We start from the raw sequence: 230,686 nt of genomic DNA, 5'->3' as shown, positions 1-230,686 counted from the left end.
TTACCATTCTGAAAAAATAGCAGATCCCCAAAAGCTTTATTACCAAGTCAGAGATCCGTTTGAACAATTTATATGCCTTTTTCTTGATGCGATGTTGCTTGAAATAAAAGCGGCTCTACCAAATCAAAAATGGTTAGCGCTGTTTAATGATCCAGAGTTCAGAAACAATGTCATTATGCGAAAAGCAGTTAAAAAAACACTAACCCAACTCACGCCCAGAGAACTGCAATGCTTAACTATGATTTCCAAAGGGATGACTATAAAAAAAATCTCTGAATACCTCCATTTATCCAGTGAGACAGTAAATACCCATGCCAAATCAATACGAACTAAAATGAACTGCGTTAATATTACCGAAGCAGTCTCAAAAGCATTTCGTTCAGGGCTATTATCGTAAAATACCCAAATTTGGGGATAGGATATCTTGCTGAACAATTTATACTCCACCATTTGTCATAATATTTACACGGAGTTTTAACATGGGATGTATTGTTGAATTTAACGATGGCTTTCGATTGAATTTTGCTCAAAACAAATGTAAACAAAAACTATGGATTGAGGTTTTACTGCGATTTAGTAAATCAAATATTGAACATTTAGCTTATGTTCTTGATTTACCGGTTGAAACAATAGTCCACGTTTATAAAGGAAACCTTTATCTGGAGGAAGAGGATGCTAGCCGTTTAGGACAATTGTTCTTGGTAATGTTTTACGACTAAAAACGATCCTGACAATTCAATTTAGAGAGATATAATTTTATCATTTATGATTTAATTCGCTATCGGGATGTCGTCTGAATCTCCAACTGATTGAGTGCTGCACCCCAAGGATACACCAAAGACTTGGTAAAAATTATCAAGCAACTGTGGTAAAATCCTAGTTCATTTTAAAATAGATTGTGCTCACCTAAAGATGTGATCTTATTCATGGGGCATAATTGCTTTTAAGTCTCAACGTTTTAAGATGAGAAATCGCTATGAAACAAGGACACCAACTGATTTATAAGTTAGAGATTTCTCTCTTAAATTCGCAACAAGAAGATCGATTTCACAACCAAAGCTACTGATTGCTGATGAATTCATCGAGTATGGAGCTTTTGGTTTAATTTACAATAAGAATCACCTGCCTGATTCTCTTCCTGAAGAAGAACCAAAAAGGTACTTGGTTAATAATTTTCAGTGTTAGAGCTATCATCCGAATGCATATTGGCAACCTATAAGGTTACTGTCGCCTCAAAAAGTGTTTTGCGTTCTTCGCTCTGGCAATACAAACACAATCCTTGGCAAAGGGTATTTCATCAAGGAACTCTTTGCCACGAGGAATGATGTATTACAGGTATTATTATGATAATAATAGCTGTGCCTAAAACAATACTCAGACATTATTTCAACGCTCGCTAAGATTTGAATGAAGTTTTAGGTAAAATCTGGATGGATCTTTGTATTACTTATATTGTCCTATACCACGAAATTGCTGTAGGCTCTCGTACTTTGCAACTAAACGAAGATGTTAGACCAGATTTAGGACCTTGAATAGTTGATTTGGTGGTTGATCCAAAATATCAACAATAGGGGTTCGGAAAAATGTTAGTTGATGCCGCAGTCGAGAAAGCAAAAGAACTTGGCTTTGAAAAATTTTACTTGTTTGCTCTTGATCCTACAATATCTGAGTATTATAGGCGCCTTGCTTGGAAAAATATTGACATGGATGAATTTAAATCTCATCCGATGACGTTGGTGTAGAGCAATTTATGAAGATAAATAGATAGGCAATAAAACTGGGAACTATAAAATCATTTCGTTTAGAATCACTAAAAAATTCGCGTGAGAGTTTTGGCTCTTCTTATAAAGAGCAAGTGCTTATGTCTGATACTGATTTTCAAAATAGATTAAGTGAAGAGGGTGTATTGTGTGTGCCCTGCTGACGATACCTGAAGCAACTGAAAATTAACGATACCTTCAACTGCGAATATATTGGACTTAATGATGAACCAATGAAAAAATTCGATACCTATAAGAACATGCTTACCAAAATTTAAAAAATCCTACAAGACTATCCTATTAAATCTAAATTATAGAAATCGCGAGTCTTTAACTCACTTATCTTTATTTCTTGAAACACGAAACCAGCCTTGAATTTAAAGATCCAAGCGAAGGTTTAACTCAACCGCATGGGTTAACAATCCCTTGATGTCATGCTGTCCTGCATAGAATTTTGTTTGCCCAGCTGTACCTGGATTAGTGATAATACTGCTTTGATTTGCTTTAAAATCAGTGGACTTAAATAAACGATATTGCAAAATAGCTGTTCCTTTCTCGCTCACGGCATAATTGATACCTGCTTTAAACTGCCAAGCAAAGGCTGTTCCGTATAGAGATGGACTATTTTGCATAGCTGGTGCTGTTTCTACTAGAGGAGTATTGGGATCATCGATATTAATGGAATTATTGGTTTGCGTACTATTTGACCTTAACCAGGCAAGTCCTAAACCAGCACCAAAAAAAGGTTGTAGCTTTCCAATATTGATTAAATCATAACTTGCATTAGTCATAAAAGAATAAATGTTAGCTCTTGTTAGTATCTTACTAATGGGGTTATTAGCCTGTTGGGCATAGGTTGCTCCAGTTGTACTGTTTTGTTCAAGCCAATTATAAGTACCATAAGTCTCTCTTTGTATGTTTTGGTACAAAAACTCTAAGTCTCCATGCCAATTTGGGCTAAAATGTTTCCCGACTGCTAGGTTAATTCCATAGCCATTTTTAAACTTATTTTGCCAATTAATATCAGGCAGAGTAAATAAACTAGTGCCTATTTCTGTTGGTGCATACAAAACCGAGTTCGAATTTGAAGTATTACTGGTAGTGGTATTGGAGAAAACAGCGCCTAAGCCAGCATTAATATAAAAAAACCTGGATGGTGCTGTACTTAAAGTATCTGCTCTAACATTGTATGGTAAACTCAAAAATGCAGATAAGATTATAGCGGATTGATAAAATTTCACGGCTAAATCCTTTTAATTCTTAAAGTTAACGATCAGGTTAACTTGTACTATGAATCAATACAAGCATAAACCTTTTCTTGCTAAAGGATAGTAGGTTTAGTGTTATGGAGTTCGACCTGATGTCCACTTGGGATCCACAGTATGATCTTAAACAGTTAGTATAGTTTTACTTTTGCACTGATTTTGCTTTTAGACTAGCTAAACTTAGAAGATAAATTCTGTGATGAAGTTGAGGACGTTGGAATTTATCAGATAAAAAATTACCATCCCTAGGCATCAATGATTCCTGATGCCATTGTGTTGCTTTGACGAAATAATAAAGGCGGGGGGGGCGGGGCTATTTAGTAGTAGTTCATGGATGAGTTTATAATACTCAAGATGAAGATGCTCGTTACACAACGACTTGAGGTCCGTTCTTGGTATCTCTAATTTGAACAATTGTTATTTATCTTGATTCTCATCAGCGCTTTTGGTAGAAAATAGGTTATTGAAGTATGCTTTTTTTTACATCCTCGAAAATTTATTGAATTTTCTTCTATCGCTTTAGCGTGTAATATTATATTCAAAAACAAACCTGTCATATTACTAAAAGAGTGTTATTTACCTTAGAGTCAATAAGGGTTCAGTATTATCCATTCATCCCGATTACAAAAGCAGCGTAATATGCTTTTGTGTATTGTGGCCTTAAGTCGGCTTTGATGGGGTTTGTCATAATCACTAGCTTGAATATACCTTTAAATCGGTTGCTACAGTTGAAAGTGATGGGAAGCAATATTTTTAGAGTGACCAGATACTTACTGTGTATGAAAACAAAAATTGATTGATGCGAGAAACCCAACTTTTTTGATTACACTGACCAACTTGATAATCGAAAGTTACTTTTTCCTATACTTTTCACATAGTACAAAGCTTCATCGGCTTTTTTAATTAAGGTGTTTAAGTTGTTACCGTCATCTGGGCATAAGCTTATACCAATGCTACCTGTAATTAAAATTCGTTGTTGTTTGATCATTATAGGTTTTTCTATGGCAATAAGAATGTTTCTTGCTATTTCCATAACTGAACATATGTTAGCTAGTTCAGTAAGAGCAATGATGAACTCATCTCCTCCAAGTCGGGCAATTATATCAGTTGAGCGTAGAGATGATTTTAATATTTGTGCAATTTCTATGAGTAAAAGATCTCCTATATCATGCCCAAATTTGTCATTTATTTTTTTAAAATTGTCAAGATCCAAAAACATTACGGCAATTTTTTTTTGGTGGCTTTTTGCATAGGCTAAAGCATGATCAAATGATATTTCTAATTTTTTTCTATTCTCTAATCCTGTTAAAATATCATGATGAGCGATATGCATGAGTTCTTGCTCTGCTCTTTTTTGAGCATCAATATTCTGAATTTGTGCAATAAAATAGAGCGGCTTATTTTCATTGTTTCGAATTAAACCGCCGTTTAGTAGGATCCATATGATGCTACCATTTTTATGAATGTAGCGTTTTTCCATATGATAAAATTTTATATCACCGGCAAGTAATTGTCGTACATAACTTAAATCCAGATCTAAATCATCTGGATAGGTAATAGATTGAAAATCAGTTTGTAATAATTCCTTTTCTGAGTAACCAACAATCTCCGAAAGTGCTTCATTTACTTTTAGCCATCGCCCTTCTAGAGAGATTATAGCCATACCAATAGCAGCGGAATTGAATGCACAACGAAACCGAGACTCACTTTCTTCTAAAGAGTTATTCATTTCTAACAACTTATTAATTAAATCATAATTCTCGTAACGTAATTTAAAATTTTTATTAAGAAGCCTATAACCCATCCAAGAAACAATAGATAGAAAGCAAAAGTAAATTATCATAGCGGTTCCCAATAACCAGTAGATAATTCCTTTTTGATAAAATAGCCAGATACTGAGTGGGATGGTTGTTAATGAAAAAAATAAGATACTCACTAAATAATTTGGCTGCAGGATATGTAGCCCTCCAGAGGTTACTCCAACAATAACGATAATAACAAACATTAGGTTTAATAAAAGTCCATAAGGTATAAGCAACGTAGCTGCTGCTCCCCATAAACCACCATAAATAACTACTAGACTTATTATTATTTTTAAATAGGATTTTAATCGTAAGGGGCGATAACAATTAAATAAAAAGAGAGCGCCATGCAAAACAAAAACTGATAATGTGGTTATAAACCAAATTAAAAGAGTTTTTTGATTTACTATTTGATATAGGCTTAGATAGACTAATAAAGTACATGAGAAATTAGCTGGGATGCTTAATAGCAAATTCTTATTTAATATTATCATGCGATCAGCAAATATTAGTTGATCGATGACTTCTCCTTTTTTTTTGATCTTTTGCATCTAGATCTTCTGTAACGTGAACAAAACATTTTTATTTCATATTATGTTACATTCTCTAGGATTGGAAGAGACCACCTGCTCACTATTGCACATGATTTTTTTATTTCAGTCATTTTTCTCGTTCCTTTTTGAGTAAAGAATAAAACCAGTTGATGGTTTTGCAAATAAAGAATTCACACAATGTTTTTTAAGTATCGCCTCCAAAATAAATCCACATTTTTCAGCGATAAATCCCGTCTTTTTGATAACATGCGGTTTCACTCTGTTTATTAATCTCTGGGGTGACTAGCGTCGTATCAAATTGATTAAAAACAGTATGCTGAATAAATTGCATCAGTGCCGCGCAACCAATCCCGTATTCTAAAATTTATTCTTCACTAAGATAGAAATCAACAGCGGCAATGTTTAGAAAATCACAAGATATTGCAGGTACCGTAAGAAAATCGGGCACATCATAATACGGAATGTATCCTATGAGTTGCTCATCCAGTTAAATAATAAAAGCAAAATGGAGTTTCTTTCCATTCTCTATCTTATATTAATTTATATAGTTGCTGTATTTTCGAGTGATTTTTATCCAGTGTTCAAACTACTTCACTTATTCGATCAGGTTTGACACGGGGCTCTTCTAATCATTTTAAAAGAAGTAGGAAATCCTGCCCAGATAAGGCTGCGAAAAGATATCGTCATGTAACACCTCAAGAGAGTTCGACATAGACAACTAGGCAGCTGCCTGTACCCATAATACCTTGAAGTATCATTAGAGGCTAAATAAAGAATCGAACCATCAAGATCAGCAGGAGATCCTACAAACTGTAATGAAATCTTTTGAACCGTCTCTTCTTTTGTATCAGCAGTATTTAATTTACAATTGATCAAAGGTATGAAATAGTCCAAGAGCAATGCAATTGATACGAATATTTACCTTTGATAGTTCTCCCACTAGTGCCTTGCTTATTTTGAAGAACTTCCGTTTTTAAAACGGCATAACAACCAATTCTTCTCGGAGTTATTAGCCCAAATGACGCTAGATACATTCATAATTGACCCTAGAATAGATTTTACATTTGTCCTGCAATAGATTTAGTGACATACCAAGTACCCATCAGATTGGTTTGTATTATGTGTTCAAAATCTTGGTGATCTGATCCTTCAGATAGGGGTGTTAGTTTGGCAATGCCTGCATTATTGATACAAATATCAATTCGATAGTAATCTTCAATCAGTTGGAAGGTAGCTCTTACTGACTTTCCAGTCTGTACAATCCATAATAATAAAATGAGCAATTGGGAATTTGCTAATTAGCAGCATGCAACGCTTTCTGACTTCTGGCAATCAAAATCACCTTAACCATACTCAGCTAACACAAAAGGGCATAATTTTACCTAAACCACTGGAAGCGCCAGTAATTAAGGCCGTTTTTCCTTTTAAGTTATAATGCATCATATGAGTTCTTATTCTTGAATGCTCTACAAAAAATCACCGCAGATACTTTCTAATTTCTACAACAACCCCTATTATCTGAGCCTCGTGAACATCCTTAATACTGACTGTTGCCCATAAATCACTACTTGCTAATAACTGAAAGTGGCAACTATCTGCTTCTCCATATCTTCGCAATACCGTTTGTTTTTTTTGTGTTAAATAAACTAGAACATAGTTACCTGGATTAGGTTGTAACTCACCGTCCACAACTATTACATTTCCTGGAATAAGTTCCGGTTGCATACTGCTATCTTCTACTGAGGTCGCAAATAGTGCTGGACTTTTAATCGAAGGATTCATTGAATCAATCAAAATTGTTTTTTCAAAAACAAAAGGTTCTTGTTGCTCTAAAATTTCCCTAGCATGTATCGCATCCTTAATACTCAATATTGGGATATGCCGAAATTTATTTTTAGGACTCTGAATCAAATCTCCTTGCGGATTATCTGTTAAGCATAACAAGTAAGAAGCAGACACATTTAACTGATCGGCAAGCAATTTAGCTTCCAATGGCCCAGGACTTCGCGTTCCCTGCTCCCAATTACTAATTCTTGCAGGAGAAAGTTTCGCCGTTCTTGCTGCTAATTCTTTAATTGTAATACCCAGTTCTTTACGAGCTTTGGTAATACGATTACCTATTTGTTCTCTAATATCCATTATGATCCTTCAAAAAAATGAAACATACCCATTGACAAAAACACGTTTCGTTTTATATAATTAATTAATTAAAACTATTTGTGCTTTTTAAATTAGTTATACTTAGCATATTTAATCATAAATTTACTTAAAAATCACATCCTGTTTTATTTTTCTTTTTTATTCATTGATAATAGGTCATGCTATGGAATTTTTTATTATCACACATCAGGAACTTTCTGCACTCAGTGGTTTACCTTATCTGCAACAATTAAGTTATCTTCAAGGCATTAAACCCTACGTTGATTACAAAACGGGGGTAGTCGGCATTCGTCGTGGTATTAGTTATCAATCATTGAGTGAAGCACTTTACATAGAACCTCATTCTGGTATTAAAAGCGGTAGCCCAAGTAAAGATCAATTACGACGTGCTTTGAAAGGGCTTGAGAAAGCTGGGTTAATTCAAATCCAGTCTTGGGAAAGGAAGCTTGTTTTGCGTTGTTTATTACTGGACAGGCATGATTCTGTTCATAATAAAGCCGCCATAAAACCACATGACTATAGCGCACCTCAAGAACCACAAAAAAGTCTATTAGACTCAACAAAATCCAATACGAATAAACTAGATCCCGACACAACCCCAAAGGGTGAACCCGCCACTCCTCAAGATAATAATAATTATTTTTTTATTTCTTTATCACAAGCCTTTGATGTCTTCTGGGATCTGTACCCTCTGAAAAAAGAAAAAAAAAACGCTTTTGAAGTATTTAAAAAACTAAAGCCTTCTCAGAGTTTAGTCCAGCAAATCATAGCCCGCTTAACCGAACAAATTCAACTTGAGACAAAAAAACGCGTCGAAGGCGTTTGGGTTCCATCCTGGAAATATCCAGCAAATTGGTTAACACAGAGATGCTGGGATACAACATCAACAAATCTTGAAGCCAAGGAGAATAACTATGCAATCCATGAAACAAATCGTAAATACGCATCATCTACAAACAGCATCAGGACTACAGAGTTGCGTGAAAGCCCAAGTTTCAGTGACGCGGAGTTCCAAAACCTCTGGAAATTGCATTGAGCAAGTCAACAAACTGTTTCTGAAATTTTCAACCTTCTATGGACACATATGGCGTAGCCAATTCAAGAATGAAGCTTATTCAAATTTTGCACGTCAAGAATGGTCAAAAGCACTAGAAGGATTCGATGTGCAGTTAATTGAGCAAGCAATTGATGAGTGTCTTAAAAACCGCGAAATGCCGCCTGCGCTGGCGCAATTTATTGAGTGTTGTAAGCAACTATCATCCAGAAAAAAACAGTGTTTTCACAGAGAACCTTACAAACCTTGTGACCCTGTTGTTGCCAATACATACCTGAAAAAAATAAAAGCAATCTTAAACATGAAATAAAAATAACCGGAGAAAAATAATGTTGGTACTGACAAGAAAAAAGGGTGAGCAAATATTAATTGATAAAGGACAGATTGAAATACATGTCATTTATCAACGAAGAGGAGTAGTCGCTTTAGGCATTAAGGCTCCAGCTCATATTGATGTTGATCGAAAAGAAATTTTTTTAAGAAAACAAACCAATCCTCAAAACAACGATAAAGAGATATCAAAATGAAAACTAGCGTTCAAATATCTTTAATTGGCGCACTAGGTCTAACATCACTCTGCTCTATTGCTGCAAATGTTACCCAGATAAACCGCTATGCAACCGTTGCTAACAAACCATTAGCAGCCCAGATCAATCCACTCCTTGCCATTCAACAAGTCCATTTCCCTCAAGAAGTACAAACCATAAGTCAGGCAGTTGAATGGTGGTTAAAGTTTTCAGGGTTTTCTCTGGTATCGAAAGAAAAGCAACCTGAAAGCCTACAAACCGTCATGCACCAAGCCTTACCTCAGATTGATAGAAATCTCGGCCCTTTGACTGTTAAAGACGGACTTGAAGTCCTTGTTGGCCAACAGTCCTTTGGCTTGATCGAAGATCCCTTATTGCGGCAGGTAAATTTCAAATTAAAAGCTGGAGTACGAAATTGGGGTAAATCATGATCAATAGCGCAACAACCTTAAAGTATTTATTGGCAGCAGGTTTAGGCTTGACTTTGGTGGGTGTTATTGTTGGCACTAACTATTTTCCAACAAATAAAACGAATGATTCAGATGTTATTTCACATCGTCTTGATACCTTGCAAGCACAGCTTGGTACTTTGCATGAGGAAGTTAAAAAGCCCGTTGAGACAGTAGATTTAACCGCTATTAACCAGGATTTTCATAAACTGACCTCCTTGATTGAACAGCTCAAAAATCACAATGAAACAGATCTTAATCGCCTGATCAATGATAATCGTGCTGAATTAACACAAAAGCTGGATGTACTACGTGAAATGGTGATGTCTTTGGATAAAAAGCAGCATCCCATTAAATACCTGCCCTCGAGCAACTTACCGTTTAAAGTCATCAGTATAGACAGCATTCAGCAAGTCAGTGTGGCTACAGTGGCTTATAACTTTAAAACAGTGCCTTTGGAAAAAAGCGACCAACTAGCTGGCTGGACCGTATTAAGTATTGACTTCGGTCTACAACGCATGGAATTGGAAAACGGTAATAAAGAGCATGTTGTGGTGAGGATGGATGTGTTGCAGGGGGAATCTGATGCTTAAGTATTCTGCTTTTCTGATTCCCATATTAGCCTGTCATGCAGTACATGCAGATCTAACTATTCCAGGATTAAATCAACAGCCCTTAAATCACTTTGGCATTGAAGATAAAACATTGGCAAAAACAGGGTTAACGGTTAATGAAGACGCTCTGACCTCAGAGCAAGACATCAATAAAATTACACTGACCGATACCCAACTGCATGAAGCTAAAGTGTGGGGATTAACATCTGATGAAGAAAAACGTTATGTCCTGCTTATGCAAAATAAAAGTAAACTCTACTACAAAGGCTTAAGACAAACCCCCATTGATATTCTGGGTCTTAATGCCAGAAATGAAACCGAACGCAACCATTTTGCAGAGTTGGCAGCAAGACAGGAAGCCCAGAAAGTGGCTAAAAATATCGCCTGGAACAATGCCTTTTACAAAGCCTATAACAAGTTGTTTGTTAATGTTCCTGTGATTGGTGATTTTGATCCATCCCCTTATTCACCCTATGCCCACAAACCGGTGCAATTAAGCCAAGGCGATACGCTGTTTTTCTTTATCAAAGAACAAGATTCTGTAAAAACCATTTTGCTGATGCTCTTTGATGCCATAGAGCAAACACCAAATGCACGGTTGCATCTGATGTTACTGGACATGAATGATACGACAATCCAAATCTGGGCAAATCAACATCAAATACCACAACATCTTGTAAATGGTGGCCGTATTACCCTTAACCACGGCGAACTAAGCTACCAATCACTCAAAGTCAAAAAGTCACTACCCCTGTTGCTACTTTCCCAAAACGGCCATTCCAGCATTGTTGATTTGGGGAGGTTTTAATATGAAAAAGTCAGCTATACTCTATGTATTGTTGATGATTACGTCCTGCTATGCCATTAACATGGAGCAATTCATTAAAGAAAGCCAAGCCCAGCTCACCGAAGAATCTTTAAAACTACAAGAAAAACTGGATGCAAGGCTGCCAGTATCAAGTAAAGCCACTGCTGGCAAAGTAGAAAAGCGAACTCTCACACTCGTTAATTTCTCAAACCCCGTGTTCATCATTGGGAATGATACGGACTCATACCTTTGGTTGCAAAAAAACGCGAAAAAGTTGGAAGAAGCACAAGCCTTGGGCTTTGTCGCCAACATTAATACCAGTGAACAACTTCAGGCGTTACAACGCCTCATTAAAGCGTCTTTATTACCGGCTAACGTGGATGACTTAATGGAACTCTTTCAAGAAACCCATTACCCACTTGCTTTCTTTGGGGAAGAATTATGGCAATAAGGACTGCAACGCCCAAACCCTCCAAAAAAACGGTCATGAGTTTTATGCTGCTTGTTTTATTGGGCTGGTTAATCCTTATGGGTTGGGTATCCAGTCTTTGGTGCTGTTTAGGGTTTGAAAAAGCGTTTAGTTCAGTTACAACACTTTCTCAAAAACAAACGCAAGCAATTACCGCATTTAACGGAATGAGTGTTGCTAACACCATTAAATCCTGGTTAAAAACCATTCCTACTCAAGATGTTGCCAACAAAGCAGCACAAACAGGCTCCCTGATTAAAAAAGGGCTGGATGAGGTGATGTCTGATGAAACCAACGATTTAAATGAAATAGCACAAGATTTTATCCTAATTGCCAATCAAGTTTGGTTACTGATGGGATTAACTACTCAAGTAATGTTCATCAAACTGGTTATTCTGATTTCGGCTATCCCTCTGTTTTTATTAATGGTCGTGGTTGGACTGGTTGATGGGTTAAATCAACGCGCTATCCGCACCGCATCATTAGGCCGTGAATCATCCTATGTCTTTCACCAACTAAATCGCCACGCCAAGCGAGGCCTTTTACTGGTATTAAGCTTATGGCTTGCGCTGCCCATAAGCATCACGCCTGCCTTTGTTTTTGTACCTGCAAGCCTATTGTTAGGCATCACGGTTTCAATCACCGCAAGTCGATTTAAAAAGTATTTGTAGGAGAAAAACATGAAACGATTATTGTTATTACTCATATTAAGTCTGCCAATAGCCTCTCATGCGAGTGACGATGCACTCAACCAAACGCTGGTCAGAATAATTAATCAGATTAATGCCATCATGCCTTTGCTTGATGAAGCGAAAAAGGAAATTGAACCGAATACCCGCTTCCAATTGCATATAGAAAATTATGAAGGCTCTGATGGAAAAACACATGCAGGCCTTCGTACCGATTTACTGTCCATTCGTAATGCGCTGATTGATTACATCAATAAACCAGCCATTGAACCTAAAACCATCAAGCCGTTAGCGTTGGATTTTATAGGAAAGTGACTATGAGCAAAGTAGATATTGCCAAAACTTTTGCTTCCAGTTTTAAACAAGCTGCAGGCGATACAACTGCAAGTGCCTACTCAAGCAGCATCCGATTTGTCGCCATCATGCTCGTCATTATTGGCCTTATTTGGTGCATTAATCAATTCATGGGCAATACAGAAAAAGAACAAGAAGGATTTCTTATCCTCCTAGGTTCCCGCTTAATCCGCATTGTTCTCGGATTTTGTTTATTCATTCTAATTTTAATCGTTAAGGGGAATTAATCATGAAAAAGCCAATTGCAGATGTCAAAAAATGGGGGCAACGAATGGGTGCAGGACTCATTACTTTAAATTATACGCCTGCATTGTTTGCCGACAACTGGTTTCCAAAAATCTCTAATGCCGATGACATCAGTGATGGTAATAAAAGCATGATGACAGTTACAGGTAACTATGTTCGTCAAGGCTTGGGATTATTGCTTTTTATTGCTGCTGTCATGAGTTTTATTAAATTCATCACCACCATTCAGCATGGCATTGAAGAATCCAAGAAAAATGATGGTTCTATGGTGGCCTTTGGTACATTTGCTGTGATGGGGATTACTTATCTTGCCATCAGTATTGTAGCAGGCTATGTCGGCTACAGCATGATTACCAAATTCAAGATTTAGGGGGATTCATGAATCAACCCTCCTCACGTCATCTGTCGTTTGATTATGAAGCCTATAAAGGGTTAAGCCTAAGGGAGCTTTTTTGGATAGTGGTGGTCACAACACCACTAATTAGCATGGGATGTGCTTTGGCAGGATTTTTTATTGGCTATCCTTTGGCCTTCGGATGTATTGGTTTCATTGTTGGTTTTATTGTGTCCATTACTTTTTGCCCTAAACGGGCAGCTGCCATTAAGGCTGGTAAACCGCATGGCTATTTAATGAAAAAAACTGTGTTGTTGATGGCAAAGTGGGGTTTAAGACAATCGCCCTACATTCACCATCAAGGTGTCTGGCAAAAATCAAGACTCGTGAGGTAGTTCTATGTTTCATTACTGGAAAAAAGTGGACAGTTTAAATCATATCAATCGGTTGTTATTAGCCTTCGTATCCGTGCTCATTTTGATTGTATTTGGTCTGATCATTACGCTGTCTAAAATACCCAATCGTTTTGAATTTTGGCTAACACCTTCTATGAGTATTAATGGTGGATTAATCAAGGAAAACGCCATACCCAAAGAGTACGTTCAGGGTTTTGTTGCCACACTGCTACCCACCTTAAACACCTGGTCACAAGGTGGTAAAAAAGAATTTGCTACTAATCTTTCAGGCTTTCATTACTACTTCACTCCACGACACCAGACATTAATGGATAAAACCTTGATAGCGTATAAAGATGCTCAGCTTTTTAATCGAATACAAGTAGCAAGTCTTTATCGATTTATGGAAAACGAAGATGTCAAAGTAATCGCTCATAACACATGGGAAGTTCATCTGGTTTTACGCATTACCCAACGCTTAAAAGACGATAGCCCCATGGTCATTGCAGACAAGATTGTGGACTACCATTTACGTGTGGTCAAGGTCAATCTCTCGCGCTTACAAAATCCGTTCCAACTGGCATTAGATGGTTACACCCAACCAGAAACACTAATCACCGATTTATTGGCAACCAATACAAGAGGAACACAACATGACAACAACTAAATGGTTACTTACCATAATTGCCTTAATTAGCAGTCAATACGTGCTTGCGCTGGATGCAGAGCATGTCTTCTGGGATAAAACACCCATCACTGTTGAACTATCCTTGAATGAGGAAAGGCTCATCCATTTTCCTCAAGCCATTAGTATTGTAGATAATGAAGTAGCTTCCCAAATCGCGGTTTTGAAAATTCAGGACGCTTTATATCTGAAAGGCAAGGACTTTTTTAAAAACAAAAGGCTCTTGGTGCAACTCATGCCTCAAGGTGAGGTCATTATCTTAAACTTAAGCGTTAATGATAAAACCCATAATGTGAAACCAATAGAAGTGCTTTTGGAGTCCAAAGAAAGTACCAGCTCTCCTCAAGAAGTGGCCAATCCTCTGGATTTAAATGCTGTAACACTGACGCGCTTTGCCATCCAATCCTTGTATGCCCCACAAAGACTGTTGGTGATCCCTGATGGCGTGGGGCGTGTGCCTATGCAAACCCGAAAACAAGTAAGCCTTTTTTACGGTGCCAGTATTGAAGCAAGACCATTGATTTCATGGAATGGAGGAGCATTTTATGTGACTGCGGTAGAGTTGAAAAATCTGTTGAACAAGGAAATAGTTGTTGATCCTCGCCAAATGATGGGTTACTGGCAAACCGCTACCTTTTACCCCACCAACACTCTATCACCTCGTGGTAAGAAAGAGTCTACCACGGTATTTCTGGTATCAGACAGACCCTTTGGCATAGCACTTTCAGCAAGTCGGGAGTATGTACGATGAAAAAGAATACTGGACTTAAAGTATTGACTGGCACGGTGATCGCGGTTGTTGCACTCATTATGATGAATGGCAAACATCATGACCGTGAACCTGAGGTCACTCACCACGATCCTAATAATCTGAACGAAGCTATTGCAAGTCAGTTTAATGACAACATCCGTGATGTTGCTGCAAGACTACAGGAAACCGAAAAGAAACTTGCCAGACTTGAATTGGAAAACAAGCAACTCAAAGGCAAAAAGGAAAATGTGCAGGCTTCTTATAATCCTGAGGTAATTAAAGAAATAGAACTATTAAAATCCGAATTGGCCAATGTCAAAACCAGTCAGGAATCCCAACAAAACTCTCAATCCTACACCGTCAATGGAGAATCGACTCTTACCAAAGAACAAAATGTTAAGGACATCGATACTTTATTAATGAAACGTGAACGAAATCCTAATGAACAAGCTTATTGGGAGGGATTAAAGAAAAAAAAGCAAGCATTAACCCAAAAAGTTAAAACAGCGGCTTTAAACAGTAAAGATAAAAAAAGTATTCCCTATTATACCATTCCAGCAGGCTGCGATTTAGGTAGAACTACCTTGTTATCAGCACTGATTGGTGAGGTACCAGTTGAAGGCAAGCTCATGCAGCCTTTATTTCCCTTCTCAGCCATTATTAATCGTGGTGATTTAATGGCTGCTAATGGTATCCCTTTGCCTCCCAATATTTCAGGTATGAAAGTTAATGGTTATGCAATCGGTGTTGGTTCTTTTTTGGATAACATCAGCTGTGTTCGAGCCTATGTGACCTCTGCTTTATTTGTTTTTGATGACGGCCATTTTGTGACCGTGGGTAAAGAGCAAATGGCTGGAACAGCTGAAATGGTCAATAACGATAGTTTAGGTTATCTCACCACCGCTTTTGGTAATCCCTGCATTAAAGGCCAGTATTTTACCAATGCGCCCAGAGTTCTTATGGCACTCATGGCTTCCGATGGGATTAAAGGGTTTGGTAATGCACTTTCCCAGTGGCAAATGAGCTATACCGCCAATGCCAATGGTGCGACAGGCATACCTACCGGCTCCATGGGCAATTATGCTTTGGGTGGTGCGCTTTCCCAGGGAACAGTTAAAGCTGCTGATTGGCTGGAAAAACGCATTCAAGGTAGCTTCGATATGGTTTTTGTTCCAGCATCTCAACGATACAGACCGACACAACTTTCATTTCACGTCACACAAACCATCAACCTAGATAAAGAAACCAATGGGAGAGTATTAGATTATGGCCATTTACAACAAACTGCACATGATTTTAGTCTTAGGTAGCGTCTTAGTGCTTAGTGCTTGCGCCTCAAAGACCGTTGGTTCCACGGCTATTCCTGAAGGAGGATTGACTGTTAGCCAACTTTATCAGCAAAGCCTTGGCGAAGCCATGCCTGGCTGGTCTGTACCTAAAAGACAGGCGAAGACAGTGAATTATTCAGGGTATACACGAGATGCTTCCAACGAGATCCAACATTTGTTCAAGCCTTTGGATAACCCACAAGTTCCGATTTATGTGTTTCCTCATGTTGCTGTCATTGGTGATGAGCAATTGTTAAAACCAGGCTATACCACAGCCTTTTTTCTCTACAAACAAAATCAATTTGCACTAGCTTCCGAGCACTATTAAGAGGTAAATAATGAAATTATTCAGCCAAGTAAGTGACTGGCTGTTAGGACAACCCAATAAACCAGGATTAACACAACAAAACATAAAAAAAAGATTTGAGAATCACAACCCTTCCTTTGCCAATCAATTGTCCATGGTAGATTTTAGTGATGAGCTTAATCTCTTTTTACTCAATGATGGTGTCAGCATTGGTTCAGGCTTTGAATTAGCATCCATTCCAGCAGAAGCAACATCTACCGAACATTTACACGCTGTATTTAGCAAAATTCGTGATACTTTTGCCACGGTCGTACCTTTGCACAAAGAAGATCCTTGGGTAATGCAAATGTATGTCAATGACGAATACAGTTTAAAACCTGTTCTTAATCATATTCAACAAAGCATTGCACCAAACATTGCTGAAACATCCTTTACTCGTGACTATTTGGCAAGGTTGGATGATCTGTTTTGCAAGATGACAAGACCCGAAGGATTGTTTGTTGATCCAAAAACCGATGCACCCTATCGCGGCAGACGAAGACGAATCAGGGTTTTGTTTTATCGCCTCTATCAAAAAACGCAAACCACTAGAGAACTGGCACTTGCCGAGCATCAGGAAGTTATGGCTCAGATTGAAAGCAAATTACTATCGCCTGGTCTTCAACTAAAACAACTAACCGGTAAAGATTATTATCAGTGGTTGGTACGGTGGTTTGCAGCTAATGCTGAAGAACTACTGGCTCGCTTTCCTTACCCTAAAAACAAAAAACCAGCAGGCTATACTTTAAGCCAGAATATTTTGTTTCATGAACCGCAAAGTGATGAGCATGGGTTTATATTTGATGAGATGATTCATCGTATTCTTTATATCGATGGTCTGAAAGAAGCACCTGAAATTGGTCTTTTATCTCGTGAAAAACCACAAGCCAATCCCAAACACCGATACGCACTTTTAGATAAGTTGCCAGAAGGTGCTACCTACACTATTCAGGTTGTCTTTGAAAATGATGAAGCCTTAGATGCGCATCTGATTCATCTTGAAAAAGGCATCGTAGGAACAAGCCTTAAACCGTCACGAGTCAGAGAGGATATCAAAACTGCACGAGATGAATTGTCTATAGGAAACCGTCTGTTTTGGGTTAATCAATCTATTTTTTATCGTGCCAGCACGAAAGACCAGGCAGTACGCATTGAAAAAGAGCTAAAAGAATTATTTATTGAAGGCAAAATGCCTTTGATTTCTTCTGGTTTCGACATTCATCCCATCAACAGTTATCTGAATGCCTTACCTTTTAATTTCATCCCACAATACGCTCGCCAATATTTGCGCTTTGACCGATTGATGTATGCGTCTGAATTAGCCTCTTTACTGCCCGTGTATGGACGCAACCAGGGAGCAAGACACCTTCCCTGTTTCACCTTTTTTAACCGTTTGGGAGAACCAGTACTCTTTGATGTGTTGCATCATGATTTTATCAGCCAAAACTCCCACATGGCCTTGTTCGCCAATTCCGGTGGCGGCAAATCAGTGGCTACTGGCTGGATGATTAATTCGTTGATGGCCACTAAAAATGCCCGCATCATTCTTTTTGAAATGGGTAATTCTTTTGATCGTATGCTCCTTCATGCCAAAGCCCATGGCAAAAAAACAAAGCAGTTATTACTTAGCAATAAGAAAAATGAAGCTGTTCCATTAAATCCTTTTTGTGAGGCCTATAAAGCCATTCCTGAAATAACAGACAATTTAAATGTAGAGCAGGCGGCTCTAATTGCGCAAAAAATCATGGCACTCGAAGCAAATCTCGAACAGCCTGCAAGTTCGGAGGATTTATCCTGTGATGATGGATCTCGATCGTATCTGGCAGAACTGGCTTTGGCATTGCGTACCATGATTACTGAAGCCAATGCGTTGGAAGAAGAGCAATTTACCTTAGCCGATGAAACATTGTTAATTGAAGTATTAAGTGATGCCATCTTAACGTCTTTTAACCATGACATACCGCAAATGCTGACTGAACATGTCGTGAGTGCTTTTAAACGGCGATTCGATAAAGAAACGGTGGCTCGCAAGAAAGACCGCATTTTAGATATGCATGACCGATTAAACAGTTATGTCATTAACAGCGCCAAATCACGCTTTTTTAATGTGCCAACTGAACCTTTAGGAGATTTTGATATCTTTCATGTTGATATCTCCGCGATTAAAGATGATACCGGAAAGCTCGCTTTAGTGATGGTTTCTTTATTACCAAGAATATTGGGTATGGCAGAAGCAACTCAAAACGACAACAGACCAACCTTTCTTTTTATTGATGAATCTCATTTGCAATTTCAAATTCCTTCAGTGGTGGCCGTATGTTTACTGGTTGCCAAAGTAGCCAGAAAATTAGGTCTTTGGCTGGTTGCTATTACCCAAAACGTCACCGATATGAATTCGGAAAAAGCCACCAAGATTTTATCGCTAATTGAAACCTGGATTTTATTAGGCCTTGATGAAAAGGAAATTAGCGATGTCAAACGATTTAAATCATTAACTCCGCAACAAGAAGCTTTAATTAGAGATATTGATTCACAAAAAGGCTTATATGCAGAAGCAGTTTTATTAGGCTCACGTTATCAAGGATTATTTCGTGTCATTCCACCTCGCTACTTACTTGCTCTTTTAATGACTGAAAAATCAGAAAAAGCACAACGCCATTCCCTGGAGAAACAACATGATGTCCTTAAAGCCGCTGAACTGCTTGCCGACCTTCTCGAAAATAAAAAACAAAGCAAAAATCATGATGCTTATTTCTATGATGATTAGCACATCCATCCATGCAAGAGAAAGCATAGAGCCACCTAGTCCTATTAGCAGTTTTGGTATTGCCACCAAGGTATTGGGCAGGATCTTTACCAACAGTCACTACAAGGTAATTGGTTCCTGTACTTGGGCAGTAGGAAAACTTCCGCCTAAGCTGGTAGCTGTTCCTGCTAGCGAGCAGTTTTTACCTGACTTAATTGTCACAGTGGCCAATCGCCCTGAAACCAATCCATGGATTGAAGCACGTGCACTTTATGAAAATCCGGCAAGCCAAGCCTTGTATCAAAAAACCTATCTACTAGCAACTGGTTCAGCGCTAGGTTTTGGCGATGATGCAGGACAAACCTCAGCCATGCACATCAATGAAGAACGCACACGGGTTGTAGATGTAATTGGCAGTCCAGCAGGTCTTTATCGTTTCCCTTATTTGTCACATAAACCTGAAACACGTTTTGGTTCTCCCTACTACATCAGTGAGGCTGATGCCGTGTCAGACCGCACAGAGATCGCTGAAATTGCTTATATGGCAACTCATCCTCACCTGTTATTCAACCATGATATAGGCTCCACAACACAGTCGTGGGGACATGAAATCCCAAGGATTATGCGAGTAACGCAGCCCTCAAGCTTTAGAGCATCCGTTGTTGCAGCCCTTCATGCAGCAGACATCGTGACCAATAAAAACAGTCTTCATGTGACACAGAGCACCAGTAATTCTTGTGGTGCTAATTGCGTAGTAGCCAATGTCATATTCGATGGCCACAACAAAAACATCATCTGGCAGGAAGTATACCCCAAAAACCGCAACCTTAACTTTAATGATACCAGCGATATGGGTGTAGAAGATGACAAAGCAGGTAATGGGAATTATGTCTTTGTAGTTTGGCGAAAATATCGAGGCTGTATTGCCCATGAAGGGAAATTGCTTCGCGCACTGTCATTCCCCAAAGTGGGGCATCCTCAAAAACGATAGGAGTTAATCATGCACAAACTGTCTATGTCTTTACTTACATTAATGCTACCAAAAATGCTCTTTGCCAGTTCTTTTATGCCTAATGAATCGGATTATTATTACAAGTTGGGTGGCTCATCCAATCTATATGTACCCCCTGTTAATAATGACCAAACCATCACTATTGGTGGTAATGTCGATGGGCGGCTTGGCTTTACCTGTAATGGATTTAATCCTGTAGTCTCTATTACCAATACCTTTCAGGATATGAAGTCTTCTGCCATGAATATTCCTGGCGGTATTATTGATAACCTCAAAGGATCTGTTGCAGGGTTTCCACTGTATAAGCTACAACAATCCATGCCTGCGCTTTATAACGTACTGCAAAATACGGCCAGCTACGCGCAAAATGAATTTAGCGTCAAAGTAAAAGATTGCCAGGATGTGAAAAAAACTCTGGAAGAAGGTCAATCGCCTATGGAAAGCATGCTTTCTGTGTCTGATAGTCAAGGCTGGCTTGAGGCAGCAAAACGAGCGAAAACTGAAAATGTGGATGTGACTTCAACGGCTAAAAGTATTGCTAAAAAACGAGACGAATATGGACTGCCCTGGATAGGTCGGGAAAGCGGAAATGCTGGTGGAACATACCAACGTCCTATCAAAGTCATTAACGATGTAGTCATTGCGGGTTACAACATTTTACTAAATCGCAAACCGCTTAATAATGAGAAGAAGCCAGATACCAAAACACCCATGACGCACACTTGGCCAACGCCCGGTGATGCCAGTCAATGGGCAGTAAAAGTATTAGGTGATATTCATGTAAGCACCGCTACAGATGCAGATAAAACCAAACACGATGCCAAAGCTGGCATTGGATTATCCGCGTTATTACAAAGTTGCGACAGCTCCAACACTTGTACTTCCAATGTATCTAAAGCACTGTGGAATCTAGTAGACAAAAAATGGCCGTTGACTGAAGAAAAACTCAAAATGGTTAGTGCATCCAACTTGATGATTACAGATGAAATCATCATCACCATACAACGTATGCCGCGTGAAGAACAAATCTTGACTGTTTCCAAATTGGCTGAGGAAATTGCTGTACAAAACATGCTCGATAAAGCCTTGATGATGCGCCGTATTTTACAAGCTGGTTTACAAATACAAGAAGTACAAAACTTAAAACCCGCGCTTGATATGGTGAAATTTGCCTTAAAGAAACTCGATGATGACATTCATTCTTTAGCTTTTGAAAGCGAAGTTCGTAAAAAAATGATGACTGAAACTTTAGGTCTTTTGATGGATATGCGAGGTAGCGATATAGCCAAAGGCTTGCCTGGTGATGACCATGAACAATCGCAAGTTAAAAATGGCGCAGTCTATGCGAAACCTGATTCCAAAGGAGCATAAGATGATCGTATTTAGCCCTTTATCCTTGTACACCACCTATTTAGGCTGGCAGCAATATGAGGTGATTTTTAATGCCCTGTGGCAAACAGGACTACTGTTTCTCGGTTTTCTCATGGTGGCTTACCGCTTTTTAAAATCAGCTTTAGCCTTGCCTGGATCCACAACTTATGCTGCAGAACAGGCTTTGAATAACTTTCTTTATGAATTGGCGGTTACTTTTTTGATTTGCGGCATCTTTATCTACCCCTGTGTGCCATTGGAAGAAAAAGCCATGAGTTTTAAACCCATGTGCGGTATAAAAAAAGGAACAGATACAAAAACTTCTACTTTAAAAGATACAGGTACTACTTATGATGAAGCATTTGCAGACGTACTGACCCCCAATGTCAAAATGCCTATTGGTTTTGCACTCTTGCAAAATTACATGTCAGGGATTACCTACGGCTTGATGAAAGTGACCGGTTGCACCGACAGCTTACAAGCGATTGAAGGCGATTTAATTTCCACCTATTTACCTGCCGATGTACGTGAACAAGCATTGAATTTTCACAGACAATGCTTCCTTGAGGCCAGAAGTCAATATCACAATGAACCGCACGACAAAACCAAGGTTAATGACATTTTAAAAAAATACGGTGGTGAGGAGGATTTAAAATGGGTGGGTTCCAAAGTCTATCAAACACTATACTATGATAAAATTTACGCAAGACAACCTGTACCAGGCTTTACCTTCAACGAAGCCCCCAACAAAAATCTCGAAAAAGCAGCAGAACGTGGTGATATTGATGCAAAACATCTGCCAGAGCAAGGTTATCCCACCTGCAATCAATGGTGGAAAAAGCTCAAAACAGATTTGGTGCAAGTAGCCAATAACGCCAGTGTTTTTGACAGCCACCTGAATTACTACGCGGTTTTAGACAGGGTACGCACGTTCAAAAATAACCATCCTAAAGCTTGGGGTTCTCAGTTAAGCTCAGAAGACTACATTGCCAAGATGTTGCTTAATGACAGTCGCGACATGCAGGCTAACAGTATGAAAAACCTAATGGGAAATACCAATGGGGCTTTTGGTGGTGCCATTTCTCATGGGTTAGTAAATATTGGGCAATTAACAAAATCATGGACATCAACGCCGTTAAAGCGTGAAGCCATAATGCAAACACTACCTGTCATGCAGGCCTTTTTGTATTTCTTCCTGATTATCTTGACGCCAGTGATTTTGGCTTTAAGTGGTTATAACCCTAAGGCGTTAGGCAGTATTTGCGGTCTGTTTATAATGGCGATTTTCCTGCAATACCTGTGGCATCTGGTGGGTTTTGTCGAGCGCAGTGTGCTCGATCCTTTAGGACAAAACGATGCCATTGCAGCCATGCGCAATATGGCGGTTTTATTCTACTTTATTGCACCCATGTTACTCTTAAAACTATCCAGTCATTTTGGTGGAGAAGCAGGGGCAGCCCTTGGTGCATTGGTTAATGACGCAGCGCAGCACAGTAACAAAGTTGCCAACTCAGGTGTGGATACCATCAAGCAAGGGGCAAAAATAGCCAGCATGGGGAAAGTAAAATGAAGCTAGTCTCCATGAATATGTCTGGCGTGTTCAGAGCCACTGATTGCACCATCTTCATAAAGTTCGGTTGCCTTCCCCGCAACATAGTTTGGCTTATCTTTTTCATCGGAAGCAAAGACAACAATCGCTTGCAAAGCAAGAAGACTTATCTTGCCAAATATTTTCAATCCCCTCCAAACCATCGACTGTGCTGGGGTGTTCTTCCTAATCATAAGGAGTTTTTTCCGTGTTAAATAAACGATTCTATAAATCCATTATAGGCATAAGCAAATTCATTCTGCCAGTAGTATTACTTTTGTTATTAGCACCTCAATTAATGCAATTCAGTTCCGAACTTAGCACCATAAATAACTTTTTCAAAACCCATCAAATAGGCTTTTTACTCTGCCATACGCTGTTTTATCTAGCTCTGTATTGGGCTTGGCCAAAACTGATTACAGGCATGATAAACCGACGCCAAGATGAACTTGATGAAGCTCAAATTAAATTGGCTTTGCAAGCAAAATACTACCTGATTGCAGCACTAATCTTTTTTGAATTACTGGTTTGGTGGAGATAAATCATGAGCCAATATTCCGTTGAAAACCTTTTACGTGAACCCACTGAATTCTATACCTTTCTAACCTGCACTTCACTGGCATGGCTAACTGTCGCCAAACCACACCTGTTCCTACTCACTCAAGCCATGGGAGTCTACGCAGCACAGAGCCTGATGGCATTAGGTCTTGTAAGAGGCTATCAAGCCTTTCGCATCAAACGCTATCACAAAAGGCTGATTACCATGCCTTATTATGCATTATCCACTACCGAGGTGCCGTTATCCAAAAAATGGTTGTTCCTTGGGGAAGGGTTTCGTTGGTTGCCTCATCATACGCAGCGATTACATCAAATTAAACAAATTAGAAATGAATCATTTATGCAACGAAATATGTACTATCGCAAAGTACGTGATTATTGTAAAAACCACGAAAACTCATTATTGACCCAACTGTTTAATACCCCATCAAGATTCAATCCATTTAAACCTGATCCACCTGTAGGTGGCAGCTCATACCTACATGGGTTAGGTGAAAAAGATAGTTCTGTCTATATCCCACAGGAAGTTCGAGTTGGTCATACTTTTGTAGTGGGCACGACTCGAGTTGGTAAAACACGCCTAGCAAGCATCCTAATCAATCAGGATATTAGAAATGGCGATGCAGTGATTGTCGTTGACCCCAAAGGAGATTTAGATTTAGTTCGTGATATGTACTCAGCCTGCAAGGCTAGTGGCAGATTACATGATTTTAGAGTGGTGCATTTAGGTTTTCCTGAATTGTCTGCTCACTACAATCCGCTCAAAAACTATGACCAAGTCAGTGAGGTTGCTACACGTGTTACCGATGCGATTCAAGCTGAGGGCGAAGGAAAACAGTTTGCAGCCTTTGCCTGGAAATACGTGAACATTGTAGCGATCTGTCTTGAAGAAATGAAACAACTTATTTCTTATACTTCTATAGGGTTTTACATCAATCGATTGGATCAACTACTAATGGCCTACTCCGATGCCATACTCCCCTCACATGATCCAAATTATCATGAAAAAATAGAAGAAATCATCGCTAATAATGATTGCCGTGTAGATAAATACGGCAATACATCACCGCCAATGAGTCGTTCAAAAGCTGTGGTGAAGTATTTACAAGAGCATATCAGTAAAGCCATCACTTCAGGTAATGTTGAAAGCCTTCATGATCAAGTACTCATTGATCTGTTTGATGCGGCCATCATGGATAAAAATTATTACGATAAAATCACGGCCAGTGTCGGCCCTGTGTTATCAGAAATTAATAAAAGTAATGCATCAAAGATCTTTTCATTTCATAAAAGCAATTGTGAAATCGAGTTGATGAGTGCAATAAAAAACAAACAAGTCATCTATATCGGACTGGATAGCTTAACAAACCCCAATATTGCCCAAGCAGTTGGTAAAGCCTTTTTGTCAGATTTAGTATCCACTGCTGGAAAAATATATAAGGAAAGTAACGCAAATTACCGTCTCAATCTCCATTGCGATGAGCTTTCTGAAATCATCCAAGACTCGTTTGTTAAAATTTTAAATAAGGCCGGTGGAGCTGGTTTCCAAGTCACAGCTTATGCTCAGACCAAACAAGATATGGAGGTGGCGCTAGGTTCAAAAGCCAAAGCGGAAGTGACTGAAGGAAATCTAAACACCCTCATCATGTTACGTGTTAAAAATGAAGAAACTGCCAATTTATTAGTTAAAGTTTTACCAAAAATTGGCGTGGTCGAACACACTCAAGTTTCTATGGTCAATGACACACCCCATGGGGAAGATGGGATTTATTTTAATACCACCAATGAAGATCGAGTACAAACCACCGCAGTACCTATGATTGATGTCAATGACATTATCTCATTGCCCAAAGGGCAAGCCTTTGTTTTAGTGAATGGCGGAGAGCTGTACAAAGTAAGAATACCCTTACCTGTGAACGATGGATTAGCCCCCAGGGATATCAAAAGCGCTATTCGTGCAATTAACCAATTCGATGATAACTTTGGAGATTAATATGAAAGCAGAAATTACCTTAAACCTTCGTACACGTGAAGTGTATAAATTATTTGAGAGAAAAATTAGTGGGAATAGGCTATTTATTGATGCTATTTTGCATAAGATGAATATTGCCATTGGGCAAAATCGTAAGCAAAATTCCATGGCTCTTAAGATGCTGAGCGAGATGGAACAACAACTCAATTCTATAACCAATGAATTTGTATCTGAAATTAGGCGATTTGAAGGATTGCTCGCTAAGAAAAAAGAATTTAAGGGCAAACAAATCAATTTTGTTGTGCAGTTTCATCCAAAGATTATTGTATGTAACCAACTAAGTATTAAATTAGCTGAATTGATCGAGGTTTATGACCAACTGATGGCAACTTTGAAATTACTTCGGCTTACAGGATGCTTCGAGACTGATCAGGCATATTTTATCCATATGAAACAAAAACAAAAGCTCACCAACCAATCGCTAAGCAGAATTATCTTGGGCTGAGTGAATTGAATTCTCTTAGAAATGACATTGAGTTAAAGTGAAGCCACTATATCTGACAATGCCATAAAAATTATTCAAAATCCCTCATCTAAGTTGATGATTTGTTTTTCTCAAAATCTTTAAATATTGCTTCTGCTTTTTTTTGTTGTTCAAGAAGTTTGCAATAATGCTCTCGCATAGAAACATCTTTCCCATTTTTACACAACTGTTTAAATGTTTCTATATTCTTACTTTCTTGAGCTGGATTTGCAAAAATCATCGTAGGAAAACACAATAAGATAAAAATCAATTTCTTCACAATTACATCCTTAAAAAATAAAACAACACTCCAAAACAAGATTGTAAATAATCCTGTTCCGCTAGAATAATATAATGCATTTACTAGCACAACATTAACATTTGAGTGCATCGAAACTGTACTATTTCGGAATTAATTAAAAAGAAACTATCCTGATAGCAGTTCTAAAATTTTAGGAATCCAAGTTTCTTGATACCACAACCACTGATTATTGACGACTAATTCGCCATATTGCTTTGCCTGTATATTCCGTGTACTTGCATCTTTCCATAATCTTTTCCATAAATTTTGATGAGCTGTTTTATCAAAATTCTTCCCCTGTTTTTTAATAATATCTATTACCTCATTTTGAGTTAGTTTTTTATATTGTTTGTATTTAAAGAGAATATTATCAATCGCCATTCCACTGGCTGATTTTTCATCAATAAATCGGTAAGCTCTATCAGCTTGATTTTCATGATTGGTATTTATCCGCATATAAAAGACTCGATAACTATATCTTGAATCGGTTAAAGAATCACAATCAGTTTCATAATCTGAAATAAAATCCAGTAGATTTTTAGGCAATTCCTTTTTTCTATTAGTTCATCAACTTGACTTTCACCAAAAGAAAACAGTTGTAATGCAATCGGAGTAATTTTCTCAAGCCCATAGTCATTCCCAAATAAATTCTTCAATGTAGAATTATAATTTATGCAACACGCTTGGAATTTTGCGCTAAAAAATGAATCAATTTTACTTGTCATTTGATGCTCAATTTCATGCCTAATCCCAATCAAGAATAACAAATTATCTTTGATTGCTTTCTCTAAAGGACAACTCTCATGGGTTAAACACTTTTCCAATTCCCAATATTTATAGGCACCATGTTTAGTTTTGATAAATAATTTTCTGGATTTTTGACTGTTATAATATCGATATTCAATAATATTTTTTCTGAAATAAGCATGTAACAGATATGTCCAAGCAATGTTCATCAGAATAATAAATGATTCTGATTTAAATGTTATAAGAGGATTATTGTAAAGCTGAATTGCGGCCAAAGCCGCCTCTTGTGATTTTTTTATTAACTCATTTTTAATTGAAAAAACTGACCGCTTTCTTTGTTTAGCCATAATTTATCCAACTAAATATTGTCTTTATAGTTTAGATTAATATCTGACAAACAAATTTGCGAGCTGCGTCACTGAGGATTTATCCGCAGTGACGCAGCCGAAGGGCTGCGAAATTTTTCAATAAATTCAATCTACTATTCATCATTGAGCAAGCGCGTGCAACGCGATTGCTCAAAATAATCATTTAAAAGCCCTTGTCCAACACAAATCGTTTTGCTAATGTAAGATTAAGCATAACTGACGAGACCGGTGCGATTCCGGCGAAACCTTAACAGGTCTTATGCAATAGCCACTCTCATTCTCCAATCTTGTGGCAGAACGATAAGTTGAGAACAAAACACCATCTGCACTTTGCAGAATCCATTGCAATAAAAAGCAATACAATTCTTTAAGAATTGAACCTCACAATACCATCTCTGTATTGCCTAGTGCGCAACAATAGTTCGTAGAGACTTTGTTGTATTTAAAACCATTAAACCGAAGGAGATCATCACCACAAAAAAAGTAGTACCAATGTAATCAGGTCAATAGAAGTTTGTAGTTTAAAACTGATTTGCCCCTGAACTGAGCCTTGAGGCACTACGCCTGGTACTGCAACCTTGCAGGCCGCTCTACTAACACTAAACAAAATACCAGGGCAAATAGTTTAGAGAGTTACCGATGAGAAAAAGTCAGCTTAGACAACAAGTAGATCAGTATTGTAAACACAATCACACAGGGTCATTCCGCACGAAAAAACACCGTCATTTTGTATTATACAAAATGATTCGTGATTTATATCACATTGGCCACGCTCCCCCAAAATGGCATGCAGTTACTCATGATCATATGGTGCAACTTGTTGCTCATTGGCAAAAACAAGAGATCAAACCCAAAACCATCATGAAATACATGACCCTCATTCGTAGATTTTTTCAAAGTATTGACCATACAATTGATAATATTAGTAACCAGCATTTGGGAATTAAAAGCGTTCAACTTCGCTCCAAGACAACTGTATTTCCAAATAATTATGTGGAAATACTAACAAATCCTATAGCAAAAATAGTGCTCGAATTTCAGATTTATTTTGGATTAACGCTGAGTGAAGCAATGCGTCTAAATCCTACTATTCATATTCAGGAAAATTCACTATGGATTACAAGAGATATTGCCACAAACAGCCATGACAGGAGGATTCCTGTTAGAAATGATAGACAAACCCAAGCTAATACAGCACTTCAAACACTATGCAAAGAAGAAAGTTTGATTTTAACTTTTGGGTATCATTCTGTACGCGCCGCATACAGCCATGAAATGAAAAAAATAGGTTTGCCATCATCAAAGAGCTACCGCTGTTTTTATGCCAAAAGTATGTATCCAGAACTGCGTCAAATCTTATCTCCTTACTTGTCTAAACAAACCATCATGCGTGAAATGGGACTGCAATCCAGACGCACGCTTTGGAGCTATCTGCATGAGTAATACAAAATTACGTTCAGCAAAATTCTCAATCAATGAATTGGTTAAAAAATCATATAACCACTCTTATGCCAGTCAATCAGACATGCGTCACATGTTATTTAGATGTGTGAAAGATTTACATGAGCTTGGCTATAAAATTGGCCATATAAAAGGATTAAAAGCAAAAAATATCTACGTGTTAGTAGAACACTGGAAATCTGAAGGGAAAAATATAGGAACAATTAAAAACTATATGGCCAAACTACGCAAAACAGCTTGTCTATTGGATAATCCTAAGCTCATTAAGCCAGAAAATAGTGCCTATAACATCGGTCAACGCTCTTATGTATCCTCAATCAACAAAGCAATTCATCATATTGATCTATCAAGGTGCACCGATCCTTACATTAGATTATCCCTTGAAGGTCAGATGCTTTTTGGCCTAAGGCGTGAAGAATCCATGAAATTTACGCTTAGTGAAGCTCACCATGGGGATAGCTTGACGATTAAACCAAGTTGGACAAAAGGAGGCATAGGCAGAACATTAAACATAACAAATGAGGCGCAACGTCAATGGTTAACAAAGGTTTCTCAGCAGGTCAAGACTGGGGAATCGCTTATACCGTCTAATAGAACCTATAAACAGCACTTAAGTCATTATGAAGAACAAGCAAAAATAATGGGGGTTAGTAAACTGCATGGCTTAAGACACGCCTATGCCCAAAGACGATATAGAGAGCTAACCCAATTATTTGATCCAAAAAATAAAGGAATGCTATGCCCATTTGAAGGCGGGAAAAAATTTCAGGACATGATTCCAATAGAAAAAGCCATCGATAGAAAAGCACGTCAAATGATTAGCCTTGAATTAGGACACTCTCGCATATCAATAACAAGGATCTATTGCGGATAAAATAAATCAAAAAGTGTTTTATTTTTAAATTAATAACACGTTTTGATTGATTCATTTGTTGTAACAGTTTAGATTACTAGGTATATAACACAACTGAAGAGCCAGTGAGAGCCTGGCGAAACCTCAATCGGTCTTGTGAAAAGCCACTATCATTCTCTAATCTTATGGCAGAACGTTAAGTCGGGAACCTCAGTTTCGATCACTGATCATCCACCAGGGTGAAACTACATTAAAACCTCTTGTTTTAAACCTTTTTATCTAAGTTCATTTGCGAACGGCTGTTCTTTAAAAATTAGGCGAATCAACCAGGCTTGTCGTAATCGAGTATGGATGACTCATTTCTTAATCATCTGGGAAAGACTCCCCTGATGGGATGGTTTTCCCAATTTTTGGAGAAAATCATGGAAATGTGAGTTTTACTATCTCAAGAAAGGAATACGTATTTTTTGATTTAGCTTGTTGTATTAATGAACTTCATACCTTGCGCAATGAATTATCAGCACAAGATATAGAGGAAATTAAACAGCTAAGTAAAAAATTGAATTTTCTTTTAGAAAATCAACGTCCTCACCTCAATTTAGTTTAACCCTAAGTAGGAGTGCTTATTTCTGCTTAGGGACTAGCACTCCTTTTGTAAGGAGTCTTAAAATGGATACACCTCAGATTTATGTTGCATGTCTTGCAGCTTATAACAATGGCATACTACACGGAGAATGGATTGATGCAACTCAGGATGTAAGCTCCATTTATGACGAAATTCATAAAATGTTGGCTAACAGCCCCATTGAGGATGCAGAGGAATTTGCGATCCATGATTTTGAAGGATTTGGTGGAGCTCAAATTGGCGAGTATTACAGAATCAATGATGTTGCTGAGCTTGCCTCCTTCATTATGAAGCAAGGGGAATTAGGTGCTGAACTCTTTAGCTACTACTCAATTGAGGAGGCTCAGAGGATGTTAGAGGAGAATTACCACGGTGCTTATGATAGTGAAGTTGATTTTGCCCGTGCGCTTTTTGATGACTGCTACAGCAGTGCAATACCGGAGGATTTGCTGTTTTATTTTGATTATGAGGCTTTTGCACGTGATCTATTCATAAACGATTATTTTTCGGTGGAAGCAGATGGTCAAACGCATGTTTTTTCTAATTACTAAGCCCCTTCTTTGGGGCTTTTTATTTGATGTCCATAGAATGATATTGACCGCAATGGATTTCTCAATAACACCTTTTACACAATATAATTCAACACTGTCCATTTAATAATAATCCTGCTCTGTTATTCTCGGAAAAATATACTCATCTTTATCAATTTGTCCCTTTCTCATTTTAAAATTGATATTGTAATCAAGACAGTGCTCTAATAAATAAATTGGAGTTTCTGAAAATGAGGTAGTTTCATCAATCAAACTTCTATTCCAAAATTTATAAATAAAAAGATCGATAACGTTAAAGGTTAATTCTAATCCAGAGTAGGTGTAATCCAAACTAAAACTTTACCCAATATGTATTATTTTACCCCTATTAATCCATGCTATTTCTGACAAGTTATATTTCAATTTGGTAATTGGCTAGCATACTTATAAAACTATTTTGACAATGGTTTTTAAGGCGAGAAAATCATAATCAAAATTCATCCGCTTAAAAACATTTGGCTATGGCTATGTCGAGCTGAGGTTAGAGTTAATTATTCGCAACCGTATTAGAGACTCTATTTTATTTAGAACATTATCAAATTGAGAAAAAGAAATGTTAGGACCTGAAAGATCTAACAAATTAATGGCAATATCATTTTGTGATTTATTAGTTATTTGTTCGATGTTATATCCTAATTTTCCAATTTGCGTTGTTATTTGGCTAAGAGCCCCTGGAGTATTAGAGTTTATAATCAGTAACCTCTGGTAGTTTTTTTCGTAAGTTGGTGTTAGGGATATGTTTGGAAAATTGACTGATTGATCAATAAACCCCTTTTCCAGAAAATTTTGAAGATTTTTAATTGCTATCTGAGCACATTTTTGCTCTGATTCAACGGTACTTGCCCCTAAATGAGGAAAGCATAAAACTTTCTTACAATTTACCAGTTCTCGAGTCGGAAAATCAGTAATATAACCCATAAGCGTGCCGCGCTTTATGTATTCAATAATTGCCGATTCATTAACTATAGTTTCTCTTGAGAAATTAAGTAGTAAAGTGTTATGTTTGAAAAACTGTAAGCTTTCTTGATTGATAAAGTTTGCTGTTTCTGGTTTTAAAGGAATGTGTAGTGTAACAATGTCACTGTTTTTGTAAATGTCATATAACTCTGATGTTTTTTGAACTCCAGGCATTAAATCTAGTGCATTGTTTATACTCATGCCCGGATCGTAACCAATAACTTTCATACCAAGAGCTAAGGCTGAATTTGCAACCTTTACCCCAATACACCCAAGTCCAACTACGCCTAATGTTTTAGCTAGAATTTCATGGCCGACAAATTTTTTTTTCCCTTCCTCAATAAGTGATTTTAACTGGTTCGATTGTTTATTGACATTTAACTCGTCTATGAAATAATGGCTTTCGCTTAGATTACGATATCCCATCAATATAGCAGCAATTACTAACTCTTTTACAGCATTTGAGTTTGCTCCAGGTGCAAAAAACACTGGGACTCCAATTTTTGTTAAATAATTTACAGGTATATTATCTGTTCCTGTACCTGCTCGTGCTATGGCCTTTAGGTTTTTACCAAATAAGTATTCATGTAATGAGGTAGAACGTAACAAAATTGCATCTGGGTCATCAATGAATTCACTTAGGTTGTAATTTTTTGAGTTGAGGTGAATAGATGCTTTCTTTAACATGTTATCAAGGGTTTGAATTTTGAACATGGTTGTTTTCCTTTATTCGATGATAAAATTCTCGATGTCAGCCAAACCTTTTTCATAGTAAAGTCTATCTTTTGATGTTAGTTTTTTTGCTTCGAATGAAGTTAGAGATAATGGAAGAAGGGGAAATAAACTGTTGTGATTTATACAAAACTCCGCATGCTTTCTCAAAAAACTATTCTGTTTAGAGCCGCTGAATCCAACGAATCTTGTCACATAACTTGCTGCCTCAAAATCGCTCATTCCATCACCAATTAACAATGTTTTCTCATCTGGTTTAGTTAGCAACTGAATCATTGTTCTTTTGCCATTTTTATCAGCTAAAGGGTTTTTCCTAAAGCCGCTATATCTACCGTATCTGTCGAAGTAAATCTCGACTCCGTATACATTCGATCCATCAACTCCAATCTTTTTGGCAAATATCTGCAATGCCTGTTGAATACCCCCTGATAATATAAATATTTTCTTTTTGAATGATTTTAATATTTTAATGACTTCCTTAGCTCCAGGAGTAATATTTTCGTAGTAAATTTTTCCTAGGCACTTTACTTGCTGCTTTGTCGGTTTTGCAAGATCTAATCGAGTTTTGTAATCATTAGTATTTAATCCTGTTTGCTCCATGCAGCGCCTTGTTATTTTCTTCACCTCTTCTTCAATATCATTCATCGAAGCAAGAACATCTATTCCTTCAACAAGGGATAAAGTTGAATCACAATCAAAGAAGAATGTTTCAATAGCTAATTGTGGTTGCCATTTATGATTTTCATACACGTTTAGTACTCTTTTCAAAAAAGTCCATAAAGCTACATAGTGATATTACTTCATTTTCGCTTATGCTGTTATAGAGGCTTGCACGAACTCCTCCCTGACTCCTGTGCCCCTCCAAAAATAGTAGCCCTTCCTTTTTTGCTGCATTGATAAAGGAGGCCTCTAGTTCTTTTTCCACAAGTCGAAATGTAACGTTCATTCTGGAACGATAATCATGATTAATATTGTTCACGTATAAATTACTGGAGTCGATGCAATTATAAAGAAGGTCTGATTTTACCATGCTCCTTTTCGACATCTCATTTATTCCTCCCTCGGATTCTAGCCATTCAATTATCAGAGAGGCGATGTACCAGCAAAAACTAGGTGGGGTACACAACAAAGAACGATTTTTGTATTGTAAGCCGTAATTAAATACAGACGGAGTTTGAGGTAGCGCTCTATCTAATAGATCTTTACGAACTATGACTAAGCTCATACCAGCTATTCCCAAGTTTTTCTGGGCGCACGCATAAATACAACCAATTTTTTGGAAATTGATATACCTCGTCAATATGTTTGAACTCATATCGCTTACTAAAACGGTACCATCTAAAATTGGGATGCTAGGAAATTCAAGACCAGAGATAGTCTCATTATCGGTATAATGGGTAAATGCTGCGTTCTTTTTGATATCCCAAAGTTCAGTATCTGTAATTTTATGTGGATATTGTTCATTAGTAGCAGCCAAGTGTACATTCAGATACTTTTTTCCTTCTTCAACTGATAATTTTGACCAATATCCTGTTTGAATGTAGTTAGCATGTCTAAATCCTTTGGCTAAGTTCATAGGGACAACTGCAAATTGAGTTTGTCCTCCCCCTGGTAAGAATAGAATTGCAAAGTCATCAGGCACACTTAAAAGTTTTCTTATTCCAAACTCAATTTTTTCACCTAGGTCGATGAATTCTTTGGATCGGTGACTAATTTCCACAATCGAAACACCGGTATTATTCCAATTGAGCAATTCCTCCTTGACTCGTTTAAGAATACAAGCAGGTAGTGCAGCAGGACCGGCGCCGAAATTTATTACTCTCTTCATTTTTTCATCCGGTTATACTCGTTTACTTTGTCATAATTTTAGAACATATTCTCAAAAATTTTGTATTACAGACTATGATAATAGTTGTTCGACTCATACTAGCATTGTGTTGGGATAAAAAAATTGGGTATTCCTACCTATTACTGAAAAGCTAATATTGTGGTCTATACTCAGATACAGTGTGAAAATTAATTTGAGACATTCCTATCATGTTTTACGTTAAAAAAGCGAATTTCAGGTCAGTAAAAAAGCCAAGCTTGCCATATGGAATAAAATTAGTAATCGCGCTGTCTGGCAAAACAAAAGTCTGTGGTAAGATACTGTGTGTAAGTTTTTATCGTGAATTAAGTAAAAACTTATTAACTCCCCTGATGAAACCTAATTCTAGAGCATCAGAGTCACATGACACAAATTCTATGCCTAGTCCTTTCTTATCTATTTTACGATGGGTAATCGTTACTTCAATCAAAAAAATCAACTTAGCTAAGGGTATTTCCTCTCGAAGCATTAAAAACACTAGTTAAATTAATTTTCCATAAGTTTTGGGTGCCTAAATTTTTTAGGTGGCTTTAGCATACCATTCAATAACCTCCTTGGAGGCAATTATGATTTATTTACCGAACAGTGATACAAAATGTCATACTCTTATTGACCTCTTAGATAACAGAGCTAAATCAACTCCAGATAAAATTGTATACTCTTTCATAAATAATGATATCAAAGAAGAAATTACTTACTCGGTACTTCACGAAAGGGCTCGCACGATTGCAGGAATGCTTAAACGTCGTGTCAGGATCGGTGACAGAATCATATTGATGTATGGACCAGGTATTGAGTTTATAGTTGCATACTGGGGGTGCTTGTATGCTGGAGCGGTAGCTGTTCCAGTGATTCCACCTCAGAATTTGGCTCTAACAGAAAAACTAAGCAAGATAATTTCTAATGCAAAGCCAACTCTTTTACTGTCGACTCAAAAAATTATAACCAAATTAAATAACTTAAGCCGTCTCAAACGAATTAACAACTTACCAGTTATAAGACGTTTTACAGAACATTACTGGGATAAAGAGCTTAAGCTAGCTGAATGGGATATGGACCAGGTTACATGGTTGGCTACTGATGAGTTAGAAATCAAAGAACAGGATTTTTGGTCTGCTCCAAATTTATCAGAGCATAATTTAGCGTTTTTACAGTATACATCAGGCTCAACAGGAAATCCTAAAGGGGTAATGGTCAGCCATTCTAATTTGTTACATAACTTGGAACAAATAAATAAAACTTTTGAAATTAAACCTGATGATACAATCGTAAGTTGGCTTCCACCCTACCATGATATGGGATTGATTGGAGGAATTTTAGAGCCCCTTTTTTCGGGTGGCTCAGCCATTCTAATGAGTCCCATCGAGTTTATAAAAAAACCTCTAATATGGCTAAAAGCCATAACTTCTTGCCAAGGTCCTGTTATAAGCGGAGCTCCCAATTTCGCATACGACTATTGTCTAAATAAAATTGTTCAAACACAGTTAAGCTCTTTAGATTTATCAAATTGGGAAGTGGCTTTTAACGGTGCGGAAACTGTTCGCGCCAAGACAATGGATATGTTTGCTGAGTATTTTAGAACTTGTGGTTTCAAGAAAAATGCTTTCTATCCTTGCTACGGTATGGCAGAAGCGACTTTATTAATAAGCGGAGTCAAAAGGGGGGCTGGATATTTCGGTGAAAAAGTTAGTAGAAATGAATTAGGCAAGAATAAAATCAAAAAGGTATCCAATGACTTCGATGATCATCATACTTTAGTAAGTTGCGGCTCCCCAATTGATAACATTATTATCGTTAATCCTGAAAACGGTGGTTTATGCTGTGAAAGTGAGGTGGGTGAAATTTGCTTTTCTAGCCCAAGTGTTACCGTTGGCTACTGGGGACAGGAGGAAGAAACCAACAACACATATCCTATACTCGAAGCATTTGGCGAAAAAAAACGTTATTTGAAGACTGGTGATATGGGTTATATTGACAGTAATGGACAGTTATACATCACTGGCCGATTAAAAGATATGATGATTTTTCGAGGTGTTAATTATTACCCCCAAGACATAGAGCTTGCAGTCGGCGAAAGTCATGAAATGATACGAGCTGGTAATGTCGTAGCATTTAGTACTACAGAGGCAAACGATGAGACTTTGGTGGTTATCGCAGAAGTTAATCCACATACTTTAGAAGTAGGTTATGAGAGTGTTTGCAAAAGTATCAGAAAAAAAATATCTGAAACTCTACAACTCACTGTTCATAATGTAGTGTTAGTCCCACCTAAGACCTTGCCAAAAACGACCAGTGGAAAATTAAGAAGACAGCCCTGTAAATTACTCTGGCAGCAAAACAAGCTTGATGTATTACATGAGTCTAATCAGCTTGAAATTGAAAATCATTTCATAGAAAATTTAACTTTAAAAAAACATAGTGAAGATAACAACAATCTTACGCAATTTATAAAAGATTGGTTAAGCGAAAAAACTGGCAATATATTTAGAGGAGATTCAACACCTATATCCTCATATGGACTAGATTCGATAGGATTTATTGAGTTATTGCAGGTTTTAAGCTCAAAAGTTGGTTACCAGTTGGATACTGACGTAGTGATTAATTGCTCAACAGTTGAGGAATTATCAGAGGCAATATCTACAAATAATCTTGTCTCGAAGCCATTTTCGAACTCTGTTTGTAAGTCTTCGCAACCTGCTTTTTCACCTAATCAGATGAGAATATGGTTCCACCATCTTCTTAATTCTCAAGAAGCTCACTATAACATTGGAATTGCATACCGTTTTTCAGGAAACATTAACCTGAATTACTTGGAGCTCTCTTGTCAAGCTCTGATAAATCGACATGAAATTCTTAGAACACTAATAAAATCTATAAATAATGATTGTAAGTTTATAGTTTTGCCCAGTATTCAAACTCCTTGGAATACTTATGATATTACTCATCTAAATGATATTGAAAAAGATTCGAAACTTAAAGAATTATACTATGAAATAATAAAAAAACCTTATGATTTTACAAATGGTCCTCTTATTCGTTTTGCATGGATATCAATAGGGCAAGATGATGGATTGCTCATCATTGCAGCACATCATTTAATTTGTGATGGCTGGTCGCTTAAAGTCATAGTAAATGAGCTTTCAAAGTACTATCAGGCCTTCTACGATGAATTTTTTGAACCGATTCCACCTGTTGAGTTTGATTTTTTTAATTATGCGGAAAAACAAAATAAATTATTAGAGTTAAGACAACAAGAAATTATCAAATTTTGGACAGAGGAGTTAAATGATTGTGAGCCTATTCTGCAATTACCCACTAAAATTAGGCCTGAAAAAAGATTAGATAACTTTAACCAACATAATATAAGAATTGAAGAGAAGTTGGCGTTAGACATAAATAACTTATCTAAACTTGAAAATATTACTCCTTTCAATATATTTCTGAGTGCTTATCAGTTTCTTTTGTATTCTTATAGTCAACAAAATAAATTCTGCATTGGAATTCCAGTTGCAGGACGTGAGGATTATCAGTTTGCAAACGTTGTAGGCTGTTTTGTAAACACTATTCCTCTTAAAGTTGTTATTAATCAAAATTATACTCCATCAGATCTATTTAAAGATGTGCAAAGTCGATTCTCTAAATGTCTTAAAAATCAGAATGCGCCTATAAACGATATAATCTCAGCTCTTAACATATCTCGAGAGCTAAATCGGGAACCCTTATTCCAAGCTCTTTTTGTATTCCAAAATATTGGACAGCCGCTAATTGAATTCAGAAACTCATTGGGTTCTTATTATAATTCAGTAAGTGGTGAATTACCTTACGATCTTGTTTTTGAAATACATGTAGATGCGACAGGCTACAATTTAAGAATCAATTACTCCACCGATTTACATACACATGAATCAATTAAGAGGTTGGGTCTAAATTATGTAACAATACTAGAAGAGTTTACACACTTTCCATCATCTCCTCTAGATAAAATCAAATTCTTGACAAATGAAGAAGAAAAACTGCAGGTGGCTTGGAATGATACTGAATCGCCTTATCCGATGGACAAGACGGTTCATCGATTGTTTGAAGAGCAGGTTGAACGAAGTGGTGGAGAGGTTGCGGTAATTTATGAGGACAAGCACTTAACGTATGAAGAGTTAAACGCGGCGTCTAATCGTTTGGCGCATTATTTACTGGAGGAGGGAGTAAAGCCTGAGACGTTAGTTGGGATATGCAGTGAGCGGTCGTTAGAGATGATAGTTGGGATATTAGGTATTTTAAAAGCGGGTGGAGCGTACGTTCCTTTAGACCCGACCTATCCAAAAGAGCGACTTGATTACATGCTGTCAGACGCACAAACTCCTGTGCTACTGACGCAACGCCATTTAGTAGGTGAACTGCCAGAGACTGCTGCAAGAGTAGTATATTTGGATGAGTTAGGAGAGATAACACGAGGTTACAGTGAAGAGAACCCTTCTTCTGGCGTGGGACCCTCTAATCTTGCTTATGTCATTTACACTTCAGGGTCTACAGGTAAACCTAAAGGAGTGTTATGTGCTCACCAAGGTTGTGTCAATAGACTCTTGTGGATGCAGAATTTCTGTGAACTATCGCGCGAAGATGTGATATTACAAAAAACTCCCTACACATTTGATGTGTCTGTGTGGGAGCTTTTATTGCCGATTATTAGTGGTAGCCAACTAGTTTTTATAAGGCCTGAGGGGCATAAAGAGCCAGATTATCTTGCTGATGTTATTAGTGAATATAATGTTTCAATAGTGCATTTTGTACCCTCGATGCTACAACAATTTTTATCGTTTAAAAATAGTTTAAATATTTCTAATTTAAGACAGGTTATTACTAGTGGTGAGGCTTTGGGGGTTCAGTTGGCTAACCTGTTCCACCAGAAACTACCTAATACCAGACTGATTAATCTTTACGGCCCTACAGAGGCATCAATTGATGTAAGTTTTTATGAATGCAATCACCAAGAAGACTATTTAGTGCCGATTGGTAAAGCAATATGGAATACTAAACTTTATGTTTTAGATAGGAACTTGAATGTATTACCTATAGGAGTTGTAGGTGAGTTGTACATAGGTGGTGATGGATTAGCGCGAGGGTATTTAAACCGACCTGATTTAACAGCGGAGCGTTTTATTGCGAATCCTTTTGCGACTAGAGAGGATGAGGCATTGGGTCGGAATTTAAGGCTGTATCGAACGGGTGATTTATGCCGATATCGTGAAGACGGCAATATCGAGTATATAGGACGGATAGACAATCAGGTAAAAATTCGTGGATTTAGGATTGAATGTGGTGAGATAGAGTCGAGATTACTAAAGCATTCTGATGTTAAAGAAGCGGTGGTTGTTGCGCGTGAAGATAAAGGGGTTGACAAGCGTTTGGTTGCCTACGTTTCGTTTAAGGGTACTGCGGTTGAGACGAGTAGTTTAAGGAGTTTTGTTAGCGAAGCGTTGCCTGATTACATGGTTCCGAGTGCTTTTGTGGTATTAGAGGAGTTTCCATTGACACCGAATGGAAAATTAGATCGCAAAGCACTTCCTGCCCCCGAGTATGTGAGTGAGAAAAGTTATGTTGCGCCAGGCAATGAAATCGAAAGTAGGTTAGTTAATATTTGGCAGCAATTGCTTCATCTTGAGCAAGTTGGAGTTAATGATAATTTTTTCGAACTGGGAGGTGACTCTATCTTAGCTATACAGCTGGTAAGTCATGCTAGTAAAAATGGTATTCAAATTCAGGTTCGAGATGTTTTTCAGTTCCCTACGATTAAGAACCTGTCAACCGTAGCGAAGCTCAAATCTTCTGAGGAAGGCCGTATTATTGATGAGCGTGGTGAAGTACCCTTGCTGCCCATTCAACGTTGGTTTTTTGAACAGGAATTTCCAATTCCATCACATTTTAACCAGTCGATTTTATTAAAGATTAATCCATCAGTTGATAGAGTAAAATTAGAAAAATCAATTGGTTACGTGTTTAATAATCATGCAGTATTTTATATGTATTTTGATACCTACTTAAAGAAACAATGGTATCTAGAAGATAGAGTTTCATTTAACCTGATTAAGGTAGATCTCTCGGGTTCAAGTGATTTTGTTAAATCAATGCAAGAATACACATTGAGGTTACAGTCCAGTTTAAATTTAAAGGAGGGTGAACTTTATAAAGTGGCTTTATTCGAAGGGGCTCCTGATGGGATGCCAAGACTATTTTTAGCAATCCACCATTTAGTAGTAGATGGTGTATCTTGGCGTATTTTATTAAGAGAGTTTGAAGAGAGCTATAACAGTCTTCTTGAGAATAAATTACCAGTTCTTTCAAAAGAAAAGGTTTCTTATAAGGAATGGTCCTTAGCTTTAAGGAAATTAATGAAAGATAATCCAACTTTAATAACCGAATCTCGGAATTATTGGCTGGATTACTGCCAAAAAGCGTCTATTCCAAAAAATGAAATGGAATTGAAAAGCAAAAATGTGGGAATTGATTTTATTGATTTTAGATTAACAAAAGAAGAAACAAAAATTTTAGTTAAAGACTTGCCTGTTGTTTGTAGGCTCAATGTAAAAGAAATACTGTTGGCTGTGTTAGCAAGTGCTTATATTAAATGGAGTGGCGAAGAGGCTTTATCAATTTTTTTAGAAGGTCATGGGCGTGAAGAATCTCTAGTGGAATCAGGATACGATCTGCAGAACACTATTGGTTGGTTTACAACTTTATATCCTATTTACCTAGATCTTAAGGGATTGGCCTCTGATCAAGAAGCATTATTTAAATCAGTTAAAGAGCAACTCAGGCAGGTTCCTCATAATGGATTAACGTATGGTTTGTTACGTTATTACAGTGACAAGCAAACAAAAATTGCTCTGGAAGCTAAAGAGCCTAAAATACTATTTAATTATCTTGGTCAATTCGTTGAGGGTAATAATCTGTTTGAGTATGCAGAGGAGCCAGTGGGCGATAATGTTAGTGTATGTAATCGCATTACTCCTGCAATAGAGTTGAACTCACTAATTCAGTTTGAAGAGTTTAGGATGGTGTTAACTTATGATATGAGTTCTTACAATAGGGACGGGATGAAGTCATTATTAGAACTGTATCAAGATGAACTAGAGCGATTTATCAATTGTCTAGATACTTTAAGAGAAAAGCAATGGCTAACTCCTTCTGATTTACCACTTACAGGTTTGACTCAGCATGATATTAACTCCAATCTACCTCATAATGTGATCAATGCTTATCCTCTAACACCTCTACAAGAAGGCATATTATTTCATGATTTACAATCACAGAATGATGGGACTTATGTTGTTCGACTAGCCTTTCTTTTAAGTTCGCATGTTAGTAAAGATAAACTTAAAAAAGCTTGGGAAAAAATTATTTTCGAGACGGAGGTTTTAAGAGCGGGCGTGATGCTTAAAACATCAAAGCCGCTGCAGTTAATTTATAGTAAGGTCAAGCTGCCATTTGAAGAATTAGACTGGAGTAAATCAGAGAATTGGCGAGATAAACTTAAATTTTTTCTAGCCGAAGAAGGGAGTAAACGATTTAATTTACAAATCGCACCACTTTTTAGGCTCTATTGGATTAATCTCCCTAAAAACGAACATCTCATGATTTGGATAAATCACCATATCATTCTTGATGGTTGGAGTATTATGAATGTTCTGAAGAGACTGTCATCATATTATAATCAACTAGAGGAGAATAAAGAATTTTATAATACAAGCATTCCATCGTATAAAGATTATGTTTTATGGGTGAAGAATCAAAACAAACAGGAAGCGAAAAACTATTGGACGCAACTGTTATCTGAAGTTGAAGAAGTATCGAGTCTACCGATAAGAAGGCAGTTGCTTGAGTTAAGTGCTACTCAGCATCTGATTGGCAGCGAGCGACTTATATTAAGTGGTCCTAAAACAAGGGAGTTGATTGCTTGGAGTCAAAAATATAAATTAACATTAAACACCTTAATTCAAGGTGTTTGGGCCTTGCTATTACATCAATACTTAGGAAGGGATAAAGTAGTTTTTGGTCATGTAGTTTCTGGGCGTGCATCAGAACTAATTGGCATCGAAAATCAAGTAGGCTTATTAATCAATACCATACCTGTATGCTCCAAAATTAACCCATCTGATTCTGGCTTGGTTTATTTGAATAAGTTACAAGAGCAGCTTGTTGAGTCGCAGCATTATGCTTATGTATCATTAGCAGAAATAAAAAACTGGATTGGTTTTGGTAATACACGAGCGTTAATTGATCACATCACTGTATTTGAGAATTATCCGATTAGCCAAGTATTAATCTCCCAAGCTAAAGGTTTAGATTTTAAAGAAGCCTTTGTTGAAGAACAAACTAATTATGATCTTACTATAGTGGGTATTCCAGGGGATAATATTGAAATTCGACTTGATTATAACAAAAATTGCTATGCAGAGAGCGATATAATAAGGCTAAGAAATAATTTTGAACGATTGTTATTCTCTGTACTTGAAAATCCTGAGGGTATGATTTTTGATTATGCATTTATAACTCAGCAAGAAATAGATTTACTCCTTTTTGGTTGGAATAATACTGAATCGCCTTATCCGATGGACAAGACGGTTCATCGATTGTTTGAAGAGCAGGTTGAACGAAGTGGTGGAGAGGTTGCGGTAATTTATGAGGACAAGCACTTAACGTATGAAGAGTTAAACGCGGCGTCTAATCGTTTGGCGCATTATTTACTGGAGGAGGGAGTAAAGCCTGAGACGTTAGTTGGGATATGCAGTGAGCGGTCGTTAGAGATGATAGTTGGGATATTAGGTATTTTAAAAGCGGGTGGAGCGTACGTTCCTTTAGACCCGACCTATCCAAAAGAGCGACTTGATTACATGCTGTCAGACGCACGAACTCCTGTATTACTGACGCAACGCCATTTAATAGGTGAACTGCCAGAGACTGCTGCAAGAGTAGTATATTTGGATGAGTTAGGAGAGATAACACGGGGTTACAGTGAAGAGAACCCTTCTTCTGGCGTGGGACCCTCTAATCTTGCTTATGTCATTTACACTTCAGGGTCTACAGGTAAACCTAAAGGAGTAATGATTGAACATAGATCGATATGTGATCGCCTACAATGGTCTCAAGAATATATCAATTTAACAACCCAAGATGTATTTTTACAGCAATTTGCGATGAGTTTTGATGGAGCGGTTGAGAGTTTATTTTGGCCTCTCTCAGCTGGATCTGCGACTTTATTTGTTCAAAATCAAGTAATTGATTTTAAAGACTTTAGCCGTTTAATTGAAAAAGAACAAGTAACTAGGCTTTTTGCTACACCAAGCTCATTAAAACTTATGCTCGATAGTCAAGATCAGAATTTAAATCTTAGCCTAATTAAAACAATTATCTTTGGCGGGGAGCTTCTTAATAAAAGTTTAGTTGATAATGCTTTCTCTAAAAAAATTAACTCAGTATATAATTTTTACGGTCCTACAGAGTGCAGTGTTCTATCAACTGCAGCACAAATTGATAAGAGCGCATATTTTCTCCCATCAATAGGTAGACCCATTTCTAATACTCAATGTTACATTTTAAATTCTAATTTTGGACTAGTCCCTATAGGAGTTGTAGGTGAGTTGTACATAGGTGGTGATGGATTAGCGCGAGGGTATTTAAACCGACCTGATTTAACAGCGGAGCGTTTTATTGCGAATCCTTTTGCGACTAGAGAGGATGAGGCATTGGGTCGGAATTTAAGGCTGTATCGAACGGGTGATTTATGCCGATATCGTGAAGATGGCAATATCGAGTATATAGGACGGATAGACAATCAGGTAAAAATTCGTGGATTTAGGATTGAATGTGGTGAGATAGAGTCGAGATTACTAAAGCATTCTGATGTTAAAGAAGCGGTGGTTGTTGCGCGTGAAGATAAAGGGGTTGACAAGCGTTTGGTTGCCTACGTTTCGTTTAAGGGTACTGCGGTTGAGACGAGTAGTTTAAGGAGTTTTGTTAGCGAAGCGTTGCCTGATTACATGGTTCCGAGTGCTTTTGTGGTATTAGAGGAGTTTCCATTGACACCGAATGGAAAATTAGATCGCAAAGCACTTCCTGCCCCCGAGTATGCGAGTGAGAAAAGTTATGTTGCGCCGAGGACCTTGTTGGAATCGCAAATTGTTGCGATATGGAGTGAGGTTTTGGGCATAACGCATATTGGAATTCAAGATAATTTTTTTGAGTTAGGTGGTCACTCATTACTGGCTACGCAGGTAGTATCGAGGGTTCGCAGTGTACTTGGGAAGGATTTGGCTTTAAAACAATTATTTCAATACCCAACGGTTGAGGGTCTTTCAGCTTTGCTTGCCTCATGCGAAGAGAACAGGTTAGCTCCGATTTCTAGAGTTAGTCGTGAGCAGCCAATCAGGCTATCTTTTGCACAACAGAGGTTATGGTTTTTAGATAAACTTGAGCCGGATAGTCCGTTATATAATATTCCTGTAGTACTCCATTTAGAGGGTGTTCTTAACGAATCAGCACTGGAACATGCCTTAAATGAAGTTTTAAAGCGTCATGAGGTTTTACGGACTAATTTCATGACTGAAGAGAATGGCGAAGTGTATCAGGTGATATCTGAGGGGAGGACAATATCGTTAGAAGTTGAGGATATTAGAGATACACTACAAAAGGATGTTGCAAATTATATTGGAAAGCGGCTGGAAGAAGCGGCGCATCGACCTTTTGTTTTAAGCTCAGACAGTTTGGTTCGTGCATTGCTTTTGAAAGTAGGGGATGAAGAGTATTGGTTTTTACTTAACATTCATCACAGTGTTTTCGATGGCTGGTCTATGGCGATTATGGGTCGAGAATTGGCTGAGTTTTATAATGCTGAGATTGAGGGGAGGGGTTCTGAACTTAGTGAGTTAAGTATTCAGTATGCTGATTACAGTGTTTGGCAAAGAGAGTATTTACGCGAAGACAGCGAAGCTTTTAAAAAGCAGATGGCGTATTGGAAAGAGCAATTGCAAGGAGTTCCAACTTTGCTAGAGATGCCAACAGACTATCCACGACCGGCTGTACAAGATATTTCGGGTGGTTGTGAGGTATTTTTGATTGATGAGGAATTAACTCATCGGCTTAGGTTGCTGGCAGAGCAAGAGCAGGTTACGTTATTTATGATTTTATTGGCGGCCCTGGGGGTTTTATTAAACCGCTACACTGAGCAGAGGGAGTTGGTTATTGGCTCACCGATAGCAAATCGGAATCGTGAAGAAACAGAAGGGTTGATAGGTTTTTTTGTCAATACGCTGGCGCTTCGAGTGGACATCGAAGAGGAGCTTGATTTTCGAACCTTATTGAAACAAGTCAAAGGAACAACTTTGGATGCTTATCAGCACCAGGATTTACCTTTTGAGCGACTGGTTGAGTCTCTTGGTGTGGAGCGAAGTTTAAGTTACGCGCCACTTTTTCAGGTGATGTTGGTATTACAAAATGTTCAGGAGGCTATGCTTCCGATAGAGGGGGTATCGGTAAGCTTGCGTGAGCGAGATTACTACCGTATATCGAAATTTGATTTGACTTTTAACTTTGAAGAGAGTCCTTTGTTCTTAAAAGGTGAAATTGAGTACGCTACGGCTCTTTTTAAACCTGCGACGATAAAACGCTTGATAGAGCACTTTGTTGTTTTACTAAAAGAAATTGTCAGTAATCCGGTTGCTAGGCTGAGTGAGTTGTCAGTTATAACGGAGGCAGAGCGAGACAAAATAGTAAGGGCTTGGAATGATACTGAATCGCCTTATCCGATGGACAAGACGGTTCATCGATTGTTTGAAGAGCAGGTTGAACGAAGTGGTGGAGAGGTTGCGGTAATTTATGAGGACAAGCACTTAACGTATGAAGAGTTAAACGCGGCGTCTAATCGTTTGGCGCATTATTTACTGGAGGAGGGAGTAAAGCCTGAGACGTTAGTTGGGATATGCAGTGAGCGGTCGTTAGAGATGATAGTTGGGATATTAGGTATTTTAAAAGCGGGTGGAGCGTACGTTCCTTTAGACCCGACCTATCCAAAAGAGCGACTTGATTACATGCTGTCAGACGCACAAACTCCTGTATTACTGACGCAACGCCATTTAGTAGGTGAACTGCCAGAGACTGCTGCAAGAGTAGTATATTTAGATGAGTTAGGAGAGATAACACGGGGTTACAGCGAAGAGAACCCTTCTTCTGGCGTGGGACCCTCTAATCTTGCTTATGTCATTTACACTTCAGGGTCTACAGGTAAACCTAAAGGAGTGTTATGTGCTCACCAAGGTTGTGTCAATAGACTCTTGTGGATGCAGAATTTCTGTGAACTATCGCGCGAAGATGTGATATTACAAAAAACTCCCTACACATTTGATGTGTCTGTGTGGGAGCTTTTATTGCCGATTATTAGTGGTAGCCAACTAGTTTTTATAAGGCCTGAGGGGCATAAAGAGCCAGATTATCTTGCTGATGTTATTAGTGAATATAATGTTTCAATAGTGCATTTTGTACCCTCGATGCTACAACAATTTTTATCGTTTAAAAATAGTTTAAATATTTCTAATTTAAGACAGGTTATTACTAGTGGTGAGGCTTTGGGGGTTCAGTTGGCTAACCTGTTCCACCAGAAACTACCTAATACCAGACTGATTAATCTTTACGGCCCTACAGAGGCATCAATTGATGTAAGTTTTTATGAATGCAATCACCAAGAAGACTATTTAGTGCCGATTGGTAAAGCAATATGGAATACTAAACTTTATGTTTTAGATAGGAACTTGAATGTATTACCTATAGGAGTTGTAGGTGAGTTGTACATAGGTGGTGATGGATTAGCGCGAGGGTATTTAAACCGACCTGATTTAACAGCGGAGCGTTTTATTGCGAATCCTTTTGCGACTAGAGAGGATGAGGCATTGGGTCGGAATTTAAGGCTGTATCGAACGGGTGATTTATGCCGATATCGTGAAGATGGCAATATCGAGTATATAGGACGGATAGACAATCAGGTAAAAATTCGTGGATTTAGGATTGAATGTGGTGAGATAGAGTCGAGATTACTAAAGCATTCTGATGTTAAAGAAGCGGTGGTTGTTGCGCGTGAAGATAAAGGGGTTGACAAGCGTTTGGTTGCCTACGTTTCGTTTAAGGGTACTGCGGTTGAGACGAGTAGTTTAAGGAGTTTTGTTAGCGAAGCGTTGCCTGATTACATGGTTCCGAGTGCTTTTGTGGTATTAGAGGAGTTTCCATTGACACCGAATGGAAAATTAGATCGCAAAGCACTTCCTGCCCCCGAGTATGCGAGTGAGAAAAGTTATGTTGCGCCGAGGACCTTGTTGGAATCGCAAATTGTTGCGATATGGAGTGAGGTTTTGGGCATAACGCATATTGGAATTCAAGATAATTTTTTTGAGTTAGGTGGTCACTCATTACTGGCTACGCAGGTAGTATCGAGGGTTCGCAGTGTACTTGGGAAGGATTTGGCTTTAAAACAATTATTTCAATACCCAACGGTTGAGGGTCTTTCAGCTTTGCTTGCCTCATGCGAAGAGAACAGGTTAGCTCCGATTTCTAGAGTTAGTCGTGAGCAGCCAATCAGGCTATCTTTTGCACAACAGAGGTTATGGTTTTTAGATAAACTTGAGCCGGATAGTCCGTTATATAATATTCCTGTAGTACTCCATTTAGAGGGTGTTCTTAACGAATCAGCACTGGAACATGCCTTAAATGAAGTTTTAAAGCGTCATGAGGTTTTACGGACTAATTTCATGACTGAAGAGAATGGCGAAGTGTATCAGGTGATATCTGAGGGGAGGACAATATCGTTAGAAGTTGAGGATATTAGAGATACACTACAAAAGGATGTTGCAAATTATATTGGAAAGCGGCTGGAAGAAGCGGCGCATCGACCTTTTGTTTTAAGCTCAGACAGTTTGGTTCGTGCGTTGCTTTTGAAAGTAGGGGATGAAGAGTATTGGTTTTTACTTAACATTCATCACAGTGTTTTCGATGGCTGGTCTATGGCGATTATGGGTCGAGAATTGGCTGAGTTTTATAATGCTGAGATTGAGGGGAGGGGTTCTGAACTTAGTGAGTTAAGTATTCAGTATGCTGATTACAGTGTTTGGCAAAGAGAGTATTTACGCGAAGACAGCGAAGCTTTTAAAAAGCAGATGGCGTATTGGAAAGAGCAATTGCAAGGAGTTCCAACTTTGCTAGAGATGCCAACAGACTATCCACGACCGGCTGTACAAGATATTTCGGGTGGTTGTGAGGTATTTTTGATTGATGAGGAATTAACTCATCGGCTTAGGTTGCTGGCAGAGCAAGAGCAGGTTACGTTATTTATGATTTTATTGGCGGCCCTGGGGGTTTTATTAAACCGCTACACTGAGCAGAGGGAGTTGGTTATTGGCTCACCGATAGCAAATCGGAATCGTGAAGAAACAGAAGGGTTGATAGGTTTTTTTGTCAATACGCTGGCGCTTCGAGTGGACATCGAAGAGGAGCTTGATTTTCGAACCTTATTGAAACAAGTCAAAGGAACAACTTTGGATGCTTATCAGCACCAGGATTTACCTTTTCAGCGACTGGTTGAGTCTCTTGGTGTGGAGCGAAGTTTAAGTTACGCGCCACTTTTTCAGGTGATGTTGGTATTACAAAATGTTCAGGAGGCTATGCTTCCGATAGAGGGGGTATCGGTAAGCTTGCGTGAGCGAGATTACTACCGTATATCGAAATTTGATTTGACTTTTAACTTTGAAGAGAGTCCTTTGTTCTTAAAAGGTGAAATTGAGTACGCTACGGCTCTTTTTAAACCTGCGACGATAAAACGCTTGATAGAGCACTTTGTTGTTTTACTAAAAGAAATTGTCAGTAATCCGGTTGCTAGGCTGAGTGAGTTGTCAGTTATAACGGAGGCAGAGCGAGACAAAATAGTAAGGGCTTGGAATGATACTGAATCGCCTTATCCGATGGACAAGACGGTTCATCGATTGTTTGAAGAGCAGGTTGAACGAAGTGGTGGAGAGGTTGCGGTAATTTATGAGGACAAGCACTTAACGTATGAAGAGTTAAACGCGGCGTCTAATCGTTTGGCGCATTATTTACTGGAGGAGGGAGTAAAGCCTGAGACGTTAGTTGGGATATGCAGTGAGCGGTCGTTAGAGATGATAGTTGGGATATTAGGTATTTTAAAAGCGGGTGGAGCGTACGTTCCTTTAGACCCGACCTATCCAAAAGAGCGACTTGATTACATGCTGTCAGACGCACAAACTCCTGTATTACTGACGCAACGCCATTTAGTAGGTGAACTGCCAGAGACTGCTGCAAGAGTAGTATATTTAGATGAGTTAGGAGAGATAACACGGGGTTACAGCGAAGAGAACCCTTCTTCTGGCGTGGGACCCTCTAATCTTGCTTATGTCATTTACACTTCAGGGTCTACAGGTAAACCTAAAGGAGTAATGATTGAACAATTAAGCCTGGTTAATTTTCTTACAGGGTTTTCCAAATCAGTTAATTATAAAAAAGATTATATGTGCTTTCTATCGACTACACTATCGTTTGATATAGCAGGTTTAGAATTGTACATGCCACTAATTCATGGGGCTAAGCTAGTAATAACTGACTCGGAGAGTCAAAAAGATCCTAAATTGTTGAGTGTCCTATTAGAGCGTTATGGTGCCTCAATTTTGCAGCTGACTCCTGCAAGTTGGAAAATACTTTTATCCTCTGGCTTTAGAAATAAAGAGTTAATAGCTTTGTGCGGAGGGGAGTTTTTGTCAAGAGATTTAGCAATCAAATTATCGGATAGCGTGAGCTCTGTTTATAACTGTTATGGCCCTACAGAGGCAACCATATGGTCAACTCAGACATTAGTAGATTCTAAAAATGAATCCATTGGCAAGCCTTTACCCAACACCCAATGTTACATTTTAAATTCTAATTTTGGACTAGTCCCTATAGGAGTTGTAGGTGAGTTGTACATAGGTGGTGATGGATTAGCGCGAGGGTATTTAAACCGACCTGATTTAACAGCGGAGCGTTTTATTGCGAATCCTTTTGCGACTAGAGAGGATGAGGCATTGGGTCGGAATTTAAGGCTGTATCGAACGGGTGATTTATGCCGATATCGTGAAGACGGCAATATCGAGTATATAGGACGGATAGACAATCAGGTAAAAATTCGTGGATTTAGGATTGAATGTGGTGAGATAGAGTCGAGATTACTAAAGCATTCTGATGTTAAAGAAGCGGTGGTTGTTGCGCGTGAAGATAAAGGGGTTGACAAGCGTTTGGTTGCCTACGTTTCGTTTAAGGGTACTGCGGTTGAGACGAGTAGTTTAAGGAGTTTTGTTAGCGAAGCGTTGCCTGATTACATGGTTCCGAGTGCTTTTGTGGTATTAGAGGAGTTTCCATTGACACCGAATGGAAAATTAGATCGCAAAGCACTTCCTGCCCCCGAGTATGTGAGTGAGAAAAGTTATGTTGCGCCAGGCAATGAAATCGAAAGTAGGTTAGTTAATATTTGGCAGCAATTGCTTCATCTTGAGCAAGTTGGAGTTAATGATAATTTTTTCGAACTGGGAGGTGACTCTATCTTAGCTATACAGCTGGTAAGTCATGCTAGTAAAAATGGTATTCAAATTCAGGTTCGAGATGTTTTTCAGTTCCCTACGATTAAGAACCTGTCAACCGTAGCGAAGCTCAAATCTTCTGAGGAAGGCCGTATTATTGATGAGCGTGGTGAAGTACCCTTGCTGCCCATTCAACGTTGGTTTTTTGAACAGGAATTTCCAATTCCATCACATTTTAACCAGTCGATTTTATTAAAGATTAATCCATCAGTTGATAGAGTAAAATTAGAAAAATCAATTGGTTACGTGTTTAATAATCATGCAGTATTTTATATGTATTTTGATACCTACTTAAAGAAACAATGGTATCTAGAAGATAGAGTTTCATTTAACCTGATTAAGGTAGATCTCTCGGGTTCAAGTGATTTTGTTAAATCAATGCAAGAATACACATTGAGGTTACAGTCCAGTTTAAATTTAAAGGAGGGTGAACTTTATAAAGTGGCTTTATTCGAAGGGGCTCCTGATGGGATGCCAAGACTATTTTTAGCAATCCACCATTTAGTAGTAGATGGTGTATCTTGGCGTATTTTATTAAGAGAGTTTGAAGAGAGCTATAACAGTCTTCTTGAGAATAAATTACCAGTTCTTTCAAAAGAAAAGGTTTCTTATAAGGAATGGTCCTTAGCTTTAAGGAAATTAATGAAAGATAATCCAACTTTAATAACCGAATCTCGGAATTATTGGCTGGATTACTGCCAAAAAGCGTCTATTCCAAAAAATGAAATGGAATTGAAAAGCAAAAATGTGGGAATTGATTTTATTGATTTTAGATTAACAAAAGAAGAAACAAAAATTTTAGTTAAAGACTTGCCTGTTGTTTGTAGGCTCAATGTAAAAGAAATACTGTTGGCTGTGTTAGCAAGTGCTTATATTAAATGGAGTGGCGAAGAGGCTTTATCAATTTTTTTAGAAGGTCATGGGCGTGAAGAATCTCTAGTGGAATCAGGATACGATCTGCAGAACACTATTGGTTGGTTTACAACTTTATATCCTATTTACCTAGATCTTAAGGGATTGGCCTCTGATCAAGAAGCATTATTTAAATCAGTTAAAGAGCAACTCAGGCAGGTTCCTCATAATGGATTAACGTATGGTTTGTTACGTTATTACAGTGACAAGCAAACAAAAATTGCTCTGGAAGCTAAAGAGCCTAAAATACTATTTAATTATCTTGGTCAATTCGTTGAGGGTAATAATCTGTTTGAGTATGCAGAGGAGCCAGTGGGCGATAATGTTAGTGTATGTAATCGCATTACTCCTGCAATAGAGTTGAACTCACTAATTCAGTTTGAAGAGTTTAGGATGGTGTTAACTTATGATATGAGTTCTTACAATAGGGACGGGATGAAGTCATTATTAGAACTGTATCAAGATGAACTAGAGCGATTTATCAATTGTCTAGATACTTTAAGAGAAAAGCAATGGCTAACTCCTTCTGATTTACCACTTACAGGTTTGACTCAGCATGATATTAACTCCAATCTACCTCATAATGTGATCAATGCTTATCCTCTAACACCTCTACAAGAAGGCATATTATTTCATGATTTACAATCACAGAATGATGGGACTTATGTTGTTCGACTAGCCTTTCTTTTAAGTTCGCATGTTAGTAAAGATAAACTTAAAAAAGCTTGGGAAAAAATTATTTTCGAGACGGAGGTTTTAAGAGCGGGCGTGATGCTTAAAACATCAAAGCCGCTGCAGTTAATTTATAGTAAGGTCAAGCTGCCATTTGAAGAATTAGACTGGAGTAAATCAGAGAATTGGCGAGATAAACTTAAATTTTTTCTAGCCGAAGAAGGGAGTAAACGATTTAATTTACAAATCGCACCACTTTTTAGGCTCTATTGGATTAATCTCCCTAAAAACGAACATCTCATGATTTGGATAAATCACCATATCATTCTTGATGGTTGGAGTATTATGAATGTTCTGAAGAGACTGTCATCATATTATAATCAACTAGAGGAGAATAAAGAATTTTATAATACAAGCATTCCATCGTATAAAGATTATGTTTTATGGGTGAAGAATCAAAACAAACAGGAAGCGAAAAACTATTGGACGCAACTGTTATCTGAAGTTGAAGAAGTATCGAGTCTACCGATAAGAAGGCAGTTGCTTGAGTTAAGTGCTACTCAGCATCTGATTGGCAGCGAGCGACTTATATTAAGTGGTCCTAAAACAAGGGAGTTGATTGCTTGGAGTCAAAAATATAAATTAACATTAAACACCTTAATTCAAGGTGTTTGGGCCTTGCTATTACATCAATACTTAGGAAGGGATAAAGTAGTTTTTGGTCATGTAGTTTCTGGGCGTGCATCAGAACTAATTGGCATCGAAAATCAAGTAGGCTTATTAATCAATACCATACCTGTATGCTCCAAAATTAACCCATCTGATTCTGGCTTGGTTTATTTGAATAAGTTACAAGAGCAGCTTGTTGAGTCGCAGCATTATGCTTATGTATCATTAGCAGAAATAAAAAACTGGATTGGTTTTGGTAATACACGAGCGTTAATTGATCACATCACTGTATTTGAGAATTATCCGATTAGCCAAGTATTAATCTCCCAAGCTAAAGGTTTAGATTTTAAAGAAGCCTTTGTTGAAGAACAAACTAATTATGATCTTACTATAGTGGGTATTCCAGGGGATAATATTGAAATTCGACTTGATTATAACAAAAATTGCTATGCAGAGAGCGATATAATAAGGCTAAGAAATAATTTTGAACGATTGTTATTCTCTGTACTTGAAAATCCTGAGGGTATGATTTTTGATTATGCATTTATAACTCAGCAAGAAATAGATTTACTCCTTTTTGGTTGGAATAATACTGAATCGCCTTATCCGATGGATAAGACGGTTCATCGATTGTTTGAAGAGCAGGTTGAACGAAGTGGTGGAGAGGTTGCGGTAATTTATGAGGACAAGCACTTAACGTATGAAGAGTTAAACGCGGCGTCTAATCGTTTGGCGCATTATTTACTGGAGGAGGGAGTAAAGCCTGAGACGTTAGTTGGGATATGCAGTGAGCGGTCGTTAGAGATGATAGTTGGGATATTAGGTATTTTAAAAGCGGGTGGAGCGTACGTTCCTTTAGACCCGACCTATCCAAAAGAGCGACTTGATTACATGCTGTCAGACGCACGAACTCCTGTATTACTGACGCAACGCCATTTAATAGGTGAACTGCCAGAGACTGCTGCAAGAGTAGTATATTTGGATGAGTTAGGAGAGATAACACGGGGTTACAGTGAAGAGAACCCTTCTTCTGGCGTGGGACCCTCTAATCTTGCTTATGTCATTTACACTTCAGGGTCTACAGGTAAACCTAAAGGAGTGTTATGTGCTCACCAAGGTCTTTTAAATTTGATTGATTGGTATATTAAAACTTTCAGCCTAACCTCTATGGATCGTTTTTGTCAATTTTCAAGTTATGCATTTGATGTTTTTGGTTGCGAGGTATGGCCCGCGCTTACTATTGGAAGCCGCGTTTATTTAATGAGCCAAAAAATAAGATCTGATGTGTTATCAATAGCTGATTGGCTTAACACTAATGAGATTTCAATATGCGATTTGCCTACGGCAATGGCTGAACAGTTATTCAGCTTGCCCTGGCATAATAACAGCGCTTTGCGTATTTTAAAACTAGGTGGCGATAAACTTTCAGTTTATCCAAAACTAGAACTTCCATTTGCAGTTTGGAACATGTATGGGCCTACAGAGAATACTATAGATGCAGTTGCTATGAAGATTAACATGGCATATTCCTTAAATTCTCTAATAGGAAAGCCGTTGCAAAATGTTAAAGTATATATTCTGAACGAAAAACTCCACCTTCTACCTATAGGAGTTGTAGGTGAGTTGTACATAGGTGGTGATGGATTAGCGCGAGGGTATTTAAACCGACCTGATTTAACAGCGGAGCGTTTTATTGCGAATCCTTTTGCGACTAGAGAGGATGAGGCATTGGGTCGGAATTTAAGGCTGTATCGAACGGGTGATTTATGCCGATATCGTGAAGATGGCAATATCGAGTATATAGGACGGATAGACAATCAGGTAAAAATTCGTGGATTTAGGATTGAATGTGGTGAGATAGAGTCGAGATTACTAAAGCATTCTGATGTTAAAGAAGCGGTGGTTGTTGCGCGTGAAGATAAAGGGGTTGACAAGCGTTTGGTTGCCTACGTTTCGTTTAAGGGTACTGCGGTTGAGACGAGTAGTTTAAGGAGTTTTGTTAGCGAAGCGTTGCCTGATTACATGGTTCCGAGTGCTTTTGTGGTATTAGAGGAGTTTCCATTGACACCGAATGGAAAATTAGATCGCAAAGCACTTCCTGCCCCCGAGTATGCGAGTGAGAAAAGTTATGTTGCGCCGAGGACCTTGTTGGAATCGCAAATTGTTGCGATATGGAGTGAGGTTTTGGGCATAACGCATATTGGAATTCAAGATAATTTTTTTGAGTTAGGTGGTCACTCATTACTGGCTACGCAGGTAGTATCGAGGGTTCGCAGTGTACTTGGGAAGGATTTGGCTTTAAAACAATTATTTCAATACCCAACGGTTGAGGGTCTTTCAGCTTTGCTTGCCTCATGCGAAGAGAACAGGTTAGCTCCGATTTCTAGAGTTAGTCGTGAGCAGCCAATCAGGCTATCTTTTGCACAACAGAGGTTATGGTTTTTAGATAAACTTGAGCCGGATAGTCCGTTATATAATATTCCTGTAGTACTCCATTTAGAGGGTGTTCTTAACGAATCAGCACTGGAACATGCCTTAAATGAAGTTTTAAAGCGTCATGAGGTTTTACGGACTAATTTCATGACTGAAGAGAATGGCGAAGTGTATCAGGTGATATCTGAGGGGAGGACAATATCGTTAGAAGTTGAGGATATTAGAGATACACTACAAAAGGATGTTGCAAATTATATTGGAAAGCGGCTGGAAGAAGCGGCGCATCGACCTTTTGTTTTAAGCTCAGACAGTTTGGTTCGTGCATTGCTTTTGAAAGTAGGGGATGAAGAGTATTGGTTTTTACTTAACATTCATCACAGTGTTTTCGATGGCTGGTCTATGGCGATTATGGGTCGAGAATTGGCTGAGTTTTATAATGCTGAGATTGAGGGGAGGGGTTCTGAACTTAGTGAGTTAAGTATTCAGTATGCTGATTACAGTGTTTGGCAAAGAGAGTATTTACGCGAAGACAGCGAAGCTTTTAAAAAGCAGATGGCGTATTGGAAAGAGCAATTGCAAGGAGTTCCAACTTTGCTAGAGATGCCAACAGACTATCCACGACCGGCTGTACAAGATATTTCGGGTGGTTGTGAGGTATTTTTGATTGATGAGGAATTAACTCATCGGCTTAGGTTGCTGGCAGAGCAAGAGCAGGTTACGTTATTTATGATTTTATTGGCGGCCCTGGGGGTTTTATTAAACCGCTACACTGAGCAGAGGGAGTTGGTTATTGGCTCACCGATAGCAAATCGGAATCGTGAAGAAACAGAAGGGTTGATAGGTTTTTTTGTCAATACGCTGGCGCTTCGAGTGGACATCGAAGAGGAGCTTGATTTTCGAACCTTATTGAAACAAGTCAAAGGAACAACTTTGGATGCTTATCAGCACCAGGATTTACCTTTTGAGCGACTGGTTGAGTCTCTTGGTGTGGAGCGAAGTTTAAGTTACGCGCCACTTTTTCAGGTGATGTTGGTATTACAAAATGTTCAGGAGGCTATGCTTCCGATAGAGGGGGTATCGGTAAGCTTGCGTGAGCGAGATTACTACCGTATATCGAAATTTGATTTGACTTTTAACTTTGAAGAGAGTCCTTTGTTCTTAAAAGGTGAAATTGAGTACGCTACGGCTCTTTTTAAACCTGCGACGATAAAACGCTTGATAGAGCACTTTGTTGTTTTACTAAAAGAAATTGTCAGTAATCCGGTTGCTAGGCTGAGTGAGTTGTCAGTTATAACGGAGGCAGAGCGAGACAAAATAGTAAGGGCTTGGAATGATACTGAATCGCCTTATCCGATGGACAAGACGGTTCATCGATTGTTTGAAGAGCAGGTTGAACGAAGTGGTGGAGAGGTTGCGGTAATTTATGAGGACAAGCACTTAACGTATGAAGAGTTAAACGCGGCGTCTAATCGTTTGGCGCATTATTTACTGGAGGAGGGAGTAAAGCCTGAGACGTTAGTTGGGATATGCAGTGAGCGGTCGTTAGAGATGATAGTTGGGATATTAGGTATTTTAAAAGCGGGTGGAGCGTACGTTCCTTTAGACCCGACCTATCCAAAAGAGCGACTTGATTACATGCTGTCAGACGCACAAACTCCTGTATTACTGACGCAACGCCATTTAGTAGGTGAACTGCCAGAGACTGCTGCAAGAGTAGTATATTTAGATGAGTTAGGAGAGATAACACGGGGTTACAGCGAAGAGAACCCTTCTTCTGGCGTGGGACCCTCTAATCTTGCTTATGTCATTTACACTTCAGGGTCTACAGGTAAACCTAAAGGAGTAATGATTGAACAATTAAGCCTGGTTAATTTTCTTACAGGGTTTTCCAAATCAGTTAATTATAAAAAAGATTATATGTGCTTTCTATCGACTACACTATCGTTTGATATAGCAGGTTTAGAATTGTACATGCCACTAATTCATGGGGCTAAGCTAGTAATAACTGACTCGGAGAGTCAAAAAGATCCTAAATTGTTGAGTGTCCTATTAGAGCGTTATGGTGCCTCAATTTTGCAGCTGACTCCTGCAAGTTGGAAAATACTTTTATCCTCTGGCTTTAGAAATAAAGAGTTAATAGCTTTGTGCGGAGGGGAGTTTTTGTCAAGAGATTTAGCAATCAAATTATCGGATAGCGTGAGCTCTGTTTATAACTGTTATGGCCCTACAGAGGCAACCATATGGTCAACTCAGACATTAGTAGATTCTAAAAATGAATCCATTGGCAAGCCTTTACCCAACACCCAATGTTACATTTTAAATTCTAATTTTGGACTAGTCCCTATAGGAGTTGTAGGTGAGTTGTACATAGGTGGTGATGGATTAGCGCGAGGGTATTTAAACCGACCTGATTTAACAGCGGAGCGTTTTATTGCGAATCCTTTTGCGACTAGAGAGGATGAGGCATTGGGTCGGAATTTAAGGCTGTATCGAACGGGTGATTTATGCCGATATCGTGAAGACGGCAATATCGAGTATATAGGACGGATAGACAATCAGGTAAAAATTCGTGGATTTAGGATTGAATGTGGTGAGATAGAGTCGAGATTACTAGAGCATTCTGATGTTAAAGAAGCGGTGGTTGTTGCGCGTGAAGATAAAGGGATTGACAAGCGTTTGGTTGCCTACGTTTCGTTTAAGGGTACTGCGGTTGAGACGAGTAGTTTAAGGAGTTTTGTTAGCGAAGCGTTGCCTGATTACATGGTTCCGAGTGCTTTTGTGGTATTGGAGGAGTTTCCATTGACACCGAATGGAAAATTAGATCGCAAAGCACTTCCTGCTCCCGAGTATGTGAGTGAGAAAAGTTATGTTGCGCCGAGAGATATAGTGGAATTCAAACTAGCTCAGATATGGCAAAAGTATTTAAATATTTCAAAAATAAGTATGAGTGATAATTTCTTTGAGGTAGGAGGTCACTCACTTTTGGCAATTTCTGTAATAGAAGCAGTGAATAAAGAATTTTGCACTAATCTGCCAGTTGCTAGTATTTTTAATAGTCCAACATTAGACCAATTTCAAAGACTCCTTAGAAAGCATTCTAAATCTAAAATTAATTGTATGATTCCACTGAAAAAAGAAGGAAGTTTTACACCTTTATTTTGCATACATCCGGTTAGCGGGGAGGTTTTTTGTTATGTTGATCTTGTTAAGAGTCTTGACGCTCGGCAGCCAGTTTATGGTTTACAACAAACTAAAGAGAAAAAAGTAGAAGCAATGGCTAAGGAATATACATCTGCTATAAAGAAAATTCAGAGAGAAGGCCCTTATAGCCTATTGGGCTGGTCTATGGGGGGGGTAATTGCTCATGAAATTGCTTTCCAATTGGAAAAGCAAGGAGATGAGATAGCATTTCTTGGGTTGATAGATAGTTTTCTGCCGAATGAAAAGAGCATTAATGCAGATAGAGAATTATCTCGGGATAGATCATTTATGATATTTGCCGAGGATTTATGGGGTAGATTTGGTAAGGTATTTGAAGATCAAAATTTTAATAATTTATCAGATGAAAAGTGTTTCGAAAAACTATTTTATCTTGCAAGAAAAGAAAACTTAATTCCTCCACAAAGTACTGCTGAAGAATTTAAGCGTTTATATGATAGATGCGAAATTAATTTTAATGCAATGTATGCACATAAGCCTAAGCTAATAAAAAGTGAAATATTTTCTTTTATCGTAAGAGAGTCGAAAGAAATCCATGAGCACTCAGATGCATGGACTCAATACACGAAAAATAGGGTGATAAATCACTTTTTAGAAGGAGATCACTACTCTGTATTCAAAGGGCCTAATTTGAATAATTTAGCATCATTAATACAAAAAAATTTAATTAGAAATTTAAGCAAAAAGGAGGAAGAATAATCATGAGCCAATTAAAAGATAGTAACAAGGAAGATTATATCGTTCTTGTAAACGATGAAGGACAATACTCTATATGGCCAAAGCATAAAAAAATACCGCTTGGCTGGCGATCAAGTGATAAGGAGGGTGTTCGCGAAGATTGTTTAAAATATATTGCTGAGGCTTGGATAGATATGACGCCAAACTCTTTACGTAAAAGAATTAACAGATTAAGTTAATTAAAATTTATCAGGGCAAAATCATAGTTTAGTTATATAATTTAAATTTGATCTATTACCGCCTATAAAGCATCTGTACTGATAAACATATTTAAAGAGTAAGCACACTATGAATTTTATAGAAAACTATGTCTTGCAATAATCTCAGATTACTATGATATTGCCCTGGAAAATATAAGTCTGTTTATTGAAAAAGTGGATAAGTGGATGGCATTTCGAAATATTAGTCTATTAATTACTGTTTTGTTATTAAGTATAAATGCTGGCATAGTGCTTCCATTGATACCCCCTCTTTTTTTTAATGAATTTCACGGATTATTTGTGTCCGGAACTGAGCGTGATTACAGATATTTTTTTTATGGATTGTCAATAGCTGCATTTGGGATAGGTACACTTTTTGGAGATATGTTTTGGGGTATTTGTTCAGACAAAATTGGACGCAGGAAAGGTTTATTTATCTCTTTAAACAGCTTATCTATCGGCTATGCAGTATCTGCTGTAAGTATTTTATATGCAAGTATAACGCTATTTATTTTTTCCCGTCTATGCGTTGGTTTTGCTAGTGGTGCTATTGTAATTGCAACTGCAGCTATACTTGAACAAAGAACCGAAATAGACAAACCTTATTATGCAAGATGGATAAGTATAATGAGTGGCGGAGGTTTTTTCCTAGGGCCACTTATTTCAGGGACTCTGCCCTCAATATTTTCGAGTTTCTCAAATAGAGGTTTTTCTTATTGTGTTCCTTTCATTCTAACCGCCACATTTAGCCTCTTAACTTCATTGTTTGTTTTTTTTTCATTCAGATCTAGTAAGCACTGTTATCAACTGGCTTCACCAGCCGTATTCATAAAACTTATCAGGATTGATTTTTTTAAATCGAAAATTATTGCAAATATTATTTTTATCTTTTTTCTTTTTGAGCTGTCGTGGTTTATTTTTTTCAATTCAATAGGATTACTTTTGACCGAAAAGAAAGGTTTTAGTGCCTTAGATATAGGTTTTTTTATTTCAACTATGGTTTTATGTTACCTTGGATTTCTACTAACTATCTACCCTATTTTATTGAAAAAGCTGAGTAAACTTAAGATTTTTTATTTCGGTTTAGTTGCTATGTTTTTCTCGTATCCAATGCTTACAATTGCTGAAAATAAAGTTGCATTTTATTTATCATCTATTCTCCTAGTGACAAATACAGGTATGTTACACTCTCTTTTTTTGTGCATCTTTTCAGATAATGCAGGACAAGAAGGTCAGGGCAAGGTTATGGGTATAATGAATGTTACCAGTGCCTTATCTTATTTGATGGCGGCCCTGATAATAGGCTATGCGGGAAATATATCGTTATCTATTTTATTTTTTACTGCAGGTTTTTTTATTTTTATAATTCTATTAAGATTAAAAAATTTGAAATTCGTGTTGATATGACGTGGTCACTCGTTTGTCTTTTTACATCGAGTCAAACCTAACGTAGACATCTGACCACCGCAGTTAAGAGAAAATGCACTTAGTTGAAGAAAATAATGACAATAAGAAAGAAATACCCAAAGAATTTAAACTTGATTCAATTAGCACATTCTATGGATAAAAGGACATAAAGAGCAGGGATGGACAAGCGTTTCGAGAGAATGGTAAGTTAACAGCAGAGGGATTACCCAAGAAAATAAGCACCTGAAAATGGAAAAGGGAATCTTAAAATACCGGCGGTCTTTTTTGCTCAAGAAACGAAATAAAATATTCGTTTGTTGCCCCAAAATAAGAAGATCTCGCCAGTTGGCTTAAGGAATCAACTACTTTGTATTACAAGACATGGCTATTAATATTATCAGAAACGTCAACGAGATAGGCCAGATGTTCCTGAACATTAGGAACTTGTTGGATGGGTAAAAACACGCAATTGAAATTGTTGCTAAAAAAGAATTAACTAGCAGCTGGTGAAACGAAAAGTAGATTTTTAAGGTGATAATAAGATGCAGAAGAAAGAAAATGATTTTGGCCTATATCCCTGCAATCAATTCATTAAAGCAGTACTTATTGCAAGCTGCTTCTTATCGCATCAATCCATCGCTTCAACCATGGGACCGACTCTTGAAATTAGTCACCCCTGGTCGGTGACAGGAAGTATTGGCTATACGGTATATGAGGATATGTTCCGAGCCGATGGTGAAACGGCTTTAGGCCGCTTTGCCATTGGCCGTGATGTATACACTGGCAATTCTTTGACCTGGGGACTTGAGTTAGGTGTGCAAAGTGGTAATACCATGCGTTATTTTCCATCGCCTGCGGCGATTGACGGGCTTGGCGGTCTTCCAATCCAAACGACGGTAAAGCCGATGCTTGATGCGCTGGTGACTATAAAAACGGCTTCTTTCGACACAATCCCCATTTTTTTCTCACTAAAAGGAGGGATTGCCTATCGCCGCTGGCAATTTAATGACCGTGACAGCATTAACGATAAATCGCAAATTGCCGGTGAAGTGCAGGCGGGTGTGGGTGGCTTTATCAGTGAGCGGGTAAACCTGAGTTTGTCTTACCAAGGTATTTTTGGCAGCAATCCTGATTTTCGCTTCAATGCCGACAGTGCTACCGGTCGCGTGTCTAATATCCCTGTACAAAATGGTGTATTGCTTGGTTTAACCGTTACTGTATAACGTTTGGATAAGGAATTCCTCATGAATAAGAAACAATACTTCGTTGTTTTAGGCTTGGCTTTCTCACTCTCTGCAGGTTATGCTGCCAATCCGGCCTCGAAAGAATACGTGGACGCAAAAGTGACTCAATTGCAATCACAAATTGCTGCGATTCCTTCCGGGAAACAGGGTCCTGCGGGACCACAGGGTCCAGCAGGTGCTGATGGTGTTGGAGGAATAACGACAGGAAGTTCTAGCATTTCTGTGACTGGCGCTGGTTCTGCGGTTGACCCCTATGTGGTCGCCATACCCAGCACCATTGGAACTGCTTACGGTGGCGGAAAAATTGCATGTACGACGGCTACTGGCGGAATAAAAAACCTGATTGCAGCAACAGCCGATAATTCGACTGGTGTACAATGGAGTCAAACAACTAACATCGCAGTTCCCAATCCTAAAGCCACTTCAGACACCAATGGTCGCTCCAATACCCTAGCTGCCTATACGCAAAACACAACCGCTACATCGGCGATTCAAATTTGCTATGAGCTAAACCAGGGCGGCTATCAGGATTGGTACTTACCAGCCAAAGATGAGTTAAATTGCTTATTTCAAAACAGGGTTGCTATTGGCGGTTTTGACAATGTCGGCTACTGGAGTTCTACCGAGAGCTTTGTGGATGTCGCGAGGTTCCAGGACTTCAGCGATGGCGGCCTGAGCTTCGCACTTAAGAGCAACACTCGACGTGTTCGGTGTGTACGGGCTTTTACCCCGTAAACTCTTTATCCCTTTTCTTTTGAGGCGGTTTCTCTGCCTCAAGGTTTAAAGACGAATGATTTAGATTTTGGTGAATGGCTTTCTATACAGAGTTACCGTTTACAAGGATAGTTACCAGTTAGTGTTAAAGGTATTTGAGGTAACCCGCGATTTTTCAAGGGAATACAGATACACACTAGGCCAGGATATGAAACGCGATGCTCTTCATTTGCTTCGTTGCATTCACCGAGCCAACAAGCATCAAAACCGGGCAGAGCCCCCGGAAGTGTTTTTAGGTGAGCTGAATTATTAAATCAGAAATCCGCCTGTGTGTTGAGATGAAATTTTTATCGCTTAAAAAAGAGATCACAATAAGTGAACTCTTGGCTCGCTTAGGTAAGCAGCACCGAATGATGTAATACCACCTGAAAGCCAGAATCATGAATGTTACGGCATTCATGAGCGAGCATGTTTTTGTTTAGAAGCGCTAAAGGGACTGCGGCTAGCAGTTTTCATGTTTGCACCCCGAGCTGTGTGCAGACCTTAATAATCTTACTGCGAAAGACGGATACTAATTTGTTCAATTAATATCTGCTAACGAAGAGCTGTTAAGTATGGTAAGGCAATTAATAAATACCTTAAGGAATTAAAATCGTTGGTAATCCCCCCGCTTTTAACTGGAGGCAAAAGTAGAAGATTAGGCCACAAGAGCTAATTTTTGTCTTAGAGGAATCCCTTCAATAGCAGTATTTGGGCGTTCATTGTTGTACGTCCATAGCCATTGTGTCGCATGAAGTTGTACTTCAGCAATACTTTCAAATAGATATTGGCTTAACCATCCATACCTAACCGCACGATTATACCGAATCGTATGGAAATAGCCTTATGTGTCACCGTCTTTTTCGCCAACTCTCTTCGGCGCGACGGTATTACCACTTTTTTCCAATAGTCTCTTTGAGTATTTCTGCTTTAAGCCGCTCCTCTGCATACATCTTTTAAGACGGCTATTTTCCGCCTCAAGCTCTCTTAAGCGTGACATCATCAAGGTATTCATCCCGCCAAATTTGGGCGCCATTTATAAAATGTTGTGGCACTAATAACATGTTCACGGCAAAGTTCTGAAACAGGACTACCGCCCTCAGCTTGTTTTAAGATCGATAGGATTTGGCTGTCTGTAAATTTGATCTTTTCATGAAGAATCTCCTTCGTCATAGGTTACGAGAAAATTCTACTTTCCAGATCAGTTATTTTTCGGGGGCATTACCGGTTCCCCGGCCATCTGTTTTGTAATTGGAAACCATCCTTAGGAACTTGTTGGATGGGTAAAAACACGCAATTGAAATTGTTGCTAAAAAAGAATTAACTAGCAGCTGGTGAAACGAAAAGTAGATTTTTAAGGTGATAATAAGATGCAGAAGAAAGAAAATGATTTTGGCCTATATCCCTGCAATCAATTCATTAAAGCAGTACTTATTGCAAGCTGCTTCTTATCGCATCAATCCATCGCTTCAACCATGGGACCGACTCTTGAAATTAGTCACCCCTGGTCGGTGACAGGAAGTATTGGCTATACGGTATATGAGGATATGTTCCGAGCCGATGGTGAAACGGCTTTAGGCCGCTTTGCCATTGGCCGTGATGTATACACTGGCAATTCTTTGACCTGGGGACTTGAGTTAGGTGTGCAAAGTGGTAATACCATGCGTTATTTTCCATCGCCTGCGGCGATTGACGGGCTTGGCGGTCTTCCAATCCAAACGACGGTAAAGCCGATGCTTGATGCGCTGGTGACTATAAAAACGGCTTCTTTCGACACAATCCCCATTTTTTTCTCACTAAAAGGAGGGATTGCCTATCGCCGCTGGCAATTTAATGACCGTGACAGCATTAACGATAAATCGCAAATTGCCGGTGAAGTGCAGGCGGGTGTGGGTGGCTTTATCAGTGAGCGGGTAAACCTGAGTTTGTCTTACCAAGGTATTTTTGGCAGCAATCCTGATTTTCGCTTCAATGCCGACAGTGCTACCGGTCGCGTGTCTAATATCCCTGTACAAAATGGTGTATTGCTTGGTTTAACCGTTACTGTATAACGTTTGGATAAGGAATTCCTCATGAATAAGAAACAATACTTCGTTGTTTTAGGCTTGGCTTTCTCACTCTCTGCAGGTTATGCTGCCAATCCGGCCTCGAAAGAATACGTGGACGCAAAAGTGACTCAATTGCAATCACAAATTGCTGCGATTCCTTCCGGGAAACAGGGTCCTGCGGGACCACAGGGTCCAGCAGGTGCTGATGGTGCCACGGGTCCAGCAGGTCCAGCAGGTCCTCAAGGCCCAGCAGGTGCTGATGGTGCCACGGGTCCAGTGGGTCCTGCGGGACCACAGGGTCCAGCAGGTGCTGATGGCGCCACGGGTCCAGCAGGTCCAGCAGGCCCTCAAGGCCCAGCAGGTGCTGATGGTGTTGGAGGAATCACGACAGGAAGTTCTAGCATTTCTGTGACTGGCGCTGGTTCTGCGGTTGACCCGTATACGGTATCAGTACTGGCTTTTAATCCCGCCATAGGAACTGATTACGGCGGCGGTAAAGTAGCATGCACGACAGCTACTGGCGGAGTAAAAAACTTGATTGCAACAACAGCCGATGATTCGACGGTTGCGCCATGGAGTCAAACAACTAAAGCTACAGTTTCTCCTAGAGCGACTTCAAACACCGATGGTTGGTCGAATACCATTAATGCATATGCGCAAGACCCAAACTCTACATCGGCGATTCAAATTTGCTCTGCTTTAACTACAGGAGGCTTTCGGGATTGGTACTTACCAGCTAAGGATGAGTTAAATTGCTTATTTCAAAACAGGGTTTCCATCGGCGATTTTGACAGCGCGACCTACTGGAGTTCTACGGAGAACAGTGAGGGCATGGCTTGGTCTCAGTTCTTCGCCAATGGCTACCAGAAGGATGTCGAGAAGTCCCTCCAATACAGAGTCTGTTGTGTCCGGACTTTTTAACCCTTACCCCTTTTCTTTTGAGTCAGCTTAGCTGCCTCTTATAAAAACCGCATTACGGTGAGACTTAATATTTTACAGTTTAATAATGGCGCTATATCGAGTTGCGGTTTATGGGGACGCATATCTTTTACATTAAAGGTCTTTGAGATAAAGAAAGATTTTTCATGTCAATACAAATACAGCGGATACCAAGACAACTCAGGACTTTTTAAACCGGTAGATGTTGCTAAAATAATTGAAGAAACAAAGAATTAAAAATGCTTAGCTCGCCTTGAGCAGGAGAATCGTAATAAAAAAAGCGGCGTCTTTCGCAAGGAACTCGATTAAAATTCAGTTTGATAAAAGAGTTTAGCATTCAATTCTGTAGCCCGAATGTCTAGGTTATAGTCAAACCGGGGAATAGGGTGAGCTGAGCCTATTTCAATATGTTGAGAGCTATTTTAATCAGCAAAGTATTCATTCTGCCCTTTACTATAAATCTCGATTTGCTTTTGAATGTAAGAGTAACGGCTTCTCTGTAATTGCTTGCGCATCATTTTTATTCGATTTTACGTAACGCTTACAAACTGAAGCAACATTAGTTTACTCTTGTTCATGTGCCTGAAATACTGGAAACCAACTAGGCAAGCAAAGGTTTTAGAGATCTAATCTGTAAGTTTTCTACTGCTTAAACGTTTTGTTAAGACAAGGTTCCCCGGCCATCTTTTTTGTAATTGAAAACCATTCCTTGACCTTAACTCAGAATCGTTATGTACGGATTAATTTGCACAGTTGTTACTTCAACGCGTCCATTATCTTCGGATAGGTCTTTTTTAATGACGATATGCAATAAACCATCTTTTAATGTTGCTAATACATGTTGATTGGCAGTTACACTGGGGAGAGTAAATTGACGAAAGAAACCGGTTCGTGAGCGTTCGCTAAACCAGACATGATGTCTCTCTCGATCCTCACTGAAGTTTTCGCTGTTAGAATGCGAAGGATGACCTTTTACTGTTAAGGTGAGTCGATCGAACGTAATAAAAAGTCGGTCTGAAGAGCATCCGGGAACGTCCATGAAAAACTCATACGAGTCAGTTCCTTCCACAAAGTCTGTTCTTGGGGTTGTATAAGTGAACTGAAAGCGACTATTTAGCGGCCACATTCCAGCTGAAGACCAATCATTTGAAATTGGAAAACCAGAGCGTGTTGAGCCAGTTGATGATATTTGGGGTTCACTGCCGAAGAAAGAGGTCAATCCTAAATTTCTATAAAAAGGGTAAGAATCGCTTTGTAAATTAAACATGATGTATGTCCCTATAAATTAGTAATTAATTAGTAACAGCTTAGAAAGCATAGTCCGAAAAAGCTACGATGTAATTGGGTACAATTGCCCATTTGTTGTCAAGTTGTAATGGGTTATATATAAATTGTGCATTATAAGAAATATGGCGAAGTCGATTCTGGGTTTGTTAAAAGAATTTAAAATGAGGTTGTATTGGTTGTCTCATTTTTAAAAGAGTATGGGGGGGTCGTTTTTTGCCTTTAATTTCTAGTTATTCCAAATCAACTGCCGCTGACTGCGTACTATTTTCACATAATAAATTCGTTTTTACTTTGCAAGGAACGCATATGAAGTATCGTTTATTTCTTTCTATAGCAACAGCCAGTGTGTTGGGAAGCACAGCCTTTGCCGGCACCATGGGCCCTGTTTATCCCTCCAAAGACTGGACCTGGGTTGGTTCTGTGAGTGCGGGCCCCGTTTGGGCAAGAGGCGGTGAGACACAGACTTTTTATTTGGCGCCAGAGAGTGAAAAGACCTATGCGGCCAGAAAATCGACTAATGCCATTGCCTCGGGTGAACTGTTTGTTGGCCTACAAAAAGCATTGGCTTCTCAATGGCTGGGGCAACTGGGATTAGCAGCTGCAGCTACTGGCAATGCCAAACTTCAGGGTGTGATATGGGATGATGCCGACCCTCAATTTGATAATTACAGCTACCAATACAAAGTACGAAACACTCGCATAGCGCTAAAAGGCAAACTGTTGCTTGATAAAGGCTACTGGGTCATGCCCTGGGTGAGCGCAAGTCTTGGGGTGGGGTTTAACCGCGCTCATGATTTTACGAATGCGCCTTTGATTTTTGAAGCCTTACCCAATTCCAACTTTACAAGCCACACAAAAACCGCGTTCACCTATACGTTGGGTGCTGGGTTGCAAAAATCCATCAGCGAGCATTGGCAATTGGGGGTTGGTTATGAGTTTGCTGACTGGGGTAAAAGCGAACTGGGTCGCGCTTTAGGGCAGACCATGAATTCAGGGTTAGCCCTTAATCACCTCCACACCAATGGGGTGTTGTTTAATCTCACTTACATCGCATAAGGACAAAGGCCATGCTTCGATACAGCAACACAATTTTTTTGAAGAGAATACTGGCTTTCTTGTGGTTAGGATTCATGATTACAACAGTTTTTGCAGGGGCTCCATTGTGGACCTTTGAACCACTGACAGATACCAAGATTAAAGTGCCTGCCAATGGCACAGCCATAGTGCAATATAGAGTGACCAATCAGTCCAGAAAAACACATACATTAACTATGCAGCCCATGCGAGGCATTAGGCAAATCACCTCAGGCCTCAATGTTTGCCGCAATCCATTTATTCTCAGGAGCAAGAATTCCTGCATTCTGTCGTTACAGATAAACGGCAGTCAGTTAAAAAGGCCGATAACAGATGGTCCTGTGGTTTGCCAACAAGGGAACCTGAATCAGTGTTATCGGCCAAGCGCTGCGAATACCTTAGACATTACCAAAGGACCTTTGGTTGATTATACCGTAGGGGGCTCTGTATTTGGTCTTTCAGGTACTTTGGTGCTGGAGAATAATGGTGATGACGCATTAACCATAAATGCCGATGGAACCTTTAGCTTTTCCCATCCCCTGCCACCAGGGAGCATTTATTTGGTTACCGTGCAAAGTCAACCTGCAAACCAAACCTGTACCGTAACCAATGGCAGTGGCACCATCACCAATGCCAACATCACCAATGTGACTGTGAACTGCTCTATCAACACCCGAACAGTAGGGGGTAGTGTTTCAGGGCTTGCAGCATCACAATCTGTTGTGCTGCAAAATAACGGCAGCGATAATTTGACGGTCAACAGCAACGGTTCCTTTACTTTTTCAACTCCCGTTGCTCAAGGTGCCACCTATAATGTGACGGTACTCACTCAACCCAGCACCCAAACTTGTACCGTGACCAATGGCAGTGGCACAGCTGGTGCCTCGAACATTACCAATGTGCAAGTAACCTGTGCAACCAACGCCTATACGGTAGGGGGTACTGTTTCGGGTTTATCTGGGACTGTCGTGTTGCAAAACAATGGTGGTGATAATTTGATGCTTAATAGCAATGGCTCATTTACCTTTAACACACCAGTAGCTCAAGGTGCGCCTTACAGTGTCACTGTATTCACTCAGCCGACAGGACAAACCTGCAGCGTAACTAATGGCAGCGGCACCATCGGTGGGACAAATGTCACCAATGTTGGCGTTAACTGTGTCACGAATACGACCACGCTGAGTGCAAGCGCAAGTCAATTGGCTTTAAGTGTCAAAGGACTTACTGAATTTGGCGTCGCTGGAACGCCTTCTTCTGGACTTGCTCGTGTGATTACCATTACCAACACAGGAAGTAATACTGCGGTTAATTTAGCAGTTACTCCGCCGACCTGGCCTACAGGAACTACAAACTCCACAACCTGTGGCAGCACGCTGGCGGCCTCGAGCAGCTGCACGATTACAATAACACCTGGCGCTACAGCCACCTCGGATGGCACCAATCCCTGTTCAAGTGGAACAGCTCCTGTTCCAGGAGGAGTTCAAGTGAGCGCTGACAATGCAACTACCGTGTCGAGCGATGTAGTCGTATTGGGTTATGGCTGTGTGTATCAAGGTGGATATGTGTATGCTTTTGATGACACAACACCCAATACCGGCAGCGTAGGCGGGAAAGTTGCTACAACATCCGACCAGGCAGACGCATTCCCCAATGGCATTGTTTGGAGCTCCAATGGAGGCACTGGTGGTGGAAGTGGGGGTTCTGACCTTGCTGATACAAGCTACGATACCCTTCCTGGAATTGATAATACATCCACGTCGGCAACAGGCTCGCCCACGTACGCCACATTTGCTTCATTTTTTTCAATCACCTACACCAATGCAAATCCGTTCACCTCCGCATCCTTTTCAATGTGCAATGGCGCATTAGACGGCTCTTGCAATACAGAGAACATTCTGACCTTTTATAATCAATTCATTACCAATAATACGCTGGCAAACGGAGGAACCGCTCCCTTTACGGCATCTACCGGACCAACCAACATCACTTACTATGCTGCAGGTTTATGCAAACAAACGATTGCCGGTTATTCCGATTGGTATCTGCCCGCGATTTGTGAGATGGGATATGGAAGCCTCGCTAGTGGTTGCGGCACTTCATCAACGCCGACGCTGCAAAACATACAATCCAGCTTGATTGATAGTAGTGGCCTTAGTTCTCCTGACGGCATCTACTGGAGTTCTAGCGAGAGCTCGGGATTACCAGGGAGGCGCGCGTGGTACCAAGCCTTTAGCTCTGGGGGCGGCTTTCAAGCCACACCCGAAAAGGGCAGCCAAAATGGAGTTAGGTGTTCTCGGGCTTTAACCCTTTAACCATTTACCCCTTTTCTTTTGACCTTTGCTTTGCAAGACCTGCGAAGCGGGTCATTAATTTCCAGGTTTTATTATGGCGTTGTATACAGAATTACCGGTTTATCGAGATACGTACCAATTGATTTCATGAGTTTTTGAAATCACCAAGGAGTTTAGCAAGGAATAATAAATACACGCTGGGCCAGGATATGAAGTTCAATCTTACTGCGATCTAGTGGATACGACTCTTTGAGATACCCTGCACATTCAAAGGCAAATCGAGCTTTATAGTCAAAGGCAGAATAAATTCTTTGCTGATTAATATAGCCCTCAATATATTGAAATAGGCTCAGCTTACCCTATTCCTTGGTTTGATAACTATAGTTGTTAATTAATTCCACCCTAAGTCTATTAAAAATGCTTTCAGTAATCGCATTAAACCAGGAGTTTTCATTTTCTTTCATTAAACTTAGAGTTCGCCTTCGGCTCACTCGATATCCTATTGCATTGAAAGCATTTATGTTGCGGCTTCCATAACAATACTGGCTCGCTTTTACCATCCAATAAGCTCCTGATTTTTAGCATATGGTTTAACTCTTTGATGTTGCTGATAACTGCAGTATTCGTGTAGGATTAATGCCCAGTAGCTCGCACATTATGCTAACTGGCCAGGTTTTCTTATTTTGGAGGAACAAACGAATATTTTTATTTCCTTTATTGAGCAAAGAAGATCGCCGCGTTTTTTAAGATTTCTGTGGTATGATTTTTCGACGCGGGTCAATAGCAGAATCGATAATTATCTAATCACACTTTAAGTGATATGGCTTTTCATAAAATACTACTGATGAATCTGACACAGTAGTTTTCTTTTCATCATCGTTTAAATGATGGAATTCATTTACTGAATTATCTTGCCATACTTGGACTAATGTTTCTTTCTTATCTGAATATATAGACAAACATAACTCTTTTAGATGGTTAACATAATCGCCAGTGCGCCAATCTTCAATAGAAATATTACGCTGGAAAGCATAAGGGAATGATGAATAAAAATCACCAAAAACTAAAATAGGAATAATTTTACCATTATTCTGCATCATTGCAGATATTTCATCTTGAATTACGTGAAAATTTTTATCTTCGTATTTTCTTTTCAAAGAAGGTGTTCCGATTAAAAGGATAAAGTCAGAATCTAGTATTTCTTTCAAATGACCTTGAATACGTGCTCCATGGGAGTTAGTAATAATATCTAGTTTTACAATTGCACCAGACATTTTTAGATGTTTAGCAAGATTTACTAAATATGGTTGTATCCAATACTCTGCATTATCATCTTTATATGGCCAAGCATAGGAAATAAAAATTTTTGGAGGAACAGAAAAACTCTCAGCAATAGTTAAAGATTTTATTTTACTCAAATTAGACAGTAAAATTTGGTTATTCCGTTTGTTCGCCAATATCTGTAATTGATTCTTGTATGGAAAATCATTGACTACTGATGAGCTCAAATTATTTTGTATTTTACCACTATAGAATCTATATAAATTTTTTAACAAACGGAGAAGATTATTAATTTCCATTTTTTCACAATCATTCAATTCTTCAACAAGAAACTCAACCTGTCTTAGACATTTTTTTAAATTCGATTTATGGAGTTTTTTATTCAAAAAAAAAGGACTTGATGGCATAAAAGCCTCATCATGAAGATCCCTAAGCTTCCTCAGAGAGACTAATATTAGTATTGAGTAGTCAGATTGCCTATGGCTTTGGATAATTCTATCCAAGTAATCTATAAGTAAACTAGCTTTTTTTTCTTTTACAAAAAAACCTGTCATAGAGCTCAAAAATAAATTTTGTTTTTGCTTAAGAATATATTATATGATTTCTGCCGAGACACAAGTAACTTCGACATGACAAAAAGATATCCAATGAAATAAATCTATGATTTAAAATGATTTTTTAACATGAATTGTGCGTTGTGTCTATGAAAATAGTCCAACAAACCCCTTTGCCAAGTTGGTAGGCAAAGGGTTGTAGGAACTTAACTTAGGATCCTCATGTATGGATTAATTTACAAAGTTGTTACTTCAACGCGTCCATTATCTTCGGATAGGTCTTTTTTGATGACGATATGCAATAAACCATCTTTTAATGTTGCTAATACATGTTGATTGGCAGTTACACTGGGGAGAGTAAATTGACGAAAGAAACCGGTTCGTGAGCGTTCGCTAAACCAGACATGATGTCTCTCTCGATCCTCACTGAAGTTTTCGCTGTTAGAATGCGAAGGATGACCTTTTACTGTTAAGGTGAGTCGATCGAACGTAATAAAAAGTCGGTCTGAAGAGCATCCGGGAACGTCCATGAAAAACTCATACGAGTCAGTTCCTTCCACAAAGTCTGTTCTTGGGGTTGTATAAGTGAACTGAAAGCGACTATTTAGCGGCCACATTCCAGCTGAAGACCAATCATTTGAAATTGGAAAACCAGAGCGTGTTGAGCCAGTTGATGATATTTGGGGTTCACTGCCGAAGAAAGAGGTCAATCCTAAATTTCTATAAAAAGGGTAAGAATCGCTTTGTAAATTAAACATGATGTATGTCCCTATAAATTAGTAATTAATTAGTAACAGCTTAGAAAGCATAGTCCGAAAAAGCTACGATGTAATTGGGTACAATTGCCCATTTGTTGTCAAGTTGTAATGGGTTATATATAAATTGTGCATTATAAGAAATATGGCGAAGTCGATTCTGGGTTTGTTAAAAGAATTTAAAATGAGGTTGTATTGGTTGTCTCATTTTTAAAAGAGTATGGGGGGGTCGTTTTTTGCCTTTAATTTCTAGTTATTCCAAATCAACTGCCGCTGACTGCGTACTATTTTCACATAATAAATTCGTTTTTACTTTGCAAGGAACGCATATGAAGTATCGTTTATTTCTTTCTATAGCAACAGCCAGTGTGTTGGGAAGCACAGCCTTTGCCGGCACCATGGGCCCTGTTTATCCCTCCAAAGACTGGACCTGGGTTGGTTCTGTGAGTGCGGGCCCCGTTTGGGCAAGAGGCGGTGAGACACAGACTTTTTATTTGGCGCCAGAGAGTGAAAAGACCTATGCGGCCAGAAAATCGACTAATGCCATTGCCTCGGGTGAACTGTTTGTTGGCCTACAAAAAGCATTGGCTTCTCAATGGCTGGGGCAACTGGGATTAGCAGCTGCAGCTACTGGCAATGCCAAACTTCAGGGTGTGATATGGGATGATGCCGACCCTCAATTTGATAATTACAGCTACCAATACAAAGTACGAAACACTCGCATAGCGCTAAAAGGCAAACTGTTGCTTGATAAAGGCTACTGGGTCATGCCCTGGGTGAGCGCAAGTCTTGGGGTGGGGTTTAACCGCGCTCATGATTTTACGAATGCGCCTTTGATTTTTGAAGCCTTACCCAATTCCAACTTTACAAGCCACACAAAAACCGCGTTCACCTATACGTTGGGTGCTGGGTTGCAAAAATCCATCAGCGAGCATTGGCAATTGGGGGTTGGTTATGAGTTTGCTGACTGGGGTAAAAGCGAACTGGGTCGCGCTTTAGGGCAGACCATGAATTCAGGGTTAGCCCTTAATCACCTCCACACCAATGGGGTGTTGTTTAATCTCACTTACATCGCATAAGGACAAAGGCCATGCTTCGATACAGCAACACAATTTTTTTGAAGAGAATACTGGCTTTCTTGTGGTTAGGATTCATGATTACAACAGTTTTTGCAGGGGCTCCATTGTGGACCTTTGAACCACTGACAGATACCAAGATTAAAGTGCCTGCCAATGGCACAGCCATAGTGCAATATAGAGTGACCAATCAGTCCAGAAAAACACATACATTAACTATGCAGCCCATGCGAGGCATTAGGCAAATCACCTCAGGCCTCAATGTTTGCCGCAATCCATTTATTCTCAGGAGCAAGAATTCCTGCATTCTGTCGTTACAGATAAACGGCAGTCAGTTAAAAAGGCCGATAACAGATGGTCCTGTGGTTTGCCAACAAGGGAACCTGAATCAGTGTTATCGGCCAAGTAGCACCAATATTTTGCGCATTACCCGTGGTCCCGTCACAGACGCTACGATTTCGGTAAACCCCTCTGCATTAAATTTTGTTGCTGGAAATAATGGAATGGTCACTGTAACTAACACTACGGGCTCGCCACAGCCGGCAAACAATGTCGTAGCAACCATTCCGGGCGGCAGCAGCATCAGCATGCAAAGCACGACCTGTGGTGCGAGTCTTGCAGTTGGAGCAAGCTGTACAATTACCTTTACTGCCCCAGCAGCGGAAGGCCCAACTAACATTGGCATCAGCGGCAGTAACACCAATACCGCGAGTGTTGCGGTGACTGTAACGTCCATACCGATAGCTACCATTAGTGTTAATCCGACTACACTGCTGTTTGCTGAAAATTCAACAGGCATTGTCACCGTGACTAATGATGTAGCCTCCCTAGTTCCAGCAGAGAATGTCGTAGCAACCATTCCGGGCGGCAGCAGCATCAGCGTGCAAAGCACGACCTGTGGTGCGAGTCTTGCAGTTGGAGCAAGCTGTACAATTACCTTTACTGCCCCAGCAGCGGAAGGCCCAACTAACATTGACATCAGCGGCAGTAACACCAATACCGCGAGTGTTGCGGTGACTGTCACGTCCATACCGATAGCTACCATTAGTGTTAATCCGACTACACTGCTGTTTGCTGAAAATTCAACAGGCATTGTCACCGTGACTAATGATGTAGCCTCCCTAGTTCCAGCAGAGAATGTCGTAGCAACTATTCCGGGGGGCAGCAGTATCAGCGTGCAAAGCACGACCTGTGGTGCGAGTCTTGCAATTGGAGCAAGCTGCACGATTACCTTTGCTTCAAGCATACAAGAAGGACCAACGACTATTCTCATCACCGGGGATAATACCAACACGGTGAGTGTCGATGTGATGGTGACCAGTCAGCCACAGATAAGCATCACAAACCCTGTACAGCAAAACCGGGTCGTTACGGTATCTTCAATAACACCGTTGTCATTAGAAATCACTAACGATGCGGGCAGTGTCATGAATGCGAATGCAATTACAGTCAGCAATAAGGCAGACTGCCCTAATCTATCTTTTGACGACAGCAATTGCACCAGTGTGGCCCCTGGGGGCAGTTGCATGTTGGAACTGACTTCCAACTCCCCTTATGCACCGTGCACGATTACCGTCAGCGGCAACAACACTGCCAACAGCCCCACGACCTTAATTGCTTTCTCTTATCTTGGAGGATTGGTGTTTCAAGAAAACGCGGGCAGTGGAAAGGTCGTTATTGATGTCGCGCAAGGTTTTATCAGCGAATGGACAGCTGTTCCTTCAAATATAGCCGGCGCGACAAGCCTGGATGATGGCTTTGTGAATACTAATGCTATTGCCGTTGATGCCGCTTGTTTAATGCAACTACTGATTGTGCGGCCCTAAGGTGCCGAGCCATCCATTCAGACTGGTATCTTCCTGCGAGAAATGAGCTTTCCACAGTTCTTAGCGTATTGTGTTCCAATCGCACAACTCCTTGTAACTTTGGCGGATTTTCGTCCCCGCCCTACTACTGGAGTTCGTCGCAGGGCCTCGACGTCGCCGCTTGGGCCGTGGGCGCCCCCCTGGGTGACCTTGGTTTGGGTAGTAAGATCGGCGTTCAACGTGTTCGGTGTGTCCGGACTTTTACCTCTTAGTCGCTTTATCCCTTTTCTTTAGAGGCAGCAAAGCTGCCTCATGTTTTAAAAAAGAATGATTTGGATTTTTATTGATCGACCATAGCCTATATGAACTTATCTGTTTTCGCTAGTTTCCAGCTATTAGAAAATAAAGCATGGCATACGTATATCCGGCTATTCATGAGCGCCTCATTTAAAATGCAATCGAGCCTTGATGATATTCGCACTCAGTCTCCTTATCGCTCCGACGAACACTTGATCCAATCGAGACCTCAGGTATTTACAAAGTAGTTTTTACCATTTTTCCATAAATTATTACTTGCAAAACTAGGGTAAGTTCTTTTTCATTTTTTTATAAATGCTTTTTATAATCTGCGATTTTGACTGTTTTTAAAAAAGCAAACGTAGTGCAAAGCGCCTGTTTATCTTAAATAATCGCGTATCGGATTTGCCAATGCTGTTCTATCTTGCACTAAGCTCTCTCGATAACGATGAAAAATTTGTATTCTTGTTGTTTAATTGTTTTTATTACAAGGATGTGATCTCGCATTAATGTAAGAATATTTCTGAGCACTCTCTTCTTATGGTCAATTTAAAATCACATAGATTTTTCTATTTTCAATTAATTCACGTATAATTCACTTTTTAAATTACCCCAAGCTGATAGAGTTAAGGTGAAAGTATGCAATCCAAATTCGAGAAGTTTAATGAATTATCACCAGAACTTAAAATTGAAACCGCTCAAAATTTATCAAACCGTGATTTAGTAAACTTCGCTCGGACATCAAAATATCATTTGGCTTTGTTTAAGCCGGTGATTGATATTCGTAAATTATTGCATCATGTGATACGCGGGGAACATGATGTTGTTAAAGTTATGTTAAAGCAGGACATAAATTTAATTTTTAAAAGGGGCATCGTTACGGATTGTTCTGGCAGAGAGTTTGAGAACATAAGTGGCTTTGAATACGCACTGTGGGCCCTAGATAAACACATGTGGGTAGCAATGATTGAGTGCATCCCAAGTAATGAAGAAGGCAAAAAGGTATTTGCACAATTGATTGCTCAATACCACAAAGTCAACACCATTGGTGTCACTTATAGGCTTAATAGAAAAAAAACAATCACTGAAAAGCATTTTGATTTCGAAAATACCCTCATTAAAGAGCTGCAAACGCAAGTAGATTCAATCAACGCGCCAGGAGCTAAAAATTGGCAGGTCATAGATAAGCAGTGGCGAGAAGGTGTTGGTGGCGCACAAAAAAGACTACCTATGCATATTGTTGATGAATACTGCTCTAGTGAGCCGTTTTATCCTGTGCCTAAGTTTACCTCACAGCCAAAATCATCGAAACAATTCTATAATTGGACTGCCGAGACTACAAAGTATGAAAATTGGTTTAGTGTTGATTCTAAGTTGTCGGTTGATTTTGCAATATATAAGGTCGTGGGGGAGCGGGGTGCTGGGGGTGCGGGGCGCGCCCCGCTTGCTGTTCGCACCAATTTGGATGCCGTGAGGGTATTATGTAAAGTAAGAACAGACGATTTTATCGAGCTCAAATCGCAACTTGAAGACCAGATGACGCCAGATAATCATCATCAAGTGTCTCAGATTTGACCGAATTGACAGCATGTCGATAAAGAAGCTCGTCGTCGTAAGCCGCCACATGCTCATCCCAGCATGAAATTGTCTCTACCCCCCAGTTTGGATTCGTTTTTCTCAGCTTAATCCTCGTTAGAACATTTACAATAGCCTGTGTCATTGTGTGTTATCTAAAGGTTGCGTCTTTGGATATTGGATGCCTAAAAAATGGAAACTCTTATCAATTGAACCAATACGAGTTTTTTTACCGGATAAGCGCAGGCGACTTTCCTGTAATACCTGCATGAGACACTGTTTACAGGGATCGAGACTGCGTTGGTTTGGCATAGGATTAAGAGTATAATCCTGAGACCGAAAGTAAGCTACATCCATTTCATTCGTTAAGTTAGATCCCAGCGTTTCATACTTTATTTCTATCCTTGCTTCATCCAAGAATCCATTTATCTGTTTATTCATGGAACACCCCATAGCGAGAACTCTAACTTGGTTACCCAATCAGCTGTTATATTATCGCGATTTTAAAACGGATTTGTAGTAATTGATATGACTGAAGTGATGGCTGTAAATGGTGATGAATTAGTGTTGAAAGTATGGGGTTAAACTTGATGGTTCCATGCTGAATGGGGAGGCCATTCAATCCGCAGTCAATGAGGTGGGTAGTTTTGCAACAGCGGAGGCATTAAGGTGGTTTGATACAACTGGGACAGCTATTCAAATAGGCAATGTTCTGATGGACGAGCAAGGGGAATGTCGGAAAATATTATGAGACACCTTATGGTGCCGTTCATTTGAGCGTTACGTTTATCAAACCTCATCTGGAGGAAAAAACTACTGTCCTCTAGATGAACGTGCGCGAACTATCATTAGCTCAACGTGATGCTTAGCCAAGCAAGTTCTAGTAAATACGGACAACTCAGTGCACAAGAGGTCATAGATGATTTTAAAACCAATCATGGCCGTCCAGTAGCCCGTTCTTTTCTACAAAATATTGTGGATGTGGTGGGCTCGATTGCTCAGGCTGTAGAGGCGGACTGGATGTATGAAACCCCTAAAATTGAGGACGTCGTTAGCACGATATCTGTGAGTCTTGATGGTACTTGTGTGCTCATGGTCAATGAAGTTTGGCGAGAAGCCAAGACAGGAACAATTACCTTGTATAATAAGATTGGAGAGCGGCTACACACTATTTATTTAGGGCAGCCATCGCAATATGGCAAGGCGAACTTTTTGGAGCGTCTTGAGCGAGAGGTGTAGTGCATTAAATCACAATACCCTAATGCAACCTATGTAGGTATTGCTCATGGTGCACGAGTGAATTGCGATTTTTTAGAGCGCCATACCCAATATCAAGTGCTCGATTTTTTTCATGCAAATGAATATCTTGCAGAAGCTTCTCATGCCATGCAACCAATCCATACTTCACTGCGGAAAATTTTCGCTCGATTTAGCCTGCCACCGATTAAAACACGAGTTTAATGCAGCCTCACAATTACTTAGTGAAATGCGCAACATGCTGCCCAAGAGACAAAAACAGGGGCTTGTTGACAAACTAAAAAGTGCAATTATCTATTTTAAAAATCAAAGGCAACGAATGGATTATAACTTTTATCAAACGAACAATTTGCCTTCGGCTAGGGGGTTACCGAAGCGACTTGCAAGACTCTTATTAAACAACGTCTCTGCGAATCAGGAATGAACCGGAAAATCAGGGTATTCCAATGGTTCTGCATTTAAGAGCGTTGACATCAACCAAAGGTCGGTGGGAACAATTTGGGAGCGTATTAATCAAGCAGGTTCAATCGGTCTGGCAGAAATTTGCTAGTTATTTATAAGAAAAAAACAGTACATTAATTCGAGGTCATACCCTATTGGAACAGTTGGCATAGTATCCTGTGGGGAAGTATAATTTGAAAAACTTAGATCTGAAAATGACTATAAAAACTGTAAAATATAATGAAATTGAGTACATGTCATGTTTTGTCTTTATTGATTTTTTGGCCCACTGCCTATGTTTAAGTTTTCTATCAGAGAGAAAATTAGTTCTTGCTTATTTTTTAGCCCCGTTTTAGAACGAAGCAATTCAAAATGACGTTGAACAGTTTTATAAGAGATGTTCAATACTCTTGCTATTTCTTTTGATGTGAGACCTTGCAGTGATAAATATAAAATATCGTTTTGACGCGGAGTTAATTTTATTCTTGATTGATTTTTAGAACACATTTTGAGTTTATGTTGGGCTCTTAAAAAAGCTAATATTTCTTCAAAGTATTTATTTGTTTCTGCAAATAAATAAAGATCATCTGATGTTTCATTGAGAAAGACCTGACCAGGCCTTTGAAAGTTATGTGCTTTTAAATTATTAATTAACAGCTCATTTTTTTTGTAAATATCAAGAGAAAATTGTTCAAAAAAATCCAAGTTATTCACCATAGTATCTACAAGTAATTTGCTTTTTTTAGATCCGGAAAAAAAATAAAACTCCGTCTGGTCTTCCTTTCTTACACAAAAGGTCATCCCAATAGCACTATCATAATTCATAAGTCCATGTTGAAAAACAGGTTTATCTGAGTTTTTAGGCCATATATTATACCCTGTTGTAAATTGCTGAGGGCACCTTTCGTAATTACTACTTTTAAATAAATCAAGCTCATAATAATCGATAATCCATTGAGGGATATTAGATAAATTGACCTGCGCTCCACTATCATAATTAATCAACAGACTAAACATATGTATGCCCAAATAAGATAAAGGCTGACAAGCAGGCATTATATATTCAGAGAAGTTTTTAAATTCTTGAATGATTTTATCTTTTTTCATAGAGTAAATATACTTAAAATAAAGAAGTAATTTATATGAAAAAACAATTCTATTAAAGTGATTTATAATTAAATTTCTCTGTATTACTTGGTTTCTTTAATTTTGTCTTTTTAAAGTTGAAGAAGTTCACTTCAGATTTTTCAAAAATTAAATGAATTGAACCCAGGAAATGATTACTTATAATTTTGATTGTGGGGATTTTGTGGGGATCAGTACAGTGTGGTTATGCACTGTACTGCAATTGTAGTGGGTGGCGACAGTTAATTATATAATAAATTCAATAAGTTAATTTACAATTACTGGGCTTCGAACCAAGGTGTCGGGGCTTCGAGTCCCTCCGAGCGCGCCATTTAAATCAGCTACTTAGCTATTTATTGTGTTGTAAAAAATCGTTTACTGCCCCGGATTTGTCATAACGTTTGCTGCTTATTCTTAATAAGCCCTGCGCACAATGAGTTAGGTGAGTATAACGCAACCCCTTTTCTAAGGCGCTAATAAATTTTTTTTATCGATTTGAGAGGCAGACTTATTTATTTCATAACTGTTTTTCTAAAATTTCTTAGTTATTTCAAAACCCACTTTATTTGATAAGCACAACAAAGTCGGAACTGGAAACACGCAGGCTTTGATTAAAAAATACCCATATAGTATAATTAACGTGCAAGTCTTGATTAAGGGAGTGATCATGAAAAAACTAATAATTGCAGTATTAGTGTTTGTACCTACATTGTTTTTAAGTGGCTGTTATGTCACTACAGCTTCTTCTTCGGGGCCTTATTATTCCACTTATTACCCTAGTAGTTACTATTATCCTAGTAGATATTATTATCAGCCTCGTTACTACCCCAATCGTTTTTTCTATTCTGGCTGGCGCGGTGGTTGGGGAGGTTGGGGTGGCTGGGGCTTTCGTAGAGGTTGGGGCCGCTGGTGATAAAAAGCAGATTCCGCTCTTTTATAAGAAATGACAATTTTTATGGCTACAATAGGTTGGGCGAAAAACCCCCAACCTAATGTTTCACAATGAATGCTTTGGAAATCCAGGCAATGTTGTCCTTAATGTATCCTGTCCAAGCTGGAGTCTACAGTATTATCCATCCGTCCTTATATTTATCCCACGTTGGTCTTTTATGAGCCCTTCCATAACCTTATATAAACGATTATCATAAAACGTGACATCGCAATTTATTGATTTATAACTAATTAATATTGAAAAATTGGCTTCGAACCAGGGTTGGAATTGTGATATAGATACGCTCCAAAGAGCTCTGCAGGGAAAGATCCACAAAACTCAAACCGGGCAAAGAAAAATAAAAGGCAAAAAAACGCTTGAAATTTTACTTTGATCGGGTATCATTCCAGCCTCTTTAGGGCCGTTAGCTCAGTCGGTAGAGCAGGAGGCTTTTAACCTCTGTGTCATAGGTTCGAATCCTATACGGCCCACCATTCTCCCTAGTGCTGGTCTATAAGATTAGACACCTTTAGCGCCAACTTTAATCCCCTGCTATTTTTATCACAAAAAACCAAATAGATTCTTTATGTTTTGGTGTCTAGTAATAATTTGTCGAAGTGAACCCGGATTCCGGTCTTGCAGGTAGTCGAGGGTACTTTATAAATTGAGTTGTTCATGAGTGTCATTGTTAATTATTTATTGGACAATAATAAGTGGAGGTAGGGCACAAAAACCGGAGGCATTATGCAAGAATATTATAAAGTGAAAGCGCTAGATAGTTTTAATGATAAAATTACAAAGCAAAATGCTGAGATTGAGCTAAAAGACAAGCCCTTAGGAGCTTATTTAATAAGAGAGTCTTCCCTGAACCTAAAAAAACAAGGAGATGACAAAGGTTATTATTTTGCAATTAGTTTTGTTGACAAGGCTCAAAAGGTTAATCACCGACTGATATACGTTCCTCATGATGAACAGGCCCTCACCCATTCAGCTCTCTTCAGGCCAGTTCCAATAGTAGATTCGTGCGCAGTTGTAGTAGTTAATATCAACGAATATTTAAAAGAAAATAGTCATCAATTTAAAACACCGCTAGTGACTGATCCATAAAAAATAGCAAGGCTTAAAGAAGAGCAGAAATCAGAAGTGCGTTCCAAATCTCAAATGGAAGAAAACAAAGTGATATTAAACATGGAAACCTTAAAACATGTATTTCATGCGCTAAGTTGGAATCCAAAAGAATGGACGACTAAAACAGCTCAAATTTTATCACCAGCATATTTTCCGAAGGATCCAATCAATGCGTCTACAGCGATAGAAAAGCTTAAAAATAAACTTTCCAGCATTGGAATAAATGCGAGGGAGGACATGATGTTTTTGGTTGACTCTTCAAGTGAGCTTGGAAAAGAAAAAATCGCTGTGAATATTAAACAATTTAACAATGCTCTGAATCCAGAGAAACTTGAAAAGCTAATACTCTTCCTGGAAAAAATAAAAAAAGATTGGGATGAACTTCCAACTAAGTACAAAGACAATCGCACTGACTGTCATCTAGGAAAAGCAAGCGAAAAAGCTTTAGAGTGTATTGAATCAGATACAAACCAAGACAATAAAACTTATGTATATTGGTCTAGTTAAATAGCCTACGTGAAACGAGGTTCCGGTCTTCCAGATTTGCTCCAAGCTATATTTGCTGGGCTTTTTAGCCTAGCAATTCTTGCCGCAAATTAAGAGACAAGCGCTATTGAAAATCAAAGAGTTAGCCCCACTTAAGCTTTCTCCTCATGGTTGTTGGTAAGAGATTTATCCTGCCAACGCTATGAATAAAGTGAATATTATGGAATAATTATTAACCAATCTAAGTAATTTTAGTCTACTTGTATGAAAATAAAAGCAATTTTTTTAATGGTCTCTATTTTTCTTCCTGTCGCTTTATTCGCCAGTAGTGCGACTTGTCCTTTATCAAGCGGAATCAATGTACACACTCAAAAGCGAATTTTAAATATTTGTAACCATGGTACTGTCGTTAAGACCTTTAAAGTCGCTCTCGGATTCAAGGGTGTTGGTAAAAAACGAGCGGGTGATAATAAAACTCCAATTGGTTTATATGGATTAGCGTATCCCAGAAAATCCAATCAATTTAAAGTCTTTATTCCAATTCTTTATCCGACTTCAAAACAAAGAGCTGCAGGTTATACCGGTAGAGATGTAGGGATTCATGGTCCAACTCAATCTGCTCATGTGTTTAGTTGGTTAAGCAACTTACCAGGCTCTACGCGTGGATGCATTGCTGTTGGCAAAAATAACTATATCGAGTATGTGGCTAATTGGGTAAAGGCCAATCCCAGGGCGGCTAAGGTTTTAATTATTTAAGGATGAAGTTTAATCGCATAGCGCTTCATACAGAAAGCAATCTCACCAGGCGAGTATAGTTTATTAGTGCAACATGACTAGATCTCGCCAATTCATACCCTTATCCTTAACGCTTATAAGCTAAGTAAGGAATACGATATGAATAAAGACAATTGTCCAATTATGGCAACAAATGCGCCAGCACGCACAAAACCTTCTGTTTATCCAGAACCCTTTCCTTCGATGATGACTGGTCGAGAAAAACATCCGCTAGGTGATCTTTTTGGAATAAAAAAATTTGGTATAAGCTTAGCTCGACTTTTGCCAGGTGCTCAATCTAGCTTGCTTCACCGGCATTCTTTACAAGAAGAATTTATTTTTATTCTGGAGGGACATCCCACGTTGGTAACCGATATGGATGAGATTCAATTACAGCCAGGAATGTGTGCTGGATTTACGCCAGATGGTTTAGCCCATCAATTAGTCAATCGAACATCAGCCTCTGTTGTTTATTTGGAAATTGGCGATCGGACTGAAGGAGATAGGGTGAGTTATCCGAATAATGATTTAGTGGCAAGTTTTGACATTAATGGGGAATGGCGTTCACCCATAAAAATGGTGAACCCTATGGAGAATTTTTAGATAATCTTGATGATGATTAAATCTTGTTTGGTAGAAGTATTTGCAAAGAAATCATATTACCAATTTAAGCTGGCTTTATACCCAAGTCTGACTCTTGCTTTTCAATTGGATTTTGCAATTGTTTTTTAAGGATTATCAAATCTTTTGTACGCCTTTTTCTTAAGGTGCGTAAAGCCTCTAATTCATTTTCTGCTGTTCTTTTAGAAATAATTGGGTATGCCACAGCACCCAGCGGCGTTCCTCCTACTATCGCGAAAGAAAGACCTAACTGAGATGAAAACCAATGTTCAAATTTTTCTGATATAGAATTATAAAATCTCAGAGTGCGCTTGAATTGTTCTTTTTTAAAGGATGAAGTGGATTGAAAGGGTTCTTCAGAATTGCAAAAATGTTGAGCTACATGAGCAGGTACTAGTCGTTGTGCTTGGCCTATTAAACTACAGGTTTTTACATCTTTATTTTTATCGGCGATGTATTTCAGTAGTGCCCAAATAACATCAAAATCATATTCGGTCTCATAATAAGTGTTACCGGCTAACTCATAAGTGACGCCATCGACTTCCACTGCTTCAAATTGCTTATCCAATTGCAATCGAATCTTTTCTCCTTGTGCATTTTGGGGTAAAGATTGAAGCATCATGGGAGCCATATAACGAACATCGAGAGCCCACAAAGTGTATTGCCAAAGGGAGAGGTTATGAAAACTTCTGCCGGAAAGGTCATTTATTGTGTTTATTTTTTCAATCATCCACTGAGGATAATGTTGAAGTATTTTTTGGGCCTTATCCTGGTTACCGCTAACCACAGCATTAATTAATTGTTGCATGAACCACTGCTCATTATAATTGTTATAAAAGAACCGACAGCTAAGATTGAAGTTTCGTTGCGCGATGGGCTCATCGTCTAGAGCTTTAACAATAATATTCATTGTTTCATTAGGTAAATTATCAAAGAAGTTGTTATCTTCCGGTTCTGTTTTAGTTTTCATTTGATTCAGAATGGTAGTTAATTGGTCATTTGCAAATAATAAAAATTTGACCATTCTTAGTAAAATCGATTGTTTATATAGACGGTATAAAAACTTGATATGGTTTTGTAACGAGATTATTTCAAATCCTATTTCTGTTTAAATAGAATCTTTGAGAATTTTTTAAATGAAACGGAAATAAAAATGATAAAGTATATGGTTACTGCCATTTTGGCTTGTGCCAGCACGTTTGTTTTTGCTAATCACGCGGCTATTGAGGGAAATTATGCCTGTAAAGGTGTTCAAATGGATGGAAAAACCCCATTTACATGTAATGAAACTATCAAAAAAACAGGCAATACCTATGCGCTTACTGCCACTTGTAGTGACGGAACCTCTTATTCTGGCACTGGTATTTACCAATCTCAGAACCATTCGTTATCGCTAGCTTTCAAAAATGACAAACAAGCTGACGAAATTGGTGTTTCGGTTAAAAAGATAGATAAAAAAGGCAATCTTATTGGCCAATGGACTAATCTCGTAAATCGACTATTGGTCAGACTATTTGCACTAAACAAAAGACTGCATAAAAAAATGTAGATTGGGTCGTCTGATTTAACCTACAAAGCCTGTAGCCTGGTTGACGCAAAGCGACAACCGGGTTTTGGTACGCGTTCAATTAACAATCTAGGCGACTAGACGCATTAAGTAAGTAGAAGTACAGTATTTCTACGAGTAATAAGGGAATATTAAGATGCCACCACAAGAATGGCCAGCTAATAACTATGCGATTGGTTCATATATTCAAGCAAGTATTGCAGATAATTATTTAAAATATTTGGAAATTAAACCCACAGATTCTGTTTTAGATATTGGATGTGGCAACGGGGCATTCAGCCTAAAGATTCTAGATAAAATCCCGCACGGTCATTTTTTAGGGATAGATGCTTCAGAGAGTATGTTGGCATTAGCGAAACAAGAATTTGCTGTTTATCCAAATGCTAAATTGCAACAAGCAGACGTATTGACCATGCCATTTACCAATCAATTTGACTATATCGTTTCATTTTGGTGTTTACAATGGTGTGCATTTGCTATAGAAGAAGCGTTCCTCAATATTCATAGAGCTTTGAAAACTGGTGGCAAAGTATTCGCTCTTTTTCCTTCGGGTGATGATCCTTTTATTACAAGCTATTATCGCTTACAAGAGTCTGGGAGATTTCCCTGCCTCAACAATTTTAAACCACCAGTTGATTACCGATATTTCCAAAACCTGGAACACAAAATACAGGTGCTTCCCTTTAAACACCTCAAATTTGAGCGGCTAAATCACGAAATTCTTTTACCTTCTTTGGATATTTTTCGTAAATTTGTTAACGGTATTGCTTTTTTTCAAGGCCAAATATCGCATGATGACATCAATACTCTCAATGAGGCCTTGGTAAATACCTACGAAAAAGAATGCAAAGAAAAATTTTCTGGTGAGTATTGGTTTAACCTATCTATCCATTTGATACGAGCCGAAAAATAATTTTTAGTGTTTTATTGGGCATGCTTCAATTGTTTTGCTCTTGGCGTCAATATTCCAAGAATTAAGGCGCATATAATCAGTGCAGGTACATCACCCAGAAGATGGCCTATATGCTTAGGGTAGTAAATTGCTTGAACAGCCATAATGCCACCGTGAACGATACTTGACCAAACTGTAAACCAAATAAGGCTAAGATGCTCTAAAGGATTTCGGGCTGCCAGGATTAAAAATACCCCTAAGGTTGCATAAATTCCGAGTATCATCTGCAAATAGAGTGAATTACCAATTAAGTGCCACGCCCATCCTGCTGGCCAATAAACTGTTAAGGGATAAATTCCAAAAATAAATACCAAACCGATAAGAATCAAGGCAGGTTTTAAAATCCTAACTCGTTGTTCCAGCTTCATATTTCTCTCCATGAAATAATTGATATTACATTATATTCAATCACCAACGAATACAAGTACGTACCCGTTTGGTTGTAGTTAGGATTACAGTAAGCTAATAATGAATTGCTGGAAATGTTTCAATGGCATTGCTTAACGCTTCTCCGTGAGAGCGATATTTCCATTCAGTTCTGAAGATTGCTGATAATATATTTGCGGTAGCTTGCAAGAATTTCTCGCCAATAGAGCGATGTTCTACAGGAGGTCTTTATTCTCTATCGTTAACACTTTCATAGTTTTGATACGAGTAATCTCAATGGATTCCATCCGGTTGAAAGGTGGCGCGCATAACCGTAACGCCTTCAGGATTCACCACTTTAATTTGAGTTTTGGCTAGTTCACGAAGCTCATCAGGAGTGCTTAGATTCTTTACTCCCATGCCAGTCATAAGAGAATCCTTTTTAGTTGACTTAGCTTAATTTTAATTAAGTTATATTTATCATTAGGTGTGTCAATGAACATGTCTTGTGCCTTAAGTGAACAGCTTATCCAGTCGTTCTTGTAGTAAATTTTTGTATTTTTGTTTCATTTCTTTTGATAGGAAACTGTTATCTATGGATAAATACCAGGAAGGAGTTATTTGTAAAAAATTATCGATCATCTCATCTATAATTTTCTGATTTAATTTTAATCGCTCAACAGCAAAGTAAGTGAGAAAGTCTTTTTTAGTAAGATTATTTTTCTTTCCTTTCAAAGGCAATGCCAATTCTTCCTTAGGATTGGTCATAGCGATGGTTGTATTAAGTAAATCATAAGCAGGCGATAAATAGTTTTTTTGATTTTTTGTAATGATAGAAAAATTTTTCAAATGCATGTCTTCATTACCAACCAAATAATTAAATAAAGTCAATTTAAATAGTTTAATCAGTTCTATTTTGGGAAAAGTGCAATACTGATTGATGATATCAGCGACCTACTCCATTGAGCGATTATATCTTGTGGCATTACAAAACTAATCCGGCATATCCTTCAATTGCTAGACGTTTAGGTTCTTTCGATTTTGAACCGCCCGAGATGTTTTTCCCAACCGTGCAAGCATTCAATAGAGCACGTAAGGCAACAACTTACCGTTTATCAAAAGAGCTATTTTTCTTTACACCTGATCAAAAGAACTCACCCCGAATTTTGGCTGGCATTGCAGTGAACGAAGAGCCAGAGGAAGTGAGTTGTATCAAGAATCAATAGAATAGTATAGAGGATGTCTACAACTCAATGATATTGAGTTAGGTTTGACAGCTGTCATAGGCTATGCCAGTCTTATTTTAAGTAAGTGTTACACAGTTTATTAAGACTAATTCAAGGAAGATTTCTATGACAACTGTTCATGCTTATGCAACCCAGGAAAAATCCGGTCAACTTTTACCTTTTGATTATACCTTAGGAGAAATTAGTCCAGAACAGGTGGATATAAAGGTAGAGTCGTGTGGTATTTGTCATTCAGATCTCTCTATGATAAACAATGAATGGGGTTTTAGTAGGTATCCTTTTGTACCTGGGCATGAAGTCGTGGGTACTGTCATGGCTAAAGGGGAATATGTTAATACCTTAAAGATTGGCCAACGAGTGGGTCTTGGATGGTTTAGCGGAAGTTGTATGTATTGCCATAGCTGTCTTCGCGGTGACCATAATCTTTGCAGTACAGCAGAACAAACTATTGTAGGGAGACATGGGGGATTTGCAAATATTGTACGTTGCAATGCTTTATGGGCTATGGCATTACCTGATGAATTGAATGCCAAGAATGCAGGTCCTCTGCTATGCGGGGGAATTACAGTTTTTAATCCAATTGTCCAATTTGATATTCGCCCAACCCAACGGGTAGGTGTGATTGGTATTGGTGGCCTTGGTCATATGGCACTGCAATTTCTTAATAAATGGGGTTGTGAAGTGACTGCGTTTTCTTCTTCAGCCTCCAAAGAAGCGGAAGCTAAGCAAATGGGTGCGCATTATGTTGTCAATACCAATGACAATAAAGCCCTACAAAAATTAACGGGTAGGTTTGATTTAATACTCAACACCGCGAATGCAAATCTTGATTGGCCGACTTATGCCAATGCGCTCGCTCCTCGCGGACGATTGCATACAGTGGGTGCTGTTCCTGATCCAATTGCTGTCCCACCGTTTTCACTAATATTTGGTCAACGCAGTTTATCAGGTTCACCCCTTGGAAGCCCTGCAACTATTCAGGATATGCTTGAATTTTGTGTGCGACATAATATTCAGCCGCTGACAGAACATTTTGCAATGAAGGATGTTAATAAAGCACTTGAGCACTTACGGGCAGGCAAGGCGCGTTATCGGATTGTTCTGGATAATTAGAATCGCCAAGCATAAAGTGAATCCACACATAAGGCCTGTGTGGATTCATGCTATAAATAATAATTATAAGTAAGTACTATCACTATGATTAATAAAGATAAATGGGAAAAACTGACGGATTTAATGGCGAAACTGGGTATTAATGAGGTTGATTTAACTGAAAAATTTATTATTGGAAGCGGCAAAGGTGGACAGAAGTTGCATAAAACTGCATCAACGGTTTATTTGAAACATACACCCTCTGGTATGGAAATAAAGTGTCAGGAATCCAGAAGTCGGGAAGATAATCGATATTTTGCAAGGGAACGACTGTGCGAGAAACTGCATTCTCTCTTGAGTGATGAGCAATCAAAAGAACAGCAAAAGCTTGAAAAAATTAAACGCCAAAAGAAAAGACGTTCAAGACGAGCCAAGCAGAAGATTTTGGATGAAAAATCTAAACAAGGTGCTGTTAAGATTTTAAGAAAAAAACCTACTCTTGGTGAATGAGATTAATGGCCTATTACTGGATTTTTAGTTGGATACTGCTTTATCCCTGCGGGGAAGCCAGTAGTGAGTCCCGGAATTTCAATCTTAGTGATGTCCCAATTTTTGTTAAGCATTTCTCCAGCAACCCAAAATCCTACCGTGTTAGAAAGCATTTCTTTAGGGGAAAGCAAAGAATATTTGAGACGAACTAAAAAATCGTTGATATCTGACGCTTTGCTATATCCATAATCACCTGGAATAGTAGGGCGCTCAGGCAGGTAAATTGTTTCCAAATTAGTAAACACGTCTTTAGATATTTTGCTACGGTTGTAAGCGCCTCCCCAAACCGCATAAGCATAATACTGATAACTCGTTTCTGACAGAAGGGCTTTACCGATATCAGACTGCACCTTGGCATAGGGAGCGATTAAAATTCTGTTATCAGGAGTTCGATGATTGGATAATGCTTGTAAAAAAGAAATCATCCAGTTAGTACCTTGGGTTAGACCCGCAGAGACGTTACTACCCGCCACATTGTGCACGACTATCATCGCATGGGGCCAATCAAGATGGAGCTTATCAATTTCATCATGAATCTCACTCATGCTTTGAATTACTGTTAGCATGAATGTCGCCACCATGACTGAGTCGTAAGGGATAGAGTAGTCTTTATTGCCATTTAAAAAATTCTGTTGCACAGTATTTAAATCAAAGGGTGCGCCTTTCTGTACGGATAAAATGTAATTACTTGACATTGACATGGCATAATCAACCATGGCTCTTATCTGTTGTTTATGAGGTTGCCAAGCCTTAATATTTGCTCTATCAAGCCAATTATCTTCAGTTTTTCCGTTTAAGTGCTTTACTTGTTTAATATCATTAAGCAGATTGGCCATCGCAACTTTCCACGAAGAATCACCATTTTGCTTTATCTTGGCAAGATAGGATAACGCCGGACCTACATGAGAGACCGCAGTCATTTCAAAAAAACCTGAAGAACGATTTGTTCGCAGGAGTTTAGCGTACACCAATTTTCTATTTTGATCGTAGATATACATCGAGGAATCAAGAAGTAATATTAAAGGACCATTATAAATGTCGTCCGAGGGCTTTGTTTGTTCTGACTTAATCAGATAGTCAGGGATAGTGAGTTTGCTTTTTGGAAAGTCTGCTTCGTCTTTACCAGTAAAGTCAAAATAGAGATTCATAAATTGCTGTGGGGTGGTATACGATGTGTTCTCGGCCCAATTAGTGCTAGAGGCAAAGAGAAGAAATAGCAAGGTAATGATATGAATGGAATAATGATTTTTCATCGGATTCCGTGTCGTGAAATGGTGGTAAAGACATTTCAAATGTAATTACTTAGCAAGTGTGGGTCAATATTCTAGTCTTACTAGCCACTAAAACAGACATCAAGCGTTACTGCATCTTTAATTGGAAGCCAGTGTCCGTAGTCTTCACCCATCCAAAGACTGGTCTCAATAAGTTTTTTCTGGACCTTTGTACGAGTGAGGCCGGTGCGTTGAATCCATTCCGTGCAGCGTTTTTTAATATTTCTGCGGATCTGACTTCGCATAAAGAAATAATGACAGGGATTCCATGCCTCATTCAGGTTATCGTTAATGTAGGGTTTTAATAAAGTATCTTTGTCTATTTTTTGAGCAAATTCCCATTTGTTTCCATTTAAGACAATGATAGGGGGGAGCAGTTGATTACCAATTTTAACTGGATGAGCCAAATTCATATAGAACTTCCATCCTGCATAATTTGCCGATAAGTCACCATTCGAGTAGATACCATTAATCATTGTTCCGTAAAGGCCATCTTCTTGACGTTGGCCACGTATAACCATGGCTGTGTGTGCTTGCTCAGGCGACTTACCACGTGCCAGATGACGCATATAAACTTTGTAATATCCTCTGCCCTGCTGAAAAAAATGACCAATTTTATCGGTACCAAAATAATGTCCATACATATTAATGGTTGGCGAAAGCAAAAAAAGAGTTCCCGGAAACTGGGAGATTACAAGCCAATACACGGTTTTCCAGGGCCAAATTGCAGTATATCGCATGGGTTGCAGTTCTTTAGGAAAACGTCCCCAATGCACCCATCGTTCAAGAGTCGATTCAGGAAGTCCAATACCAACTTCCTTGTAGATTAACTCAATGATATAGGCATCAGTTCGCCGTAGAGCCAATTGGGATGCGACTCTGCGGCTGTCTTTCGCTTTTGCTTCAAGCTGCTGTATTTCTAAATTTGTTTGATTCATGGCTTTTTCGAGAATGTCGAAAATTCTATGACTCATGAGCGGCCCGATATCTACTAGTTCGCCGGGTGGGAGAGTAAATTGATCAGTTTCTTCCGCTTGGACATTTTGAACACCCCATCCACTCAATAAGAAAATCACAAGCCAAAGAATGTTTCTTGCAAAAGCCATGTATATTCCTCTGTTTACCAATTCGGCAGTCCGTTAGGCCAACGTAGCCAATTCGTGGCTGGATAAGCTGTGGAAGAGTCAATTGTATGTAAAGTGTAGGCATGACGTGATTTATTGGATTGATTGGCATTGCTTTTATGAGGTAACCGTCCGCTCAATAGGATTAAGCTCCCTTGTTTTACTTCAAGAGGGATACAATCATTTTCTTCCCAGGTTTGTTGTTGATATTCTTCAAAATAAATGGTGTTTTCCTTGCGAATCATTCGCTTGGTAACAGGTGTGGAAAACGAGTTCGGAATAACTTCTAAACAGCCGTTTTCTTGATTAGCATCTTCTAGTGCAAACCAAAACCCTAGAACATGATCATCCTTGGCATGCAAGTAAGTTGCATCTTGGTGACAAGTGACTTCTGCGCCAATATTGGGTTGTTTAAAAATATACATGGATTGGATGGGACTAGGTTTTTCAAAACCTAATTGCTGACTAATTTGTTTAAGGCGTACATCCCTTGAATAATGACGAAAAACAGGATCCAGTTCGTGTAACGCATGCCCTACCTTGTTTAATGATTTTTCAAGAGGATAAAGGAGATTACCGCTCTCATCAAAGGCATGCGGTTCAAAAAAGAAACGAATTTTATCCCCTGAATTTAGAAAATAATCAGTACGCACATGTTCATTAGTTTGGGTAGAAAACATCATAAACGGTATGTCTTCTCGATGTTCTTCTATTAAAAAATGCATCCGTTCCATCAGTGTTTCACAGACGGTTTGTGTGAAAAAATTGTCAAGGATTAGATAGCCGTTGTTAAGAAAACAATCCCTTTGTAATGTAGATAATTCCATATTTCGTAGATCCTTTATCGAGCAAACCTAATCATAATTAGCTGAAAACGATTTAGCAAATGGCTTTTGCAACATGCCCATATGGGTAGAAATCCGACAATCAGTTGCTAATAATTATATTATTTAACGTTTCTGTGCCAGAATAAATAGGTTAGTACCTCAATTATGTAGTTAAGTGCCTAAGTCCATGGAGAGAGGAATGCGGCGTATAAGGATAATTATCATAGCAATTTTGCTGGGTGCTATAGGTGCTATCCTCCCGATGTTAGGTGCTCTTTATTTAGCTTGGACTCAAGCACTTAATGAAGAACGTCAAACTTTATATGAATTCAGTAGTCGGATGTTAATACGGGCGCAGTATACTCTAAATGAAGCTCGCAAATTATTAGTCTTATTACAAGAGCATCCTGTCGCGAGGCCTTGTTCTGATGACCATATCCAATGGATGGCAGAACTTGTGACCTCAAAAATGGATGTTAAGTCGATTGCGTATTTTGAAAATGGTATTCGTTGTAATAACTATGGCATTTTGACTACAAACATGCCGCGGTATCAAACTGATTTTATTCTATCTGATGGCTTAGAGTTCGCGGTTAATAAAAATCAATCGCCGGATATTTCCATAGCTTCTGTGGCTTTTCGCAAGAGCGGAAATTATGATATTTATGTTGATTCTAAGCGATTTTCCGACATTATTGTTCCAAATGAAACCTGGCTTGCTATTGTTTATAGTGGAAAAATAATCACACAACGAAACACTATAAATCCTACGTTACTTAAGAATATTTTAAGTCGAATACCTCGGGATGATTTGAAGAAATATACTGAAATTTCCAATGGAGTAACCCGTCTGAAGCCAGTAGAGAAACTTGTACAGCTAAACACATTTTTTATTGATCAAAAGATGGTATCTATAACTCAGTTGGGCCCCTTTTATTTTATTGCTACAGAGCCTGAAGTTTTGGTATATGAGCGTTATAAGAGCCTGCAATTAATTTTGCTACCCTTCGGGTTTATAACGGCTGTTTTTATTATCGGGTTAGTGATTTATTATTCCTTAAAACGATTATCTTTCCGTGCTGAGTTGCAAGAAGCTTTGCGCAATGACGAGTTTATTGTGCATTACCAACCGATTATTCATACAGCCTCTGGTAAATGTTGTGGTGCTGAGGCTTTAATTCGATGGCAACGTCCTAATGGTCAAATTGTACGACCAGATTTATTCATCCGTTATGCCGAAGAAGCAGGGCTGATTTCCCCCATAACTGACAAAATTATAAATAAAATTTTTACAGAATTGGAAAAATTCCTTGTACAACATCGCGATTTGCACGTTGCGATTAATGTCGCAGTTGAAGACATCCAAACCGGAAGAATTGTTGAGTTATTGGAGTCTAAGATGATGAAAAGCAAGATAATGCGCAATCAAATTTGGATAGAACTCACTGAACGAACCTTCCTTGAAATGGAGAAAGCTAAAAAAATCATTCAACGAGCACGGCAACTGGGTTATATCGTAGTGGTTGATGATTTTGGTACTGGATTTTCAAGTCTATCTTATTTGCAAAATTTACCCATGGATATATTGAAAATAGATAAATCATTTATTGACAGTTTAGGCATGGAAGCGGCAACAAGTAGTGTCACAGATCATATTATTGATATGGCAAAAAGTTTGAATTTAAAACTTGTTGCTGAGGGAGTTGAAAAGAAAACTCAATTTGAGTACTTAAAAGATAGAAATGTGGATTATATTCAAGGTTATTTGTTTTCTAGGCCACTGACTTTACAGCAGTTTATGCGATTTTTTACTCTCCAGATAAAATAAATAGGTTTTTGATTTACAAAATAGATTTTTCAGACTTAAATAATATGATAGATGGACCTCACCTAGGGTTTTCATGAAAAAATGGATTGGTTTTTTCGTCGTTTTAGCGGTGCTTATTCTTGTTGCTTTTTATGCCATGGGGTTTATGATTAAAAGCACCTTTACCAAAAATATTAATTCAATCCCTGACTCGCCGTTCATGAGCGTTCAGCTCGAAAAATATCGGCGCGGTTTTTTTTCTTCACAAGCAGTTCTGAAGCTTAAAATTCATGTGCCGGCTCAACAAGTCACTGATAAAAATGGGGCTGCCCGACTTGATCCTCCAGTGGATATGAATATAGATCTTCCTATTCTTATTAAGCATGGACCCATTATATGTTCAGAGAATGGCATCCGCTTTGGACTAGGTCTTATCACCACTAAACCAGAAACCCACTATCAGATATTTATAAATTATCTGAATAAAATGATTGCAAATTATTCTCTGCCCTCATTTGCTATTCGAGTCAATCCAGGACCTCAGGCTGGGGGTGAATATCAATTGAATTGGAAGGGATTAGATACCTTGTTTAAGGTTTCAACGAATCTTAATGATGTTGAGGGCAATCTAAAATTATATGGTTTAGACGGTTCAGGTAATAATACTGTTCTAAAGATAGACAATGTCGGTCATAAATTTAAATATAAACGTCATCAGAATTGGCTATGGTTAGGACAATCTAAATTTAAAATCCCTTTTGTTTTATTAAATCAAGCAGGGCAAAAGCTATTTGAGCTTAAAGATTTTAGCTTTATGTTAGATTCAGATGCGCCAGATGATGCTTTGTATTTTGATTGGGATGTCTCTATGCAAAATTTATATGCTAATGCCCAATCTTATGGACCAGGTCGCTTAAAATTAAACATTAAAAATTTAGATTCAGCAGCTATGGCTAACATAATGCAGCAAAGTTCAAATATGCTTCAAGAAAATGGTAACTCTGATGCGGCTACCGCCGGAATACTTGCACAATTACCAAAACTCCTCTCCAGAGGACCTGTCATGGAGTTATCTGAACTGGCTTTAAATCTGCCAGAGGGTAAAGTTCTGGGTAATTTTAAACTATCACTTCCTAATAATGTTAATGACCCAAATCAAATTGTGCAAAAAATGCAAGGTGAAGGTCAGTTCAGGGCTCCTATAGCAACAGTAAGACAACTCTTGATCGCTTCAACGAAGAGTGATCTCGATAGCAAAAATACACCAGCAACAAATAATCAGCCTGCAGTTGTCCCGGGTGCTGTAGCTAATCCTGTATCAGCAGTTACTGATACCCAGGCCGAAGCGCAGATGCAAGTTGACAAAATGTTGCAAGCGTTAACGAGCAAAGGATTTTTGAAGGTTGAGGGTAGTGATTATGTCTTAATCTTCAAATTAGAAAATCAACAATTGATAATTAATGGACAACCATTCAATCCAAACATGCTTCAATAATCAGGAAAGAAAGGGGAGTGACTCACCTTGTAAAAAAGAATTTATGCCTTATGTTATGCTATTCATTAATACACCATGAATAAATTTTGTCAAGGTTTGGGTATGTCTTTTAGACGTGCATTGTTTGAAAAGTCACTCATTGTCACATTGATAGTGATTTTTTGGTCATCATCAGGAAATGCACAGAGTGATGCTTGCCTTGGAAAACCTGTTTTTGTAATAGAAACGGCTACAGTATCCGAATGCTCCCGATTATTGACAATCATTGCTCCTTATCAAAAATTCCAAAAAGAGGGAATCACTTATTATTGTGGTCGCTTTAAGGGATATCCGGTATTGCTAACCAGTACAGGAATAGGTGAAGTCTATGCGGCAGCAACGAATACACTGTTAATTAGTACCTATCATCCTAAGTTTATTTTATTTGTAGGGATCGCAGGTAAATTGACACCGCAGTTAAAATATGGAGATGTCGTTGTAGGAAGTGAAGTGTATCAAGTTCAACATCTAGATATGAGTATCGAGCGCGTTAACAGAGTAAACCCCAATACAGGTCTGGTGTATTCCCCGTTGTTAAAGCCAAAAAGTGAAATTATAGAGTTTGTTAAGACTTTCCCTTCGTTTAAAAATTTTTCCGTTTTTTTGGGGAGAATTGCGACAACAAATACCTACCCTGAAAGTAAGACCCTCATAAGAGATATTTTAAAAACTGGCTCTAAAGCTGTGGCTATGGAAGATTATGCGATCATTGCAACCTGTGAATTATTAAATGCCAACTGCCTCACTGTTCGCGCAATTAGCGATAATCCGCAAAAAATATTAATTATGGATAATGAAAATCGATATTGTATAAGTGCAAGTGAAAGGGCCTCTGCTATGGACAACCTCGTCAGCTTCGTGAAGGTTTTTTTAGACAAATGGCTTCAAGTAAAGGGTAACTTGGGAAGCTAAAACTATTATTTTGATTCCGCAAGCTAAGGAGGATTAGATACGTGAACAATCTTAATGGTGGTTTTTTTAATTTCTACAGATACCGAGGGTTGATAATTATAACCCGCCGCCAAATTCTCATAGAGGTTAATAATTGCAAGAAACTGTTCTAATTTAAATTCATTTAATTTAATAGCCAATTTATCCAATTTAATGCGCTCTTTAATCAGCTCAAGATGACTAATAATACCTCGCTGATACAGCTTATCATTGAGTTGATAGGCCCGCCTTAAATTGCGTCCTGCCCGTAATGTCTCATCATAACGTTGACTATATAATTCATGAGCCGATAGCGCATTGTTAACATCGCGTAATACTTTACGTAGTGTGTCGGTATAGCGGTAAAAAGAAGCTCGATTTAAGCCCTTGGCATGAGCTAATTTTCCAAAAGTAGATGCTCTTAAAAGAGGCATTTCTAAAATGGCTTGATTGAAGTGAATGGATTGACCTAAGTGATAACCATTAGGAACTGTAGCAATCTCACCACGCGCTAACGATAATTGAACGGTGGGTAGTAGATTAGAAAAAGCGATATTGATTCCCTCACTTGACGCTTTTAATTCTTGTTTAGCTTGTTGTAAATCAGGTCGGTTTTCAATAATGCATAGTGGTAGTGAACCAACGATCATTTGTTGACCATTTAATTGACTAAATCTGCGACCTTGTTGCAAGTTCCCTGGATTTTTGTCTAGTAAATAACGAAGGGCATTCTGGCTTATAACAATATTTTGCTGAATTAATTTCTCTCGAGCCTGAGTAAGATGAAGCTCTGTTCTGGCTTGTTCGACGCTAATTTGGGCGAATATCCCATCGGAAAACATTGCTTGCGAAATATTGGCAAATTTGGCGAGATCGTTCTCTAAAGTGTGTAGCAACTGCAACTCTTCAATTTGTGCAACATAACTCAAATAACTTCGTGTAATTTCGCCGATAATCGCCAATCGCACCCCTTCATGTATTGCTTTAACTGCAATCAATTCATAAGTTGCTTTTTTTTGTTCTTTAATCTGTTTAAAAATATTCATCGTATAAGAGGGGACAACGGTGAGTAAAACCCCAGGAAAACCTAAAGCTGGAAAGGAAGAATAACCAGCATTGCCAGTCACATCAGGAATCCAATTTAACTTTACCCGTTTTAACTCTCCTTGAGCAGCCTCAATATTTGCTACAGCTATTTTTATGTCATTGTTAGAGAGTAAACCTTCATCAACAAGTTGATTTAATACGGGGTCTTTAAACTGTTGCCACCATGGAAAACAGGGTAAGTTGACTTCGGTTTCCTTGTAGCGTTCGTTATGAACTGACCATTTTGCCGGAATAAGGAGTTTAGGCGAGGAATAATGGGTACAGGAGCTTACTGCAATACCAAGAATAAGTATCCCCATTTTCCTTATCAATTTATTCTCCAATATGCTTAATCCGTTGATTTTGGTTAACTTTCCTTAATTGCTCCAGTATATTTTTAGTTTCTAAAATGAGCAGTTCATTTTTTACTGGGGCTAAAACAAAGAGTTTTCTAATGTTATGATAAGCTTGATGCACGATAGAATTAAAGAGCTCTAGCTCTTTGATAAAATCTATTTCCTCACGATCATCATGCTTGGTGATAGTAACGAAAGTATATAATTCCATCACTTTTTCATTGAAGTGTGTGCTTGTTTTTAAATAGTGACTTTGATTTAAAGGAGTTTGTCGAAGAACGATATTAAATAATTCCTCCAGGTAGAAAAGAACAGTTTTTTGTATATCAATGAAAAATTTACGCGACAGATCATCTCCTCTAAATATCCAGTATTCAAACGTAAAACAGATAAGTAAAGCAACAACAGTCGATAGAAGATAATCGAAAAAAAAGTTAGGGACAGCATAACTGTTACCGGCATAATAATCTGTTCCTAGTGCGGTTAGCGTCACAGTAAATACGGTAGGGAACGCATAGGATTTACCTAAGGTAAAATAAGCCATATAAACAATTAGAGGAATAATAATTAAGATAAAACGAAAGTTAACCTGCCCAAGAAACCACAAAATATAGGATAAAAATAAACCACAAAGCGCTCCCCAAAATCGATAAGTGGTTCGTTGTAAACTAGGTCCTTTTTCAAAGCCTGCATAAATCATCATAACAGCAAATCCAATCCAGCCTGCATGCGTGTAACCCAATAACCTCTGGATGAGTAACGCAGTGGCAAAAACAATACAAATTTGCAGCGCACGCGTTTTGCGATAATTTATAGCTTTGAACATATGTAATTCCATGATTGTATAAGATCATCCAAAATAGGAAGAGACGTTTTTAACAATGTACACGGCTTTTCTTTTGCGATCGCTTTTTTGAAAATATCCAACTCATTAATGAATCGTTGGAATCGCTCACCTTCCATTATAAGAGCCATTTCCTCAGTAACACAGACCAGTAAATGAAGTTTATTCATGAGTAAATTAATTTTTAAAATTGAGAAAGTTGGGAAAGAGTGGGGCAACATGTTGGCGTATTGAACCAAATGAATAAGATGACCTTGGATAGGATCGTATTTAATTCGCCTTTGATTTTGCATTGCCAATAAATGTTCAAGTGTTTGATTGATGAGTAATAGCAAAGCTCTTAACCATAAACGGAAATAATAACTGCGAGGAAAGAGGACTAAGGCTGCAAAAATAATAATCATGGAAAGAATAGTGGTTAGACAATTACTTAAAACTGTATAAAAGCTGATATTGATTTCGCGATAAAGTAAGGAGTAGGCGCCTAAGCTTAAGGCAATAGGGACAATAACAAGTGTATGGCGTCTATTATCAATGGCTACTAAATAAAGAAATGCAGAGTAGAAAAAGGCAAAAATCCAAAAAAAAGGAGAAACAGCAAATATATCAAAAAGAAATACCGTTACGATGGCGATAATAAGACAACTGAAAAGAAGAAAATATTTTTCTTCCAGTGTCTCGCCAACCATTTCAGCGCCTAGGGCAGTAATAGGAAGATAAAAATAATAAAAATAGGGGTTGGGAATCGAAAAAAGAAAATTTACTAAAAAAAGTATCAATAAAATATAAACTACTTTTAATCCGTTGAGACGGTGAACCCCATATTGATCATAATGCTCTATAACGTTATATAGTTTTGACATAAACATAGGCACTAGCACCCGGATGGAGGGGAAACTTAGGGTCTGGATCGAGAATTTTTATTTGAACGGGGAATCGTTGTGGTTCCAGTAGCCATTGATTACTGCTGCTAACCTCTTGTTGTTGTGTACGTGTGACTGTTCGTTGTCTATCAGAAGCCCAGATAGAATTGACAATGACACCGTGGAATATTTTATTGAAGTAGTACATTCGAAGGACGATATAAACTTTGTCGCCTGGTCGAACGCGCCGTAGATCAGTTTCATAGAAATTGGCTTGCACCCACCACGTCGAGGTATCAATAAATGAAAACAAAGGCCTATGCGTTTTGATAGGGGTTCCTAAACTAATATACATGTTATCAACCACACCGTCGGTAGGTGCTCTGACAACTGTTAAGTTTAAATTAACAAGTGCGTTATGCATTTCTGCTTTTAGTGCTGCAATACGCTTTTTCTGTCGAATGGCTTGTTGATCTTCTACCGCAATTTGCTTTTGCAACGAATCCATTTTGTTTTCTACACTATGTAAATCATAATTCAGTTTTCTGACCTCAAGTCTAGATAATCCCTCTCGAACACTGGGTGCATTTTTTACCTGTAACTCATATTTTGCTTTGCCATAGACAAATTCTGCAGCTTTTAGTAACGATTTCGTCTTTTGGGTTTGTCTATCGATTACTTTAAGGTGTTCAATAGCTTCTTCGTATTTTGCCTTGGCACTTTCATAGGCTAATCGATAAGGCTTTTGATAAACTTCAAATAATGGATCGCCTGCTTTTACAACACTTCCATTACGAACATAAAGTTTGGTAATAAAGCCGGATACGTCAGCTGCAACAGGAGTAACGTTAGCCACGACAAAAGCGTGACTGGTAAAAGGAAGTAGATAGGAAAAAATATGATAAATACCAATTAAGGCGGCTATTAAAATGACAATAATCGGTAAATTAATTTCATTTTTTGGTACCTTAAATATCCTTATCATAAGTAACCTTAAAGCGCCTTAACCTAGGGGGTAGTATGGGGAATTTTCTTTTGCTATTAAGAGATTACTCTATTTCTGAGGGCTTTTAAATGATAAGTTGTTAAGAGTGAATTTGAATAAAAAAATAATTTGGCTGGGAGCATAATATGAAAACGGTTGATGTGACTATAGTGAGAATTTATACTCTTGAAGGGGAAGAATCTGTCTCTACCATCCTTAAGTATTTACAGAAAGAAATTAAAGTTTGTGGTATGAGTGTTTTTAGAGCGATTAGTGGTTTTGGTGAGACAGGAACTCATACAGCATCTCTTCTCGATTTATCTTTTTCTCTTCCTCTTGTTATCGAATTTTTTGACGCACCTGAGAAAGTAAATACTGCATTGGAATATTTATCCACCGTAGTAAAACCAGAGCATATCGTGTGTTTCCCAGCCAAAACGAATGGCTAATTGACTTAGGTTAAGGTTCTGCCTATTCATGATGACCAAAGGGTTCTCGTTGGTAGACTCTATAGGCAATAATAGACGCAGCGATTACATAAATAATATTGATACCGACATAGCAGATCATCGTACCTAGCAAATCAAGCCAAGAAATTAAAATTAAACTAGCGATGATTTGTACAAGTAAGATATAGAGAGTAAATTGTGCGCCAATTTTACTTCCCTCCCGTGAGTACTGAATAACGAGTGTCAATGGCATAGAGATTGAGTAACAAAAAAGATTTATCAGGGCAATATACACAAAAGGTAATACTTCAATAAAATCTGATTTAAAGAGTAATAATATTCGTTCAGAAAAAATACCCAGAGTCAGAGCCACGATACAGGCAATACCCAGACAGATTCCTACATACTTAAAAAGAGTTCTCAATAAAAATTCTTTGCCATGGGCAAAAGCCGCTGAAATTTCAGGTTTTATTAATATATTGATGGGGCTTAAAGTAGTAAATCCTAAAGCAATAATTGATGCAACAGCGGAGAATAGCCCAACAATATATTCATCTTTTCCTAGCCATTCGGTTATCAAAAGAGGGGTTACGGTAAAGGCATATTTATCCAAATTTTGAATGGTATATCCCGATATTTTTTTCTTCCAGGCAATATCATTCTTACGTAGTTTGTCTAAAGTAATTCGTAAATTTAACTGTGTTTTTTGGTGAACTAGAATAAATGCAAATCCAATAAGGACATAGCTTAGGATAAAGCTTATGAGCATAATGTGAGCAAAATATTGGGCATTATTATGAAACAAGACGTCATAAAAATAAAAATAGGTGAATAAGGTAAATAGAAAGTAAAAAAGAGTTTGAAGCATATTTAAGAAAATTGCAGTGCGCATATAGCCCACAGCACGAAATAATTGCATGTAAATATTGTAAATGGACAATACTACAGCGCCCCAAAGAAAGAGAGTAACAAGATGACTCATCTCATATAGTCTGAGATGTTCCAGAGCATAGCTAAGTGCGATAATTGCCAAGCTTAAAAGAAACCCACCAATAAATAATGTCAGATAGATGGGTTGTAAGAAATTCTTGATGGATAAAATCAGGGAATGAATTTCATCATGCTTCTTTTTCACATAGTACTTCGGAATATAATGAGCAACTATCGAATCGAGTCCCATAGTCACAATTGTTCCAATTAAAAATAAAGAATTAACCGCGACTGTAAAATCCCCAAATGCAGCTGGCCCCGCATTTCTGGCGACCATTAAATTGATAAGAAAAAGCATGCATTGATCTGCTGTTAGCAGAATCATATTAATTGCGAAGACCATTCATTTTTTTATAGAGAGTACTTAACTTTAATATAGCAAACAGTATGCCTTGTTGGATGCCTCGGACAAGCCGAGGCACGTAGGTTGGGTTTCACGAGGCACGTAGGTTGGGTTCACGAGGCACGTAGGTTGGGTTCACGAGGCACGTAGGGTTTGGTTTCACGAGGCACGTAGGGTTTGGTTTCACGAGGCGGTAGGCTTGGGTTTCAGGTGGCTTAAATTAGAGAGGGCTTACTTGCATCTATGTGCCTCGGCTTGTCCGAGGCATCTAGTATCCAGGTGGGGTGAAGAAGGTAAACCCAGGAAAACATTAAGACCTAATTTTCTCGATAGCAATTGTCCAATCCGGACCTGCCTTGAGTTGATGTAATTTTGCGAAATTGCCTTGATTAGCCGCAATGGCTAAATTAAAAAGGCTATTCAAATAGAGTAACTCAGTACCTTTGGTTGTTGCCCCAAAAGTGTGATGAAATGAAAGTTTGGTGGAATATTTTAGAGTTTTATTATGGTAAATTTTAATTTGATAAGGTTCGTTTGCTTTTATTCCGAAGGTTTTAATTAGGTTTCTATCGATATCAGTCCAGACATTCCCATACTGCGTATCTAAAATTACGAGGGTTCCTCGCAAAACATGATTATCGATGACAGGTTTTTGATAAGCTAATCTAACAACAGGCTTAGTTGATACAGGTCCAACTTCATTAAAAGAAATTTTACCTGAGGCTAGTTTTGCAGCAGTGTAGCCGTAAACGTCTCTACCAAAAAAAGTATAGGAGTCTCCTGAACCTTTTAAACGATTTTTGCTTTCATCGATGATTCTTATTTCTTTTATCCCATAAAGGTTATCAATTAGAGTTAAACTACCATTATCAGGAGTAACAAAATATTGTCCATTATTAGTTAGGGCTACGATAGAACGTCTTTGAGTACCAACCCCAGGATCAACAACACTCACAAATACTGTTTCTTTGGGCCAATACGCTGCTGCTTGATAAAGACGATAGGCAGCTTCCCATATATTGTAAGCCGGAATTTCATGGGTTAAATCCGAAATAACAAGCGATTTGTCAACAGAATACATTACACCTTTGACTTCACTAACAGCAGCATCTTTCTGGCCAAAATCACTTTGAAATACAACGATGCCGGATTTTGCAGAAACTATCGAAGAAAAAATAGCAACCAGGAAACAGCATTTCATCAAATAACGAGCCATATACATTCTAGACAATTCCTAAGGTGATGAAGGTACCTAAAGTAAATCATAAAAAAAGTATTTCTAATAGAGGGAAGTCGCCTGAGCAAGAATACTGGCAAGAGGTGAAATGGGCATGGTAATGCCTTCATCATCCAGAGGATTGGGTAGAGAACTATCCTCTTTTTTATTCCAGTGGTTTCAAGGTCTCCAGTGTCGTTGGAATTAATTCAGAGACTGTTGGGTGAATATGAACTGCATCTCGAATTAAGGTGTAGGGTTTATCGGCATACATAACATCTAAAATAGAATGGATAATCTCATCGGCATTAACACCAAGTATGGCTGCACCAAGAATTTTTTGTGTATCAGCATCAATGAAAATTTTGATAAATCCCGTAGGCTCCCCTTTGATCATGGCACGTTTAACCTGAGTCATAGGGCGTTTGGCAACCAGCGCGTTATACCCTTTGGCACGAATTTCGGCTTCAGTTAACCCACATCGTCCTAATGGCGGGTCAATATAAAGGGCATAAGCCATTAAGCGATCAGTGACTTTACGTTGTGAACCATTCAGTAAATTGTCTGCAACAATTTGATAATCATTATAGGCTGTATGAGTAAATGCGCCGCGACCATTACACTCACCAAGTGCCCAAACATTGGTAGTGGTAGTTGCTAACTCATCATTCACTACAACCATACCTCGCTGATCAATTTGAATATCAGTATTTTCAAGCCCTAAATCGTCAGTGTTGGGTTTGCGTCCTATTGCGATTAATACATGAGAACCGGTCACTGTGTTCTTCGTATTCTCGCAGCCCAAATGGGCTGTAACTCCATGGTCAGATGCGGAAAAAGATAAGCAGTTTGTATTAAGATGCACATCAATACCGGAATTTTTCATAATTTCAAGCACAGTGTCACAAACATCAGAATCCTCTCGGGCGATAAGTCGAGGTGCCTTTTCAATGACTGTAACTTGAGCTCCAAAACGGCGAAAAGCCTGGGCAAACTCAAGTCCAATATAGCTGCCTCCCACGACTATCAAATGTTCAGGGACTTCGTTTAATTCCAATATTGATGAGTTGGTTAGGCAATCAATTTGATCAAGTCCTTCCATGGGAGGAATAAATGCACGGGCGCCAACATTAATAAAAATTTTCTCACCAGACAATTTCTCATCGTTAACTACAATTGTTTTGTTATCAATGAAACGGGCATGCCCCTGAAAAATGGTAACATTGGGGGTATTTTTTAACCATTGCTCGACACCATGACTTGCTTTACTAACGATAGCATCTTTACGCGCCTTAACTTTGCTCATATCCGTTTTAATTGAACCGCTGATCTCAATCCCAAATTCGTTGGCACGTTGAGCCTGATGAGCAATTTCAGCGCTGGCTACTAAAGTTTTAGTAGGGATACAACCAGTATTAACACAACTGCCCCCAAATTTATTACGTTCAATAATAGCGACAGTCATGCCTGCTTCTGCCAGGCGGACAGCTAGTGAGGGACCAGCTTGGCCTGTTCCGATAATTATAGCATCGAAGTTTTTCACCATACTCTCCTTGTTGGCAAAATCTACTATCTTAAAAATAGCATAGCAAAGGTCTTAAAGATTTTTATGGGGAAAATTAAAATTTTTGATTAATAATCTTAACTAATTCTAAATCCAAGTTCATGCAGACTTAAGGTCATGTAGTCACCTGATTTTAAAGAGGCTGTCCCGCCAAGAGTTGCAATGATCTGCATAATGCCAAGATCCCCATTTGCTTTTCTACCAATTGTTAAGTCAACGTTTAATAATTGAGTCGTTCTTGTTTTATCGTTTTGCCAGACTACTTCCAAAGGTAATTTAAGTTTCCATTGATTGACTCGGGATTCAATTAATTGCGCTTGTCCGTTCATTCGGCCAGTCATGTTTAAATGCAGTGCTTTAATTGCTTCAATATTGCCAGATTTATCCAGGGCTGTCTTAAATTCGAGCCAGCCCTTTTCCGTATAACATGATTGTAGCTTCTCTAATTGGTTGTCTATCATTTCGGCGTTAAAATCGAACGATTGAATAGTCGCTTTTTCTGCCCAATTTAAAATGAGCCGCTCCTCGATGTTTGTAATTTCAGCAGGTATCTTATAGTTACAATCGATGGTATTAGGAGTATTTGTAAATTCACCAGGTAATGATGCGATTTCAGTAGGGAGTAGCTCTTGCGTTTGTTGTGAAGAGGTGAGGGGGGGCTCTTGGCGGTTTGAATTGAATAATGTTGGTTTAGAGAGCATGGCCATGTCGAGATGACTATTTATTTTCCATCCAAAGGTAAAATTAATATTGAGTAAATGTGTAATTTTTCCCTTGTCATTTTGATAAGCAATATCTAACGGCAAAGTGATATTCCATTGTTTGTCATCACGCTCACTTTGACCCGATGAATCACCGAATAACCCGCTTAAAATTAATTTTTGAGTTTGTTTGGCGTCCGCTGGCGTCATATGTTGGATGGCTAAACTGTTTTTTTCAGCGTACCACGCACGAATCGCCTGCATAGCAATTGGAATTAAGTTTGTTTTTACTGACGGGGTATGGGCGATAGCTTGATTTGCCCAGGATGAAAAAAATTTGGGATCAATTTGAACAACTATTGGGACAGGCTTATTGGGGGAATGCATGGGATTTTCGGCATATACTTTATGTAAGTTTTCTTCTCGACCAAGATTTTGTAGTGACGTTACGGAATTCGTGGGTTGATATTGCATTAAATTTGATCGCTCCCTTTCTTCAGAGGCGCTCGAGGCGACTCTTGTCGGATTTGGGAGTAATGAGGCTAAAAACGGCAAGATAACCTTCTGTTGCATATTGTGGTGAGTTTCTGTGTTTTTTTCTGCCAAAATAGAATAAATACCCTGTACTATTTCTTTCATAGAGCCTGCTTTTTGAAAGGAGGGAGTGGCACGTGGTATAGCAATCATCTGCATAATACCAAGCTCTCCTCTTAGCTTTCGGCCGATTGTGAAGTAAACATTTAGGAAATGGGTAATTCTTTCTTGATCATTTTGATAGATTACTCTTAAGGGTAAAGTAACTTTCCATAAATCCCCTTGAGCTTCAATAAGTTGAGCAGGACCATCAATTTCACTATTCACAGTGAATGCCCGTGTTTTAATGAGATCGATATTGCCTGATTTATAAAGAGCTTTGCTGAGCTCTTCCCATCCCTTGGGCGTATAGCACGATTGCAACTGCTGCAATTGATGTTCAATCGCATCAGGTGTGAAGTGGAAAGATTGCATTGCAGCATGAGTTGTCCAGGCTAAAACAAACGTTTCATCAATCTCGTTTGTTTCCGGGGATATTTTAAATTGGCAGCTGGAGTCGTCTTGATGTTCTTTGTCTATTGATGGATGAGGTTGCACTGTAACATTACTTTGGAGAGAGGAGGTGCTTTCAGTTAATCTCTCAGAAGTATTTTCTCCCTGAGCTACAAGTTGTGCACAGAATAAACCAAGCAACGTACTACACAGCGCCCTTTTTTTCATCGATAAATCCCTTATTGATCTTCTGGGTCAATTGTGTGGGAATAATAAAATTTCGTCCAGAGTAATCAGAGTTTATTAATAGATTATATGGATTTTGAATGTTCTATCAATGCCTTAAGTCTTCGCGCATCTGTAGGGGCGAAACCTTTTTCATCATTATCAAAATAGCAATAAATTGTTTTTCCTTCTTGCTGCCAACGCTCAAATTTTTGAGTGCACTCTGTTAAAACCCTCTCCTCATAAGAGCCTTGATAGGTTTCTTTATTGGGTCCATGCATGCGAATGTAGATAAATCGACCGGTAACAATTTCTGGAGATTGATATGTCTTAAAATTATAAAAGCACAGAGTCATTTCATGGGAATTTAATAATTCGTAAAGTGCCTCACAAAACCAACTTTTATGACGAAATTCAAAAGTATAAAGATATTCTTTGGGCAAATTGCCTATAAAAGACTATAAAGAAGAGAGATCTAAAGGCCAATAGGGTGGAAATTGAAATAAAATTGGGCCTAATTTACTCTCAAAATGACTAAAAGCATGAAGCAATCGTTCTACACTCTCCTCGACATCATGTAGCTTTTTGATATGCGTAATATATCGATTCGCTTTACAAGAAAAAATAAAATGGGGAGGTGTTAAATCCAGCCATTTTTTTATATTTTTTTCTTTAGGAATTTGATAAAAGCTATTATTTAGCTCAACTGAATCAAATGTTTGCGAATAGAATGGTAATATAGCGTCAGGTTTTATCTTTTCTGGATAAAAATTCCCTAGCCAGCCCGTATAACTCCAACCTGAAGTGCCAGTATAAACATCTTTTGAGTCCATGAACTATTCCTTTAGAATCTTTAATCTAACTATAGACGTCTCAGAAATACCTGGAAAACTTAAAAAGAGTATTAATTCGTATAAAAAATTATTGTTCTTAATATTTCTATAAGTCTTGCTAGCTTAGAATACCCCCTTCAACTAAGCTTCTAAAAATTTGGAATGATGCAAAAAGAACAATCCATTTCAACCATCAATCCCTCAGCATCTCCTGCCAGCCGCTTGTCTACTAAAAAAACATCCAGATACCTCCCATTAAGCAGGCGATTGTCTAAACAACATACACAAGTTGCTAAAAAAATACACCAAGTTGGATATATTTATGCATTGCATGGATTATTGGATGGTGGGATTGCAGCGTATGGGAGTATGAAATTTTTCTTTGATGTTTTATTTATCAATCAATCATCCACTACATTAATTCATGATTGGTTACAGACACCAGAAGGTATTTCTATTGCACTTGCAGAAGCTATGGCATTTGTTGGTTTTTCATTAATAGCGAACATGAGTGAAGAAAATGCAACCAATGCGTTTAGACGAGCTGCGGCGTCATTTTGGCCTTATTGTCGCAGTGCTGTGAGTGAGCTTAAAAAAACGAGCCGGGCGGTTAGCAATACAGTAAAAATAGCTAGTTTTTTCAAAGAACAAAATCTTGATTATGCGATGATACCCTTTGGTTTAACCATGGGAGCCGTTTCTATTGTCAATCGCGTTTGGTTTCGTCGTATGCAAAATCAACGACAGCTGATAAAAGACAGATTACAAGCGCTTTTAAAAGAAATATCCGCCATCTCTGAGAATGATAGTTACGATCCAGACAAGTTGCAGGGTTATTATCAAGAAATCCCCTCTCAATCTAAAAACCAACAAAAGTTTGCTTATGTTTCAGCGGCCTATACAGGATTAATGGAAGGGGTCGCTTTTTATATAGGTATCTTGACCTTTATTTCGTTGACTTCGCCGGCATTTATACCATTAGCAGCTTGTTGCTTAACATTTGCAATATTGTCCATAGCCACTCGTATTCATGAGGAGTATGAACACCAACGCGAGTTGGAGGTTCATATTTTAATTATTAAATTACGCCTAAAACAAAAAGAAGTTGCTGCATTAACTGCTACTACAGTTGACATAAAAGAGAATAGTACAACTCAACTGACGCATCTTTATAATGAGATTTTTATATTGTCAAAAGAGCTTGATGACAAAGCAATCACTCTCTTTGGTAGAACCCTTAAAGCAACAAGACAGGGGTTAAGTGTGTATGCATTCATTAATAAAATCATTTTAGGGGCGACGATTTTTTTTAGCGCAGTTCCTATTGCTTTGGTAATTAGTAGTGTGGGTATAGGAATTTCCATATTACTTTTTACAACGATAAAAGCAGTGATGAAACAAATAAAGGAATCTGGAAAAAATCTAAATGGGGAATTAGTGTTAGTGAATAATATTCCTGCCATGATAAATCAGATTGTTGATAATATAATTCAAATCCACCTCCCTATTGAAAAGACGCGATCTTTTTGGCGTTCCTGGTTCGATGTGGCTTGGGCTTTTTTCTCTGGTTTGGATAAAGGACGAAAAAATATAGGGCATTTACTCATGGTTTCTTTTGCAGAAAGAAGTCTTCATGACGACTATATGCAATCGCCGATTATGATCAATCTTTCAATCGCCCTTGGCGTCCTAAGCTCAATTATTTTTTCTTTACGCACATATGCAATGGCTTTTGGAACGAATGAAGATAATGAATCAGAGGTTAAAAATCTGTCTTCACTCCCTGCTGCAACGCTATAGATAATTGGCTTACCAATTTTTTTGCTTTCTAAAGCCTTTACCCCTACACTATCTAACCTATTGATTAATTAAAGAAAAGGAGACAATCTTGAACTGGAAATCATTAAAATTCCTGGGAATGAGTGCGGGCTTTTTATTCATAATGCTAACGAGTTGTGTAGCTGCTGTGACTCCGAAATTTGCGTTAACGCCTACAACAGTGACTTCATTTAAGCTTCGTCCCTCCGATACGGTGATTGTTCGCTATAGAGTAACGAATAATACAAATTCAGCGCGTGCATTAACCATAGTCCCCGTGGCAGGGGTAACTCAAATTATAGGAAATGCAGATGCTTGTCGTAGGCCTTTTGTATTAGGCAAGGGGCATTCTTGTGTACTGTCTCTTCGGATAAGTGGTGCCCAGTTAACTGCTTCGGGAATTCACGGTGGACCTACAGTTTGTAAGACAATTGGTAGAGGAGATAGTAATCCTGATCCTTATCTTTGCTCACAACCACCGAGTCCAAATATTTTGCACGTAAATCCGAATTAGGCTTATTTGGAGGTGATATTGCCTCCAGAAGTACTTTGTCTTGCATTGTCGCCCAAATTTAATCTCTTTTGATTAAAATTTGACTTTAAAGGAAAAAGTCATTAACTTTGCTCCTCTACTTTCTGACTATCATGTATACATCCCATGCAAAATGAAAACAAAAAATTCTAAAGTACAATCCACTCCGTGGGGAAAAATCTTTCACTTAATCAAAGATTATTTCTTAAAATCCGATGAAAAATTAGTCGCATGGTTGCTTCTTATGGGAAGCGTGCTTTGTGTTGTAGGTCTTGTTGCTTTGCTCGCCGTTTTTAGTTGGTGGACAGCTGGGTTTTGGGCTTTATTAGCAGCCAAGTCGCTAACACCATTTTTAATTAGTATCGCTCAATTTGCATGCCTGGTAACGGCTTTTGTTGGCGTGAACGTTTTAAAAAACTATCTCATTGGAAAATTGTCTATACTTTGGCGTACCTGGCTGACAAAAAACATTATTCATGAATTATTCGGTAGCGAGAATAATTATCTAGAGTTAAGACGATTCTCTTCTGAAGTTGATCATATCGCTCAACGCATCCAGGAAGATACTAAATCTTTTGTCGATTTGACGCTTAATTTAGGCACTGATTTTTTAAGATCAGTTCTAAGTTTGGGAACTTTTGCAGGAACATTGTGGGTTGTAGGAGGACCATTAGCTTTTGTACTTTTGGGAATGAATATCGTTATACCCGGGTATTTAGTTTGGCTTTCCTTAATTATTGCTATAGTAGCTACAGTTATCACCCATTACATAGGCGGTTCGCTTAAAGAGACAACACAAAAAGCTAAACGTGCCGAAGCTAGCCTCAGGGAGGATTTGGCTCAACTTAATGAGGAGGCCGAAAATGTTGCTGAAGAACATGCTGAAAATTACTATAAAGTATCTATAGATACTAAAATTCAAGATATTCAAGAGACGGCGAATAAGAGACTCGATACTCAGACAAAGTTGCTTGCTTTTCAGAATTTTTATTCCCAGGTTTCTCAAATTTTACCTACTGCACTTGCTGCTCCTCTTTATTTTTCTGGGCTCATAGAAATGGGTCAGCTTATGCAAATTGGTATGTCGTTTGGCCAGGTTACTGCCTCTTTAAGTTGGTTTGTTGATGCCTATGAAAATCTTGCCACTTACCAAGCAAGTATTGAACGGCTTACCGAACTGAAAAAAGCATTAGAAAAAGAAAGCCTGGCGTCCAATGCCAAATTAATTTATAGAAAAGTAAGAGATAAAAATTCACTGAATATCAAGCTTGAGGAAATTAAGCAACCACGAGTGCCAAACCCAGAGATGTCAGTTTCAAAAGAGGAATCAAGCTCAGATATCATTATGCGCAAGCTTAAATTAAAACTACCCTCTGGCCAAAGTGTATTAATTAAAGGCCCTTCAGGTTTTGGTAAAAGTACACTCTTTAAAGTGATTTCAGGAACCTGGAAATATGGCACGGGGAAAGTTTCTGTTCCTTCAGGAAAAAAGTTGTATTTTTTACCACAAAATCCCTCTATCCCTTCCGACACACTAAGAGGTGTTTTAGCCTATCCAGATCCTCAAGATACCTATACTGATGAACAATATGAAGCTGCTCTGGAAGCTGTCGGGGGAATGAATGATTTTATTTCTAAACTTGGTGAAAAACGTGATTGGTCCAAACAGTTATCTGGTGGCCAAAAACAACGAATATCCTTTGCAAGAGCATTGTTGAAAAAACCTGATTGGCTTTTCCTGGATGAGGCCACTTCCTCACTTGATGAGGAGAGTGAAGATCATGTTTACCGTGTTATAAAAAAAATGAAAGATACAACAATAGTCAGTATTGCTCATCGCAACACCGTTGAGAAACATCACTCAAGGATACTACTTTTTAGTACTACTCCAGACAAACAGGTCGAAATAAAAGAGAGCATGCCAGCTGAGCTTGGATATACTAAGTTGTGAACATAGGAATTGAGTTAGATCTTCTACATACGTCCGCTTGTCCGAGGTATCTAGCGAGCTAGAATAGTTTTTCGCATAAAAAGATAAAAAAGCACATAAAAGACAAATACTTACAACGCCCTTTTTAGTTAACAAATTATTCATTTGCCTAATTGGTTGTTTCTACCTACGATAGTAGGAAAAACCCATCCAAATAACCTAGGGATAGAAGCATATGGAACAGGAATTCCTGGAAAATGTGACGTTTGATGAACTCACACTCGGACGTCAGGCAAGCCTTAGCAAGACTTTGACTAAAAACGATATTGCGCTTTTTGCAGCAATGTCAGGTGATGTCAATCCTGCGCATATGGATCCTAATTTTGCTGAAAGCGATATTTTCCACGGTGTTGTCGGGCATGGGATGTGGTTGGGTTCTTTAATTTCGGCTCTCTTGGGTACCGTTCTTCCTGGACCAGGAACAATTTATCTGGAACAGGATATAAAATTTAAAAAACCTGTTCGTATTGGTGATAACATAACAATTACCTTGATTGTCCATGATAAAGGCACCGATAAACCCATCGTGGTATTTGATTGTAAAGGGGTAAACCAACGAGGGGAAACTGTATTTGCAGGTTTAGCAACTGTTTTGGCGCCAATTAAAAAAATTCGTGTACAACGAGTCAATTTACCTGAGATTGAAATTCATAACCACGATCGTTTTCAAGCCATTATTCAATCTTGTGAAGGAATGGCAGCAATAAAAACGGCTGTAGTTCATCCTGTTAAAAGTGTCGTTTTGGAGTCTGCTGCAGACTCGATGAAGGCCGGGTTGATTATCCCAGTTTTGATTGGACCAATTAGCAAAATTAACCAAGCGGCAGCAGAATCAAAAATCGATATCTCAAAATGGAAAATCATTGATGTAGAGCACAGTGACGCTGCTGCAATGAAGGCTGTTGAGTTAGCTGCCGCAGGGGAAGTGGATGCCATTATGAAAGGTTCTTTGACCTCTCACGAATTACTGTCAGCAGTGGTCGCGGCATCGTCTAATCTACGAACCAAATATCGTATAAGTCATGCCTATTTGATGGATGTTCCCTCTTACCACAAGCCCCTTATCATTACAGATGCTGCAATTAATATCGAACCCAATGCAAGCCATAAAGCTGATATTTGCCAAAATGCAATCAATCTTTGGCGGATATTAAATGGCGATGATAAAAAACCAAAGGTGGCAATTGTTGCGGCAACTGAACTGATTAATCCACAAATGCAAGCAACTGTTGATGCGGCAACATTGTGTAAAATGGCTGATCGGGGGCAAATTATAGATGGTATCCTTGACGGTCCTCTCGCGCTAGACAATGCAATTAGCAAGCAAGCTGCTGAAGAAAAGGGTATCGTTTCACCCGTTGCAGGAGATGCGGATATTTTGTTGGTGCCCGATATAGAGTCTGGCAATATGATGGCAAAACAATTGACATTTTTAGGGCATGCGGATGCGGCTGGAATTGTTTTAGGAGCTCGGGTGCCAATTATTCTCACGAGCCGTGCCGATTCATTGCGTACTCGTCTTCTCTCTTGTGCATTGGCAGTTAAAATATCTGCTGCTCGTAAGGCAGGAAAAATTAAATGAACGCGAAATCCACTGACTGTATTTTAGTGATTAATACAGGGTCCTCCAGTGTCAAGTTTCAGCTATTTTTGAAATCGCCAAGCCTTGTGCTTCTCGCCAGAGGTAGCGTTTCGCATCTGGGTGGTGAACCACAATTGTCTATTGCCACAAACAGTGGGCTTGCACTTTCTATTGATAAAAAAATGCTTCCCATCAATAGTACTCACGAGGATGGATTGAAGCATATTCTTGCTTGGGTTGAATCTCAACACGAATTGGGACGACTTGTTGCAGTGGCACATCGAGTTGTACATGGTGGAACGGAATTCAAGCAGAGTTTGCTTTTAACACCAGAAATCCTGGAGCGTTTGTGGAAGTTATGCCCACTTGCTCCTTTGCACCAACCTCATAATTTAATGGCCATTAAAATTATTGCTGCGTTAAAACCTGACATTCCACAAATTGCGTGCTTTGACACTGCTTTCCACGCCAATCACGAGCCGTTATTCACAACCTACGCATTACCGCAAAAACTACGCGATGAAGGAATTCGGCGTTATGGTTTTCATGGACTTTCTTACGAATGGATTGCCTATACCTTGCTCCAAAATGAGTCAACGCTAGCTGCAGGCCGTGTCGTGGCGGCGCATCTGGGTAATGGAGCCAGTCTTTGCGCAATACATAATGGTGTTAGTATTGATACGACAATGGGAATGACGGCACTTGATGGGCTACCGATGGGAACGCGTTGTGGGAGTTTAGATCCAGGAGCAGTCATTTACATGGTCCGCGAATTGGGGATGTCTGCCGATGAAGTTGAGGCTATTCTTTATCAAGAGTCTGGCTTGGTTGGTTTATCTGAGTGGACAAATGATGTAAGTCTTTTGCAAAACAGTAGGAAGCCAAAGGCTCAATTTGCAATAGCCTATTACTGTTTAAAGGCGGCTCAATCAATCGGTATGATGGCTGTTGCTTTAGGCGGTGTTGATGGAATTATATTTACGGGTGGGATAGGAGAAAATTCTATTGCTGTGCGAGACGCTATTTTGAAACGACTTGAATTTCTTAAACCTTTTGAAACTCAGGTTATTCCGGCGAATGAAGAACGAATGATGGTTATTCATTCGCTGTCTATTCTTGAATAAGGACGACAAATGAAGCACTTAAAAGGACTTATAGTTGGTATAGCGAATGAAGATTCAATAGCTTGGGGTTGTGCTGACGTATTAAAGAAAGCTGGCGCAGAACTTGCGATTACCTATCAGAGTGAAAAAGCCAAGCCCCATGTAGCTTCTTTGGCAGAACGTCTTGCTTGCCCTATTTTTATGCCTCTTGATGTAACTAACGATGAGCAATTGCAACAACTGTTTCAAACAATACAAACGACTTGGGGGCAGTTGGATTTCGTGATTCATGCTGTGGCATTCGCGCCAAAAGCAGATTTACAAGGTCGTGTTGTTGATTGTTCTCGTGAGGGATTTCTACTCGCAATGGATATTTCCTGTCATTCTTTAATTAGGTTGGCAAAAGCAGCTGAACCACTGATGAAAAACGGTGGTTCTATTATCACCATGAGTTATTACGGCTCGGAAAAAGTAGTGAAAAATTATAATCTGATGGGCCCTGTGAAAGCCGCATTAGAAACTTCTGTGCGTTATCTTGCTGTCGAATTGGGCAGTAAAAAAATCAGAGTCAATGCGTTGTCTCCAGGCCCAGTTAAAACTCGAGCAGCATCCGGTTTGGCGGATTTTGATAGTCTTATGGAAAAAGCTGCCAATGAAGCTCCGCTGCATCAGCTGGTGACGCTTGAATCAATCGGTAATGCCTCCTTATTTTTAGTGACCGATGCCTCAAAATATATTACTGGTCAGGTTATCTACGTTGATGGTGGGTATAATATTCAAGACTAATCTTTAATCCACAGCTTATGTTGTTTGTGCCATTCTTCAATGGATAATTGCGGGTATTCTTTATAATGAATCTCATGCTTTCCATGGGGAATATCACACCAGTTGGCAGCATAATTTAGCATCATGTGAATGGTTTCTAGTGGTTTAGGGAGTGGGGTATCAATGGCTGAGGCGAAAGGATGAATCAAATCAGGCCAATTGGAATCAAAAATCCATAAAAAACTACCGCAGTTTTTGCAAAAAAGACGTTGAGTAGTACTTGGTTCAGAATGTTCATCCTTAGGGTCAAGCCTTGCTTGATAAATAGAAATAAATTCCTTACCTTTAACAGTGAGTGTATCTGCAACTGCCATGATATTAATGGTATAACCCCCACCTCCAGCTGTTTTCCGACAAATGGAACAATAGCAGCGCATAAAAGGATAGGGGCTATGAGTTTTGCAGTGAAATCGAACTGCTCGACAATGGCAAGAACCTTGTAACTCCATTACTTATCTCCCGATCTTATGAAAAGTCTATTATCCTATTTCTAAAATATTTTGGTGGTGCATCTCAACCTTTTGACGAAACAGGATCATGACCATGGCTGTCTCTTCTTAAAATTTTTCCATCCATTCCATGAATAAATAATTCGGTTCTTTCTCGTCGACTCATTTTACGAGCTGCGTCAATGGCTTTTTGTTGTGTTTCAAAATGTCTACTTGCTCTTGATGCCTGTTCTCTTTTCACATCCGAGCCACCAATTTTGTTATTAGGCACAACATGATAATCATTCGTATTCATGATGAATCTCCTATCCAAGAAGCTCTCTTATAAGTTTAGTTCATTCGCTTTTGCTTGCTTAAATTACTATGTCCCTTTACATTGATTCTTCTATAATTATTAGGTAGTTTGGGCATGGGACGCATTTCTACTATTCTGCAGTATATTTATGGTGGTAAAGATTTTGTTCAACCTCAATGGCAACTAATCGCTACTCAACATTTAAAAAAAATGAATGAAGGATATCACCTTGGTCGTTTCATCAATTGTATTGAAATTACCGTGCACGCTTACAAAGCAATCACAACAACAAAAGGTAATTTTTTTCCTAATGTCACACCCTTACCAAGTTTGCCACCATTAATCCCCGGTTATATGGAGCACCTTCAATCTCGAATGCTTCTTCTCGATAATACAAAAAATGCTCAATACCATTGGATGAGCGGATGTAGTTATGAACAATTATTTTCTTTCATAGCAGATAAGGCAATTCCTCTTTATAGCCATTTAATTGTTTTTGCAAAATTAAAAAAATTGCCAGGAGGGCATGCGCTCTCGGCCATTGTTGTACCCAATGCAGCAACTAGTGGTTTTGAGTTATTTTTTTATGATGCACAAGGTTTTTTGCCGGATTCATGGTTACATGCCGAACAATTTGATGAGTTTTACTCGGTTGAATCCCTGTATGTTTATGACTCTGAGGAATCCAGAAATGGGACTAAAAATTTTATTGATAAATGTAAATCCGAAGCTTTAAGTCCAGCAAATTTGGCAGAAAATAAAAAATCCAAGCCTCCAACGTCAGTGATGAATTATCCCGCCTTAATTAAGGAGAAATTAAAAGAGTTCGTCGAGCTGGAACTTTTCAGGCTAGAAGCTAAATTTATTGTGGCCTCAGGATACGATACAAGCTGGTTGCAGAAAAAGATGGAAGAGTATGAGCGCATACTCGATGAGTTATTTGCAGAGCAGGCGGGCCAAGAGATTTATCTTATGGTCGCTAAATTATTTATCCAGACTGCAAAACTCGTAAAAAATCACTCGTACTCCTACAATTGGTTTGATCCTCAATCACTCAAACATTTTCGTCTTTATTTTGAAAAATATATCTCTCTGGAAAAAATTCAGACAAAACAATCCATTGATGAGCAGAAAAATTATATTGCCTCATATCTGATTTGCGAAATTATGCGCCTTTCATTACTCAATGAGTACACTAATATCTATATTGATAAGAAAGTGGATCTGTATTTGCAGCAGTTAAAGAATTTGTTTTCAAAACCAAATACAACTGGGAGTCTTATAAAAATCATTAAAGATATTAGTAAAATATCATCAATAGCACGTCATTGGTTTAGCTTTTATGGCGCGAATTCCTCATCAATTGTATTCGATACCTACATAAAGCCCTTGCAAAAATGCTTGGTTCAATCCGCACAACAAACGTTAGAGTTTGGAGGGATAAATTTATTTGATGATTATGATGAAAGTACCTTTGGACCAGAAGGCAAAATTTAATGACATACATCCAGCGATTAGGATCCATAGTTTTCTTAATCGCTGGATGTATAAAGGTTTATTTAACAAATACGGGTTCAGGTTGATCAAAATTATAAATTATCCCAAAACCTACCTGGGCGGTATGGGGTCTAATTTTTGTAATTTTTGTAACAGTTCCAAACGGTTCAAAGACACTGCTTGTCACCCTCTCATAATCGATTTGGCTGTAATCCATCATTAATGTAAAACGAGGCGTTAATGCATGTCTAATCCCCAAACCGTAACGAATTCCACTCCGATTTTTAGTCATGCTTCGGATTGTAGGATCGGATTCAACAATTTTTAAACGACCATTGGCATAACCAATGCGACCATAAAATACAGTTGTATCGGATAAATAGTATCCAGGTAATAAACCCACACCCTCGCTCTTACGAATGTTAAAATAGGTTTTAGAAAAATTTTGATGGAGGTATTCATCATTCGTTAATTGATACTCAACAGAACTAAGATTTCCATTAATTTCGTCCGCTAAATAAAACTGGTTGTGTCGCCATGCATAACCACCAAAATAGAGCCAAAAACACCGAGTCCGGAAAAATGATTTCTATCTACAACACTAAATGTATTAGGCCGCGTAACATAAGCTGATTGGGTAAAACTGGCACCTTCGGGTCCGACACTTGCGCCAAGATATAAACCGGAGAAGCAAGGAGCAGATAACAGCAAGGAGGTCATAGCAACGACAGTTGTTTTCCGTAACATAGTGTTCCTTAATTATTTTTAAGACAGCATTGTGAATGACAGACGAGTGTTCAATCGTCATAACTATAAAGTCATTCCAAATTTATTTCCCGCTTTAACATTAGATACATTGGTCTCTGTCTTTGTGAAAATTAATTGAATAATTTCTTGGCTTATCATTGCTTTCACTTCCTCTTTTTTTTGAGGAGTTAGAAAAAAGAAATTTGCGAAGAAGCTCTTATAGACTTCATGTTCATTGGGTAAAGTGCAAGTACATAGCCAATTAATTTCGCGTAATTTATGGCACAGCTCATTCAAGAAAGTATTAGGAGGATTCAGTGGAAGAGATTGATTAAATTCCTCTTCAAGTTTCTGTGAATCAGCATAGGTAGCGAGTAACAACAAGGTATCAAATATTTCATGACGATGTGCTCTTTCAGTAGCATCTTTTGTATTTTCCAGTAGAAGATGTCCTGTGTTGATGAATTGCTCAATTTTTTGAGTATAGGCAGCAATTTCACTTTTAATCTTCATAGCATTTCTTCCTTTTTATGAGGCAAATGCTTGAGCACAGCCGTGTAACAAAAAGCACTTCCATAAATATTATCTCAGCAAACTGATCAAAATTAAATCTTTATTTCACTGAACTGAAATCAGTGGTGTTCGTTAAACCCTGGCTTTCAGGGAGGGAGGTAAAAAATTTATGGGTTAATAAATCAAGGTCGTTATCATGCAATAAGCATTGTTTGTGCACTTCTTTCAAGCTGCCGTAATGGCCATAGAGCACCAGCATTTGTAATAACTGTTTTTCAGGTCCCGTTGATTCCTGGATTTTCAATGTTAGTTGTTTAATATCGGTAATATTAAGATGAATTGTATTATTGACTTTTTTGGATACAATCAAAAAAGGTATGTTTTTTTCTCCAGACAGCATAATCTTATAACCAAGATCGAGTGCAGCAAATAGGGAGTCAATTTGAAATTCCGCTTTTTTCAACTTCTTAAAAAATAAACTATCATCACTTTTTGCATTCACGTTTACTCGTGATTTATTAAAGAATGAAGCTAATCTCGTTAAGGCTCCCTTTTCATTGCTAATTATTATTTTTCTCTCATTATGAGTATCTACTGTTGCAATTAAAGGGGGCTTGGTACCACGAGGTATGTTGGTATCGTATAATGCAATGGTGGAATTAGGTGCACAAAGTTTTAGAAGGTTAAGACTTGCCGTTTTGTGCATATTGATCAAACTCGTTGTATTCACATAGCGTCCCTTATCCGCTGAACTTGCATCGTCTTGTTTGGCTCGTTCATACGAGCGTTTTACAACTTGGGATATGTCATCCAGACAAGCACAGACAATAAGCGAATTATTATTCTTCCCCACCAATTCTTGATGGAAGGGCTTGTAAGTGACTCCATCAACAATGACATTGGGTCTTGTAGACGATTGCGACTTCAAACGTTCTTCAACTAATTCACTAATAAGGAAAGCGGTGTCTTGAGTACGAATAAAAATCTGGTCATTTTTTTGACTCTCAAAGGTTTCCGTATAAGGCAAACAAATACTGCGGTAGTCATCTGTAGCCAGTGAAACATAATCTTTTTTTGCTTCAGAATTAACATATTGGCTGGAAATGGTGCTTTTGCCGCTAGCAGCCGCTCCTAAAAATACGAAGTCGCGATTTTCAGCGATAGAGTAAACAGGTTTTTTTTCAAGTTTGTAAAATTTAGCATGTGTATCCAGGTATTTATCAAGAAATTTGGAGATCGCAAGATTGGTTAATGCTTTTCGAACTTTGTTTTTTTCGATTTCCAAACAAGACGTATAGCAGTGCTGATAATCGTGGGAGCCTTCTTCAAGATAGGGATATATCTTGGTCATTCTAATCTTGGCATTTTCCACACATCGTCGGTAATGACCGGATTCACTTAACCTATTTAAGGCTTGAGAAATCTCAACTTCAATGTCTGTAAACTCACAAGCATACTGACCACCCCAAATATCGTTATACAATTGTTGAGAAAATTTATTAACCTCTTCTACATCGATGCGATAGTCAGTAATTAATCTTGCAGCAATATTAAGTAAGAACGCTGTAGTTATTCGTGGTACTAAAACATCAGTGAGCCATTCAGCCTTAGCGATTTTGGCATGCATCAACTGAACTTGCACATCATCTATCATAAAGCCTGGTTGTAAAATCCGATTGTGTTCTAACTGAAGTTTTCTTTCATGATCACTCCAACTATTAAAATCTTTAAGCGTCAGAACATGTCTCATATGATAATGTTTAACCGCTTCTGCTTTGACTTCCGCTAATTTTCCGGGTTGATAGGTAAAAGAAGCGCTCGGCAAAATATCGTCAATACTCTCTTTAAAATGTAATGTGACTTGTTTACTTAAATTATCTAAAATCAAAGCCTTATGACCTTTATTGGTCAAGCTGCGTCTTATCCGTATGCTCCCTGATTGCTGAGTTGACTTTGTTTTTTCCGTGGATGTTTGGGCATGAGATTGAAGAATTTCTAATAGGGATTTCGAAGGTTGTTTAGGGGTTGTAAGCGTTAATTCTACTTCTGGAACAGGTAACGTGATTGTAGCCTTATAATCGGGATTATGCTTCATATTGTAGAACTCTATGGCTGCACTGAGTACTTTTTCTGTAAAGGTACTAATCCCCTGAATATCATCAGCTAAATTTCCGGGAATGACGTCAAGAATCACATTGTTTTTGTCATAAAGAATGGTCATGACATAGTCACTAGGCTTCACGTGGGTATAGGCAATTTCACTGAATTTATTTTTTCCAAGAGGGTCTAAATACGAATGGACGTGGAATGCCTCTTTTCCGCGTAAGATGTACATAATTTTAACGTCTTTGTCCCCGCCAAATTGCATTGCAATGGAATATTTCTCAGTCGCCGAGCGAGTGCCGTCGGCACCTGTGGCAGCAAATACATTGGCAGCAGTCGCTGAGCGTACTTCATGCTTTTTAATATTATTTTCCTGCCCCACTAGCAAGTGACTATCAGCCGTTATTTCACCACCACGAGTCATTTTTTTGGCAAATTGTTTTGTTTCTGCAAGCGAGTCAGATAAATAACCACCCCGAAAAGACAGGGCAGCTTGCCGAAGCGTGAGATTATCGTTTTGATAACTACGAGAAGCGTAATAGGAATGGGCATTGATTTTTAGCTGTACAGAAATATAGGTTTTAAGCTGATCTCTTAATACCCGAGCTGGAGCAATGGATAGTTCTTTGTCATCCACAAGTATTGTAGTTGTTTTGTCACTTATGTCTTTCACCATAACTGAGGACTTCTCATTAATCAGACCATGAATAACCTCCATTAAATTTAATTTCCATGTTTTAGACTCATCTTGGGGGTCTGACAAATATTGAATAACTTTTTCACTCGTAGTATTGAAAAGTAGTTTTTTTATGAAGCTATCAAAATTTCCCTCTGTCGAAGGAAAGGTATGACCTGGTTTTAATAAAGGCGTTGTGGCGTAGCATTCTTTTAGCCATTTTAAATGTTCAGTTAGCTGGTGAATTTTAATATCCAGCTCATTATCCTTTTCACTGGTCTCGTCTTCCAATGCAGCAATTAAAGCGATAATGTCTTTAATTACGACAGACATCTCTTTTATTTGTTTTGCAAATTCGTTATCGCTATGGACGTAGTTTTTTTCTTCTTCAACGAATTTATCAAGTGCAGTACAGTAATGCTCATATATTTCATTAACAATATGAGCTTTTAATCTCGGTAAATTGCCCTGGGCTAACCAGTGATAAAGGGTAAATTTATATTCCTCATCTTTCACTAAATCCAATGAAGGTAAGTGGGATAAAAATAAATCATGTTCTGGGTCACCGGCTAAATAATCCATACCTTTATGTTTTAAGGACAAGGTGTCATTGAGTGCTAATTCACCAGTGTGACCGCGTCGTGCAGCTATTTTTAAAATAGTAGGTAATAGACTTTTTAATTCTTCTTCAGAGGTTTGCGCTGTTAGAACATAGTTTAATAAACCTGAACTGATAACGTCAGTCACCCTTTTGCCAGAAGGCGTTATTACCGTGTAGCGCAGATTGCTGTCAATTATTTCAGCATAGAGCATATTGGGCTCTAATTTTTGACCTGGGGGCTTTAGAAGAAGGTCATAACTAATTGTTTTAAAAAAATCTAATAAAGAATTTTTGTTTATCTCTGTCGGGGGATGCACCATGGTGGATACATCTCGATTTTTATTAAACTCACTAGCCAGTTGCTGAGTAAATGATTTTAAAAATTTATCATATAAAGGTTCACTGGTTAAAAAACCAATCAATTGGAAATAATCATCACTCTCTTTGATCTTCTTAAAATTGGGAAAATTCTTCGTTAATTTTTTTTGTTGAAGCAAAAAATTGCGATAAAGTTGATTAAATTCTTCAACTGTTGAAATACCTGCTGATTTTACCTCTTTGAGTGTAAGCTTTGTTAATGATTGACCTGTGAGATGTACTGCTAATTTTTGTCTGAATAATAAATAATCGGGGTTATCATTCAGGACATCTAACGTATTACTAAGAATTGTGTCGTTAAATACAAATATTGAACCAAGCGCCTTAATGACTTCCTGTTGGATAGGAATACCTTTTTTTTCAGCATCTTGTAAGATGACAAAAGCTACTTCAGGAGCAATATTATCCCATTGAAACTGTTTGCCATTTTTAGTTTCTTGATAAGAGTAACTTGTTGCAGAGAGGCCTATCGCGCTACGCAAGGTACGATGATACTGATATCTTGGTATGTCAGAGTGGTTCGCGGAGCCAAAATTAATGCGCTGATTAGTGTATAAACGCGGCATAGGGTTACTCTGCTAAACAAATTAATGTGATCGAATAGTGGTAATATTTAACACATCTAGATTAATATTTTATTAAGAAATCAAATTTATTATAGCTTATCTTTTAGGACAGGCATGTCACGTGACATAAATTGCACGATAAAGTTTAAAGCGGATGCATGCTGCATTCCGCCTATTAAATAAGCGGAATGCAAGTAGTGAGAAAATTGTTATTCAATGCTTGTTAGGGATTTATAATTTTATTTTTAATATAAACGCCTGCTGCTTTTAAGTTGCTATCTGTAAAAGCTCCGCTTGAACAAGTATTTGTTTTCCAAATTGCACCAGAACGAAAATCATCGGAGTAGTTCCAATTTGTCCAGCCAATTTTCTTATTCGCCATAAGCTGCATATAGCGATCGGACATGACAAAATCATTTGCGCCATCACCAGTAAAAGTTTGTGTGCCAAACTCTGTAACAAAGATGGGCAATACCTGAGAAGCATTGTCTAATGCACTTAAATAATTATCTCTATGAGAAGCAGCATAAAAATGGAAGGTATACATAATATTTGAGAATTGAACAGGATTGTTCACGATTTCTTGATATGTTTGACCATCAGAAACGCCAAGAGAACTCCATGCCCGTGTACCAATAAGAATAGGTGCTTTGGGATCAATGGCTCTGATGACAGGAATGATTTCATTTGCATAATTTTTGATAGTCGCCCACGTTACACCATTGGGTTCATTTGCAATTTCATAGAGGATGTTGTTCTTATTTTTATGAGTGGTAGCAATGTCGCTAAAAAATTGCTTGGCTCTGGTCAGGTTGTAGTTTGGATCACCTGGATCAAGCATATGCCAATCCACAATGACATAGATACCACGGTTGTAAGCCTCATTAATCAGGGTACTTACTTCCTGAGTGAATTTTGTCGGATTGGTTTCATAACCACCTTCCTGTACATACATAGAAAGTCGAATGACATTGGCTTTAAAGTTATTAACGAGTGCATCTAATGACTGCGTGGTAATGCACGTACCCAATCCATACCATTGAAGGCCGTGAGTACTCATGCCTTTTAGTTGAACAGGATTTCCATGGACATTACAAAGCTTTGTACCACACACCGTTAATTGACCATTGACTGCAACAGGAGTACCAGTATTTTCAGCGGTAAGTGTTATAATTTCTGTTGCATTTGCTGTAACTGTTAAAGGTTGAGGTGAAAATTCAATGCGGTAACCTGCTACGGTTTCAGCGGACACCGTGTAAATTATACCTTCGGTCAGAGAAACAGTGCTTGAACCTGCACCATTCGTTAAATCAATAGTTTGAATTACGGCTGCTGAGTTGTTATTCGGGGTCAGCGTAATTGTCAATGAAGTCAGAGTGGTTGGAGCTCCGGAGACATTGAGCGAAACAGGACGTTGATTAACCTGCACACACTGATAAGTTAAATTGCTTACTGGGATTGTAGTAGCATTCGCAACCACACTGGCAGGCATGAAGTTTGGGCTACAGTTAAAGCCATTGTAGTTGATTGTTGCCGTAGATAAGCTATAAGTACCGCCTTCTTTTAGTTGAGTTATGGTGGTTGAGGTATTCCAAGCCAATGTCTGGGACATTGAGTTTCCAGTTTGGCTTTGTGTAAGTAACACTGAAGGATTACCCGTATATCCTGCCAATTCGGTAGGTAGTTCCTGCGGAGCAATGGTAATTTTACCTTTTTGCTCAACAAGAGTGTAACTCACAGTGGCATTAATCACTTGATTGGCAGCGACGGTGAAATTACTAGGTTGTACATTTCCCTGATAACTATTGCCATTGCTATCTGAGACAGTCTCCGCTGATAGACTATAATCCCCTGACGCTAATCCAGGCACAGTAACGTTCGATGCCCAGGGTAATTGAATGGTGTTGATAGTTTGCCCATTCATTGATAAATGAATAAGGGCATAATTTTGAGAGACATTATTTGGTTTACTAGAGGTATTATTTAATACTAATGATCCTGTTTCGATTGTACTGCCTAAGTAAACCTGAGTACTTCCCTCAACATGATTATCCGCACTGACCCCATATTTAATTTGTATAGAGTTACCAGCAGGTAATTTGGAGTCGACGCCAGGATAAGATGGGAAATGCAAATTAAATGTCGCTAAAAAACTGCCATCGGTTTGATTTTGCGAATAGATATTTAAAGTATTATCAGGGTAAGGTAATGGCGAAAAATCACCCCAAAAAGAGGTATTGACAGCTGTAGTGCTTTTAAAAGTAACAGTAGTGTTTTGAAAATCAACGACCTGTCCACAATTATTAGTCAATTTCAAAGTCACTGTTTTCCAATATTGATCACCAACTGCTGAAAATTTTGAAGTTACACACGCGGTTGGTTGGGCAACAGGTAGTGCTGCCACCCCTTGACTGAGGGCTAAGAAGCCTAAACTCAATAGATATTTTTTCAAAATATTGCTTCCTTTCAATAAAATGATAATTGACATCAGGACCTTATAGAGTTCTGATGTATGACTATTTTGCAATTTTTAAAACTATACCAATTTTCATTCAAAGTAAAATAAGAACAGGTTATAGCTGTGGATTATCATGAGTCCCAATAAGGAGTCTTTCATGTGCAAAAAATTTTACTTAAATCTGCTAGTTTTGCTGATAACTTTCGCAAAAATGCCTTTGGCAGTCGGGTCCTCATTTTATACCACCGATCATCAATTTATTTCTTATACAGATGTAGGGAAGGGCAAACCGTTGATCTTGATTCATGCATTTCCTACTGACCAACGTTTATGGGGGCCGCAGCAAGAAGGACTTAAGATGTATTTTCGTGTCATTACATTGGATTTATGGGGATTTGGTGAGTCTTCAGCAGTCAACAGTGATGGGAATGCAGTGTCTATGACAGAGTATGCAGATGAAGTAAAAACACTAATGGATCATTTAAATATTGATAAAGCGACTCTTGTTGGAGAGTCGATGGGTGGATATATTGCTCTTGCCTTTCTTGGGAAATATCCAAATCAATTAGACGGTTTAGTGCTTGCAAATACACAGTCTATTGCAGACAGTGAGGAAACCAAAGCCGCGCGAGAAAAAATAGCCATCGATATCCTTGAGCATGGAACAGAGGGTTTTATCAATGGTTTCATGATGAAAGCTCTTTCAACTGAGGTTGCTGAGGAAACGAAAGCATTGCTTTATCACATCATGAGTCTACAAAAACCTACTGCGATGGCATCGGCATTGCGAGGGATGGCATTGCGTCATGATTCTTCTGAATTGCTACAAGCGACTGCACTGCCAATACTAATCATTACTGGAGGTGACGATAAAGTAATTTCTCCACAACAAAGTAGGAAGATGCATATATTGGCTAAAAATAGCCAATTGATTGAATTTCCCAGAACAGGACATTTATCCAATTTGGAGCAAGCTCAACCATGGAATGAGGCCATTATTACTATGTTTTTAGGGTAGGGTCATCGATCGTTAAATGAATTAATCAATATTTCTAAAATTTTTACATCATTTCCCATATTTCCACAATAAAATCATAATTTGTTCATTATTCCTTAAGGTTTTCCCCCCTATAATTCTGACCAATGTGTTTATTCAATGAAAATGTAGGGTGAATTTATGCCTAAAGGTGCAGAAAAAAAGGTCAAAGAAAAGAAACATTCTTCTCCCAAGCAAGAACATCAATCACAGGAGGTGGTTACTGAAAAATCGCATGTAGTTACCTTTGTTAAGTATTTTGGCGAAGGATGGGATCATAGTGCGACTTATTTTGGAAAATCAAATGAGGTTTCCAAAGAGAATTATTTCAGTGTTTATCCGCAAAAAGAGGCGATGCCATCTATAGGTGATCCGGATGATGGTATTGCGACTGTGCGAATGATTATGCTTAACATGAAACGAATGTTATACACTAATATCCACCACGAAGATCCCTGTGAATTACAACAATTTCCCCATGAAAAAGTTGAGGTTGAGGTTTCCAAGGAGGAATTCGATAAAGCTTTCCAAATGGCTCAAAAAGAAAGAAAGAAAGCTATAAAAAAAGAAGCTAAGTATTCAGTGTTTTATTTTGAGGGCTCAACTTATTCTTGTGCAGGTCATCAGCATCGTATCCTGGACATTATTGCAACTCCGGATGAAAAAAAATTATTCAAGCCTACCGGAAAAATATGGCCAACGCATACCTTTGAAAATGCCAAACAAGTGGCTCAATGCCGTAAAAAAAGTTTATCTCGAGCGGCTCAAGAAATGTCCCTTCCTCATGAGGAATCTGTTGAGACCAAGAAGGCATTACCGAAATTCAGTTTATTTAATAGTGTAAGCAATTTGGCAAGCCTATTGAGCAAGGCCCAAAATGAAAAACGAGAGCGTTACGGCATCCCTATTGGCAAAATCTAGTATTCAGCCCAGGAGCTTAATTTCCTGGGCTAGACATACTTAAAAATAGGTTAATCGTTCAATCTTCATTGTATCGTTAAATTCATTGTCTGGCTTCGAATTGGAGAACCAACCTCTTTTAGCGACCGAAACTAAGGGTTTGGGGGACGATGAAGGGGTTTGGCTAACTTGTCGGGATTGGCTGACTTGCCGTACTCGGTTGAAATGGGCCTGTGGCCAAACGATTGCTTTTTCCCAAAAACTGGGCGCGGCCAAAGAGGATTCTGGGGTGGAGTGAGTAATTTTCTCTAATACTTTTTGCGAGCCATAAGCACAGGAACTTCCAAAAAAACTAAACGCGGAATATTTGATATCCCCACTTTGGCCAGCAAGGACCTGTTGATCAATTAAATTCTTAGCTTGCTGATATTCTTCTGGTGTCACAGGAACCTCTATTTTTTCATAGGGGTATTCTGTTAATTCATTTTCGTTTCCGAAAGCCATCGGTATTGAAACAATGGGTTGTATAATGTTTCGCCATAACTCTAATGCTTTGGTAGCGCTATCATCGGGATCGTGAAATTGATTCGAGGTGGGGTGAGGATGGAAATGCGTAACAGGATGAATACTTAAATAATGTGAGCCTGCTTGCACCGCACTATGAGACCAGGGACTAGCACTTTGATAATTAATAAATACAACTTTATCCGTATAGACAGGACTTGGTAAGTCCTCTGATGTCGATGAAATAGAGATTATTTCCCTTTTTTCTTGCATAATGTTCTCCCGTTGTATCAATTACAGCCTAACTATGCAAACTGTAATTTTCTTTTCCATATTCAGTAGGTTGGATATCTAGCATGAGTTGCAAAATAACGGCAATGGTAACATGCTTTAAATTTTTATCAAAATGTCTATATTTATCATGATATTAATAAAAATTAAGCAAACTTCGATTCAATTGCCCTTACATTTTTATCCTGAATATGTCTTATAACAAGTAATGAAAATGTGGCTAGTATAGAAACAATAATCAAATACAGTGCTGGTGTAGTTATCCAGCCAGTATAGTAAATAAGGGATAGAGAAATAAATGGAGTTAGCCCACCAAAAATAGCAAAACCTAAATTATAACTCACTGCAATTCCTGTGTAGCGAATTTTTGTTGGGAATAATTCACTAAGAAATCTCGGAATCATCCCTGCAGAAAGACCCATCAACAATGAGCTGACTAACAAGGCTAAAAAATAGAATTGAGGATAGTAAACGTAAATAAGAAAGATAGGGTAAGCGAGCAGGGCCGTTGCCAATATAAGAATCATGATTAATTTTCTTGGATTAAAAATGTCTGTTAAGTACCCAAAGAAAATACTTAAAATCGAACCTAAGGCAATAGAAACTGTACGCTGCCAAATGTAGGCATTGGGTGGTAACGCTAAAACTTCAGTAAAGTAAGCGGGAATAAACAAAAAAAGTGAAGTAATAATGACAGCACAAAGTGCCGCTAAAAATGCGCCTGCTATCATACAAGGAAAATGGTATTTAAGGACATGGAAAAAAGGAAATTCTACGACAGCTTTTTCAATCGCTAAAAATTGCGAGGATTCATGCAATTCTTTTCGCAGTAAATAGCTAAAAAGACCAAATATACCCCCAAGAATAAAGGGAATTCTCCAACCATAAGAATGCATTTGTGATGTGGATAACAGGCTCACAATTAATGCGTTTACTACAGAACCTAAAACAATGCCAAGGGTAAGTGCACAAAAAATGATACCACAAGCAAAACCTTTATAGTGCGGAAAGGACTCACTGACATAAGTGATGGCGCCAGGAATCTCACCACCAATAGAAAGACCTTGAATAACACGTAATCCAATCACTAAAACTGGTGCTGTCATACCAATGGTTGAATAGGTTGGCATAAGACCTATCCCTAGCGTTGCAAATGCCATCATAAAAATCGATATTGTAAATGTTACCTTGCGACCAATACGATCCCCAAAATGACCAAAAACAATACCACCCAAAGGTCTTACAAGGTAACCGATGGCGAAGGTGGCAAAGGTGATTAATAAACTGGCGAGTTTATCTGAGGCAGGGAAAAAGGAAGACGAAATATAGCTTGCAAACAACGCAAAAATGATAAAATCATAAAATTCCAATACACCACCCAAGCTGGAAAGTATTAATAATTTGCGTTGATCGTTTTGCACTTAAGCTCCCTGGAAATTGTATTAACCTGCATGCTATTGATTACCTTCTGAAAATCTGCCAAAAGTATATCTACAAAAATTACAGCTCGCTAGAGATGTTAATCAATCCACCTAACCTTGGCGCTGGATGCCTCGGACAAGCCGAGGCAGGTAGGGCGCGAGACAGGGAATCAGATTTCTCTCTACGTACCTAGGCTTGTGTATAGCAAAAGGAGATAGGTAGGGCGCGAGACAAGGAATCAGATTTCTCTCTACGTACCTAGGCTTGTGTATAGCAAAGGGAGATAGGTAGGGCAGGAGACAGGGAATCAGATTTCTCTCTACGTAGCTAGGCTTGTGTATAGCAAAGAGAAATAGGTGGGGCAGGAGACAGGGAATCAGATTTCTCTCTACGTACCTAGGCTTGTGTATAGCAAAGGGAGATAGGTAGGGCGCGAGACAAGGAATCAGATTTCTCTCTACGTACCTAGGCTTGTGTATAGCAAAGAGAAATAGGTGGGGCAGGAGACAGGGAATCAGATTTCTCTCTACGTACCTAGGCTTGTGTATAGCAAAGAGAAATAGGTGGGGCAGGAGACAGGGAATCAGATTTCTCTCTACGTACCTAGGCTTGTGTATAGCAAAGAGAAATAGGTGGGGCAGGAGACAGGGAATCAGATTTCTCTCTACGTACCTAGGCTTGTGTATAGCAAAGAGAAATAGGTGGGGCAGGAGACAGGGAATCAGATTTCTCTCTACGTACCTAGGCTTGTGTATAGCAAAGAGAAATAGGTGGGGCAGGAGACAGGGAATCAGATTTCTCTCTACGTACCTAGGCTTCTGTATAGCAAAGGGATATAGGTAGGGGGGGAGACAGGGAATCAGATTTTCTCTCTACGTACCTCGGCTTGTCCGAGGTATCCAGAATGTATAAGTAAGTCAAATGGCGCAGCCACAGCTGGTGTGCGACATGAGATAAAGATAATTATGCGCATTCTTCTATAATTAAATTACTCAAATTTGTTCGTCGCCGTGCAGAGGTTATCTATGAGAGCAAGGTACGAAGATTTAGTGCAAATTAATGAAAGGCACAGATCAAGATTTAAAAGGGATTATAATGCGAGTGAAGATTAACCGGCCGAACCGGTGCTTTTGCTATCTTTACCGATAAGCAGTGGCGTAAACCACAAATTGACTCTGCTGAAAAAAATTGGAAAACTCATATTAGTATTCATTCCGAGGACCTTCCCAGAGCTTGGGATTTAATTTACCCCTTACTTCGCGAGAATGCCGAATATTTTAAAGTGTTGGACCTTAATAAAGCAGGGGGGCATGTACCAAGAAAAATTTGCGGGTTATCAAACCGCAAAGGCCACGTATGATTCTTTTGTGGAGAGAAGACTTTCTAGTGGTATTTCTATTGGTGAGCTGGAAGAAATGGCTCGTGATAGTTCCCCTCAATCGAGTGTTCTACTCAACAAAAAAGGGCGGATATCAGCCGATAGCTATAGAACACAATTATTGGATTATGTTGATAGAAAATACGCTAAGGACTTGGCAGAGAAACTGCAAATGGTTGCAGAGGTGATAGGTTAGCTGCAGGAATGCAGGTTACTCTTTATATGCGACCAGGAACAGAAGAAATTCACCAAACAAGATGTCTGAAATGAGGTCAATGAGTCGCGATAATTTGGGGGCGAAAGAGAGGAAGAAAATTGATAGTGATGGAATAGAGAAGCCCCTTTTAAAGTCCTCTTCCCCGCCGCCTGTTTAATTGAAATTTACCTCATGGACTAATTGCTTTTGGCGGAGAAATCTTCTCTTGTACAAAAGACTCTAAATGTTTTGTTATTTTTTCAAAAATGGTTGTTTTCAGTTTGGCCTCTGAATTAGCGCAGCAGTTGATAAGAGTGTATGCCCAATAAAATATATTCCCACTGTCAGCTTTTTCAAGGAGAGGTTTAATTTCATTGAGGGCTTCATACATACTAGTTAACTCGCCAGTTGTTTCAAAAGTCTGTTTGGCAAGCTCTATTTTGGCAATGGATAAAGGGGTGCTTTCGGGATCATCATGGTAAAGGGAAATAAAGTGATCGAGTGCTTTGACAAGCTTTTTCTTTGCTTTCTCACGGGCTTCGCTCTTTGATTGTTTAAATTTTTGCATTCCATCTTCAATCGATTTATCAATGGCTTCAAGACCTTTTTCAAATATTTCTTTTGAAAATGGGTTTGAAGACATCGCTTGTGAAAATAGTAACGCTCCTTTAATCGAATCATTGACACCGTGGGCGAAATTATAATTAGGGAGGCGCCTTGCATCGCCAATTTGTGCAAAAACACCATTGCTTAAATCAAGAAGTGGCGTTTCACAGACATAGGTAGCCATTGCAAAAACGGTATTTTGCAGCTTGTCTTTACTCGGAGTTTTTTTACTTTGTCGATATTCAAGTTGCTCTTCTTCGATGCCATAGTTTGCTTTAAGAAACACCGAAGCCCATTGCTTTAATTGTTTCTTTTGTTCCGATTCGGGTGCATCAAAAATTTGTTGAGGGATTTCGCCTGCAAAATAGAATTTTGTATGAGCAGCATTAGGGAAGATGTAGTATTTAGGGTGATAGGCGTTTTTCCATCCTTGTAAGCCAAGTGTTTGCATTTCATGAATAATATCCGTAGTGGTTTTACCTTTGACTTTTTCACCTGGTTTTAGTTGTAGCTGTACCACTGCATGAAAGGGATGTCGTTCCTGGGTTGGGGTTAACTTATATTGAATAGGTTGACCAATACAGTTTGCTACCATGTCTGCTGTTGAGTGTTTTGCCCCGTCGGCCCCCAATAAATGACGAAAATAATATTTCTCACCGTTTTTAAGAATTATGCAATCAGCATGACCTTCTATTCCTTTACTTATTTGCTGTATTGTTAGATCACCACCAGGCAATGCTTTAATGATTGTCACGTTAGATAATTTGGTTAATTTGCGATAAAGATATTTTTCAATATCTTTAGATTGTACTGTTTTTTCAGATGTGTATTTTGTCCAAAGTTTAACATCCTGAGGATCATGAGGATCATAATACCTGACCAGGAATTGCTGTGTATCGTGAGAAAGGATTAAGCGTTGCCCACGGATATATTGTTCCCGATTAGTAAAAACAAGTACGGTTTTACCCTGTTTTGCTGTTTCCAATGCAGCAGCTAATCCACCAGGTCCCAAACCTACAATGGCAACATCAGCAGCAGTATCTTCTTCATCAAAATAATTACCCATCAGGAGTCCACATTTTCACAATAATGGATAAATTATAGACAAAAAAAATTAACAAAATATTAAGATTTCATATGACTGGGATGAATTGGTTGAGCCATCGCCCAACCTACTAATTACCGTCCAGAAATGTAAAAAACGCAGAGGTTTTTAATCTACAAGACAATTTTCTTCTTCTATACCGCCACTAAATACAGCATTCTCGCCATTTACCCAATGAATTCTTGGTTCCCCTGATTTTTCACTGGGTCTATATAAACGACTGGTAACACGTTCTAAATATGATGGATTAGTAAACATGGCTACAGCGATGCGATTTTTTAACAATTTAAGTATGCCATTAGAATACATTAAAGAAATTTGACCATCCTTTAAAACATCCATGCCATCAAGTATACCTAAAGGATACCCATCATTTTTTATATAGTTAATAAAAAATGGGCTTGCAAATTGAGTGCTTGATTTAAAATCAATTTTTAATTCATGCATACCATATTCAGCTGGCCATTGGATATGATGTAGCCCTTCTTGTTGACTGAGTTCTCCTGATGCCTTGAACACTAAAATTCCTGTATCGCGTTTTACGCCATCAATTAAGGCTTCAACTTTCCAGTGACCCATAGAAATTTTTTCTGAGTTAATCTTTGCCTCATGAATGTTGCCTAGAGAATCATAGAGAGTTGTAGTGCTTTCGTAATTACTACCCTCAATTGCTGCTGCAGGAAGATTGATATTAATGGCAATTCTGGTGGTAGCTTTTGGCGCTAAATTCTTTTGAGGAATCTTAATCTTACTCAAATGTTTAGCATCTGATTTTTTGGTTACTGCCAGTAGATAATTGCCGTCATTGTCACGAACATTATAGTTCTTATCCAAAAGCATCATCCCAAAACGAGTAAACAATAATTCACTGCCTTTTTTACCGCCAGACACAACAAAATAGCCATTATTGAGCAATGCAAGATCAAGGGGATTGCCCGTACTTAAAATTGGACACCGATTAATGATTAAAGGCTCTTTAGTTAATTTCAAGAAGTTACTCGGATACAACTGGGGTGAAACAAATAGAACTGCTGCAATTAGAATGAATCGAATAGTCATGTAAATTCCTTTTTCTACTAAATATAAAGATGGGTTTTATATATCCCGTTTACCACGAAAAAAAGTAGCATTTTCAATAATTTATATCAATGCACCAGCGATTCAGGCTGACCACAAATCAAAGTGATTAACAATTGATTTTAATGGCTATAAAATAAGCAACTATACTTAGCAAAATGGGTAAATTATCAAGTGCAATATGCCTCTAAAACACATTACGCAACAACAATTAGTTTTGTTTATTCAAAAAAAATTCTTTTCTCAAACGAGACCTCTGGGGGATTTTGATTGGGCGGATAATTTAAATGCCGAAGGTTTTGCCTCCGAATTTATCGACATTAATTTTACCGAGGTACTAGAGGAGTTAAATACTGCAGCTTCACCAGACAATGTCAAAACTTTTTTTTTAATGACTAAAGGCAGCTTCACCAAGATTAATTTTAATAACTGTGTGGATATCTGGTGCATCGAAGAGGCTAATTTTGATGAATGCTGTTTTCAAAATTGTAGCAGTAAAGGTTTTGAGTCTGCGGTGCTTAAGAAGTGTATTTTTGAGAATGTGATGTTTGATTCAGCTCGGTTAAGTGAATTGGACTGCACTGAGGTGGAATTTATTCAGTGTAAATTCACAAAGTGTATTTTAGCAGAGTTTCAATTAGACGATGTCAATTTCAAAGATTGTGAATTCGTCTCATCATTCCTATTGGATATAGCGGATCTAAGTATTGAATCCTATAGTAATAATAAGCTAGCTAAATCGACTTTAATGGTAAATACTGCCTGGGATGGTATTCATTTCTCCACACATTATACCGATGAACCTGATAAACCATTATTACTAGTCTTGTATTGCTATGATGATGGTGTCACTTATGCCAATATGTTATTAAATTTTTTACGTGAGAAAGAGGTCGATCTCTTACTAATTCATCCTAAAATGGGGTTTTCCCATCCTATCTTGGATGAGTATGCGAATAGAATTAATGGTATTATCTTACCTGGCGGTCCTGATATCCCTGTTCATAATCCTCATCATCAACGGTTTAGTTTTGAAATAAATCTTTTGAAATTTGCTATCGATAAGCATATTCCCACATTAGGTATTTGTCGGGGACATCAACTCATTGGATATTATTATGGTGCCCAGGTAATACCGATGAAAAATCATCAACAATCGATAATTCACGTTAAACCCAAAGAAAGTAAGTCGCATAATTTATTACAAAAAAAATATGAAAAATACTCTCAATCCGAGGGGGAGGAAAAAAGTCTTGTGCAAGCTCACGAAAAAGGTGGGTTTATCTATAGGTCAGAATGTAACCATTCTCAAGCTGTGTTTTTCAAAAAAAATTCTCGCGATAAAAATCATATCAAAATCGTTTCAAGAAGTTTAGATAATGTCATTGAAGCAATGGAAATTGGTGACCATATTCTCACTTTCCAGCACCATAATGAGGCATTGGTTAGCGAAAAGAATAAAATCGCAAAGGCATTATTAAAGCAATACCTTGAACTAGTGAATACTCATTTTCAAAATTTTAATCATACAAAAAAAAATTTTTTTCAGTAATATGCGGCAAATGAAGTCAGTATGGATTTTAAACATGAGCACAAATCAACGGTCTAAATAATGGATTAACTCTGGTCTTTTTTTTTAGCTAGACTATTCTCTGGAGAGACCACAATAATAATATCTTCTTGGGTAAGAACTGAACATTCATTGGTATTATCAATTTCCATATCTTCTGCTGTTAATGCAACATCAATAAAACCATCGAGAAGAAGAACATATAACTCCTGTCATTGTTTAAATTTCCCTTTTTTTTTTGCAATATATGTTGTAAATACAGCCATAATGAACGAGAATCGGATTAATTGAATTTATTATTTGCATACAGGAACATTTATGTCGGGTTATAAAAAAGAGCTTATCCAAGAAATCAAAGCCTTAGCGAAAATAGAAAAACTTAAAAAAATTCATTTAATTTTAAATAAAATTGAAAAGAATCAATATGGAAAAGCATTACTGATCGCTTGCAAAAATTGCAAAGCAGGTGATAAAGCGATGCTTAGATTAGTCAAGCTAATCTGCCGATATAAAAATGAATTGAATATTGATATTAATTATTCAGAAGGCGGCATGAGTTTTGCTACTTATGCAGCTATAAATGCTAATGTGGATCTATTTCTAGTGTTAGATCTCGCTGGACTTAATTTATTAAACCCAGACAACTTATTAGATGATCGTGTCGTTCTATTTGGTAAAAATGCTTTCCAAACTAAAGAAAGAATAAAGCCTCTTTATAAGCCAGAGTTTTTAAAAGAATATGAAGAGTTAAATAGTTGTTTTGAAAACTCTGCAGTACTTCCAAAACGAACAGAAATCGCAACAGACACTTTAAATGCGAATTTTGATTTAAATCGCATAGAATTTATTATTCAGACCCTAAATTTTATCAAAAAATATCAACGCACTGATACTCGGTTTATTCCCTTGCCGCGACATCTGAAGAGTTCTGATTATGCCATGATGGAGAATGAGCAGATGGAGAAATGCCGTCTGCTCATTGAGAAAATGTGCGTAACAATACAAAACTTCTCCTATGAACTTCGCGGTAAATTCAGTGGCCACTTTGAACCTGCCCCATTTACCTGGATGACATTTGATCAGTTTGGCGGCGTAGTCAGGGAACCCCCTTTAAATCAACATCGATTAATTCCATTAGGGGACCTTTCAATTTCCGCGCTAGACTTTACGCCTTACGCAGAGGCTATGAAAAGTATACGTCATATTTTACGCGAATTAGCCGATCGACAAGATATCATTGAAGAAGCTGTGTATGAATTTATCGATAGAGATCTACCAGTATTACTCCAATTTTTTGCCACGGTTGGCAAAGAATTACAGCATCCCTCAAAAGATATTATCAAACCTGTTTCATTAAAAAGTGTAAAAGCGCTCACTAGTTATATTTCGGATCTTGAAAATCTAATTAAATTACTTAATTTAGTGAATTACACACAAAATATTAATCCTTTAAAAAATATACTTGCTGGAAGTTTTGTTGCAACCCCTCTTATTGAAAGCCGGGAAACACTATATAAAAACCGATTTAATTTATCCACCAAACGAGGCAAGCATGCCGCTTTACATCATTTAGAAATGATTGGTGAACTAATTACCGGCAAAAATTTTTCCCAGTTCTTATGTAAATTAGATAACACCATTGATTGGCGAGCTTTTATTGCTATCCGAGATGGAATTGTTCATCAAGACGCTGGAACTAATATGCATGTTATTAAGCAATTAACTGAGAACCTTCCTTTATTTGAGAAAATTTTAGGTCATGATCTAAGCGAATTCTTTGAAAGACTCGTTAATTTAATGATATTAAGGGAAGGCAAAATTGGCGCTTATAATGAAGAGCCCCACCAATTTTGGCGAAAGATAATGCAACTTGATGCAGAAATCAAATCAGAGTCAGAAAATGATGCACCTATAGTAGACCCAATTGAACGACGTATTAGTGTTGATGATGAACGAATATTTGTTGAAGCTTTGGCTGAAAAGAATGCTCCTCCTGCAATCATCGATACCTGTGTTGGAATATTTAGTGGTACACGTAAACTCCCGGATAAAAAGGAGCTTGGTGAAATAATACGATGTCTCCCTTCTCGCTCTGAGGATAGGGAAAGAAACAAATTGCTTGTTGAAATTATAAATAATGCCATTAAAAAACCATCATTGTCTCTTAGTGAAAGAAATGAAAAACGTGAGCTTGAAAAAACAGCACGTGAACAACGTGAAATGGAACGAAGACTGCATCTTAAGGGATTAGTATATGTACGGGAATTTGCGGAAAAATTACATAAATCAGAAGATCGCCAACACCTTTTAACTCCTAGAAAAAGAGTGATGGCCGCCTATGATGCATTACTTAATATAAAAGAATTTTTGGTAGAAGAGAATTATCTAACACCAGATTTAACGTTTCAAACGATTGTGGAGTGGGATGAATATCATACTAAGCATAAGAGATTACCTCTAGCAAAACTTCTTGAGGCAATTCCTGAGTTAAATGATGCTATCGAATACAATGCAGCACAATTTCTGCAGCATTTAGATACGATTAGAGACTATAATGCCGCTGCACATTGTCATCAAATACTTCAAAGCTATGGTGATCTACGACGTTTTAGAAATTATCTGGAACATGGCGACCCACTCTATGATTACCAAAATTGTCAGCCAAATCACATCTTTGGAAGAGCGGATCATAGACAACAGTTGACTGCTCCTATGTTTATTAAATTAGTGCTTGAAGTACTCCCGGAGTTTAAAAAAGTCGTTGATGCTTTTGCAGTGGATCCCCATCTAACTCCCCTAGTTACTCCAGAGGAAAATGAAGCATGGACTTTAGCTTGTGGTGGATATAAAACGAATGGATTTTTTAGTTCAGATAAGGGTAAACCTAAAGAAGATGCCTCCAAAACCCCAACTATTCTAGAAGGTGAGTGCCATTACTATTAAAAATTAAATCCTGAGAGTTGGTTGCCCAACAACTCTCAGGATTTATCTACGCTAATTGGTGTAAACCCGCTTACCATTAAATATAAAGCGATCCTTAAACAAAATAGATAGAAGGATTTGTCATCAGTTTTTTGCAAAACGCTTATTTAAATATAAAAAGTCGATAGGTTAGATATATTCAAGGTCATTTTTCATTGCATCATAGACATGATAAATAATTTTTTTTAAGGTCTGTGCTATAAACGCTTGGATTATTAAAAGTGATTTGCTTTTGAATAACGATGGGGTAAATAGCCACCACCGCATATATTTTTTAATTCACAATACTTTCCGCTGAGTGAATATTTTCTCACGTTGCAATACCTCATCAAAACTGTGATGGATAACAAATATAATTAAATGAGGATGCTCGATTGAAAGTCGGTTTTAAGGTATCAACTTGTTCAATATCACCCAGAAAAAAATGATGTGTCACAGTTATTCATCCTGTGAATAAAGAATATCCGTTTGACAGCTCGCATAATAAATCAATACCATTTCCTACTCAATGAAAAGCCTATTTTTGAGATAGCATGAAACCAACTCATCCATTGAAAATTATTCTAGCCAGTGCCTCTCCGAGACGCTTACAAATACTGCAAAAACATGGATTAGATGCGGTAGTTATGCCTGCCAATATCGAGGAAATTCAACAGCAGGGAGAAGATGCCAAAACCTACGTCACGCGGCTTGCTCGAGAAAAAGCTCAAACTATTTTAACGCAAGTCACAGAAGGCATGGCGGATTTAATTCTCGCAGCAGATACTACAGTGGCTTATCAGAACCTTATTCTGGAAAAACCCCGCGATGAAGAGGATGCCTATAGGATGCTGCGTTTGCTGAGTGGAAATTCACATGAGGTCTATACGGGTTATGCGCTGATTTTTTTTCCAGAGCAGCGATTATGGGCTAATTATGTGAAAACCAATATTCGATTTCATGCTCTTACAGAACAGCAAATAAGAAATTATATTGACTCAGGTGATCCTTTTGATAAGGCGGGAGGATATGGTATCCAGAAAGTACGTGATACTTTTGTTAAAGAAATACAGGGTTCCTATTACAATGTGATGGGTTTACCCATTGAAGAAATTTTGGAAAAAATTTTTCTTAAGATTCACTAATTCATCGAGTATCAGATATTTATAAGAAAAGCGCCTCAGGTCAGCAGCCAGCTCTTTTATAGGGTGTCGAACAATTGTGCTCCTCTTGAGGAGGAGGAGTTATTGTTTCAACAGGCTCCTCTCCTACGTCGATGATGTCTGTGTTAGTTTCTTCAACCTTTGCACCCTTTTTAGCTGTTTTCTCTGAACTTACCCCTAATTCTTTTCTTAAGCTCGCATAATGACCTGGACGTGTCATTGTTTCTAATTCATGTTCATAGGCTTTTTTATGTTCATTGTGTTTTACGGATAAAAGTTTTATGAATTTTTCCATGGCTACTTTTTTAGAGGTTGGTAAATCACTTTCATAGGCATGAAGAAGACGGGATAGAGTTGTTACACTATAATTTCCTTTTAGAAATTCTGAAACCCCTACAATAATGTTAGCTTCAGCACGCATGGATTCAAATTTGTTATATTGGTCTCTTTTCCAAAAAGCCAAGATACTTGGTTGATTATTATCAATAATCTCATTAATTTTTGCGATCTTTAGATTACCTGATTTATTACTCTTGAATACTTCCTGGATTGAATCCACTGCAGTGGAAGCACTTGATGAGAAGGAAGACCACAAAGAAAAGACACTTATTGATGCTGTTAAAATTTCATTGACATTCGGGTATATCTCTCCTGATTGAATCAACATCATCATGCCCTTGGTTTTATCCACTGAGAGAAGGCCGAGCCTTTTTGCCCATTTTGCCCAAAATGTTGGTTCTTTCTTAGGAGCCAAAATATCGGGATAAAAACTCATATAGTCTCGTTTACCATCTTTATTGACTTCAATAGAGATATGACCGTCAGTAACATATCCCATCACTTTATGTTGTTTATTCCTTGCAAGATGCCATATTCGAATGCATATCGAATTTTCTTGAAGCGGCATTATTGATTCTAAAGTGTTTTCCGCTCTGTTTCTCACCCATCTCGCCAGGAAACTAATTGTTCTCTTGCCTTGTTGAGCGTAGATCTTATTAAATCTAACCGTTGGTTTTTTAAGATTTCAGCATGAGAAACAGTAGGTTTAGCGTGATTTCTTCTCGAAGGAGCAGAGTTTGTAGAAGTTTGGGCTGAGCCTCTCATGGGTCCTCGAGACATAGCTGGCTCGTACTCTATATTTCTATTCCGATTCACGGCAGCACCAGAATATAATTGAGCCCTTGACCCCGTGTTTGTAGTTGTTGCCTTTTCGGCTTTTTCTGCTTGCTCAATGGCTTGGAGGCAATCCTCAATAATTAAAATTTCTTTATTGAGTTCTTTGGGAAATTTTTTAATTCTCTCTAAATATTCATGTGTATCTTCATCTTTTGATTTATGAATATCCAATGCAGACACATCGTAGGAGATCTCACCTGAAGAAAGGCTAACAAGCTGCCTGAATCGATGCTGCATGGCAAAGGTTTTGCGTTGCTTGAATTCGTTCCATAAATTTGCTAATGCTTCTTTAAACAAATTCATAATATTTTCACAATTCTCGATAAAACAATGATTATATTAAGGGCAATTATTCTTATAATTTTATTAGGTGATCGAAATTTGATGCAAATAAAGAGCGATTTTAAGAAAATTATCTCTCATTATTGAAATTACAGACGTATAAAGCCCAGTTGCTTTTTACTTCGCCTTATATTGGGCAGAAACAGCGACAAGCGCACCCGCAAAAACCAGGATTGTTCCTGCTATGGATAAAATGTCGGGTATTTGTCCCCAAATTAGCCAGCCAAGGATACCGCTAAAAATAATGGCCGAATACATGATCGGTGATACAATACGTGCTTGTGTGCGTGCAAGGGCTTCAGTTAGGCATAATTGATATCCTGTTGCCACTACAGCAATCGCTATTAAAATGAGTACCGTTTTTAAATTAGGCGTACTCCAATAAAAAACCATGAGTATCATTGCAATAATGGTTGTTAATAAAAAATAATAAAAAGTAATCACACCAGAGGTTTCTGTTTTGCTTAAAAGACGAGTGCAGGCAATGGCAAATGCTGCTGCCACTCCTGAAGCTAAAGCAATAAGCGAAGCAATATTAAATAATCCTGCATTGGGCTTAAGAACAAGAGCTATGCCAACAAACCCAATTAGAATGCCTAAACTGGTTTTGCCCGAGGTTTTAACGCCTATTAATACCCAAAACACAAGCGGAACAAAAATGGGATAGGTTGTATTTAACAATACTGCATCGACTAATGGGATAAATTTTAAGGAATAGTAAAGTAACAGCAATGACGACAGGCCACTGATTGCGCGAACTAAATGCAATAATGGACGTTGTGTTTTGAAATAAGATAAAGGGCGCCAATAGCCTTGGTTATAGGTTATAATAGGAAGTATTAATATAAATCCGACTGCAAACCTAAAGAATATGATGGTTGTATTCGAAGTATCCTCTGCTATCAACTTAACAAGCGCCCCCATCACTGAATAAAATAAAGCGGCACAGAAAGCTAATAATATTCCTAAATGAATATTTTGCGGGGATCTGTCAGGTATTTGCTCCGTAAAGGTCAGATGACGACGGCTTTTAAATGACAATGAATGAGACTCCTAATCGTTGTTTCGTTTTATTTCTGAAATTTTAATACGCCATTCCTTGGGGCCTTCTTCATGAATTGACTGGCCATCAGCCGTGACTGCCACTGTGACAGGCATGTCAACAACCTCAAATTCTCGCATAGCTTCCATGCCCAATTCCTCAAAGGCAATAATACGTGAGTTGCGAATGGTTTTTGATATTAAATAGGCTGCACCGCCAACGGCAATTAAAGAAACAGAATTGTGTCGTTTAATTGCGTCAAGGGCTACAGGACCTCGCTCCCCTTTCCCAATCATTCCCAGTATATTTGTTTTTGATAACATAAGTTCTGTAAATTTATCCATACGTGTTGCTGTGGTAGGGCCTGCAGGACCAACGATTTCAGTCGCTGTCGAGGGCACTGGTCCTACGTAGTAAATAAATTTATTGTCTAAATCCACACCCTCAGGTAAGGGTTTCCCCTGTTCTAATAGCATTGCAATCTTTTTGTGTGCCGCATCGCGTCCCGTAATTAACTTTCCAGAAAGTAATAAAGTTTCACCCAATTGCCACTTTTTGATTTCAGCTTTTGTTAGCGTATTAAGATTCACCTTACGCAACGGAGCATTGTTATCCAAATCAAGTTTTGGCCAAAAGTCCAGGCATGGCGGCACTAGTTCAACAGGTCCACTACCATCGAGAACAAATGAAAGATGTCTGGTGGCAGCACAATTGGGGATGATAGCTACCGGTAAACTGGCTGCATGAGTGGGGTATTCTTTAATCTTGACGTCGAGTACTGTCGTTAAACCACCCAGTCCTTGTGCACCAATCCCCAGTGCGTTTATTTTTTCATAAAGGTCAAGACGCAATGTTTCCAGATGGTTTTGTGGTTTACGTTCAAAAAGTTGCTGAATATCAACAGGTTCCATTAAAGCTTCCTTCGCAAGTAACATGGCTTTTTCTGCTGTGCCACCAATCCCTACTCCTAATATACCTGGAGGACACCATCCGGCTCCCATATGCGGTATTTGCTCAACTATCCAGTCTACAACGCTATCAGAAGGATTTAAAATAGCAAATTTTGCCTTGGCTTCTGAGCCAAATCCTTTCGCTGCAACAATGACTTCAATAGTATTTCCTAAAATGGATTCGATTTGCACAATGGCGGGAGTATTATCTCCTGTATTCTTGCGCTTTCCTGATGGGTCATCAACTACTGAAGCACGTAGAGGATTCATCGGGTTAGTATAGGCTAATCTCACACCTTCATTTACCATTTCAGGGATGGTTTGATCCATCACATCCCATTGAACCTCCATCCCAATCCGCAGGAAGACCACGGCTACACCAGTATCTTGACAAATAGGACGTCTGCCTTCTGCAGCCATTCGAGAATTTAATAGGATTTGAGCAATAGAATTTTTTGCTCGGGGAGATTGCTCTTTTTCATAGGCTTGATACATCGCCTGTATAAAATCAGAAGAATGATAATAAGAAATATACTGAAAAGCATCCGCGATACTTTGAATAAAATCCTTCCTGCGAATTAATGTCATCACATATCTCTGTAACTAAAAGTTAATCAATCAAATTAAGCATAGCACTGGTTTAAGACACTATGATTATCCATAATATCCGCGAGTGTAAAACCTTGCAAAACCCCAATAAATTTTTCTTTCATTTCGAATGATGAGGCAATTAAAACAAAGATTATTTTTTGCACGCGCCTCTTCATCAAAAATAGATAGTGATTTATTCTTTGAGCCCGACTACCTTTTGCTAAGACAAGTTATGAAAATAACAAACCGCGATATTGTTCAAGCGAATAGAAATGTTTATAAGCGCAATTGTAAGGCTCGTTATAATTCCAAAGAAGAAAAAATCTTCACCATGAGTAGCGCGGCTGGATTATTATTATTTTGGAATCCCTATGTACCTGAGGAAGGTTCTTTCACTCGGGGTAATAAGCAAATTGGCCTGCCTGTTGAAATAGGTCAGCTTATTGGAAGTTATCTTAGTCGATGCGACGCAGCCGTAGTTGTTCAAGTTTGTCTGTGTGCGTTTAAGAGCGCGATAGCTGCCAAAGAGGTCTATGTAAAAGCACATGGACAATCATATCAAGAAGAATCTTATACGCCTCTCGTTTTCTTTTAATATAGAATATTTCACTTGAGCTGGCATTTTCTGGGTGCCTCGGACAAGTCGAGGCATCCAATGAATGTTTCAAATTAAATCCATGTCTATCTATGAGATGAAATAAGCCCCCCTCCTCACGAAGAGAGCAGGGGTCCTTCAGGGAAGTGACTGCTCTACCACAGAGGTTATACAAGGATGGCTAGTTACCGTTTCGCCTAATAATTTGAAAAAGCGTGAATTGGGCCCCATTTTTCTGTAAGACTCGGTTTGGGTTAACATTTTAGGGTTCATAGCCCAAAGGCTTGCTTTAAGGACTTCAATTTGTTCCCAAGCCTCTTCACTGAGATTTTCTTCACCGCGCTTAAGTCCATTAAGATATTGAAGCTTATCCTTTACGGTATATCGCAATCCAAGTTCGCGAAGTACTTGCTTTAAAGCGGACTCCTGTGTCACCAACTCTTTTAATTTCTTGAGTTGACTAATTATTGAGGGAGTTAAAACAAGTGCGATATTTAAGCTTTGATTAACACGTGCTACAGCGTTTTGATCGTTAGCTATCAATTGCTCGAGTAATGTTTCCATTTCTTGACGACTACCTAATTTTTTATCAGTTTTAGAATTGTCACCAAAAGCTTTAACAAGTTCTTGAATACCGCGAAACATTTTGGACTCTGATTTTCTCGAGTAGTTAATACGAATCATCTCATGTAGTTCGCTAATTGCCTTTTCATAATCGATATTAAAGGGTTTGAAATCAGGTTGGGCTGAATCGAGGAACTTGCAAATCTTTTCACAAATTCCTGTTTTCATACGCTGATAGGGAACGGCTAATAAGAAAGGTTTTTTATAATCTAAAGATAAAAGCGATACAGCTGAGATACATCCATCTGCTGCTACAGCCAGGTTGGTCTCTGCAATCGTCTTTTCGCAGTGTAATTCTCTTATTTTCGTTTCTAGATGGATTATTTTTGCGAGGCTGTAAAATCTTGTGGCATTGGGAGTTTTTTTATGGAGAGCTTCTAGCGCTTGCTCTTTTTGGTCCCGGAGTGTTTCTTGCTTTTCTAATACTGATCTATCCTGTGGATTCATTCTAATTTTAGATTGTAAGTTGATTAATTCCACATGGTGGTCGCCTGTTATCTTATCATAAGCTACTAGATATTCAGCAAATCCATCTTCTTTCTTCATATCAGCGATTGATAGATTGGACTCCCTATTAAATGCATCGATCTCTAAATCATCAATCTCACTTTCATACTCTTCTTCTGCTGAAGATAACTTTATTTCGATGTCACAAGCGACTTTTAAAAGGTGGTCAGTGCTTATTTGTTCCAATACAGTTCTGGAGTTTTCTTTGATGAACTCCTCAATCGGTAGAGTATCAATTTTATTTGCAATATATTCCCATCCTCCAGCGTCGTTAACTAATTCTTTGACTGTACTGATCTTATCAAAATCAGGAGACGGGAACGGTGTAACGTTTTTACGCGCTAATAAACGTCTGTTTGCTTTTTGCAAACTTATAAGACCAGATTTAAATAAAGAAACTCCTGCTCCAGACATTTCCTTACCTTTGCCAACTTGTCCTGCGTAAACATTTAGAGAGGGTATCGCGTCTTCAAAGGTTATATGATGTAGGTTCATACAGTTATCATATTCATTTGTTACTATGTTAAGCCGCTCTAAAATTTTTCTTCGTGATTCAGAAAATTTATATTTTTTGCATAGGGATTGTATGGTTATATCATTTAATGCTGCAGAAAAAGCGAATACATCATGAAAACATTTGTTCTCTATAGCCATTCCAGCCATATCGATTAGATGATTGATCCTAAGAAGTGCTTTTTCCTTGGATTTACCTTTAGCAACAAAAAGAATCAAGTTAAAAGAGAAATTGTTGAAATCCGTCACTGTTTTTTGAAAGTGTATGTCTTTTTTTGCGCTCAGAGTATCAAATTCATTCTGTGGGATCGCAAGAAATAGGTCTCGACTAATTTGGGTGCGAGTATCAACGATATGTTGTTTTAATTTTAAGTAAAATGGGGGAATCTGAGTTTGACATGTTGGGGTGGCATCAATTTTTTTCTGAGAGGCAGTATCAAGCAAAATGGAGTCTAAAACCTCTAATGTCATTAATGCTGTCTCAATAGTAATTTCAGAAATATTGGTTCCAAGCACAGCATTTAGATCAGCAATAAATTGATCTTCTTTAAACGTCTGTAAGTGCGCTTGTAGCTTACGTAATTTATTTTTCATGTTGAAGCTCTTTAAAAGTGAATAGTCAGTATTAAATTAAGAATTGATATACAAACAACAACTTAATTCATTTGCGCACAAATATAACATATTCGCTTCATTATGGGTAATATTGATAATATTGGTTATATATAAATTCAAAAAGTTAAAATTTGAAACGATAAATTTGTCTCTGTGCTCAAATGATTATGATAAAATTATGCTCAAGTTAAAAACTAAGAGATTTGTTATGCCTGGAACAATTTATACTGCTGGAATTGACGCATTCAATGAAAAAAAGTATGAGAAAGCCGCGGAGTTGTTCCTTCAAGAACTTAACGAAAATCCTGAAAATGTTAGAAGCTATTTCTATTTAGGGCAATGTTACTTTTTGAGTGATAAAAAGCAACAAGCCATTCCTCCTTTAAAGAGATTCATTGATTTAAGAAAAACTTTTGTAGATGATCTGGCTAATCTTTCTTATGTTTTTGATTTATTGGGTCAATGTTACGAGGCTGAAAACAAGGATACTGCTGCATTAAAATGTTATGAGACAGCAACTAAAATTAATTCACAATGTGCCTCTGCATGGAACAACATGGGGTTGCTCTATTTAAAATCCGCTCAACACCATCTTAAAAACAATATACCAGCTAGTATCAAAATGTTTAAAGGTGCTCTGTTTTTTATAAATCAGGCTCTAAAACTTTGTGGCGAACATCCAGCGTTTTTACACAGTATAGCGAGCTGTTATGAGAAATATATTGAAGTTCTTGAGCAAACTATTAATGATCAAAAGATGGCTCAACAAGAAATAACAAATTATTTTAGTGAGGCAATAAAATATTATCGGAAAGCGTTAGCCGCATGTAAGGAAATTGACACTGTCCTTATAAATATTATTTCATCAAATCTTACAGAATGTCTGGCACAATTTGGAGATCATCTATACAGAAATGGACAACAGGAGGAAGCGCAAAAGAAATATCTGGAAGTGATTCAGTTAGATCCAGAACACCTTAGTGCCATTAATCAATTGGGAATGTCTCTTTTTAAACAAAATTCTTTTTCGGAAGCAAGAGCTTATTTTTCATCTATTTTGCAAAAAACCAAAAAGACACAAGAAATTGCTGATGCTTGGCTTAATATTGCCTGTACTTATAGAATGGAAAAAGCGTGGAGTAAGGCTAAAGAGGCACTTGACAACGCGGCGACATTTGCACCAAATGACCCTGACATTGTCGTTGAAGAAATGAAATTGACTGAAGCAAGAGGGCGAGCCAATTTTGTATCTTCACCAGTAATATTGCTTGCTAATTCAAATTCATCGCAACAGGTTGGAAATGAAGGAACTCCTGAATCAAGTATGCAATATCAATGATGCTTATCATTTAATTATTTCTTGTTCTCAACACGCTAAAAAATATAATTCATCAGGTGATTGTTAAGTAAGTGATAACGCGTTTAAAATTTAGTCATCTAAATTATTGTCTTAAGTGATGAAATGAAAACCATCCGTCATCTAACCTGTTATCTACTTTGCGGGGTAATGCTTAGCTTAAGTTTTGCTTGTGAAGCCAATTGGGGACACAGGCATCATCATTATCACGGCTATGGGCCTGGAGGGTATTATGATGGTGGAGGATGGTATCCTGGATGGGGTGGTCCTAACGTTATTATCACGGTACCTGCTCCGGCTCCAATTTATGTTCCGCCGCCAGTGTATGTTCCCCCACCAGTGTATGTCCCCCAATATGTCCCGCAGTGTGAAGTGATTGAGGTGTGCAATCCGGATGAGTGTTGGTTGCAGCAAGAATGTCGATAATGTTACTTCTACTATGTTCCCGGGTTTGTCCGTTGGATCCAGAGTGTTTTGCAATAAAAACTGGATCCCGTGGACAAGCCATGGGACGTAGCGTAAAGAATCGTGGGGCGTAAGGGTGGTTACCCCACCACCAAAAACAGTTCTTCGCTCCAATTTAGCTACATAGGACAGAAAGATGATTTTCTGAATACTCAATAAAGCAAAGAAAGCAAACCTTAACTCTATTCTCACGACATTTTTGGTTGTGAAGAGGGTTCTACTTTTTTCTCTTTGTTATTGGCCTTCTTAAACAACCTTAAACTTTCACCTGTTTGTTCTATTTCCTCACCTTGTGATTTTCCTTGTGAGAATTTCGAATTTGCGGACAGATTATTTACAGCGTTCGTGTTCACCGCTGGAGATGAATGTGAATTGCTCGATTTATCTTCAGTTATTCCTTCTAATTTTGGCTTGTTTTGAAATAAATTTGGAACATCTTTCATACTTGTTGGTAGATATTTATTTGCTGTATCCTTACTTTTTTCTTGATCTGAAGGGGATTTACCGGATGAGAAATGAGCATCATGCATTGCTCCTTCTAGTTCAGGCCTTTTTTTAAATAAGCTCTGAAGAACATGGCGCCCCTTTACACTTTGCATTAATACACCTGCTAAAGTTGTTTTTTCTTTCGTTTTTAAACAAACAACAGGCCTTAACAATTCTATATTTGAAATCTGCCTAACAAGCGCCTCATTTTCCTGAATTAATTTTGCTAAAATCTCTATACCTTGCTCACTGCGCGCTAGCCAATGTATGCAACATGACCCCGTTTCCTTCTCCGTAATAATAAAATCAGTCCATGCAGTGGCTGGGATTTCTTTAATATAGTCCGGATTTGCCTGCAGCAACTCAGTTAATACTGTAATCCCATAACTTGCCTGACAAAGATGCTGTAGAGGCGTGCAGGAATAGATAAATACAGGACGACCAATTTTCATTACGAAGTCTTTAGCTGGAAAGAATTTTGCAAAAGAGGGGTCTTGCCGTAATTTCTCACACACGATCAATTGGCCTTCATGTGACAATAAGAGAGAGGATTTAGATTCCAGTGAGAACTGCGGATTAAGAAGGGAGTTAATTCTTGAAAATGAGACTAATATACGATTTATACAATTATCAAGAAGTCCCGGAGAATTCGAGAATATCTGAGCTATTTTTTGTAAACCATTTCTGCTACGACTGAAAGCATCTAAAATCGTCTGCGGAATTGCTCCTACGGTGCTTGTGTAGGTCTTAATAATTAATAATTGTGATGTAAGTTGTTTTTCTATCTCTGGAGTTAGAAACTTATCTAGCAACTCACTCAGTCCATAATGGTAAACCAGCCAATAGAAAGGAGAAGTATTCACAAGCATTGGCGGAGCTTTGCCCGTTAACATTTGTGTTAGCTGGGCGTAGGAAACCTCCGTTGCCAGTTTTGGATTCTCCTGGAGAAGCAAGTTTAAAACCTTATGCCCTAAAAGATCCGAGGTTAAATAATAGAGTGCAGTGGTACATGCGTACTTCTCTGCTTCTTCTGGTCGCATGCGTAACAAGTCTGAAGAATTCAGTCCCTTCCGAATGTTTTCATTTAAATCCAGCAATTCAACAAGCAATTGACGACCATCAGGGGAAGTAGTTAACCAGTAAAAAGGAGTTGCATTGAGATCTGATTTAATTGCATTTTCACCCGTGATTGGACGAATAAAATTCTCTAGTTTTAAATCAGTTGCTAATAGTTTGTTTAAATTAAATAAGGTCTTTAATACAAGTCGACCTTCTGTACTATAGCTCAGCCAATAAAGAGTAGAATCGCTTCCATCGGCAAGATTGGACACCCCGAAATCACTCGGCAAAATATAATTCGCTACTTCAGGTTTTAATTTTAAAAGCTGATTTAACCACGCGCATCCCTCAGGCATTTTGGATAAGCTGTATAATGCGCAATCTCCCTGGGTGTTTAGTGTGAGTGCTTTTGCCAATTTTTCCGCAGGTATTTTAGCAAGGATATCTGGCTTAAGATCTAATATTCGTTTAAATACTGAGAAATACTCTCTATCTGTAGTCAGGAAAAAGAATGCCATATCGAAATTTGGTGCAGGAATAGAAAATAAGACCTCAATTAACTCTTCCGTGGACAGGTCTGTTATGAGCTCTGGGCTGACATCAAGCCATTCGCCTAATAGAGGTGGTGAATAAAAACATAACCAGAAAAAGGGTGAGGTATTTTCAAGAGCGCCATGAGTGACAGGTTTTGTCAATGCTGGCGACAATTCCGTAATTAATTTTTGATTATTTTTTAATATCAACCGCAATAAGTTAATGTCGTTGGGGAAACTGGAGGCGTTACCATTATGAAAGATGAGAGGCGCTGTGGTTAAATGCTTTAACGCAAAGTTATCCGTTGTATTGTAGCTGGCCGTCATATCAGTAAGAGACAGAAATTTTATTAAATTTGGATTTTTCTTGAATAAAATCGATAAAATCTCATGACCGTCAGATGTTTGTGTCAAGTCCAGGAAAATCGTGCTTTCCTTTTCACTGTAAGTATATTTTTGCGTCAAAAATTCCGGTGGTAAATACCTGGCTATTGCAGGGATATATTTAACTAAATTATGCAGGTTATCCTGTTCAAACAATTCCAGAAAAATAGGACGACCCTTGAAATCACTAAGTAAACCATCTGCTATTCTCTTTATAAGTTTTTGATGGTCTATCACTGACAGTAACAATTTTTCATGTTGTTCCAGCTCTAGCAACTTTTTATATTGTGGGGGCACAGATGCTAATAACTTTTTATGTTGTTCCAATTCTGATAAAGAGAGTAATTCAGGATTTTTTAAAACAGACTCCAACAGTTTTGTATGTTGACTCAGAACGGATTCTACTAACTGTCTCTGTTGTTCTGAAATACGTGCTATTTTTTTATGTTGTTCCGGTAAAGAAGAAAACACTTTCTTAAGTTGTTCTAGTGCAGACGCAAACATTTCCTCAGGTTGCTCTAACACAGAGGCTAATAACCTTATGTTATCCTCTTTGGTAATAAAGTCGCTAAAATTACAGGAATCGCCTTTAGGCTGAAAAAAATAGTCGTGAATCTGTGGACTATTCAATAACTTGGCAAGTGTTTTTTTTGAAAAATTAGAGGGAAATTTAAACTCAACTGCTGGCGCCACACTCCTTCCTTTAGCAGGCAGGGATTTAGGAGTGGTTTTTTCTTTTTTTATAGTTTCGCTCGTTGTCGATGAATTCTTAACGTCTTGTTTAACAAGTTTAGTGTTCTCGTTGAGCTTCTCTTCCTCTATCCTTCTGGCAATGTCTTCATTTCCATGTTGTCGTTGTTTTTCAGCCTCTTTACGCCAATCGATTTGAGAGTCTTCACTTAGAGCAGTGTGTAGAGGGATATTCTGGTTAGTGATTGTGTTTTGTAATACATTGCAAAGCTCAGGTATTTGCCTAGGATCTTGTACAACAATCAAATTATTCCTGGTTCTAGTAAACGTTGTAAAGATTTTGTTCCATAACGGCCCGACGCCAGAGTTTCTTTGACCTTGTTTAGCGCGATGCGTTGGCGCAACTAAAGAACCTCCCTTAACTTTATCTTTAAGTTGTGCATTGGCTTGTTGGAATTCGTCTTTATCAAACAAACGAAATGCGACAACAGTTTTGTATTCGAGTCCTTTAATTTGTTTAGGCGTAAACACCAGCGGAGTTTGAAAGAGTTTTATTGCCTCGTCTTTAAATTCTTTATAAGTCACTACAACAAGTTCTTTCTGGCGTAACTTTAGAATCTCCTCTGTTGAGGAATAATCAAGCCACTCTACAAAGCCCGCTTCAGCTTGTGAATCAGGGGTAGAAGAAATCGCTGTAAATTCTTTTTTGTCTGCAATTCCTCCAGTTAAAATATTTTTTATATCAATAACTTTATTAGCTAACTTAGCAATGACTGGAGGGCAGCGATAAGTAGCACTTAATGTGAGATTTTGGGCTTTATAATGACGCGCACTCAACATTTGCAGCAGATAATCACGTTTAGCTTGCTCATCTTCCAGACTTTGATGTGTATCCATGCAGGCAGCTATTTGGCAGTCTTTGGTTAAATCGCGTAAATTTTTCAACTGACAATGGGACAAATCTTGAGCTTCATCAACAACAATGAGTGAGTAAACAGGCTTTATCTGCAATTCATAAAGCGCAGGATCAAGACGTTTTGTTTCTTTAAGATAGAGTAAATAGGCTTTAGCTATTTCTAACATCCACTGTCTTTCATTGGGTTCATGAATCAATGATTGGCGCTCACCGAGTTTTAAATACTCTTCTGATTTATAAGCTGTTAGAATTCTTAACTCGCGATAGATTAGAGGCCCTTGTTTTAAGAAATTCTCGTATTCTGTAATTGTTTTTTTGCGATGTTTTTGTTTAGTGTTGTATTGCTTAAACCAGCTTTTAAAAGAGCTCTTCCCGACTGTTTCATACTCGACATTTAATTTATTTAAAAGTTCTAAATAGGTACAAAATTGCACGGAATTTGGTGGTCGATTTTGAGCAATGGGCAATTCTTTCCAGGCTCCTTCGAGCATCTTTTTTAATGGTTCAGATTGAGTAACATACAAAATGGGAGAGTCATGATGGATTTGTTGACTAACGGCCTGCTCTAAAAGCGATAAAGCAACACAGGATTTTCCTGAACCCGGGGGGCCACTAATTACCGCCGGAAGTGTCGCTCCTCGTGCTATTTGCTGTTCGTCATTGAACTCAATATACATCTGGTTGTAGTAGTTAATGGGAGTGAATTGCAGCGAGGTAGCTGAATCTATCGATTCTTGTGACTCCTTATCGGCCAGCGGGGCTTCACTGATATCAATAAAATTACTGTCATCAATTTGCTGAGCAATATCGGTGGCATTTTTTACCAGATAATTCTTTAGCACTGAGCGATTAAAAAAGGGACATTTTCTATAGTCGTGGTTTAATACCACATCCAACAAAAGCAGATAGGAATCACCATCCTTCTCAAAGGTAGTAAATATTAAGCGATCGCTTTTATTAATCCGCACACTGTAAACCCGGTAGCCATCAAGCTGTTTCAAATCCAAATCGGCAGCTTTGTAATTGCCCTTAACCAGTTTACTAATTGTTTCGTAATAAGGTGCAAATAATTCAGCATCTCCTAGAATGCCTTGCCAGTAATAAACTTTAGCTTTACCCATAGTATTTAAATGCTTAATAATTTTAATTTGGGCAATAATAATCCAACAAGACTAAAAAATGGATGGGTATGTTTACCCACTTGGATTAAGGTGGAAGCAAATAAATCAAATTTATTCAATAAGATAGAAGAATAGTTAGACGAATAAATTGTTTAAAAATTTGCCAATAATGGGTAAAGGGCTATAGTTAATGTATTCCGATTTTGGAGGTTTAACATTTGTCTCTAATAAAGATAGTCAATAAAGGGAAAAGGAATATTAGTTTTTTGTTGTGTTTAAGTACATAAATTCAATAGCTTTAATGTGGGTTATCAAAGGGAATTAATAACCAAACTTTTGCCATTAATTTGATTGTTTAACATCAAATTATCCTAGTTAATTAGGGGTTTACATGGACAGATTAGACGTCAAAGTTATTAAACCTAAGAACATGACAGAATTACAAAAAAAAAGATTATATTTTTTTACATCAAAAATATCTAAATCTCGATGGACAGGTGATTATCGATTATTTATTTCCTCGCGATATTGTATTGCTATTTTATGATAAAAATACTCAAAAAATGGTGGCAACCATTGGTATTTCCATAGTCTGTTTCAAAAATGATGTACTCATTTATTTTGGTAATGTTGTGGTGGATTTTTTATACAAGCAGTGTAGTTGCATTTCTGATACAACCGCTAAATATGTTTCGAAAATTTTTATAAGATATCCCTTTAAAAATAAATATTGCTGTGGACTAGCCTCTTCATCGGGAGCATTGAAGTATTCTATGAAACATAAACCCGCTTCGCCAAATCTTGATGAAAAAACCCCTGAAAATCTCACACAACTTATGATAAATACAGTACATCAATAGGGAATTGATAAATTTTATATTGAAGATGGTTATTTAATTACCTGTAATTTGTGCGATAAACTAACTAATACCTTACATAAAAATGTAGTAGAAGCTACTGACAAAAATGTTTTTTTTTATAAAATAAATAAGCACTGCTAAAAAGGGGAGCAATTCTTTTTTCTGAATCTTTGTACGCTAAAAAATTGTTTGGACCTTGCTGTACAGGGATTGCGAAGTCGTTTAATTAAAACCCCCAACCTTTATCATAAGATTTATAAATACAAATCGACTAAACCAATATATACGATAGTTTTGATTACTATAGCATTGGTTAAAGTCAAAGTATGGAAAAAAATATCAGCTGATTACCAGTATTTATCTGATGCAATAATGTTATCAGGATCAATCGAGTCTTTGATTTTTTTGACTAAAGCCCAATAAGGACTCTTTAAATCAACAAGGGAGTTGATTACGGGGATAGGAACACGATGTTCGACAAAACCCTGTTCGATGCCTCTTTTTAAAATATCACGATAAAACGCATGTGCTTTTTCTTTTGCTTCTGGATCGCTGAGTTTAAAGACTGTAGGTGCCAAACCTACTAATACATCCGGCTTATAAGGAAGAACGTGAAATCGTGAATCGCTAAGCTTGAGGTATCTACCACCTTATTAAAAGACTTTAAATTCTCTGCTGTAGCATCAATAAGAACGATATACCATATAAATAGATTGTGTTCGTTGGGTATCCTCTGGAGTAATTCAATGAAATATCCAATAAGTCTACTAACGGGATAAGTTTGCTGAGGTATTTTTTAATAAGAGCCTGGCTAAAAAATTTGGATAGCTCGACGACAATTGAACGCTTATGTGTCAGAATAGCGCTACCCAAACCCCAATTGTGACCGGTGCTAATAGGGTAGAGTACAATTTGGTGTTCTTTGGCGATTGAGACTAATTTTTGAATATCTTCTTTACAGCTCGGTTGATAAACAGCGCCAATCTGAGCCTTGGCATCTAAGGTGTTTCTTTCATATCGAGCTATAAGCTCTGGATCTCTAACAACAATACCCGATCCTTGAAGCTTTTCAAAAAAAACATCTGGGATAGTTGTTTTATTCATTATTTTCTTCCAGAGATAGACTACACTTAGTTGTTAATTCCTATAAGTATAAGCCTATCTTTAGAAGAAATTTAAAGATATCAAGTGCTAAATAGTGTATTGCGTTTCCAGTTGTTGGATTATTTCTATACTTTCAGTATGTTTTTTACTAAAAAATCCAGGTGCATCGGAAATTTCTTGTATTTTCTGGTCAGTCATAATCGACTCATTACGTGGATTATGGAACAAGACTATCCCATAATGAAGCATCTTACTTTGCCGCTCTCTTTGTGCTGAATCCATATAGACATCAACCCTGGGTTTATCGGTAGTGTACTTTACGATTACCTTGTGGTTCTTGTTTGCGGAATCAGGTTTCACTTTAGTTAAATCAACGCCAAGATTTTGCATTGCACGTTTGATTTGCTTGAAATAGTCTTTTCTTTCGTTGAATTCTTGTTCTGTAAAAGTGACTTTCTGAATGGTATCATTCCGACGACGCGAGTCTTCGAACTCTTCAATGAGATGCCAACTCATGAATCCAGACGCGATAGGCAGAAGTGCAAAAAGTACACAATATCCAATGGATTTCCATAAGCTAAAGGTCTCTTTTTTTCTATCCAAAACCGTGGCTTGAATAGTGAATATCAAAGATACTGGGGGAATGAGCGCTGCTAGAATTGCAAGTGCTTTATACATCGTTCGAAATAATTGATGACGACGATCTTGATCTTGGTATGCACTTAAATACAATTGAGTTTGTGAATCAAAATGCATAAACTCTTTTTTTAATGATTTTCCCATAGGACATCCGAAGAAATTGTTCAAAATTTCAATTATTCAAACATTCCTTGTTTAAAGTGTCAATAAAATCAACCAATATTAGACGCGGCAATAGTATCCCTTTTGTAATCTGAATAATATTTATTCATCAATCAAGAAAGTAAACAATCGCTTTTTTACCAGAACAGGAAAATTTAAATGAGTCGTTATAGAGCGATTGTGTCGGGTGAATTATGACTAAACTAGGCTTATTATCTAAAAACTATAAAAAGAAGCTTAGAGTATTTAGGATTAGCGGACTATTTTTTTAGTATAAATGATATTTGTCCACCTCGCTCCAGAATTGCTTTCTTAATTATTTCTAGATCCTCTACACCATGTTGAATTCTTAATGCTTGTAAAACATCATTCGTGGTGATTTGACAGCAGCGAAGATTTTTTTGAATGTACTTCCCATTTTTTATAATACAAAGTTTCTCTCCTTTAATGTATTTGCCTACTCTATGGCTTTTAAATGACAAATATGCGAGGAATCTATGAATGGCGATGATTAATGTACAAACTATCATGGAGGATATTAAAGGGATATTATTAACAATCGCTTCACCTAAAATAGCACCTAAAATAATATAAATTATGAAGTCCAGAGGCGAGTGGCTTCCGTAAAGCCTGGCAGAATTTGTTCTAAAAAGTATGATTGCGTATAGGGTAATTATTACACCTCTAAGATAAAGGCCATAATCCAATATTTCATTTAAGTATTTAAAAGACATGTCAAATCACCTATCGATTAGTTAGATCGATGATATCATTAATGAAAAAACATACCAGACAATCTGTTGAATCGATTTGGGTGAGTCCGAAGTGGTTTCTTTGAGCTTTAGACAATATCGGCGAAAGGATTTGTGGGATGTGTGCGTCACAAGTCAAAAAGTATTAGTCAGAACATTCCAATATCAAGATAGTAGGGCGTATTTGGATCATTATCTTGAAAAAAGAAAAGCTCCTGGCGACGGACCATTATTTATTACGCGCTACGGAACACGCTTGTCAACCTAGATGTTTATAGAATATGCCAGAGAGTTTTAAAACCGGCTTTGGCGTTTTCCCGAGAATGAGAAATTTTAATTTACACTACATAAGCTGCGGCATACTTTTCTAAGATCAGATTTTTGGGGAGAGCATCACCGCAGTAATGAACTCTAATTTAGGTTGTCACTGAATAAGGGCAGTACAAGTGAATATAAGTGGAAATGAATCAACGACAAAATTTCCAAGATGGGCTTTTAAATAATGCTTTTGAATTGTTTCATAATATGTATTAATTACCTCCCTGTCAGGTAAACGCATTAATATTGATTGCTCATGTTTTCTTTTCTGGGGATAAAGCCCCTAATTGAAGCTTTATCCTCGATTGATAAATAATTAAATGTTTACTCAGTTATTTAAATCCATGAATGAATTAGCCAAAGTGCGGCCGGAACAGGCTAATCCTTAACTCTATGTATCAACCTTCCTGTATATTGTTTTTTATGATCTTAAGATCTTTATTTTTAAGATCAAAACGATCGGCATTCATCACCTTAACCCAAGCTTTAACGAAATCATTAATAAATCTTTCTTTAGAGTCATCCATAGCATAAAACTCAGCCACAGCCCTTAACTCAGAATTGGCACCAAAAATCAGATCCACAGAGGTGGCTTTCCATTTCAATTGATTTGTATCCCGAGCATACCCTTCATATACACCTTCCTCATCCTTAGACTTTCTCCATTCTGTGGACATATCAAGCAGATTAACAAAGAAATCATTACTTAAACTCCCGGGGTTATCAGTTAATACACCATACTGAGATTGTCCCGTATTCCCATTAAGTACACGCATACCTCCAAGGAGCACTGTCATTTCGGGAACGCTTAAATTCAATAAACTAGCTTTATCAACCAGCATTTCTGCCGGAGATTTTTGATTACTTTTATCAAAATAGTTTCTGAAACCATCTGCCGTAGGTTTCAGAACTTCAAAAGATTGCACGTCTGTCATAGCTTGAATAGCATCAGTCCGTCCAGGGGTAAAAGGTACTTGAATTGTATAACCTGACTTTTTAGCTGCTTGTTCTATAGCCGCACTACCTCCAAGAACAATCAAATCAGCAAGTGATATTTTTTTCCCTCCCGTTTGAGCTTTGTTAAAATTATTTTGAATTGTTTCAAGAGATTTTAAAACTTTCGCTAACTCACTCGGATTATTTGCTGCCCAATCTTTCTGTGGAGCAAGACGTATTCTTGCTCCATTTGCCCCACCACGCATGTCAGTGCCTCGGAAAGTGGAGGCTGAAGCCCATGCCGTCCTCACCAGCTCTGCTGGAGTTAAACCTGAGTTCAGTAGTTTGATTTTGAGTTGGTCAACGTCCTGTTTATCAACTAAAGCGTAATCGACCTCGGGTACAGGATCTTGCCAAATCATAACCTCTTTAGGTACTAATGGACCAAGATATCTGGAGCGCGGGCCCATATCGCGGTGAATTAATTTAAACCATGCTTTGGCAAAGGCATCATCAAACTCTTTAGGATTTTCCAAAAAACGTTTGGCAATTTTGCTATAAACCGGGTCGAATTTTAGCGCCAGATCCGTGGTAAGCATGATTGGCGCATGCCGTTTAGAAGGATCGTAGGCATCGGGAACCATAGAGGAGGCACTTTTATTATCAGGAATCCATTGAGTAGCTCCTGCGGGACTCTTGGTTTGAACCCAATTAAATGCAAACAGATTTTGCAGGTAATTATGACTCCATCTTGTAGGAGAAACTGTCCAAGACCCTTCCAAACCACTGGTAATGGTGTCTTTACCTTTGCCCGTACCATAACTGTTTTTCCAACCCAGATCTTGTTGTTCAATTTCTGCGTCAGCTGGAGCTGGCCCTAAGTTTTCAGTGGATGCAGCACCATGCACCTTACCAAATGCATGTCCTCCTGCAATTAGTGCCACTGTTTCTTCATCATTCATCGCCATACGGCCAAAGGTCTCTCGAATGTCTTTTGCAGCCGCAAGCGGATCAGGTACCCCGTTTGGTCCTTCTGGATTGACATAAATCAATCCCATCACTGAAGCGGCAAGAGGCTTTTTAAGACTACCATCCTGGTTATGGCGCCTACTCTCTAACCATTTTCCTTCTGACCCCCAGTTGATATTGACAGCTTCCCAGGCATCTACACGACCGCCAGCAAATCCCAAGGTATGAAAACCCATAGAATCCATGGCGACATTTCCAGCAAGAACCAGTAAATCGGCCCATGAGATTTTATCACCATATTTTTTTTTGATTGGCCACAACAATCGTCTAGCCTTATCAAGATTTGCATTATCTGGCCAACTGTTTTGAGGAACAAAACGTTGATATCCCCCATTAGCTCCGCCTCGACCATCATAAATTCTATAAGTTCCCGCAGCATGCCAAGACATACGAATAAATAAAGGGCCATAATTGCCAAAATCTGCAGGCCACCAGTTTTGAGAGGAGGTCATGAGTTGCTTAAGGTCTGCAATCACTGCATTGAGATCTAGAGTATTAAAAGCTGCTGCATAATTGAATTGTTCTCCCATGGGACTAGCTGTCGCATTAGGTTGACGAAGTGGGCTGAGATCGAGTAAATGAGGCCACCAATACTGATTGGTTTTAGGGGCGTCATCTGCATACAAAGGAAATGTAGCTACAGTCACTATTGCAATACAAAATTTAATCCATTTTAGCATAATAAGAATCCTTTTCATTCTGAAAGTTTTTCTATACACCAACAAAAGTGGTGTTTAAATAATTTGGCCAATCGCGATGACTCTCCAATTATACATGCTCTTATTTGTATCTTGCTATCAATAAATGTAAAAATTACAGGTAAGATAATTTTTATGACTCACCAGATATATCTTGAAACTTTTAATGTTTCAGCTGACGCAGATACACTTATTTGTAGACTATTCGTAGTTAGAATCTGGAGTATCGAGAGTAATTAATAACAATCCTTTATCACGGTTTAATAAATTTTGAGCGGTTTTAATTTTAAGCTCTGATGGTAAGTCATAAACTTCTCGGATTTAGATTGCATGCCAGCCAAACATTTTATAGTTTTTACCGTAGAATTAAACTGCAATTTTATTCCTGCAAAAATTCATTAGATTTTAAACGATCTGTCCAAAAAGGTGCAATCACAGGAGTACTCGAAGCAAAGACATAATTGTCAGTCTCAAATCTGCCGCCATTAAAATATTGATAACCTGCATCTAAACTTAATCGTTTGTATTGCCATTCTATTCCTGCCATTAATTGATAGGCGAAGGCATATCTAGAATGATCCTTCATCCTTGTGGACTTGCATCCCAAAACTGGTATCCGCAGAAATACTAGCACGTCTAGAAAAAGAAGCTCCGCTATAGAGTTCAATATAAAAAGGATAGGGTTGATTAATATCCGTGTTGCCTGATGCGGGAGTAGAAGTTGTTAAGTGTCCAGCATATATAACGTTCAATGTTGAAATACCCACTGCAGTGATTCCAATGACTTTTTTTTTTGCATATTATTCTTTAATTTGCTGATTTACCGTGAATCCGTATTCAAGGGAAAAAAGAGTGGAGTGTCGATCAGATATTATCATTGTTGCTCTTTAAGGAGCAGGTAAAGCAGCAATCCGATGGGTTTGGAGAATATGGTAGATAGGATTAAAAAGTGGTCATAAGTAAAATGACCTTTAGCTAAGCTCAATCATCAATGGTAGTTTTCTGAAGTTTTGCCCCGGAAAAGATAATAGGCATACAAAGTATAGGCAAGAAGTAGTGGGAGCATAATAACAACCCCTATTAATATGAATATTAGTGTAGTGTCGGGCGCTGCAGCTTCCCAAAGTGTAACTTGGTGAGGTATTAAATAAGGGTAAACACTAATTGCAATTCCAATATAGGAACAAAGAAAAATTAAAATACTATAAAAAAAAGGTTTGTATTCACTCCCGCTATTTAGGTTCTGCCAAACTTGGTAAATAGCAATCAGTGCTATCAAAGGTAAAGGACTTAGTAAGAAAATATTTGGAAAACTATACCAACGATGAAAAATTTCATCACTGTGCAAGGGCGTCCAAATACTAACGAAAAGAAGAAAAATCCCCACTAATATTAATAAACCTCTAGCGTAATGAGTCACTTTACGTTGAAGTCTTCCTGTGCTTTTAATAATCATCCATGTAGCACCCAAAAGGGCATAGCCACAAATCAAAGCAATCCCCGTGCAAAGACTAAACGGAGTTAACCAGTCAGGGTCATTAATGGTCATCGACGGTTCATGAATCGAAAATCCTTGCACAAAAGCACCCAATATAACTCCTTGAAAAAAAGTTGCCGCGATTGAACTAATCGAAAACGACCAATTCCATAAGGCTTTTGTTTTTTTTGCTTTGAAGCGAAACTCAAAACTAACACCACGAAATATCAAGGCAATAAGCATTAGCATGATTGGCATATATAAAATTGGAAGAAGTAATCCATATATTTGTGGGAATGCACCATAAAGCATGGCGCCTCCAAAAACCAACCAGGTTTCATTACCGTCCCAAACCGGGGCAATCGAATTCATCATTTTATCGCGTTCGCTTTCGCTTGAACTAAACGGAAATAAAATACCAATACCTAAATCAAATCCATCTAAAATGACATACATTAAGACGATAAATCCAAGAAGAATGGCAAAAATAAGGGGTAACATTATTTTGTCTCCTTAGGAAGATCTGTCATGTATTGGAAGGCATGATGCTCGATTCGATCCTCTTCTAACGGTTCAGGCCCGTGCGATATGAACTTAAGAAGATAATAGAGATAGAAACCAAATACCACACCATAAGCGATGACTAGTAAAATAAAAGAAATAAGAACCTCTTCTAATCCTATTGATGAAACAGCGTTCCTTGTTTGTAAAAGGTTATAGACAACCCAAGGTTGTCTTCCTAGCTCAGCAGTTAACCACCCAGCAATACTTGCAATAAAACCTAGTGGTGCCATTGCAAGACAACAACGATAAAACCAGCGACTTTCGAAAAGAGTTCCCTTTAAACGCAAAACTAAACCTGTAATAGAAACTAGTAACATTAGAAGACCAATGCCTACCATGATACGAAAAGTAAAAAATACAGGAGCCATACGTGGTTGAAACTCTGGGTTAACACTGCTCAAACCAATCATTTCACCGTTCAAATCGTGTGTATTGATTAAACTCGCTAATTTGGGTATCCCAATTTCATAAAAGTTTTTTTGTTCACTTTGCGATGGGATTGCAAATAGGAGAAGCGGTGCCCCTTTTTGCGTTTGCCAAATTCCCTCCATAGCAGCAGTTTTTAAAGGTTGATAATGGTGGACATTAATGCCTACTACATCTCCTACACCTATTTGTAGAGGAACTAAAATTAATGATGCCCATAAACTAAAAGACAAGCTTTTCTTGGCAATTTGGATAGATTTATTTTTTAACAAGTAAAACCCGGATACAGCCATGATTACGAATGCTGAAGTCACATAGGACGCTAATAGCATATGAAAAAAACGAGGAATAAAGGTAGGATTGAAAACTACACCCCACCAGCTGTCGACAACATACTTATCATTGACGACTAGATAGCCACTGGGTGACTGCATCCATGAATTAGCGGACATAATCCAAAATGCCGAGATTGTAGTTCCCAAAGCAACTAGAAGCGTTGCTACAAAATGTATGGAAGGTGGGAATCTTTTCCAACCAAAAAGCATAATTCCTAAAAAACCAGCCTCTAAAAAAAAAGCAGTTAACGTTTCGTAGGCAAATAATGCACCCAAAACATTTCCAAACTGTGTGATGAATGGTCCAAAATTAGTGCCGATTTGATAGGCCAAAACAATGCCCGAAACAACTCCCATCCCAAAAGTTAAGGCAAAAATTTTTGTCCAAAACTTGCAGATTTCTAAATAAGCAGGATTTTTTGTTTTCAGCCAACAAGCTTCCATGATTACCAGAAAAACGGCAAGGCCGAGATTTAAGGTTGGGAATAGAATGTGAAAACCAATACTGAAACCAAATTGTATACGAGATAATAATTCTACGAGCATGATTCACTCCAACCTAGTATCAGTTAAATGAATTATGTTTCACTCACTTCCATTAAAACTTAATTCATAGACTCAAAGCATCAGACATTTAAACCTTTCTATTTTACACTAAAAATTAACACTTAGGCGATTCAGCATTCAATTTTTTTTTAAAGTCTCGAGGAGAAACTGGATGTTAAACTCTGGAAATTCTTATCTGTTCTTAAATTAATTTCATCATATACAATAAATTTAAGAAAATTATATAATAAGATCAAAATCTGTCCTTTGCTCGGTATTCACCTTTTCTCTTATTGAGTGCCAAATCTCTGATGAGACTGACTATTAAATGTATTGAAAATTCTTGAACAACGGACTCTAAATTAGGTGATAAATCTTTAGAGTTATACTTAACCACTTTAGCTTTTATAAGAATCTTGTGAACCACTATGGTGGTTCACAAGAGAAAGAAAGTTATTTCATATCAGGAACTAACACCTTATTGATCACATGAATGACCCCATTTGAAGCATTGATGTCTGTCCCTACTACCTTGGCATCATTCACCATAACAGTTCCGTTGTTTACCTTAATACTCAGGTCTTGTCCTTCAAGAGTCGGCACCATGCCTGATTTGACGTCGGATGCCATTACTTTGCCTTTAAGGACATGGTATAAAAGTACTTTCTTAAGCTTTTCTTTGTCTGCCTTTAAAGCGCTTAGTGTATCTGATGGAACGGCTTCAAACGCCTCATTTGTTGGCGCAAAGATTGTAAATGGCCCCTCCCCTTGTAACTCGTCAACTAATCCAGCTTCTTTTACTAAGCTAACTAGAGTAGAGAAATCTTTATTCCCAGCGGCTATGTCAACAATATTTTGTTGTGCACCGGCGAGAACAATGGGGGCAAATGAAGCGAAAAAAATGGAAAGGACAAATTTGTGAATGCTTTTCATTTTAACTCCTTGTATTATAGACCAATATGATTATAGGCAAAATTTAAATTTTTTTCACTAGTTTTGTTTGTTTTATGTTTGATTGTCTCTTAATATCTCTAGACGCAAGGTTAACACAAACATAAATGGAATTGTTATATAAATGCGGATGGGGCTGCCGCCTCATGTGATGACAGGAATTGATTGACGTTATTGTATATTATTTGTCAGCATGATAGCCACCTGGAACAAAATAGTAATTGAAAGTAACCCGATGGCAATAAATGTACATGTCATCGCTATAATCCGCCACTTAGGGTAAAGAAGCAGCTTACCAGCAGGATCATACGCTTCATGCTTAAGCAAACTGTATGCATGTATAATCCGTCCCATCAGGAAAAGTATTCCGAAAAAATTTATTGCCCATATCGGTAGCCCATTAAGCTCCGCATACCCAAGTAAGATCAAGTACGTGGGGGTATACTCAGTAAAATTCGCTTGGGCCCTCATGAAGCGCTTCATTTGAAGATTATTACTATCACCAATAGCGACTCCAAATTTTCTGCGAGCTTGTATGGTTTTAATAGAAAGTATAATCAGTACTATCCCAAGTATTGCTGCATATAGTGATGTCACCATAAGAACCCCTTAAATTAGCATTAATCTCAATCCTGAGTTGATTGCGTCTTAACAGCGCAACAGTCTTAGGAATTTAAAGAAAACATAACCTCGCTTTGAAGAAGGTTTCAAAATTTTCTCTAAAAAATTAACTAAATTTCGTAAATTTTTTCCACTTGTCAAGAATAGGACATAATTTACTGCCGTCAAAGTGTTTTCATTGGGACTATTGGGCTGCCTGTGTGCTTAAAAGTTTAAACCGGCTGAATAAATCCTAATTCCTATTGTTCATTTTCTCATAAAATGAGGCAGGAGCAATTTGGTTGGAAAAAACATCGGTGTGGATTTTTGATAGTTGATATACAATTGTCCCTTAGATTCAATGGATCCTCGCTCAGTCATTGGTCCTGTTACCCAAGTCATCAGCCAATATAAAGTGATTGGGGAGAGAAGTGCTAGCCATCCCCAAGAATGATGACTTGCAAAAAGCGTAAAAGAACACCACACTAACCATTCAAAAAAATAATTAGGGTGTCTTGAATAATACCAAAGCCCTTGATTACAAACTTTACCAGGGTTCTTTGCTCTAAATGACTGCAATTGATAATCTGCAACAGTTTCCAAACCAATAAATAAAGCAGCTAAAATTAAGCCTACACCATCGAGCAGGCTGATTTGATTGGTCAATGTAAGTGATGCGAAAAACCAAGGTAGGGAAATTATGAATATAAAAAATCCCTGCAACTGAAAGTTAATAAAAAAACCGAGGGACTTGGCTATTTTCCAATTATTACTTAAAACAATATACCGTTTATCAATTAATTTTTTTCTAATGCGTGTATGCCATAAATAAAAGCCTAATCGCAAGCCCCATATCAAAAGGATAAGACTTAATAATGCCGACCTATAGCTGATTGTTTCACTATTCAAATATAGAAGACCCGTTAATGTTAATCCTGAGGCCCAACCAACATCGACCACTGAAGGATTATTCGTTATGCGATACCAAAGCCATATTAATGACATGTGAACAAATATAAGGGCAATAACAGCTAGAGGTCTCATGTAAAATCTCTTCTGAAATGATTAAACAGGTTAAGGGATAAGGGGATGATTAAAGACCAAACTCCACCAAGCATGATGTAAAACCAATGACTATTCAATACCGCAGCACCTAATTTAGCACCTAGCCAATAAGCCAGAATAATGGAAGGAAAGGTCAGTAGCCCAAATAAAAAAGTATGGACTATCAGTCTTTGGGAAAGTGTAATGAGATTAAATCCAAAAGATAACCAGAGAAAGGCTATCCAAGGTGGACTAAAATAAGGGTTTAGCGGATTTGCATTGTAATCGATTAATCCTAAAAAAAGCCACATCGTATCAATAATCATTCCTACGACCATTAACGCAATACCATAGACTAAGGCATCTACCCACGGTCGTCGAATAATTGATTGTAATAAAATTTGAAAAAACAGAATTAACAGCACGACGAAGGACGACCTGTAAGGCATGTTTTTCCCAGCAAGAAGGACACAATTTATCCAAGCTAGGTAGTAACAAAAAAAATGGATAAGCCAACTCATGGTATTCATCGAAAACTGTTCAAACGAGCAGCTATCGCAATACACCCTTGGCCGGCATGTAAACCTATTGCAAGAGATACGGGTTTAATATAAAGAGGGGGCATATTGAATGTCTGTGAGGTAAACTCTGCAAATTCTAGTGCCTCATTTTGGGCATCAGCGTGAACAATGCAGTATTCTTCCAATTTTAAATCGTGTTTTTTTATAGACTGTCCCAAATAATCAATCGATTTTTTTAATGCTTTTGAGCGAGAGAATGACTTTCCAGCAATGAATCCTTTACCGTGGGAATCAATAGAAACAATCGGTTTTAATTTAGACAGGGAAGCAATGTGTCCTTTGATGTTATTCATTCGACCAGAGCGCACCATCGATTCGAATTGATTGACAGTCACATAGATAAACGTCGTTTTTATAGCACGTTTGATTTGCTCAATAACTTCCTCAATTGATTTTCCCGCATCAATTAATTCACCGGCATAATTTAATAGTAAACCATGAGCTCCTGAATTTGTTTTCGAATCAATCACTGTGATATTCGAATAGTTTTTTGCAGCCAGAGTAAATGCTTCGTACATTCCACTCATCGCTTTTGAAACAGAGATGACTAAAACATGCTGATACATTCTGCTAATCTGTGCCAATTTTTCCTCAAGTAGTGTTAAAGAGGGATAGGAAGTCTTGGGGTAGTCACGCAGATTCTTCATGCTTGCATAAAAATTATCTTCCTCAAAACAATATTTGTCTAACAACTGATGCTGTCCCATTTGTATATTGATGGGTATCAAATGTATTTGATGCTTATCAATGAGTTGTTGGGATAAATCAGCACTCGAGTCGGAAACCAGTGCAATATTTTTTTTCGGGGCGTGGTTCATTTCAAATTGCCGTTGCATGTCATCTACTTTAGGGTAGAGGATGGTATATTGTTGCGACAAATGAGAGAAAATAAGTTGTGGATTTTCTGTATGAACATGGAACCGGCAAATGTCTTTATTGCCCGTGACTAACGCACAGTCGCCATTTTGCATCAAAAAATTTAAAATAGCTTTATCATCAAGTGAAGCCGCTTTCAATACCGCTTCTGTACAGTAGCGATGTTTTGTTTGAAAATTGCTGCTAAATGAGTGCTCTAACTTTAAATTGGATAAACTATTATTAAGTTTTTGATTTGTTTCTATTGTAGGGTTCTGCAAAAATTGAGTGAAACCCTCAAGCAAATAATAGAATCCAAGTGCACCCGCATCGACAACGTTTGATTTTTTTAGGGAAGGGAGCATTTGCGTGGTTTTTTGAACTTCGAGCAAAAGGGGGGGTAACATCTTTACCATCGCTAATTCAAAAGAACGCTCGCTCTTTGCTTGTTTAGCATAAATAGCCCATTGCTTAATGAGAGTAAGGATAGTTCCTTCTACAGGATTAGGAATTCTATTTTCAACCTCTGTGACGATAGTCTGCAGTATGCTCGAGAAGTAGTCAAATTCAAGGTAGGGAATTGATGACATATTTTCTGCAAGAGAATTAAAAAATTGGGCAAGAATAATCCCTGAGTTGCCTCGTGCTCCCATCGTACCAGCATCTGCGATAGATTTTGATGTTTCTTTTAAGGTTGATTTTGGTTGAGAAAAGTGAATGATTGCGTTAGCAAGTGATGCCATATTATCCCCTGTGTCACCGTCAGCGACGGGAAAGACATTAATGCTATTCAATTCCATTTTCCTATCGATTACCCAATGACATCCCACAACGATGGCGCGATGAAATTGTTCGCAATCTAATTTATCTAAAGCCATAAAAATTGCTCCTCAAATTAAGCAATTTGGTTTAAATTAAAAAATAAATTATCCAAGATACATTAAATATCTATTCAAGGAAAAACCATGGGACATTATTTAATCATTGCAGGAAGTAGTGCTATTGGTCAAGCAGTGGCAAGCGCTTTAAAAGACAGAGGAGATACTTTTTTCAGTACCGCTCGCAGTGAAAGTAAAATCAAAGCAGATATGATTTTAGATGCCACGGATTTTGAAAATGTTAAAGAAGCTTTTCGACAAGCAGGAGCATTGGATGGAGTAGTGAATTGTAGTGGGTCTTTATTGCTTAAAAATGCGCATTCAACAAAAAAAAATGAATATCAACAAGTGATTGACGCCTCATTAACCACTGCCTTTGCTACTGTTCATGCTGCAGGGAGCATGATGAAACATGGCGGTTCAGTGGTTCTTATTTCTTCTGCAGCCGCACTCGTTGGTCTTGCTAATCATGAGGCAGTTTCTGCGGCAAAAGCCGCAATTATCGGGCTGGCCCGTTCAGCTGCTGCCAGTTATGCTAATTCTAATTTGCGAATTAATGTTGTTGCACCAGGCATGGTTGACACGCCTCTGACTCAGAATTTAATGACCAATGAAGCTTTTTACAATGCGTCTAAAGCAATGCATCCTTTAGGACGTATTGGCAGTGTCAACGATATAGCACGTGCGGTGCTATTTTTTCTAAATCCTGAAAATAGCTGGATAACAGGTCAGGTTCTTTGTGTTGATGGAGGACTTAGTCAAATTAGACCTAAGATTAAACTCTAATTAAGAGATAAATTATGAGGAAACTTTGTTTAATACTAGGTGATCAGCTGTCTAAATCCCTCACTGCATTACAAAAGATTGACCGAAATAAAGATATTGTACTCTTATGTGAAGTTATGGAGGAAGCGACTTATGTCCATCATCACCCTAAAAAAATAGCCTTTTTATTTTCAGCAATGCGACATTTCGCCAAAGAACTCCATGAAGAAGGGTATCATGTTCGCTACGTAAGATTAGATGACCCCAACAACCAAGGATCGTTTGAAAAAGAGCTACATCGCGCCATTAAAGAGGAAAAGATAACATCGGTTTTTGTAACAGAACCTGGTGAATGGCGAGTTTTACAGAAGTTTTTAATGGTTAAGAAGACATTGGCAATTTCATTCATTATCCATGAAGACAATCGTTTTCTTTGCTCTATAAGCGAGTTTAAAAATTGGGTAAAAAATAAGAAAAACTTGCGCATGGAATTTTTTTATCGAATGATGCGAAAAAAATATTGCTTATTGATGGAGGATGAAGAAAAGCCAATTGGCGGACAATGGAATTATGATGTTTTAAATCGGAAGAAGGCAAGCCCTGATTTGAATTTTCCACAACGAGTAACCCATGAAAATGATGAGATTACTCTAGAAGTCTTAAAACTTGTTAAAGAAAAATTTGCCCATCATTTTGGTAGTTTAGATTACTTCAACATGGCGGTCACTCGACAGGATGCTCTTGAAGAGACCAACTATTTTATGAAGCAATGTCTCGCACAATTTGGCGATTATCAAGACGCCATGCTTAAAGATGAAGTTTATTTATTCCATTCTCGCTTATCCTTTTATTTAAATGCGGGGTTATTATTGCCACTGGAGCTTTGTAAAATGACAGAGCAAGCGTACCTTCAAGGGGAGGTTCCTCTTAATGCGGCGGAAGGTTTTATCCGACAAATACTTGGCTGGCGAGAGTATGTAAGAGGGATCTACTGGGCTTTCATGCCTGGTTATGCAAATTTAAATTATTTTAATGCTAGTCGTCCTTTACCAGACTTTTTTTGGGGGAAACCTACAAACATGTTTTGTCTTAAAGAAGTCATTCGACAAACTGCCGATGAAGCTTACTCACATCATATTCAACGCTTAATGATCACTGGGAATTTTGCCTTATTAACAGGATTAAATCCAAAGGAAGTTTGCGAATGGTATTTAGAAGTTTATGCTGATGCTTATGAATGGGTTGAGCTTCCGAATACTTTAGGTATGGCGCTTTACGGCGATGGAGGAATAATTGCCAGTAAACCCTATGCGGCAAGTGGAAAATATATAAACCGTATGAGTAACTTTTGCCAATCGTGCACCTATAATCCCAATGAGGTTACTGGCGAAAAAGCCTGTCCTTTCAATTCGCTCTACTGGAACTTTTTAGATAAAAATAGAAATAAACTCGATAATAATCCTCGTCTTCGATATGTCTATATGACTTTAGATAAAATGACCCTGAATAAAAAAGAGCAAATTTTTCAACAGGCACAAGCATTTTTAAAACAACTTGACGATTGGACTAATGACTTATCCAAGAGCCAATCCAAATAGTTAAGACAGAGCTTAAGCTATACAAAACAATGCCCCAAGCCAAATCAATAAAAGCCATAGGAACAGGCCAGTTTTTAAAAATAGCCACACAGGTAAAATCATAAACGCCATAGATTATCAAACCAAGTAGCCCTCCATAGAGGGCGGCACGCAATAAAGAATGATTCGCTAAGGGTTGAATAAAAATAACGATGGAGAAGGCAAAGAGCACATACACTAAAAAAGTGGCCCACCAAACAGGTTGCAGTTGATTATGACTCAGTCGTAACCATTCCTTGTAATGTTCGATGTATAAATTCTTTGCCACAAATCCAAGCCAAATAAAATCAATAATGCTAAAGACAAATATCGCAATAATGAATAATTTAACATTCGTTAAGCTCATCTTTTTCCTTAATTTGATGATAATTTAATGTGTATTCTCGTTACTTCTTATTTCATTTAAGCGGTATTCTTAAGCCAATGAGCTCACTAGGGCTTTCGCGCTATAGTGAAGCTATCACCAAACACTTGTTGTTTCATCAAGTGTAAAAATAGGATTATCAATTAACCCAAGGCTTGTCGAAACCAAACAACGGCAATATTCATATTTCTTTCATTGCATTATAATTAACTATATAACGAAATAATTAAATACCCAAAGTTAAAATTTCCCCGCGTAGATTATTTGATACGCTAATTCATTAAAAAAGTAAAATATCTGGCAATACCCGAATTGGGTGAGGGAAGAGTGGAAGCAGACTCGAAATTATATTTTGCTATTTGCGACATTACTTGTTTTTTTTAACATTGTTTAAGCCACCACATTAATGAAAAATGCAGTGGTAACAATGTTATAAGTATTTGATTACAGCGCCATTATACTCTGTGCTTCAAGACCTTTCGATCCTTGCGCTACAACGAATTGCACTCTTTGACCCTCTGATAGGGTTTTAAAGCCAGAACCTATAATTTCTTTAAAGTGAGCAAATACATCTGGGCCAGACTCTTGCTCGATAAAACCAAAGCCTTTGGCTTCGTTAAACCATTTGACAATCCCATTTACTGTTTTGGACATTTGAATATACCTTTAATTTATTAATACCTGTAATAGGCGAAATTAGCCTGAAATCGGTCAGGAATTAAAAAACTACAGTACGAGGGATTAAATTAATAAAACGACGCTTTGGAGAATATAATAGACATTTTCAAGCTAAGGTAATACTACTGTACTTGAGTTATATAAGTCCAGTCTTATTTTTTATATTAGGTTTAAAAACCATCACTTCGAGGGTTAATTTTTTCTCTGCTTATCTCATAAATTAAAATGAAAACAAATAACAATACAACATTGATTGTTAGTGGGGATACTCATACAGAGCATTTATGTAAAGCCTTTAAAATTTCACGTGCCAGTTTTATTGATCCTGGATTAACAGCTCTTGCAAAGTATATTCTAATGTGACCACACTTTGACTAGTTACTTGTTACAAAGTATCCCATGAATTTTATTTAGATGGAGAATTACTACCATTGAACGATGGGTTCAGAATGGATTTATGGATTAACAAGTTAGCCTATGGTTCTGGCAGTAATGCCAGGTCACTAACGCTAACATCCACTTACCAACGAGGAATCTTTTTCACACGTGGTGAGGTCTCCCTTGTAGAAGCTAATAATATTACTGCGGGCTCAGCTTTTGGTCGGGATGGTACAAAACACTCACAAAGTCGGTTGCTTATTGAATCAGGTATACTGTTTTAGCAAGAAGCTATGCAGTTTTTAAGATTTTGGAATTCACGTCATGAAAATTTGTTCCATCTTAACTATACTATCTCTAAGCACCACGTTCGAGGCCCCGCTCTTTAATCACTTCCAGTCAATCTAACCACTTAATAAAAGCTTAACATTATATTGATAATATATGGATCATAATGAAACGAAAAGAGACATTCTGTGAAACTTCAAGATTTGGTAGTAACATATCTGCATACCTCTTACGCCAAAGAGGAAGCTATGATTTACATTTCAAGCAAAAGCATAGACGTTGAAATTCCTGAAGAAATCGTCAAATTTATAACAAGATTTAGCGAAAATGAGTGGATAGAAGAGAAAGATTTCCATGCCTTCTCCGAAAAGCTTTCAACTCTTGATGAAGCGGTGAAAAACTGCCTGGTTCATTTGCTTTATGACATAAGCTTGAAGAAATACGATGAGGATAAAAAAGAAATTGAAAGTGCTGTTACTAGAATTGAAAGTCATGTAAAAGACGGTAAAGAAATACCCAAAAGCCAGGCAAAGAATGCTCTAAAATACACTGGATTATTAAATTGTTATCAACTCATTGCTCATCACCTTTCTATAAATGCGGGTGATTATGGCTTCTTATATCCTGGTACTTCATCTTATAAACGGCAAACCATTGCCTATGCAATTCCTTTTGCAATTAATGCCTTAAGATTGGTTGGCGAATTACCTACAACTGATAATTTTAATGGATTCAATTTAAGCAAGCCATTTTATCCTTTAAATCTGGAAATTGTAAAAAATGAAAAAGTCCCTTTAAAAAAGGGGGTTAAAGAGAGTGATGATTATTTTCCGTACAAAATGGTAAGTAAGTTGGCTAAAGGTGATACCGGTGACAAAACATTTGTTGCTACGAATGGTAAAAAAATTCTTTTTGTACGTGGAGTAGAATATTACTCTCCTAGCGCCATACTAGCTTCCAAAATTGCTACTTTAGTAAGTTCTGTCCATTTCTCTTCGGAACGTTTATTGGATAATCGTTTGGTCGCTTCAAGGGGAATTCCTGGGTATGCTGTCTCTGTAGCTAATCCTAGTACCCGTGATAGTAGAAAACGATATATAGAGGAAGAGAAAAAAATATTTCCTGGTTCAGGGATTATTGATGAGGTGACTAACTTTGTTGGCGAAACTGATGCAAATATTGAAAATTTTGGGTTTTCTTCTGAGGATGTCTATCAAAGTCATTTGACTAAAATTGATTTCGATCGCTGCACTGTTACTTCAAAAATTACAAAGAAAAATTATGAAAGAAATATATTAACCTCTCCTTACGGCGGAATTTATCACAGTGCTCCTCATATACAAACCAATCCGGCATATGTAAATGAGAAATTGTTTGCTCGACTCAAACTGTCTATGCTTCCCAACGCCTTATTTAGCTCCTTGGCCAGCAAGGCTTTTACACCTGAGGATGACCAGGAAAGGGGTATTGCTGTAGAGGAATGCATGAGTAGAAGCAATATTGCATTATAATTATTTTTTGAGCATCCTGAAGTCAAATCCTTTCTAAAGCAAAATTTATCAATACTCACTCAATGCTACCAGGAAATTGCAGGATATATAGCAGATCATTTTGCTAATGAGGATCAAAAATTACTACAGGTTGCATTACGAGAGAGAGTTAAGGGCATTCAGAGAGCGATTCACCAAAAAGTAGGTATCGAGTTAAAACTCGCTGATTATATAAAACCTGAAATAGACGAAATATCCAGTTCAGAAGATCTGACAGTCGAACAAGATGGCGATGCATTTGTAGAGACTAAGCCTATTTTAACAAGCGAAAAGCAAGAGCAGACAACTAAACCTGATATTCAAATATCTGAAAGTACATGGCTATCACGTAATTGGTTAAAATTGTTGGGTATAACCTTGCTAACCTTAATTGGGATTGGGGTTGGATTAGCATTAACTGCAACAGGATTTTTAGCACCTTTGGGTGTTGGAGTACTTGGACTTTCAGTGGGAGCCGCCGTTGGTTTTGGGACAGGGTTGGCAGTAGGCGGAGCTACATTTGGTGTTAAAATAGCCTATGATGAACGTCAATATAGGGCATCCAATACGGTTAATGAGACCGATTTTGAAGACGCTCTAAGACCTTCGCCAAGTGTTGAAAACTTAATCGGCCGAGTCGAAGAATCTCAGCAACAACTTGATAAAGGAATAGCATGTGCAAATGCTGAGCTTTTAAGGGTTTATAAAAAATCTCACGATAAAACTGAAGAAAATGAAGATATTTTATCAAGTGGCTTTGGAAAAAAAGGAAAGTAAATGGGTGATCTAAAATTTTTTAAGGATTTTAAACAGAAGTTAGAATCCCTTGAAAATCGAGTGGTTGCTGCTGAAGATCTTATTCAGGTTCGACAAATTAGGGCCAAATTAGCTATTGATCTAGAGAAATATAAACAATCAATAACTAATTGTTTTGATTCATTATGGGACAAAAGGAACACATATAATCAACTACTGGCGGAAAGTATTAATTCCCAACCCCTAGAGCCGAATCAATATAAGCAAAAAGCTAATCAACTTAAACAACTGGATTGTGATATTAAGGCTTTAACGGAATTTATTAACCAAGTAAATCCTGAGGTGACAATTGCTAATTATGAAGAGAGACTAAACTCCATTAGTGAACGTATTAGTGCCTTGAACAATCAACGTCCTTAAGAATTTAAACCTACTTTAGGGGAGACATTCGCTTACCTTTCCAGGTATTTAGGATTAACTTTTTCTCTTTCCAGTAATTTATTTGGAACAAACAACTCATCCCTATAGGGTCTTATAATCTACAACTATCGCATGCCTCTAAAAGCAGCAGTTTAGACTTACCTCAACGGAACGATAAAGCTATTTCTGTCAATTGTTTAAATAATTTCTCTTGTCAATAACTGTTTGAGGTGCTGTCGTGGGTGAATTTTTATTTCATAATGATACTATTAGATCGAATCACCATTATTGAAGGAGTTACTGTTGAATAAGAATAGACGAATATTAGTATTAACATGGATTGTTAGTTTTCAAATTATTGGGCTCTTATTCGGGTTAATGACCAAGAATAATATTTACCCTTGGTATGAAAATCTTATCAAATCAAATCTAACCCCACCGCCTTTAGTTTTTTCCATTGTTTGGCCAATTTTATATTTGCTTCTTGCAATCCCAGGTTTTCTGCTATGGGTGAATTACAGGCAAGGAAGATTGCGATTAGCATTCTATGTCTATTGGATCCAGATGATATTAAATTGGGTATGGACACCTTTATTTTTTAAATTTCACTTAATAGAATTAAGTTTTTACGTGCTTTTATTATTGGCATTATTAACGTTAGTAATAATTTATTTAGCAAGAAATAGATTAAAAGCTGTAAGTTGGATACTTTTTCCCTATTTTATTTGGCTGCTCTTTGCAATTTACCTTAACGGTACGATTGTTGTTTTAAATTAACCCTGGTGAGTAATGATTTTTTCTTGGGTCTGAATGATTTGAATTGAGTAGAAGAAAAGAAATAAGCTAGGTCATTAAGCTCATAAAGTTTAATCTTTGCGTTGATTAAATTTAATTTAACCTGAGTTGTTGCTTGTTCTCTCTGATTAACCAGAAACAACGTGCTATCTCCTTCGTAAAATTTCGTTTCTTCTCCGGATTGGACACGTTGTGCTAATTTTAACTCCTTTTTCAGTAACTCTATTTGGCGTTCATAAATTTTTATTCCGACAAATAAATTATGAAGTTCAATTTTTAATTGTTCATGTAAAAATCTTCTCTCCGTTTGAATCTGCTGTAATTCACTACTGGCTGTGATTATTCTTCCTTTTGCCTCACGTTGTAAAAGAGGGAATTTAAAGGATAAGCCAACCATTCCGGCTTGAGGAATGAGCCTTGGATATCCGCCGCTTCCTTCTTGTTTAAAAGTATAAGCTGTTGCATCTAAATTAGGTAGTAAATCATTTTGTGCCAAATTTTTCTTTAATTTAATAACCTCTTTATAGTTGTCCAACTTTTTAAGTGCTGGATGACTTTGTAGTTCTCCAATACTGACACTCATTTTAGCCGGCAATCTGGATAAAAAACGGGGTATAGCGCTTGGTGATGCAATTTTGGGTTTACCGTCGGTATTGCGGTAATAAAGTGATAAATTGATTGCAGCTTGTTCGAAAGCCATTTTACTTTGGTTGAGCAATTGGGCACGTTGTACAATTAGTTGCAAATTTTCGCTAACAGACAAGGAGGGAAGGTCACCCCGTTCTGCTTGCTTGCGAATGGCATTTTGTCTGACTTTGGCAAGCTTTAATAAGGCTTCAAAATTTCTTAATTGTAACCCTGTTTCTACCCATTGCCAGTAAGCAACAATCGCTTCTTTATAAATTCTAATTTTAGTAGATTGGACCTCCTGTTGTTTCACTTGAATTTGTTGTGCCTTTGACAATAACTCTGTCCGCTCTCTATCAATTTTTCTATCTTTTAATAGTGGGAGAGAAATGCCCGCTCTATACTCACCACCTGAATTAGTTAAATAATTTTGATAATAAATTGGCCAATCTCCTCTCCCCAAGCGATATCCCCCAAAAACTTTAATCCCGTTGTACAAAGTGGGGATATTGAATTGGCCATCACCGTAGTTGTTAATGTAACCACCAAAGGGCTGTGAACGGGTATTGATGTCTAAGGATGGGTCAAACTGACCAACGGCACTTAAAAAGTCACCCTGAGCTTTGTTAATCTCAAGCTGAGCTATCCTGATTTGAGGATAAAAACAATCCACACTGTGTAGGATATCTTTCAAAGTTAACGGAGCTTCCTTGGCAAAAGCATTAAAAGTTATCAGCGTAATTAAGAAAAATAACCATTTCTTTTCGATAAACGTTGATAACATCATTGTTGTGACGTCCTGGCATCGTAGCTTTCGGGAGGAAACCCATTAAATTGACGCCAAAGTTCATACCATAGGGGAACTTTGCCCAGTTGTATCCAACCGTGTACTTTAACACCCTGTCGTAAAAATTGTTTTTCTGGCCAGCGTTCGTCTGGAGTAATAACCACTCGAAACACGCCCTCTCCATTATCTATTGGATCAATAAATGAAACTATTCCTCCAAAGGTTCCTACTGCAATTTCAGGCCAACCATAAAACTGCACGGCTGGCCAGCCTTCAAATTGTAGACGTGCTTTTTGGTGTAAGCGAACAAAAGGAATATCATTCCCATCTACCCATAAAGCGACTGCCCTCGACTGTGTATCAGGAATAATTTGAGCTAGTACATCACCTGCTTTTACAACAACACTTTCTTGTCCTGTGAGACGTTTATAAATAGTTCCTGCAATATGAGCTTTAATAAGTTGAGTTTTTTGTCGAGCGATACGTACATCGATATTCACTTGATCAATATTTGCCTGGGCAAGTTCGTTTTGATATTTTGCATATTCAATCTGTGCCAGTTCGTATTGGCGCTTTGAATTGATACCCTCTTGATATAATCTCTTCTGCCTAACTAAGTTTGCTTGGCTCGCAGTAATTGCCTGTTTTGCAGACTGAATGCGAAGCAAAATCGCTTTTTTTTCTATTTCTAAACGACGCAAAAGCTCTGGATCATTATCTGATATTTCAACTATTGGATCGCCTGGTTTAACTTTAATGCCTTCATCCACGAACCATTGTTTAATACGCCCATCAATGGGGGTATTAACACTGTGTGCCCGTTCAGTAGGCGAGAAGGCTATAACTTGACCGACTCCGAGAGCAAATTGTTGCCAAGGTGTCGCCCCTAAGATAACTAAAAATAACAGTAAGACAACCAGAATTATTTTAGCGACTTTACTCGGTCGTGGTAATTTTCTTATCATGGCGTAAGCATGTAATTTCATGGATTTAGTACCAAATGATTATCAAGGTAATGAAATTCGGGATTATGGGTAACTAAAATAAGAATTGTATCCTTTAACGTTAATAACTTTTCTATCAATCCATTAATTTCGTTTTTATCCATTAAATCGAAGGTTCGGTTAACAACTAAAATTTGGGGTTTAAGAAGGAGAGTCCTAATGATCATTAATTTAATCATGTCCATTTCTGTAAAAACTGATTGCCAGTCATAAATAACCGTATCTAATTCCTCTGGAAGTTCCATTATTTTTTTAAGTAATTCAAAATCTCTTAGCTTTTCTAGTATAATTTTTTTTTCAAACCGATGGTTTAAAACCAGATTGTCATAAATGCTTCCGGCAAACCATTGTGGTGCTTCTAAAAATAAACTGTATCGTCTTAACATAACAAGATGAACTTGGGAGCATTTAATGTCATTAACAAAAATTTCAACACCCTCTGTAGCAGTAAAACCTAAAATATTTTGTATCAAAATTTCACAACTTTCTGGGTTTTCTGAATATATTTCAAGCGGCCTATCAGGTGTTACTTGTGCTTGGTTTTTACTAAATTTTATCCCTATGCGAGTAACAGGAACAAGAATATCAGGCAAAGAGCCTTTGGGTGAGTCGTTTGACAAAGAAAGCACATCATCGATTTTTTTTGATGATGAAATTAAGTCATAATAGTTTTCCATTAGAGCACCGAAACGTTTAAAAGCATAAATCAAAGCTCCTAAAACAAGTTCTGCTGCGACTAACTGGCCAAGACTAAGCTGGTTTTGAATAACGAGATAGCCTCCTACTCCAAGGAGAAGGCTACTCGCTAATGCAGAAAGAAAATAAAAACCAATTTGATGTTTTATCAATTGCTTGAAGTGGATATTCCGTGCTTTAAGAAACCCAACGAGTTTTTTATCAGTTTGCTGATTAGCATAGTGGTGATATGAATTAAACCGAAAAAGGAATCGGTTGATCAAAATTTCCTCTAGCCATGCGCCTATTTCATGCTTTTGACTACACTCTTGCTTGGCACTATAGCTTGCTTTTTTATAAGGAATAAAAATAATTAGCAATATTCCGATAATAATGAGGAGATCATAGGCAAGAAAGATTGGATGATAGAGCAAGAGAAGCAATAAACCAAAGAACAGCTGTAATCCTAAGTTAATTCCATATAAAAGGAGATTTGCCAAAGATTTATTGATTGAAACTATCTCAAAATAACGATTAACCAGTTCTGGGCCATGATGACTTGAAAAAGCATCCAAAGAGAGATGTGTAAACTGTCTCGTCAATGCCAAACTGAGTTTAACCATTAATTTTTGTTGAATAATTTCAATTATAACTGCTTGCCAAATGTGCAAAAGACCTAATGCAATCATCAGGATAAAAACAATTATTGATAGTGTTAGTAAGGGTTGTAGTAGCTTACCAAATGCAATTAAATTAATCAGGGTCTGTGCAGCAATTGGAATTCCTAAATACAATAAACTCGAAAAGATACTCATCATCCCTATGGATAAAAGAGCTGATTTATCTAAAACATCATAAATTGAATCAATTCTTTCCCTCTTCATGGATTTCCTTAATGCTTTAATTTTTTCATAATAAAATATTCTAAAGAATCAATAGCCTTATTATTCTCTTCTTTTTTTAACAATGAAACATGCAGAGCGTTCAATTTTGGTAAAAAATCGAAATCCAGTCGTTCTAAATACGCAGGAATCAGACTGCGCTGAATGGTTGTTATGCCCAAACCCGCACGCACTGCTGCCATTTTACCAGCATAACTTGAGCTACTATAAACCAGGCGCCAATTTATATTCTTCTGCGTCAAAGCCTCAAGCGCATTTCCACGATAAACGCAAGGGGAAGGGGAAAGCACTAATGGAAGAGGCATCTCTTTATTCCATGAAGAAAGGAGTTCAACTTTACCTACCCATTCAACCGGTTCAGTCCAAACAGTAATGCTATTCCCAATTTCCTGACGTTTGTTAGTCTTAATTAAAATTAAATCAAAATGGCCTTGATTAAAGCGTTCAAGTAAATTGAGTGTTAGATCACACTCAACATTTAACATTACTCGGGGATGTAGCCTAGAAAACTCGACTAAAACATCAGATAAAATCATTGAAGCAAAATCCTCGGGAAGTCCAAAACGGAGCTCTCCCTCTAGCTCTGGCGCTTTAAAACGATCAAGAGATTCTCTTTGTAATTCATAAATTCTTTTTGCGTAACCTAAAAATAACTCACCATCAGTGGTTAAGGATAATTCCCTTCCCCGGTGGAAAAGCGGTTTTTCAATGATATTTTCAATTTTTGCAATTTGCTGGCTCACTGCAGATTGAGTGCGTCCGACCCGATGTGCTGCTTTGGTGAAACTTAACGTTTCAGCAACTGCTAAAAAGCATTGTAATGTAACTGTATCAAGTGACATTAGAATTCCTAATAATCGAGATAAAAATTATTAATTTTATTTCTATCACATTTTCTTATAATTTAAAACTATAAAAATAATTTTTCTAATATAGGAAGAATAATGATTTCAGTTAACCTAATACATCTTCTAGGAGTTTTTCCAGCTCTTTCTTTACTAATCAACATTATCGCCGGCGAGAAATCAAGATTTCTGTCTGCAAAATTAGCAAGTTACTTCATGGGAATTGGATTCATAGCTGGATTTTTTATTCTTTTCTTTTCTCAGTTAATTGATAAGAACGCTAATCTTCCAAATTACACAAATGCGGGTATTGTGGTTTGCACGCTTATTTACTTCATTAGTTTCATAGTTCATCGCTATTCAATTCGTTTTATGGATGGAGATGCATTATATAAGCAATATTTTTTCAATCTATCTGCAATAACATTAAGTACAATTTTGTTCACCTTAACTGATAATCTTATTATTTTTTGGTTTTCATGGACTTTTAGTAGTTTTCTCCTTGTCTTGTTAATGATCCATAAAAAAAGATGGATTGCAGCGATGAACTCTGGAGTTTTGGCACTTAAAAACTTGCTGGCTTCCAGTATGATTTTACTGTTTGCTATTGTCTTTCTAGTCCATAAAACTCATATAACATCTATTCAATCTTTGATTCATGAGTCTTCTCAAATACCGTCTCTAACGCTGTTATTTTTTTCACTGTCGATTGTGGCTTCAGCTTTAATACAGTCTGCACTGTGGCCTTTCCATCGATGGCTGCTTAGTTCGTTAAATTCTCCAACACCTGTGTCCGCGCTGATGCACGCTGGGCTTATCAGTGGCGGAGGAATTCTTATTTTAAAGTTTGCTCCATTACTCAGTGATAGTGTATTAAATCTACTATTTATTCTTGGCGTAATTTCTGCCTTACTCGGTACTTTTTGGAAATTGATACAGCATGACATTAAGAGAATGCTCGCTTGTTCTACTTTATCCCAAATGGGATTCATGATGATGCAATGTGGTTTGGGGCTATATTCTTCAGCGCTTGCACATTTGTGCTGGCATGGTTTGTTTAAAGCTCATCTCTTCCTGGGTTCCGGTTCAGCCATTGAACAACAAAAATCAAAGGCAATAACGGGATTTCCCGTACGATCTCTACTGATATCGATCCTAGGCGGTGCAATATCTATGATGATATTTGCACTGTCAAGTAATAAAGTTTTTGCCCTACTTTCACCCAGTTCTGTTCTCTTAATGTTTGCCTTCTTCACTGGTGCGCAGCTTAATCTTAGTTTAATTAACGATAAACCAAATTTAAACAGAGTATTGCTAAGTTTTTCTGCAGGTATTATCGCAGGTCTTTCCTACGGGTTAAGTATCCATTTGATTGAATCATTGGTTCCCGACCTAGGTAGCTTTGCAATTCCAAAGTTAACTCTGGTACATCTTATCCCAATTTTCATTTTTGTCTCGTTGTGGATGAGTATTAATCTTGGTTTGTTAAGCCGCATAAGTAATACGAAATTTTGGAGTCATTGCTATATGACTATGCTTAACTCCAGTCAGCCTCATCCAAATACAGTTACTGCCTCACGAAACCTATACTTCTACTAATTTATTAAGGAAGCTAATATGAAAAGCTCAGCTTTAATCAAAGAAAGAGAACACTACGAGTTACTTGAATCACAAGAGGTTAATTTCGCAGATAATCTAGCTGCATTGATAAAAGAGTGTTCTAAAGATATTGCACCAGTCTGGCCAATGGGAACCTTTATTGCGTGCAATCCATTACAAAGTCTTGAAGCAAGATATTTTGAGGAAGCTTTAAAAATTGCGAACTCAAACCGAACAAAGAATGGCAGTAACCCGTTTCTTAATGAAGTAAATTTGCAAATGATAAAATGGTGTGGGAGTTTTCTTGATGCAGGACAAGCAACTATTGCAATACCTCATCGAGACAAAGCTTTTTATAACGGTTTTTTAGAATTAGCTTGTTATGATAAACAACTGCATAAAAATAAGAAGAGCCTAAAAAATTGGATTAAAAATTTGCCTAAAAATGCAGAAGAGGCTATCCCTATTTGTTTAAACCGACTCGGAGTTAGAGAGAATCAAAAGGTCGAGTTTATCAAAGAAACATTTCGCTATCTTCCAGGTTGGGCGGGTTATGTTAAATGGCTTACAGAATGGAAAAATGGGACTGAATCCTCTGACAAACCAATTACCCTTATCGACTTCATTGCAGTAAGGTTGATTATTACCTGTCTTATTTGGCCTGAGGCTGTTAAAGAAAGCAAATACGAAGAAGTTGATACTAATTACGATAATTTTATTAAAAATTTGAAATATAACGAGACTGTTTATAGGACTGAATTATTAAATAAACTTACTTCTCAATTAAATAAAAAAGACTGTCATTCAAAAAGAGCAGATGTTCAGATGGTTTTTTGTATTGATGTTCGCTCTGAACCTTTTCGACGTGCTTTTGAACGGTGTGGTAATTATCAAACACTGGGTTTTGCAGGTTTTTTTGGATTACCTATTGAAGTTAGGGATGATGAGCAAGCAAAGGAGTGCTGTCCTGTTCTTTTAAAACCCAGCTTTCAAGTAGAAAGGTATTTAGCACCCGATTCAGATAAAAAAGCTTGTATCAGTAATGAAACTGCCAAAACTTTAACAAAAATTTACCCCCAATTAAAATATAATTTTGCGACAGCTTTCTCTCTCGTTGAGACTTTGGGGCTTTGGTATGGTCTTGCAATGCTCTTAAAAACTACTATGCCCAATGTTTTCAAACGGTTAGCTACTTCTTTTAAAAAATTTCTTTCAAGTCAAACTATACGAACTGGCTCCAACTTTAAGGTAACTGAGATTAAAAATAATGAACCCATATCCTATAAACAGAAGATCAATCTAGCTGAAACTATCCTAAAACTGATGGGTCTAACATCAAATTTTGCGAAAGTGGTTGTTTTTTGCGGTCACGGCAGTACCACTGAAAATAATCCTTACTCATCGTCATTAGATTGTGGTGCCTGCGGGGGCAATCAAGGCGATATAAATGCAAAGCTCTTAGCGTCGATTTTAAGTGAAAATGAAGTTAGAAGAGGTCTAGAGGATAAGGGAATTCACATCCCTCTTGATACGCAGTTTTTTGGTGCGTTGCATAATACAACGACAGACGCAGTTGAATTATATGATCAAGGACAACGAATAATTTATCCGAATATAGTGAATACACTCAAAGCAGATCTAAAAAAATCACAACTTATGAGTCATGCAGAACGAAACTTAACTTTAATCTCGAGTGGAGGCTCTGTAAATTTCACATATAGAAGCAATGATTGGTCAGAGAGTAGGCCTGAATGGGGATTGGCTCGTAATGCTTCTTTTATAATTGCACCTCGCTGGTTAACCAAAAACCTTAATCTTGAGGGTAGATGTTTCCTTCATTCTTATGAATGGGAAAAGGATCTTGATGGGGTTAATCTAGAGACAATTCTAACTGCGCCTTTGGTCGTTGCCCAGTGGATCAATTCGCAATATTTATTCTCAACCCTTGATAATGTGACTTATGGAAGTGGCAGTAAAATTACCCATAATGTCACTGGAAAAATAGGTGTCATGCAGGGAAATTCAAGTGATTTAATGCATGGTCTACCGCTTCAATCGATCATGAGTACTGACAAAGATCTCTACCATGTTCCTCAGCGTTTATTAACTGTAGTTCTTGCTCAACGTCATATTGTTAGTTTGTTAATTGAAAAGCACGATGTTTTAAAAAATTTGTTTCTCAATGAATGGGTTCATTTGATTGTAATTGATCCCACTAATGATCAATTTTATAGATTTGAAAAAATGGGGGTTTGGACTGAGTTAGAAACAAACGCTTTACTTCATGGAGGCGATAATGAGCTATTATAAAAATCAATCTGTTTTGTTAGCTACAATGCACGAGAAAGAAAAAGCTATCTCCGACATATTTTTAAAAAAATTGGGTTGTCATGTTTGTGTTGAGAATTTTGATACGGATCAATTTGGAACATTTACAGGAGAAACGCCAAGACCGCTAAGTCCTTACAACACCTGTCTTCTAAAAGTAAAAAAAGCCATGGAACAATACGATTACGAGCTTGGTTTAGGGAGTGAGGGGAGTTTTGGTCCCCATCCAGCTATACCCTTTATACCTGCAGGTCATGAGATTATGGTTTTTTTCGATAAGAAAAATAACTGGGTAATTTCAGAGCAATTAATTTCAGAAAAAACAAATTACAACATGATAACTATTGATTCTAAAACAGAAATAAAGGATTTCTTGATGAATATAGGTTTTCCCAAACATGCTGTTACTCTTCAAACAAATGAAACAAAAGAAGTAATAGCCAAGGGGATTAAGGATTTGACGGTGCTTAGTCATTTCCTGGAAAAAGGATTTCAAAAAGAAGAGTACTTATTCTTAGCAACAGACATGCGCGCTATGATGAATCCAACCAGGATGAATGTTCTTAGAGAGCTTGCCGATAAGTTAACAATTAAAATTGCCAGTTGTTGTCCTGAATGTAATACACCTGGGTTTGGATTTTCATCTACACAAGGAAAGCTACATTGCAAAATCTGTGAGCTGCCAACATCAATTTTTAAAGAGGAAGTTTGGGCATGTATTCAATGTGATTATAAAGAAGTAAAACCGAGAAGGGATGGATTAAAATTTGTTGAAGCCAAACACTGCGATTATTGTAATCCTTAATAAGTAGACGAAAGGCAAGGTATCTAACCATTAGAGTAAGTTACCCCGCTAAGACTATTATTGGAGAGTTTTGGTTATCAAATAAAATTAATCTGATAATTACTCTAATTAAATTCTTATCTGGAAGTTTAGCTAAGTTAGTACGAGAACTTATCTAATCGTTGGGGCTAGATAGACAGCTCCTGAAAAAGCTCAAAGTTATATTTCTAATTTAGAGCCTGTATTTCAACCATAGAAGAACTTTTGATTCCCAGGCGACTTGCAGCCGCAGAAGAAAGATCTATGATGCGCGTACTATAAAAAGGGCCACGATCATTAATACGAACAATCACTGTTCGCCCATTGTTTATATTCTTAACTCGTAGTCTGGTATTAAAGGGAAGTGTACGATGTGCAGCTGTCATGGAATACATATTGTATCGCTCTCCATTGGATGTCTTATGGTGATGGAGGCGTTTATGATAAACCGAGGCTATTCCTCGTGCTTTATACCCTTTTGCAGATCTGAGCGGTGTATATACTTTACCCTTAACTTTGTAAGAAGCTATTTCATGTCCTGGAAGCTTTGTTTTCATACAAGCGGTTAAGCTAAATAATAATCCTGTAATGACAAAATATTGCATAGTTTTTATGCCTACTCTCATACTTATCCTCCAAATACCAATGAGCTTGGAAACATAGCATATTGATTAAAGTCTGGCGACATGTCGATGAATAAAGTCCATAAGATTTAGAAAAGATAGCGAAGTATATAGCTTTGAAACCTGCTGCATGAATGGAAACATTCATGTTGATTTTAATTACATGAAAAATGCGCCATTAAATGGCGCATTGAAGGTTAATTACAGATTCCATTTAAGACACAATTTTTAAGCTCAGTAGCAAACTTAAAGTTATTGTTTTGATCATAAGTTACTTCCCAGTTGAATACCCCACCAATTGTTCCATAAGCCCGTGGAGGAACATAGGTATCACAACTGGTGCTGTTTTTTGTAGCAGTTCTTAAGCATTGGATCGCTCGTTTAATGATGGAGGTCGTTTTTACAGGTGAACCATCACTGTTGCCATTTGCATTGGGAGCAGGGTAGCCTAAGACGACTTGGCTTGGTTGCAAATAGCTGATGTAGGGTTGAAAACCGGTTACTTGACCGTTAACAGTTGCAGGCCAGTTCTCTAATAGATCAGTTGCCATAGCTACACTAAAATTCGGTGTATTGGGTGTATCAGAATGACACACCAAATCAATACCAAATGCACATCCGGTATTGTATAGCTGAATTCCCACCCAGGCTAAAGAGTTATGAGTCTTAAGAATTAATGACGCATAATTCCCCCAGGTTTGATCAAATCCAGAAGTGGCGGCAATATTCGCTACTTGAGGGGTGAGGGTAATTAATAAATTAGGATTTTGTTGATGCATGGTATTGATAATATTTGCTAAAACAGCAATATCGCCTTGAGGCTCTGAGAAAGTACCACCCCCATTAATTCCATGCTCGATGTCAATGTCGAATCCATCAAAACCATACTGAGTGATTAATCCATTAAGTGAATTAATGAAGGTTTGTTGGAAGGCTGCTGGAGAACTTGCAGCACTTAAGACTTGATGGAAATCCACAGTAGTATCAGGAATGCTAGTCAAGGCCCCGCCTAATGACAGTATGACTTTGATTCCCGCATTGTGTAGAGATTGAATATATTCTTTGGTGACTGTGTCAAATGCAGAAGCTATGACACCTGGTGTTGTAGTGCTGAACACACCAAAAGCAATCATCACATGAGTATATCCTGCATTCGCTAATGATTGTGCTGAAGGAGGTGTTTTCCATCCTGGGACATAGGTAATGATTCGTCCTTTGGCTTCTGTAATTTGAGTTAAAGTGATGGTTTCCACCGCATTCGCTGTAGCAGTTAATGGTTGAGGTGAGAAATTAACGGCATAACCTGGAACATTTTCAGCTGAAATCGTATAAATGACACCTTCAGTTAAATTGATAACCGCTGAACCAGAACCATTACTTAAATTAATGGTTTGTACAACAGGCGCAGTATTATCATTCGGTGTTAGAGTTACCGTTAATGAAGCCAAAGTCGCAGGTGCGCCTTGTAAATTAAACGTTGTGGCTGTTTGTGCAACTTGCTGGCAACTGTAGGTTAAATTAACTAAAGGTGTAGTCGTAGCACTCGCAACAACGTTAGCAGGTATCAATGTGGGATTACATTTAACATTATTGTAATTGATGACCGCTGTTGTCAGACCATAACTACTACCGTCTTTTAAATTAGAAACGGTCGTCGTATTATCCCAAGTAACCGCTTTAGACGTACTTGCACTTGTGCCACTTTGAGTTAACACGACTGTAGGATTGCCCGTGTACCCTGTAAGCTCACTTGGTAATGCTTGCGTCTGGATATTGATTTTGCCGGTATTAGGTATTGCGGTATAAGTGATGACTGAGTTCACCGTTTGATTTTCCGATATTTGGACCGTTTGAGGAGCGGCAGAACCTTGGAATGTGTTTCCGGCAGTATCATTAACACTTTCTGGAGAAATAGTGTAGGTGCCTGTTGCAAGCCCATTAACATTTAAAGTTGCTCCCCAGGCTAATTGCACATCCTGAATGGGCTGTCCATTCATGGTAAGATGGATGAGTGCATAATTTTGAGAGACGTTTGCTGGTTTTGAACTGTTGTTTTGTAAGTTAAGAATGCCTGTAGTTGGGGCTTCGCTTAAATAAACTTTCGTACTGCCATCGACGTGATCATCGGCAGGAGCACCATACATAATGGTAATCGATTTTCCTGAAGGGAGCATCGTAGTGGAGCCGCTCCAACTGGGAAAGTGTAAATTCAACGTGGATAAAAAGTTGCTCCCAGACCGTTGGGAACTAATGGTTAATACATTATCAGGATAAGGAAGCGGATCAAAACTACCCCAAAATGAAGTATTTATATTGGTTGCATTATTAAAGGTAATCGTAGCATTTTGAAAATCGACGGGTTGGCCACAATTATTGGTTAATTTTAGGCTAATATCTTTCCAATGTGCATTTCCTGTAGCAGTAAATTGACTACCTATACATGCTGTAGGTTGAGCTATGGCGGGTGCGGCAAACGTATCGATTGATAGCAATGCCAAGATAGAACAGGCACTAAGACCTATAAAGTATTTTTTCATTAGAACTCCTTTCTTTTGTTGCTTTAAGATGTGAAAACTAAAAAACTATCAAAAGTGAATCGACATAAAGAAATGTCATTCATAGAAGAATATAATTTAGTCAATAAATCTATCCTTTAATCAGTGCTGGATATGTTCTAAAAGACTATCGTAATTAATTACAAATAATTGAATAGAAAAACTATTTCCATATTAGTTTTGTCAGCAGAACCATAAAAATAGCGCATAAGTGTCTTGGATTCAAATGATTATGATTTGGTGATAGTACTTAACAATGAACCCATTGATTCTAATGAAAGTGGTTCAGGTGTAAGCTGGTTGAAAATAAGCTCTCATGTGCTTAGAATTAAACATAATTGCCAGAGTTTCACATGAAACTCATAAACACTCCTTCATTTAGTATTAACAGCTGCGAGGTACCTCTTTGAGTATTCCGAATAAAACTGATCAAGTTCGTTCTGAGTGGCTTGCTATTAATAAGCTAAATCCAAAAGAAAAGTACAAACGATTGAAGGCATTAAGTTTTCAACTCGACCTATCAGAAGATCTAACTATTGAAGATATTGAACTCTACACAACCATTATCAATTCTGCAAAGAAAATTGCTGGGTTTCCTAGTCAGCTTAATAAAAAACTTCAGCAATTGTCATATCTTAAGTTAAAACTATTAGGTATAGACCTGTCAGAGTTGAAGATAGTTCTAAAAGAAAATTTTTTCATTGACCTGGAAGCAGCTGCAATTGGTATCGCAGATGAAGCATTTTTGAAGTATGGGCTTGAACAAGATCAAGAGAAGATAAAACAAGTCATTTGCCAGGGGCAACGACTGTGCTTTTCTACAGGTTGTGATGGAACTTTTAAAGTTCAAGTTCGTATGGTTAATTTGGAGTACCCTGTATTTTCAGAAAAGGAGCAAAAAACATTAATAGCATATTCAGATATTTTGACCTTGGAAGTACCAACCGGTACTTTAGTAATCACCGATTACTTATCTGAAATTCCAGAAAAAATAATCAAAGTACTGCCCGGTCAATACCGCGTTTGTTTTAACCTTAATAAACAAGATACTTATATTATCTGCCTCGCCAAGATAAGCTCAAGAAATTCATGCATTAAAAATGATACAGAGATTCCAGTTATTGAAGGATAAAATAAACTGTGATGATCTTGGGCTTTTAACGGTACTAGGAAACCATTTGAGAATTTGGTTAGATTTCAAACCTCTCGTTGGGATATTTCTTTTGTTGCTCTGGTCGTTACTGTCATTTCTGATTATTTTAATCATGCAATGTTGCTATAAGCTTTATTGACAGGTGTAGGTGCTGCATTACAATCCTTGGTATTATCGTTAACATCTTTAGATCAGCTCATAGAAAAATTACAGGATTTAAATCAACTAGCAATGCGCAACTAATTGAATTGTCAGCATAATCTAAGTCTTTAAGCTTGGTATTAAGTGAGTAAAGTAGAGGATATAAGTATCTCACTTAACTATGCTTTGCTAAATTTATTGGGTTATATTTTTAATGGTCTTTCTTATAATTGGTTACAGCCTTTCTAAGGATGGATGCGTTTTATTTGGGTCGCACTAAGGTTCAAGAGGATATCATTCAGGAAGAAATTTTCACGAATCTTTCTTATAAGTACAATGTACAAAATGTCCCTGTTTATGCTGCATTTAAAGCGCCTATTAACACAATAATACAGCCTATAGGTTTACTGTTAATGTGGAAATTGGTCCCAATTTTATGTGTACTTCTGGCTATCATGAAACACCATTAGAGGACATTGTTATACCGAATGATGCATTTAAAGGTGCTACTTCAACAAATTTTTCAATGACTGCCGGAGCAGGGACTAGTTTAAATATTACTATTATGCAGATAGCCTTTGAATGCGGTTATCGTCTCTTTGATAGGCAAAAGGCATTTAAATCGCTTAAATGATCAATACCTTGATAATTTAATTACCAGTGTTTCTTTTGCAAATGCACTCGTGTTTGTAATTACTATATAACTCATTTACTCACTCAGGACGTCTAGATGATAAAGCTACTTACGAAAAATAAAGATTGATTGCTGTACTTCTTTTTTTACTTATCAATTCGAAGTAGTCTAGGGATTGATTTATTCATCTGCTAGAAAGCGAGAGTATGCTTGCTTCATTTAGCCTTGTGTAGTAGGAGCAATATGCTTTTCAAACCAAATTACATCCCAGTAACGGTCAAATTTATAACCTACCTCCGTAAAGTGTGCAACTTTTATAAAACCAAATTTTTGAAAAAGATTTATCGATAAATCATTTGATACAGTAATGCCAGCATATAATCTATGTGCGAAGGATATAAGTTTGCTTCTGTCTATGATTTCGTTTAATAAACGTGAGCCTATGCCTCTCCCTTTATATTTCGGTTCGCAGTAAATGCTTATATTAAAGCTACTTTGATAACCTATAATTGCACTAAAAGGGGTGGTAGTAGCATAGCCTACGATTTCACCCTGCTTATTTGCCCCTACCAGCAATTGATAGGGCCCACCGTCTAGAAAATTACTAAACCATGATGCAAGACTTTCTATGCTATGAACTTGTTGCTCGAAATTGAAAGCAGAATTAACAATGTAGTAATTGTAAATGGATACAATTTGTGGCCAATCATTTTTTGTAGCGGCGCGTATTTGAAAATCTAACATTATCCTTTCCCTGAAAAGTTAAAAGGACACTGCCACTGTAAATTGGCTTTAAGACCAGAATATTGTAATGCTTCACTATACTCATCAAAATGAATAAGATTTGGATTTATGCTACCACTGTAATGTAACTCTCTGGTACGAACTGTTCTCTGGATTTTGTTAAAGACGTTAATTTGTTTAAGGTAGTTAAATTGATGATGCGAATTAAAAACAAGCGTAGGATAATAAAAATCACGACATTTTCTGGGGTGCTCGGGGCAAAGACCGATAACAAAGTAGGCTTCACCAGCAATACTAAAGGAAAAAAACGGATTGTTAACGTCATTTGAAACGCTTTTATCCCAAGGAAATTCATCAATCTCATATAACATTTTCAATTGTAGCCAGAGTAAATATTCAAATTCTTCTGGTTGAATAGGAGGGGTATTAGCAAAGCATGCAATAAAGCTGGCAAAACGAGTATCAATAGCGATACGTGAATTTGTAAAATGTTTAAGCGCCTGGTAAAGTTCGTTTGTAGATTCTTCAGAAGCAATTCTATCCAATAAGCAAAATTGATATTTGGACCTGTTAATGGATGTTTTAGCGCCTACACAGGAAAAATTTTCCGCTAAAATTTTCTCTCTAAACATCTTTTCTATAGCATACATTTTAAAATCTCATTTAAAAAATAAGCAGTTATTTAATCTTGGAAACTTTATCTGGCTTGTTTCTTTTAGTAAAATTAATAAATATTATCTACTTATTAATTTTTTTAATGAGCTTATCATCTTCGCAGTTAGATGCTTTTTTTGCTGTGGCCAATTGTTTAAATTTCACAAAGGCAGCACAGTCTTTATGTATTACCCAATCTGCCTTAAGCCAAAGAATAAGTAAGCTTGAACAGAAATTAGGACATTTATTTGTTAGAAATACCAAATCAATTTGTCTTACGAATGCGGGTCATCAACTATTTAGATATTGCCTTAAAAAAAATGCACTTGAAAATGAGTGCCTGGAGCAAATTTCTACTAACAACAAAGATGGGTTATGTGGAATTGTACGCATAGGTGGCATTTCTACTGCTTTACGCTTTTATGTACTAGATGCATTAAGTCAATTGTTAATTAAAAATTGCAATATCAAACTAGAACTCATAGAGATGGAAGCAAGAGATTTACCCGGTGCTTTAGGAACAAATCTAGTTGATTTTATTGTTTCAACGGATTGTGTTAATAACAAGTTTATTGAAGCTATTCAAATCGGGGTAGAAACTTATATATTAGCCGAGTCAGCTGCATGTACAAACAATGTCAAGGATGTGTACCTTGATCACGATATTCAAGATGAAATTACTCACATTTTTTTACAACAGCAAGATGAAAAACCGCCGACTTGGCGCCAACACTATCTAGATAATATCCATTTAATTATTGAAGCGGTTAAATTAGGAATTGGCCGGGCGGTGCTACCTTACCAGGTTTTAGCTCAAGAACCGCAACTTAGGCAAGTTGCAAATATGGAGTCTTTAAGTACCTCACTTTATTTAATGTTCTATAAACAGGACTATTATACTCATCTACAACAAACAGTTATTGATGCTTTAGCTCAAAATAATCAAAAAGAGAGTACACCCTGAGAACAGCAAATGTAGTCAGTGTAGCCCTGGATGGCAGCTTAGCTGACATCCAGGAATCTTGAATTAATTATTTATTGACTCTATAGAACCGGTTTCTACAAAAATACCAACAAGTTCCTATTAATAATAAAAAACCGCTTGTTCAACCCCTGTCTGCTTAACTCACTCATAAGCTTGAAGAAAATTCAATACCGGTCTTTCAGCAAACATTTATTTCCAATTTCAGGTTATTTAATAAATGCTTAATATTTAGTCGATATAATTGCGATAAATACTTTCTGGCAATGCACCGCTCAATCTGAGCGAATATTGTCATTTCTGCGATTAATAGAGATATGAAAAGAAAAATTGAACCTAATAGCAACAAAGAAGAAACCTATTATATAAACTATATTAGACTTGATAAGACAATCATTTTGTTTAGAAATTGGCTAAAAAATAAAAGTGTTCTTGTCAATAACCCTTGTGATGAAAAAGCTACCAGTGTTTATCCAATTGCAAAATTAGTTAATCCTAACAATCCTCTACCACTTTTGATGCCTGAGGTAACGTTCAGTTCCGATTATTGTTCTGCTGAGTATGAGACTTGGGAAGAGCTTTATCTTAAAGATGACATTTTTATTTCATTAGAATTTTTATTGAATAACAAACCGCAAGCTTTCTCATTAGAAACAGTCTTTTTATCCAATAAACATAATGGTTATTTACGAACAACTCTGCGTTACGGTGATAAGAATCAAACCGCAATGTCTTTACACGATCAAGAACGCTTCCTTGCACAATTACAAAGAAGATATCCCTCTTACTACAAAGACTATTTAGATGTTCAACCTTCTGAGGATGATTTATTATCAATAAATATAAAAACATTAAATCACTTATTAGATGCCGTGGAAGTAATGTTGGTTTTGAGTTGCCATAAGGGGGGATTGAGAAGTGTTAGTCTACCCAATAGTGTAACTGATTATTTAAGCGCATTGGGATATGAGTTATTGCTCAAGACCATATCAGAGAATTTAACTAAAACTGAAAGTGAAGGATTAAAGAAATTTTGGGCTAAAAATATCCACAACCAATCAGAAAAAACTGTTCATGATTTACTTGATTCAGCATTGAATGGAGCTTGTACAACCACCTTGGGCTTATATTGGCTAGGACTTTTAAGAGAGTTTCGACAAAATTTCTCTTTGAAAGTTAATGATCCTTTTCTAAATAAATTTTATGAAACTTTTATTTTAAATAACCCAGTGCAGATTATGAACATTTCAAAAAAATTATTTGTAGCATGTATTAGAGATAATATGAGATATATTGTTGGAGAGATGTTACATCCTGAAGTTGAGCAACAACGCCATGACATGATGTTGAATAGTCATAATACTATGTAATTGAAAATTTCGTAGTCACTAACTTTCTTTAAATTCATAATGGAGTTAGTGTTTTACCAGTCTAATTTATCTTCCACTCCAATAATGTGATTGATAGACATAACTGCCATTATTATTTTCCATGAATTCACCCATAATATCGATCGCAACCCTTAAAAAGAAAGCGGCTAATGTAACCGCTAATCCCATTATAGCATGGGCGTTATGTTGAGAACAAAGCGATGCCGTAAAAATGAGTATGCCTGACAGCATGGTGATAAGCACTGCATTATCCAAGTATTGATTATGATTCAAATTATAAAAAATACTGTTTCGGTTATGGCTGATGGATTCGATTTGTTCCGGGTGGTTGGGTTGTTCTAATTGCTCGAGATCCAATTGCTCAAACTCTAAGTTTTCTGTTTGTCCTAACATAGCAATTATTTCATCTAAAGGAGTAACGGGATGAGTGTTTATTGTTTTAAATTTGGTTCCATATTTGCTCATAATGCAATAATCCAAGATAAGAGGAGTGTAATTTTAAATGATTCTTCAGCGTAGAGACTGCCTTAATAAAAAATTTCTTTTAATTGAAAGACAGTAACTACTTTTTAGATCACTTCTATTCGAAACGCATAAATTTTGTAAAAGTTAAATATCTAGTTTTTGTAAAATTCGTTCAGCAATACCTTTTGCACTAGCCGGATTTTGGCCTGTGATGAGAAGGCCGTCTTCAACAATGTGACTTTTTAGGGGAAGCGCTGCTTTAATATACTCAGCTCCCCGTTTTTTTAGTTCTTCTTCCAGGTTGTAGGGGACAGCGTCTTGACGTTTTGCCCATTTTTCTTCTTGCCAAGAAAAACTAGTTAATCGTTTTCCTTGAACAAGATAATTACCGTTGCTGAGCCGAACTTCCAATAAACCTGCGGGTCCATGACAAACAGCGGATACAATTTTGTTAGACTCATAAAATTTGCCTAACAATTCCGACAAAGCTTGGCTTTTCGGGAAGTCAAAACAAACCCCATGGCCACCTGTTAGGTATATAGCATCGTAATTCTCAGGGCTAATATCAGATACCTTTAATGAATTTTTTAATAAGTTCATAAAGTTTCTATCTTCATAATAGTTTTGAACGGTACCTTTTATACCCAGCGAATGACCTATATTGGAAAGCAAAAGGCTTTCTGGATCAAGAGGTACAAAGCCACCCAAGGGACTGGCAATATCCATTTCAACACCAGATTTACGCATTGGATCCCAAAAATGAACTAACTCACCTAACCATAGACCCGTCCTGTAGCCTATTTTCTCATATTCAGGGGTATTGGTTACTATGATTGCAATTCTATTTTTAGACATGATTGAAATCCCTTACTTTATTCTAGCTGATTAATGAAGACCACCAGCGATATAGACTGTGGATGGGAAAAATTTAATTATAGTGTTTATACTTATAGCTAAACTCTTCTTAAGTTGCAAAATGTCTCAACGTATTATCAAAGAGCATTTAGCCTCATACCTTGATTACAAGGCCGAGCAATTATGTCAAGAAATAATGGCCCAGAATTTGCCAAAAGAAATTGCTGTCAAAAAACAAGCAAATCTCGATACCGCAGAAGAATGTATTGAAGAAATGAAAACTTGTTTACGAACGGAGTCATTATCGCTACAACTTGCATCCCTTTCCAACAAACCCATTTCTTTTAATTTTTTTAATCAATTAACCGCTCAAGATATCATCCCATTAATTAGCCATGGTGGTTTACAGGCTATTGCTCAGCGCTCACCCGAACAACTGATTAAAATTATTGACCTTGCTTCTAAATCACCACCGTTGGCAGAGTAAGCATTCAGTAGCTCAGCACAGTAATGTATAACGGAAAGCAAGTTCCGAGTCGTCAGAGGTAGATGATAATTTAGAGAATAATTAAAACAGCTTACCTTAGATTAAACCATGGAATTACTCTCCGACTTTCTGGATTACTTGATTTTTCCAATAATAAAAACTTGTTTTCACGATATTTTGTCAAATATTTGACAACCTTTGGAACGACTTTATCAATAGTATCCGTGTCAAAGTAATTGGTTAGGTAGACGATGCTGAGTTTTTCATGTGGAAAATAATAATATTGTCCCTGAAAACCGGAGCTTAGACCGTTGTGAGACCAGGCCCATTTGCCATTAATTTCTTCCCCATAAATGCCTAAACCATAATCATCTTTTGTTCGCAGCATCTGCTTAAGTGAGTTCGCTCTCAAAATCACTTTTTCATTCAGTAAAGCACGGATAAAGCGGTTTATATCGCCAGCTGTGCTGACCATACCACTATCCCCTAAACCTAAACCATCATTGTAGTTAGTGACATCAACAACTTCGTCATCCACAAATTGATAACCGTGTGTAGTGAGTTGATGGGGTGGGGCGGACTCCGTAATTTCAATGAATGTATTATTTAATTGCAAAGGGTTTAAAATTTGCTGCCTGATTGCAGTTGCGAAAGACTGCCCTGTTATTTTTTCTACGATTAGCTGTAATAGTAGATAATTGGTATTGCTATATTCATAAGCATGATCGGGAATGAAACTTGGTTTTTTATTATAAACAATTTTAATACAAGATTGTGGTGTCCATTTTTCGCCAATCATATCGTGTACCAGATCATAATAGGTATCAAATTTTACATAATTAGGTATACCACTTCGCATCTGCAGCAACTCTCTTATAGTGACATCCTTACTGTTAGGTAACTTCTTGAGGTCAATACTCTCGGCCAGTAGAGGTGCGATTTTGTCATTAAGAGTTAATTTGTTTTGCTCAATTAATTTTAAAATGGTCGCAGCTAAAAATGTTTTACTCATGCTGGCTATTCTGAAATTATTTGTAGCTTTCATCGGTTCATGTGTTTTTTTATTGGCCACTCCTGCAGTAATAATGATGGTGCCAAGTTCAGGACTGGATACTAATAATACGGCTCCCGGGGTTTCAGAATTGGACAGTGTTTTATTGACAATAGATTGTAGCCCCTCAGCAATAGGAGTTCTGGCCGAAACCAGTTGGCAGAAAAGCACCGAAAAAATAAAGAAAAAATAAACTGCCTTGTATTTAAAACAACTAAAATTAGCCATATTGATTTCTAGCAAGACTTTTTAAGAGCACTTAACAAATAATTCTGCAAATATTGGGCCTACCTGAAGAATCACCGATTTTTTGAAAGTATTCTAGATCCCGCGGACAAGCCGCGGGAAGTAGGCGTAAGAGCCGCGGGAAGTAGGCGTAAGAGCCGCGGGAAGTAGGCGTAAGAGTCGCGGGAAGTAGGCGTAAGGGTTCGGGAAGTAGGCGTAAGGGTTCGGGAAGTAGGCGTAAGGGTTCGGGAAGTAGGCGTAAGGGTTCGGGAAGTAGGCGTAAGGGTTCGAGAAGTAGGCGTAAGGGTTCGAGAAGTAGGCGTAAGAGTGGCGGGAAGTAGGCGTAAGGGTTCGGGAAGTAGGCGTAAGAGTGGCGGGAAGTAGGCGTAAGAGTGGCGGGAAGTAGGCGTAAGAGTGGCGGGAAGTAGGCGTAAGGGTTCGAGAAGTAGGCGTAAGAGTCGCGGAAAGTAGGGCGTAAGGGTTCGAGAAGTAGGCGTAAGAGTCGCGGAAAGTAGGGCGTAAGGGTTCGAGAAGTAGGCGTAAGAGTCGCGGGAAGTAGGCGTAAGGGTTCGGGAAGTAGGGATAAGAGTTTGGGGCGTTGAGACAAGATTTGGGGGTGATTGGGATAAGAACTAGGCGTAGGACTAGAATTATGGACGCTTCTCCCTGAGCTACTGCGATTGTTTTAGCTCTTTTAAAAGTTGGCGTCGGAAAGTTTGATAATCCACTTCCAACGCGTGTCGAATGCTATTCTTGTATTGACTACGAGAGTGCTTCATTTCTTTTTGAATTTTATTGACCAGATCGGTTGGACGCTTAAGTTTTCCTGCGATAATTTTAGCGGCAATTTGCGCTTGGTAGTCTGCCAGAGGCCAAATGCATCCTTGAGGTTGTACCAGACCAATAAAATATAAGTTGCTAAATTCTGGATGCATCATTTTTCGATACAAGGGAATGTTTGTAGCAGTGCTGTATTCAATAAGATTTTTATCAAAAAATGGGAAACTGGTTTGATAACCAGTCGCAAAAATAACCACATCAAACTCGTCACTAAGACCATCAGCAAAAAAAACCGTGTTTCCTTCAAAGCGCTCAATACCCTGACGCGGTAAAATTTTTCCATGTCTAATAAAATATAAAAGCTCAGAATTAATGGTAGGGTGAATTTCCAAGGGTTTGCACGTAGGTTTTTGTAAACGATATTTGGGATATCGGCCTTGGAATACTCGAATATAATGTTTAGCGAGAAATTGCTTTAACCCTAAAGGCAACCATCTAAGTTTTGCAAAAAGAATATCAGTGGGCTTTCCAAAAAGAAATTTAGGGAAAATATGTTGTCCCCTGCGCATACTGATGCATGTTTTAGGAGAAATACGAGAAATTTCCACTGCAATATCACACGCCGAGTTGCCACCACCTACGACCAAAACTCGTTTATCTTTAAAAGGCGCTGCTTTTTTATATTGATGAGCATGAAGTATTTCCCCATCAAAGTGCCCAGAAAACTGAGGAATAAAAGGATCCCAATGATGTCCATTCGCGACCAAAAGATAATCATAGATAGAGTTATGTGTTCCCAATTCATCCCGATAAACAACAAGCCATTGATTGTTAGCAACAGGTGAAACCTGCTCTACGGTTGTATTAAATTTTATAAATGGCTCAATTTGAAAATGTCGGGCATACGATTCAAAGTAGTCAAGAATCTGACGGTGTGATGGGTAATCTGGATACTCCCATGGCATGGGGAAGTCTTCGAATTCAGAAAGACGTTTCGAACTTATAATATGAGTGGTCTCATAAACACTAGAATGTGTGCATTGTTCATCAAAAACCCAATTTCCGCCTAGTCTGGTATTCTTTTCGAAAACGGTAAAATTGTTTAACCCTTGCTGTAATAGATTTTTGGCTGTTGCAAGTCCACAAGGACCTGCGCCAATAATACAAATCTTTGGTAACGTATCAGTTTGTTGATTCATGGTTAACATATAATTCTGCGTGTACAAACATTTCTCTTATTAACGCACTCATTTGATGAGCCTAATGAGTTAAGCATGCTTTTTGGGAGTATTGTTAATTACCGCAAGCACATTCTCAAGCATTATTTTCTGAATTTCCTTGTTCTTGTCAATGGTAAAGTGATTCACATAAATATTTTTAAGCTTGGAAACATCAAAATTATTTACATAGGTAAACTCTGGGTCAACTGCCTTGATTTTAAGACCACTAAACATAGGGACATAAGCAGGCTTATAAAGATTAAGAACGTATTTGACGTTAGGGGGTACTCTTACTGGGGCAACAGCATCGACTGTGATTAAGAGGTCAACTGGAATATGAGCTTTATAAAGATTTTGAGCAACTTTAATTTGTTCATTAGCCCCTAAAGAATGACCGATAAGTACAATTGGTCCTTGAAGCTCTTTAGACTTGCGGTGTTCAATGATGTAGTCACTTAATTTGTTCGCTTTATACCAAATCGTGCTTGCTGTGCGAATGTTATACTCATTGTCGAGCGTATTCTCCAGGCGATTCATTCCTGTACTAAAAATTCCACCTAAACCTCGCATCGTGTAAACTTGCCCTTTTTTGTAAACTACCCCTTTTTTGTTTTTATCCGGTGCTTGAGAGGCGAGATCCATGCAACCGGTAATAAAAATACTGGCTAGTAGAAGCTTTAAAGGTCGAATAAATTGAGGAGATTTGAGATTATTTGGGTATTTCATAATTTAGTATTCTTTTTGGGGTTAATTTGAATTCTACATAAAATTGGGGGTAGGGTAAATAAAGCATAAAAAGACTGAAACTGGGGTTTTGCAAGTCTAATTTTAGGGTGATTTTATTGATGAAAAGAAATATTGTTTTTTTGCCAGGTTTAGGCTGTGATGAGCGCTCTTTTGCACAGCAAGCCAAGGTGTTGGAAAGTCAGTTTAATGTTCAGATTATTGTCTGTGACACGTCTAATAACATGGATGGTCATGTTGATTTTGTTTTGAATAAATCGCCTGAACAAATGATTTTAATTGGGCATTCTTTTGGTGGGTGGATTGCTCAATGGGTTGCTATTCATGGGCCGCAAAGAGTGTCACATCTCATTTTAATGGGAACAGCTACCGGTAAATTAACACCTCAATTGCGAGCTGTTTTTGAAGACATGTTGCGTAACTTTGAGAAGAATCAACCTATGGAATTTTTTGATAAACTTCGTCTATTAATAGTCTGTGAACAACGAAAAAATGACAAAGATTTATTAGGCTTAATTAAAACCATGCAGCGTGATTTTTCACTTGAAGGTTTACTTAATCAAGTGAGAACTGATCTGGAAGGTAAAGAAACCACACCTTATTTGAAAAATATCCATTGTCCTACTCTGCTCATGCTAGGAAAACAAGATTTTTTTTATCAAGAAGAAATGCGCATATTAAAGGAAAATATTCCTAATAATGAGTTTGTAGAAATTGAAGATTGTGGCCATTCGATTCCTTTGGAAAAGCCAGAAAGAGTTACAGCCTTACTTCAAGATTGGCTGAAATAACTCCTCATTCAAATTTTACTGATGGGAATAAAAGAGCCGACTTATCGGCTCTTTTTAGTTACATATTACTCTGTAGGGAGGGAGGTTTTAAGTCATCGTTGTCTGTAGACTTGGTGATTGTATCTAAAGCTCTTTTATAATCAACTGTAGGTGTAGATGAAGGCTTTTGATTGGGGTTTACCGTAGAGTCCAGAGTGGATGAAGTACCCTCAGTCACTTCAACCCCCAGACTCTCAGACGAATCGGTATGATTTAAACCAGCATTTTGCATTACCCTATCACTACCCCCATTGATATTAATAGGCTCAGGTTTGTACTGAGTTTGCAATTGTATATTTTCTGCAATAGTCGAAGCTTTTGCATTGGAATTTTGATAACTACTCACGAGTGCAACAACAATTGCCACAGGGAAAGCTATAGTGCCTACAATAGCTCCAACAATGCCTAAGGGGCTTGATTTCATGCGTGACCACCAGGAAACAGGGTGACCTGACCATGCACTTGCCATTGAACTTGCCAAGCCTTTATGCGCTTGCATAGCTCCTGCTTTGGTTTGTTGTAAATTAGGTAATACACTTGCTTTTTCTTCCGCATAGTTTCTGGAAACATAGAAAGGATGCCCCGGTTTGGCCTCTACTTTGGCAGAGGCACCCTGGTCAACCAGGCTTACAATAGATGCAGCAGTTTGTAGCCCAATTTTATTGTAAACTGTATCGAGGGCTAATTTTAATCGGTCAGCAACCTCGTTAATGTTTTGTGAATCTGCAGTAGAAAATTTTTCCACTGACTCTTTAATAGCTTTACCATCGTTGGTTAAGTGTTCTGCATTGAGCACGGCATCCAGGATAGAAACACGACCGTTGATTGCTTGAGCACGTTCATTTCCGCTTTTACAACCGACAAGAGAAGCCTCTTCAACAAAAACCGACAGTGATTGGATCAGTTTGGCGTAGTCGTGATTAAAATGTAGATCATTTGCTATCAGAAGCTTCAGACTATTTTGAGCTTGGGCTACAAAAGTATTGTCAATCTTTTCCAGACCAGTTTTCCAGAGATTTTTTAGATCTTGAATTTCAGCAATCGCGCCTTTGCCTTGAGGTGACGAGGAGAAATATTCATCTTGTTTACGATTGTTCAAAAATTCATTATAAAGGGAAAAAATACTTCTAATTTTTTCTTGTTGCTCGACGGAGACAGTATCATAAAGGGTGTGCAGAATGGCCATCTCGGTCATAATGGTCGATTCTTCTGTTAATGCATCCCCTGAGTTATAACCTAAATGATCACCAAAGCCGTTAACGGAAATATTTTGTACAAAGCAAAATACTGGTTTGTTATTTTCAGTTAATTGCTGAGCATTATAGGTATGTGCCCCTTTTAGAATATGATGGGCACTTTGGGTTTGTAGATTACCGCCCGTATCACCAAGGGAATCATTAATTGCAGTTAAGCTATTATAAATAAACGCTTTGGGCTTACCGCCTGCTTGACCACCTGATAAATTTTCTTTTAAAGAATAGTCAGTAGTAATTGTGTTAAACTTGAGAGCTACATCGTCAATATATTCCTTTTCTTGTAACCCTGTCTTTACAACAGGAGAGGGCGTTCGAATTTGAATGCGAGGATGTATATTGGGTTTTATGCCATCTGCAGTGAGAACTTGAGTAATCAACTGTCGATGGCTGAATTCTTCACCTTGTTGTCTGTGATGAGCAGTGCTCTCTGTCCCTCGAATTAACATTGCTAATTCTTGCTCATGACTCGTATGTAACACATCATTTGGCGTTGCAGTTGTTTCTTCAGCCAAGTGTTTTAAAGTAGATTCGTCAGGTTTAGTCAGAATAACACCGGTTTTGGCTACAACCTGCTTCATAAGAATGGTATGAGCCTGTGGGGTAATATTTTTTCTGGCTTTATCAAGGGCTTCATTTAATTTTTTTACATTGATATGTCCGTTTTTGTCGATAGACTTTTCCAATGCTTTGGCATAAGCAGCAAGAACAAGCTGATTGACCTCCTTGACTGCAGCCTCATGTGCTCGTTGTAGTTCCTGTTCTTTACCTTCAAAGTTCCGATCTGCTTTTTGGTAAACTCGGGATGCAAGGCCTAAATGGAAGTGAAACTCTTGTTGAAGAGCAATAATACTGCCTTTGGGTTGGGTTTGGAGTGCCTTTTGAATAGCGGTAATTTTTTTATCCGCTACCTTGTTTTGTTTTAAAGTATTTTCTAATTGAGTATCAAATTGTTTCGCTAAATGCTTATCCTGGGCAATATCCAGGCTGACAGTAGTCGTTGTTTCGGCTGCTTTTGTATCGATGCGAAGTTCTTTTTTTAATTCAGCCACCGAAATGTCTCTTTCGTTAAATACATTGACACTAGCGGCTATATTGGCCCAATCTTCCATGGTCAATGTTACGTCGATTAGGACACGTCCTTGAGGGTCAAAGGGCAAATTGGTAGCCGTGGCTGCCTTTTTTTTCGCTCTTTCAAGTAAATATTGCATGTAAATGGCTTGGGATTCCGCTAACTGTTTTACCGTGGGCATAATTTACGTCTCTGTAATTCTCTAATAATTTATAGATCCAGTATAAGAAAAAATTATTAAAACAAAATTAATAGTATTATAAGCATTTAAAATTGAAAGTTTTTTACACATTATTGCCTATGGAAGCCATTTTAGCTATGTTTTTAGGCATTTCGGCATGAATTATTTTATAATTATTGTAAAATTTTTTCTCTATTTAGAAATTTCTTAATATTTCACTAATATAAGTTTGTTACTTTTAAGTAAAATGTCGCTGGTTATGGACTATATATAGTAAATAACTATTAGGATAAATAACGGAATGGAAACCCAAATGTTGTAGGAGTTTTTGATGATCCTCGCTACCACAATTCAAGAGTGGGTAGATAAGATTGGTAATTACGAGTTAGGAAACGATAGTCCTGCTGAACAGCGGGAAGCTAATTTCGAGATTAATCGTTTTTTAAACCCGCAAGGTCAATTAAAGCTTTATGAGAATACTCATCCTACCAATGTCCCGGAACCTACCGTCGCTAGAGAACGCTTTTTGCGATTCTTAGGCCGCAAGTTTCAAACGATTACCTGGCAGGCAGATCGTAATAATGAAACTGTGCATCTTGAGGATTTTCTACAAGATGATGTAGAAGATGGGCTGGCACTTTATAAAGCTGCGATTGAAGAAGAAAGTAAAAGTAAGGCCTTCAGAGAGGCTGTATTTTTTAGATCATTAAAACATTTTCCAGGGAATAAATGGATTAATAGGCTTGTGCTATGGGTAGGTGGTCCTTCCAGCTCTGGGAAGACCTATGCTGCGAAAGGCGTTATTGAAAAGATGAGTCGTGATGTTCTGCAAAAAACTGACGAACCCGGAGGAAATAATGTTGTTTCTGTAGACGGCAGCTACGAGCGCGAAACGTCACAGATGCGACAAATGGCTCTGCAGTTTGCTTTGGCATCGGGTTATAAAGGTATTTATGATCTTCACACCCATAGTAAGCAACTGGTTGTAAAAAAATATGTCAGAGACGCCGCTTTAGAAGACCAAAATTTAAGCTTAGTGATACCGGATACGTTTGTACGTAATCCTGCAGCGGTTCGCAAAGACTTCAACGCCTTTGCTGATAAAGGTGTTGTTCAGGCGTTTGCAGAAGTGAAGGGGGAAAAGAAATTTGCAGAGCGTTTTCAAACATCCGTGAAAAAAATGGGAGACTCACGGGCGTGGAATAAGAAAAGGTTCACGGAAGAAAAAATCAAAATGAATAATCGAGAGATTGGGTGTGAGTCCAAGGTTTATCAAGGGGCTTATTTTAAACTCGGTCTTCATGGCACTAAAATCTTCAAAAAATTTTTTAAATCATTTAGTAGCAACAAATCAACGCTGACAGTCACCAATGATCTTATGTATCTGGTAAAAAAGGAAGGCGTCTGGAAAGAGTGTGAGTATGGAGAAAATCTGGACAATAAAGAGGAAGGTGTCGATTTTATTAGAATAACAGCTCGAGCATATAATTACTGGCGAGATAACAAAATCGCCGAACCTCTGGAGACTTGGTATCAAACGACAGGTAAATTTAAGAAAACGCTAACTGAACAAATTATTACTCACAAAGACAATGAGAAATATTCTAATCACTATTCATTGTTTAATCTTTTCCGTACTAATCCTGTACAACGATTTTTTAGTAGTAATGCTGAGCAAGAAAAACGCAAATTGCGCCATCAAATCGCGGTTAATGATGAAACGATTGCCGATTTGGAGAATGCTATTGAAGAATGGGAAGAAGAGGATGAATCTCTCACTAAGAAATTAAAAACATGCAAACTTCTACAAGTCACTTTGAAAGAAAAAATGGTTGAACTGGAGAGTAAAGAGCAGGAAACCAATAGTTCTTCCACACAGTTTTTACCCTATCTTGATAATTATATTGATATACCAGCTTCTGATATAGGAGAGCTGCTCAGCCAAGCTAGTCTTGAAGCCGGCGCTGAGGAGACAGCAGTGACGTCTATAACCTCTAAGGATGAATATCGGGGTGAGTTTTTAGCACCAAAATTGGAAGCGGACTTTTGTAGAGTGCATTACGTTGAATTGACGTCAGATACTTCATCCAAGGCCATGTTTACTCAAGAAAAATTAGAGGATGGTTTCAGATTATCCTCCGTACAACAGTGTATAAAATATGATCCTGACTTCTTATTTGAATACTCACTGGCAATGGCAGGGAGTATGTTGATTGGATTGAACGAAACGCCATCTCCTAAAAATCAACTCTTTCTCTATGGCGCTGACCCGGAACTTCTTCGTTATTTGTGGACTGCTTTAGTGGTGTTAGGGGAAAAAATGCCAAGTAGACAGTTTAACCCTGATTCCTTAAAACCTGCAGCAAGTTCTTTTCGTGTTTCTGATGAAATGGAAAGTAAACGAAAATTTTCTCCCCAATCCTTACATGAAACAGTTTTCAAGGAGCAGGATGCTTTTATCAACTTAAAAGTTAGGGAATTAGAAAACCTTCTTAAATTGAAATCAGATCCTGTCGAGCAAGCGAAATTATTGAATAAAGAATTAGTGGAGGCATCTCATCAAATCGCGCGGAATAGTTAAGGTCTATAATGCATTTGTCGCATGGATTTATTTACTCATAGCGCGATACTCCGCAGCAAAGGTTTTGGCAATTTCTCGAGTAAGATAGGTTAAATTGTTGTTCATACTAACCACAAGAGACTCCATCTCTGCTGGGATGACTTTGACGCAGTTATAGAAATTCCCTTTTCTAATAAGTTCTTCCCCATGATAAATAAGATATTCTGCCCGTAACATGCTATTGCCGTTGATATCAATTTCAAACTGCGAAATATCAATTTGTAAATGGTAATCCGGTTTAAATTTAGAGTCCCATGGTGAACTTTCCACAATAGACCCCGGTAAAAGGGTAGAGAGGTTTGTTTCAATGACTCGGGTAATGTTCTTATCCAGGGCCTCGGCCCATTGATGGTATTCTTCAAGTTCCAACCGATGAGGGGTGTAATGAATCATCAATTGAGGCTTTTCAATATAAGCAGGCGTATTGATTTCGTCTATACCAATTTGCAAATGCCTATAAGGCTGGCTCGCGCTTTTTATTGGCGGCAGGGGATTGAGTAAATACATTTGAGTGTCTTTACTTCGACTGCAAGCAACCAGTAGTACAGTTATTAAACCTATTATGCATAATTTTAAGATATTCACTTTTTACCTCGCAGCAAGGATTCAGGATAGCGGGATAAATAGTCCGTTAAATTTTTTGTGGAATAAGCCGCATTGGCAATTTCTTTTAAGCTTTGATTTAAATAAGCCACGACTGAAGGGACATTTTGATTCAGATTGGCTGCCAGTCGTTCAAGACTTTCGGACATTAAGCGGGCTGATTCTATCGTATCTCGCACCTCTTTTGAGCGTACCAATTCACTAATATCTTCAAGGGTTTTCTTGGCAGCATTCAACGCTTCATCAATACTTGTGTATTTTTCGGTCGTATTTCGAGTGGGGAAAATTGGATAACCATGGTAATAGGTTTGTTTAAACTTGCGATTTGAAGTGGATTGTACCAGCTCAATATCAGCAACTCCTGATATCAAGTTAGGTTTGGATATATTCGCCACATAACCACTATTGATTAAAAGATGAATAGGATCTTGACTAAATCCGAATGTTTTCTCTACAAAAAACTGGACATACACTGGGATTCTAACCTGATTTCTGGCTTTATTTTCTGTGATTTCAATTAACCTGACTTCACCAATTTTTACACCACGGTAAGTGACTGGTGCTGTTGGCGTTAACCCTCTGAGTGAGCCCTTAAAGAACATGACAAAAGTTTGTACTTGAGCGCGTTTGTATTCTTCATAAAAAAATGCAGCACCAAGAAGCATTAAGCAAAGAGCTCCCATGACGAAAACACCGACTATTGTATAAAAACGCTCCTGACGCATGCCTGTCCTTAGATTGTAAATGTAATGTAAATACTGGTTAATATTAACCAGAATGAGCCGCGAGTCATAATGCGAGAGACGGCTTTTCTTAAGGATATGTGCCTAACCGCTGCTTCGTAATAATAATAGCCAGCAGACAAACTCACAATGGCACATAAAGTTAAAGTCTTAAAAGCAGAATACATAACGTCATAGACAGTCGTTGCACTTGTTACATGCAATAGATATTCAAAGCTGGTCATTCTTAGCATGTAATGAAAGGTAATAAAAAAGCTAATTAAAATGACGACAATAGTATAAGTGAATAAAAGTAAAGACGTAATATTCAACCCGACGACAATGGGCCAAACATGTTCAAGTATAACCTCCTCAGGGCTTTGTCCAAGACGCTTCATGCGAGTATTGATGAGGTGCAAAGCGGCTTGTATACATAATATAAACGCGATAAATATTGGAAGTACTTCATGCGTCAGCACGTTTTGAGCAACTGGCAAAGCCTTGTGGCCCAAATGGAATGAGTTAAAAAGAAAATAGATGGTTTGTGCTTCTGAAAAAGTAATTAAAAAACAAATAAAAAGTAGAGGAAGGACGAGTCTTGCCCCTGAGTAATAAAGAATCTCTACCATGTTAAACCAGGAAATAGACAATTCACCAAATAAAACATCTTTCAGGCTATGAAATAAATGACCAAAAAAACGAAAAATGAGTGTTAGTGAATTAAAAAATTTTACAACATGTAAACCAAAGCGTCGGAAGACATACATAGTTTATCCTTTCGAAGATAGTGTTATTCATCATCATCTTCTTCTGGCATTAATCCATTTAGAGTAAGTCTTTAATTTAAGATGAATATTAACAAGAATATCATGATGATATTTGAATTTATACTCCATTTTGCCAAGAAACATCCTGCAAGTTATTGAACTATTGGGCTTCTTTAAAATTTATTGAGTTATTTAATAAAATCTTAAGTTTGTGGTGGCAATATGCAGGCACTTTCATCAGTTGGATTGCGTATGAAATTTCTTGAGGTTGCCGAATTACTGATCCCGGGCTATAACCTGTTATCGAAGAAAGACAGAGATGATTTTGAAAAATCCCCTCCAGGCAAGACACTAACAAGTGTTGTTAGTGAAATTACGACATCGCTTAATGAGTTGCAAAACTCATTTGCCTGGTGGCAGTACTTTATCTTAAACATTGATGAAAAATTAACTATCAAAAAGCAGGAAATTTCAGCTAAGAAAACCCAACTTATCCACCAAATTGAAGCAGACAAAGAATACAAAACGCTTATCAGAGCGATAATTCTCGTCCTTCTTCCAGAGACCTGTGCAGATTTTGCTTTATTGAATGAGGAAGAAAAAAATAGATTAGCCGACGCTCAATTTTCACAAAAGCTGCTCTCTCTCATTCCTCTGGATCGAAAAATTCACAAACTTTACAATGAATTCCCCGTCAGCAGTATGTGGCAAAGAGAAGGACAGTCAGGCGCCATCAACGAACAAATTACCCTTCTTGAACAGGAGAAGGAAAACATTATTAAAGAATGGCGAATGCAATTTGCAACTCTTGCTGAGGTCAGTGAGTTACGAGATGTCATTGCCAAAGAAAAAGATCGCGCGCGTCTTGCAAAGATTCAAAGCGAGTTAACTCATCTTGGCAGGCGAGTGGATGAATTGGCAGAATTCTTCGATTGGATAAAATTGGCACCGTCTGCAGTTTCTGAAATAAAAGAACAATACAGTCGAGCTTTACATCAAGGCGTTTTAGATACTGCTAAAATTGAGAAAGATGAGCTCATTTTGCTTATTTTTCATCGTCTTGAGCAGGCCACTAGAAATCAGTTTGATTACGTCAATCTTCATTATTTCAATTTGGAGCAGTCTAGGCTTCTGGCTGACTTGGTCCTTGATGCATTCAACTCGCAAAATGTTTTGCAAATTGATAGTTGGCTTGGCAATTATCAAAAGAAGTTAGCAAAAAAATTACACCATGATTTATTGCTAATTAATAACAAACTATGGACGTCTTCAAGCCAACCCCAAGGTGAGTTACTGGGTTCATTATCGTCTCTTTTTTGGCACAGTAAGACTGTCGAAAAAAGCAAAGAGTTTTTAAATAAATTAGCTGATGCACACGCTTTTATTCAGGCTACAGGTTTCTCTACCCAAAATGAGAGCTCATTTTTGGCCATTATAGATATTTATAACTATGGTCGTACCGCTGAGCAAATTGCCGAAACCAGAAGGATTATATCAAGTATACTTGCTCCTTTTGCTCCTCTTTATGCTGAATATCGAGATATCGCTTTTTATGAGAAAAACAATTACTTAAAAATTTTAAGAACGGTGATGCCGTTGTTGATTGTTGCGGCATTTGTTACTTTGGTGGCAGCATTGTTAGCCCCCTTAGCCATTCCTGAGCTAGCCTTCACCGTTATTTTAATCCCGGCTTTATTTTTAGGGCTGGCACTAGCAACGAAATATGTGGCCATAAAGGACAACCTCTATAAAACATTGCGTGAAATTTATTACGGGGGGCCCTTTGAAATTCCTGAGTTTCAAGTCAATGCACGTATGGCAGCCATCTTTACAACAGAAGAAAATGCGGAATGTATAAGGAATTTCTACGTTGAGGAATTACAACGTTGCGATCAAATCGAAGTTCTCTTTCAATCAAAAGGGGATGATGGGCTATTGCGTCAGAATGAACTCGAACAAAGGAAAGAAAACCTTGTTAGAAGACATACGCTTTGCCTTGAATGGTATGATATTCATAGTAATGTCAATTTAGGCTATGAAAAAGTTCCCCAATTGGTTTTAAATCGATTAGTGGAGACCGGCCATCGAGAGTACGAGGCGCTTAAGACGACATTACAAAAGGAATTTCCTAAAGTCGAGGACACAATAACTGTGGTCACTCGAAAATTAAAAACTCCCTCTGAGACTGAGCTGCAAAAGAGTGTCGTTTCTTCGCCTGGGAAAAGCAATTATCCGATGCTCTCTAAAAATTACTCGCCATCACTATTTAAACCCGTGCAATCTCTCGCTCATAAAATGGGGGCTCAGCACCTCGATGCCGTTGCAACAATGATTCAGCTCCAAGCATAATTGCTTTTTTTATTAATGCGGTGAGTTATCATGAAGGATGAATTGGTTGAAATTCGAGAGTTTAAAAGCATTGGAGACGATGAGCGAGGAGTTACCCAAGAGTTTTCAATTGGTAAAAATCAAAGTGAGTTTCTATGCATAACAAGAAAAAAAGACACTATTTCGGGAAATAATTATCATCTAGGCATTGAAAATTCACTAAGTCCCAAGCGATTTGTTCTGTTAACTGGCTGCATCGAACTAGTTTATCGGCAGGTTGATAGTCATCAAAAGCATTCAAAGGTACTTAAAGCCCCTTGCATTATTGCTATAAAGCCTAAGGTTATTCATGCAGTTAAAGCGATTACAGACATCCTATTACTAGAATGCAATTCCCTTGCGGATATTCAAAAAGATAATTTTAAAGTCCTGGTGTAACGTTTATTTGAGGGGTAGGACTAGGCTGCGCATCGATAGTGATGATAGTTTCTAGATTTTGCTGGGGTACTAATGAGGGAGGTAACTCTAAAATTGTAGTATCTACAATTTGTGGTTGCTCAACTTGAGACGCTAATTGAGAGAGCGCTAAAGACACCTCGTCTTTTAACTCAGTGTTTGGATGAGTGCGCTCATACTCTCTTTCTTTGGTTTTCAATTGTGTTTGTAAATTATTTCTAATGCTTGCTTCATTGACTTTTAAGGCCCAATATTGCAGCCCATAAATCATGCCGATACCTGCCAGAGCACCTAGTGTAACAACCAGCCCCCCAGGAATAAAACACCATCCTGCCATTACGCCCACTAATAAAACTGATGTGGCCAAATTAATGAACAAAATATTTCGGTGCTTGTTAAACCCGTATATTTGACGAATGTAGGCTTGATGAATTAGTAGAGGATTTGAGTCATGGATTGGGGGAAGATTGCGAAATCTACGATATTCCTGTACTAAACTTGCCGCTTCTTTAAGCACATTAACGACAGAAGCCAAAACAAATAAACTAGCGACTAAAACTGTCATTGGTGCTGCTACTACTATCCAAACACTGTAAGCAGCAATATTTATAAGAGTACTACAAAGGAGAAAGAAGTTATCCTGCAATCGATTAAGCAGGCGACTCTTTACATTAGTCTGCGTTTTATAAAACTGATAAAAAGTATCCGCAAGGGTATAGGTCAGTCCTAAAATTGGTAAACCTGTAACTGAGGTAAGTAACGCCTCCATTGTCCAAAAAAAGTTATAAAAGGAGGGAAAGATAATTAAAAGAATAGTGAAAGCGCTAGCCGCCACTAATGTTCCTAAAAAAAATTTTAACTTGCTGATTGCTTTTTTCTCATCAAGTAATTTTAATATATAAGCAATTTGCGGGTGTGATTCTTGATTAAGCTTTATGAGAAGATTGTACACTGTAAGATTTAAATAGTCCTTCCTTTTTTCTGGGGGAATATTCAAAACTTCGAGCAGTGTTTTAATTTGAGTTTCTACCTTAGGCTCAGAGTTAATGATAACTTGACGATAGTTATATTTTAATTCGTCCAAACGATTATCATAGTATTGCAAGTGCTTCTTTAACTCTCGAGTATCGCCGCCTTTCAAATAGACTTCGAAGCAGAAAAGATCATCAATTAAATCGTTCAATTTTTATTACAGAGTTTTTAATTTTTAAGCAGTATAAAAGAAAAATCTTAATAAATTATTAAGACGCATGAAAATTCAGTTATTTTTAGAGGGATGCTATTAATTAGATTTCATGCTCTGCAGTTGGGCATTCTCTTTATACCCTTCCTCCAAACTTAAGTGCATGTATAAAATGCTTTTGACAGCAGTTTGTTCTTTTCGAAGCTCGTCCGAACTAAGATTTCCTTGATCATCTTGTAAAATTTTGCCTATACGTTCTATGCGGGTAATATCAGACTTCCAAAGTCCTACGGTAATAAGCTCAAAAAGCATTGAACAAAAATCATTAATAGCGAAGCTGATCTGCCGAATTATGGACGCATTATTTCTCTCTATCGCTCCCTGCAATAATTGAAGGTATGCCTGCAGCATTTCTTTGGGTCCATAAACATTAACAAGTTCCACTTGTTGAATTTTTTTCATAGTCTCGGCTAAATTTTTATAAGTACTTGCAAGATATATAAATTTTTCATCATTGGTTTTGGAAAATTGTCGCGCCCCAATGATGTTTGATATTAATCTCAGGCATATTTCGAGCTTATCTGAGGATTTATCGGTTATAGCATGTTTAACGATTTCTTCGGCTTCTTTATGATTGCCTTTATACATTGAGAGTGTAATTTGTTCCATCAATTCAAAGGCTAAAATTTCATTTTTTGTACACGCAGCTAGAATTAAACGTATACCGTCTATTTCTTTCGATATATTTTCTTTTCCAATTAATGAAGCTTCTGCATGTACATGGGTATTGGTTTCGAGAATTTGTATCAGTTTTTTTATACTTATATCTGAATAATCATCTTGATATTTTATAACTTTTGTTTTGCTCTTTGTGGACGCTGAAAGGGACGCAGTGTCCAGTGGTTTAATTCCAAACTGCCCAATTAATTCTCGGACTCGGGCGTTAACAAGGTGAGGACGAAACCAAGGCTTCTCAGTCCCTGGGCAGTACTCATTATGAAAAATGTTATCAACTTCAAGTATGTTTTTTTGATGCTTTTCCGCATAAAAACTGCAGATCTTTTCAACATCTTCAGGGATGGTTACTTTTATCGATTTTCCGTTTTCAGTTTGATGAATAATCCAGTCCAATAATATTTCATCTACTGCGTTGTTGGTCGAACACCCAGCAATGGTTGTCCGTTGTGTCATCACATTAAGTTGCTGTTTTCTAATGCTTTCTCTTCCTGGGTTGGGTTCGTTTCCCTTTCCATCTAAACAACGTACACCATTAGCAAGCGAGTAAGGACCACAAGAAGAACCATCGGGTTGCCGCCAGGCATATTGATAAATTGATGAGACCATATTTAACGTTTTCGAGCGATATTTTTCGCGAAAGATAGCTTCAATTCTCTCAATTTCATTTTTAACACGTATGTCAAGATTTTTTATCTCTGTATCGGAGCTAAGAGAATCTGTAAAGGAGATATTAATATTTATTGTTTGATCATTCTCTGCATTTAGAGTAACAGCAATGGCTGTCCAATGATTCCTTCCTTTATTTAAGGGTAATAGGATTTTTTTAGGTAGTTTATCCCACTCAGGAACATTAAGAGTCTCTAAAGCGGTGCGATTAGCTATTTCTCTTCCAGAATATAAAAAAATTCTGTCTGGATTTTCCTGGGCCCACGCTTGTCCAACTTCTACAATTTGAGCAGAGGTGTACCAATAGTCTTCACGAACCCGTCGATTATCTGTATTGCTCATCGGCTGTATCTCTAATTGATAATTTGCTAACTAGTGTTGTTAGGAACTCTATTGTACTAAAAAAGTATTAAATAAATATTAATTGGGAAATTATCAGCTAACCGCGCGCAAGGTACGCGGTTAAAAGGGGAGGATCTTTAGAGATGGTCGCCGAATTAATCGGTATCGTCATTTCTATCCAAACACCACCAAGTATTTGACCAAGGGTGGTAGCTGACATTTAATGTATTAAGAATGCCATCTACAGTTTTAGTGCAAGCAGGTTCTTTCTCACCCTGGCTGTTAATTTTGTAGACTTTAATTAAATCAAAGCGATAAATTCTCCAATCATCGCCTTCAGCCTGGGAGTGTGCATGACACGTCTTTTGGTTAGGTTGTAACACACCACTATGAAACTTAACTTTAGGGATTGGGCAATGTGTATTTTGATTGTTTATTTCATAATAGAGTTGGAATTCGGTTTCATTGTGCACACAAATAGCATGAGCATTGACGATAATGAAAAAAGAGGCAAAAAAGCCAAAAATTTTATAAAACATTTTTTTAAAATTTATTGAATAGCAGGCAGTAATAATACACTAAAGTAAGGATAATCCCTAGTATTAGATATGACCAAACTAGTCCTATGCCTCTTTAGGCTTGAGGCTAAGTCCCCTGTAAGTTGGTCATTTAACCTCGATGGGCTTCCGGTCACCTCTAGTGGATGGGCAATGCCCCCTTTGTTGTCAGATAGTTAAAAAGTATATTTGTGGATCATTTCTTAAGAAAATGAATTAATTTTATGAAGGGCAGTGTAAGTGAATAAGCTCAATACCGTCATTTCTAAGGAGTGATTTTTGCAACATCATTAGGATAATAGATTTTCATAGGGCGTGTATTCTTATTGATCACAGCAAAAGAGGTTAGATGATGTTTTTCGAGTTTCGTAGCAGTCACAATATGAAAAACGCGAACTTGTCGAATACTCTCAGCATCTGCAATTAATGAGCGATGACAACGCCAGGGAATCGCTTCAGCACACATAATTACGAGACGTCGGCTGGTCTGAAGCATATCATTTAAGGACTTTAAAGCGGAAAAAAATTCCTTTGTTTACATATAATCTGCATAGGCTCGAAAGCTCAAATTGTGCCATCCAAGATTAATAGAATCCTCATGAGGCGCGCGTATGCCTCCTAATGCGGGCATATGCAGGTACTTGATATTTAATTTTTTTAAAGCAATAGAAAGGGCTTCTTTATTAGACCAGGGGACATGACGCGACTTTGGAATGGTCCGTACATCAATCAGCTGGCCAATTTTATACAAAACCAGAAGGTCCAGGAATTCCTGAAGCTTGCGATTGGAGTGACCAATGGTATAAAGAGTCGCCATATTTCTTATCCTAACTCATTAACAAGCTGGAGACACGGTATGTGATATTTCTGGTATGGATTGTTTTGCTGCATAAAATCCTAATTGGCTCACAGAAACCTGTTTTGCTGCATTAGGAGTAGGTACAGCCTTAATGTCAAGTTTTTCCAGACGCTCAACTTGTAACTCCTGACGTTGAAGTAATTGCTCATAGCGTTCATTGCTATGTTTCAATTCCTCTTTTACTTCAGCCAGTTCTCGCTCAGCTTTACAAATCCTATCCGCTATACTGGCGAAACTCATTTTTTCATCGCTTAAAAATTTGTCCAAACGTTGTTGAAAAACGAGGCGTTGGTCTCCATCAGCAATCACGGTTTCAGATAAAGTTTGCACAGTCCCTTGTAAAGCAGCAGCAATTTTTTTTGCTTTTTGCACTTCAAGACCTAAAGATGAGCGCACTTGCGCTAACTCTCCCACTTTTTCGGATAAGTGAATTTTATTTTTTTCATAGTCTTTTTTTAATTGAGTTAATTCGTCATGATTGGCACGCAGTAAATTGTCGTTATCCTGGACTGTTTTCTGCAATGTTTCTGTAGTTTGTTCCAAGTCCTCTTTCTGTTTCTTTAACAACTCGGCTGTAGCAGTTAATACTTCAACTTGATTAGTGAGACAGTCCATTTGTGCATTAAAGGTATCAATCGATTTGGTGAGTCTGTCATTTTCTGAGCGAAAGCGATCGATTTCTTTCGCTAAATTTTCCCGAATTTTGTCGAGAGCTGCGATAGTTATTTCGAGGACGTCTGCCAAACAAAAAATACCCTCTTTTAATCTATCTGCAATATTTTTATTACAACTGTGATGATCATCCAGGACAATGCCACTTGCTGTATAGGCAACCACGGTTACTCCACTAATGGCTAATAAAATGCCGATATGTGCCGCTACACCAGCAGCTAAGGTGGGGACTGTCAGGACAATTCCGCCTACAATTTTTTGCCAGAGTGGGAGGTTGCCCCAAAAATTTGCGGCGCGGGAAATTAAACTATCATTTTGTTGCATTGTATCGATAATTGTTCCCAGACTTTGCTTGATTTGTCCCAGTTGTTGTTGAGTAAGCGCAATTTTCGCGAGCTCATCTTGAGGAGTAGATAAGGTTTCCAGCTCTACTTCTGTCTTCTTCTTTTCAGAATCAATTTTTTGATCGATGTGGGACATTGGCAGCTCCTTCTGTGCATTATATTTCCTTATAGATTATTAATAATCACAAATGGTCTAAGAAATCAAGCAAAAAAAAATCTAATTACCCAACTAATAGCTAATTGGGTCGGAATTAGATCAAAAGCTAATTGCAGATTAGAGTAGTAAGGGGACAGTATTTCCCCATCACTTTTACTGAGAGGGAGACATTTCAAAATGCTGAGAGTTTGCCAGAGTAAAAACCTCATTAGAAATTTCTTTTAAAGCCGCAAGTGTTCTGCGAGAGTGACCATCTTGCAATTTCTTTTGGAATTCGAGCACAGAATCAACTGTTTTAATACGCATTAAATCTGGATTCTGGCTATTCTCAGTAGCAATTTCTCTAAGTTGACGAACAAACTCATGGATTGTCGCACTATGCTTACCTGTAAAAAACACGGGAACGGCAGCGCGGCGATGCAAATCAGGTCTCTTGTTAAACTCATCCGCGACTCTGGTAATTGCGGTGACTAATTGTTTATCATCTAGACTAATAAAGTGTTTCAGATTCCCTGCCACACCAAGGCTATCATTGGTGTTGACAATTGTATCCAACAAATGATGGAGGGGGTCTTTATTTATACTGCCAAGATCTTTGGGTTCTACTGATACATCCATAGGAAAAGTCTGTTTTTGGAACAAATCTTGTATTAATTTGTCTGTTGTTGTTCGACTAATAATGGCTCTGACTTGTCGTTGCTCTGTAGTTATTTCATCTGAAAGCGTGTTACTCTCATCTCTAGGTAAATTATTTTCATAGTCAATGACATGCATGTCGCGAATGTATAATAGTTGTTTATTGTCTACCCGAGTAAAATCTTTGTTAAGTAATTGCGGCAATATTTCTCGTAAGAAGCCAATATTGTTAGTCTTTAAGAGCTCAATAACCGCAAGCATCCGTTGGGTTGATGTATTAAAATCCTCCTCGCCAAACTGAATACCTGTGTGATTGGAGTATGCTTGCAGTATTCGGTCAAACACCATTTCATCTTCGGCAAATGCTTTAAGTTCCTGACGATGAAGTGCATTTAAATAGCGACCTACTTTGGCTTTGTTTTCTTCGATAATATCTCGGGAAAATGCCATGAATAGCTCTTTCTGACATGCTTCAAAAGCAGCCTTTTCACGTGCTTCAGGAGATAGTTTATTATTTTGCGGGTCTACTAATTGAAGATACTTGCTTTTTATTGTTGTCTCATCGACACCTTCACCAGTATGTCTAGTGATAAAATCCGCTAGTTCTGTGAAGGTTTGGCACCCATAAATTTCTGCATAGAGTTCGTTTTGCAAAAAGGCTGTCACAAAGCCACTACCAGTTTGATAATGAGGGAGGTAGCGAGCATCACCATGATGAAAGATAGTGATTCCCGGGGTATCCTCAGTCGTAGGAATGGTGTGAATGACATCACCTCGCTCTCCTCGGGGAGTAGCAAAGCGTGTACGCAAATGTTCATTAACTGGCAAATTTTTAATAGTACTCGCAATTTTAGGAAAAACTAAAGTGGCTATTGTCCTGTTGTAATCAGCTACAGCTTGTTCAAAAGCTTTTTTATCAGGCATCGCCGTTTCGCTCATAGACACTGGTATTTCTGAGCCAATGTATAGGATATCATTGGCGTAAAATACGCGAATACGGGGTGGGCGAACGAGATTCCAGCCAAATTTTTTCAATGGCTCTTGCCAAGGAGTCGTATCCAGGGAGCATTGATTATCACGTAGCTCATCGCAGGTTACTTTGTTCTCACCGGTTGCTGGGTCTTTGATAAAATAGGTGGTGGTGCCATGAAGGGGAGTGACGGTCATACTTTTAACGTCATCTGTTGCTTCAGGCATGTAATGAGTGGTTTTTTCTGGATAAACAATCTCATGTTTTTCGGGGTTATCCATCAAAGCACCGCTTGCTATATGAATCTTTACCTCTTCATCGGGAGAGAGTTTTTTGCGAAGTACTTTTTCTACTATTTCTGTAACATCTTGTGCTATTTTTTTGTGGGTAGAGCTTTCTATATTGGTATTAATCAGGATTGGTGTTTTCTCCGCAGCAAATAAAGTCTTAAAAAATGCAAGTTGTAAGTCTCGTATTTGGATTTGGGTAAAATCTTCTGAGGAAAAAACGTTATCATCCCCAAATTGGAATGCCTTTGCAACATCGAATTTTCGTTGGTGAATTAAGCCCTTTAAATTAACGTTATCATCGATTAATTTGTCGGTGACATATTTATTTTCAAAACGGAAAATATTGGCGCGAGCGTGTTTTCTATCGATTTGTTCTTCCGATCCAGGTTGTAGACGCTTATCGATAAAAATCAATTCTGCTTTGGGGTCAAGTTTTCTAATTTTAATAGCACGATGAAGATTCGCGGGGCCAACACCAACAAATACATGAATAGTCATAACATTCTCTCTCAAAGGAATTCTAATCAAATAATTCCTAACCTAGTAAACCATCCTGGAGCTGATTAAAAAATTCTCACTATGAGTAGTAGAATAACTGATAAAGCTTAAGGACTTGTTAAGAGGAGATGTTTGAATTGTAATAAAGATGTTAAGTTAAATTAAATTCACGTTAACAAATGCTCGCTTTTTTCCAACCAAAAACTCTATCTACAACAAAAATAAAATTTAAAAGCTATATTTAAAAGAGAAAAGCAAGAGGATAGCTCAATGGAACTCAAGGCATTTCAATACCTGGAAGAGAAAGGTTGGACCTTAGATTCCTTTCCAGAGATGGATTCAGAACAAACAATGATTCTTGTTTTTGCCGCACCAGAGTTTTTGCATTTACAGGAACCAATTCGCCAATTGAGTGAATATTATACAAAATCGAAAATTATTGGGTGTTCAAGTGCGGGAGAAATTTTTGGCCCTCATATTTACGATAGAAGTCTTTCTGTTGCTGTAATTAAATTCGACAAGACAACTATCAAAACTGCGAAAGCGCAGGTAAATACAATCGAAGAGTCCTTCGCTGCGGGTGAATCAATTAGCCGCCAATTACAATCGCCTGATTTAAAAAGTATTTTTGTATTATCAGAGGGATTGAATGTCAATGGTTCTGAATTGGTCAATGGCCTTAATATACCAATCAATGGTGTTAGACCTCTAATTACTGGCGGTTTAGCGGCTGACAGCAGTCATTTTAAAAAAACGTGGACCATTTTTAATGGAGAAATTCTTCACAATTATATTGTGGCTATAGGGTTGTATGGTGAGCACATTCATGTAGGGCATGCTTCAAAAGGAGGATGGGATATTTTTGGACCTGCAAGAAGGATAACACGTTCTGAAAGAAATATTCTTTATGAATTAGACAATAGACCAGCATTGAGCCTCTATAAGGAATATTTGGGAGACAGAGCTGCAGAGTTACCCGCATCGGGATTGCTTTATCCCTTGGCTATTCAGGATACTACTTCTGCAGAATCTATTCGGCTAGTGCGTACCATTTTGGGCGTAGATGAAGATAAGCAAGCACTTATTTTTGCAGGTGATATGCCAACTGGTCATTATGCGCAATTAATGCATGCAAATTTTGACAGGCTAATAACCAGTGCGAATGAGGCAGGTGAGTTGGCAAGTGAGAGAATGTCAGAGTCTGAAGGACAAGTTCTTGTTGTGAGTATTAGTTGCGTAGGAAGACGTTTACTTTTAGGTGAGAGAACCGAAGAGGAAACAGAATCTACATTAGAAGCACTTCCTAAACAGTCAACGCAGGTAGGTTTCTATTCTTATGGAGAATTATCTCCTGCTGGCGTTGGCGATTGTAAATTACATAATCAAACAATGACGTTAACTACCATTTATGAATCATAAAGGATAAGAAAACGACGCCATGGAACTCCATAAATTATTATTACGACAGCTGAATCGCGCTCAAATTGAAGTGGATGGCTTACCGAAGAATGAAGCACAGTGGCAAGAATTTATTTCACGTATCAACAAGACCTACCAGGAAACTGATCAGGAGCGTTATTTACTTGAGCGCTCTATGAATCTTTCATCACACGAGATGATGTTGCTCAATGACAAACTTGAGCGAGCTCAACACATCGCTCGTCTATGTTATTGGCACTATGATTCAGATACTGACCACATTAGTTGGTCAAAAGAGCTCTATCATTTACTGGATTTAAATCCTAATGCAGTTCAAACGTTTAAAGAATTCTTAATATTAGTTCATCCAGGAGATCGCGATGAGTTAAAAAAGTTAGTGCACAAAGCACTCACTAAACGAATCGATTATACCTTTGAACTTCGCCTGAAGAATCAACAGGATCAATATCAATGGTATAGAACAATTGCTGATTGTCAGGGGCATGACAATGAACTTTCAGGAATTCTTATTGACATCGATAGAGACAAAAAAAATGAGGCAGAAATTAAGGAATTGAGTCAAAAGTTATTAATGACTGCTCGTCGAGCAGGGATGGCAGAAATAGCTACTTCTATTCTTCATAATATTGGCAATGTTCTGAATAGTTCCAATGTCTCTGTAAATTTAATTAAAGAAAGTTTTTCCCAACCCTATTATCAGAAGTTATTTAAAATAATTTCCATGTTGCAAGACCATAAAAAGGATATAGGAAACTATTTAACTCGAGACGAAAAAGGCAAATTAATTCCCGAATATCTTATTGCTTTGGGGGAAATTCTTGATAAATCCAATGAGAAAAACAGAAAAGAACTTGATAATTTAGATGAGGATATACAGCATTTAAAAGACATTGTAGCTATGCAAAAAGCCTTTAGTGGCGTATCCAGTATTGCCGAGAAAATTTATATCCCAGAGTTGATTGAAACAGCTTTACAAATGTCATCGAATCCTCATAAAGATAAAGCAATTACCTTGCGTAAACAATATGTCGATTCAGCATTTGTATTTGCGGATAAGTCAAAATTACTGCAGATTCTTATTAATTTAATTCAAAATGCAAAAGATGCTATTTCAAAAAATTCACTCGATAAAAAGAAGCAAATCGATTTTGTTGTGAAAACCGCTAATAAAAAATTACAAATCATGATTACTGATAATGGCGAAGGGATTTTACCAGAAAATTTACAACGCATTTTTTCATTTGGGTTTACTACAAAGCCTAATGGACATGGGTTTGGTTTACACAGTTGTGCGCTATCAGCCCAAGATATGGGCGGTTCATTGAAAGCTGAAAGCCAGGGAATAGGACAAGGTGCTGTTTTTACGTTGACGCTCCCTAGCGAAAACGCAAAACAGAAAGGAGTTTTCAATGAGTGATATAGAGCTTCGTATTATGGTGATTGATGATAATCCAGCCATCCACGAGGACTTTATTAAGGTTCTAACAACAACTCATCAGCAATCGAAAGCTTTTGATAACCTGGATAAAGAATTATTCGGAGAAGATAGCCGTTTAGAAAGTGAAGAGAGTTTGCTGCCAGAATTTAAAATTGATACCGCTGAACAAGGCCGTGAGGGTGTTGAAAAGATAAAGAAGGCTTGTGAAGCAGGCAAACCCTATGCACTTGCCTTTGTGGATATTCGTATGCCACCTGGATGGGATGGTCTTGAGACTATTAAACGGATGTGGAAAATTGATAGTGATATTCAAGTGGTTATCTGTACTGCATACTCAGACTACTCCTGGGAAGAAACAGTACAAAAATTAGGTGTCAGTGATAATTTGTTAGTATTAAAAAAACCCTTTGATAAAGTGGCAGTTCGACAATTAGCTTGTGCATTAACCCGAAAATGGCTATTGGCAAAAGAGGCAAAAAAATACACTGAATCCTTGCAAAAAATTGTTGATGAACGTACAGAGTCGTTGCAACAATCCCTCTCATTATTACGGGCAACAATTGAGTCATCAACCGATGGTATTTTAGTGGTTGATTTAAAAGGAAACCTAATTGATTGCAATAAGCAATTTATAAAAATATGGGGAATTCCCAAAACACTTATTAAGCAAAAAAATGAAAATTTATTATTCGAATACATGATTAATAAATTAAGGAAACCAGAGGAGCTTTCCGTACAAATTAACCGTTTACATCAACACATCGACGATACATCGTTACAAGTTGTTAAATTTAAAGAAGAAAAAATTGTCGAATGTTATTCCCAACCCCTCCGCATTAGTAAAGTGACTGTGGGACGTGTGTGGAGTTTTCGCGATATCACTGAGCGTGCCTTTTTAGAAGAAGAATTAGAACACCAGGCTACGCATGATTCACTAACGGATTTGCCCAATCGCGTCCTTTTAAATGATCGCATCAAACAATCTATTGCAGTCGCCTCACGAGAGGGAACTTGTTTTGCTATTCTATTTTTTGATTTGGACCGATTTAAATTAATCAATGATAGCCTGGGTCATGAGTTTGGGGATGAAGTGATATGTGAGGTGAGTAAGCGATTATTCACTTTACTAAGAGCTGAGGATACCTTGGCACGGTTGGGGGGAGATGAATTTGTCATTGTGGTTCCTGAATTAAAAAAAGGAGAGGACGTCGTCAACGTTGTGCAAAAAATCTTAACCTCATTTAATTTACCACTGCATATTGCAGGTCATGAATTTACGTTAACAACAAGTATTGGTATTAGTCTGTATCCTACGGATGGTACTGATATAAACAGTCTTTTAAAAAACGCAGATTTGGCCATGTATCAGGCAAAAGAGCAGGGAGGAAATCAATTTAGATTTTATACCCCACAATTGAATCAACTTACGAATCAACAATTAGAACGGGAAGCAGAGTTACGTCGAGCCATTCAAAATAAAGAATTTTTCCTGGTCTACCAACCTCAATACGATGTAAAAAATCGCAAATTATTGGGTCTTGAGGCTCTAATTCGCTGGCAACATCCACAAAAAGGTGTTGTTTTACCCTTGGAGTTTATACCTACGGCTGAAAGCTCAGGATTAATTGTTCCTTTAGGAGAATGGGTTATTCGAACAGTGTGCAAGCAAATAACTGAATGGCGAGAACAAGGACTGTCGGCAGTAAGAGTGGCTGTTAATGTCGCGACACAACAATTAAAGCAAGTCAATTTTGCAGACACTGTTAAAAGTATTTTAAAAGAGCATGACATTGAACCAGAGTTATTTGAGATAGAAATCACTGAGAATGTGATTATTACAAATCTTGAGGTTCAAAGAATGATTCAGAAGCTAAAAAAAATAGGTGTTAAAATTGTTTTAGATGATTTTGGTACTGGCAGTTCAAGTTTAAATTATCTCAAACAGCTTCATATTGATCGTTTGAAAATTGATCAATCTTTTGTCAAAAATATCTGCAGATCGCGTAGCGATGAGGTGATTATTGAATCTATCATTGCTATGGCGCGCAGTTTAAATTTCACAGTCTTGGCAGAGGGGGTGGAAAATCCAAACCAAATCAATTTCTTAAAAGATCAGAAGTGCGATGAAGTACAAGGGTTCTATTTAAGCAAGCCCTTGCTTTCTGAATCAGTAACAGAAATTTTACAAAAAACTACCCTAAAAAAAGAAAAAAACAAAAAAGATCGCTTCTAATCTAAGATACACTTTAAGGATTCTATATTTTGAGAGTTTCTAAAACGTTATTTGAAGCTAGAGTCTAAGAATTGATGTTGATAATTGTCTGTTCTAATTTTTTTACCCACGTACACATAGATTTACAAGTTTCTGGTTTATTCACTTGAAAATCTTTTTCTGTGAAGCTTGCAGCTACCAATTCTTTTTTATAGGATTAATGCCTGCTAGGAGACAGTATTTTGCGCTGGCGGCACAATTATAATTAATAAAGTTATAATTTTTTTCTCTTTCTCCTTCTAAGGCTAAAAGTACCAACTCTTCATCCACATAAAAAGGTAGACCCGCTTCCCGAGTAGGGAGATAAATTGGTTCTTCAGCTGATTTTCCTTTCGTATAGTGAATGCTTTGTCGATAGTGTTCTTCTCTTTGCAAATAGTCCACTCGCATCTTGTGAAGAATTTTTAGTCCACTGACTCTACCCATCGACTGTCCTTTTATTATGGGCTCTAATTTCTCTAATCGACGTTGTGCTTTATAGAGGTTTTCAGTAATTGGTTGAAGTTGAGATTGGATAGTTTCCTGACCAGTTTGGTATTTAACTGTAGCTTGACTGATTAATCGTTCGATGGCATCTATTCGTTGCTCGATCAGATTCTGTTCATGAAGAGTGATATCCAGCTGCTGTCGAGATTTATTGCATTCAGCCAAAGTATTGCTATCCTTTTCAATTTTATCCAGATATTTTAATTTCCGCTGAAAAAAATTTGCTTGTTTTGTCAATGACGCATGCTGTTTTTGGAGTTGAGATTGTTCTTTTGCCCACTCTTTTTTATTGGTAAGAAATTGCATTTCTAAGTGCGCTTGTTGATGTAAAAGCAGGTCTTGATGAGAAGTTAAATTTTTGATCTGTTCTTGAAACTCTTGTTTTTGCTCCAAAGCAGTTTCAAGCTCACTAATTTCGGTGGCGAGTTCTTGATTTTCTACTTTCTTTTTCTGATATTCAGAGTTTAGTTTTCTTTTTTCTACACCTGAGATGTCCAGAGCGACATGATGTTTAACTTCAAAAATATCTTTTTCCTGAGCTTCCCGTTCTCTGTCTTCATTATAAGTTACAATTTCGCTAGGAACACGTTTGTGTTTCCGAGCTAGATGCGCCAGGCTTAACAAGTCTTGAGTAACGTGAGTTTTTTGGGGTCTCTCTTTGGGCCAAAAGCTGTGTGTTACGATATTGGCTCTGACCGGTTTTGCTCTCCACCCTTTTAAACTACCTAAATTAGAGACACCAACTAAGTTTTCTTCTGTTGCAGGTTCGCGAATGATAGTCATACTTTTTTCACAGAGTAGTTGATAAGCACTCTCTTCCAGCTGGGAGAAACTTCGAGTTCCTTCAGGCGTGATAATTCTAAAATCCACATGGCCGGAGTTATCTTGGGTAAATTGAGCAAAAAAAAGAACCGATTGCGCTTTTAATTCTTTTGCCAAAAAGACGGGTTGTCGGCATCCAAAAATTGATTTCCAGCATACAATTACAACTATTACTATACTATTTGGCTTTTAAAATAACTTATAAATCTTAAGAGAGTCTTAAAATGCTATGTAAAATCTTACAAGATTTTATCAATGTACAAGAAAAAGTATAAGTTAAAATTGACAAGCTTCTTGTCAACCGTTACAAAGAGAAAAGAATCTTTTATTAATTAAGTTATGGAATACAAAGACTATTATCAAATTATGGGACTTGAGAGGAATGCAACTCCCGAGGATATTAAACGAGCTTATCGCAAACTTGCGCGTAAATATCACCCTGATGTAAGCAAGGAAGCCAACGCAGAAGCAAAATTTAAAGAATTGGGAGAGGCTTACGAAGTATTAAAAGACCCCGAAAAAAAAGCCAAATATGATCGCTATGGTCAATACTGGAAAGAACAAGAGCAGCGACAAAATGCACAGGGTGGAGGACAACAGCATTACTCTCATCATTTTGATGAAGCCGAGATGTCGGGATTTGAAGATTTTCTCAACAGCATTTTTAAAGACCGATTTCGTCAAGAGCAAGCCTCTTTTTATGATCAAGGTCAGGATATTCATGCGAAACTTAATATTACGCTTGAAGAAAGTTTTTATGGTGCTGAAAAAACCTTGCAACTACAAACGCCTATTGTTGATCAACAGGGGCGTATTAGTTATGAAACACGAGCTGTTAAGGTAAAAATTCCTAAAGGAATAGGCAACAAGCAACAAATTCGTTTAAAAGGGCAAGGTGGAAAAGGGACTGGAAGTCAAGCCGGAGATCTTTATATTGAGATTGATTTCAGTCATCACCCATGGTTTCACTTGCATAAAAAGGATATTCATCTCAATCTACCCATTTCACCTTGGGAGGCTGTTTTAGGTGCGACGGTTAAGGTGCCAACGCTTGGTGGCACTGTCAATTTAAAAATTCCCAAACTGTCTCAATCAGGTAAAAAAATGCGCCTTAAAGGACGAGGATTACCGGGGAATCCACCGGGTGATCAATATGTTATCTTACAGATTGTGATTCCTCAGGTTGAAAATGAGCAAGCGAATAAGCTATTTCAGCAACTTGCCGACACTATTTCCTTTAACCCCAGGGAACATTTAGGAGTTAATGAATGACTAAAAGCAAAGGATCAGGCACTGTAGAAGGCGAAGATTGGTTTTATTTGTCGTTACGGGAGGTTACATATTCGTTTGGTGTCTCCAAAGAAACAATCCTGGAAATTATTGATGAAGGAATCGTAACGCCTCAAAAAAGTGAGCAAGAAGAGTTTGTGTTTGACAGTGAAGCAATTCGCAGCATTGGTACGGTTTTAAGACTAAATCGAGATTTAGGTGTTAATTTGGCTGGGGCAGGCTTGGCATTGGAGCTCTTACAGGAAATTGAACACTTAAAAATGCTCCTTGAGCAAAAATTATAATTGGGATTTTCCCAGCAATTCATGATTGGCAAATAAATTTGCAAGTTAATCATTTTGCTGTTAAGTTGTGCGCGAATAGGTCACCCATGGATGATGGGTGATTGGTTGAATGAGGAGAAATAATGAGAAGATATGGCCGTATGGTATTGATTAGTTTAGGTTTTTTTGCAATGACAGGTTGCCAAGTGCTAACTGGTGGAAATGTTTTTTCCCCGCGCCTTTCTGATGACACCATCACTACTTCTGTTAGTCAAGCGATGATGAATAATCAAAATTTAATCAACGTTCCCATCCATGTGGAAACGCACCAAGGCAATGTTATCCTAAGTGGTTATGTAAAAACCATCCGTCAAAGTGACACTGCTGGTGAAGTTGCGTCAAAAGTCCACGGCGTCAAAACCGTACAGAATAATCTAATTGTACGTAAGTGGTAAGTAATATTCGTCATTCTTGCTCTTGCGAGGATGACGAAATCTTAAGAACTAGCTACCAAAGGTAAATGTATATACCTGTAGTCCCGGAGTCTCTGCTCTTATTTCCAATATGCCCTGGGCAAATTGTTCCAGAGATATTACTTCATAAATTGAATGCCTGGTAACAGTAATCGTACTATCGGTTACGTCTTTACCTTGTTGGCTAAAAATTGGTTTGTTATTCAAAAACACCTTAACTTTAATAGGCGCAGGTG

Annotated in this window: 188 protein-coding genes, 1 tRNA gene and 4 pseudogenes (2 of these 193 cut by a window edge); 101 read left to right on the top strand and 92 right to left on the bottom strand. The window is 37.9% G+C overall.

All coding sequences use genetic code 11. From position 1 onward, the window contains the following. The 3 genes from LHA_RS12325 to LHA_RS17395 form a co-directional block, all read left to right on the top strand. Positions 1-397, top strand: partial view of a helix-turn-helix transcriptional regulator gene (locus LHA_RS12325; RefSeq protein ID WP_231861919.1) — the final stretch only. Its footprint begins 500 nt before the window's first position; the window shows 397 of its 897 coding nt (coding positions 501-897); its start codon lies off the left edge, out of view; the stop codon is at positions 395-397. Positions 398-479: 82 nt separating this feature from the next. Continuing rightward, positions 480-719: a hypothetical protein gene (locus LHA_RS12320; protein WP_045106805.1), complete on the top strand. Its 240-nt coding sequence runs from the start codon at positions 480-482 to the stop codon at positions 717-719. An 864-nt stretch (positions 720-1,583) separates the two neighbouring features. Next, a complete protein-coding gene (locus tag LHA_RS17395; RefSeq protein ID WP_231861918.1) occupies positions 1,584-1,742 on the top strand; it encodes a GNAT family N-acetyltransferase in 159 nt (52 codons plus the stop codon). Positions 1,743-2,137: 395 nt separating this feature from the next. Here LHA_RS17395 and LHA_RS12310 read toward each other — a convergent pair whose 3' ends face one another. From LHA_RS12310 to LHA_RS12295, 4 genes are all read right to left on the bottom strand, one after another. Continuing rightward, the gene (locus tag LHA_RS12310) at positions 2,138-3,001 is read right to left on the bottom strand and encodes an outer membrane protein (protein ID WP_231861917.1); all 864 of its coding nucleotides are present in this window, start codon (positions 2,999-3,001) and stop codon (positions 2,138-2,140) included. An 847-nt stretch (positions 3,002-3,848) separates the two neighbouring features. After that, positions 3,849-5,378: a GGDEF domain-containing protein gene (locus tag LHA_RS12305; protein ID WP_045106804.1), complete on the bottom strand. Its 1,530-nt coding sequence runs from the start codon at positions 5,376-5,378 to the stop codon at positions 3,849-3,851. A 1,061-nt stretch (positions 5,379-6,439) separates the two neighbouring features. After that, entirely contained in the window at positions 6,440-6,664 is a 225-nt protein-coding gene (locus LHA_RS17680; protein WP_045106803.1) for an SDR family oxidoreductase, read from the bottom strand. A gap of 193 nt (positions 6,665-6,857) precedes the next feature. Continuing rightward, a complete protein-coding gene (locus tag LHA_RS12295) occupies positions 6,858-7,520 on the bottom strand; it encodes a LexA family transcriptional regulator (RefSeq protein ID WP_045106802.1) in 663 nt (220 codons plus the stop codon). Between the two features lie 184 nt (positions 7,521-7,704). On the opposite strand from LHA_RS12295, the gene LHA_RS12290 reads away from it, so the two are divergent. The 20 genes from LHA_RS12290 to LHA_RS12195 all read left to right on the top strand — a co-directional run bounded on the left by LHA_RS12290 (position 7,705) and on the right by LHA_RS12195 (position 23,289). After that, a complete protein-coding gene (locus LHA_RS12290; RefSeq protein ID WP_045106801.1) occupies positions 7,705-8,577 on the top strand; it encodes a hypothetical protein in 873 nt (290 codons plus the stop codon). Between the two features lie 127 nt (positions 8,578-8,704). Continuing rightward, the gene (locus LHA_RS17390) at positions 8,705-8,905 is read left to right on the top strand and encodes a hypothetical protein (protein WP_231861916.1); all 201 of its coding nucleotides are present in this window, start codon (positions 8,705-8,707) and stop codon (positions 8,903-8,905) included. Positions 8,906-8,924: 19 nt separating this feature from the next. Further along, positions 8,925-9,122: a carbon storage regulator gene (locus tag LHA_RS12280; protein ID WP_027220152.1), complete on the top strand. Its 198-nt coding sequence runs from the start codon at positions 8,925-8,927 to the stop codon at positions 9,120-9,122. Then, positions 9,119-9,553, top strand: coding sequence for a PFGI-1 class ICE element type IV pilus protein PilL2 (gene pilL2 / locus LHA_RS12275; RefSeq protein ID WP_045106799.1), 435 nt, complete (start codon positions 9,119-9,121; stop codon positions 9,551-9,553). The genes LHA_RS12280 and pilL2 overlap by 4 nt, the downstream gene beginning before the upstream one ends. Beyond that, a complete protein-coding gene (locus LHA_RS12270; protein ID WP_045106798.1) occupies positions 9,550-10,164 on the top strand; it encodes a hypothetical protein in 615 nt (204 codons plus the stop codon). Before pilL2 ends, LHA_RS12270 begins: the two co-directional genes overlap by 4 nt. Next, on the top strand, positions 10,157-10,993 hold the full coding sequence (locus LHA_RS12265) for a TIGR03759 family integrating conjugative element protein (protein ID WP_045106797.1): 837 nt from the start codon (positions 10,157-10,159) through the stop codon (positions 10,991-10,993). Before LHA_RS12270 ends, LHA_RS12265 begins: the two co-directional genes overlap by 8 nt. Position 10,994: 1 nt before the next feature. Continuing rightward, the gene (locus LHA_RS12260; RefSeq protein ID WP_045106796.1) at positions 10,995-11,444 is read left to right on the top strand and encodes an integrating conjugative element protein; all 450 of its coding nucleotides are present in this window, start codon (positions 10,995-10,997) and stop codon (positions 11,442-11,444) included. Beyond that, positions 11,435-12,133 (top strand): TIGR03747 family integrating conjugative element membrane protein, encoded by a 699-nt coding sequence (locus LHA_RS12255; RefSeq protein WP_045106795.1) that lies wholly within the window; start codon positions 11,435-11,437, stop codon positions 12,131-12,133. The genes LHA_RS12260 and LHA_RS12255 overlap by 10 nt, the downstream gene beginning before the upstream one ends. 9 nt (positions 12,134-12,142) lie before the next feature. After that, entirely contained in the window at positions 12,143-12,466 is a 324-nt protein-coding gene (locus LHA_RS12250) for a hypothetical protein (protein ID WP_045106794.1), read from the top strand. Positions 12,467-12,468: 2 nt separating this feature from the next. Next, complete coding sequence (locus LHA_RS12245) at positions 12,469-12,732, top strand: hypothetical protein (RefSeq protein ID WP_015961511.1); 264 nt, start codon at positions 12,469-12,471, stop codon at positions 12,730-12,732. A 2-nt stretch (positions 12,733-12,734) separates the two neighbouring features. Further along, positions 12,735-13,121, top strand: coding sequence for a hypothetical protein (locus LHA_RS12240; protein ID WP_045106793.1), 387 nt, complete (start codon positions 12,735-12,737; stop codon positions 13,119-13,121). An 8-nt stretch (positions 13,122-13,129) separates the two neighbouring features. Then, positions 13,130-13,480 (top strand): TIGR03750 family conjugal transfer protein, encoded by a 351-nt coding sequence (locus LHA_RS12235; protein ID WP_045106792.1) that lies wholly within the window; start codon positions 13,130-13,132, stop codon positions 13,478-13,480. 4 nt (positions 13,481-13,484) lie between these two features. Further along, positions 13,485-14,147, top strand: a complete 663-nt coding sequence (locus LHA_RS12230) for a DUF2895 family protein (RefSeq protein ID WP_045106791.1) — start codon at positions 13,485-13,487, stop codon at positions 14,145-14,147. After that, complete coding sequence (locus LHA_RS12225; protein WP_045106790.1) at positions 14,134-14,916, top strand: TIGR03749 family integrating conjugative element protein; 783 nt, start codon at positions 14,134-14,136, stop codon at positions 14,914-14,916. The genes LHA_RS12230 and LHA_RS12225 overlap by 14 nt, the downstream gene beginning before the upstream one ends. Continuing rightward, the gene (locus LHA_RS12220) at positions 14,913-16,226 is read left to right on the top strand and encodes a TIGR03752 family integrating conjugative element protein (protein ID WP_045106789.1); all 1,314 of its coding nucleotides are present in this window, start codon (positions 14,913-14,915) and stop codon (positions 16,224-16,226) included. Before LHA_RS12225 ends, LHA_RS12220 begins: the two co-directional genes overlap by 4 nt. After that, a complete protein-coding gene (locus LHA_RS12215; RefSeq protein WP_045106788.1) occupies positions 16,183-16,572 on the top strand; it encodes a TIGR03751 family conjugal transfer lipoprotein in 390 nt (129 codons plus the stop codon). Before LHA_RS12220 ends, LHA_RS12215 begins: the two co-directional genes overlap by 44 nt. A 10-nt stretch (positions 16,573-16,582) precedes the next feature. Next, positions 16,583-19,357, top strand: coding sequence for a conjugative transfer ATPase (locus tag LHA_RS12210; protein ID WP_045106787.1), 2,775 nt, complete (start codon positions 16,583-16,585; stop codon positions 19,355-19,357). Next, positions 19,332-20,327 carry a TIGR03756 family integrating conjugative element protein gene (locus LHA_RS12205; protein WP_045106786.1) on the top strand — a complete coding sequence of 332 codons (996 nt, stop codon included), beginning with the start codon at positions 19,332-19,334 and terminating at the stop codon, positions 20,325-20,327. Before LHA_RS12210 ends, LHA_RS12205 begins: the two co-directional genes overlap by 26 nt. 9 nt (positions 20,328-20,336) lie before the next feature. Next, positions 20,337-21,719, top strand: a complete 1,383-nt coding sequence (locus LHA_RS12200; RefSeq protein ID WP_045106785.1) for an integrating conjugative element protein — start codon at positions 20,337-20,339, stop codon at positions 21,717-21,719. 1 nt (position 21,720) lies between these two features. Next, a complete protein-coding gene (locus tag LHA_RS12195; RefSeq protein WP_045106784.1) occupies positions 21,721-23,289 on the top strand; it encodes a conjugal transfer protein TraG N-terminal domain-containing protein in 1,569 nt (522 codons plus the stop codon). Between the two features lie 2 nt (positions 23,290-23,291). Here the strand turns inward: LHA_RS12195 and LHA_RS12190 are convergent, their stop codons facing one another. Further along, positions 23,292-23,501 (bottom strand): hypothetical protein, encoded by a 210-nt coding sequence (locus LHA_RS12190; RefSeq protein ID WP_045106783.1) that lies wholly within the window; start codon positions 23,499-23,501, stop codon positions 23,292-23,294. A gap of 14 nt (positions 23,502-23,515) precedes the next feature. On the opposite strand from LHA_RS12190, the gene LHA_RS12185 reads away from it, so the two are divergent. Genes LHA_RS12185 through LHA_RS12175 form a run of 3 tightly spaced genes read left to right on the top strand, consistent with a single transcriptional unit; the run spans position 23,516 to position 26,342 of the window. Beyond that, positions 23,516-23,848, top strand: coding sequence for a hypothetical protein (locus LHA_RS12185; RefSeq protein ID WP_045106782.1), 333 nt, complete (start codon positions 23,516-23,518; stop codon positions 23,846-23,848). Between the two features lie 3 nt (positions 23,849-23,851). Further along, positions 23,852-25,858 carry a type IV conjugative transfer system coupling protein TraD gene (gene traD, locus LHA_RS12180; RefSeq protein WP_045106781.1) on the top strand — a complete coding sequence of 669 codons (2,007 nt, stop codon included), beginning with the start codon at positions 23,852-23,854 and terminating at the stop codon, positions 25,856-25,858. A gap of 1 nt (position 25,859) precedes the next feature. Next, positions 25,860-26,342 carry an AcaB family transcriptional regulator gene (locus LHA_RS12175; protein WP_045106780.1) on the top strand — a complete coding sequence of 161 codons (483 nt, stop codon included), beginning with the start codon at positions 25,860-25,862 and terminating at the stop codon, positions 26,340-26,342. 88 nt (positions 26,343-26,430) lie between these two features. Here LHA_RS12175 and LHA_RS12170 read toward each other — a convergent pair whose 3' ends face one another. From LHA_RS12170 to LHA_RS17380, 3 genes are all read right to left on the bottom strand, one after another. Continuing rightward, positions 26,431-26,640 (bottom strand): hypothetical protein, encoded by a 210-nt coding sequence (locus tag LHA_RS12170; RefSeq protein ID WP_025519966.1) that lies wholly within the window; start codon positions 26,638-26,640, stop codon positions 26,431-26,433. 147 nt (positions 26,641-26,787) lie between these two features. Continuing rightward, positions 26,788-27,117, bottom strand: a complete 330-nt coding sequence (locus tag LHA_RS17385; RefSeq protein ID WP_231861915.1) for a hypothetical protein — start codon at positions 27,115-27,117, stop codon at positions 26,788-26,790. A 32-nt stretch (positions 27,118-27,149) separates the two neighbouring features. Further along, complete coding sequence (locus LHA_RS17380) at positions 27,150-27,755, bottom strand: DUF3644 domain-containing protein (protein WP_231861914.1); 606 nt, start codon at positions 27,753-27,755, stop codon at positions 27,150-27,152. 660 nt (positions 27,756-28,415) lie between these two features. Between LHA_RS17380 and LHA_RS12160 the strand changes: the two genes are divergently transcribed. The 4 genes from LHA_RS12160 (at position 28,416) to LHA_RS12145 (ending at position 31,266) form a co-directional block, all read left to right on the top strand. After that, positions 28,416-29,219: a phage integrase N-terminal domain-containing protein gene (locus LHA_RS12160; protein ID WP_045106779.1), complete on the top strand. Its 804-nt coding sequence runs from the start codon at positions 28,416-28,418 to the stop codon at positions 29,217-29,219. After that, complete coding sequence (locus LHA_RS12155) at positions 29,212-30,111, top strand: phage integrase N-terminal domain-containing protein (protein WP_045106778.1); 900 nt, start codon at positions 29,212-29,214, stop codon at positions 30,109-30,111. The genes LHA_RS12160 and LHA_RS12155 overlap by 8 nt, the downstream gene beginning before the upstream one ends. Positions 30,112-30,520: 409 nt before the next feature. Then, positions 30,521-30,697, top strand: coding sequence for a hypothetical protein (locus tag LHA_RS12150; RefSeq protein ID WP_231861913.1), 177 nt, complete (start codon positions 30,521-30,523; stop codon positions 30,695-30,697). A gap of 62 nt (positions 30,698-30,759) precedes the next feature. After that, positions 30,760-31,266 carry an antirestriction protein ArdA gene (locus LHA_RS12145; RefSeq protein WP_045106777.1) on the top strand — a complete coding sequence of 169 codons (507 nt, stop codon included), beginning with the start codon at positions 30,760-30,762 and terminating at the stop codon, positions 31,264-31,266. Positions 31,267-31,770: 504 nt separating this feature from the next. On the opposite strand, the gene LHA_RS12135 is transcribed toward LHA_RS12145, so the two are convergent. The 3 genes from LHA_RS12135 to serC are packed head-to-tail and all read right to left on the bottom strand — an operon-like array spanning position 31,771 to position 34,822. After that, positions 31,771-32,976: a 3-phosphoglycerate dehydrogenase family protein gene (locus LHA_RS12135; RefSeq protein WP_045106776.1), complete on the bottom strand. Its 1,206-nt coding sequence runs from the start codon at positions 32,974-32,976 to the stop codon at positions 31,771-31,773. Positions 32,977-32,988: 12 nt separating this feature from the next. Next, positions 32,989-33,744, bottom strand: a complete 756-nt coding sequence (locus LHA_RS12130; RefSeq protein ID WP_045106775.1) for an HAD-IB family phosphatase — start codon at positions 33,742-33,744, stop codon at positions 32,989-32,991. Continuing rightward, complete coding sequence (gene serC / locus LHA_RS12125; RefSeq protein ID WP_045106774.1) at positions 33,737-34,822, bottom strand: 3-phosphoserine/phosphohydroxythreonine transaminase; 1,086 nt, start codon at positions 34,820-34,822, stop codon at positions 33,737-33,739. The genes LHA_RS12130 and serC overlap by 8 nt, the downstream gene beginning before the upstream one ends. A 605-nt stretch (positions 34,823-35,427) precedes the next feature. Here serC and LHA_RS12120 point away from each other — a divergent pair. The 5 genes from LHA_RS12120 to LHA_RS16200 all read left to right on the top strand — a co-directional run bounded on the left by LHA_RS12120 (position 35,428) and on the right by LHA_RS16200 (position 63,745). After that, entirely contained in the window at positions 35,428-60,120 is a 24,693-nt protein-coding gene (locus LHA_RS12120; RefSeq protein ID WP_045106773.1) for a non-ribosomal peptide synthase/polyketide synthase, read from the top strand. Between the two features lie 2 nt (positions 60,121-60,122). Further along, positions 60,123-60,338: an MbtH family protein gene (locus LHA_RS12115; RefSeq protein WP_045106772.1), complete on the top strand. Its 216-nt coding sequence runs from the start codon at positions 60,123-60,125 to the stop codon at positions 60,336-60,338. Positions 60,339-60,545: 207 nt separating this feature from the next. Further along, positions 60,546-61,766 (top strand): MFS transporter, encoded by a 1,221-nt coding sequence (locus tag LHA_RS12110; protein ID WP_045106771.1) that lies wholly within the window; start codon positions 60,546-60,548, stop codon positions 61,764-61,766. Between the two features lie 542 nt (positions 61,767-62,308). Beyond that, positions 62,309-62,989, top strand: a complete 681-nt coding sequence (locus tag LHA_RS12105; RefSeq protein ID WP_052673717.1) for a hypothetical protein — start codon at positions 62,309-62,311, stop codon at positions 62,987-62,989. A 21-nt stretch (positions 62,990-63,010) separates the two neighbouring features. After that, on the top strand, positions 63,011-63,745 hold the full coding sequence (locus LHA_RS16200) for an Lcl C-terminal domain-containing protein (RefSeq protein ID WP_052673718.1): 735 nt from the start codon (positions 63,011-63,013) through the stop codon (positions 63,743-63,745). 676 nt (positions 63,746-64,421) lie between these two features. Here LHA_RS16200 and LHA_RS17370 read toward each other — a convergent pair. Next, complete coding sequence (locus tag LHA_RS17370) at positions 64,422-64,535, bottom strand: integrase core domain-containing protein (protein WP_231862011.1); 114 nt, start codon at positions 64,533-64,535, stop codon at positions 64,422-64,424. A gap of 56 nt (positions 64,536-64,591) precedes the next feature. Continuing rightward, positions 64,592-64,936, bottom strand: a pseudogene (locus LHA_RS16640) (transposase); the annotation flags it as partial. A 197-nt stretch (positions 64,937-65,133) separates the two neighbouring features. On the opposite strand from LHA_RS16640, the gene LHA_RS12090 reads away from it, so the two are divergent. Further along, positions 65,134-65,814 (top strand): hypothetical protein, encoded by a 681-nt coding sequence (locus tag LHA_RS12090; protein WP_052673717.1) that lies wholly within the window; start codon positions 65,134-65,136, stop codon positions 65,812-65,814. 21 nt (positions 65,815-65,835) lie between these two features. Then, complete coding sequence (locus LHA_RS16195) at positions 65,836-66,732, top strand: Lcl domain-containing protein (protein WP_052673716.1); 897 nt, start codon at positions 65,836-65,838, stop codon at positions 66,730-66,732. A 733-nt stretch (positions 66,733-67,465) separates the two neighbouring features. Here LHA_RS16195 and LHA_RS12080 read toward each other — a convergent pair. Next, on the bottom strand, positions 67,466-68,017 hold the full coding sequence (locus LHA_RS12080) for an Hsp20/alpha crystallin family protein (RefSeq protein WP_045106769.1): 552 nt from the start codon (positions 68,015-68,017) through the stop codon (positions 67,466-67,468). Between the two features lie 326 nt (positions 68,018-68,343). Between LHA_RS12080 and LHA_RS12075 the strand changes: the two genes are divergently transcribed. Next, positions 68,344-69,093, top strand: a complete 750-nt coding sequence (locus LHA_RS12075; RefSeq protein ID WP_045106765.1) for an outer membrane protein — start codon at positions 68,344-68,346, stop codon at positions 69,091-69,093. Positions 69,094-69,167: 74 nt separating this feature from the next. Next, positions 69,168-71,423 (top strand): DUF1566 domain-containing protein, encoded by a 2,256-nt coding sequence (locus tag LHA_RS16190; RefSeq protein ID WP_052673715.1) that lies wholly within the window; start codon positions 69,168-69,170, stop codon positions 71,421-71,423. A 779-nt stretch (positions 71,424-72,202) separates the two neighbouring features. Here LHA_RS16190 and LHA_RS12060 read toward each other — a convergent pair. Both LHA_RS12060 and LHA_RS12055 read right to left on the bottom strand, forming a co-directional pair. Continuing rightward, complete coding sequence (locus LHA_RS12060; RefSeq protein WP_045106767.1) at positions 72,203-73,237, bottom strand: TIR domain-containing protein; 1,035 nt, start codon at positions 73,235-73,237, stop codon at positions 72,203-72,205. A gap of 236 nt (positions 73,238-73,473) precedes the next feature. Next, a complete protein-coding gene (locus tag LHA_RS12055; RefSeq protein ID WP_045106766.1) occupies positions 73,474-73,995 on the bottom strand; it encodes an Hsp20/alpha crystallin family protein in 522 nt (173 codons plus the stop codon). 326 nt (positions 73,996-74,321) lie between these two features. On the opposite strand from LHA_RS12055, the gene LHA_RS12050 reads away from it, so the two are divergent. The 4 genes from LHA_RS12050 (at position 74,322) to LHA_RS12040 (ending at position 78,745) form a co-directional block, all read left to right on the top strand. Beyond that, positions 74,322-75,071: an outer membrane protein gene (locus LHA_RS12050; protein ID WP_045106765.1), complete on the top strand. Its 750-nt coding sequence runs from the start codon at positions 74,322-74,324 to the stop codon at positions 75,069-75,071. Positions 75,072-75,145: 74 nt separating this feature from the next. After that, entirely contained in the window at positions 75,146-76,894 is a 1,749-nt protein-coding gene (locus LHA_RS16185) for a COG1361 family protein (protein WP_052673714.1), read from the top strand. Next, positions 76,861-77,145, top strand: a complete 285-nt coding sequence (locus LHA_RS17365; protein ID WP_231861912.1) for an Lcl domain-containing protein — start codon at positions 76,861-76,863, stop codon at positions 77,143-77,145. Before LHA_RS16185 ends, LHA_RS17365 begins: the two co-directional genes overlap by 34 nt. Positions 77,146-77,809: 664 nt before the next feature. Beyond that, on the top strand, positions 77,810-78,745 hold the full coding sequence (locus tag LHA_RS12040; RefSeq protein WP_045106764.1) for a hypothetical protein: 936 nt from the start codon (positions 77,810-77,812) through the stop codon (positions 78,743-78,745). Positions 78,746-78,886: 141 nt separating this feature from the next. Here the strand turns inward: LHA_RS12040 and LHA_RS12035 are convergent, their stop codons facing one another. Next, positions 78,887-79,186: a hypothetical protein gene (locus LHA_RS12035; protein ID WP_045106763.1), complete on the bottom strand. Its 300-nt coding sequence runs from the start codon at positions 79,184-79,186 to the stop codon at positions 78,887-78,889. A gap of 87 nt (positions 79,187-79,273) precedes the next feature. Between LHA_RS12035 and LHA_RS16635 the strand changes: the two are divergent. Further along, positions 79,274-80,552: pseudogene (locus LHA_RS16635) on the top strand (ISKra4 family transposase). A gap of 161 nt (positions 80,553-80,713) precedes the next feature. Here LHA_RS16635 and LHA_RS16180 read toward each other — a convergent pair. Then, entirely contained in the window at positions 80,714-81,550 is an 837-nt protein-coding gene (locus LHA_RS16180; protein WP_052673713.1) for a helix-turn-helix transcriptional regulator, read from the bottom strand. 685 nt (positions 81,551-82,235) lie between these two features. On the opposite strand from LHA_RS16180, the gene LHA_RS12015 reads away from it, so the two are divergent. From LHA_RS12015 to LHA_RS11990, 6 genes are all read left to right on the top strand, one after another. Beyond that, positions 82,236-82,481 (top strand): hypothetical protein, encoded by a 246-nt coding sequence (locus LHA_RS12015; RefSeq protein ID WP_082060346.1) that lies wholly within the window; start codon positions 82,236-82,238, stop codon positions 82,479-82,481. A 436-nt stretch (positions 82,482-82,917) separates the two neighbouring features. Further along, positions 82,918-82,993 (top strand) — tRNA-Lys (locus tag LHA_RS12010). Positions 82,994-83,243: 250 nt separating this feature from the next. Then, entirely contained in the window at positions 83,244-83,606 is a 363-nt protein-coding gene (locus LHA_RS12005; protein ID WP_045106761.1) for an SH2 domain-containing protein, read from the top strand. An 81-nt stretch (positions 83,607-83,687) separates the two neighbouring features. Further along, complete coding sequence (locus LHA_RS12000) at positions 83,688-84,134, top strand: hypothetical protein (protein WP_156413543.1); 447 nt, start codon at positions 83,688-83,690, stop codon at positions 84,132-84,134. A gap of 243 nt (positions 84,135-84,377) precedes the next feature. Further along, a complete protein-coding gene (locus LHA_RS11995) occupies positions 84,378-84,869 on the top strand; it encodes a L,D-transpeptidase family protein (protein WP_045106759.1) in 492 nt (163 codons plus the stop codon). A 138-nt stretch (positions 84,870-85,007) separates the two neighbouring features. Further along, on the top strand, positions 85,008-85,490 hold the full coding sequence (locus LHA_RS11990; protein ID WP_269447699.1) for a cupin domain-containing protein: 483 nt from the start codon (positions 85,008-85,010) through the stop codon (positions 85,488-85,490). A 64-nt stretch (positions 85,491-85,554) separates the two neighbouring features. Here the strand turns inward: LHA_RS11990 and LHA_RS11985 are convergent, their stop codons facing one another. Beyond that, positions 85,555-86,478, bottom strand: a complete 924-nt coding sequence (locus tag LHA_RS11985; RefSeq protein WP_147292358.1) for a hypothetical protein — start codon at positions 86,476-86,478, stop codon at positions 85,555-85,557. Positions 86,479-86,661: 183 nt separating this feature from the next. Here LHA_RS11985 and LHA_RS11980 point away from each other — a divergent pair, with 183 nt between their 5' ends. Beyond that, positions 86,662-87,057 carry a hypothetical protein gene (locus LHA_RS11980; protein WP_147292357.1) on the top strand — a complete coding sequence of 132 codons (396 nt, stop codon included), beginning with the start codon at positions 86,662-86,664 and terminating at the stop codon, positions 87,055-87,057. 154 nt (positions 87,058-87,211) lie between these two features. Next, on the top strand, positions 87,212-87,988 hold the full coding sequence (locus LHA_RS11975) for a class I SAM-dependent methyltransferase (RefSeq protein ID WP_045106756.1): 777 nt from the start codon (positions 87,212-87,214) through the stop codon (positions 87,986-87,988). 11 nt (positions 87,989-87,999) lie between these two features. Here LHA_RS11975 and LHA_RS11970 read toward each other — a convergent pair whose 3' ends face one another. The 3 genes from LHA_RS11970 to LHA_RS11965 form a co-directional block, all read right to left on the bottom strand. Then, positions 88,000-88,395, bottom strand: a complete 396-nt coding sequence (locus tag LHA_RS11970; protein ID WP_045106755.1) for a DUF6632 domain-containing protein — start codon at positions 88,393-88,395, stop codon at positions 88,000-88,002. Positions 88,396-88,687: 292 nt separating this feature from the next. Further along, complete coding sequence (locus tag LHA_RS17535) at positions 88,688-88,822, bottom strand: cupin domain-containing protein (RefSeq protein WP_256597167.1); 135 nt, start codon at positions 88,820-88,822, stop codon at positions 88,688-88,690. An 84-nt stretch (positions 88,823-88,906) separates the two neighbouring features. Next, on the bottom strand, positions 88,907-89,335 hold the full coding sequence (locus LHA_RS11965) for a HipA domain-containing protein (protein WP_269447710.1): 429 nt from the start codon (positions 89,333-89,335) through the stop codon (positions 88,907-88,909). A gap of 20 nt (positions 89,336-89,355) precedes the next feature. Between LHA_RS11965 and LHA_RS11960 the strand changes: the two genes are divergently transcribed. The 3 genes from LHA_RS11960 (at position 89,356) to LHA_RS11950 (ending at position 91,242) form a co-directional block, all read left to right on the top strand. Continuing rightward, positions 89,356-89,619 carry a hypothetical protein gene (locus tag LHA_RS11960; RefSeq protein ID WP_156413544.1) on the top strand — a complete coding sequence of 88 codons (264 nt, stop codon included), beginning with the start codon at positions 89,356-89,358 and terminating at the stop codon, positions 89,617-89,619. 126 nt (positions 89,620-89,745) lie between these two features. Beyond that, entirely contained in the window at positions 89,746-90,753 is a 1,008-nt protein-coding gene (gene ahr, locus LHA_RS11955; RefSeq protein ID WP_045106753.1) for an NADPH-dependent aldehyde reductase Ahr, read from the top strand. Between the two features lie 84 nt (positions 90,754-90,837). After that, positions 90,838-91,242: a peptide chain release factor family protein gene (locus tag LHA_RS11950; RefSeq protein WP_045106752.1), complete on the top strand. Its 405-nt coding sequence runs from the start codon at positions 90,838-90,840 to the stop codon at positions 91,240-91,242. Between the two features lie 2 nt (positions 91,243-91,244). On the opposite strand, the gene LHA_RS11945 is transcribed toward LHA_RS11950, so the two are convergent. From LHA_RS11945 to LHA_RS11935, 3 genes are all read right to left on the bottom strand, one after another. Further along, a complete protein-coding gene (locus LHA_RS11945; protein ID WP_045106751.1) occupies positions 91,245-92,534 on the bottom strand; it encodes a DUF5624 domain-containing protein in 1,290 nt (429 codons plus the stop codon). An 80-nt stretch (positions 92,535-92,614) separates the two neighbouring features. Next, positions 92,615-93,658 (bottom strand): hypothetical protein, encoded by a 1,044-nt coding sequence (locus LHA_RS11940; RefSeq protein WP_045106750.1) that lies wholly within the window; start codon positions 93,656-93,658, stop codon positions 92,615-92,617. Positions 93,659-93,672: 14 nt separating this feature from the next. Further along, the gene (locus LHA_RS11935) at positions 93,673-94,503 is read right to left on the bottom strand and encodes a phytanoyl-CoA dioxygenase family protein (protein ID WP_045106749.1); all 831 of its coding nucleotides are present in this window, start codon (positions 94,501-94,503) and stop codon (positions 93,673-93,675) included. Between the two features lie 199 nt (positions 94,504-94,702). Here LHA_RS11935 and LHA_RS11930 point away from each other — a divergent pair, with 199 nt between their 5' ends. The 3 genes from LHA_RS11930 to LHA_RS16175 all read left to right on the top strand — a co-directional run bounded on the left by LHA_RS11930 (position 94,703) and on the right by LHA_RS16175 (position 98,756). Next, entirely contained in the window at positions 94,703-96,331 is a 1,629-nt protein-coding gene (locus tag LHA_RS11930; protein WP_045106748.1) for an EAL domain-containing protein, read from the top strand. Positions 96,332-96,404: 73 nt separating this feature from the next. Next, positions 96,405-97,805: a YdgA family protein gene (locus LHA_RS11925; RefSeq protein ID WP_045106747.1), complete on the top strand. Its 1,401-nt coding sequence runs from the start codon at positions 96,405-96,407 to the stop codon at positions 97,803-97,805. A 102-nt stretch (positions 97,806-97,907) separates the two neighbouring features. Further along, positions 97,908-98,756: a 5'-methylthioadenosine/S-adenosylhomocysteine nucleosidase family protein gene (locus tag LHA_RS16175; RefSeq protein WP_052673711.1), complete on the top strand. Its 849-nt coding sequence runs from the start codon at positions 97,908-97,910 to the stop codon at positions 98,754-98,756. Between the two features lie 23 nt (positions 98,757-98,779). Here LHA_RS16175 and LHA_RS11915 read toward each other — a convergent pair whose 3' ends face one another. The 4 genes from LHA_RS11915 to LHA_RS11900 are packed head-to-tail and all read right to left on the bottom strand — an operon-like array spanning position 98,780 to position 102,908. Next, positions 98,780-100,180: a TolC family protein gene (locus tag LHA_RS11915; RefSeq protein ID WP_231861911.1), complete on the bottom strand. Its 1,401-nt coding sequence runs from the start codon at positions 100,178-100,180 to the stop codon at positions 98,780-98,782. 13 nt (positions 100,181-100,193) lie between these two features. Beyond that, the gene (locus tag LHA_RS11910) at positions 100,194-101,042 is read right to left on the bottom strand and encodes an FUSC family protein (protein WP_082060343.1); all 849 of its coding nucleotides are present in this window, start codon (positions 101,040-101,042) and stop codon (positions 100,194-100,196) included. Further along, complete coding sequence (locus tag LHA_RS11905) at positions 101,027-101,923, bottom strand: hypothetical protein (RefSeq protein WP_231861910.1); 897 nt, start codon at positions 101,921-101,923, stop codon at positions 101,027-101,029. The genes LHA_RS11910 and LHA_RS11905 overlap by 16 nt, the downstream gene beginning before the upstream one ends. Next, a complete protein-coding gene (locus LHA_RS11900; protein WP_045106743.1) occupies positions 101,907-102,908 on the bottom strand; it encodes an HlyD family secretion protein in 1,002 nt (333 codons plus the stop codon). The genes LHA_RS11905 and LHA_RS11900 overlap by 17 nt, the downstream gene beginning before the upstream one ends. 146 nt (positions 102,909-103,054) lie before the next feature. Between LHA_RS11900 and LHA_RS11895 the strand changes: the two genes are divergently transcribed. Then, positions 103,055-103,357 (top strand): DUF190 domain-containing protein, encoded by a 303-nt coding sequence (locus LHA_RS11895; RefSeq protein WP_045106742.1) that lies wholly within the window; start codon positions 103,055-103,057, stop codon positions 103,355-103,357. Positions 103,358-103,379: 22 nt separating this feature from the next. On the opposite strand, the gene LHA_RS11890 is transcribed toward LHA_RS11895, so the two are convergent. The 5 genes and pseudogenes from LHA_RS11890 to LHA_RS11870 all read right to left on the bottom strand — a co-directional run bounded on the left by LHA_RS11890 (position 103,380) and on the right by LHA_RS11870 (position 110,255). Next, positions 103,380-104,690, bottom strand: coding sequence for a lipopolysaccharide biosynthesis protein (locus LHA_RS11890; protein WP_156413545.1), 1,311 nt, complete (start codon positions 104,688-104,690; stop codon positions 103,380-103,382). 310 nt (positions 104,691-105,000) lie between these two features. Further along, the gene (locus LHA_RS11885; protein ID WP_052673710.1) at positions 105,001-105,912 is read right to left on the bottom strand and encodes an SAM hydrolase/SAM-dependent halogenase family protein; all 912 of its coding nucleotides are present in this window, start codon (positions 105,910-105,912) and stop codon (positions 105,001-105,003) included. 160 nt (positions 105,913-106,072) lie between these two features. Beyond that, positions 106,073-107,449, bottom strand: coding sequence for an FAD-containing oxidoreductase (locus LHA_RS11880; RefSeq protein WP_231861909.1), 1,377 nt, complete (start codon positions 107,447-107,449; stop codon positions 106,073-106,075). Positions 107,450-107,547: 98 nt separating this feature from the next. Then, a complete protein-coding gene (locus LHA_RS11875) occupies positions 107,548-109,425 on the bottom strand; it encodes a DotI/IcmL family type IV secretion protein (protein WP_045106739.1) in 1,878 nt (625 codons plus the stop codon). Between the two features lie 83 nt (positions 109,426-109,508). Next, a pseudogene (locus LHA_RS11870) lies at positions 109,509-110,255 on the bottom strand (DUF72 domain-containing protein). A gap of 162 nt (positions 110,256-110,417) precedes the next feature. Here LHA_RS11870 and LHA_RS11865 point away from each other — a divergent pair. The 6 genes from LHA_RS11865 (at position 110,418) to fabI (ending at position 118,066) form a co-directional block, all read left to right on the top strand. Then, positions 110,418-112,055 (top strand): hypothetical protein, encoded by a 1,638-nt coding sequence (locus LHA_RS11865; RefSeq protein WP_147292355.1) that lies wholly within the window; start codon positions 110,418-110,420, stop codon positions 112,053-112,055. 88 nt (positions 112,056-112,143) lie between these two features. Then, entirely contained in the window at positions 112,144-112,587 is a 444-nt protein-coding gene (locus tag LHA_RS11860) for a hypothetical protein (protein WP_045106737.1), read from the top strand. Positions 112,588-112,738: 151 nt separating this feature from the next. Next, on the top strand, positions 112,739-114,556 hold the full coding sequence (locus LHA_RS11855; protein WP_052673709.1) for an ABC transporter ATP-binding protein/permease: 1,818 nt from the start codon (positions 112,739-112,741) through the stop codon (positions 114,554-114,556). Positions 114,557-114,770: 214 nt separating this feature from the next. Next, positions 114,771-116,177, top strand: a complete 1,407-nt coding sequence (locus tag LHA_RS11850; protein WP_045106736.1) for a bifunctional enoyl-CoA hydratase/phosphate acetyltransferase — start codon at positions 114,771-114,773, stop codon at positions 116,175-116,177. After that, positions 116,174-117,301 (top strand): acetate/propionate family kinase, encoded by a 1,128-nt coding sequence (locus LHA_RS16815; protein ID WP_045106735.1) that lies wholly within the window; start codon positions 116,174-116,176, stop codon positions 117,299-117,301. Before LHA_RS11850 ends, LHA_RS16815 begins: the two co-directional genes overlap by 4 nt. 9 nt (positions 117,302-117,310) lie before the next feature. Then, positions 117,311-118,066: an enoyl-ACP reductase FabI gene (gene fabI / locus LHA_RS16810; RefSeq protein WP_045106734.1), complete on the top strand. Its 756-nt coding sequence runs from the start codon at positions 117,311-117,313 to the stop codon at positions 118,064-118,066. On the opposite strand, the gene LHA_RS11835 is transcribed toward fabI, so the two are convergent. After that, complete coding sequence (locus LHA_RS11835; RefSeq protein ID WP_045106733.1) at positions 118,063-118,554, bottom strand: GFA family protein; 492 nt, start codon at positions 118,552-118,554, stop codon at positions 118,063-118,065. The genes fabI and LHA_RS11835 overlap by 4 nt on opposite strands. A gap of 64 nt (positions 118,555-118,618) precedes the next feature. Continuing rightward, on the bottom strand, positions 118,619-118,849 hold the full coding sequence (locus LHA_RS11830) for a DUF2188 domain-containing protein (RefSeq protein WP_045106732.1): 231 nt from the start codon (positions 118,847-118,849) through the stop codon (positions 118,619-118,621). Between the two features lie 114 nt (positions 118,850-118,963). Here LHA_RS11830 and LHA_RS11825 point away from each other — a divergent pair, with 114 nt between their 5' ends. Continuing rightward, positions 118,964-120,346 (top strand): hypothetical protein, encoded by a 1,383-nt coding sequence (locus LHA_RS11825; RefSeq protein ID WP_045106731.1) that lies wholly within the window; start codon positions 118,964-118,966, stop codon positions 120,344-120,346. Positions 120,347-120,404: 58 nt separating this feature from the next. Here LHA_RS11825 and LHA_RS17360 read toward each other — a convergent pair whose 3' ends face one another. From LHA_RS17360 to LHA_RS17160, 5 genes are all read right to left on the bottom strand, one after another. Further along, positions 120,405-120,851 (bottom strand): outer membrane protein, encoded by a 447-nt coding sequence (locus LHA_RS17360; protein WP_231862010.1) that lies wholly within the window; start codon positions 120,849-120,851, stop codon positions 120,405-120,407. An 8-nt stretch (positions 120,852-120,859) separates the two neighbouring features. Beyond that, positions 120,860-121,093, bottom strand: a complete 234-nt coding sequence (locus tag LHA_RS17355) for a hypothetical protein (protein ID WP_231861908.1) — start codon at positions 121,091-121,093, stop codon at positions 120,860-120,862. Between the two features lie 63 nt (positions 121,094-121,156). After that, positions 121,157-121,606: a hypothetical protein gene (locus LHA_RS11815; protein ID WP_045106730.1), complete on the bottom strand. Its 450-nt coding sequence runs from the start codon at positions 121,604-121,606 to the stop codon at positions 121,157-121,159. A 100-nt stretch (positions 121,607-121,706) separates the two neighbouring features. Then, positions 121,707-125,930, bottom strand: a complete 4,224-nt coding sequence (locus tag LHA_RS11810; RefSeq protein WP_052673708.1) for a hypothetical protein — start codon at positions 125,928-125,930, stop codon at positions 121,707-121,709. Positions 125,931-126,153: 223 nt separating this feature from the next. Continuing rightward, complete coding sequence (locus LHA_RS17160; RefSeq protein ID WP_197541143.1) at positions 126,154-128,382, bottom strand: glycoside hydrolase family 5 protein; 2,229 nt, start codon at positions 128,380-128,382, stop codon at positions 126,154-126,156. A 163-nt stretch (positions 128,383-128,545) separates the two neighbouring features. Between LHA_RS17160 and LHA_RS11795 the strand changes: the two genes are divergently transcribed. Both LHA_RS11795 and LHA_RS11790 read left to right on the top strand, forming a co-directional pair. Further along, positions 128,546-129,406, top strand: a complete 861-nt coding sequence (locus LHA_RS11795) for an alpha/beta fold hydrolase (protein ID WP_082060342.1) — start codon at positions 128,546-128,548, stop codon at positions 129,404-129,406. Between the two features lie 159 nt (positions 129,407-129,565). Next, positions 129,566-130,345, top strand: a complete 780-nt coding sequence (locus LHA_RS11790) for a hypothetical protein (RefSeq protein ID WP_045106728.1) — start codon at positions 129,566-129,568, stop codon at positions 130,343-130,345. Between the two features lie 39 nt (positions 130,346-130,384). On the opposite strand, the gene LHA_RS11785 is transcribed toward LHA_RS11790, so the two are convergent. Together LHA_RS11785 and LHA_RS11780 are read right to left on the bottom strand one after the other, a co-directional pair. Beyond that, entirely contained in the window at positions 130,385-131,101 is a 717-nt protein-coding gene (locus LHA_RS11785) for a hypothetical protein (RefSeq protein ID WP_045106727.1), read from the bottom strand. A 164-nt stretch (positions 131,102-131,265) separates the two neighbouring features. Further along, the gene (locus LHA_RS11780) at positions 131,266-132,540 is read right to left on the bottom strand and encodes an MFS transporter (protein WP_045106726.1); all 1,275 of its coding nucleotides are present in this window, start codon (positions 132,538-132,540) and stop codon (positions 131,266-131,268) included. A gap of 1,311 nt (positions 132,541-133,851) precedes the next feature. Between LHA_RS11780 and LHA_RS11775 the strand changes: the two genes are divergently transcribed. After that, entirely contained in the window at positions 133,852-134,115 is a 264-nt protein-coding gene (locus tag LHA_RS11775) for a hypothetical protein (protein WP_115678758.1), read from the top strand. 190 nt (positions 134,116-134,305) lie between these two features. Here the strand turns inward: LHA_RS11775 and LHA_RS11770 are convergent, their stop codons facing one another. Together LHA_RS11770 and LHA_RS11765 are read right to left on the bottom strand one after the other, a co-directional pair. Then, complete coding sequence (locus LHA_RS11770; RefSeq protein ID WP_045106724.1) at positions 134,306-135,787, bottom strand: FAD-dependent oxidoreductase; 1,482 nt, start codon at positions 135,785-135,787, stop codon at positions 134,306-134,308. A gap of 147 nt (positions 135,788-135,934) precedes the next feature. Beyond that, complete coding sequence (locus LHA_RS11765) at positions 135,935-136,885, bottom strand: flagellar hook-basal body complex protein (RefSeq protein WP_045106723.1); 951 nt, start codon at positions 136,883-136,885, stop codon at positions 135,935-135,937. A 199-nt stretch (positions 136,886-137,084) separates the two neighbouring features. Here LHA_RS11765 and LHA_RS11760 point away from each other — a divergent pair, with 199 nt between their 5' ends. The 3 genes from LHA_RS11760 (at position 137,085) to LHA_RS11750 (ending at position 142,579) form a co-directional block, all read left to right on the top strand. Then, entirely contained in the window at positions 137,085-138,455 is a 1,371-nt protein-coding gene (locus tag LHA_RS11760; protein ID WP_045106722.1) for a glutamine amidotransferase-related protein, read from the top strand. 336 nt (positions 138,456-138,791) lie between these two features. Continuing rightward, the gene (locus LHA_RS11755) at positions 138,792-141,416 is read left to right on the top strand and encodes a ribonuclease HepT family protein (RefSeq protein ID WP_045106721.1); all 2,625 of its coding nucleotides are present in this window, start codon (positions 138,792-138,794) and stop codon (positions 141,414-141,416) included. A gap of 572 nt (positions 141,417-141,988) precedes the next feature. After that, positions 141,989-142,579 carry a Maf family protein gene (locus LHA_RS11750; RefSeq protein ID WP_045106720.1) on the top strand — a complete coding sequence of 197 codons (591 nt, stop codon included), beginning with the start codon at positions 141,989-141,991 and terminating at the stop codon, positions 142,577-142,579. Between the two features lie 40 nt (positions 142,580-142,619). On the opposite strand, the gene LHA_RS11745 is transcribed toward LHA_RS11750, so the two are convergent. The 5 genes from LHA_RS11745 to LHA_RS17530 all read right to left on the bottom strand — a co-directional run bounded on the left by LHA_RS11745 (position 142,620) and on the right by LHA_RS17530 (position 146,862). After that, on the bottom strand, positions 142,620-143,504 hold the full coding sequence (locus tag LHA_RS11745; RefSeq protein ID WP_156413546.1) for a hypothetical protein: 885 nt from the start codon (positions 143,502-143,504) through the stop codon (positions 142,620-142,622). Positions 143,505-143,536: 32 nt separating this feature from the next. Then, positions 143,537-144,076, bottom strand: coding sequence for a hypothetical protein (locus LHA_RS11740; protein ID WP_045106718.1), 540 nt, complete (start codon positions 144,074-144,076; stop codon positions 143,537-143,539). A gap of 156 nt (positions 144,077-144,232) precedes the next feature. Then, positions 144,233-145,156: a DMT family transporter gene (locus tag LHA_RS11735; protein ID WP_045106717.1), complete on the bottom strand. Its 924-nt coding sequence runs from the start codon at positions 145,154-145,156 to the stop codon at positions 144,233-144,235. A 12-nt stretch (positions 145,157-145,168) separates the two neighbouring features. After that, on the bottom strand, positions 145,169-146,695 hold the full coding sequence (locus tag LHA_RS11730) for a fumarate hydratase (protein ID WP_045106716.1): 1,527 nt from the start codon (positions 146,693-146,695) through the stop codon (positions 145,169-145,171). A gap of 35 nt (positions 146,696-146,730) precedes the next feature. Next, positions 146,731-146,862 carry a hypothetical protein gene (locus LHA_RS17530; RefSeq protein WP_269447698.1) on the bottom strand — a complete coding sequence of 44 codons (132 nt, stop codon included), beginning with the start codon at positions 146,860-146,862 and terminating at the stop codon, positions 146,731-146,733. A gap of 68 nt (positions 146,863-146,930) precedes the next feature. On the opposite strand from LHA_RS17530, the gene LHA_RS11725 reads away from it, so the two are divergent. Next, complete coding sequence (locus LHA_RS11725; protein WP_147292353.1) at positions 146,931-147,293, top strand: hypothetical protein; 363 nt, start codon at positions 146,931-146,933, stop codon at positions 147,291-147,293. 138 nt (positions 147,294-147,431) lie between these two features. On the opposite strand, the gene LHA_RS11720 is transcribed toward LHA_RS11725, so the two are convergent. After that, positions 147,432-149,531: a RasGEF domain-containing protein gene (locus LHA_RS11720; protein ID WP_045106714.1), complete on the bottom strand. Its 2,100-nt coding sequence runs from the start codon at positions 149,529-149,531 to the stop codon at positions 147,432-147,434. A 43-nt stretch (positions 149,532-149,574) separates the two neighbouring features. Here LHA_RS11720 and LHA_RS11715 point away from each other — a divergent pair, with 43 nt between their 5' ends. Together LHA_RS11715 and LHA_RS11710 are read left to right on the top strand one after the other, a co-directional pair. Beyond that, the gene (locus LHA_RS11715; protein ID WP_158644247.1) at positions 149,575-150,891 is read left to right on the top strand and encodes a tetratricopeptide repeat protein; all 1,317 of its coding nucleotides are present in this window, start codon (positions 149,575-149,577) and stop codon (positions 150,889-150,891) included. A 123-nt stretch (positions 150,892-151,014) separates the two neighbouring features. After that, a complete protein-coding gene (locus LHA_RS11710) occupies positions 151,015-151,335 on the top strand; it encodes a hypothetical protein (protein WP_045106712.1) in 321 nt (106 codons plus the stop codon). Between the two features lie 227 nt (positions 151,336-151,562). On the opposite strand, the gene LHA_RS11705 is transcribed toward LHA_RS11710, so the two are convergent. Then, positions 151,563-156,563: a DNA/RNA helicase domain-containing protein gene (locus tag LHA_RS11705; protein ID WP_045106711.1), complete on the bottom strand. Its 5,001-nt coding sequence runs from the start codon at positions 156,561-156,563 to the stop codon at positions 151,563-151,565. 497 nt (positions 156,564-157,060) lie between these two features. Between LHA_RS11705 and LHA_RS11700 the strand changes: the two genes are divergently transcribed. Further along, positions 157,061-157,423, top strand: a complete 363-nt coding sequence (locus LHA_RS11700) for a hypothetical protein (RefSeq protein ID WP_045106710.1) — start codon at positions 157,061-157,063, stop codon at positions 157,421-157,423. Between the two features lie 347 nt (positions 157,424-157,770). On the opposite strand, the gene LHA_RS11695 is transcribed toward LHA_RS11700, so the two are convergent. The 13 genes from LHA_RS11695 to LHA_RS11640 form a co-directional block, all read right to left on the bottom strand. Then, positions 157,771-158,001 carry a hypothetical protein gene (locus LHA_RS11695; RefSeq protein WP_045106709.1) on the bottom strand — a complete coding sequence of 77 codons (231 nt, stop codon included), beginning with the start codon at positions 157,999-158,001 and terminating at the stop codon, positions 157,771-157,773. A gap of 85 nt (positions 158,002-158,086) precedes the next feature. Beyond that, positions 158,087-158,527, bottom strand: coding sequence for an FAD-binding protein (locus tag LHA_RS11690; protein ID WP_045106708.1), 441 nt, complete (start codon positions 158,525-158,527; stop codon positions 158,087-158,089). Between the two features lie 87 nt (positions 158,528-158,614). Continuing rightward, entirely contained in the window at positions 158,615-159,310 is a 696-nt protein-coding gene (locus LHA_RS11685) for a hypothetical protein (protein ID WP_045106707.1), read from the bottom strand. A 278-nt stretch (positions 159,311-159,588) separates the two neighbouring features. Continuing rightward, the gene (locus tag LHA_RS11680) at positions 159,589-160,062 is read right to left on the bottom strand and encodes a DUF421 domain-containing protein (protein WP_045106706.1); all 474 of its coding nucleotides are present in this window, start codon (positions 160,060-160,062) and stop codon (positions 159,589-159,591) included. Between the two features lie 734 nt (positions 160,063-160,796). Continuing rightward, positions 160,797-163,043: a catalase/peroxidase HPI gene (katG, locus tag LHA_RS11675; RefSeq protein ID WP_082060340.1), complete on the bottom strand. Its 2,247-nt coding sequence runs from the start codon at positions 163,041-163,043 to the stop codon at positions 160,797-160,799. Positions 163,044-163,440: 397 nt separating this feature from the next. Continuing rightward, positions 163,441-163,647, bottom strand: coding sequence for a hypothetical protein (locus LHA_RS16985; protein WP_147292352.1), 207 nt, complete (start codon positions 163,645-163,647; stop codon positions 163,441-163,443). A gap of 402 nt (positions 163,648-164,049) precedes the next feature. Then, entirely contained in the window at positions 164,050-165,039 is a 990-nt protein-coding gene (cydB, locus tag LHA_RS11670; protein ID WP_045106704.1) for a cytochrome d ubiquinol oxidase subunit II, read from the bottom strand. Beyond that, positions 165,039-166,409: a cytochrome ubiquinol oxidase subunit I gene (locus LHA_RS11665; protein ID WP_045106703.1), complete on the bottom strand. Its 1,371-nt coding sequence runs from the start codon at positions 166,407-166,409 to the stop codon at positions 165,039-165,041. Before LHA_RS11665 ends, cydB begins: the two co-directional genes overlap by 1 nt. Before the next feature lie 453 nt (positions 166,410-166,862). Then, positions 166,863-167,342 carry a fasciclin domain-containing protein gene (locus tag LHA_RS11660; RefSeq protein ID WP_052673705.1) on the bottom strand — a complete coding sequence of 160 codons (480 nt, stop codon included), beginning with the start codon at positions 167,340-167,342 and terminating at the stop codon, positions 166,863-166,865. 189 nt (positions 167,343-167,531) lie between these two features. Further along, positions 167,532-167,960 (bottom strand): MAPEG family protein, encoded by a 429-nt coding sequence (locus LHA_RS11655; RefSeq protein WP_052673704.1) that lies wholly within the window; start codon positions 167,958-167,960, stop codon positions 167,532-167,534. Positions 167,961-168,227: 267 nt separating this feature from the next. Further along, entirely contained in the window at positions 168,228-169,004 is a 777-nt protein-coding gene (locus LHA_RS11650) for a DUF1295 domain-containing protein (RefSeq protein WP_045106702.1), read from the bottom strand. Then, on the bottom strand, positions 169,001-169,525 hold the full coding sequence (locus LHA_RS11645; protein ID WP_158644246.1) for a DUF2878 family protein: 525 nt from the start codon (positions 169,523-169,525) through the stop codon (positions 169,001-169,003). The genes LHA_RS11650 and LHA_RS11645 overlap by 4 nt, the downstream gene beginning before the upstream one ends. Positions 169,526-169,530: 5 nt before the next feature. Beyond that, positions 169,531-171,318: a DegV family protein gene (locus tag LHA_RS11640; RefSeq protein WP_045106700.1), complete on the bottom strand. Its 1,788-nt coding sequence runs from the start codon at positions 171,316-171,318 to the stop codon at positions 169,531-169,533. Between the two features lie 87 nt (positions 171,319-171,405). Here LHA_RS11640 and LHA_RS11635 point away from each other — a divergent pair, with 87 nt between their 5' ends. Further along, positions 171,406-172,104, top strand: a complete 699-nt coding sequence (locus LHA_RS11635) for an SDR family NAD(P)-dependent oxidoreductase (protein ID WP_045106699.1) — start codon at positions 171,406-171,408, stop codon at positions 172,102-172,104. 14 nt (positions 172,105-172,118) lie between these two features. Next, the gene (locus LHA_RS11630; RefSeq protein WP_045106698.1) at positions 172,119-173,681 is read left to right on the top strand and encodes a cryptochrome/photolyase family protein; all 1,563 of its coding nucleotides are present in this window, start codon (positions 172,119-172,121) and stop codon (positions 173,679-173,681) included. On the opposite strand, the gene LHA_RS11625 is transcribed toward LHA_RS11630, so the two are convergent. Both LHA_RS11625 and LHA_RS11620 read right to left on the bottom strand, forming a co-directional pair. Beyond that, on the bottom strand, positions 173,650-174,066 hold the full coding sequence (locus tag LHA_RS11625) for a DUF2177 family protein (RefSeq protein WP_045106697.1): 417 nt from the start codon (positions 174,064-174,066) through the stop codon (positions 173,650-173,652). The genes LHA_RS11630 and LHA_RS11625 overlap by 32 nt on opposite strands. Positions 174,067-174,528: 462 nt before the next feature. Further along, a complete protein-coding gene (locus tag LHA_RS11620) occupies positions 174,529-174,738 on the bottom strand; it encodes a cold-shock protein (RefSeq protein WP_045106696.1) in 210 nt (69 codons plus the stop codon). A gap of 473 nt (positions 174,739-175,211) precedes the next feature. Between LHA_RS11620 and LHA_RS11615 the strand changes: the two genes are divergently transcribed. The 5 genes from LHA_RS11615 to LHA_RS11595 all read left to right on the top strand — a co-directional run bounded on the left by LHA_RS11615 (position 175,212) and on the right by LHA_RS11595 (position 178,910). Continuing rightward, on the top strand, positions 175,212-175,424 hold the full coding sequence (locus LHA_RS11615; protein ID WP_045106695.1) for an outer membrane beta-barrel protein: 213 nt from the start codon (positions 175,212-175,214) through the stop codon (positions 175,422-175,424). Positions 175,425-175,676: 252 nt separating this feature from the next. Then, positions 175,677-176,939 (top strand): hypothetical protein, encoded by a 1,263-nt coding sequence (locus LHA_RS11610; protein ID WP_147292351.1) that lies wholly within the window; start codon positions 175,677-175,679, stop codon positions 176,937-176,939. A gap of 396 nt (positions 176,940-177,335) precedes the next feature. Continuing rightward, complete coding sequence (locus LHA_RS11605; protein WP_045106693.1) at positions 177,336-177,734, top strand: hypothetical protein; 399 nt, start codon at positions 177,336-177,338, stop codon at positions 177,732-177,734. Beyond that, positions 177,735-178,133 (top strand): hypothetical protein, encoded by a 399-nt coding sequence (locus LHA_RS11600; RefSeq protein ID WP_045106692.1) that lies wholly within the window; start codon positions 177,735-177,737, stop codon positions 178,131-178,133. Positions 178,134-178,511: 378 nt separating this feature from the next. Further along, a complete protein-coding gene (locus LHA_RS11595; protein ID WP_082060410.1) occupies positions 178,512-178,910 on the top strand; it encodes a TspO/MBR family protein in 399 nt (132 codons plus the stop codon). On the opposite strand, the gene LHA_RS11590 is transcribed toward LHA_RS11595, so the two are convergent. The 4 genes from LHA_RS11590 to LHA_RS11575 are packed head-to-tail and all read right to left on the bottom strand — an operon-like array spanning position 178,882 to position 183,765. Beyond that, complete coding sequence (locus LHA_RS11590) at positions 178,882-180,342, bottom strand: TolC family protein (RefSeq protein ID WP_065238331.1); 1,461 nt, start codon at positions 180,340-180,342, stop codon at positions 178,882-178,884. The genes LHA_RS11595 and LHA_RS11590 overlap by 29 nt on opposite strands. Continuing rightward, positions 180,339-181,328, bottom strand: coding sequence for an HlyD family secretion protein (locus LHA_RS11585; RefSeq protein WP_045106690.1), 990 nt, complete (start codon positions 181,326-181,328; stop codon positions 180,339-180,341). Before LHA_RS11585 ends, LHA_RS11590 begins: the two co-directional genes overlap by 4 nt. After that, positions 181,325-182,905 (bottom strand): ABC transporter transmembrane domain-containing protein, encoded by a 1,581-nt coding sequence (locus tag LHA_RS11580; protein WP_102046651.1) that lies wholly within the window; start codon positions 182,903-182,905, stop codon positions 181,325-181,327. The genes LHA_RS11585 and LHA_RS11580 overlap by 4 nt, the downstream gene beginning before the upstream one ends. A gap of 8 nt (positions 182,906-182,913) precedes the next feature. After that, entirely contained in the window at positions 182,914-183,765 is an 852-nt protein-coding gene (locus LHA_RS11575; RefSeq protein ID WP_045106689.1) for a LysR substrate-binding domain-containing protein, read from the bottom strand. A gap of 102 nt (positions 183,766-183,867) precedes the next feature. Here LHA_RS11575 and LHA_RS11570 point away from each other — a divergent pair, with 102 nt between their 5' ends. From LHA_RS11570 to LHA_RS11560, 3 genes are read left to right on the top strand one after another with little or no spacing between them, the layout of a single operon-like run. After that, entirely contained in the window at positions 183,868-185,367 is a 1,500-nt protein-coding gene (locus LHA_RS11570) for a proton-conducting transporter transmembrane domain-containing protein (protein ID WP_045106688.1), read from the top strand. A gap of 18 nt (positions 185,368-185,385) precedes the next feature. Beyond that, positions 185,386-187,677 (top strand): DUF2309 domain-containing protein, encoded by a 2,292-nt coding sequence (locus LHA_RS11565; RefSeq protein ID WP_045106687.1) that lies wholly within the window; start codon positions 185,386-185,388, stop codon positions 187,675-187,677. Then, the gene (locus LHA_RS11560; RefSeq protein WP_052673703.1) at positions 187,664-188,500 is read left to right on the top strand and encodes a DUF6671 family protein; all 837 of its coding nucleotides are present in this window, start codon (positions 187,664-187,666) and stop codon (positions 188,498-188,500) included. Before LHA_RS11565 ends, LHA_RS11560 begins: the two co-directional genes overlap by 14 nt. A gap of 206 nt (positions 188,501-188,706) precedes the next feature. Here the strand turns inward: LHA_RS11560 and LHA_RS11555 are convergent, their stop codons facing one another. Both LHA_RS11555 and LHA_RS11550 read right to left on the bottom strand, forming a co-directional pair. Then, positions 188,707-189,075, bottom strand: coding sequence for a septal ring lytic transglycosylase RlpA family protein (locus LHA_RS11555; protein ID WP_231861907.1), 369 nt, complete (start codon positions 189,073-189,075; stop codon positions 188,707-188,709). 263 nt (positions 189,076-189,338) lie between these two features. Then, on the bottom strand, positions 189,339-191,678 hold the full coding sequence (locus tag LHA_RS11550; RefSeq protein WP_045106684.1) for a glycosyl hydrolase family 18 protein: 2,340 nt from the start codon (positions 191,676-191,678) through the stop codon (positions 189,339-189,341). A gap of 424 nt (positions 191,679-192,102) precedes the next feature. Here LHA_RS11550 and LHA_RS11545 point away from each other — a divergent pair, with 424 nt between their 5' ends. Both LHA_RS11545 and LHA_RS16165 read left to right on the top strand, forming a co-directional pair. Beyond that, the gene (locus LHA_RS11545) at positions 192,103-192,828 is read left to right on the top strand and encodes a hypothetical protein (RefSeq protein ID WP_045106683.1); all 726 of its coding nucleotides are present in this window, start codon (positions 192,103-192,105) and stop codon (positions 192,826-192,828) included. 577 nt (positions 192,829-193,405) lie between these two features. Next, positions 193,406-193,624, top strand: a complete 219-nt coding sequence (locus LHA_RS16165; protein ID WP_052673702.1) for a hypothetical protein — start codon at positions 193,406-193,408, stop codon at positions 193,622-193,624. Between the two features lie 219 nt (positions 193,625-193,843). Here the strand turns inward: LHA_RS16165 and LHA_RS11535 are convergent, their stop codons facing one another. Next, on the bottom strand, positions 193,844-194,368 hold the full coding sequence (locus tag LHA_RS11535; RefSeq protein ID WP_045106682.1) for a GNAT family N-acetyltransferase: 525 nt from the start codon (positions 194,366-194,368) through the stop codon (positions 193,844-193,846). Then, a complete protein-coding gene (gene gntA, locus LHA_RS11530) occupies positions 194,368-195,018 on the bottom strand; it encodes a guanitoxin biosynthesis heme-dependent pre-guanitoxin N-hydroxylase GntA (RefSeq protein WP_045106681.1) in 651 nt (216 codons plus the stop codon). The genes LHA_RS11535 and gntA overlap by 1 nt, the downstream gene beginning before the upstream one ends. Positions 195,019-195,125: 107 nt before the next feature. Between gntA and LHA_RS11525 the strand changes: the two genes are divergently transcribed. Both LHA_RS11525 and LHA_RS11520 read left to right on the top strand, forming a co-directional pair. Further along, positions 195,126-195,986, top strand: a complete 861-nt coding sequence (locus LHA_RS11525; protein ID WP_147292350.1) for a LysR family transcriptional regulator — start codon at positions 195,126-195,128, stop codon at positions 195,984-195,986. 335 nt (positions 195,987-196,321) lie between these two features. After that, positions 196,322-197,374, top strand: a complete 1,053-nt coding sequence (locus LHA_RS11520) for a hypothetical protein (protein WP_045106679.1) — start codon at positions 196,322-196,324, stop codon at positions 197,372-197,374. Positions 197,375-197,440: 66 nt separating this feature from the next. Here the strand turns inward: LHA_RS11520 and LHA_RS11515 are convergent, their stop codons facing one another. Then, positions 197,441-197,860 (bottom strand): hypothetical protein, encoded by a 420-nt coding sequence (locus tag LHA_RS11515; protein WP_045106678.1) that lies wholly within the window; start codon positions 197,858-197,860, stop codon positions 197,441-197,443. Positions 197,861-198,004: 144 nt separating this feature from the next. Then, on the bottom strand, positions 198,005-198,715 hold the full coding sequence (locus LHA_RS11510) for a type 1 glutamine amidotransferase domain-containing protein (protein WP_045106677.1): 711 nt from the start codon (positions 198,713-198,715) through the stop codon (positions 198,005-198,007). Between the two features lie 121 nt (positions 198,716-198,836). On the opposite strand from LHA_RS11510, the gene LHA_RS11505 reads away from it, so the two are divergent. Continuing rightward, on the top strand, positions 198,837-199,202 hold the full coding sequence (locus LHA_RS11505; RefSeq protein ID WP_045106676.1) for a hypothetical protein: 366 nt from the start codon (positions 198,837-198,839) through the stop codon (positions 199,200-199,202). 91 nt (positions 199,203-199,293) lie between these two features. On the opposite strand, the gene LHA_RS11500 is transcribed toward LHA_RS11505, so the two are convergent. The 3 genes from LHA_RS11500 to LHA_RS11490 all read right to left on the bottom strand — a co-directional run bounded on the left by LHA_RS11500 (position 199,294) and on the right by LHA_RS11490 (position 203,204). Beyond that, positions 199,294-200,481 (bottom strand): serine hydrolase domain-containing protein, encoded by a 1,188-nt coding sequence (locus LHA_RS11500; protein ID WP_065238332.1) that lies wholly within the window; start codon positions 200,479-200,481, stop codon positions 199,294-199,296. A gap of 668 nt (positions 200,482-201,149) precedes the next feature. Beyond that, positions 201,150-202,466: a flavin-containing monooxygenase gene (locus tag LHA_RS11495; RefSeq protein ID WP_045106675.1), complete on the bottom strand. Its 1,317-nt coding sequence runs from the start codon at positions 202,464-202,466 to the stop codon at positions 201,150-201,152. Positions 202,467-202,526: 60 nt separating this feature from the next. Continuing rightward, positions 202,527-203,204, bottom strand: coding sequence for a hypothetical protein (locus tag LHA_RS11490; protein WP_045106674.1), 678 nt, complete (start codon positions 203,202-203,204; stop codon positions 202,527-202,529). A 119-nt stretch (positions 203,205-203,323) separates the two neighbouring features. Here LHA_RS11490 and LHA_RS11485 point away from each other — a divergent pair, with 119 nt between their 5' ends. After that, positions 203,324-204,013 carry an alpha/beta fold hydrolase gene (locus tag LHA_RS11485; protein ID WP_045106673.1) on the top strand — a complete coding sequence of 230 codons (690 nt, stop codon included), beginning with the start codon at positions 203,324-203,326 and terminating at the stop codon, positions 204,011-204,013. 58 nt (positions 204,014-204,071) lie between these two features. On the opposite strand, the gene LHA_RS11480 is transcribed toward LHA_RS11485, so the two are convergent. Next, on the bottom strand, positions 204,072-206,558 hold the full coding sequence (locus LHA_RS11480) for a hypothetical protein (RefSeq protein WP_052673701.1): 2,487 nt from the start codon (positions 206,556-206,558) through the stop codon (positions 204,072-204,074). A gap of 331 nt (positions 206,559-206,889) precedes the next feature. Between LHA_RS11480 and LHA_RS11475 the strand changes: the two genes are divergently transcribed. Next, entirely contained in the window at positions 206,890-209,139 is a 2,250-nt protein-coding gene (locus tag LHA_RS11475) for a hypothetical protein (RefSeq protein ID WP_045106672.1), read from the top strand. A 27-nt stretch (positions 209,140-209,166) separates the two neighbouring features. Here the strand turns inward: LHA_RS11475 and LHA_RS11470 are convergent, their stop codons facing one another. The 3 genes from LHA_RS11470 to LHA_RS11460 all read right to left on the bottom strand — a co-directional run bounded on the left by LHA_RS11470 (position 209,167) and on the right by LHA_RS11460 (position 211,270). Then, positions 209,167-209,763 (bottom strand): PqiC family protein, encoded by a 597-nt coding sequence (locus LHA_RS11470; protein ID WP_045106671.1) that lies wholly within the window; start codon positions 209,761-209,763, stop codon positions 209,167-209,169. Beyond that, a complete protein-coding gene (locus LHA_RS11465) occupies positions 209,760-210,446 on the bottom strand; it encodes an MlaD family protein (protein WP_045107559.1) in 687 nt (228 codons plus the stop codon). The genes LHA_RS11470 and LHA_RS11465 overlap by 4 nt, the downstream gene beginning before the upstream one ends. Positions 210,447-210,514: 68 nt before the next feature. Beyond that, on the bottom strand, positions 210,515-211,270 hold the full coding sequence (locus LHA_RS11460) for an ABC transporter permease (RefSeq protein ID WP_045106670.1): 756 nt from the start codon (positions 211,268-211,270) through the stop codon (positions 210,515-210,517). A gap of 252 nt (positions 211,271-211,522) precedes the next feature. Here LHA_RS11460 and LHA_RS11455 point away from each other — a divergent pair, with 252 nt between their 5' ends. Further along, positions 211,523-213,619 carry a hypothetical protein gene (locus tag LHA_RS11455; RefSeq protein WP_045106669.1) on the top strand — a complete coding sequence of 699 codons (2,097 nt, stop codon included), beginning with the start codon at positions 211,523-211,525 and terminating at the stop codon, positions 213,617-213,619. A gap of 30 nt (positions 213,620-213,649) precedes the next feature. After that, the gene (locus tag LHA_RS11450) at positions 213,650-214,036 is read left to right on the top strand and encodes a hypothetical protein (RefSeq protein ID WP_045106668.1); all 387 of its coding nucleotides are present in this window, start codon (positions 213,650-213,652) and stop codon (positions 214,034-214,036) included. Here LHA_RS11450 and LHA_RS11445 read toward each other — a convergent pair. The 6 genes and pseudogenes from LHA_RS11445 to LHA_RS11420 all read right to left on the bottom strand — a co-directional run bounded on the left by LHA_RS11445 (position 214,020) and on the right by LHA_RS11420 (position 221,966). Next, positions 214,020-215,237, bottom strand: coding sequence for a hypothetical protein (locus LHA_RS11445; RefSeq protein ID WP_147292349.1), 1,218 nt, complete (start codon positions 215,235-215,237; stop codon positions 214,020-214,022). The two genes, LHA_RS11450 and LHA_RS11445, sit on opposite strands and share 17 nt — an antisense overlap. A 99-nt stretch (positions 215,238-215,336) precedes the next feature. Beyond that, complete coding sequence (locus tag LHA_RS11440; RefSeq protein WP_045106666.1) at positions 215,337-216,983, bottom strand: Ulp1 family isopeptidase; 1,647 nt, start codon at positions 216,981-216,983, stop codon at positions 215,337-215,339. Positions 216,984-217,138: 155 nt separating this feature from the next. Beyond that, entirely contained in the window at positions 217,139-217,522 is a 384-nt protein-coding gene (locus LHA_RS11435) for a hypothetical protein (RefSeq protein ID WP_045106665.1), read from the bottom strand. Positions 217,523-217,805: 283 nt separating this feature from the next. Further along, positions 217,806-218,357: pseudogene (locus LHA_RS11430) on the bottom strand (DUF488 domain-containing protein). Between the two features lie 18 nt (positions 218,358-218,375). Beyond that, complete coding sequence (locus LHA_RS11425) at positions 218,376-219,551, bottom strand: LegC2/C7 family Dot/Icm T4SS effector (RefSeq protein WP_045106664.1); 1,176 nt, start codon at positions 219,549-219,551, stop codon at positions 218,376-218,378. A 174-nt stretch (positions 219,552-219,725) separates the two neighbouring features. Continuing rightward, positions 219,726-221,966: a hypothetical protein gene (locus LHA_RS11420; RefSeq protein ID WP_045106663.1), complete on the bottom strand. Its 2,241-nt coding sequence runs from the start codon at positions 221,964-221,966 to the stop codon at positions 219,726-219,728. 270 nt (positions 221,967-222,236) lie between these two features. Here LHA_RS11420 and LHA_RS11415 point away from each other — a divergent pair, with 270 nt between their 5' ends. Genes LHA_RS11415 through LHA_RS11405 form a run of 3 tightly spaced genes read left to right on the top strand, consistent with a single transcriptional unit; the run spans position 222,237 to position 227,077 of the window. Then, positions 222,237-223,385, top strand: a complete 1,149-nt coding sequence (locus LHA_RS11415; RefSeq protein WP_045106662.1) for an FIST signal transduction protein — start codon at positions 222,237-222,239, stop codon at positions 223,383-223,385. 19 nt (positions 223,386-223,404) lie between these two features. Continuing rightward, on the top strand, positions 223,405-224,823 hold the full coding sequence (locus LHA_RS11410; protein ID WP_045106661.1) for a sensor histidine kinase: 1,419 nt from the start codon (positions 223,405-223,407) through the stop codon (positions 224,821-224,823). Then, a complete protein-coding gene (locus tag LHA_RS11405) occupies positions 224,816-227,077 on the top strand; it encodes an EAL domain-containing protein (protein WP_045106660.1) in 2,262 nt (753 codons plus the stop codon). The genes LHA_RS11410 and LHA_RS11405 overlap by 8 nt, the downstream gene beginning before the upstream one ends. A 174-nt stretch (positions 227,078-227,251) precedes the next feature. Here LHA_RS11405 and LHA_RS11400 read toward each other — a convergent pair whose 3' ends face one another. After that, complete coding sequence (locus tag LHA_RS11400) at positions 227,252-228,541, bottom strand: hypothetical protein (RefSeq protein WP_045106659.1); 1,290 nt, start codon at positions 228,539-228,541, stop codon at positions 227,252-227,254. Between the two features lie 222 nt (positions 228,542-228,763). Between LHA_RS11400 and LHA_RS11395 the strand changes: the two genes are divergently transcribed. The 3 genes from LHA_RS11395 (at position 228,764) to LHA_RS11385 (ending at position 230,432) form a co-directional block, all read left to right on the top strand. Continuing rightward, positions 228,764-229,696 carry a DnaJ C-terminal domain-containing protein gene (locus LHA_RS11395; RefSeq protein WP_045106658.1) on the top strand — a complete coding sequence of 311 codons (933 nt, stop codon included), beginning with the start codon at positions 228,764-228,766 and terminating at the stop codon, positions 229,694-229,696. Next, positions 229,693-229,998: a chaperone modulator CbpM gene (locus LHA_RS11390; RefSeq protein WP_045106657.1), complete on the top strand. Its 306-nt coding sequence runs from the start codon at positions 229,693-229,695 to the stop codon at positions 229,996-229,998. Before LHA_RS11395 ends, LHA_RS11390 begins: the two co-directional genes overlap by 4 nt. A gap of 122 nt (positions 229,999-230,120) precedes the next feature. Further along, positions 230,121-230,432 (top strand): BON domain-containing protein, encoded by a 312-nt coding sequence (locus tag LHA_RS11385; RefSeq protein ID WP_052673700.1) that lies wholly within the window; start codon positions 230,121-230,123, stop codon positions 230,430-230,432. Between the two features lie 48 nt (positions 230,433-230,480). On the opposite strand, the gene LHA_RS11380 is transcribed toward LHA_RS11385, so the two are convergent. Then, on the bottom strand, positions 230,481-230,686 hold the 3' end of the coding sequence (locus LHA_RS11380) for a cytochrome c biogenesis protein DipZ (protein WP_045106655.1). The gene runs 1,438 nt beyond the window's last position; the window shows 206 of its 1,644 coding nt (coding positions 1,439-1,644); its start codon lies off the right edge, out of view; its stop codon occupies positions 230,481-230,483.

This window comes from Legionella hackeliae (genome assembly GCF_000953655.1).
GTDB classification, from domain to species: Bacteria; Pseudomonadota; Gammaproteobacteria; order Legionellales; family Legionellaceae; genus Tatlockia; species Tatlockia hackeliae.
Note: the sequence above shows the minus strand (reverse complement) of the source record. Positions and strands in the feature narration are given on the sequence as shown.

Excerpts from the sequence above, each read along its gene's own strand:
- LHA_RS12160 (WP_045106779.1), top strand. The coding sequence starts at position 28,416 with ATGAGAAAAAGTCAGCTTAGACAACAAGTAGATCAGTATTGTAAACAC.
- LHA_RS11660 (WP_052673705.1), bottom strand. The coding sequence starts at position 167,342 with ATGAAAAGCATTCACAAATTTGTCCTTTCCATTTTTTTCGCTTCATTT.
- LHA_RS11770 (WP_045106724.1), bottom strand. The coding sequence starts at position 135,787 with ATGGGTAATTATTTTGATGAAGAAGATACTGCTGCTGATGTTGCCATT.
- LHA_RS11990 (WP_269447699.1), top strand. The coding sequence starts at position 85,008 with ATGAATAAAGACAATTGTCCAATTATGGCAACAAATGCGCCAGCACGC.
- LHA_RS11450 (WP_045106668.1), top strand. The coding sequence starts at position 213,650 with ATGAAGGATGAATTGGTTGAAATTCGAGAGTTTAAAAGCATTGGAGAC.
- LHA_RS11395 (WP_045106658.1), top strand. The coding sequence starts at position 228,764 with ATGGAATACAAAGACTATTATCAAATTATGGGACTTGAGAGGAATGCA.
- LHA_RS11910 (WP_082060343.1), bottom strand. The coding sequence starts at position 101,042 with ATGTTCAAAGCTATAAATTATCGCAAAACGCGTGCGCTGCAAATTTGT.
- LHA_RS11465 (WP_045107559.1), bottom strand. The coding sequence starts at position 210,446 with ATGCTTCTTGGTGCTGCATTTTTTTATGAAGAATACAAACGCGCTCAA.
- LHA_RS11535 (WP_045106682.1), bottom strand. The coding sequence starts at position 194,368 with ATGTTAGATTTTCAAATACGCGCCGCTACAAAAAATGATTGGCCACAA.
- LHA_RS11410 (WP_045106661.1), top strand. The coding sequence starts at position 223,405 with ATGGAACTCCATAAATTATTATTACGACAGCTGAATCGCGCTCAAATT.
- LHA_RS12210 (WP_045106787.1), top strand. The coding sequence starts at position 16,583 with ATGAAATTATTCAGCCAAGTAAGTGACTGGCTGTTAGGACAACCCAAT.
- LHA_RS11970 (WP_045106755.1), bottom strand. The coding sequence starts at position 88,395 with ATGAAGCTGGAACAACGAGTTAGGATTTTAAAACCTGCCTTGATTCTT.
- LHA_RS11490 (WP_045106674.1), bottom strand. The coding sequence starts at position 203,204 with ATGAAATACCCAAATAATCTCAAATCTCCTCAATTTATTCGACCTTTA.
- LHA_RS12080 (WP_045106769.1), bottom strand. The coding sequence starts at position 68,017 with ATGTTTAATTTACAAAGCGATTCTTACCCTTTTTATAGAAATTTAGGA.
- LHA_RS12090 (WP_052673717.1), top strand. The coding sequence starts at position 65,134 with ATGCAGAAGAAAGAAAATGATTTTGGCCTATATCCCTGCAATCAATTC.
- LHA_RS12205 (WP_045106786.1), top strand. The coding sequence starts at position 19,332 with ATGATGCTTATTTCTATGATGATTAGCACATCCATCCATGCAAGAGAA.
- LHA_RS11950 (WP_045106752.1), top strand. The coding sequence starts at position 90,838 with ATGATTAATAAAGATAAATGGGAAAAACTGACGGATTTAATGGCGAAA.
- LHA_RS11595 (WP_082060410.1), top strand. The coding sequence starts at position 178,512 with ATGACCAAGAATAATATTTACCCTTGGTATGAAAATCTTATCAAATCA.
- LHA_RS11480 (WP_052673701.1), bottom strand. The coding sequence starts at position 206,558 with ATGCCCACGGTAAAACAGTTAGCGGAATCCCAAGCCATTTACATGCAA.
- LHA_RS11615 (WP_045106695.1), top strand. The coding sequence starts at position 175,212 with ATGGATTTATGGATTAACAAGTTAGCCTATGGTTCTGGCAGTAATGCC.
- LHA_RS11885 (WP_052673710.1), bottom strand. The coding sequence starts at position 105,912 with ATGTATATGGCTCGTTATTTGATGAAATGCTGTTTCCTGGTTGCTATT.
- LHA_RS11580 (WP_102046651.1), bottom strand. The coding sequence starts at position 182,905 with ATGAAGAGGGAAAGAATTGATTCAATTTATGATGTTTTAGATAAATCA.
- LHA_RS11690 (WP_045106708.1), bottom strand. The coding sequence starts at position 158,527 with ATGAATAAAACAACTATCCCAGATGTTTTTTTTGAAAAGCTTCAAGGA.
- LHA_RS11745 (WP_156413546.1), bottom strand. The coding sequence starts at position 143,504 with ATGCCGCTTCAAGAAAATTCGATATGCATTCGAATATGGCATCTTGCA.
- LHA_RS11725 (WP_147292353.1), top strand. The coding sequence starts at position 146,931 with ATGAAAATAACAAACCGCGATATTGTTCAAGCGAATAGAAATGTTTAT.
- LHA_RS11995 (WP_045106759.1), top strand. The coding sequence starts at position 84,378 with ATGAAAATAAAAGCAATTTTTTTAATGGTCTCTATTTTTCTTCCTGTC.
- LHA_RS12035 (WP_045106763.1), bottom strand. The coding sequence starts at position 79,186 with ATGAATAAACAGATAAATGGATTCTTGGATGAAGCAAGGATAGAAATA.
- LHA_RS11650 (WP_045106702.1), bottom strand. The coding sequence starts at position 169,004 with ATGAGACCTCTAGCTGTTATTGCCCTTATATTTGTTCACATGTCATTA.
- LHA_RS12265 (WP_045106797.1), top strand. The coding sequence starts at position 10,157 with ATGCTTAAGTATTCTGCTTTTCTGATTCCCATATTAGCCTGTCATGCA.
- LHA_RS11635 (WP_045106699.1), top strand. The coding sequence starts at position 171,406 with ATGGGACATTATTTAATCATTGCAGGAAGTAGTGCTATTGGTCAAGCA.
- LHA_RS11555 (WP_231861907.1), bottom strand. The coding sequence starts at position 189,075 with ATGAAAACAAAGCTTCCAGGACATGAAATAGCTTCTTACAAAGTTAAG.
- LHA_RS11825 (WP_045106731.1), top strand. The coding sequence starts at position 118,964 with ATGGGACGCATTTCTACTATTCTGCAGTATATTTATGGTGGTAAAGAT.
- LHA_RS12245 (WP_015961511.1), top strand. The coding sequence starts at position 12,469 with ATGAGCAAAGTAGATATTGCCAAAACTTTTGCTTCCAGTTTTAAACAA.
- LHA_RS11935 (WP_045106749.1), bottom strand. The coding sequence starts at position 94,503 with ATGGAATTATCTACATTACAAAGGGATTGTTTTCTTAACAACGGCTAT.
- LHA_RS12305 (WP_045106804.1), bottom strand. The coding sequence starts at position 5,378 with ATGCAAAAGATCAAAAAAAAAGGAGAAGTCATCGATCAACTAATATTT.
- LHA_RS16190 (WP_052673715.1), top strand. The coding sequence starts at position 69,168 with ATGATTACAACAGTTTTTGCAGGGGCTCCATTGTGGACCTTTGAACCA.
- LHA_RS12110 (WP_045106771.1), top strand. The coding sequence starts at position 60,546 with ATGGCATTTCGAAATATTAGTCTATTAATTACTGTTTTGTTATTAAGT.
- LHA_RS12120 (WP_045106773.1), top strand. The coding sequence starts at position 35,428 with ATGATTTATTTACCGAACAGTGATACAAAATGTCATACTCTTATTGAC.
- LHA_RS12005 (WP_045106761.1), top strand. The coding sequence starts at position 83,244 with ATGCAAGAATATTATAAAGTGAAAGCGCTAGATAGTTTTAATGATAAA.
- LHA_RS11760 (WP_045106722.1), top strand. The coding sequence starts at position 137,085 with ATGCCTCTAAAACACATTACGCAACAACAATTAGTTTTGTTTATTCAA.
- LHA_RS11590 (WP_065238331.1), bottom strand. The coding sequence starts at position 180,342 with ATGATGTTATCAACGTTTATCGAAAAGAAATGGTTATTTTTCTTAATT.
- traD (WP_045106781.1), top strand. The coding sequence starts at position 23,852 with ATGAGCCAATATTCCGTTGAAAACCTTTTACGTGAACCCACTGAATTC.
- LHA_RS11455 (WP_045106669.1), top strand. The coding sequence starts at position 211,523 with ATGAAATTTCTTGAGGTTGCCGAATTACTGATCCCGGGCTATAACCTG.
- LHA_RS16195 (WP_052673716.1), top strand. The coding sequence starts at position 65,836 with ATGAATAAGAAACAATACTTCGTTGTTTTAGGCTTGGCTTTCTCACTC.
- LHA_RS11510 (WP_045106677.1), bottom strand. The coding sequence starts at position 198,715 with ATGTCTAAAAATAGAATTGCAATCATAGTAACCAATACCCCTGAATAT.
- LHA_RS11475 (WP_045106672.1), top strand. The coding sequence starts at position 206,890 with ATGATCCTCGCTACCACAATTCAAGAGTGGGTAGATAAGATTGGTAAT.
- LHA_RS17355 (WP_231861908.1), bottom strand. The coding sequence starts at position 121,093 with ATGTTACGGAAAACAACTGTCGTTGCTATGACCTCCTTGCTGTTATCT.
- LHA_RS11390 (WP_045106657.1), top strand. The coding sequence starts at position 229,693 with ATGACTAAAAGCAAAGGATCAGGCACTGTAGAAGGCGAAGATTGGTTT.
- LHA_RS11875 (WP_045106739.1), bottom strand. The coding sequence starts at position 109,425 with ATGAAAAAAAGGGCGCTGTGTAGTACGTTGCTTGGTTTATTCTGTGCA.
- LHA_RS17380 (WP_231861914.1), bottom strand. The coding sequence starts at position 27,755 with ATGGCTAAACAAAGAAAGCGGTCAGTTTTTTCAATTAAAAATGAGTTA.
- LHA_RS12320 (WP_045106805.1), top strand. The coding sequence starts at position 480 with ATGGGATGTATTGTTGAATTTAACGATGGCTTTCGATTGAATTTTGCT.
- LHA_RS11900 (WP_045106743.1), bottom strand. The coding sequence starts at position 102,908 with ATGATAAGGATATTTAAGGTACCAAAAAATGAAATTAATTTACCGATT.
- LHA_RS11915 (WP_231861911.1), bottom strand. The coding sequence starts at position 100,180 with ATGGGGATACTTATTCTTGGTATTGCAGTAAGCTCCTGTACCCATTAT.
- LHA_RS12000 (WP_156413543.1), top strand. The coding sequence starts at position 83,688 with ATGGAAACCTTAAAACATGTATTTCATGCGCTAAGTTGGAATCCAAAA.
- LHA_RS16185 (WP_052673714.1), top strand. The coding sequence starts at position 75,146 with ATGATTACAACAGTTTTTGCAGGGGCTCCATTGTGGACCTTTGAACCA.
- LHA_RS11925 (WP_045106747.1), top strand. The coding sequence starts at position 96,405 with ATGAAAAAATGGATTGGTTTTTTCGTCGTTTTAGCGGTGCTTATTCTT.
- LHA_RS12115 (WP_045106772.1), top strand. The coding sequence starts at position 60,123 with ATGAGCCAATTAAAAGATAGTAACAAGGAAGATTATATCGTTCTTGTA.
- LHA_RS12015 (WP_082060346.1), top strand. The coding sequence starts at position 82,236 with ATGAAAAAACTAATAATTGCAGTATTAGTGTTTGTACCTACATTGTTT.
- LHA_RS12040 (WP_045106764.1), top strand. The coding sequence starts at position 77,810 with ATGCAATCCAAATTCGAGAAGTTTAATGAATTATCACCAGAACTTAAA.
- LHA_RS11495 (WP_045106675.1), bottom strand. The coding sequence starts at position 202,466 with ATGTTAACCATGAATCAACAAACTGATACGTTACCAAAGATTTGTATT.
- LHA_RS11775 (WP_115678758.1), top strand. The coding sequence starts at position 133,852 with ATGTACCAAGAAAAATTTGCGGGTTATCAAACCGCAAAGGCCACGTAT.
- LHA_RS11485 (WP_045106673.1), top strand. The coding sequence starts at position 203,324 with ATGAAAAGAAATATTGTTTTTTTGCCAGGTTTAGGCTGTGATGAGCGC.
- LHA_RS12240 (WP_045106793.1), top strand. The coding sequence starts at position 12,735 with ATGAAAAAGCCAATTGCAGATGTCAAAAAATGGGGGCAACGAATGGGT.
- LHA_RS11505 (WP_045106676.1), top strand. The coding sequence starts at position 198,837 with ATGTCTCAACGTATTATCAAAGAGCATTTAGCCTCATACCTTGATTAC.
- LHA_RS17395 (WP_231861918.1), top strand. The coding sequence starts at position 1,584 with ATGTTAGTTGATGCCGCAGTCGAGAAAGCAAAAGAACTTGGCTTTGAA.
- LHA_RS11415 (WP_045106662.1), top strand. The coding sequence starts at position 222,237 with ATGGAACTCAAGGCATTTCAATACCTGGAAGAGAAAGGTTGGACCTTA.
- LHA_RS11655 (WP_052673704.1), bottom strand. The coding sequence starts at position 167,960 with ATGGTGACATCACTATATGCAGCAATACTTGGGATAGTACTGATTATA.
- LHA_RS11830 (WP_045106732.1), bottom strand. The coding sequence starts at position 118,849 with ATGAATACGAATGATTATCATGTTGTGCCTAATAACAAAATTGGTGGC.
- LHA_RS11815 (WP_045106730.1), bottom strand. The coding sequence starts at position 121,606 with ATGAAGATTAAAAGTGAAATTGCTGCCTATACTCAAAAAATTGAGCAA.
- LHA_RS11850 (WP_045106736.1), top strand. The coding sequence starts at position 114,771 with ATGGAACAGGAATTCCTGGAAAATGTGACGTTTGATGAACTCACACTC.
- LHA_RS11710 (WP_045106712.1), top strand. The coding sequence starts at position 151,015 with ATGAAAACCATCCGTCATCTAACCTGTTATCTACTTTGCGGGGTAATG.
- LHA_RS16815 (WP_045106735.1), top strand. The coding sequence starts at position 116,174 with ATGAACGCGAAATCCACTGACTGTATTTTAGTGATTAATACAGGGTCC.
- LHA_RS16180 (WP_052673713.1), bottom strand. The coding sequence starts at position 81,550 with ATGAAAAAAGATAAAATCATTCAAGAATTTAAAAACTTCTCTGAATAT.
- LHA_RS11680 (WP_045106706.1), bottom strand. The coding sequence starts at position 160,062 with ATGTCTTTTAAATACTTAAATGAAATATTGGATTATGGCCTTTATCTT.
- LHA_RS11600 (WP_045106692.1), top strand. The coding sequence starts at position 177,735 with ATGGGTGATCTAAAATTTTTTAAGGATTTTAAACAGAAGTTAGAATCC.
- LHA_RS12075 (WP_045106765.1), top strand. The coding sequence starts at position 68,344 with ATGAAGTATCGTTTATTTCTTTCTATAGCAACAGCCAGTGTGTTGGGA.
- LHA_RS12215 (WP_045106788.1), top strand. The coding sequence starts at position 16,183 with ATGGCCATTTACAACAAACTGCACATGATTTTAGTCTTAGGTAGCGTC.
- LHA_RS11525 (WP_147292350.1), top strand. The coding sequence starts at position 195,126 with ATGAGCTTATCATCTTCGCAGTTAGATGCTTTTTTTGCTGTGGCCAAT.
- LHA_RS11565 (WP_045106687.1), top strand. The coding sequence starts at position 185,386 with ATGAAAAGCTCAGCTTTAATCAAAGAAAGAGAACACTACGAGTTACTT.
- fabI (WP_045106734.1), top strand. The coding sequence starts at position 117,311 with ATGAAGCACTTAAAAGGACTTATAGTTGGTATAGCGAATGAAGATTCA.
- LHA_RS16985 (WP_147292352.1), bottom strand. The coding sequence starts at position 163,647 with ATGAAGGATCATTCTAGATATGCCTTCGCCTATCAATTAATGGCAGGA.
- LHA_RS12055 (WP_045106766.1), bottom strand. The coding sequence starts at position 73,995 with ATGTTTAATTTACAAAGCGATTCTTACCCTTTTTATAGAAATTTAGGA.
- LHA_RS12225 (WP_045106790.1), top strand. The coding sequence starts at position 14,134 with ATGACAACAACTAAATGGTTACTTACCATAATTGCCTTAATTAGCAGT.
- LHA_RS12230 (WP_045106791.1), top strand. The coding sequence starts at position 13,485 with ATGTTTCATTACTGGAAAAAAGTGGACAGTTTAAATCATATCAATCGG.
- LHA_RS12155 (WP_045106778.1), top strand. The coding sequence starts at position 29,212 with ATGAGTAATACAAAATTACGTTCAGCAAAATTCTCAATCAATGAATTG.
- LHA_RS12280 (WP_027220152.1), top strand. The coding sequence starts at position 8,925 with ATGTTGGTACTGACAAGAAAAAAGGGTGAGCAAATATTAATTGATAAA.
- LHA_RS11385 (WP_052673700.1), top strand. The coding sequence starts at position 230,121 with ATGAGAAGATATGGCCGTATGGTATTGATTAGTTTAGGTTTTTTTGCA.
- LHA_RS11730 (WP_045106716.1), bottom strand. The coding sequence starts at position 146,695 with ATGACATTAATTCGCAGGAAGGATTTTATTCAAAGTATCGCGGATGCT.
- katG (WP_082060340.1), bottom strand. The coding sequence starts at position 163,043 with ATGCTAAAATGGATTAAATTTTGTATTGCAATAGTGACTGTAGCTACA.
- LHA_RS12175 (WP_045106780.1), top strand. The coding sequence starts at position 25,860 with ATGAAAGCAGAAATTACCTTAAACCTTCGTACACGTGAAGTGTATAAA.
- LHA_RS11795 (WP_082060342.1), top strand. The coding sequence starts at position 128,546 with ATGTGCAAAAAATTTTACTTAAATCTGCTAGTTTTGCTGATAACTTTC.
- LHA_RS11625 (WP_045106697.1), bottom strand. The coding sequence starts at position 174,066 with ATGAGCTTAACGAATGTTAAATTATTCATTATTGCGATATTTGTCTTT.
- LHA_RS12145 (WP_045106777.1), top strand. The coding sequence starts at position 30,760 with ATGGATACACCTCAGATTTATGTTGCATGTCTTGCAGCTTATAACAAT.
- LHA_RS17385 (WP_231861915.1), bottom strand. The coding sequence starts at position 27,117 with ATGCGGATAAATACCAATCATGAAAATCAAGCTGATAGAGCTTACCGA.
- LHA_RS12190 (WP_045106783.1), bottom strand. The coding sequence starts at position 23,501 with ATGATTAGGAAGAACACCCCAGCACAGTCGATGGTTTGGAGGGGATTG.
- LHA_RS11790 (WP_045106728.1), top strand. The coding sequence starts at position 129,566 with ATGCCTAAAGGTGCAGAAAAAAAGGTCAAAGAAAAGAAACATTCTTCT.
- LHA_RS11515 (WP_045106678.1), bottom strand. The coding sequence starts at position 197,860 with ATGAGCAAATATGGAACCAAATTTAAAACAATAAACACTCATCCCGTT.
- LHA_RS11585 (WP_045106690.1), bottom strand. The coding sequence starts at position 181,328 with ATGAAATTACATGCTTACGCCATGATAAGAAAATTACCACGACCGAGT.
- LHA_RS11610 (WP_147292351.1), top strand. The coding sequence starts at position 175,677 with ATGATTTACATTTCAAGCAAAAGCATAGACGTTGAAATTCCTGAAGAA.
- LHA_RS11985 (WP_147292358.1), bottom strand. The coding sequence starts at position 86,478 with ATGAAAACTAAAACAGAACCGGAAGATAACAACTTCTTTGATAATTTA.
- LHA_RS12200 (WP_045106785.1), top strand. The coding sequence starts at position 20,337 with ATGCACAAACTGTCTATGTCTTTACTTACATTAATGCTACCAAAAATG.
- ahr (WP_045106753.1), top strand. The coding sequence starts at position 89,746 with ATGACAACTGTTCATGCTTATGCAACCCAGGAAAAATCCGGTCAACTT.
- LHA_RS11765 (WP_045106723.1), bottom strand. The coding sequence starts at position 136,885 with ATGACTATTCGATTCATTCTAATTGCAGCAGTTCTATTTGTTTCACCC.
- LHA_RS11945 (WP_045106751.1), bottom strand. The coding sequence starts at position 92,534 with ATGAAAAATCATTATTCCATTCATATCATTACCTTGCTATTTCTTCTC.
- pilL2 (WP_045106799.1), top strand. The coding sequence starts at position 9,119 with ATGAAAACTAGCGTTCAAATATCTTTAATTGGCGCACTAGGTCTAACA.
- LHA_RS16200 (WP_052673718.1), top strand. The coding sequence starts at position 63,011 with ATGAATAAGAAACAATACTTCGTTGTTTTAGGCTTGGCTTTCTCACTC.
- LHA_RS11405 (WP_045106660.1), top strand. The coding sequence starts at position 224,816 with ATGAGTGATATAGAGCTTCGTATTATGGTGATTGATGATAATCCAGCC.
- LHA_RS11425 (WP_045106664.1), bottom strand. The coding sequence starts at position 219,551 with ATGTCCCACATCGATCAAAAAATTGATTCTGAAAAGAAGAAGACAGAA.
- LHA_RS11560 (WP_052673703.1), top strand. The coding sequence starts at position 187,664 with ATGAGCTATTATAAAAATCAATCTGTTTTGTTAGCTACAATGCACGAG.
- LHA_RS12135 (WP_045106776.1), bottom strand. The coding sequence starts at position 32,976 with ATGTTCAAAATTCAAACCCTTGATAACATGTTAAAGAAAGCATCTATT.
- LHA_RS11755 (WP_045106721.1), top strand. The coding sequence starts at position 138,792 with ATGTCGGGTTATAAAAAAGAGCTTATCCAAGAAATCAAAGCCTTAGCG.
- LHA_RS16175 (WP_052673711.1), top strand. The coding sequence starts at position 97,908 with ATGTCTTTTAGACGTGCATTGTTTGAAAAGTCACTCATTGTCACATTG.
- LHA_RS11630 (WP_045106698.1), top strand. The coding sequence starts at position 172,119 with ATGAGGAAACTTTGTTTAATACTAGGTGATCAGCTGTCTAAATCCCTC.
- LHA_RS12255 (WP_045106795.1), top strand. The coding sequence starts at position 11,435 with ATGGCAATAAGGACTGCAACGCCCAAACCCTCCAAAAAAACGGTCATG.
- LHA_RS11785 (WP_045106727.1), bottom strand. The coding sequence starts at position 131,101 with ATGCAAGAAAAAAGGGAAATAATCTCTATTTCATCGACATCAGAGGAC.
- LHA_RS12260 (WP_045106796.1), top strand. The coding sequence starts at position 10,995 with ATGAAAAAGTCAGCTATACTCTATGTATTGTTGATGATTACGTCCTGC.
- LHA_RS12220 (WP_045106789.1), top strand. The coding sequence starts at position 14,913 with ATGAAAAAGAATACTGGACTTAAAGTATTGACTGGCACGGTGATCGCG.
- LHA_RS11640 (WP_045106700.1), bottom strand. The coding sequence starts at position 171,318 with ATGGCTTTAGATAAATTAGATTGCGAACAATTTCATCGCGCCATCGTT.
- LHA_RS11645 (WP_158644246.1), bottom strand. The coding sequence starts at position 169,525 with ATGAGTTGGCTTATCCATTTTTTTTGTTACTACCTAGCTTGGATAAAT.
- LHA_RS11420 (WP_045106663.1), bottom strand. The coding sequence starts at position 221,966 with ATGACTATTCATGTATTTGTTGGTGTTGGCCCCGCGAATCTTCATCGT.
- LHA_RS11905 (WP_231861910.1), bottom strand. The coding sequence starts at position 101,923 with ATGTCAAAACTATATAACGTTATAGAGCATTATGATCAATATGGGGTT.
- LHA_RS12290 (WP_045106801.1), top strand. The coding sequence starts at position 7,705 with ATGGAATTTTTTATTATCACACATCAGGAACTTTCTGCACTCAGTGGT.
- LHA_RS12235 (WP_045106792.1), top strand. The coding sequence starts at position 13,130 with ATGAATCAACCCTCCTCACGTCATCTGTCGTTTGATTATGAAGCCTAT.
- LHA_RS11570 (WP_045106688.1), top strand. The coding sequence starts at position 183,868 with ATGATTTCAGTTAACCTAATACATCTTCTAGGAGTTTTTCCAGCTCTT.
- LHA_RS17535 (WP_256597167.1), bottom strand. The coding sequence starts at position 88,822 with ATGACTGGCATGGGAGTAAAGAATCTAAGCACTCCTGATGAGCTTCGT.
- LHA_RS11435 (WP_045106665.1), bottom strand. The coding sequence starts at position 217,522 with ATGTTTTATAAAATTTTTGGCTTTTTTGCCTCTTTTTTCATTATCGTC.
- LHA_RS12050 (WP_045106765.1), top strand. The coding sequence starts at position 74,322 with ATGAAGTATCGTTTATTTCTTTCTATAGCAACAGCCAGTGTGTTGGGA.
- LHA_RS12060 (WP_045106767.1), bottom strand. The coding sequence starts at position 73,237 with ATGACAGGTTTTTTTGTAAAAGAAAAAAAAGCTAGTTTACTTATAGAT.
- LHA_RS11750 (WP_045106720.1), top strand. The coding sequence starts at position 141,989 with ATGAAACCAACTCATCCATTGAAAATTATTCTAGCCAGTGCCTCTCCG.
- LHA_RS12195 (WP_045106784.1), top strand. The coding sequence starts at position 21,721 with ATGATCGTATTTAGCCCTTTATCCTTGTACACCACCTATTTAGGCTGG.
- LHA_RS11705 (WP_045106711.1), bottom strand. The coding sequence starts at position 156,563 with ATGGGTAAAGCTAAAGTTTATTACTGGCAAGGCATTCTAGGAGATGCT.
- LHA_RS11720 (WP_045106714.1), bottom strand. The coding sequence starts at position 149,531 with ATGAAAAATAAATTACGTAAGCTACAAGCGCACTTACAGACGTTTAAA.
- LHA_RS11980 (WP_147292357.1), top strand. The coding sequence starts at position 86,662 with ATGATAAAGTATATGGTTACTGCCATTTTGGCTTGTGCCAGCACGTTT.
- LHA_RS11865 (WP_147292355.1), top strand. The coding sequence starts at position 110,418 with ATGATGCAAAAAGAACAATCCATTTCAACCATCAATCCCTCAGCATCT.
- cydB (WP_045106704.1), bottom strand. The coding sequence starts at position 165,039 with ATGTTACCCCTTATTTTTGCCATTCTTCTTGGATTTATCGTCTTAATG.
- LHA_RS11740 (WP_045106718.1), bottom strand. The coding sequence starts at position 144,076 with ATGAATTTGTTTAAAGAAGCATTAGCAAATTTATGGAACGAATTCAAG.
- LHA_RS11460 (WP_045106670.1), bottom strand. The coding sequence starts at position 211,270 with ATGTATGTCTTCCGACGCTTTGGTTTACATGTTGTAAAATTTTTTAAT.
- LHA_RS11575 (WP_045106689.1), bottom strand. The coding sequence starts at position 183,765 with ATGTCACTTGATACAGTTACATTACAATGCTTTTTAGCAGTTGCTGAA.
- gntA (WP_045106681.1), bottom strand. The coding sequence starts at position 195,018 with ATGTATGCTATAGAAAAGATGTTTAGAGAGAAAATTTTAGCGGAAAAT.
- LHA_RS11550 (WP_045106684.1), bottom strand. The coding sequence starts at position 191,678 with ATGAAAAAATACTTTATAGGTCTTAGTGCCTGTTCTATCTTGGCATTG.
- LHA_RS11930 (WP_045106748.1), top strand. The coding sequence starts at position 94,703 with ATGCGGCGTATAAGGATAATTATCATAGCAATTTTGCTGGGTGCTATA.
- LHA_RS11665 (WP_045106703.1), bottom strand. The coding sequence starts at position 166,409 with ATGCTCGTAGAATTATTATCTCGTATACAATTTGGTTTCAGTATTGGT.
- LHA_RS11520 (WP_045106679.1), top strand. The coding sequence starts at position 196,322 with ATGAAAAGAAAAATTGAACCTAATAGCAACAAAGAAGAAACCTATTAT.
- LHA_RS12250 (WP_045106794.1), top strand. The coding sequence starts at position 12,143 with ATGAAACGATTATTGTTATTACTCATATTAAGTCTGCCAATAGCCTCT.
- LHA_RS11975 (WP_045106756.1), top strand. The coding sequence starts at position 87,212 with ATGCCACCACAAGAATGGCCAGCTAATAACTATGCGATTGGTTCATAT.
- LHA_RS11685 (WP_045106707.1), bottom strand. The coding sequence starts at position 159,310 with ATGGGAAAATCATTAAAAAAAGAGTTTATGCATTTTGATTCACAAACT.
- LHA_RS11940 (WP_045106750.1), bottom strand. The coding sequence starts at position 93,658 with ATGGCTTTTGCAAGAAACATTCTTTGGCTTGTGATTTTCTTATTGAGT.
- LHA_RS12105 (WP_052673717.1), top strand. The coding sequence starts at position 62,309 with ATGCAGAAGAAAGAAAATGATTTTGGCCTATATCCCTGCAATCAATTC.
- LHA_RS11810 (WP_052673708.1), bottom strand. The coding sequence starts at position 125,930 with ATGCCGCGTTTATACACTAATCAGCGCATTAATTTTGGCTCCGCGAAC.
- LHA_RS11835 (WP_045106733.1), bottom strand. The coding sequence starts at position 118,554 with ATGGAGTTACAAGGTTCTTGCCATTGTCGAGCAGTTCGATTTCACTGC.
- LHA_RS11890 (WP_156413545.1), bottom strand. The coding sequence starts at position 104,690 with ATGGTCTTCGCAATTAATATGATTCTGCTAACAGCAGATCAATGCATG.
- serC (WP_045106774.1), bottom strand. The coding sequence starts at position 34,822 with ATGAAGAGAGTAATAAATTTCGGCGCCGGTCCTGCTGCACTACCTGCT.
- LHA_RS11855 (WP_052673709.1), top strand. The coding sequence starts at position 112,739 with ATGAAAACAAAAAATTCTAAAGTACAATCCACTCCGTGGGGAAAAATC.
- LHA_RS11895 (WP_045106742.1), top strand. The coding sequence starts at position 103,055 with ATGAAAACGGTTGATGTGACTATAGTGAGAATTTATACTCTTGAAGGG.
- LHA_RS11500 (WP_065238332.1), bottom strand. The coding sequence starts at position 200,481 with ATGGCTAATTTTAGTTGTTTTAAATACAAGGCAGTTTATTTTTTCTTT.
- LHA_RS12270 (WP_045106798.1), top strand. The coding sequence starts at position 9,550 with ATGATCAATAGCGCAACAACCTTAAAGTATTTATTGGCAGCAGGTTTA.
- LHA_RS12295 (WP_045106802.1), bottom strand. The coding sequence starts at position 7,520 with ATGGATATTAGAGAACAAATAGGTAATCGTATTACCAAAGCTCGTAAA.
- LHA_RS11440 (WP_045106666.1), bottom strand. The coding sequence starts at position 216,983 with ATGAGCAATACAGATAATCGACGGGTTCGTGAAGACTATTGGTACACC.
- LHA_RS11620 (WP_045106696.1), bottom strand. The coding sequence starts at position 174,738 with ATGTCCAAAACAGTAAATGGGATTGTCAAATGGTTTAACGAAGCCAAA.